A 186,430-nucleotide genomic window follows, 5' to 3' on the forward strand; every position below is an offset into this window, starting at 1 on the left:
GTCCATCTCAAAACTCCCGCAAGGTTATTTATCTGTCGGGAGGGCATAGATCCGGATGGCAAGATTTTATTGTGAGAAGTGCCGGTGGATTTGAATTTATAGATCCAAGTAAAAACGGTCTGTCTGATTCTAAGGCCTATACGAGCTGGGATTTATATTCGATTGATAAATGCGATATTGTTTTCGCCTATTTTGAGTCCACTAACCCTAGTGGTTACGGTCTTGCATTGGAGGTTGGATACGCGGCCGCCAAGGGGAAACACGTTATTTTTGTCGATGAAAAATCGGAAAGTGACCAAAACCTCTCTAAGTATATAAAGATAATCAGAGAGGCTTCAGACGCTGTTTTTGAGTCGATAGATGAAGGTGTCAATTATCTAAAGTCGTTGCCATAGTTATTGAGCACGATTGAGCCAAGCACTTTTGACCAGGGTGGCGAGTTCTTCAATCTCCTCCTCAGAAGCGAACGGAACCTGTGCAAGAATCACATGGCCTTCTCCGGAAAGCTTCGCCGCTAAGTGGCCTCTACCAAGCAGTCTTTCTGCACCGGCTTCGTCGAGAACTAGTATCGAGTTTTTCTTGTCTGCCATTTTCAGCACGAGCCGGTTAGTGAGATTCGCTCTTAACTGCATTGGCAGGGCGTCTTTATCTGGTCGTTGCGTGATAAGCACGAGGTTGATACCAGCTGCTCTAGCTTTTACGCCTAGCCGGCTAGCATTCAGATCAACGGCATCTCTGTATTCATTGATCATCATCCAGTCGGCTAACTCGTCGTGGAACAGCCAAATCCTTGGAAGTTGTTCGGAGGGCGGAACCTTTCGATTGTAATTATCCAGTTTGGTCACACCTGCCTCAGCCAATAGACGGTTTCTGCGTTCCATTTCGGCCACAAGCTCTTCTAGCGCATGGATTGCTTCGTCTTGTTCGGTAATGAGGTCGCCATCAAGGTGCGGCATGTTGCGAAGCCAAGGAAAGTCTATCCCGGCTTTGGGGTCAATCATGCGAATACGGGCCTTGTTGGGGGAGTTGGTTGCACAAATGTCCAATAAAAGTGACTGGACTAGTACACCCTTACCGCTGCCAGTCTCACCCGCGATTAAGGTATGGGGACCGTGCGGCTGGAGTCCTCCGAACTCGTTGCCAACATTTAGGTATAGCAACTCACCATCAGACTCTTTAGCACCGAGAAGCAAGCTGGTATTCGATTCAGGTGCAGTTGGCGGGAGTTCTCTTCTTCGCCAGAGATCCCGCAGCCGCAGTATCGCCCTATGTGGTCGCTTGACCATAATGATGACCTCCATCGGAGCGGCCATCACGTTAATAACATCAACGGCGTGGGAGGTTAGCAATTCTTGGCGTTTTTTCTCGACCTTAGGAATCGTGAGATCGTCGGATCCTCTGAAGCGTATAAGCGCAGCGTTGGGTGTGAGCCTCGCTCCGAGAAGTTCGGCCGTCATGTCGTAACCGCGCAAAGCCCGCTGTAAAGCTTTTACAGTTGTGTCGAGCCAAGCTTTTGTTTCCTCATCTTCGTCCTCTGAAGCGCTGCCACCACTTACCCATTCTGCAAGTTGACGAGAAGGCCACATTTCCAACAATTGGTCAGAGGTATCAGAATTGGCGGCTTCTGGCTCCTGAGCTTGCTGGGGCTGTTCGGGCTCTTCGTATGAATTGGAGCTCGGTGTATCGGGCTCGCCTGACGTTTCCGATTCAAAGTTGCTTTCGGGTTCAGTAGTGCCGTTTTCAGGTTTTGTAGGCTGAGCAGGTGTGTCGGATTCTGAGGTGGTTGGTGCGGTTTCTGTCGATGCCTTTCTGGACATTAAGGCATCATCCCAAGTCTCAGAGTCAGTATCGTCTTTTGTATCAACAGCCTTGTTGGTTTCGGCGAAAGTCCGGAACATTTCCGCAACGCTGGCCTTGTCAAAGACTTGCTGAGAACAGTGCGGCATTCCCTTCAAAGGAGTGGCACCGCCGGCATCAACATATTCGTCATTGTCGTGGACGAAAACATGAGAAAAGCCTGCGAGCTGTATCGGTACTCCGTCAAGCCTCACCTCATCTGACCATCTATGCAGATCCCAACCATTCATAGAAGCAGGGTCAAAGGGGTCCATGCCCTCAATCATGAAATCACCGATGCGATTAAGCCATATGTCGCGATCTATGCGCGTGTGCTTCGGCTCAATGGCTCGTCCCAGGCGCGCGACGGTCTCTTCTAGTTGCTTTGCGGATTTCTTTGCCTGCGCCCGGTAACCGCCGGAGGTAACAAACTTTGCTTCTGATATGGCCACCTTTAGAACCGGCTTGCCATCGATGATGCGCGGTGCGATGGCCATAATATCGGCTATTTGCTCCTCACGCTGGCCAAACCAGGAAGCAAAATCATCCAGAAAATACCAACCTATTGGTTGGTTCCGACCGCCAAGGCTACGCTGAATTTTTTCCATCGATAACACGATGCCAAGCAGTTCATTCGCATAGTGGCCATATCGAGCTGCACGCATTACGACTTGTCCGGACAATGTATTCGCTTGGTCAATCAGCTTATCAATGACTGCCTCATTGCCTTTCGTAATTGATGGATCGATCCTATCTAGCCGCTCTTTGAGAAGCACTCGCAGAAGCTTCGGCTTCGATGTTGTCGATACAACGATGTTCCGATCCATGCGCCGATCTCGTATGTGGCGAATAACCCGAACACCGTTATTGCTGAGTAGGCGCCGATCCACGAGCTCATCGAAGTTCACTACCCATTCACCGATTTTATGGGTTTGAGTGAAGATATTGCCGATATCGCCATCGCGGAAATTTACCTCCCGGGCAGGTATAACATCACCTGGAAGAGCATTATCTCCGTTTAGAAATTCGTTGATGAGGTTAAGGTAATTTTGCCCGGCACGGGGTTGAACCGGGCAGGCCAAATAGACTGAAGTTGATGTATCCGCCAAGTTAATTGGTCGACGTCGCGACCACCTCGCGGGCACATGTGTAGTCATCTCGGGGTTTCTGTCTCCCGGAGCCTTTTTCCAAACCAATTGGGCGTTTCTTGCCACGACATCTTGCAGCGCTACAAGATCTGCGGCTCGATCAGAATCGTCATCCGGAATCTTGGCCGCATCCAAGAATCCAACCCGCAATCGAGACAGAAAGTTCCTCGCCGCCTCGCTGGCCATAACGGAGCCAGATTCTTCGCTTACAGATACATTCTGCTGCTCATATATTCGTCTGATACGTTTAGGTTCTGAGTGGGTAAGCAAAAGATCACATTGGAGCTGATTCTCTTGCTCAACCTTGCTGGAGAGTTCCGAAGCGAGGGCGCTCGGCAAGGCTTTGGATTCAGCGTTGTAAAGAACCACAGAGAAGTTACTGCGTTCGTGAGGCAGCAACTTTAGATATTGTTCTCCGACATCGCTAAAGGCTTTTGCGGCAACACCTGGTTCAATATCAAGTGCATCATCACTGTGTTGAGACTTTCTTAGTGGTGGCTCAGCCAGTGTGTAATCAAACGATGTATCTGCAGCAGAAAGCAGTTGCGTTTGGTCGTGATCAAACCCAATGCAAACTTCTGGATAATAGTTTGTGCGGAGCTCCGTTTGGATTTGAGAGAAGAGGAGATCTGCGCGAAAAATATCATTCTCTTCAGCATCCAAAACATCGTTCACTAGTTTGGCTGCCTGATGTGCCTTTGCGCTAATCTCAGCGAGACGTAATGGATGCCAGGGGGCAATGATCGCAGCGAGGTTGCCTGCGCCTACATTGGCGACGCCCAGCCGCAGAACTTCCTTGCATAACTTTTCGCGGGCAAGATCGTTGTTTGCCCGGTATAGAAGTGAGACAAGCAACTCATTGTAAGCTTCAGCTTGCGTGATAAAGGCTTTTGATCCGATGCCAGCGCCTTCTTGCGTAACCCATGCACGGATTGCTGTCGAATAGGCGGTTAAGAAACTATTGAAACGTGTCCGTATCTCCTCAACACTGACAAGCCCCAATAGGTTCGATAATTCAGTTAGTTGTTCTCGAAAATAGGCACTTCGATCGCCGCCACTACTATTCGGGGCAACAAGCTTCCCCGTGTTTGAGTTTGAGACATCGCGAATTGTGTTGATGTCGTTTAAATCGATCCGCTGTATGCTTCCCTTGGCGCTCACTGATTGCCTGGTGATATCCGCCGTGGGTAACAAAGCATATTGTTCCGTCTCGTTTGCGACGCTCAACAGGTCTTCAGGCAGTGCTGTCGCTATAGCGTCGACCGGCATTTCCCAATGAAACACCAGTTTTGTATTAGCGCCTTCAGGATCAAGAACAACTTCGAATTTAATTGAGCGAGCCTCTTTAGAGCCGGAATTAGATTTGGCGAGATCTGATTCGACGCGTGGAAAGTAGAACTCCTCTAGTTTTCCGAAATCAAACTCAACTTTTTCTCCCAGGATTGCTTCCAGGCCTCGGTATCGGAATGCGAAGTAGCGTGCGACTTTGGGATTTTTAGTACGCCAAAAACTCTTCTCTCTACTGCTAGGAATACGAACGGTTAGTTTCTTCTCTTTCAGTTCCTCGTCATTAACCCGACGACGTAAGCTGTCCAATGTTTCAATTAGTCCCACTAAGAAATCTTGGTAGGTTTGTGGGTTACGATAAATATAGCGCTCCCACTTGCCAGACAGTTTTTTGTCTCTAGCCAGGTGCTCTCGATGCGTCTCGAAAAAGGCCTGCAGGTCTTCTGAGGGATCTTTCGGGAAAGAACTCGCAAGAAGCTCACGCTCCTCCTCTTCAAGCAAGTCATCGAATTCGTCGTCAAAGAATTTAATTGTTTCTTCACCGAGGGGCTGAGAGGAGCTTTTATTGACACCTTCGAAGAGCTCAGAGATCGATCGCCAATCCAAATTGACCAGGCTTTCCTGTGAGGCTGACCAGCTATCAATTCGTAAGTCAGCATCGAGGAATGCTTTAATCACCTCTCGTTCTGATACTTCGAGGCGATCAGAAATTTCTTCAAAATTAGTGCGGAGATGCTCGCGAGGAATTGGCTCGCCTTTTTCCGTTTCTTGTACCAGCAGAGGGCGGACTTTAGTGTGGAGGCCTCTGAATATCTTGCTCCATTCACCAGTGTTGTCTCGCTTTTTCTCCGGGATGCGGTCAAAGTAGCCCGAAAACTTGGGCAGTTTTAGGCTAGGCAGCGCGTTATCAACAGCCTTTTGCAGGGGTAGGCCATCCGCGGTGATTCCGTGAGCAATCGAAAGCACGAAATCTGCAAACGTTTCAATTGTACGAGCAGCATGAGATTGATTCGCTGCCTTAAGGGCGGTAATCAGATGTTCCCGTTTGGTTTCATCCAGATAGGCAGAGGTTAATCCTGCCTGATCGATCCAGGCTGGGTAGCGACTTCGCAGCGTATCAGTCTCGATCTTTGTGACTTTCTCAACACTTTTGTCGTTGCGTTGAAGCTCTTCTTGCGAGGCAGCAAAGAGAACAGCTCGGAATTCATTCGGCAGCCGACAGTGGCGCCAGTGAGTAATGGACTGGTTACTTCTCGCTGAATCGGGAAGGTCGTCGTTTGGGTCGAATAGATTAGCTATCCGGACCAAGACTGTTGATGCGGTGGTGGGCTTGGATAGGACCGACTGTGCGATAGAGCGAATGATTGAAGGTTCCAATCCGAGCATACAAAAACGCATCGAACCATCCGCCTCTTGGTCGAGCTGAGCCCGAATGAAATCTTGAGCGACGGCCGAGATTAGTTCGTTTCGTGTCATTTGTTGCTCCTAAAAGGGTTCTCGACATAGGCGCAATCATCAGAGAGGCGGCGTAGCAACCCCAGAGTCCGTAAGCGTTGTTCCAAGCGTTGGGTATTTTGTAAAAAAGCATTTTGATCGGTAGGCAGTGTTCCGAAAGCTCTTTCTGCCTCATTCGGGCCGATTATTAACCGGAACTTTTCATAGAGTTTGGAAAGAAAGCGGTGATATTCCTCTCGTCCCTCGTCTACAACGCACATGACAAGTGCTTTAAGTAGAGAATCATCGGGTGAGTACCAGGTTCCAGACCCTCTACGCGATACTGCCAACCCAATTTGTTTCGCCCACTCCAGGTGGACCTTTCCAACGTGTTGTTGGTGACGACTTTCTGCGTATTCCCTTAAGGCTTCAAATATAGTTTCTGGGTCACCGGAAGGGATGCCGTCGGCAGGCTGCCAATCGTATCGCTGAGCGAGATATTCCCGCACTGCGTCAGCAGGATCTCTTGCCTGCAAAGCCTCATGCCATCGCTCATCGTTTTTAGCTGCCTCGATATATGCGCGCACAGCCCTTGTGGGTAGCATTCTGTTCGCCCCGAAGTTCTCTTTTGAAAGTTCGAACAGTGTTGTTCTCTTTGGAGAAGCTATCTCCAGAACGAACTTCGGTTCGCTGGAATCTCCAACTTCCTCATTGGCTCTTCTAAGCATGTAAATGAGCATGTGAAGAGATGAGAGGCGCATCAAAGGATCAAGTAGGGCCTCACCTGTGAGATCTAAATTAAGTAACGTCAGCCAAGTCTGAGAAAGATCGCCGTACTCCCTTCGTTTGGCGAAAGGTAGATACCCGATCGTGCTTGATACGGGATTCGAGTCGATTCTGTATCCTTCAGGGGGTAAGGCGCGAACGACACGGTTCCATGTTTCGTCGTGGCGTAGCAGTTTTTGAGAAATTAGATTAGCGAGAAGCTCGCCGTTGCCACTGCGATTGAGCATGAGGTAAAGAAGTTCGCCGCTCCGAGCAAAGAAGCGCCTGTCTGGGCTGTTATTGGCGTTTGCAGGCAAGTCAGCGTAAAGGCAGTTCGGGCCATAAGGAAAAAGAAAGCGTGACGTCCATCTGCGCTTCCGATGTGGCTCGACTGCAGTTGTTTGAAAAAGCTCAACCACTCGGGAGAGACGAGCAAACGAGCCAAAACGATCTTGGAGATACCTGAAGTCGTCGTCAGAAGAAAACGCTTTGAACCATTCCTTCCATCGCTCCGGGTCGGTTTGATAGCTGTCTTCGACAAACCGAAGGTGTGGATTGTTAAAAATTAGCTGCCTGAGAGGAAGGAGTCGTGGAATGTGGTACGTAAAGGCTTCATGAGTATCCTCTCCCCAGTGTTCCTTCAGAGCCTTCGCCTGCTCCTGGCGGGATTGAAATATTGCTAGGAACTCTAAAAATACGAGCCAGGGCGTTTGGTCGTTGTACAGGCGATGGCCCCATATAGCTTCATCAACCCACACATTGACATCTTTTCTGTATTTCGCTGGAGCCTCAAGGCGTGCCTTCATGAGTCTAGCCTTATTCGAATATTTTCGGGGTGCACTCGCCCTTCGTTATCTACAGTAAGAGCCTCTAAGTTTATCTCGTCGCGAGTTGGTTCTTCGCCAATCAACCCGTCTAAGCGAGTTATGAGTCTGAGCTTGAAGTCCAAAAAATCTTCGTTGCATTGCCGAGAAAAGCTGGCGGGCAAGCTCCCACTTGCTACTCTCACCAAGTACTCGAAATGGGTAAGCTGAAGGGTTAGAGTGTCAATAATGCCGTCGCCATCTGCCGCAGGATCAACTATCTGCATGCAAGGCGTTGCGCCGTCTTTATCTAAAACAAAGCTAAGATAGGGATCTCTTCTGTGCCTTGATGTCGGCAAATCGTAGTTTAGAAGGGAAGCAATTCTGCCGCGGCCATCTCCGCCAGAGGAGGCAAGATAGAGCTTGGTCCCTTCATCAATCATCATCCCGCAAAATGTTCTATTGAGTCCGCGGACCAACAGCTCTTCTGTTCGGGACGTGTCGCCATCGTCTTTCAAGCCCTGAACAAACTCTAAAAATTGGCCAGAAGCCTGGTAGACGGTCAAGCGCCAGGGATCTAGGGGGCTGGTGGAGGGAAGTGAGAAAAAAAGTCTTTGTCTTTGCCGTGAAAGCGCCTGCATAAATTCTTCTATATCGTCGCGGGCTCCTTCGAGATAGTCCTGTAAATATCGTTTGTAGGCCGCAGCTCCATAATGGATGTCATTGGATACGAATTGGGTGTACGCCTCTGAGCTACTATATGGTCCATAAATCAATAGGTTATCAAATTTGTTGTCGGTTTCACGCCCAATGCCGAAGGCTTCGAGGATGTTGAAAACTTGGTATTGTTGTCTCTGCCGCTCAGGAAGGTTCATTCCGAAGACGTTGGCATAAGGGTTGGTTAAGCGATAATCTTGTTTTTCTGCGCGATTCTTGGCCGAGCGGCATGTTAGGAGAATGCGGCCACTCTGCCGATCCCCCAGGAGAATATTGACGCTTAGAAGTAGAAGGTCACGGATTGGCACATGCATGCGGTTGGCCCGAGCCAACGTCATCAGTTCTCCAAGCCTTTTACGAAATACCGTCCCGTCACCGCTCTTGCGGAGTCTTTCGCGATTTAGCCGAATTGGGCAAGTTGTCGAACCGTCTTCACCTAACAAGTTACAACCATCGCAGTTTGACCACTGGGGATGCTCAACAATTTGTTCTATTATTTCGTGAAAGTGACTTGAAGCGTCTAGGCGGCTGAGATTAAAAAGGTAGAGGTTCAGTGAATCGTCTTCAATACGCTCTTCGACGAGCATGTCCTCTACGGTCTTGAATACATGATGCTCTTGCTCTCCTTGGCTATCTGACCAATCACGCCAGCTTGCGAGAAGTTGGCCATCGTTTGCAGCTACAAGATATATATTCCCAGCGGATTCGTCCGTTACTGAGCTGGCAAGTCCCTTGAGGACGTTTCTTTTCTCGTCCTCAGTGAGCTCGCTCAAGTCTTTTACGATGATCAGTGTTTTACTGGATACAGGAAGAGTTAATGAAACAACCTTCTTACCTGTATTCCAATGATCAGGATCACCGCCAAAATCTGTCCAAATTTGACGACAATGGAACGTTTTGCCATCGCCTGCTGTTCCCGTGAGAATGACGTTCCGAGGCTTCGACGATTCAAAGTTGTTCTTAACCTCTTCCAATCGCGCTGGACTGATATGAATGACGGGGTTTATCTCATGACGTTCGATTTCCGCCTGGATTAGCTCGTCATACATGTTGTCCCCAGCCGGAATTGGACCGTAATGGCGGAGAAATGAAATCAGGCCATTCGACTGACTCATTTTCTGTAACTCCCTTAGCGGTTTCGATTGTTAGCGCGAGAATTCAGCAATGGCGTGGCAAGCTGAGAAAGGTAGCAGTTGTATTGCAAGCGATCTCTTCCATGATTGATAGATAGCACTTTGTTGTCTCCCTGACTGCCTGCTAGGGCGCAGCGCGCAAATGCAGAAGATTCTTTTCGAGTTCCAAAAAGCCGGTGCCCCGAGATTGTGCAATGGTCACCTCAATTTCAAGACGTTAGTGATGATTGCGGAAAAAGTCCAGAATCTCACGGGGCTGACGGTTTGCTGGAACCAATCCAACTTGCGTATAAGACTTTCGATTGGTACCGGGGCTGGTTGGGAGGAGACCTTTACCTACTAGCGAACATGAAATCGTGAGCTCCGTCGAATGGAAACCTCTTATCGAGAGTTAGAAAGTTGGTGGCAGGTGAGGTGAGGTCGCTCAAAAGTTTGTTGTGTCCGGGACTGAATATAATGTTTTCAGTGCAAGGGTCAGGATTTTTGTACCGGGAGGAATGGCGCGACTTGCGCGGACACAACATGGACACAATTTGGACACAGCCAAACAAAAAAGGCCTGCGTTTTCACGCAAGCCTTTGAAAATAATGGCCCGCCCGATAGGATTCGAACCTATGACCTTTGCCTCCGGAGGGCAACGCTCTATCCAGCTGAGCTACGGGCGGAACGAAAGTCAGCGGTGGTGTGCTGATTTCGAGTGCGCAATCTTACGTGCGACGAAGCCGTCTGTCCAGCCCTCTGGTCCGGAGCCGGCCATGATTTTTTCATTCCCGTCACCGGTGATGCCTTCGAGCAATCAGTAGGGTCAGTGCCAGCGCCAGAGAGGCGACCAAACTGATCAGCACCAGCACGGTAAGCTGCCCGGCGCGCCCCTGGATAAACGAACGCCCTCTCCAGGCGCCTTCATTGATTTCACTGATCAGATACCAGGCAGGCCCCTTGTTGAGGTTGGATGTACCCTCTGGGTCCGGGACTCCGGAAAAGGGTCGGATTTTTCGGAAAACATAGATTTTGTCCGGTTCGGCAAAAATCCCGGATTCCTGGCTCTGGAGGGCGTTCCAGAGCGCCTGGTTGTCGGTCTGCAGTCTGTGTTCGGGATGTCCGAGCTGTTGGCCCCACTCGCGCCGATCTTTCGCATCGATCAGCCAGTAGCCATCCTGGTTCACCAGCATGGCTTTTTCCGCAAACCCTGATTGAAATAAGCGTCGGATCTGATCCAGTAACTGGCTTGCACGGTAGTTGATCATGAAGATGAGACTGTGCCCCCCGCCAGGTTCCAGTGACCTCGTTGCCACGCGAATCACCGGTTTGATGGGTTGTTCGATGATGCCGTTCTCTACATTCAGATCCAGCGGTGAGAAATAGATTCCGCCGGGTCGGGTCTCAAGCACTTTCCGGACATAGTAGCGGCTGGCCTTGCTTTGAAGATCCTGTCTGGGAACAAGTTCGCTACCGTCGGCTGTCCGGTTTACGCGCAGCAGTTCCATGCCATCGGTGCCCAGTATCCTGGCCTGGTCGTAGGTGGGGTTGGCCCGCACCAGTTCCAGGAACACATTTTCGACGAGCCGGGAGTGCTCGGTCGGACCGGCTGTCTCTGAAGCCAGCAGTGGGCTGAGACTGGCCAGGAAGCGGACATCTCTGGCCATTTGCCGCATTCGTTGCTGAATGGTGAGCTCTACAAGTCTGAGTGAGGAATGGTGGCGAGCAATGATTTCGGATTTTATGGATTCTTCGTGGGAAGTCCGGATGGGGGTCATCAGAAGAATCAGTGCCATCAGTCCAATCGAAAACAGGACGAGAAAAAGCAGGAATTTTCTCGCCAGGCGGTAGGGGAGACTGGAATTTCCTGGTGCTGGTACAGACATACGATCCAACCCTGTGTCGCTTGCTGGCTTTAATCACTATAGCCAGCGTTTCGAGCTCTGATGTCCATACACGCAATGCGGCTCCGTAGAGTTTCACCATAACCGAGGGCGCAACCGTTAGCTAGTTAGTTAACCATTGCCGCACATCACAGTTACCCGGGGTTTTGGCGTAATGGCCCCGCATGCGCTGGACAATTTTTGGTCAGCTCGTATTCTTGAAAGGATTACAATAAATTCCGGCCAGGGCTCGTTTGAGTGCCGCCGAGTCGGTAGGGGGCGGAATGAGCGATCTTATTTCCACGATCTCCGGGTGGTTCGACCTGACGTTCATGGGACACGGCCACTGTTATTTATGGCGGTCGGATCTGGTGCTCCTTCACTCCGTCTCCGATTCACTGATTGCGGGCTCTTACTTCACCATTCCCCTCGCGCTCTATGTCCTGATGCAGAAGCGGAAGGATCTCGAATACGAATGGATGTTCGTTCTCTTTGCGCTGTTCATTTTCTCATGCGGCCTGACGCATCTGATGGCGGTCTACAACATCTGGAACGGCGCCTATTACGTGTCGGGCATTCTCAAGGCCCTCACTGCGATCGTGTCGGTGCTGACAGCGGCGCTTATCTGGCCGCTGATTCCGAAAGCACTCGCCTTGCCCCGCCCCATAGAGCTGCAGGCTGCCAACGAGAAACTTCAGGGTGAGATCGAGAGAAGAAGCCTTTCCGAGCAAAGTCTGGAGGCCGCGCGACAGGAACTGGAACACCGTGTCGAGGAACTGACCCGGACCAAGCATCGGCTTGAAAAGGAAATTGAGCGCCGCCGGAAGCTTGAGCTTCGCCAACGGGCCCAGACCGAAGCCCTTCGGCGTTCCAACGAGGATCTGGAGCAGTTTGCGTTTATCGCGTCCCACGATCTGCGGGAACCGCTCCGGAAATTGCTCGCCTTCACGCAGATGCTGATGACCGGGAATTATGGCCAGTTCAATGAGAAGGGCGACCAGTTTGTCCGTTACATCCGGGAAGCGGCCGAGCGCATGGACGCATTGTTGAATAGCCTGCTGAGCTATAGCCGAATCAGTTCCCGGCGGGATGAAGAGGAGGATGTCTGCCTCACGGATGTCATCGACGATGCCTGTCGTGATCTCCAGATGCGTGTTGATGAAACCGGCGCGTCCATCCGGATGAGTGGGCCGCTTTGCCGCGTGCATGGAGACCGGGCCCAGATCCGCCAGCTTATTCAGAATCTGCTCAGCAATTCGCTGAAATACCGATCTCCGGATACGGCGCCGCAGATAGAGATTCGCGCGGAGGCGAAGCCGGATACAGGGCGATGCCAGGTAACCGTAACCGACAATGGCATCGGCTTTGATATGGCCTATCGGGATCAGATTTTTGAAGTCTTCAAGCGTCTCCACGGCCGAGCCGAATACGAAGGTACGGGGATGGGACTGGCGATTTGCCGAAAGATTGTCGAGCGTCACGGAGGAACGCTCTCGGCCGAGGGTGAGGAAGGCAGGGGCGCGAGCTTTTTCTTCGACCTGCCCCTGGCCCGGGAACAGCAGGAGGAGTCATGAAGGTCATCCCGATTCTGATGGTTGATGACGACCCTCTGGATCAGCTTCTCACCAAAGAAGCGTTTGAGGCGGCTAAAGTGCTCAATCCCCTCTACTTCGTGGACAACGGAGTAGAACTGATGCGCTATCTCCGGCGGCAACCTCCCTACGATGACGTTGAGGCCTATCCGTGGCCGGGGTTGATACTGCTCGATCTGAATATGCCGAAAATGGACGGCCGGGAATGCCTGAAGGAGATTCGTGCCGATAGCAGCCTCTGCCATTTGCCGGTCATTGTCATGACCACCTCCAATCGTGAGGAGGAAGTCTTCCGGAGTTACGACATGGGCGCTAACTCCTACATAACCAAGCCTGTGGATTTCGAGCAGTTGGTGGCCCAGGTCCGGGTCTTCAGCAGTTACTGGTGCTCAATCGTGGAGTTGCCTGATGGAGAAACGTGAGGTCATTCGTGTTCACATCGTTGATGACGATCCGGCCGATTTCCTGATCATCGACGAACTCTTGCAGCAGTCAGCCAGGTTCCGCTTTGAAATATCGCACATCAGTTCCTGGGAAGATGCCCGCCAGGAGCTGATTGATCCCCAATGCGATCTTTTGTTGCTGGATTACTTCCTCGGAAAGGGGACTGCCCGGGATTTGCTGATTGAGGCAAGGAAAATTCACTGCTCGGTACCGATTGTGGTGCTGACCGGGGTTGAGTCAGTCACCCTGGACGACGAAGTGATCGAGCTGGGCGCGTCCGATTTTCTTCCGAAAGGTGGCATCAATACGGCGTTGCTGGAACGGACTATCCGACATGCCATCCAGCACAAGCGGGCTGAGCTGGCACTGGAGAGAATGGCGAAGCGCGACCCTTTGACGGGCCTCGGTAACCGTTTGCTTTTCGAGGAAATTCTGGAAAGCTCCCTGGCCCGCTGCAAGCGCTCGGGAACCCGGCTGGCGGTGCTTTTCATGGATCTGGACCGGTTCAAGGAGATCAACGACTCTTTGGGGCACCCCACCGGCGACCTGCTGCTTTTGCTGATTGCCGATCGGCTCCGTTCGGTGATCCGTCAATCGGATTACATTGCCAGGATTGGCGGAGATGAGTTCACCATTCTGATTGATGATTTGCACGATGCCGGCGATGCACTGTCAATTGCTCGAAAAATCGTCCAGGCCATCTCCCTGCCTTCCGCTGTGGGCGGGCATGACCTGAACGTGTCTGCCAGTATTGGCGTTGCCCTGTTCCCTGAAAATGGTGATGCCCCGATCAAGTTGATGCAGAAGTCGGATATAGCGCTGTACGAAGCGAAACGGCTCGGGCTCAACAAGGTTCAGTGTTTTACGTCCAACCTGCAGACGCAACTCGAGAAGCATCTCCACGTCGAGAAGGGATTACGTCGTGCCCTGGAGGCGAGTCAGTTTGAGCTTCTTCTTCAGCCAAAATGGTCACTGGCGGACTGTAAGGTCATCGGATTTGAGGCATTGCTGCGCTGGCGCTCTGAAAACGACGGGCTGATATCACCGCAGGACTTTATCCCGGTTGCTGAAAAAACCGGTTTGATCGTGCCGGTGGGTGAGTGGGTGCTCAGGCAGACCCTGGCCTATCTGGAACGATGGAATGAGCTGGGTCTCTGCCAATATGGCATTGCGGTCAATGTGTCCCCGCTTCAGCTGAAATCCGGTCAGTTCGTCGACATGCTGCAGCATCTGTTACAGGAGATGGGAATTGCGGGTGAAGGACTGGAGGTGGAGATCACCGAAGAGACGCTTCTGGATGGCTATGAAGAAGATCCCAGGGTGCAAAGGGATTTGAGCCGAATTCGGGAGCTGGGCGTAAAAATTGCGATAGACGACTTCGGAACCGGGTATTCCTCACTGAGGTATCTGCGCCAGTTCCCTGCTGATATCGTGAAGATTGACAAAAGTTTTGTCTCGGCCGATCAGGAGGATCTGGTGGAGCCGGAGATCTGCAGGGCGGTGGTTACCATGGCAGAGTCCCTTGGGATGGAGGTGATTGCCGAGGGCATCGAAACCCAGCAACAGAGACAGCAACTGATGGATCTTGGCTGTCGGGTTGGGCAGGGGTATCTGGTGTCGCCCCCCGTCTCGTTTGACGAAGCGACTCGACTGCTCCTTGTGCCGGCCCCGGACAAAACCTGAATGGAGAGATCCGGTACATCGCAGAAGGGAGGTCTGATGCCGTATTCACGTAGACCCATGTTCAACGTCTGGTTGATTGCATCCGGCAAGGAAGGCGCCGATCTTGAGGAGGCCCTGCGAATGAACGCGTTGGGCCATAACCTTACGATGCTCGCTGATGAGCGGGCATTCGAATCTTCTTCAAAGAGTTTCCGGCGTGATTCCGAGCATTTCCCCAATCTGCTGATGTACCTCATAGACCATGACGTGAATGATGGCACCGGGTTTCTCCGGCAAGTAAAGCAATCCCCGGATTATCGGCATGTCCCGGTCATCGTTTTTTATCCGGGAAATGTCAGCCCCAACGTACACAAACTCTATGGGTATGGGGCGGCTTCTGTCATCCGCGTACCGATCAGGTTTTCGGGCCTGGTTGAGGTGATGAGGACGATCGATGCCTATTGGTTCAACGTCGCCTCGCCGCCGCCGGTGGACGGTCCGTTAAGCCATCTTTGGGACGCCATCAAGTAGCGTTCGGAAAGGCTTCGGGTGTCAGCGTGACAAGGCTCGTCTCGTTGCCAACGGCCACCTCGCCATCCTGAATGGTCACCTGCAGGCTCATGGTTCGCTCGGCCAGGGCCGCCAAGGCTTCGGTACCTTCCGAAGGCAGATTCACGAGGGTCAGGTTCCGGTGCCGGGCCAGTTTGTTCTGGTGTTTGTCCCACCAGACGGGGGCAGCACGACCGCCGTAGGTATAAACGATCACCTGCCTGGCGCGATTGCACGCCTTGCGGACCCGATCCTCGTCCGGCAGTCCCAGCTCGATCCAGAGTTCGACGTCACCCGTCAGTGTTTTTTCCCAGAGTTCCGGTTCGTCGTCTGTACTCAGGCCACGGGTGAATTCAAGCGCATCGCTGGCGTTCAGGGCGAAGGCCAGCAGGCGAATCATCATGCGCTCATCGGTTTCGGACGGATGCCGGGCGATGGTGAGTTGGTGGTCGGCGTAATAGTGCCGGTCCATGTCCGCGATTTGAAGCGTCGCTTTGAAAATCGTCGCCTTGAGCGCCATACAGGGTCCCGAGTGCAGTCCGGTTGGTGAAAACAGCGTGGAATGCGCTAGTGTAAAGCAATTCCGATTCGGTGGTGCAGGCGATAGATCGATGTTGCGCGGATTTCTGGTGCTGGTTCTGTTTTTTCTGCTGGGCGAGGCGTTGCAGAAAGTGTTCCTCATCCCGGTGAGCGGTGGCGTGCTGGGCATGATGCTGATGACGCTGACGCTCATGTTCAAAGGCGGAATCAGTGACGATCTTGCGTCGGCGAGTCAGGGGCTGATTTCCGTTCTGGTCCTCCTGATCATGCCGGGCGTGGTGGGGGTGTTCTTTACCGCCGATCAGTTCGCCGGGCAATGGCTGGCAGTGGCCGCGGCGCTGCTCGGTGGCACGTTCCTGAGTGTGCTTTCCACCTTGTGGCTGATGAGTCGGGTGGTCAGGCTTGGAGGTGGCAAGGGTGAATGACTGGTACAGCCGCCTGCTGTCTCTGCCCGAGACGCTGTCTGCCAGCCCGGCACTGGCCATTGGCCTGACCTTCGGGGCATTCTTTGCCGGCAACGCGGTGTTCAGGCGTATCGGCCGCCCCCTGTGGCTGCCGCCGGTGGTGTTGTCCGCGGTGTTGCTTGCGGCGGTCGTTGCCCTGCTGGGCATGGATTACAAAGCCTATCAGCAGGGCGCCCACTGGCTGACGGTGCTCTTGGGGCCGGCCACCGTGGCCCTGGGTATTCCCCTGTACCAGCAGATGCACCACATTCGTGCGCTTTGGCGCCCGATTCTGGTGACGCTCCCGATTGCGGCGACCCTGGCGGCGGTGTACGCCCTGGTCATTGCCTGGAGTCTGGGCGCCACACCGGAAGTGCTGGCGTCCCTGGCGCCGAAGTCGGTCACCGCGCCCATTGCCATCGGGATCACCCAGCAGCTGGGCGGATCGGTGCCGTTGATGATGGGCGGGTTGCTGATAACCGGCGTGGTGGCCACGCTGTTTGTGGACCTGGCCGCGCGCTGGCTGGCGATCTCCGACGATCGCATCCTCGGGTTTGCGCTGGGCCTGAATGGCCATGCGGTTGGCACCGCGCGGGCCTTTGAAATCAGCCCCACGGCAGGGGCGTTTGCCTCGCTGGGAATGGGGCTGACCGGCGTCTTTACCGCCCTGATCCTGCCCCTGGTTTTTCATCTCTGAACGCCGCCCCAAATCAGGTCATTCACCTGGCGAATAACGCCATGTCGCAATTTCGATTGCCGTAAGGGTTTCCCGAGACTAGCTTGTTGTCCAGGCATCCGGCGTGCATCTGCGCCGATGTTGCAATAAAAATTCTGAATCTGCGACGGAAAACGCGATGAAAAAATTACTGACAGCTTTTGTTGGTTCCCTGGCGCTGATCACTGCACCCCTGGCCGTGTCTGCTGAGGCGACCAAGGAACTGAAAATGGCGTACGACGCCGATCCTGTAACCCTTGATATCCATGAGCAGCTGTCCGGCGGCACGCTGCAGCTCTCCCACATGGCCTTTGATCCGCTGCTGCGCTGGACCAAGGATCTCGATTTCGAACCGCGCCTGGCCAAGAGCTGGGAGCGCATCGACGACAACACCATGCGGTTCACGTTGCGCAAGGGCGTGAAATTCCACACCGGCAACGAGCTGACCAGCAAGGACGTGAAGTTTACCTTCGACCGTCTGAAAAAGAGCCAGGACTTCAAGGCGATCTTCAAGCCGATCAGCGATCTCAAGATCATTGATGACTACACCTTCGATCTGGTCACCAGCGAGCCTTACCCGCTGCTGCTGAACACCGCCACCTACATTTTCCCGATGGACAGCAAGTTCTACTCCGGTAAAACCGAGGACGGCAAGGACAAGAGTGCCATCACCAAGCACGGCAACTCCTTCGCCTCCCAGCACCTGTCCGGCACCGGCCCCTATACGGTGGTGGAGCGTCAGCAGGGTGTGCGCATGGTCTTCAAACGCTTCAAGGACTACTGGGACACCAACTCCCCGGGTAACGTCGACAAGATCGTGCTGACCCCGATCAAGGAAAACAACACCCGCGTTTCGGCGCTGCTGTCCGGTGGCGTGGACTTCATTGCGCCGGTGCCGCCGACCGATCTGGACCGCATCAAGCGGGATCCGGACACCAATCTGGTGACCATGAGCGGTACCCGGATCATCCTGCTGACCATGAACGAAGAGCGGGTTGAAGCCTTCAAGAACCCGAAGGTACGCCAGGCGATCGCCTATGCCGTCAACCAGGAAGGCATTGCGGCCAAGATCATGAAAGGCTTTGCCACACCGGCTGCCCAGCTTTCGCCCAAAGGCTACCAGGGCCACAACGATTCCCTGAAACCGCGCTATGACGTGGCCAAGGCCAAGGAGCTGATGAAGGAGGCCGGTTATGAAGACGGCTTCACTATCACGATGATGGCGCCGAACAACCGCTACGTGAATGACGACAAGATCGCCCAGGCGGTGGCTGCCATGCTGGCCCGGATCAACATCAAGGTGGATCTGAAAACCCTGCCCAAGGCCCAGTACTGGCCGGAATACGATGACCGCGCGGCGGACATCATGATGATCGGCTGGCACGCCGATACCGAAGACTCCGCCAATTTCTACGAGTTCCTGACCATGTGTCCGAACAAGGAAACCGGCGCGGGACAGTACAACGCGGGTAACTACTGCAACCCGGAAATCGATGCGATGGTCGAGAAGGCCAACGTCGAGACCGACCTGGACAAGCGCGCTGCGCTGCTGCAGGAAGTCGAGAAGCGCCTGTATGACGACGCTGCCTTCATCCCGCTGCACTGGCAGGATCTGGCCTGGGCCGCGAAGAAGGACGTGCACATTGAGCCGGTGCTCAACGTCATGAACTTCCCGTACCTGGGTGACCTGGTTGTGAAGTAATCGCCTTTGATGGCCGGCCGGCTCGGGAGTGATCCGGAGCCGGCTTTTTGTTTGCAAGCTTTATCCGGACGATTTCCATGTTAGCGTTTTTGGTTCAGCGGATTTCCCAGGCCTTGCTGGTCATGTTCGTGATCAGTGTCATCGCCTTTGCCATTCAGGATGGGCTGGGTGACCCGCTTCAACAGATGGTGGGTATGTCGGTGTCCCAGCAGGAACGGGATGCCATTCGGGAAGAACTCGGGCTCAACGATCCCCTGCCGGTTCAGTATCTCAGGTTTGCCGGCAACGCCATTCAGGGCGATCTGGGGGATTCCTATTTCTACAGTAAACCCACTCTCGATGTGATTCTGGAGCATTTGCCGGCCACCCTGGAACTGGTGATCGGCGCCAGCCTGATCATCATCGTGTTTTCGGTCCCCATCGGGGTCTATTCAGCCATCCGGCCCCAGGCCTGGCTGTCCAAATTCTTCATGGGCGTGAGTACCGTGGGCATTTCCATCCCGGTGTTCCTCACGGCCATTGTCTTGATCCAGCTGTTTTCCATTGGCGTGACGGTGGACTGGTTTCCGTCCGATACCGGGTGGGGGCAGTGGCTCAATGGGGCTCTGTCCACCGACGGGGGGCTGCCGTCCTACGGTCGGGGCGAGGAGCTGACGCACCTGTTCGGAACCTGGTACTCCGGGTTTTTCTCAACGGGTGGGCTGATGCACCTGATTCTGCCGGCGGTATCCCTGGCCTCGATCATGTTGCCCCTGTTCATCCGGCTGATCCGCGCCGAAATGATGGAAGTGCTGCAGAGCGACTACATCCGTTACGCACGGGCCAAGGGCCTTAGTGCGGGGCGCATCAATTTCCTGCACGCCCTGAAGAACACCATGCTGCCGGTGATTACCGTCGGTGGTGTCCAGATCGGCATCATGGTGGCCTACACCATCCTGACGGAGACGGTTTTCCAGTGGCCCGGTGTCGGGCTGATGTTCCTCGAAGCCATCACCCGCAGCGACATCCCGCTGATCGTGGCCTATCTGATGGTGGTGGGGCTGATTTTCGTCATTACCAATACCGTGGTTGACCTGATCTATGGCCTGGTGAACCCCACTGTAAAACTGACAGGTAAAAAAGCATGACAACGGCAACGGTTTCCCGCTGGGACCGCTTCCGCGAGTCCTTCTTCTGGTACAGCTTCAAGCGCGACAAGATCGCGATTCTCAGCACTCTGGTGCTGTTGCTGATGGTGCTGGCAGCGATCTTCGCACCCTGGCTGGCTCCGACCGATCCCTACGATCTGGCCCAGATCAACATCATGAACTCGGAACTGCCGCCGGTGGGCCTGGATGGCGCCGATGCGGCCTTCCCGCTGGGCACTGACGCCCAGGGGCGGGACCTGCTGTCCACCATTCTCTATGGCACCCGGGTGTCGCTGCTGATCGGTTTTGGCGCGGTGCTGTTGCAGGGGGCGCTGGGCATTCTGTTCGGTCTTCTCGCCGGGTACCTGGGTGGCAAGGTGGATGCCGTCCTGATGCGAATCGCTGACGTGCAGCTTTCATTCTCCACCCTGATGGTTGCCATCATCGTGGGTGCGGTGTTCAAGGCCAGCTTCGGCAACCTGATGTTCGGGGAAATTGCCATCTACATGCTGATCTTCATTATCGGTGTCGCCGAGTGGCCCCAGATTGCCCGGACCGTTCGTGCCTCGGTACTGGCGGAGAAAAAGAAGGAATATGTGGACGCGGCAAAGGTGATGGGGTTCGGGACCGGCCGGATCATGTTCCGGCACATCCTGCCCAATACCCTGTCACCGATTTTCGTGATCGCCACGGTCCAGATCGCCAACGCCATCATCTCCGAGGCAGCATTGTCCTTCCTGGGCCTTGGCATGCCGGAAACCCAGCCGTCCCTGGGCTCTCTGATCAAATCCGGTTTTGACTACATCCAGAGCGGCTCCTGGTGGATCACCCTGATCCCGGGCCTGGTGCTGGTGGTGCTCGTGCTGGTCATCAACCTGTTGGGTGACTGGTTGCGGGATGTCATGAACCCACGGCTGTACAAGGGGTAACACCATGGCACTGTTGGAAGTTAACGATCTTGATGTCCGCTTCGCCGTGCGGGGCGGTGATCTGAAGGCCCTGCGTGGCATCAGCTTCAGCCTGGACAAAGGCGAACGGCTGGGTCTGGTGGGTGAATCCGGTGCCGGCAAGTCTGTCGCCGCCTTCTCCATTCTCAACCTGATCGCCAAGCCCGGCTACATTGCCGGCGGGCAGATCCTGTTCGAGGGCAGGGACCTGGCGGCGATGAGCGAACGGGAGCTTCGGGGAATCCGCGGCAACCGCATCGCGATGATCTTTCAGGATCCGATGATGACCCTGAACCCGGTGCTCACGATTGGTACCCAGATGGTTGAAGCCATCCAGGCGCACCGGAAGATCAGCAAGAAAGAGGCGCGAAAAATTGCCCTCGACCGGCTGCAGAAGGTGCAGATTCCGTCTCCGGAAAAACGCCTGGATCAGTACCCTCACGAACTGTCGGGGGGGATGCGCCAGCGCGTCATCATCGCCATCGCCCTGCTGCTGGATCCGGAGATCATCATTGCCGATGAGCCCACCACTGCACTGGATGTCACCATCCAGGCGGAGATCATGGCGTTGCTGCTGGACCTGTGTGAGCAGGAAAACGTCGCCCTGATGCTGATTACTCACGACCTGGGTGTCGTCTCCCAGGTGACCCAGCGGATGCTGGTCATGTACTCCGGTCGCATCATCGAGCAGGGGCCGACGCGGGAAATCATCAATGACGCCCAGCACCCCTACACCCAGGGGTTGATCAACGCCTTGCCCCAGATGGGCGAGCCCGGCGAGCGGCTGTTCCAGATCCCCGGATCCATGCCCTCGCTGAAAAATGTGCCTACGGGCTGCCCGTTCCATCCCCGCTGCCACTTTGCCACCGAGCAATGCAAACAGGCGATGCCGGAATACGTTCGCTCGGGCAACGTGAATGTGGCCTGTTACGAAGTCGCCAATCTGATTGAGCAGGAGAAACGCATGCAGGAGGCCGAATCATGACCTCCCCCCTGGTAAAAATCCGTTCGCTGGAAAAGCGGTTTGATCTTTCCGGCAGCCTGCTGGAACAGCTCCGGTTCGAAAATGGTCGCTTCCGGCGCAAGCAGGAGGCCGTGCACGCGATCAACGGTGTCGATCTGGATGTGCACAAGGGCGAGACCCTGTGCGTGGTGGGCGAGTCTGGCTGTGGTAAATCCACCGTTGCCCGGACGGTGATGGGGCTACTGTCGCCCAGTGCCGGCGAAATCCATTACGACGGCGAGCGAATCGATCATCTCGACGGCAAGGCGGTCCAGCCCTACCGGCGCAAGATGCAGATGATCTTCCAGAATCCCTATGCGTCCCTGAATCCCCGGATGACCATCCAGCAGACGCTGGAGGAGCCGATTCGTTTTCACTACCCGCAGTGGTCGGCAACGGAAGTGCGGGACAAGGTGCACGAAGTCATGCATTCGGTGGGGATTGACCCGGACTGGGGCAGTCGCTTCGGCCATGAGTTTTCCGGTGGTCAGCGCCAGCGTATTGCCATTGCCCGCGCGCTGGCTGTCGATCCGGAGTTCATCGTGGCGGATGAGCCCATCTCCGCCCTGGATGTGTCGATCCAGGCCCAGGTGCTGAACCTGCTGATGGATGCCCAGGAGAGCTGTAGCCTGACTTACCTGTTCATCACCCACGATCTGGCGGTGGTGGAGCATTTCGGGACCCGGGTGGCGGTCATGTACCTGGGCCGGGTGTGCGAGCTTGCGGACACCAAAACCCTGTTCGCCACGCCTCGTCACCCGTATACCCAGGCGCTGCTGTCGGCCATCCCGCGACTGGAGGATGACCGGCCCAATCACATCCGGCTGCAGGGCGAGGTGCCAACTCCGGTGCAACTGCCCTCCGGCTGCGTGTTCCATGGTCGGTGTCCCTACGCCAACGATCGCTGTCGACAGGAAATCCCGCAACTGATCGCCACCGACGGTGGTGGTCAGGTGGCGTGTCACGCTGTGGAGGAAGGGCGGTTGTAACGGATCGGCGCCAATGGGCTATGATGCCTGCAGTCGATCCTGATCACTTGAACCACCCCCAGGGGCACCGATGGAAGTACGCTGGCTTGAAGACTTCATGGCGCTTGCACGCACGCGCCATTTCTCACGTGCTGCCGAGCAGCAGCATGTGAGTCAGCCGACGTTCAGTCGTCGGATCAAGCTGCTTGAAGAGTCCATGGGCACCACGCTGATCAATCGCCAGACCCTGCCGTTATCCCTGACTCCGGCCGGCGAGGTGTTCCTGGAACTCTGTGAGCGGATTACCCGTGACGTTCGCGATACCCGGGAGCGCATCGCCGCACTGGAGGCGGAGGCCTCTGCCCGGATCAGCGTCGGATCTACCCAGGGTCTGTTTTCCCACTTTTATCAGGGCTGGGCTCGCGAGGCCGGTATTGCCGAGCGCCTGCAGCTCAACCTGAAAGCCACCAGTTGGGTGGGGGAGCAGTTTCTCGATGCCCTGGAGAACGGCGAGTGCGATCTCGTGCTGTGTTACTGGCACCCGGATTTGCCGTGGGGGGATCGCCTCAGCCGGGACCGGTTCGACTGGTTGGTGGTCGCACCGGAAGCCCTGGTGCCGGTCAGCGTGGCCGATGAGCGGGGCGAACCGAGGTTTCGGTTGCCCGGCACCGATGAACAGCCGGTACCCCTGATCGCTTATCACAACCGGGGCTTCCTGCAGTCCGCCATCGAGGCGCACATGGCCCGGCAGGCATCGTCGGCCAACCTGTTGCCGCTGAATGAAAATACCCAGTCCGCCAGTATCAAGGCGCTGGTCAAGCAGGGATTCGGGATGGGCTGGTTGCCCCAGCGCATGACCGAGAAAAGTGAACATTTCGGAAGCCTGGTCCGTGCCGGCGACGAACGCTGGGACGTCCCCCTGGAAATACGCCTGATCCGTCTCCGGGATGTCCGATCGGACGATCTTCTGACCCTCTGGAACCAAGTGGAACGCCATCATGCCTGAACCGACTCTCCTGTCGCTGCAGCTCGATCACCTGAACGAACTCCAGAACCGCTATGAGACGGCCCTTGCCGGGCAGGGGTACGATAGCCTGCTGATTGCCTCTGGTGCGGCGCCTTACCGGTATGGCGATGATCAGGCGTGGCATTTCCAGGGTTATGGTCCGTTTCTGCACTGGACCGGCCTGACGGGGCGAGAGCATTCCTGGCTCTGGCTTCGGCCCGGTTGCCGCCCGATACTCTGGCTGTTCGAACCCGTGGACTTCTGGCACGCGAACCCCGCACTGCCCGAGGAACCCTGGCAACAGGCGTTCGACATCCGTTCGCGGGCGGAAGCCGGCGCGCCAACGCTGGAGAATCCCGGTCGACTGGCGGTTATCGGAGATCCCGGAGAGCTTGGTGATATTGCCGGCGATCATAATCCCGCCGGGCTTCTGAGGACGTTGGATGAAACCCGGGTGCACAAGACCGCCTATGAAATCGCCTGCCTGGCCGAAGCCAACGGGCGGGCGCTGGCGGGCCATCGGGCTGCCAGGGACGCATTCGCCGAAGGCGAGAGCGAGTTCGGGATCAGTCTGGCCTATCAGCAGGCCACCCGACAGCGTGAGGCAGACGCGCCCTATCACAGCATCATTGGCCTGAACGAACACGCCGGTACACTGCATTATCAGTACTACGACACCCGGCCAACCGGTCGGCCCCGCAGTCTGCTGATCGATGCCGGTGTCCGCTATCGGGGCTACTGTTCGGACATCACCCGCACCACCGCCGGGCCGGGAGAATCCCGCTTTGCAGCGCTGGTACAGGGCATGGATGTTTTGCAGCAGCGCCTGTGTGGCATGGTGGCCCCCGGCGTGGACTACGTCGACATCCATCGCAAGGCGCATCAGGGCGTGGCGGCCCTGCTGTCCGCCTCAGGCCTGGTCACCGGGCTGGACGATTCGGCCATGGTTGAGCAGGGGATTACCCGGGCCTTCTTCCCCCACGGCATTGGCCATTTCCTGGGCGTTCAGGTTCACGACGTGGCCGGTAAGCCCACGCCACCTCCGGACGACGCCCCCTTCCTGCGTCTGAATCGTCGGTTGGAGTCCGGAATGGTACTTACCATCGAGCCTGGCCTGTACTTCATTCCTTCGCTGCTGGACCCGTTATTGGCAAGCCCTCTCGGCAAGCATCTGGATACCGCACTACTGGCCGAGCTTCGCGGCTGCGGCGGCATCCGGATCGAGGACAATATTGCGGTTACCGAATCCGGCGCGCAGAACCTGACTCGGAACGGGACTGTCTAGGGCCGTTCGCTTAGAACAAAAGTTAACCAGGCGGGGGTTGTAATTCCCGATGTGAATGACAATAATTATCACTAGCTTTCATCAAGTCAGTGAGTGTTGTTCTATGTACGTCTGTTTGTGCCACGGTGTTACCGATCGGACCATCCGCGAAGCCGCGGAAAACGGGGTCAGCTCCATGCGTCAGCTTGGTAAAGAGCTGGGTGTGGGCACGCAGTGTGGTCGGTGTGCCTCCACGGCCCGTCAGATCCTGCGGGAAAGCCAGACTCCGGACTATCTGAAACTCGCTGACATGCTGGCCCAACCGGCCTGACGACGGAAAATGCCTTCGCCGGTTTTTGTCCGGCGCCATAAGGGGCTATCCTAGGAGTCGAACTCATTCAGGACCCGGGAGCCCCCTTATGAAAGGCGACAAGAAAGTCATCCAGCATCTCAATAAAGTCCTCGCCAACGAACTCACCGCAATCAACCAGTATTTCCTTCACTCCCGCATGTACAAGGATTGGGGAATCACCAAGCTGGCGGCCAAGGAATACGAAGAGTCCATCGACGAGATGAAGCATGCGGATCTGCTGATCGAGCGGATCCTGTTTCTCGAAGGGCTGCCCAATCTCCAGGATCTCAACAAACTGCTGATCGGTGAGAACGTCGAGGAAATGATCTCCTGCGACCTCAGACTGGAAGAAACCGCCCACGCCGATCTGAAAGAAGCGATTCTGTATTGCGAAGAAGTCCAGGACTTCACCAGCCGGGAGCTGTTCCGCACCATCCTCGACAGTGAAGAAGAGCACATCGACTGGCTCGAAACGCAGCTGGAAATGATCGCCCAGATGGGCATCCAGAATTACGTTCAGCTTCAGTCCTCTGCTGCGGAGTAAACGACGACAATGGACCTGTCCTGTTTCAAAGCCTATGACCTGCGTGGTCGGGTACCGGATCAACTGAATCCCGCCCTGGCCGAGCGTATCGGCCGTGCCTACGTTGAAGTCACGGGGGCCCGGAAAGTGATCGTTGGCTACGACATCCGCCTTTCCAGCCCCGAGATCGCCGAAGCGCTCAGCTCCGGCCTGATGGCGGCCGGCGCCGACGTCTTCGATATCGGCCTGTGCGGCACCGAGCAGGTGTACTTTGCCACCAGCCACTACAAGATGGATGGCGGCATCATGGTGACCGCGAGCCATAATCCCAAGGACCACAACGGCATGAAGATGGTCGGCCCCGAATCCCGGCCGATCAGCTCCGACAACGGACTGAACGAGATCCGCGACCGGGTCCCCGAACCCTTCGCCGATGCGCCGGAACAGGGCCGCTACGAGCCCCTCGAAGTCATGAGCGCCTATGTGGACCACCTTCTGGGCTACGTTGATGCAGGCGTCCTGACGCCGCTGACCATCGTCTGTAACGCCGGCAATGGTGGCGCCGGACTGGTGATCGACGAGCTGGAACAGCACCTGCCGTTCGATTTCATCAAGATCCACCACCAGCCCGACGGGCATTTCCCCAATGGCGTACCCAACCCCATCCTTCCGGAGAACCGGGCGGTGACCGCCGATGCGGTGATCGAGCAGGGCGCGGCCATGGGCATTGCCTGGGACGGGGATTACGACCGCTGCTTCTTCTTCGACGAGAATGGCCGGTTCATCGAGGGCTACTACATCGTCGGCCTGCTGGCGGACCAGTTCCTGCGCAAGACCGGCGGCGGCAAGGTCATCCACGACCCGCGCCTGACCTGGAACACCCTGGACCTGGTCAAGGCGGCTGGCGGCGAAGCCATCGAAAGCAAAACCGGCCATGCCTTCATCAAACAGCGCATGCGCGATGAAGACGCCGTCTACGGCGGCGAGATGAGCGCCCATCACTACTTCCGTGACTTCGCCTACTGCGACAGCGGCATGATCCCCTGGCTACTGGTCGCCGAGCGCCTCTGCCAGTCCGGCCAGACCCTGTCGTCCCTGATCGACGCCCGAATCGAGGCCTACCCGGCCAGCGGCGAAATCAACCGCACCATCGACGATCCCCCCAAGGTCATCGCGGCCATTGAAGCCAAATACAGTGTGGGCGCCAAAAAGGTCAGTCACGTAGACGGTGTGAGTATCGAATTCGACGACTGGCGGTTTAACCTCCGGATGTCCAATACGGAACCGGTGGTGCGCCTGAACGTCGAGTCGAGAGCAAATATTCCGCTGATGAAAGAGAAAACCGAGGAGTTGCTGGCGGAAATGGACAGGCTGAACCAAGAGGTCTAGCAAGTCTTCAAGGGGCCGATCGGCACGGCTCCCTTCCTGAAACTGTGCGGAGCCATGGATGGCGGAGCCCAAGCGCCACAAGGATGTGCCGCAAGGCGCGTGTTTCAGGAAGGGAGTCGTGGCGAGCGGTCTTGCACCCAGTGGTCAAAGCCAGTCATTCAGCATAATCCCGATCCCAAACCGCTGAATCCGGTGGTTATAGTCGATCAGACTTTCCCCATAGCCGTTGTAGTACTGGAAAAACCCCTTGATCGTATCGCCCATCGGAAAGCTGTAACCAAACTCCACCGACGTCCGGTTGTCCTCTGACCGGAGGTTGTTCATTAGCCGCAGCGAAAACGTCCGATCCTCACTGAGCTTGTACACCGCGTGATAGTTGGCGTACCCGAGGTATTGCTCGATGTCGGCATTGTCGTCGTTACTGCCCTCAGGGATCCGATACCAGGGTTGCACCATGAACAGCCAGCGCCCATAGCTGTAGGCGGCGGTACCCACGATCCGGTTCCAGCTCCGCGAACGCGGCTCTGACTGACCATTGGACTGGTGATTGAACCCGATCGTCACACCGTCGAGCGTGCCCGGACCCACATCCCAGCCCGTCTGATAGCGCAGAAACACTTCCGGCTCATAGTTGGTTTCGCGGAAGGGCGCCGAATCCTGCTGATTGTAGACCTGCCAGTAGGACTGCTGGGTATATCCGAACCAGAGGGTCGTCCGGTCGTTGAGCCAGCCGGTCAGTAGCGGCACCTTGAAGCTGATCTGATACTTGGCCTCATCGTGCTCCAGGGTGTAGTCGTAGCCGGTGGTTCCAAGGCGGGGACTGTATGGTCGAGGGTTCGGGGATTTGACCCAGGTGATGGGCAGGATGTAGGTCGGGCGGTGGGCAACGAAACTGCCGGAAAACGAAAACAGGGCCTTCTCCGCAGCGACGTAACGGTCGAGCAGGTGGTTCATCACGCCGTCATCGCCAGAGCCTGCTGCAGGAGAATCCGCCCCGGGTGTCTGCTCGGATACCGGCAGTGCCTCGCTCAAGGAATCCTGCGCCTTCTCGATCTCTTTGTCCGGGGCGTTCTGGCGCCTGCTTTCTGTCTCGAAAACCTGATCGTAACAGGCCAGCCGCTGGACGCCATTCTTGATCAGGGCGCAGTCATCGGCGGATAGCGAACCGGTTTGTCCGGGTTCTGCGAAGGCCGGCAGACTGAGGATGGCGGATGTGTACAAAAGCAGCAGAGGCATCCTGCCCGATAAATGCTGTGCCATCGCGGATTCCTCAGTGATTGTTCAGGCTGAACCAGGTATTGGCGATCCCGTAGACCCAGACACCCAGGAGGGTCAGCGCCAGGATCGCGAAGATCAGCTTGTGGCGGGACCGGTTCTCTGCACTGGAAGCGGCCACCCAACGCAGGTACATCAGGCCGATAAAACTGCCGAACACGCCCAGGCTGGCAAGCGTGGGTACAAGCAGCCAGCCCGTACTGATGGCGACTCCCTGCTTGGCCTGGTCGGACAGCCAGAGCATGGAGCCCAGAAGGACCGCCAGTGCAGAGAATTCCAGTGTCAGCAGTGGCCGTCGCCACGGATGTGGTTGTTGGTTGTCGGCATTGGACATCAGAGGCATCCTGAACAGCGTTTGAATGGATCGATCGTATGGTACCTGTATTGCGGTCCGGGTACCTCCGGATTTACGAAATCGCAATTAAACTGGTTGAAATCAAATTCTGGCTGGGTGATTTGGTTTTTTTGGCAGGTTGCAGTCGCTATAATGCGGGCACCAACGATTATAACGCTCAAATGCGAGGTGCATTGTGAACATAAAAAGAGTCCTGGCTGTTGTGCTCCTTGGCTTCAGCTTTTTTGCAGGCGCTGCTGTAGCTAGTGTTGAAGACGATATCAAAGCGCGTATCCAGCCGGTCGGCACTGTCTGCCAGCAGGGTGACGAGTGTGGCGCGGCCGCTGCGCCTTCCCAGGCAGCCAATGCCGGTCCCCGTTCCGGTGAAGAGGTGTTCAACGCCGTGTGTACAGCGTGTCACAGCACCGGTGCTGCAGGCGCTCCGAAGGTCGGTGACACGGCTGCGTGGGCACCCCGCATCGACAAGGGCATGGATACTCTGATCAATCACGCCCTGAACGGTTTCAACGCGATGCCGGCCAAAGGCGGTTGCGCTGATTGTCCGGACGAAGAGATCAAGAGTGCCATCGAGTACATGGTTTCCAATAGCCAGTAACCGTTGCGCAAAATAGCCTCACCGGTCCGATGTGGCTGGTGAGGTGTCCCACCTTCCCTTCCGCCTCCCCGATTGACAGTCAGTTATCCAGATCGCCCAGCAGAGCGCTGAGCGTTGCCCTTCCTTTTTGCTGGTTGGCCTGCTGGTCCGTATCGCCAAGCCCATGCCATTTCAGGTCTTCCTCAGGCAACTCGTCCAGGAAGCGGCTGGGAATGGTTTCGATTTTCTCGCCATACTGTTTGCGGGACGCGGCGTAGGTGAGCGTCAGGGTTTCCCTCGCCCGGGTGATGCCGACGTACATCAGGCGCCGTTCCTCTTCGATGTTGCCTTCCTCGATGCTCGAGCGGTGAGGGAGGATTTCTTCCTCAAGGCCCATGATGAACACATGGGGAAACTCCAGACCCTTGGAGGCATGGAGGGTCAGCAGCTGGACCTTGTCGCTGTCGTCCTCTTCTTCCCGCTGTTCCATCATGTCCCGCAGGATCAGACGGCTTATGGCATCTTCGATGCCCAGCTCGTCTGCGGTGCCCTTGCCGTCGTCGAGCATGCGCTGGATCGAATCAACCAGGTACCAGATGTTTTCCATGCGTCGCTGGGCCTGCTTGGGCGTGCCGGAGTGCTGGTGCAGCCACTCTTCGTATTCGATGTCGGTAAACAGTTGCTTGATCACCGGTATCGGGTCTTCGGAGTGGAGTCGCTCGCAGGTCCTGTCCACCCAGTTGGCGAACCGCCTCAGCCGTTCCAGTCCTTTCTCGGTCACGTGGGCTTCGGCACCCATGTCACCGAGCGCCTTGAACAGGCTGACATCGCGGGACCGGGCATAGTGGCTGAGCTGCTCCAGAGTGCGTGGCCCGATTTCGCGGCGCGGTACGTTCACCACACGGAGAAAGGCGGCGTCGTCGTTCGGGTTGACCAGCAGGCGCAGGTACGACATGGCATCCTTGATCTCGTTTTTCGAGAAGAACGACTGGCCACCGGATATACGGTAGGGGATCTGGTAGGCCTGGAGCTTCATCTCCAGTAGCCGGGACTGGTGATTCCCCCGGTAGAGCACGGCGAAATCCCGGAAATCGAGCCCCTGTTTGAGCTTCTGGTCGATGATCTCCGTTGCCACCCGGTCGGCCTCGGCATCCTCGTTCCGGCAACGGATGACGCGAATTTCCTCGCCGATGGTGTGATCACTCCACAGTGCCTTTTCGAACGCATGCGGGTTGTTGGCGATGACGGTATTGGCGCTGCGCAGGATGCGACCGGTGGAGCGGTAGTTCTGCTCCAGCTTGACGATTCTGAGGCTCGGAAAATCTTCTTTCAGCTGGGCGAGGTTCTCGGGACGCGCACCCCGCCAGGCATAGATCGACTGATCGTCGTCACCGACCACCGTAAAGGCGGCACGTTCGGCCACCAGAAGCTTGACCAGTTCGTACTGGCAGACGTTGGTGTCCTGGTACTCGTCCACCAGCATGTAGCGGATCTTCCGGCGCCACTTGGCCAGAATGTCCGGGTGGGTCTGGAACAGCTTTACCGGAAGCAGGATCAGATCGTCGAAATCGACCGCATTGTAGGCTTTCAGGTATTCGTTGTAGTGCTTGTAGATCAACGCGATCCGTTGCTCTCGCTCATCCGCCGCTTTACTGAGCGCCTCTTCCGGGCCACGCATGGCATTTTTCCAGGCGGAGATGGTCATCTGAACCTGGTTGAGTTCGTCACCCGCGTCGGCGCTGGCCTCGCGGAGCATCAGATCCTGCAGCAGGGCCTTGGCGTCCTCGGCGTCGAAGATCGAGAATCCGGGGTGATAGCCCAGATGCGGGTGCTCCTCCCGAATCATGTTCAGGCCAAGGTTGTGGAACGTGGAGACTATCAGCCCCCGGGTTTTGCTCCGGTCGACGATCCTCCCGACCCGCTCCTTCATTTCCCGCGCGGCCTTGTTGGTGAAAGTCACCGCCGCAATATGCCGGCCGGGGATGCCCAGTTCCTCGATCAGGTAGGCGATTTTCCGGGTGATCACACTGGTCTTGCCACTGCCGGCACCGGCGAGAACCAGCAGGGGGCCGTCAGCGTAGCGAACCGCTTCGTGTTGTCGGGGATTGAGTCTGTTCACAGATAGAGGACCGGATTGGAACGGCATGAGCCAGAAATTCGTGTCATCATTCTACACCACGATTCGTTACTGTACCTTGGCGTTCTATGGGCTATCATTCATGGAACGGACGCGGTTGCTGGTACAAAAAGGAATTCTGTTTGATGACATTGCCCCTGGAGACGCAGAGGCCTGATCAATTGCGCGTGTTGGTGCTGTCGCCGCATCATACCGATTTTCTGTGGCTCCGATCACTGCTCGACTCAGATCCCGAAATGGATCCGGACGTTACCTGGTGTCCGGATCTGATCGATTGTGATGACCTGATCCGTAATGCCAGCTTCGATGTCATCGTCTGGGACTGTGCGTTCCACGGTGGTGATGAAGCGTCGTTTCTCCAGTATCTCTCGGTATCCAGTGACGAAAAGCCGGTGTTGGCGCTGAGCGCCGAATCGCCGGGTGAACGGGCCCCGGCTTTGTTGGCCGAGGGTGCCTCGGACTATCTCTCCCGCAGCAGTCTCGATTACTGGGCTTTTGCCCGGGCTGTCCGATGCCTGTGGTATCGCCAGCAGCTCAGTGCGTCAGCCCAGGGGCATCTGGGTCGGGAACTGGCGACCGGGGTGATCAACCGGGATCTGTTCTTCGACCGCCTTCAGCAGGCGCTGCTTCGGGCCGAGCGGGGTGGCCAGCGGCTGGCGCTGCTGCATCTTAACCTCGATGATTTCCGCAGCATCAACGAATCCTTCGGTTACCAGAAAAGCGATCAGATGATCATGAAACTGGCCGAAAGGCTGCGCCGGGCTCTCAGGCGCGTGGACTCGCTGATGCGCATAGGCGGGGACGAGCTGGCCATTATCATCGAAAAGGTCGAGGACTCCCTCGACATTACCCGGATCATTCGCAAGGTGGTGTCTGCCCTGGACGACCCTTTGACGGTGGATGGCCAGACCCTCGTGGTCAGTGCCAGCCTCGGGGTCGCCACCTATCCGGAATCCGGCGACAACGCGGAAAACCTGATGCGACGGGCCAATCGGGCCATGTTCGAGGCGAAGCGCGATCCGGGCACCAGCTACCGTTTCTACGATCGCCAGCTGCACATTACCGCCGGCTATCAGCTTCGTCTGGAAGCGGATCTGCGCAACGCCCTGAGAGGGGGCGAGCTCGAGGTGTATTATCAGCCCCGGGTCGACCTGGCGACAGAAGAGGTGCGGGGCGTGGAATGCCTGTTGCGTTGGAATCATCCCCAGCGCGGGCTGGTGGGGCCGGATGAGTTCATTCCAGTCGCGGAGCGCAGCGGGCTGATCGTGCCGATCGGGTACTGGGTGATCGAGCAGGCCTGCAAGCGGCTGCAGGAGTCGGCCGGGTTGGGGTTTCCGGGCCTCGTGTTTGCCGTCAATCTGTCGTTTCGTCAGTTCCACGACCGGAAAATGACCGAAACCATCTTCCGGATCATCTTCAATGCCAACGTTGATACCAGCCTGCTTGAGCTGGAATTGACGGAGAGTGCCATGATGCACGATCCCGAGTACGCACAGCGCTGTCTCCGTGAGCTCAACCAGCTGGGTATCAGTTTTGCGCTGGACGATTTCGGAACCGGGTTTTCCTCGCTCAGTAATCTCCAGCATCTGCCCATCTCCCTGGTCAAGATCGACAAGTCCTTTGTCCAGGAACTGGGCCATTCGGCAGACGCTGAGCACATCATCCGGGCGATCATCAGCCTCTCCCACAGTCTCCAGATGAGCGTTGTGGCCGAGGGTGTCGAGACCGAGGGTCAGCTGGAGTTCCTGCGCCAGTCGCACTGTGATGAAGTCCAGGGGTATTATTACGCCCGTCCCATGCCCTGGAACGACCTTGTTCAATTCCTGACCAGCCGCGGCCAGTCCGCTTGCTTGCAGAAGTAAGCCGCTGTACCTTTCCCCGTTAATTCGACTCCCATGTTAACGACAGAGGTTGCATGAACAGTATTTCCAGCCGCATCGCCGAAGAGCTCGGCGTCCGCGAACAACAGGTAAATGCCACCATTGCCCTGCTGGACGAGGGCTCGACCGTTCCGTTTATTGCCCGTTACCGTAAAGAGGTGACCGGTTCCCTCGATGACAGCCAGCTCCGTACGCTGGAAGAGCGGCTGCGCTACCTGCGCGAGCTGGAAGATCGCCGGTCCACCATCCTCAACAGCATCGAGGAGCAGGGCAAGCTGACCGATGAGCTTCGTGCTGCGATTGATGCCGCCGATACGAAGAACCGGCTGGAAGACCTGTATCTGCCCTACAAGCCCAAGCGTCGTACCAAGGCCCAGATCGCGCGGGAAGCCGGGCTGGAACCCCTGGCGGATGCCCTGTACGACGATCCGACCCTGAACCCGGAAACCACGGCCGAAGGGTATATCAATGCCGAAGCCGGTGTTGAAGACACCAAGTCCGCACTGGACGGCGCCCGTTACATCCTTATGGAGCGTTTTGCCGAAGATGCCGAACTCCTGGGCGATCTGCGGGATTACATCTGGCGTGAGGGTCAGCTGAAAGTGACCGTCGTGGAAGGCAAGGAGACCGAGGGCGCGAAATTCCGGGATTATTTCGACCACGTGGAACCGCTGCGCAAGGTGCCGTCCCATCGGGCTCTCGCCATTCTGCGTGGCCGGAACGAGGGAATTCTTGGCTATACCATCGTGGTTGGCGACGGCGAAGATGACCGCCGTCAGCCGCATCCGGCCGAACAGCGCATCGCGGCACACTGGGGCATCCGTGACCAGGGGCGTGCCGCCGACCGTTGGCTGTCAGAGGTGGTCCGCTGGACCTGGCGGGTCAAGCTGTCCACCCAGATCGAGACCGATCTGATGGCGCATGTGCGCGAAGGCGCCGAGACCGAAGCGATCAACGTGTTTGCCGCCAATCTCAAGGATCTGCTGCTGTTGGCGCCGGCCGGCCCCCGGCCCACTCTGGGCCTGGATCCGGGCCTGCGTACCGGCGTGAAGGTGGCGGTTATCGACGGAACCGGCCAGGTGGTCGGGCATGGTGCGATTTTTCCCCATGCACCCCAGAAAAAGTGGGATCAATCCATTGAACAGTTGGCCACCTGGTGTCGCCAATACGGCATCGAGCTGGTGGCGATCGGTAACGGGACAGCGTCCCGGGAGACCGAGAAGCTGGTGGGGGATCTTTGTAAACGGTACCCGGAACTCAAGCTGGCCCGGATCGTGGTCAACGAATCGGGGGCGTCGGTGTATTCGGCGTCCGAGTTTGCCTCCCGGGAACTGCCGGATCTGGACGTGACCATCCGCGGGGCCGTCTCGATTGCCCGGCGTCTCCAGGACCCGCTTGCGGAGCTGGTGAAAATCGAACCCAAGTCCATTGGTGTGGGGCAGTATCAGCACGATGTCTCCCAGGTTCAGCTGTCACGCAGCCTGGATGCCGTTGTCGAAGACTGTGTAAACGGCGTTGGCGTGGATCTGAACACCGCGTCTGTGCCCCTGTTGGCCAAGGTGTCCGGCCTGAACCAGAGTATTGCCCAGAACATTGTCGACTTCCGCAACCAGAACGGCATGTTTACCAACCGCAAACAGTTGCTGAAGGTCACCCGTCTGGGCGACCGGACCTTCGAGCAGGCGGCGGGCTTTCTTCGAATCGCCAGTGGGGAGAACCCGCTGGACCGGTCTTCGGTACACCCGGAAGCCTACGGTGTGGTTGAAGCCATCGCGAGCCGGAACAACCGGAAAGTGGACGATATTATCGGAGATTCTGCCTTCCTTCGTGGTCTGAATCCGCAGGATTACGTAACAGAACAATTCGGTCTGCCGACCGTAAAGGATATTATTGCCGAACTCGAGAAACCCGGGCGGGATCCGCGGCCGGAATTCCGCTTTGCGAATTTCGAGGAGGGTGTTGAAACGTTGAATGACCTCAAGCCCGGCATGGTGCTGGAAGGTTCGGTCACCAACGTGACGAATTTCGGTGCCTTTGTGGATATCGGCGTGCACCAGGATGGTCTGGTACACATTTCGGCGCTGTCCCATACCTTCGTCAAGGATCCCCGCGAAGTGGTCAAGGCCGGCGATATTGTCCGGGTCAAGGTGATGGACGTGGATATCCCCCGCAAACGCATCGGTTTGTCCATGCGCATGGACGATGAGCCGGGAGAAAAGAACGATGGCCGGCCGTCCTCGGGTCGTGCGCGACCGGACAACCGTGCCACCTCCCGACACAAGGGCAAGGCTGGCGGCGGTCAGAAGACAGCACAGGGCGCCATGGCGGGTGCACTGGCCCAGGCATTGGCCTCGGCTCGCAAGGATGGGCGTTAACGGCTTACTATCATTGGTTCATCGACTGCCCCGGCCGAGACGGGGCATCGCAGCAGGAGTCCATCATGGCTGAATCCCGCCACGCGCTGTTCCGGCAGTTTTCAAAATCGGACTGGTTCGGTTTCCTGAAAGGGGTGGAAAAGGAAGGCCTGCGGGTCGACCGTAACGGTTTTATTGCCCAGACGCCGCACCCCGAGGCGCTTGGCTCCACGCTGACCCATCCACGGATTACCACGGACTATTCCGAAGCGTTGCTGGAGCTGATCACGCCGGTCTGCGACAGCACAGACAGCCTGCTGGAGTCGCTGAGAGATATTCATCGATTCGTGCAGAAGAACCTGGACGACGAGGTTTTCTGGGCGGCCAGTATGCCCTGCGAACTCGATGGCGATGAGAGCATTCCGATTGCCGAGTACGGAAGCTCCAACATTGGCTATCTGAAACACGTCTACCGGCAGGGACTTGCTGTCCGGTATGGGCGGGTCATGCAGAGCATTGCCGGCGCCCATTACAACCTGTCGTTGCCGGACGCATTCTGGGAGAAGTGGCAGCAGGCACTGGATAACCGACAGTCCCTCAAGGACTTCAAATCGGACCAGTATTTCTGGCTGATCCGGAATTTCCGCCGCCGGAGCTGGCTGTTGATGCTGCTGTTCGGCACCTCGCCGGCCCTGGACGACAGCTTTTTGGCCGGTGTCCAGCACGACCTGAGCCGGTTCGATCCAAGAACCTCCTATGGCCAGAATGCCACCTCGCTGAGAATGGGCGATCTGGGCTATCACAACAATGCCCAGGCGTCGCTCAATATCTGTTTCAACGAATTGTCCACCTATACACAGACGCTGGATCGGGCGATCCATACCACCTGGCCGCCATACGAGGAAATTGGCACGCGGCGGGGTGACCGGTTCATCCAGATCAACACCAGCGTGTTGCAGATCGAGAACGAGTATTACAGTGCCGTTCGTCCGAAACGCACTACGGAGCGTGAGGAAAAGCCCATCCAGGCGCTGGAGGCCAGGGGGGTCGAGTACATCGAGGTGCGGTGCCTGGATCTGGACCCATTCTCACCGGTGGGCGTGAATCGGGAGCAGATCGATTTCCTGGACCTGTTCCTGCTCGATTGTCTGCTCTCCGAATCGCCGCGCATCGGCGACGACGAGTGCGAACGACTGGATGATAACTACAAGGATGTGGTCTCACGGGGCCGGGACGCAGATCTGACCCTGTGTTGCGGTGGAGAGCGCGCCAGCGCCATGACCCTGGCGAGGGAGATTCTGGACCGGTTGGCGCCACTGGCAGAACAACTCGACGGCTGGTGCGGGGACGATCGGTACACTCAGGCGCTTGAGTCCCAGCGCCGCAGCCTGGCCGAGGGCGTGCCCTCCTGGCGAGTGCTGGAGGCCATGCGCAGTTCGGGCCTCGGTCACCGCGACTGGGTAATGGACATCTCCCGTCGGCATCAGCAGATCCTCCGGGAGGAATCGCTGGCACCGGATGTTCTGGCGTCTTTCGAGGAGATGAGCCGGCTATCGCTCTCGGAACAGGCCGATATCGAAGCTGCGGATACCGTCCCGTTCGAACGCTTTCTGGCGCATTACCTGCGCTCCTGATGGTCGGAGGCGCCCTCGGTCACACCCGAAGGTGGACCTGCCGCACAGAACGGAAAGGCCGGTTTGTCACGCTCCCGGTCGGCTGTTAGTTTTTGTAACAGAGAGCTGACTCGGAGCGTGTCATGGCAAGGGATATCAAACTCGGCTGGGATGTGGAATCACTGAACAAGGCGTACCGCCAGGGGTATATGGCGGCCTCCATGGGCATGGAAAAGGCCCGTTGCCCATACCGGGGTGAGGTTGTCATTGCCGCCTGGGAAGCTGGCTGGGAAGATGCCGATGCCACCCGGGAGCAGCCCGGTCAGGCCGACGACCTGTTTTCCCGGATTGCCTGACCCGGCCCTTTCGGTTATTTCTGCACTACGAATTCGGTGAACAGCACTCCATCGATCGAGACACCGGTGTGCTGTTCTTCCAGTATCTTGTTGATCCTCGCTTTCGCCTCTTCCCTCAGCGCTTTCTGGCCATCCATGGTCGTGATGGCGTCGGCATCCGTCTGTTCTCCGAAAAGCATCACCAGCGCGTTCCGCAGGCTGGGCATGTGGGCCTCGACAGCCGGCCGGGTTTGTTCGCTGGATGCCCTCAGTGTTACCGCGGCTTTCAGGTAGGTCACCTTGTTGCCCGGTTTGCCTACGTTGGTGACAAAAGCCGGATCCATGGAAATATAGTCGGTAACGCCGGGTGCTTCTGCTGGCGCTTCCTCAGTGGAGTCCGCTTTCTCTTCTGCCGTGGCCATGGCCGGTATGAGAATGGAAAGCAGGGTGGCCAGAATCAGAAAGCGTTTTGGCAGACGAATCATAAGCTTGAAGTTCACCATGGTTTAGGGTTTAGTGAGCAGTCGTTAGCTACGTCAACGGCTTGTTCCCGAGAATAGCAGGCCTTCGGGCTGGTTTCAGGTTCCATTTTTCCTTCGAGGTGTTGTTTTGGCAAGCAGATGGGTCTTTGGTGTCATTTTTCTCGTTTGCGCGACTCTGCTCGGGGTGGCGTTCTACATGGAATATGTGATGGGGCTGGAACCCTGTCCGCTGTGCTGGCTCCAGCGTTTTGGCTTTATGGGGGCGGCCGTGGTCAGCCTGCTGGCTTTTCTGCATGGGCCTGTGGCCTGGGGTAACCGGGTTTACGGCTTGCTTCTGGCGCTGACAGCGGGCGCTGGCCTTGGTGTGGCGATTCGCCAGCTCTGGTTGCAGAGCCTGCCCGCGGATCAGGTGCCGGCGTGCGGCCCCTCCGTGGACTACATGCTGGAAGTGCTGCCCTGGAAGGAAGTGCTTGCCACGGCAATCCGGGGCACCGGTGACTGTGCGGAAGTGGTATGGCGTTTTCTGGGGCTGAGCATCCCGGGATGGACCGCGATCTGCTTCAGTCTGCTGGTGCTGATCGGCCTGTATTTCCTGTTGAGGCCGGCCCGGTCAGGGGGCTGGATCCGAAGCTGAAACGGTTGCGGCCCACCGTTGCCTTGGGGTACCTTGAGCAACGAACCAAGCGTATTTCCTCCCGGTCCCGATGACCGGAGAAACAAGCGGAGAACAGGCGTCATGTTGGAAAATTGCCGGAATGCCAAGGAGCGGTGGGGTGGTGTAAACAAGCTGATTGATCGCTGGCTTCAGGCACGCCAGGAACTGTTGGTCCGCTATTGTGATTTGACGGGGGAAAAAGACCTCTCAGAGACCGAGGCCCTCAAGAAGAAGTTCGTCGGCCTGTGTGAGGTCCTGGTGGACTACGTGTCAGCGGGCCATTTCGAGGTTTATGAACAGCTGATTCAGGAAGCCCGGGAGTTCAATGACGGCGGCCTGGAACTCGCTGCAAAGCTCTATCCCCGGATTCAGGAAACCACCGAGGTGGCGCTCAGTTTTAACGACCGTCTGGACGGCCGGCACCTGTCCGAGGCGGACATCCGGGGATTGTTTGATGAGCTTTCACAGCTTGGCGAGACGCTCGAAAACCGGTTCGAGATGGAAGATTTTCTCATTGAACACCTGCACCGGGCGCACGAGGGGAAAGTGGCGTCCGCGTGATGAATCCGAACACATAAAAAACCCGGTCGACTGACCGGGTTTTTTTGTGCCTGAAGGCGATTACTCTGACGCGTTGTCTCCGCCGTCGTCGGCGCTGTCATCAGGATTGATGGCCAGCAGTTCCACGTCGAAGACCAGTGTCTCGTTGGGCCCGATGGCGCGGTTTCCGCCCGGACCGTACGCAAGCTCAGACGGGATGTACAGCTTGTAACGAGCCCCTTCGCTCATCAGCTGAAGACCTTCGGTCCAGCCCGGAATGACCTGGTTCAGAGTAAAAGTCACCGGCTCGCCACGTTCGCGGGAACTGTCGAATACCTTTCCGGACAATAGCTCTCCGGTGTAGTGCACCTTGACGGTATCGTCCGCTGCCGGTTTGGCGCCGGTGCCTTCCTTGATCACCTTGTACTGCAGGCCGGATTCGGTCGTTTTGACGCCTTCTTTCTTGGCGTTTTCCGCCAGGAAGGCCTCACCGGCTTCCTTGTTCTTCTGAGCCAGCTCCTCCATCTGCTTCTGCTGCTTTTCCTGCATCTGCTTCTGGTACGTCATAAGGGCTTCTTTGATCTCGTCACGGCTCAGACGCTTGACCTTCTCGTCTCCGGAGTTGCCATGCTGGATGCCCTGGAGGAACTGGTCCATCTGGAGATCGGGCAGGTCATTGCTCATGCGCTCACCAAGCACCAGCCCCATGCCGTAACTGACCTTCTGTTCGACGGAATCGAGTTTGGGTTGATCCGGCGCCTCCGGCGGCGTTGAACATCCGGCGACAACGCCGGCCATGGCCATTGCTAGCAGGGTTTTCTTCATTTCCAGGTCCTTAACGATTGGCGTATTGGCGAGGGAATTGCGCTCCCTCCTTATCTTTGTTGAACCCCAAAAGGTAGCGGTTTCTGGCAGCAGATGCCACTGAACATGTGTTAACGATGCCTACGGTTGGCTTAGCTGCCATTACGACCGGCATTGGGGCCCATTGAGAATGGGGCGCTGTAGGGGGACTGCCAGTCGGTGTCCGGGTCGGAAGGCGGGCTGCCCCCCAGCGATTTTTCCGGGCGTTCGATGGCGAGCGTGTTCCAGGGACCCTGGGATGGCGGCTGGTCGGCGTAATGCCAGTTGCCCTCGGTGTCCTGCCATTTGAAAACGATATCCGGACCATCGGTGGGAACCGGAGATGGGACCAGGCCTTCGAAGGCCGGTATCTCGTCCGTCTGGGGGTCGTCCTGAGTGACCGGTGCGGCCACCTCCTGAGGGTCGTTAATGCCGAAGAAAATCAACAGCAGGAGCAACCCCAGCGCCGGAAATGAAAGCCGTATGAGCCACTTCATGATCATGGCTGGTAATCTCCCTCGGAGAGGTTAGCCAGGGATCGGGCCAGTGCATTCAAGATATCTGAGACCTCATTAGCCTGTTGGGTGCAGGGGGCTGCAGCGACAAGATTGGTTTTGATCAGCGTTTCTCGTCCGTGCATGTCCGCCTCGGTTTGATTTATGTGTGCCTGTGTTCGCCACACCAGTGCCAATTCCAGCTGTTCCGCCTGCAACTCAAGTCCTGCGATACTCTGTCGCAGGCCACCAACGGTCTCCGGCGCTTTTGGAAGACTTCTGCGTACCGCCCTCAGGGGACCGGTTACACGATCGCGCCACTCTGATACCGTAGCGTCCTCCGCTTCTGTGTACCGCCGGTTCTGTTGGGCCAGCCAACCGGCAAGAATCAGGCGGGTGACGCTCCAGCCTTCATCCTGGAGCCCGAGGCAGGTTCGCTGCACGTCAGGATTCTTCCAGACTGCCAGGGCATAACGCCAAAGTGGGTTGTCCGGTTCCAACTCCCTCGGTACGTGCACGCCGAACCTTTCCTGATTGCTTTACGCTGATAGAATGGATTTATGTTAACGATAACCGATCTCAGTTTACAACGGGGCGGCGTCTGGTTGCTAGAAACCGTAACTTTAACGGTCCAACCCGGCCAGCGAGTTGCCATCGTCGGCGCCAATGGTGCCGGGAAATCCAGTCTTTTCCAGCTCTTGTTGGGCCAGCTGGCCCCGGAACAGGGGAGTGTATCCCTTCCGGGTGGATGCCGGATCGCTCACATGGCTCAGGAGGTGGCGGCGTCGGACCGTTCCGCCCGGGATTTCGTGCTTGATGGCGACCCCGAACTGCGCCGCCTCGAAGCGGAGCTGGCCCGTGCCGAAGCCGACGGTGATGACCATGCGATCGCCCGCATCCACGGCGAGCTGGACGTTCATGAAGCCTGGTCAGCTCCGCGCCGGGCGGAGTCGTTGCTGCGTGGGCTGGGCTTCGCTGATGGTGATGCCGACCGGCCAGTGGCGGCATTCTCCGGCGGCTGGCGTATCCGTTTGAACCTTGCGCAGGCCCTGATGCGCCCGTCGGACCTTCTGCTGCTGGATGAGCCGACCAACCACCTGGATCTGGACGCCTGCCTGTGGCTGGAAAACTGGCTTCGCCGGTATCCGGGAACGCTGCTGTTCATCTCCCACGACCGTGACTTCATGGATCGGGTGGCGACGCATGTCGTGCATTTCGACAGACGGAAACTCGACCTCTATACGGGCAACTACTCGGCCTTTGAACGTCAGCGCAGTGAGCGCTTGTCCCAGCAGCAGGCCAACTACGAGCGTCAGCAGGCCCGGATTGCGGAAATCCAGCGCTTCGTCGATCGCTTCAAGGCCAAGGCAACCAAGGCCCGTCAGGCGCAAAGCCGGGTGAAGGCACTGGAACGGATGGAGCGGATTGCGCCGGCCCATGTCGATTCTCCGTTCAGTTTCTCCTTTCCCATGGCGGAGAAGGTCTCCAATCCGCTGCTCTCCATCCGTAACGGTCGTGCCGGCTACGGCGAAACCGTGATTCTGGACAAACTCAACCTGACGCTGTTGCCGGGCAGTCGCATTGGCTTGCTGGGACCCAACGGGGCGGGGAAATCCACGCTGATGGACGCGCTCAGAGGCGAGGGAACCCTGCTGGCCGGGGAGCGGACCTGCGGTGAACACCTGGCCATCGGCTATTTCGCCCAGCACCAGCTTGAATCCCTCGATCTGGATGCCAGTCCGTTTTTGCATCTACAACGGCTGGCCCCGAAAGCGTCCGAGCAGAGCATCCGTAATTTCCTGGGCGGTTTTGATTTCCACGGTGACGAAGCGCTCAGCCCGATCCGCTCGTTCTCGGGTGGCGAAAAGGCCCGGGTTGCTCTCGCGGTCATTGCCTGGCAGCGGCCCAACCTGTTGTTGCTGGACGAGCCCACCAACCATCTGGACCTGGAGATGCGCCAGGCGCTGACCATGGCGCTGCAGAATTTCGAGGGCGCCATCGTGGTGGTGTCTCACGATCGCCATTTGCTGCGCAATACGGTGGATGAGTTCTGGCTGGTGACCGACGGCGGCGTGACGGAGTATGACGGTGACCTGGAGGATTACGAGCGCTGGCTTGCAGACCGCCGTAAAGATCGGGATGACGACGAAGCGCCAAAGCGGGACGCTGGCCAGACCTCACCGGCGGGCGCGTCCGCGAACGTGGGGGAAAGTTCGGAGGATCGCAAGGCGAGGAAGCGCCAGGAAGCCGAAATGCGTCGCAAGTTGAGCCCCTACCGAAAACAGCAGGCGACGCTTGAGCAGGAGATGGATCGGTTACAGCAGGCCCTGAAGGCTCTGGAGTCGGAGTTGGCTGACCCCGCTCTGTATGAGGACGGCGGCCAGTCCCGCCTGACTGAATTGCTCGGCCGTCAGGCCGAAAACAGTCGCAAGCTCGAAGAAGTCGAGGCGCAATGGCTCGAAACGAGCGAGACAGTCGAGGCTTTGGAAATGGAACTGGCGGGCTAATGGCCCGCGATGTTCAGCGTGAAATCCTGCTTGGCCAGGTAGTCTCGCTCGTTCTTGAGGTCCGCAAGCGTCAGTGGTCGGTCATCCAGCCAGCCGTCGGGGAAGCTGACGGTCAGTTTGTTGTCTCCGGGTTCGAGGCGAAACGACGGTGGCGGTTCCATGTTCCGAGGATGCTGCAGCAGCACCGCGAGGCGGACTAGGATACAGAGCCGGCGCAGGCGGACGGCGTCCTCCGGGTCCAGTCCCTCGAAGATCACCGGTGCAAATTTGCGCCGATGCCCCCGAACCAGTGTCGCCAGGTCCCGCTGGAATTGCTGGCTGAAACCCGGGAGGTCGGAGTAACGGAGCAGATAGGCGCCGTGCTTGTGGTACTGGCTGTGAGAGATGGTCAGTCCGATTTCGTGTAACCGGCAGGCCCAGCGCAGGGCTTCTTCGTCGGCTGGGGTCCTCAGCTTCCAGGTATCGGCCACCTGCTCCCAGGCTGCGACGGCGACCGCCTCGACGGCCGCCCCATGCTCCTGATCGACGTGATAGCGCTCCTGTAGTGCGCCGATGGTTCGTTCGCGGACGTCCTCGTGCTGGATCCGGCCGACAATGTCGTACAGCAGCCCTTCCCGGAGCGCACCGTCGGCGAATTCCATGTCTTCGATGCCCAGTGACTGGAAAGCCCCCATCAGGATGGCAAAACCGGCGGGGAAAATGTTCTGCCGATCCGCCCGGACACCGAGCTCGCCCAGTTTTTCCGTTTTGCCCATGTCCACCAGGCGCCGACGCAATTCCTGCATCGCGGGACGGGTGATGGTGCCATCGGTCAGCTTGAGCGAGGCGAGAACGCTGGCAATCGCCTTGATCGTACCCGAGGAACCCACCACGCTCTGCCAGCCGGCGGACCGATAGTGCTGGCGGATGTTCAGCAGCTCCTGTTCTGCATGGGTCACCGCCCTGTCCATCTGTTTGCGCGTAATCCTGCCGTCCGGGAAATACCGGTGTCGGAACGAGACACAGCCCATGTGCAGGCTTTCCAGATGCAGGGGTTCAAACCGCTGGCCGATGATGAATTCGGTGCTGCCACCACCGATATCGATCACCAGGCGTCGACCGATGTCGTCGGAGAGAGTGTGGGAAACCCCCAGATAGATCAGTCGGGCTTCTTCGCGACCAGCGATGATTTCAATGGGATAACCGAGGAGTTCTTCGGCCCGGTTGATGAACTGGTGGGCATTGCGGGCAACGCGTAAGGCGTTGGTGCCGACCACCTGAACGGCATCGGATGGCATGCCTCCCAGGCGCTGGGCAAACCGGCTCAGACAGTCCAGTGCCCGTTGCTGGGCTTCCTCGGTCAGCCGGTTGTACTGGTCCAGTCCGGCACCGAGCTGAACTTTTTCTCCCATCTTTTCCAGCGTGCGGATCTCTCCGTGCACCAGACGGGCCACCACCATGTGAAAGCTGTTGGAGCCCATGTCGATGGCCGCGAGCGTCTGCGGGCCTGCTACCTCGTTTTCGCCATTGGAATCGGCCGTCACGTCAGGGGGAATCCTTGTCAAAGGGAACTTGCCCGGTACTATAAGCCATCTTTCTCGGGGCTGTCAGTACCGAAGAATAGCCAATGCCGGGCTATCTTGACCGGGGTCAGACCGGCTTCTGAAAGTGATCGATAGCATCACTGCGGGTTGTACTGCTTCACATCAGGATGATCATTCGCGTAAAGTATGCCGTAACAAAAACGAGGGTGAACGGTTGTCTGTCCGACAGCCTTCAGCATCAGTCAACAGCATCCCGGAGACGATTGAATCGCGCAATGGCGCACTCTCTGTCGTAGGGTTGCCTGAATCAGGAAAAGGTAATGAGCGGAAATATCGTAAACGTCACCGACGCTTCTTTTGAGCAGGATGTACTGAAATCCGACGTTCCCGTACTGGTGGACTACTGGGCCGAGTGGTGTGGTCCCTGCAAGATGATTGCGCCGGTTCTCGAAGAAGTGGCCGAAGAGTACGAAGGCAAGCTGAAAGTCTGCAAGCTGAACATCGACGAGAATGAGCAGACTCCGCCCAAGTTCAACATCCGTGGTATCCCGACCCTGATGCTGTTCAAGAACGGCAACGTGGATGCGACCAAGGTAGGCGCGCTGTCCAAGTCCCAGCTGGCTGCCTTCCTCGACAGCAACCTCTGATCGGGTTGCTGACGGAAACCGCCCCTGAAGCTGCTTCACGGGCGGTTTTTTGTTGCCATGAATAACGCTGGAGATCCCCGCATCACAGGGCTTCTGCTCGCCGGTGGCCAGGGAACCCGCATGGGCGGCCTTGACAAGGGTTGGGTCGAATACCGCGGCCGGCCAATGGCGCGATGGGTGTTCGAGACACTTTCCCGTGCCTGTTCTCCGGTGCTTATCAGTGCCAATCGTTCTCTGGATCGTTATGAGGCCCTGGCGCCTGGCCTGGTCTTTGATGATTTTCCTGAAAACCAGGGGCAGGGCCCTCTGGCGGGCCTGCTTCGTGGTCTTGTCGAGGCCGAAACGCTGGGTGCAACGGCGGTTCTGGTCAGCCCCTGCGATACGCCGGACATCACGCCGGCGCTGTGCCGTGCCCTGATCGAAGCCTGGCAATCGCGGCCCGACCGGCCGATCGTGGCAGAGAGCGAGGGACGGATCCATCCGCTGCATGGTGTTTACCCGGTTGCGCTTGCCGATACGCTGGCGGAGACCCTGCGGGACGGGGAGCGGCGGGTCATGGGATTCGCCCGCGCTGTTGGCGCGGAAGGCCTGTCCTTACCCGGCTCGGACGCGCTCTTCCTTAACCGGAATCGGCTGGAAGATCTGCCCTGAACTTTCCCGGATTGGCCCATCAGGACAGGCTGCTCTTTGAAATTGCCTGGCACCATCCTTATCCTCGGTCGGGCAAAGGATGGAACCTGAACACACTCAACAGTTCGAACGCGAACAGGAGAGAGTCTATGTCATTGAAAGACGAGTTGGTTCGGAAAGTCGAGGCTCAGCTTGAAGCCTGGGAAAAAGAGGCCGATTCGCTGAAAGCCCAGGCCGAGGCAAAGGAGGCCGACGCGGAAAGCGAAAAGGCGAGTGCAGAGCTCCGGCAAAGTGCGTCGGACGCACTCAATTCAATCGATGAGAAAATTTCGCAGGGACGGGAAAAGCTGGAACAGCTGAAGCAGAGTAGCGAAGACAGTGTTGAGTCATTTCGATCCCAGGTCTCGGACCTGATTGATCCAGATCGCAAAAGCTGATTTCCGGTAGCAGGTGCCGGCGGCTCGTCCCGGGACTCGCGGGGGCGAGCCTGCTGTTATTTCGTCCCCGCTATTCCCACCTTGATGATCGCGCACGATCTCCAGACTTCTGCTCCACCCAATGCTCGCCTTCTGCCGTGATTTCCTTTTTCCAGAAGGGGGCCGAGGTCTTCAGGGCATCCATGATGAATTCGCAGGCCTTGAACGCGTCGCCACGATGGGCGCTGCAAACGCCGACAAAAACGATCTGGTCGCGCAATGCGAGCGGTCCGACCCGGTGAATAACCCGGGCCCTGCGGACATCCCAGCGCTGTGAGGCCTCATCGATCAAACCCTGGATTACCTGCTCGGTCATGCCCGGATAATGCTCCAGATAGAGACCCTGCACGTCCTTCAGGTCGCCGCTGTCCCGCACCAGCCCGGTAAACGTAACAATAGCCCCCGTTCCGGAGCCGCTGTCGCGCAGCGACTGGTATTCGGCGGACGGATCAAAATCGTCGGTCTGGACCGAAATCATCTCAACCTCCCGTCACCGGCGGGAAAAACGCTACTTCGTCGCCGGCATGGATTCGGGTTGATGGTTTGGCCATGGTCTGGTTCACGGCAATCATGACGGGCTGCCCTCCCTGAAGTTGTGACCAGGCGCCGCCCCGGGCCGCGAGTTGTGTGAGCAGATCCTCGGCCGTCAGGCCCGGTTCCGCCGGCAACTCAAGTGCCTCGGTGTCCAGCTCTTCCCGAAGTCTTGCAAAGAAACGCACGGTTAAGGTTTCGCTACTCATGATCAACCCAACAATTCGTTGAATGAATAATACGTTAGCAGATCGCCCGGTTTGACCGTTGTGTTTTCCTGAACCACTGCCAGCCCGTCTGCCCAGCAGGCGGAACTGAGTACGCCGGAGCTCTGGTTCGGAAACGCCTCAATGGTCGGTTCACCGTTGAGCAGGGCCTTTCTGGCGCGGATAAACTCACGGCGTACGGAGGCAGACGCCACCTCGAAGCCGGCCGGGATTCTTTCCCCCGTTGGGGGCGTCGTCGCCCGCCCCTGACGCCGGCGGATATAGGGCATCCCCACTATGAGGAACGTCACCAGAACAGCGGCGGGATTGCCCGGTAGCCCGAGAACCGGCGTATCGTTGATCGAGCCGAAAGCCAGCGGCTTGCCCGGTTTGATCGCGAGCCGCCACAGTGAAAGCTCGCCCCGGGTTTCAAGTACGGCACGCACATGGTCTTCCTCGCCCACCGACACGCCGCCGCTGGTGATGATCAGATCCGCCGATGCCGCCGCCCGTGCAAGGGTTTCGACGGTGGCTTCGCGGGTGTCTTCCAGTGTCTCGCAGAGCACCACCTCACATCCGGCTTCTGCGAGAAGGCCCAGCAGGGTGAAGCGGTTGGTGTTGTAGATCTGCCCCGGTTTTAGCGGTTCGCCCGGCTCGACGAGTTCGTCCCCGGTGGTCAGTATCGCCACCCGCAGTGGTGCGGTTACGGTGACCCAGGCCATGCCCATCGATGCCAACAGTCCCATCTCCTGCGGGCGGATACGGGTGCCTTTGGCCAGGGCCTGGTCCCCCTGTCGGAGATCCTGGCCGCGCTTGCGAATATTCTGGCCCGGTTCGACGGCCGCCTGTACCCGAATGCCGGCGTCAGTGACATCGACACGCTCCTGCATCACCACCGAGTCGGCACCCTCGGGAATTTCGGAGCCGGTAAATATTCGCGCGGCGCTTCCGGGTGCCAGGGGCAAGGGAGCTGTGCCCGCCGGGATGCGGTCGGACACCGGAATCGGTTGCTCCCCGGCCAGATCTGCATGACGGATCGCGTAGCCGTCCACCGCACTGTTGTCGGCCGGAGGAACGTCAGCCGGGACAAGGCAGGGCTCCGCGAGTATTCGGCCCAGAGCGTCGGTCAGTGGCACGGTCTCAGTCCGGTCAATGACCGATGCCTGGTCCAGTATGTGTTCAAGCGCTGTTTCGACGGGCGTCAGCTGTGTGCCGGCCATGCATCCCTCCTGTTATTTGATCGCTCGGTTGCCGATGACGTCCTGCAGGCGGGAGAAGGCTTCATTCTGCGGCTTGCGAAGCACGAGGGCCGTAAAATTGCAGGGCTTGTGCCGGCTGTCGAGCTGGGACTTCAGGATGCCATTCCAGCCGGTGCGGCAGGCACCGGTCGATCCGGGAAGGCAGAAGATGACCGTGTGGTTGGCCAGGCCGCCGAACGCCCGGGACTGAATGGTCGATGATCCGATTTCTTCCTCGGACAGGCGGCGGAATTCCTCCCCGAACCCGTCTATGGTCTTGTCCAGCAGTGGGCCTACCGCTTCCGGGGTACTGTCCCGTTCGTGGAAACCGGTGCCTCCGGTGATAATCACCGCGTGGATGGTGGGATCGGCAATCCAGCCCGACATCAGGGCGCGCACCAGGTAAACGTCGTCGGGCAGAATACGGCGCGCGACCAGTTGGTGTCCCGCTTCGACCACGCTGTCCTCCAGAAACTGGCCGGAGGTGTCCTGCTCTGGTCCACGGGTGTCCGAAACGGTCAGGATCGCGATATTCAGCGATTTGAGTTCAGTCGTGGGTTCACTGCTCATGGTTCGGCTCCGAAAGCTGAAAAAAACAAATGATAATAGGTGCAGTATCCGCACTGGGGCCCCTTTAGGGAAGGGAGTAACCCATGAGAGGGAGGGCGGATATCCTGTTTATGGCAGGAATTTGGCGTATTTTGGGGCACTGCACTTGACATTCGCTGTCAAGGTGGTCGATGATCCGTGTTGCCCGGAGAACGGATGTTCCCACTCTACTGGCTTCAGCAAATTATTCCGGATTTCATCTTCCCCGGGTTGCTCCATCTGGCCAGCACCTGTATCAGCACTTATTTGTTCAATTCGTTCAGGGGCACCCCTGTCATTCCAACAGTCGTTTATTTCCATTCCTGAAAATCCAACAAACTATGAATCTTACTGAACTCAAGCAGAAATCCGTGCCCGAATTGCTCGAAATTGCGCAAGAGATGGGCCTCGATAACCTGGCTCGTTCGCGCAAGCAGGATGTGATTTTCACCATCCTCAAAAAGCATGCGAAAAGCGGTGAAGACATCTATGGCGACGGTGTACTGGAAATTCTGCAGGACGGATTTGGCTTCCTCCGTTCCGCGGACGCCTCCTACCTTGCCGGCCCGGACGATATCTACGTCTCGCCCAGCCAGATTCGCCGATTCAACCTGCGTACCGGTGACACCATCGCCGGAAAGATCCGGCCACCGAAAGACGGGGAGCGTTATTTTGCCCTGTTGAAGGTCAACGAAATCAATTTCGACAAGCCGGATAACGCCCGCAACAAGATTCTGTTCGAGAACCTGACTCCGCTGTTTCCGCAAGAACGGCTCATGCTGGAAGCCGGGAATGGCAGTACCGAGGATCTTTCCTCGCGGGTGCTGGATCTGGTGGCCCCCATCGGCAAGGGCCAGCGTGGCCTGATCGTCTCGCCGCCCAAGGCCGGTAAAACCCTGCTGATGCAGGGGATTGCGCAATCGATCACCCGGAACAATCCGGAATGTCACCTGATGGTGTTGCTCATCGACGAGCGTCCGGAGGAAGTGACCGAAATGCAGCGTACCGTTCGTGGCGAAGTGGTCGCGTCCACATTCGACGAACCGCCGGCGCGCCATGTCCAGGTAGCTGAAATGGTGATCGAAAAGGCCAAGCGCCTGGTCGAGCACAAGAAAGACGTGATCATTCTTCTGGATTCCATCACCCGTCTGGCTCGCGCCTACAACACGGTGATTCCGTCTTCCGGCAAGGTGCTGACCGGTGGTGTGGACGCACACGCCCTGGAGAAGCCGAAGCGGTTCTTTGGTGCGGCACGTAACGTCGAGGAAGGTGGCAGTCTGACCATCCTGGCAACTGCGCTCGTTAACACCGGTTCCAAGATGGACGAGGTGATCTACGAGGAGTTCAAGGGCACCGGTAATATGGAAGTGCACCTGGACCGCCGGATTGCCGAGAAGCGTGTTTACCCGGCGATCAACATCCGCAGTTCCGGTACCCGCCGTGAAGACCTGCTGATGTCGGAAGCCGATATCCAGCGCGTGTGGATTCTGCGCAAGCTTCTGCACTCCATGGATGACGACACCGCAGCCATCGAGTTCCTGCTGGACAAGCTCAAGGACACGAAGACCAACGACGAGTTCTTCCAGTCCATGAAGCGTCGGTGATCGCCGGTCTCAAGCGCTTCTGATGTCGGGGGCGGGTGTCGCCGGGGGCTTCCTCCGGAGGCACGCCGTGAACCCATCCCTGGGGGCTTGGTCTTGCCATCCCTGGCAAGACACAGTCTCCGGAGGAAGCCCCCGACGACACCGTTCTGATTTCCTGCGCGCGCCTTTTTCCGGACTTTCGCGAAGAGGTCCGAAGGGCGGCACACTCCGTACCAAAAGGCCAACCTAGAACGGAGCACACGATGAAATACAACGACCTGCGTGACTTCATCAACCAGCTGGAGAAGCTGGGTGAGCTCAAGCGCATCAGCGTGGAAGTCGATCCCCACCTGGAAATGACCGAGATCTGCGACCGTACCCTGCGGGCAGGTGGTCCGGCGTTGTTGTTCGAGAATCCCAAGGGCTATGACATGCCGGTTCTGGCGAACCTGTTTGGCACGCCCAAGCGGGTGGCGCTGGGGATGGGGCAGGAGAATGTGACCGCGCTGCGTGAGGTTGGCAAGCTGCTGGCGTTCCTGAAGGAGCCGGATCCACCCAAGGGGTTCAAGGACGCCATCGAGAAGCTGCCGATCTTCAAGCAGGTCATGCGTATGAGCCCGAAGGTGCTTCGCTCGGCGCCCTGTCAGGAAGTGGTCATCGAGAAGGATCGGGTGGATCTGTACCAGATTCCGGTTCAGCATTGCTGGCCCGGGGATGCCGGACCGCTGGTGACCTGGCCGCTGGTGATTACCCGCGGCCCGCACAAGGAGCGGCAGAATCTGGGCATCTATCGTCAGCAGGTGATTGGACGTAATCGTCTGATCATGCGCTGGCTGAGCCACCGTGGTGGCGCGCTCGATTTTCGTGAGTTCCAGAAAGCCAATCCAGGAAAACCTTACCCGGTCGCAGTTGCGCTCGGGGCAGATCCGGCCACCATTTTGGGCGCGGTAACGCCGGTGCCGGATTCCCTTTCGGAGTACGCGTTTGCCGGGTTGCTTCGGGGCAGTCGGACCGAATTGGTCAAGGCGGGCCTCAGTGATCTGCAGGTTCCGGCCAGTGCCGAGATCGTGCTGGAAGGTTTTATCTATCCGGACGATACGGCGCCGGAAGGGCCGTTCGGGGACCATACCGGCTATTACAACGAGGTGGACGAGTTCCCGGTGTTTACCGTGGAGCGGATCACCCATCGCCGGGAGCCGATCTACCACAGCACCTATACCGGTCGTCCGCCCGATGAACCCGCGATCCTCGGCGTGGCGCTGAACGAAGTGTTCATTCCCATCCTGCAGAAGCAGTTTCCGGAGATTGTCGATTTCTATCTGCCGCCGGAGGGCTGTTCCTACCGGCTTGCCGTAGTAACGATGAAGAAGCAGTATCCCGGCCATGCCAAGCGAGTGATGATGGGCGTATGGTCATTTCTCAGGCAGTTCATGTACACCAAGTTCGTTATTGTGACCGATGACGACGTGAATGCCCGTAACTGGGAAGACGTGATCTGGGCGATCACCACCCGGATGGATCCGGTCCGGGACACCACGATGGTGGAAAATACGCCGATCGATTACCTGGACTTTGCCTCTCCGGTGTCCGGCCTTGGCTCGAAGATGGGGATGGATGCCACCAATAAATGGCCCGGGGAAACCGACCGGGAATGGGGCGAGCCCATTGCCATGACCGATGACGTCAAGCAGAGGGTGGATGACATCTGGGACAGTCTGGGCATTGAAATTCCGGGTCAGCGCCCCGATTGAGAAGGAGAGTCATTTGTATCGAGTGACGCTTCATCCGTCGGGTCTCGGATTTTCGTCAGAAGCAGACGTTGATCTTCTGAGTGCGGCGGTTCGGTCCGGTATTGCCGTTCCGGCAGCCTGTCGCAACGGGGTCTGTGAGCTCTGCGAAGCGTATCTGTTATCCGGACGGGCCCTGAATACCCGAAAAAATCATGAACTATCGGTTGGCGAGCGCCTGATGATGTGCCGGACCCGGGCGCTGGCTGACCTTGAACTGGAGATAGCCGCTGTTATGGCAGCAGGAAACAATCAGCCTCGTAAGGTGCAGGCGAAGGTGGTGAGCGTTCGGTCCATCAGCCATGATGTGTACCGCGTCGAACTGGACATTCCCCGGCGCCATGACCTGTCGTTCCATGCAGGTCAGTATCTGTCCGTGAATCTGCCGGGCGAGGATCCCTGCTATTTTTCCATTGCCTCCAGCCCTTCTGCGCACTCGATTGAGCTGCATATCCAGGCATCGCCGGACTGGGGATCGGCCCAGAAAGTGGTGGATGCCCTCACGTCCGGTCGGGATGTGACGGTGGAGCTGCCTCATGGCAAGGCGTGCCTCGCGACGGCTCCCGAAAAACCGGTACTGCTGGTGGCGGCAGGTACGGGATTCGCTCAGATGAAGAGCCTGGTGGATTACCTGCGGGAAACCGGTTTTTCTCACCCGATCAAGCTGTATTGGGGCGTACGCAAGCACGAAGACATGTATCTCCGATCCCTGGCCCAGCAGTGGGAGCAGGACTGGCCGCCGTTCACCTTCCTGCCTGTGGTGGGGGATGACGAGGACAATGACTGGAGCGGCCACCACGACCAGCTGGTCCGTGCGGTCCTGGCGTCGGGAATGGACTGGCAACATGTGGAAGTCCATGCCAGTGGCTCACCCACGATGGTATACACGCTCATGGATGCGCTCGTGGATGCCGGATTGCCGCCGGGGGCTTTCTTCTCGGATGTGCTGGAATACGCCCCCAGAGCGTGAGAGCGTGAACATGGGGTCAGATGAAATTTCATCTGACCCCGTTTTCGTTGGGGCTTCGCTCACGCCCGTGGCATTGGCAGTTCGGGCAGGCCGTTGTCCTGTTCCAGTCCCTGCATCAACAACTTGATACTGGCTTCTTCGTCACCCATGTGGGCGTTCAGGCGGCTCAGTTCTGCCAGGGTTTCCCGGCTCCTTCTCAGCCGAAGACTGGTTTCAAAATACTCCCGGGCTTTTCCCCACAACTCGTTTCTCAGGCTGAGCCGTCCCAGGGCCAGCAGCAGTTCGGCGTTGTTGGGGCGATCCTTGAGCCACTGTTCGGCAAGCAGCAGTTGCTCGTCGGGCTTGTGACCTTCAATGCGACCATACAGGTTGATCAGTTCGTCGCTCCAGTGATTCCGAAGCACCTTGCGCAACAGGGTTTCCGCCTGGCCTTCGTCACCCAGCCCGGCCAGGAGTCGGGCGTAGTCCCGGATAGTATGCTCATCCCGGCGAAGGAATCCCGGTAACTCGTCCCAAAGCCGGGTGAGCGGTTCGAGGGAGGCGTCGGGATTGTCCTTGCGTTGCCGCCTGCATTCCTCGGCCGCCTGCTCGAGCAGGTTGTGCCAGGCTTCCCGTTCCAGTTCGTGGAGTTCGTCCTCGGGAATCACATTCCGCTTTTTCAGTTCCGGGAGCAGTTTTGCCAGTTCCCGCCAGTCTTCCAGCCGGAAGTAGGTGTTCTTCAACAGCTTCAGGACGAACGGATGATTCGGGGATTGTTTGCGTAACCGGATCAGCGTTGCCAGTGCCTGCTCAAGCCGGTTTCCGGCCAGCTGCAGCTGGGCCTGGGTAATGCCTACGGCCAGATCCGATCCTGGCGTACTTTCGAAGGCTTTGCGCAGCAGATCATCCACGGCCTCGTGATCCCCGGATTCGAACGAGGCCTGGGCGGCGGCAAGGTAATTGATCAGCGGCGTATCGGCTCGATCCGCGGCGGAAGTCAGTAATTTTCGAGCCCTGGGCCAGTTGCCCTCGGCCAGTGCCAGCAAGCCCTGGGTGGTGCGTCGCCGGGCCCGCCGCTCGTTACTCCGCGCAAGCCAGGTGGCCACCAGACCGGTGCCCCGGCGGAACCGCCGGAGCAGGTTGATGCCGACGACGGCGAGCACGACCAGAGCGACGAACAGGCCAAGCCCCACCCAGAAGTTGGTTTCCACCAGGTAATGCCCCAGGCTGATCCGGATGTAGCCGAGGTCATACTGCAGCCCGAGGGCCAGCCCGGTACCCATCAGCAGGGCGATCAGGATGATCAGCAGGAGGCGAATCATGACGGGTTGCCTCCGGTATCAGCGGCTTTCTCCTGCTGTTGGCTTCCGTTGTCAGCGGGGTCAGCGCCCCGGCCAGCCAACCGGCGCTTGAGCAGCTGCAACGAATGGCTGATGTCGGGTAGCTCCGGGTCAATGTTCCGGTCGGAGAGTTCCGACAGGGTGTTGTCGAGCGCCTTGACCTTCGGATTCTCCGGGTTGTACCAGTCGGCCACCGCCGATGAGGCTTTTGCCAGAGCCCGCTCGTAAAGCGCCTGGTTGCCGCGGAGGACCGCCATTTCGGCCTCTTCGAGCATCAACTGGAGGTTCAGACGTGCATAGGCACTCTGATCCGGAGACAGCAGGGGCTTGACCGTCTCGTCCAGGCGGCGGACCACCACGACGCGGGACAGGGTATCGGTGAACTGGTTCCAGGCACGGGTCAGCATACCGGGACCGCCCTCGGCCGGAGCGGTATTGCTCTCGGTCCTGGAGGGCACGAAGCCGGGGGCGGATTCGTGGATCAGTGCCTGGTCGGTCAGTTGGTGGACGCTGTCGATAGCGGCCTCAAGAGTCAGGTAAAGCCCGGTCCGGTCGATATTCTCGATGCCCTTCAGAGCCATCAGCTCTTTTGCCAGTTGCTGGCGCACCGGATAGACCCCGACGTCGTCGGACTCTGCCAGTACCTGGTCCGCCGACTTCAGCGCCGACATCGCACCCCGGATGTCTTTCTCGATCTGCAGTCGCTGATTGCCGATCCGCAGGAGGTATTCGGCCTCTGCCAACAGCCAGTCGGTGCGGGTCCGGTTACCGGCCTCCAGCAGGGTCTGGGCATTGTGATCGATCTGGCGTCGCTGGGTCGCGATCAGCTCCCGCTGTGCCGCAAGCTTGTCTTCAAGGGACTGGAGCCGCTGGCTTTGCTGGTTCCCCCGGTCTCCGTAGAGGTTTTCCAGCTGGCGGGTGTCCTGTTGCAGCGACTTCAGGCTCTGGACGGTCGCCTGATGGCGTTGCCATTGCTGCCAGTTCCAGAGCGCCAGGGCGATTGCGATGACAAGGGCCAGCACGGTCACCAGCCAGAGTGGCCAGAGCTTTCTCGGCTTTGACGGTGTCTGTTGTATGGGGGCGGGGAGTTGATCGGTTGATTCTGTCACGGGCGTCCTTACTTGTTATTTCCGGCACCACCGTTTCTGCCGTCCAGCGTTGCTGCAACAGTGGCCACGATATCGGCATCGGCAAGACTGACTGGTACACACCATCGGGTAAATCCCGCACCCCGGGCACGCTGTGCGACACGGTCGGCGGGAACGATCAATAACCTATCGTATAGATTATGGCCGCTCTTCGCACATAGTGCGATGAGATTATCCAGGGTTTCGCCGGACAGGGCCACGATGGCTTCTGGTGAGAAGTCGTCCAGGACCTGCCGGATCTCTTCCTCAGAGTAGTCAGGGCAATAGCGGCGGTAGAGGGGGAGAGCCGTGACGTTTGCGCCGCGGGACTCCAGGGTTTCACGGATCAGTTCACGACCATTGTCGCCTCGCGCCAGGAGGACTTTCTCGCCACGAACCTGACGCAGCGAGGGCAGCGCCAGCAGGGCTTCGCTGGTCCAGCCTTCCGCCGGTTGCCGCACGGACAGGCCGTGGCCCGCCAACACCCTGGCTGTGCCCGCCCCCACCGCGTACCAGCGAATGCCCATGGGAAGCTGGGGCCACCAGGTATCGATTTCCTCCAGCAGTCGCCGGGCGGCGAAGGGGCTGACGGCAATGATGTGAGAGTATCGGTCCAGGTCCAGAAGAATGCTGCGGCTCTCGGGGGTCTCGGGCAGAGCCTCTCTTGCCATGAGCGGCAGCACACGGGTTTTCGCACCAGCGGCCCGGAACGCGTCTGCCAGTCTTGACGCTTCCGGCTCCGGCCGACAGATCAGGATCCGGCGGCCGGTGAGGTCTGAGCTTTCAGCGAGGGGTGTGGCCATAGATATCAGCCAGTACCTTGTCGGCGCCCAGGGCCAGGAGGTCTTCGGCCAGTTCACGGCCGAGCCGCTCGCCTTCGTTTCGCGGTGCACGCCCCTCGACACGGAAGATCTGCTGGCCGTCAACCGAGCCCACGAGTCCCCGAAGCCAGAGAGTGTCCTTGTCCTCCAGCAGGGCGTACGCGGCAATCGGTACCTGGCATCCACCTTCAAGACGACGGTTCAGCGCCCGTTCCGCTTTCACGCGGTCGGCGGTGTCTGCATGATTCAGGGGAGCAATCAGTTCCAGCAACTCGGTGTCGTCGACCCGACACTCGATACCCAGTGCCCCCTGTCCCACGGCAGGCAGTGAAATCACGTCCGGCAGACAGTAGCGGATGCGGTTGTGGAATCCGAGGCGTTTCAGGCCGGAGCTGGCCAGTACGATGGCGTCGTAGTCGTGCGCGTCCAGTTTGGCCAGGCGGGTGTTCACGTTGCCCCGGAGTACCTTGATCTGCAGGTCTGGTCGATAGGCCCTCAATTGCGATTCCCGGCGAAGGCTGGCGGTCCCGACAACGGCGCCCTCCGGCAGCGCATCGACGGTTTCGTAGTGGTTACTGACAAAGGCGTCGGTGGGATCTTCCCGCTCACAGATGGCGACCAGCCCGAGGCCTTCCGGAAATTCCATGGGCACGTCCTTCATGGAATGCACCGCCAGATCCGCCCGGCCGTCCAGCATGGCTTCTTCCAGCTCCTTCACGAACAGGCCCTTGCCGCCGATCTTGGCCAGCGGAACATCGAGGATCTTGTCGCCCTGGGTCTTGATCTTGACCAGTTCCACGGTGACGCTGTCGTGCAGCTGTTCCAGTTCGGATTTGATGTGTTCGGCCTGCCACAGCGCGAGGGCGCTGCTGCGGGTTGCGATGCGAAGGGTACGTTTGGACATGGCACTCACTGTCGGTTGGAAAAATGTTCGCCAAGGTTAACGTGTGACGGCATAAATGTCCCGTAGGGATGGCCGCAGTCAGCCCGGCTGGTGGTCCTGCAGCCACTGTCGAACGTCGGCGGCATGGCGGCGGCTGGCGGCCAGTCGTTGGGGATGGTCGCGCAGAACCACGACATTCTGGCCTTCCGGTGTGCGCTCCAGTGCCCTGATGAAGCGAACACCGACCAGGGTATTGCGGTGGATGCGCAGGAGTTGCTCCGGGTAGCTGGCTTCCAGTTCCTTGAGGGTGTAATCCGACACGGTTTCGCCGCCGGTGTGATGAATGGTGACGTATTTCTGGTCGGCCTCGCAGAACCGGATGTCGTTCAGTTCGATCAATTCGGTTCCGCGATGGGTGCGAACGGCGAGTTGCTCGCCCTGTGACGGCAAGGTGCGGGTCAGCTTCTGGCGCTGGACCCGGTTGACGCGTCCGGCCTTGGCCAGGGCCTCCGCCAAGGCTTCCTTGCGCACCGGTTTCAGCAGGTACGCTGTGGCCTGTACATCGAACGCCTGAATCGCATAGTGATCGTAAGCGGTACAGAAGATAATCGCCGGCGGGTGCTCCAGGTGCTGCAGCCGTGTCGCCGCTTCCATGCCATCGAGTCCCGGCATCCGGATGTCCAGCAGCAGGATGTCGGGCTCCAGTTCGGCCACCTGTTTCAGGGTGCTGTCGCCATCGGCGGCCTCGCCGCTGACGCGATAGCCGGGAAGGTCCTCCAGCAGGCGCCGGATGCGCTCCCGGGCGAGCGGTTCATCGTCTGCGATCAGGATGCTCAGCGTCGGGGTTGCTGTACCCGTCATGGCGTTTGTTCACCTCCCTTGTCGCCGATAGCGGATTGCTGGCTCACCGTCCTGCGAGGCAGCCGCAGCGTCACAGTATAGATCGACTCGTGCTGACTGTGTTTGAGTACGGCCGGTTCGCCGAACAGTGCCTGCAGTCTGGACTGTATGTTGGCCAGTGCCACGCGGTTGCCGCGATGACGGCGCTGGTCGTGCTCCGGCGCCGGATTCTGAACAATCAGGTACACAAACTCCTGTCTTCGGGAGATTTCGATCCGCACCGTGCCCCCTTCAGGCCGGGGCTGAATGCCGTGATAGATGGCGTTTTCGATCAGGGGCTGAAGGGTCAGCGGTGGAATGGCCTGGTGCTCGAGTCCGGGTGTGATCGCCCAGTCCACTTTCAGTCGATCGCCCAGGCGCAAAGCCTCGATGGCGAGATAGCGATGGCACAGGGCCAGTTCACGGGCCAGGGGAATAAGCTGGTCGGAGGTGCGCAGGCTGGCCCGGAACAGTTCCGACAGGTCGAGTACCGCTTCTTCCGCCTGCTCCGGGCGGGTTGCGATCAGGCTGGCAATGGTGTTCATGCTGTTGAACAGGAAATGAGGCTGGATGCGGGCCTGGAGCGCCGCGAGCCGGGCGCCCATTTCCGCTTCCCGTTGCTGCTGCCACTGGTGCTGAAGGTAAAAATACCGCAATACCATCAATACGATCAGAAGGGCGAGTAGCAGCTTCTTGGCGATGGTTTGCCAGGCAATAGCATCGGGTATCGGATTGAGTACGCTGTTGGCAAACAGGCTGAAGGCGAATACGTCGGCAAGTACGATGGCCACAATCAGCATCGTCGCGCGGGGCGTGCCCATTCGGGCCAGTCTCGGTCGCAACAGGCAGATCAGGGCCGCGCTGGTCAGGGTGGTCCACTGGACAAACAGCGACAGCAAGCCGAAATAGTTCCAGTCGATCCAGGCGGTTTCCGCCTGCACGATGGCCATGACCAGGACCAGCAGTTCGCTGGTCAGCAGCAGCAGGAAAACCGCCCGCACCCGACAAAGGTCCGGAACGTAGAAGTCGTGGGTGGTCCCACTTTTGTCCCCGTTCAGGGGTGTCTCCTTTGCGACGGTCAGAATGGTATACTCCCGCGACATCAAATGTACCCGTTGCCCGAGATGATGCCGGGCTGTGAGCAGGAAAGATAGACCATGACGGATCAGAAAAAGTCTGACCAGACCACATCCTCCGAAAAACCCTGGGGCGGGCGCTTCAGCGAGCCCACCGATGCCTTCGTCGAGCGGTTTACCGCTTCCGTCGGGTTTGACCAGCGGCTGTATCACCATGACATCACCGGCTCCATCGCCCATGCCACCATGCTCGCGGAAGTCGGTGTGCTGACCACCGACGAGCGAGACCAGATCATCGAGGGTCTGAAGGCGGTCAAGGCCGATATCGAAGCCGGCACGTTCCAGTGGTCTGTCAGCCTCGAGGATGTTCACATGAACATCGAGGCCCGCCTGACCGACCGGATTGGTATTACCGGCAAGAAGCTGCACACCGGGCGCAGCCGTAACGACCAGGTCGCCACGGACATCCGACTGTATCTGCGGGACGAAATCGACGTCATTGCCGAGGAGTTGCGGCGCCTGCAGACGGGGCTGCTGGATCTGGCCGAGCGGGAAGCCGATACCATCATGCCCGGTTTTACCCATTTGCAGACGGCCCAGCCGGTGACCTTCGGCCATCATCTGCTGGCGTGGTACGAGATGCTGGTCCGCGACGGTGAACGGCTTCAGGATTGTCGCAAGCGGGTCAACGTGATGCCCCTGGGCGCAGCGGCCCTCGCGGGAACCACCTACCCGATCGATCGTGCCATGACGGCCCGCCTGCTGGGCTTTGACCGGCCGACCGAGAACAGCCTGGATTCGGTCAGCGACCGGGATTTTGCCATCGAGTTCTGCAGCTTTGCGGCCCTGCTGATGACCCACCTGTCCCGATTCAGCGAGGAACTGGTTCTCTGGACCTCCGCCCAGTTCGACTTCATTGATCTGCCGGACCGGTTCTGTACCGGGTCTTCCATCATGCCGCAGAAGAAAAACCCCGATGTACCGGAGCTGGTGCGCGGCAAGACCGGCCGGGTGAACGGCCACCTGATCAGTCTGCTGACCCTGATGAAAAGCCAGCCGCTGGCGTACAACAAGGACAACCAGGAGGACAAGGAGCCGCTGTTCGATACGGTGGATACCATCAAGGGTTGTCTCAAGGCCTACGCCGACATGATCCCGGCGATTCGCGCCAAGGCGGATAACATGCGGGTGGCGGCCAAGCGCGGCTTCTCGACCGCCACCGATCTGGCCGACTATCTGGTCAAGAAGGGTGTGCCTTTCCGGGATGCCCACGAGATCGTCGGCAAATCCGTGGCCTTCGGGGTTGCTGAAGGCCGGGATCTGTCCGACATGACGCTGGAGGAACTCCGTCAGTTCTCCGACGTGATCGGTGAGGATGTCTTCGATGTCCTGACGCTCGAGGGATCCGTGCAGGCTCGCGATCACCTCGGCGGTACCGCTCCCGATCAGGTCCGGGCAGCGGTTGCCCGGGCCCGCGCCCAGCTCGGCTGATCGGTGAACGCCGGGCGTCTCGGCTAGCCGCCGATGCGCCCGGTGGTGAGGTCAACGGCGGCGGGGGTGAGGGCGTCCAGCGGTTGAGGTCGGGACAGCCGGAATCCCTGGCCGAAATGAATGCCGAGTGTTCTTGCCTTACGTAACGCGTCGTCGTTTTCAATGAAGGTGGCAACGGTGTCCTTGCCCGCCGCTTCGGCAATCCGGTGCAAGGCTTCTACCATGACCTGCTGGACCGGGTCGTCCTCCAGGTGGTCCATCATCTGACGGTCCAGCTTGATGATGTCCACCGGCAATCGGGCGGCAAGCCGGTAACTTTCCACCGACGCCCCGGCGCCATCCAGCGCAACCCGGCAACCAACCCGGTGCAGGGCATCGCACAGCACGGAAACGTCATCCGGGTACTGGGTGGCATGGGCCTCCCGGATCTCCACACAGAAGCATTCCGGTGCAAACGGAGATCGGGCCAGTTCCGCTTCCATGAAATCCGCGAACGAGTCGTCGAGTACACTCGCCAGTGACAGGTTGAACCCGCAGTATTTCAGTCGTGGTTCCAGCAAGCGGTGTCCGTTCAGCCAGTGAAGTGTCTGCCGGATCACCTGTCGATCCAGTTTCTTGGCAAGGTCGAAACGCTCCGCCACTGGCAGGAACTCATCGGGGTGCAGGACGGGTGCATTGTCATCGCCGCCGGGAATCCGGCAGAGGATCTCAATGTGGTCACCCCAGGTAGCGCTGGCGACCGGCTTGAGTGTCTGGTATTCGAGCACCAACTCACCCTGGGCAAGGGCCTGGCGAATCTGTTCCAGGCGCTGGGCCGTCACGGTGTCGTCCATGGCTTCGGTCAGGGCGTTCGCTGCATGGATCCGGTTGCGACCGGAAGTTTTCGCCGTGTGGCAGAGGTCCGCCGCCTGGCTGAGCAGTTCCTCCGGATCACGGGGCTTGTCGCCCTCCATGATCAGCAGTCCGCCACTGGCGGTGGTGCTGAGTTTCTGTCCCTGCCAGTCGAAGACAAAGTTCCGGATCAGTTCAAGGATGCTCTGGGCAATGTCCCGGGCTTTGGCCTCGGGGCAGTTTTCGATCAGTAGTGCGAAAGTGTCCCCCGATAGCCGGGCCAGCGCGTCACGCTGGCGCACCCGGACGCCGAGGTTGCCTGCCAGCTCACGCAGATAGCGGTCACAGGTACCGCTGCCGGCAATGTCGTTGAAGCGCTCGAAGTCGTCGAGGTCCAGATAGAGCAGGCTGTCACAGGATTCACGGTGAGTCTTCTGTTCCAGGGTCCTCAGCAGCCGGGCGATAAATTCCCGGCGATTCATCAGGCCAGTAACCGGATCATGCCGGGTGTGGTACTCGCTGCTACCGGCGTGTTGAATCTGGTTGTCGATGTTCCGCCCGACCTGGACCGCCCCAAGCGTTTCCCCGTGGCTGTTGGTAATCCGCTGGTAGTGGAATTCATGGACAGGTAAATCCCGGTTCTGCTGCGCAAGGGGCATTTCCACCACAAAACCGCCGCGTTCGAAAGCGCGCTGCCACAGACGCTCGATCAGCCGGCGTTCATTGGGGAAGTCCCCCAGGAGCTCCAGGAGGTTGTCGCCGGGGGTCGGGGTCCGCCCGAACACGCTGGCAAATTGGCTGGCGTAGGGATAATTGCAATGCAGCAGGGTCAACCGTGTGTCCACCGCAGCCACCAGATCGGGTGTGGCCTCGCCGGTAGCTGCCAGCACTTGCGTTGCACGTTCCAGCGCCTGCTCCTGCTCCATGGTGGCAGTCTGGTTGATCAGTGTGCCCGCCAGCCGCTGGATACGGCCGCCCTGTTTGATCGGACGGCCAGTCAGCGTCATGCGTTTGAGGGTCTGGCGCGAGGTCAGGACGTTCAGGTCAAGATGGAATGGGTGTCCGGTCCTTACGCATCGCCGGAACAGTGCCCGCACCCGGGCCTGCCCCGTCTGGCAGTAGAACAGAGCCTGCTCCGGGGTAATCCGCGTGCTGGTGCGCAGCGCCAGCTGCTGGTACATGCCGTCGGACCAGAACATCTCGTTGCTGGCGATGTCGAGTTCCCAGAGACCAAACTCGGCTAGGCCCTCGGCGGATTTGATCAGGCCCGGGTCCATGCCTGAAATGTCACGAGGCGTTATCGTGGCGGTGGCGGCCTGGTCAGAATCCCGGCTCGCCTGCCTGAGGCTGAGTTCGGCGGTGAAAAAGAATCCTTCCTTGTGCCGGAACGTCAGCAGCACGCGCTGACCGTCTTCGATCAGGTGTCGATTGGCCGTTGCGAAAGGATCATCCTGTCGCGAAGCCAGAATCCGCTGGACCGGCTGCCCTTCGAGTTCGCCGGACTCGTAGCCGAGCACCGCCTCGCAGCTCGCCGCGGCCTGCATGACGGTGCCTTCGTCGTCAATACGCAGCAGGACGCTCCGTTCATCCTGGTGCTGCTGGTCTGACCGGTAACGTCGAATCAGGAACTCTCTCACGTCGGGTATGCCTCGAATTGCCAGCGGTGCACGGTTTGGACCGATGCCGCTTTTATTTTTTTGTCGGTTTTGCCACGATTCAATCATCATACTGATACTGTCGCGGAAAAGAACCATTGTGCCGGAGTCGCCTTGAATCGCCTCACCCCCGCTATTGCCCTGGATTTCGAAGAGGGCATTGATCGCAAGACCCTGCGTCGACTCCGCGACCGGTTTCTGCACGTAAACCAGCAGCGCTGGGAGCGCGCCCGTTCAGCATTGACCTATCGTCAGCAAAGTGTGCTCGAGATCCTGCCGCTGGCCTTCCATCTGAACCATCCGGCGCTGCCCGGCTACCAGGATGGCGATTGCCCCTTCGGTCTGAGCCACTACCAGCCGACCCCGGAAACCCTGAATGCTGCCCGGCGTCTGGCCCGAACATTTACCCTGCGGGACCAGGGCAAGCGACAGCCCGATCTGCAGGCCATGTTCCTGATGGGCAGTCCCGGTACGCTGGGCCATTCCGTGGCGAGCGATCTGGACGTCTGGCTCTGCCACCGGCCCGATCTCCCGGAGCGGGGCATTCGCTGCCTGGAGCGAAAGGCGGAGCGCCTGTCTTCCTGGGCTGGCGAGTTGGGTGTTGAGCTGCACGTGTTTGTCTTCAGCGCCGAAGACTGGCGCTCCGGGCGACAAAGGGTGGAAGTGACCGGAGAGAACTGTGGCAGTGCCCAGCACTATCTGCTGCTCGACGAGTTCTATCGCACCAGTATCCATCTTGGCGGTTGTTACCCGATGTGGTGGCTGGTTCCGGCGAAAGAGGAAGCACGTTACGACGAGTGCATGCGCTACCTGGTGGACTGTCGCTTCGTCAAAGGGAGTGAGTACATTGATTTCGGACCGGTACCCTCGATTCCCGAGGAAGAGTTCCTCGGGGCCGGTGTCTGGCAGCTGTACAAAGGTATCGATGCGCCCTGGAAGGCAATACTGAAGCTACTCCTGATTGAGTGTTATGCCCAGACCCCCCAGTGGCCTCTGCTGTCGCTGGAGCTGAAGCAGGCGATTTTCGACGGCCGGGTGGATGCCGACGAACTGGATCCCTATGTCATGCTATACCGTCGGTTATCGAGTTGGCTGAATGAGGTCGGGGCAGACAGCCGTCTGGACCTGGTTCGCCGCAGTCTTTATCTCAAGGCGGGCCTGCCACTGAGTCGCGCCGCCCAGGACGGAGATCGCTGGCGAGTCCGTTTGCTGTCGGGACTGGTGGAACAGTGGGGGTGGACCGAGTCCGAGTTGAAGCAGCTGGATGACCGTCAGCGCTGGCATGCTGAAGAGGTTGCCATCCTGCGCCGTACGGTGGTCTCCGAGCTGACGCACAGTTACCGCCTGTTGTCCCGGATGGCCCGGGAGCATGGATCCAGTGCGGCCATCAGTGAAAGTGATCTGAATCTTCTGGGACGCAAGCTTTACGCGGCCTTCCAGCGAAAAGCCGGCAAGGTCGAACTGATCAACCCGGGGCTGGCGCCATCGCTGGCGGAAGAAAATCTGTCGTTTCACCATCAGTCCGAGCAAGGTTCTGCAGGTAACGGCTGGCTCCTTTTCCGCGATCTGGAAGACCCGGCGGATGCCTTCTGGAAGCCGGTTATTCGCCGTTCGGGCAACCTCAGCGAACTGATGGTGTGGTGTTATTGCAACGGTCTCCTGACCCGATCGACCCGGCTCAACGTGAGGGCGGGCCCGGGCATAGCATCGGTTCATGAGTTGCGGGAGATACTGGACGCGCTGACGGCCTTTTTGCCACTTCCGATTGAACCGGCTGATCGTTCCGCGCTGTCCCGGGGCGTCTGTCCCCTGCGCCACCTGTTGGTTGTTAATGTGGGCGTGGATCCCCAGGCTCACCTGACCGAAAAGGGACTTCACAAACTCAGCGCCCGGCATGATTCGCTGGGGTTCAGTGGCGGACGGGAGAATCTGGTCATTACCATCGATCAGGTGTCGTTCAACAGCTGGCACGAGGTCAGTCTCCAGCATTACGCCGCCGGTGATACCCTGATCCAGTGCCTCAAGAATGTGCTTGCGGCAAGTGCCCTGAACCCTGCGGCCCTCCCCGAGATACAGGTGCACAGCCACAGCCGGGGCCACGGTACCGCCATCGCCCGTCGGGTGCGAGAGCTCTTTGACGATGTGCTGGGGCGTTTCTTTGCCGGCGGTGCCGGGCCGCATCCCCTGCGATACGTCATCGAAATGGATCGCCGTTATTTTCTGCTTCAGTTCAGCGGCAAGGAACCGGGATTCCAGGCTTTCGACAACAAGTCGGACCTTTTGGATGCCCTGGCGGCGCCGCAGGACAGCTATCTGCCGATTGTGTTCGACAGACACGCCCTGGTCGAGGAACCGCTGCTGCGCGCGGCCTGTGAGGCCAGCGAGCCGGACACCATTCAGGTTTTCTACCGGTTGTCGGGTACCCGGGCTGATTTGTGGGTCGTGGATGAGCGGGGGTCACTGACCCTGACGGCACAGCCGGTCCAGAGTCGGCGCTATCTTTTGCTGCCGATGATGCGCTTTCTCGATAACCTGGTGGAGCGGCGCATGTTGCGCCATCCTGACGCGCCCGTGGCGATGGCCTCGGTTCGGGCCTACGAGCTGGTCAACCGCGACAGTCGTTGGCTTGCCGAGCCCCGGCCCCATCGGGACGCGGGGCTGCCCCTGCCGGGGTTCGAAGTGCAGGCCGTTGGCGTGCTTGAAGGTGACGAGCGCCTGAACTTCGACATTTTCTGTGGCGATCAGGAATTCACCGTTGAGGAATACGGCGATCGGCTGGTTCCGGCGGTGGCGCACTACATCCGGTCCCAGCGGAAAAGCGACGAGCCTTATCCGATCTACCTCACCGACCTCCATCTGCCCCATGACCTGGATCCCCAGATTTACCAGCAGGATATCCAGACCAGTCAGTACCTTGCCTATCGAAGAAGCCTCGAAGAGGCACTGAATCGCCATCTGTCGACCTGACGGGCTCATCTCGCCCGTGAGCACCGGTCTCAGGTATACTGCCGCCAAAGACACTTGCGAGGGGCACTCATGCGTGTTCGGGGAATTGCGATCTTTGCTCTGCTGTTGCCGTTGCTGATCTCAGGTTGTGGCCAGAAAGGTCCGCTCTACCGGGAGCAGGGCCTGTCGAAAGACGCCCTGCAGGCGGTCGGCGCCGACCAGTCGAAGGCCGATCAGAAGCAGGACACGGAATAGCCCGCACCTTCGCCAACGAATCAGGAAATCCATGGATCATTTCAATTACCGAAACGGTGAGCTCTACGCCGAAGAGGTCCCGGTCAGTCGCATTGCCGAGCAGTTTGGTACGCCGGCGTACGTCTATTCCCGCGCCACGCTTGAGCGCCATTACCGTGCGTATGATGAGGCGCTCAGCGGGCGCCCCCATCTGGTCTGTTATGCGGTCAAGGCCAACAGTAATCTGGCGGTCCTGAACGTGCTGGCCCGTTTGGGTGCGGGGTTCGACATCGTATCCGCTGGTGAACTGGAGCGGGTTCTCCGGGCCGGCGGCGATCCCGGCAAGGTGGTGTTTTCCGGCGTTGGTAAACAGGAATGGGAGATGCGGCGCGCCCTCGAAGTCGGCGTGCGATGTTTTAACGTGGAGTCCGACACCGAGCTGGACCGCCTGAACCGGGTGGCCGGCGACCTGAGGGTCAAGGCGCCGATTTCCCTGAGGGTCAATCCGGATGTGGACGCCGGCACGCACCCCTACATATCCACCGGCCTGAAAGAAAACAAATTCGGGATCGACATTGCTGAGGCGCCTGCGGTTTACGCCCGGGCCGCAGGCATGGCCAACCTGGAAATCCATGGTGTCGATTGCCACATCGGTTCGCAACTGACCTCGGTATCGCCCTTCCTGGATGCCCTGGATCGGGTCCTGGTCCTGATTGACAGCCTGGCTGAACAGGGCATCAAGATCCGGCATCTGGATATGGGCGGCGGACTGGGCGTCACCTATGACCAGGAACAGCCGCCCCAGCCTGCAGAGTATGTGAAAGCCCTGGCCGAGAGGTTGGGCGATCGGTCGCTCGAGCTGGTTCTCGAGCCGGGGCGGTCTATTGCCGCCAATGCCGGTATCCTGGTGACCCGGGTGGAGTTCCTGAAATGCACGGAACATCACAATTTCGCCATCATTGATGCCGCCATGAATGATCTGATCCGGCCGGCGTTATACAGTGCCTGGCAGTCGATCATCCCGGTGCAGCCGAGGCAGGATGTCGAAGAAAAGCGCTGGGATCTGGTAGGGCCGGTCTGCGAGACCGGTGATTTTCTGGGCAAGAACCGCGAGCTCCGGCTTCAGGCGGGCGACCTGCTGGCAGTGAGGTCCGCCGGCGCCTATGGTTTTGTCATGAGTTCCAATTACAACACCCGGAACCGCCCGCCCGAACTGATGGTGGACGGCGATCAGGTGCACGTGGTCCGGCGCCGCGAGACGCTGGAGGACCAGTTGGCACCCGAATGTTCGCTGCCGGAATGACGGAGGATCGGGAGATGAGCCAGCAGCGACGGGGACAGGGGCCTACCTTGCGATTTACCAAGATGCACGGTCTGGGTAACGACTTCGTGGTGGTTGATGCCATCAGTCAGCCGTTCCGGTTGCGTCCGGAGATGATCCGGGACCTGGCGGATCGTAATTTTGGCATTGGATTCGACCAGTTGCTGGTGGTGGAGCCTCCCGGATTGCCGGACGTTGATTTCCGCTACCGGATATTCAATGCCGATGGTTCCGAGGTCGAGCAGTGTGGCAATGGCGCCCGCTGTTTCGCCCGTTTCGTGCGGGATCAGCGGCTGACCAACAAGAAGATCCTCCGGGTACAGACCGCCAAGGGGGTGATTGAGCTACGGGTGGGCAAGGATGGCTCTGTCCGGGTGAATATGGGGGTGCCGGAACTCAATCCTCCGGCCATCCCATTTGCAGCAGATCGCCGCAAAGACGTGTACACGGTGGATGTGGCCGGTGAAACGGTCGAGATGAGTGCCGTCTCCATGGGCAATCCCCACGGCGTTCTCGTTGTCGACGACGTAGACCAGGCGCCGGTGGAATCCCTGGGGCCGCAGCTGGAGCGTCATCCCAGGTTCCCGGCCCGCGCCAACATCGGATTCCTCCAGATCATCGATCCGACCCACGCCCGTCTGCGCGTATTTGAAAGAGGCTCCGGAGAAACCCTCGCCTGTGGCAGTGGCGCCTGCGCCGCCGTGGTGGCGGGGAGGCTGAGGGGGTTACTGGACAGTCGCGTGGAAGTGGAATTGCGTGGCGGGAAACTGGTGATCGAATGGCAGGGCGAAGGGACCCCTGTTATGATGGAAGGCCCTGCCACGACGGTATTTGAAGGGCAGTTGCGACTTCCCGGTGATCATAATGTCCGGCGCCGTAAAGGTGGACGGGCCCATAAGCAACGGTCCTGACAGTTCGGGAGAACACGATGACAGACCAGACGGTCCGCAAGAAGGCCGAGGAACTCACGCCGGAACAGGTTGCCGATTATCTCCGGGCCAACCCCGATTTTTTCGTTGGTCAGGATGAACTGCTCCGCAGTCTCACCCTGCCTCATGACAGTGGCCGCGCCATTTCGCTGGTCGAACGCCAGGTCCACCTCTTCCGGGAACAGCGCGACACGCTGCGCCGGGAGCTGGTAGAGCTGGTATCCATCGCCCGCCACAACGATCGTCTGTTCGAGAAGAGCAAGCGGTTGCTGATGCAGGTGATTGAAGCGCGCACCCTCAATGATATGGCTTCAGCGATCGACGACAGTATCCGTGGCGATTTTGGCCTGGATGCGGCCTCGGTCCTGTTGTTCACGGATCAGGCATTGCCCGAAGCCTCGCAGGGGGCGTTGCATGTGGTTGCGCCCGACCTTGCCCGGGAGCGGCTGGGGGCGTTGCTGGACGGCGAACGCGCCGTCTGCGGCCAGTTCCGCGAGAGTGAACGCGCATTTCTGTTCCCGGACCGGGAGGAGCCGATCGCCTCCGTTGCCCTGGTGCCCCTGCGGAACGAACACCTCGTTGGTGTGTTCGCGGTCGGTAGCTGTGAGCCGGGTTACTTTGATCAAAGCATGGGATCGCTGTTCCTGAGTTACATCAGCGATACCCTGAGCCGCCTGCTGCCTCCGATGGTTCAGCGCCATGTTTCCGCGGCACCCGTGACCGATATGTCCCTGGAGTCCCGATAGCGTGTCCGCCCAGCGGGACCCTTCTGCGCGACCGGACACGCTGGTGCGGCCGGTGGAGGCGTTTGTTGAACACCTGTCTTCAGAGACCCGCCATTCACCCCGCACCTGTGACAATTATCGCCGCGACCTGATCCGCCTGACCGACTGGTTGTCGGCATCGGGCGTGCAGGAATGGCAGCAACTGCTGAGCCATGACGTCAGGCGTTACGTGGCTGAGCTGAGCCGGCAAGGCCTGAACGGTCGCAGTATTGCCCGCCATCTTTCCGCCACGCGCCGGTTTTTTGATTTTCTCCTTCGGGAGCGGTTGGTGACCGACAATCCCGCACTCGATATCCGGGCGCCCAAAAGTGGGCGGCGCTTACCCCGGGTCGCGGACGTCGACCAGTTGAGTCAGTTGCTGGACGCCTCGCCGGAGGATCCGCTGGAAGTCCGGGACGTCTGTATGTTCGAGCTGATGTATTCTTCCGGACTGCGGCTGGCCGAGCTGGCGGGTCTGGATCTGGCCGCCGTGGACATGCGTGGCGCGGAGGTCCGGGTTCTGGGTAAAGGCAACAAGGAACGAATTCTGCCGATCGGCACCAAAGCGCTGGAAGCTCTGGAACGTTGGCTGGGCGTGCGTTCGTCGCTGGCCGGAGAGGGGCAGCCGGCGATGTTCGTCAGTCGCCGGGGCGACCGTCTCAGTCGCCGGAGTATCCAGGCCCGGTTGGCCCGCTGGGGTCTGGTGAAGGGCGCCGACCAGAAACTGCATCCACACCTGCTTCGTCATTCGTTCGCCAGCCATGTACTCGAGTCCAGCGGCGATCTCCGGGCGGTTCAGGAGTTGCTGGGCCATGCGGACATCGCCACAACCCAGGTTTACACGCACCTCGATTTCCAGCATCTGGCGCGTGTGTATGACCAGAGTCATCCCCGGGCCCGGCGGAATCGGTATGATGAGCCTGACCAATCCTGACTGAATGGACACAAAGGGAGCATTCAATGGCATCGGACCAGTCCTGGAAGGAAAAATACCTTCGGGAACTCGATAAAGCAGACGCCAGAGAGAAGCAGTGGCAGGCTGAGCGAAATACTCTCGAGAGAATGCTGGTCCGGACCAGTCTCGCCTCGGAAGGCCAGACTCCAGAGCTGGATCGTCTGCTGGCCCGTATTCGAAAGGATCTTCGAAAGAATAAGGTCAATGTCGAGACCTGGCGGGAACTTCAGGAACAGATTGATCGAGAGATTACCCTGCTGGATGAGCGGTCGGGTAACCCGGCGTCCCCGGTTCCACCGGCCATTTCCCCGTCAAGTACCACCGCTCCGGGAGATCCCACCGACCTCCAGGACCGTACCAACCGGCTCAGGATCGCCCGGCGTGTGGGGCAGTTGCTCGGCCAGATGCTGACCCAGGTTTCTCTCGATCCGGCAGCCGAGGCCCAGGCACGCCTGCTCCAGAAGTCGCTGCTGTCCAGCGATAACTGGGATGAATTGCGGGAGGGGCTGAATCAGGTCGCCGAACTGGTTATCGAGGCCGTTACCCGTAGCAAGCGGGAATTTGAAACCTTCCTGAAGAGGCTGGACGAGCGTCTGGAGCTCCTTCGCCAGCACTTTGCCGTGCAAACCGAAGCCCAGCATGGTCGGCAGGACGCCACCGATTGCCTGGATCGGGAAATCCGGGCCGAACTGGACAAGGTGAGTGACCGGCTGCGCAGCAGCGACGATCTGCAGGACCTTAAAGCGTCCGTCAGTGATCATCTTGAATCGGTCCTCGGGGTGTTGGACCGGTTCCGGAGCCAGGAATCGGAACGAGAAAAGGTGCTGGCCGAACAGCTGGGAGCGATGCAGGAAAAAGTGGCTGCGATGGAAGCCCATTCCGAGCAGATGCAGGAACAGGTCCGCAAGGAGCGCCTGCGGGCTATGACGGACCTGTTGACCCAGCTGCCTAACCGGGAAGCCTGGCAGGAGCGTCTCTCCTTTGAATTCAATCGATGGCAACGTTATCAGCACCCGCTGACCATCGCCGTTCTCGATATCGACCATTTCAAGCGGGTCAACGATTCCTACGGTCACAAGGCGGGGGATCGGGTTCTGCAGCTTGTCGCCAGGGAGCTTCAGCAGCGACTCCGCAATACGGATTTTATTGCCCGCTACGGCGGCGAGGAATTCGTCGCCCTGTTTCCGGAGACGACTGCCGGGGAGGCCCGCCAGGTTCTGGATTCATTACGGGAGTACGTTGGCAAGTTGCCCTTTCATTTTAGTGGTGAGCCGGTTCGTATCACCGTCTCGGTAGGGGTGTCGTCCTTTGGCGCTGGTGATTCCGCAGATCAGGTGTTCGATCGTGCGGACCGGGCACTCTACCAGGCCAAGGACGCGGGTCGGGATCAGATCAAAGTGGATGAACCAGCCGTTCAGTGACGCATCATGGCGTCGAGTTCATCAATGATTTCCGCCCAGTCGCTGTCCTCTTCGAGGCCTTCCTCCAGAAAGTGGGACTGACTTTCCGACCAGAACGGGGCATCCTGTATCGCTATCTCCCGGGGCAGCGGTGAATGCCGAGCCACGAAGGTTTCTATGCTGTCCGAGTCCGAGGGCATGCCGAGTTGCTCGAAGAGTGTGCTGAGCGAGTGTTTGCTGGTATCCATGGAGTATCTCCCTGTAACCTTTGCCTAACAGAAATGGTATGTGATTGCGGGTATTGTTCCCTGAAATTTAGCGGATCCCCGGAGGATATCCAGTGAGGGCTTTCCTTTACGGCCTGATCACCTGTTACCTGCTTGCGCTGGTCCCGAGTCCCGTACTTGCGGACCCGCCGCAGCCTTCTCCCGCACCGGTTCTCGGTGAGGCCGACCTGCAATGGTTGCAGCAGCAGGAACGGTTTGTAGTCGGCGTGCGCAGCGGTCAGGTTCCTCTGGTTTTCGACACCGGGAATGGCGTTCTCGCCGGCACCTACATCGACTACCTGGCTCGGTTATCGGACAAACTGGGTGTGCCGGTGGATCCCGTGATTCTCGACGACCAGACCGGTGAGCCGGTTGAAGCTGGCAGCCCCCGCCCGGATGCCATCCTGACCACCTATGCGCCGGGAACCCGCGTTCCGGACGGCCAACGTTTTACCAAGCCGCTGATGAGCCTGACCTACGGCCTGTTTGTAAACGCCGGGGATGCCGGTATCCAGTCCCTGTCGGACCTGGAAGGTGGCCAGATCGCGATCCTTGCCAACGATCCCAACCAGTACACCATGCTGGATCCGGTGGATGAATTCCACCCGGTACCGGTCACCGGCGTTGGCGAAGCGGTCAGCAGTGTCCTTTCCGGTCGGGCCCAGGCCTTTGTGGGACCGGTGCCGGTGGTGTCCGATTACCTGCAGTCGGCGATGATCAACGGCATCGGACTTGCCCGTTTACTGGACGACAAACCGGTCGACGTGGTGCTCCAGGTGCCTGGCAAGAAACGCCAGTTGCTCCGGGTGCTCGACAGTGCCGTGGCGGCGATCAGTCATACGGAACACCGCGTGATTCGTCAGTCCTGGCTGCAAACCGATGTCCGGTCTCTGGAAACCAACGGTGTGGAGTTGTCTGCGTCGGATATCGATTGGCTGAAGCGACATTCGAATCTCCGGGTGGCTTTCCGCTCCGACTGGCCACCTTTCGAATTCGATCAGGACAGCCGACCCACAGGTCTTGTGCCGGATCTGATCAGCCACCTCGAAACCCAGCTCAATGTCCGGTTCAACCGGGCTACCATTGATAGTCGTGCCGAAGCCGAACACCAACTTGAGGATGGCGAACTGGATATCCTGCCGGGGTTGTCCAAGACCCCGCGAACCGAAAGCCGGTTCCTGTTTACCCGCCCGTATCTGAGTGTCCCGATTGTCCTGGCCATCCGGGACGACGGCCGGTTTATCGGTGACCTGCGTGAATTGCGGGATGAAAAGGTCGGGGTGGTGAATGGCCATGCGGCCCACGATTACCTGCTCATCAATCACCCCAACCTCAATCTGTATCCGGTGGATAACGTGGAGGACGGCCTGTTGGCGCTGTCCAATGGTGATCTGGATGTGATGGTCACCCACATTCCGGCGGTCAGCTACACGGTAGCCCGCCTGGGGCTCTCCAACCTGAGGATTACCAGCATCACGCCCTACCAGTACGACCTGCGACTGGCGGTGCGCAAAAGCAATCCTGAGCTGCTGCGAATCCTAAACAAGGCCCTGGCCAGTCTGGACAGCGCAGAAACCGAAGCCATCTACAATCGCTGGATTCACCTCGACATTGAACAGGAGACCGATTACACCGTGGTCCGGCGGGTGGTACTGATCGCGATCGTTGTGGTGCTGATTTTCCTGTACTGGAACCGGAAGTTGTCCCGGGAGGTGGATGAACGGATCCGTTCCGAGAATGCCCTGCGCCGGAGTGAGGACGAATTACGGGCGGCCAAGCTGGAGGCGGAACGCCTGGCCCGAGAGGCCGAGGCCGCCAGCCGTTCAAAAAGTGAGTTCCTGGCCAACATGTCGCACGAAATCCGGACCCCCATGAACGCGGTGATTGGTTACAGTGATCTGCTGAGCAACTCGGTTACGGACCCGCAGCAGCGCAATTATCTGGATGCGATCCGCGCCGGTAGTCGTAGCCTGCTGATGCTGATCAACGACATCCTGGATCTGTCCCGGATTGAAGCCGGGAAGATGCGACTGGACTATTCGGCGGTCTCGGTCCGGCGGCTGCTCGGGGATGTCCGCCATATCTTTGACCTGCGCGCCAGAGAGCAGGGGATTACCCTGGAAGTCAGTGTCGATTCCGGGATGCCAGCCGCGATGATGCTGGATGAAACCCGCTTGCGTCAGGTGCTGTTCAATCTGGTTGGCAATGCCATCAAGTTCACCCATGACGGTGGTGTTACCGTACGTGCCACCGCAACGCCGCTGAATCCGGAGGAGACCTCCGCCGAGCGCCAGTATTGCCGACTGACCGTCACGGTTCAGGACTCCGGGATCGGCATTGCCCCCGACCAGCAGGACCGGATCTTCGATGCGTTCGAACAGCAGGAAGGGCAGAATACCCGTCGTTATGGCGGAACGGGCCTGGGGCTGGCGATCAGTCGCAAACTCGCCCGAATGATGGGGGGAGAGCTGTCCGTTGAGAGTGAGGAAGGTGTCGGTTCGGTGTTTACGGTGATTCTGCCCGAGGTGGAAGTCGCGGTGGAGCTGGCCGGTGACGAGGATGGCGAGCCCAAGGAAGAGGAGCGGCTACTGGCCCAGACTCTGAGCATGCAGGAACGGGGCTGGTTGAGGGAGCAGCTGGCCCGGGACTTCGGCGATGAGTGGCAGACGGTGCGGGAGAGCGGTGATCCGGAGCAGATGAAGGATTTTGCCCGTCGGCTGATTGCCTGGGGGCAGAGGCATCGTTCGCCCTCGGTCACGCGCTATGCGGAGAAGCTGCTGGCGGATGTGGACGCGTTCAATCTTGATGCCGTGAACGCCGCCCTGGAATCGTTTCCGAAATTGCTGGGCCGCAAAACCTGATTGGGGATCTAGAGACAGTCGAACTGGGACCGACGGTCAAAGGCGATGGAGACCATGTCGTAGCCGGATTCGGACAGGTGGCGGATAAGCTCACGGTCCTTGAGCAGCGTCATACAGGCCTTGTGGACGTTGGCCTGCAACTGCTCGGTCGGAGGTTCGCCGGCGGCGAAGCGGAAGTCGACGATCAGATATTTCCGATCAATGGACGCAGAGACGGGGATGTCCTGGCGTTCGACGCTTTCGTAGCCAATGTAGGTGATCTTGTTTTGAGGAAATACCTGGCTCATCAGGACATCGATGTTCTCCGCATGACTGGCGGAGGCCCAGAGCAACAGCGTGGCCGCGACGGTACGAGTAACGTGTTGGAGGGTCATATACCGGCTCCCTGGCAGGTTTCCAAATCTATGTAACAGAGTGTAACGCTACGTTACTGGAGATTATCGCAGAGAGTGTCGCATTTTGCGCGACGTGTTGCAGGAATTTTTCAATTGTTTGCACTCCGGATACAGTTCCGGGCAACGCCGGCGGGCGAGCGATCAACTATTATTATCAGACAGGAAGGGATGGGGAGAGAGTCATGTTCCAGCTGGTTTTCAAAGGTGAATGTGTCCCGGGGACCGACGAACAGACGGCCCGCAATAACGCCCGGGCACTGTTCAAGGCGACGGTTGACCAGGTTGAGCGTATGTTCAGCGGCAGCCCGGTGGTCATCCGGAACAAACTCGAGGAGGCCCAGGCGGAAAAATACCAGGCGGTTCTGAAAAAGCACGGCATGGTGGCCTATGTCCAGCCAATGGCGGGCAGCCAGGCGTCGCAGAAATCGGCCGCGGGTCCCGCGCAACCGGCATCGCCCCCTTCAGAGCCGGCCTCTGCTGCACCAGCGCCCGAGCGTCCGGCTGCTCAGCCTGCCAGCGCGTCCGGCCAGGCGGTTGAGGTGGAGCCCGGGGACCGGCTTCCGGTGGCCGGTGAGAAAGTCGACGATATCCTGTCGCAGTCCGGTCTGAAACTGGATCCGGCGGGCGTTACCCTGGTGGAGCACGAAGAGGTCGAGCCGCCGATGTTTGACCACATCGATGACTGGAGCCTTGCGCCGGCTGGTTCGGACCTGGGGGTTGACCGGGACCTGCCGCCGCCGATGGTTCCGGATGTATCGCATCTGTCCCTGGTGGATGACGACGATCAGGACAAGCGCTAAGCGAAAGGTCAACGTCATGCGGGCACTGTCAGTGCTGATCCTCGTGGTCCTTTGTGGGGCCTATCCTGCTTGTCTGCTGGCGGCGGAACACGAGCGGCCCCGGGTTGGACTGGTCCTTAGCGGCGGTGGTGCCAAGGGGATGGCTCACGTGGGCGTCCTCCGGGTGCTGGAAGAGATGCACATTCCTGTCGACGTGGTGGTTGGAACCAGTGCGGGTTCAGCGGTTGGGGCCCTTTACGCATCGGGCATGTCGGTAGCCGAGATCGAACAGCGCTTCATCGATATGGATTGGCTGTCCAGTTTTCGGGACGATCCGGGCCGTCTATACAAACCCATTCGTCGCAAGGAGGATGAGTGGCGCTTTCCGGTCACGCCGGGCCTGGGTCTGCGTCTGGATGGCTTTCATGTGGGAGGCGGGATTGTTGCCGGGCAGAACCTGGGCTTCATTCTCAACGAACTGACCCGAAGCGCCTCACTGGTCGAGGATTTTGATCAACTGCCCATTCCCTTCCGGGCCGTAGCAACAGACCTGGCGACAGGTAATCAGGTAGTGCTTGGCAGCGGCGATCTCGCGGAAGCCATTCGTGCGAGCATGAGTATCCCGGGCGTCTACAGTCCGGTAGAGCGCGACGGCCGGCTGTTGGTGGACGGGGGCGTGGCCAATAACCTGCCCATCAGCGTGGCCCGTCAGATGGGCGCGGATGTGATCATTGCGGTCGATATCACCGATCCGCTCAAAGACACCGACGAGCTCAGGGAAGCCTTTTCGGTGGTCGGGCAACTGACCACATTGCTGACCCGGCGCAACACTGACCAACAGCTGAATCTTCTGAATGACAACGACGTCCACATCCAGCCCGACCTGAAGGGTCACACGTCGGCGGATTTCTATCAGGCCCCGGTGCTTTTCGAGCTGGGCGCGTCAGCGACCCGGGAGCATGCCGTTGAGCTTGAGCCACTGTCTGTTTCAGCCACTGACTGGACCGCCTACAAGGCCCGCCTGGCTTCGCGGAATTTTGGCGCCTCCGGTCCGATTGACCGAATCGATGTCGAGAGTTCCAGGACCCTGGCGCGGGATTTTATCCGCGAACGTATCCGTCAGGAAACGGGCGAGCCGCTGGACATTCCCCGGCTGGAAGAGGATCTCAAGCGCATCTATGGGCTGGGGTACTACGAGACGGTGTCCTATTCCCTGTCTCCGTCTTCCTCCGGCACCGTCCTGAAAGTGCAGCCCAAGGAAAAATCCTGGGGGCCGAACTACCTCTCTTTCGGGCTGAACTACGAGGATAATTTTGACGGAGAAACCCATTTCAATCTGGCCACCTCATTACGAGCGACCGAGCTCAACCGGCTCGGTGGCGAGTGGCAGACCGGCATTCAGCTGGGCACCGAGCCGTGGGTGCGCAGCCAGTGGTACCAGCCGCTGGAATTCGGCTATGACCGCTTTGTGATACTGGGCGGCCAATACTCCCGGAACAGCTATGCCATCTACGGGGATGGTGGCGAACAGGTGGCGGAAGTGGATGTCAGTGCCCGAAGCGCCGACCTGTCGCTGGGCATGGAGCTGGGTGGCGACGCGGAAGTCCGGCTGATCTATAGCCGGGGTTACGCGACGGTGAATCAGCAGATCGGGGCGTCGGTTGCTCCGGACGATGCCATCCACCAGGGCAATGTCCAGCTGAGGTTCGTTCACGATTCCCTGAATGACAGCTCCTACCCCACGGATGGCCGCTTTGCCGGTCTCCGGGCCCGATTTGAGCGAGAGGATTTCGGATCGGACCGGCATTTTGATTCGGCAACTGCGATGCTGCTGGGGGCGGGCGACTGGAAAGGCTTTACAGTGACCGGACTGGTCTTCGCCGAAGACGTGTTTCGTGGCGAGTCGGGTATCGAAAACCAGGTTCGCCTGGGCGGGTTCCGGCGCCTTTCGGCCTATGCTCCGGGCGAAATTACCGGCGCGAGCGCCGCCATGGGCGCGGTCTATGCGAGCCAGCGGTTTGGTGGCCCGATCATGCCCTGGTTTGCCGGTGCCGGCTTTGAGGCCGGTAACGCCTGGTCGTCCCTGAGCGACGCCAGCTGGGCCGGGTCGGTCAAATCCTGGAGTCTGTTTGCCGGCATTGACACCTTTGTCGGTCCGGTCCAGCTGGCCGGCGCCTACAATACCGAAGATAACTGGACGGCCTACCTCAATATCGGGTTTTCCTTCACCCAGCTGTTCTACTGAGCGGGTGCCATTACGCGGGTTTCTGTTCCCGCGTGATGGCCTCAAGAACCTGCTGGCACTGCTGGAGTGCGTAGCGGTGCAGGATGGTCGCGAGATGCTCTTCGTCGCGGTCCCGGATGGCATCAATCGATTCGCGCATGTGAGCCAGATTGTCCTCAAGGACCCGGTTGCCGCCATTCTGGAAGGCGACAAACGCACAGCGGCGGGCAGACGGCCACAGATCCTCGATCGCGGTGACAATGAAATAGTTGTCGGCGTAGGCCAGTGAGGCCTGGGTATACTCGATGCCCAGCTCAAGAAAGGTCATCAGGTCGTTTTTCTCAAAGCACTGCTTCATGCGCTGGTACAGGGATTCGAGGCGATCCATGTCGTCCTGCTGCCAGTTTCGAACCAGCTTCCGGCCCGTATGGGTGAGGTACAGCTCCAGGGTTTCGTAGAGACTGCGGACGAAGAAGTCATCCAGTGGGGTGACGAACGCGCCCTTGCGCGGAATGCTCCGGACAAGGTGTCGTTTTTCCAGCAGCAGGAGTGCTTCGCGGATCGAGCCATGGCTGACATCCATTTCTTGCGCCATTGCCCCCTCGTAGATACGTTCGCCGGACCGGAGTTGTCCGAAAGCAATCCGGTTCTCGAGGTGGCGGGCGACCTGTTCGGTCAGGGTTTCTCGTGGCTTGAAAGCATTCATGATGATATCTACTGCGTGGTTATGATTCTTGAGGGCATATTCGCACAGAGCGGAGTGGCGGGGCCAGTCCGTCGCGCCTCACAGGAGCGGGGCACTGAGCCGAATGGCCCGGCAGGCCAGCCGGAACAGGATCGACCGGTCCCGGTAGTCACTCTCGGTCATGAGCCGGCAGTTCCGCAGGTCGTCCTTGAGCATCTCCTCCACCTCGCCGACAAACCGGCTGTCGGTCATGATGGCCGAAATCTCGAAGTTGAGTCGCATCGAACGGTTGTCCAGGTTCGCGGTTCCGATAGCTGCGTAGCGATCGTCAACGAGAATGACCTTCTGGTGCAGGAAACCGGGCTGGTAGCGGTAGATGCCGATCCCGGCCTGGCAGGCCTGAACGAGGTAGGAGTATGCCGCCAGCTTGACCAGGTGGCTGTCAGGGGTTTCGGGGATCAGGATACGGACGTCGATGCCGCGTAAAGCCGCGAGCTGCAGCGCGTTCATGATCTGGAAATCCGGCACGAAATACGGGGACGCAATCCAGATGCGCGAGCGCGCATTGTTAATGCAGTTCAGGAAAAACAGGGTGCAGGTTTCCCAGGCATCCGCAGGCCCGGTGGGCAGGATCAGGACATCTTCCTCGCCCGCCGACCGTTCTCCGGTACTCCAGTCCAGGGCTGGAAGCTCATCGCTGGCCCAGTTCCAGTCCTCCAGCCAGGCCAGTTGAAGGCCGGCCACGGCGGGGCCCTCAATCCGGCAGTGGGTGTCCCGGAGTGGGGCCTGCTGCAGGGCAGTGCCCAGATACTCATCGCCCAGGTTAATACCACCAACGAAGCCAACGCGGCCGTCGCAGACCAGCAGTTTTCGATGATTCCGGAAGTTGATCTGGAAACGGCGCCGCCGGATATTGCCATCACCGAAGGACGCGACCCGGGCGCCGGCATCGGACAGTTCCCGAAGGTACTTGCGCGGCAGCCACACGCTGCCAATATCGTCGTACAGGAACCACACTTCGACGCCCTGCGCCAGTTTGCGTTCCAGGATGGATTTGATGCGCTGTCCGACCCGGTCGGACCGGACGATATAGAATTCCAGGAGGATGTAGCGGGTGGCGTCTTCCATGGCCTCGAAAAGCGCCTCGAAGGTGGCCTCTCCGTCTCGCAACAGCGTGCACCTGTTGCCGCTGGTAAACGGTTGCCGGCCCAGCTTGCACAGGACCTGCAGTTCGTCGTGAAAGCGCTGGTCGCCGGGCGCCGGAATCGACGTGGTTTGTTGCTCGAAGCGGCTCAGCAGGCCAGTCAGCGACTGATCGCCCATGCGCCGGGCCTTGATGTAGCCGCCGAACCGGTAGCGACCAATGAGGAGAAAGAGGGGCACCGTGAGATAGGGCAGTGCCAGCAGGCCAACAATCCAGGCGATTGCCCCCTGGGATGTGCGGTAGGTCAGCAGTATCCGGTAAATACAGGCCAGGGCTCCGAGATAGAGCAGAGCAACGGCGACGGCCACCAGGGAGACATGTTCCATCAGCGTTGTGTCTCTCCATTCATGGGCGATGAGTCGGTGTTCTGATGTTCGGCCCGATACTGCGCAGGCCCGATGCCGGTCCAGCGCTTGAAAGCCCGGCTGAACGCAGAGAGCTCGGAAAAGCCCAGCAGGAAGGCGATTTCACCAAGGGCGTACTGGTCTGCCGCGACATACCGAAGCGCCTTGTCCTTGCGGACATCCTCCACCAGGTCGTGAAAGCTCAGCCCCTCCTTCTTGAGCTTCCGGTACAGGGTCTGGCGACTCATGTGGCACTGACGGGCCAGGGTATCCGCGTCGATCCGGTCGGTCGCCATCTGCTTTGAGATAAGTCGTCGGATCCGTCGACCGAACGAACGGCGGGTCTGCAATTTTGCCAGTAACACGTTCACCTGTCTCAGTACCGCGGAATAGACGTAGGGGTTGCGATGCGGGATGGGGTGGGCCAGGTGTCTACTATGAAAGGCCAGGCGGGTTGCTTCGTGGTTGAATGACACCGGGCCGCCCAGCAGCTTCTCGTACTCGTCCGCGTAACTGGGCTGACTGTGTGCGATTTCCGCCCATTCCGCCCGGATGCTCCGGTGAATGAAGTGTCGGGTGCGGCACAGGGCTGCCGCCAGGGTCCGATCCATGTCCTGACGGCAGTAATGAGCTGGTGAGTCCGGTTGCCAGGTCAGAATCGCCAGCCCGTCCCGCTGTTCAAGGGTGAGAAACACGGACTCATTCACCAGCCGATGCAGTCGAACATACTGGGTGACGGCCTCGCCGAGGGTGTCGCAGTTGAAGAAGACGTGGCCCACGAGTCCCATCCTTTCCGGGTCTACCACCTGCCCTGCGTGAAGGCCGACCGCAGGATCCCCGGTAAGCTGCTCGGCGTATTCCCAAAGCCGATAATGGGCATCCGCAGGTACCCGCCGGTCCGGGTCCTCCAGTTCCGACAGTGTCAGGCCGGTCAGGTCGGATACCTGCTTCTCCACCAATAGCCCCTGCTGATCCAGGTAGTGGACCAGCGCCAGCGTGCTGGAAGCGGCAACCCCGGGGACGCCGGTTGTGGAGATGGAATCAGCCTGCGCGGAATTCACGTCCTTCCTTCGGAAAATTAACAGCTTGTCATGGTTGCTGATACAAAATGTCAAGTGTATGGGACAGCTTGTCAACGTTCAGCGTCAGATACAACGATAGCATCTGTGGTCAACATTGGAGCAATGAGTGTGACTCTGGAGGTGTTGTATGGAAGCGCAGATTTTTGTGCCGCATGATCGGCAGGAACGTGAAAACGTGATTGCTCTTGCAGAATACCTGAACAGCATTTTCTATTGCTGATCGGGAAGGCGTAACGCCTATGACCCTGAGCCGGGAATTTTCCCGGCTTTGTTGTGCCCGCCAGACGCCGCCCCCTTGCTCGACAGACTGGCGGTGTTAATGTATCGGCTCTGATTTCGACCGTTCAATCCGGAGACCGATTGTCCATGACTGTTGAGCTGAATTATCGAATTAGCGGCGAAGGCGCCCCCCTCATTCTGTTGCACGGGCTGTTTGGCTCGCTGGAAAACCTGGGTGGCATTACCCGCCGCCTGCAGGATGGCTGGCAGATCCATGCACTTGATCAGCGAAACCATGGCAGTTCTCCTCACAGCGACACCATGGACTACCCGTCCATGGCGCAGGATGTTATCGCCTATATGGACGCCAGAGGCCTTGAAAAGGCCAGTCTCCTCGGGCATTCCATGGGTGGCAAGGTGGCGATGCAGGTGGCCCTGACAGCGCCGGAACGGGTGGACCGGTTGATTGTTGCCGACATTGCCCCGGTCTCTTACAAGCCTCGTCACGATGCCATTCTCGAAGGTCTGTCTAAGATGGATCTCAGCGCCGTAAAGTCGCGCCAGGACGCCGATCAGCAGCTGTCGGAATTTGTCGAGATGCCGGCCACCCGACAGTTTCTGCTGAAGAACCTGGAGCGGATACCACAGGACGAACAGGAACCTGGCGGGCCGATGTTCCGGTGGCGGCTGAATCTGCCGGTGATTGACGCCTGTTACGACAATCTGGCCAGGGCGCCTGAGGGAGATGGACCATTCAATGGTCCTGTGTTGTTTCTCAAGGGTGCCGAATCCGCCTACATTCAGGAGAAACACCGGGACACCATCATGCGCCTGTTTCCGGCCGCAGAGCTTCGAATCATTCAGGACACCGGCCACTGGCTGCACGCGGAAAAAGCCGATACCTTCGCGGCATTGTGTCGTCGCTTCCTGGAGAGCGGTGAGGCCTGATCGACCGGCCAGTCCGGGCCGTTTCCATGTAGGCGCTGGCCTCTGGTAAGGTTATGCCAATGTCAGCGAGAGGGTGTTGAGCGGATGACGACAGGCGAGCGCGTGCGATGAAGTGGTTGCTGATCGGGTTGTTGGCAGCATTTCTGCTGCTCGGCAGCTTTTTGCTGACACCGTCGCCCATCGACAGCAAAGCCTGGGAACCCCCGTCTGCGCCACCGATGACCGGTGTGCTTGCGCCGAATGAACGCCTCAGGCTGGCGGATCTGCTGGCCCGCGGGAGGGTCTACGGTCCCGAGGACACGACGGTGGTGCCGGGTGGCCTGCTGTACACCGGCACCCAGGATGGCTTCGTGGTTCGGGTCTTTCCGGACGGACGGGTTGAAAAGTGGGTCGATACCGGTGGTCGCCCCCTCGGCATGGTATTCGATGACCAGGGCAATCTGATCGTCGCCGACGCCTGGAAGGGGCTGCTGTCGATCGCACCAGACAAGACCATCACCGTTTTGGCCACGGAGGAAGGTGGAACGCCATTCCGGTTCACCGATGACGTGGATATCGGGCCGGACGGTACCATTTATTTCACGGACGCCAGTTCAAAGTTCCATCAGCCGGATTATCGCCTGGATCTTCTGGAAATGCGTCCGCACGGACGTTTTCTGCGCTATTCACCCCGCACCGGCAAGGCCGAGCTTTTGCTGGGCAACCTGCATTTTCCCAATGGTGTGGCGGTCTCTCCGGACGGCGATTTCGTGCTGATCAACGAAACCTGGAAATACCGTATTCTCCGTTACTGGCTCCGGGGGCCCCGTGCCGGTCGGGCGGAAGTGTTCGCCGATAACCTGCCCGGTTTTCCCGATAACCTGGCGGTGGATCGGGATGGGCGATTCTGGGTTGCCTTCCCGACCCTGCGCAATGCCCAGGTGGATGCGCTGCACCCGAACCCCTGGCTGAAGGATCTGGTGGCCAAGTTGCCGGACAGCCTGAAGCCCAAGCCTCGGGACTATGGCCTGGTGGTTGCCTTTGACCGCAATGGAAAGATGCTGACCAGTCTGCAGGACACCCGGGGCACTCACCTGAAGGAAATTACCTCGGTCAATCCCCACGACGGGGTTCTATACTTTGGTTCACTTCACAACGACCGTATCGGGCGGCTACCTTTGAAGGCCATTCCCGGCCTCGGAGACCAGCACGAATGAACGTCGATCATGACATACAGTGGGACCTCCCCGATCCTTTCACGCTCGAGATCGTCGTGCGTGAGGAGGATACGGACCGGCTCGGGCATGCCAATAACGTGGTTTACGTCCGGTGGCTCGAGGACATCAGCTGGGCTCACATCGAAAGCCTGGGGATGAGCTGGTCCCTGCATGAGGCCACGGGCAAGGCCATGGCCATCACCCGAACAGAAATCGACTATCTTGCCTCGGCCAACGCCGGTGACCACCTGGTTCTCGGCACCTGGCTGACCGGCTTTGACGGGCGGTTCCGGTCTTCCCGTCAGTTCCAGTTGGTACGTCCATCCGACGGCAAGACCCTGGTGCGGGCGGTCTCTACCCACGCCTGCGTCGACATGAAAAGCCAGCGCCCGGCCCGGGCCCCGCGTGAATTTGCCGAGATACTGTCGTCGGCATCGGTCCGCGGCGGCAAGGGGCTGACGAGAGACTGACCGACAGCTCGCGGGTATTTCTGCTAGTCTGAAAACGTTTGTGTCTTTGCCCTTCTGCTTCAGCACAATTGGAGAATTCAATGGAAAACACCAGTGACAATGCGACTGCCGCTTCCATGCGTCATGTGGTCTATGAGCAGTTCGGTGAGCCGGATGTGCTGCAGGTGGTGAGCAGTCCGGTTCCGAAGCCGGGCGACGGGCAGGTGCTGATTCGCGTGCACGGCGCCGGTCTGAATCCGATCGACTGGAAAACCCGCAAGGGGTTGGGCTTTGCGGCGCGGCAGATCGAAGGGTCGCTGCCCTGGACGCCCGGTTACGATGTGGCGGGTGAAGTCGTCGAGGTCGGATCCGGAGTGACGACGTTTGTTCCCGGGGACCGTGTCATGGGAATGGTGGGTTTTCCCGTAGACGGTGGTGGTTACTCGGAATTCGCCCTGGCGTCTGCGGACGAGTTGGCGATCGTGCCGGAAGAGCTGGACCTGGTGCGGGCTGGCGGCGTGCCTCTGGCAGCATTGACGGCCTGGCAGGGTCTGTTCGAGATGGGTGACCTGGAATCTGGGCAGAAAATCCTTATTCACGCCGGTGCCGGAGGCGTGGGGCATTTTGCGGTGCAGTTCGCCCTGGAACGAGGTGCCCACGTGATTGCGACCGCCTCCGCCCGCAACCGGGATTTCCTGGCGGAGCTGGGCGTTCATGAGGTGATCGACTACCACGAGACGGATTTTGTCGACGAGTGTTATGGGCTCGACATGGTTCTGGATCTGATGGGCGGCGAGATTGGCAAGCGATCCCTGCACACCCTCGGAGAGCAGGGTGTGCTGGTGACCATCCCCACCGTCACCGCCGACGACATCATCAGCGAAGCGGAGCGGATGGGGCTCCGGGCCCACGGGATGACGGTGCGACCGGACGTCTTCCACCTCGAGGAAATCGCCGAACTGATCGAGGATGGGGACGTTCGTGTTCACGTCGATCAGCAATTCGCCCTGGACGATGTCCGGTCCGCGCACGAGACACTCGAGGGTGGACACGTGCGGGGCAAGCTGGTGCTGGACTGCCGCTGAGGGCCTTGGCTCTCAGCGCTTGCCGGCCTTCGGCTCCCCGCCGGTTTCCCCGTCTGCGCCGGTTCGTTCACCCGGGTCCTTTTCCTTTCGTTCTTTCGGTGCCTGGGGCGGTACCAGGCTGATCAGCAGCCAGTCGTCGTCCGGTTTCAGTTCATCCATCCGCTTGACGGGGAAAATCCGTTCCTTGCTGTCGAACACGAAAAGGACCAGGGCCTGGCGCTGGTATTTCTCCAGAAAGTTCTCGTACCGGAAGGTTTCGCTCAGTTGGGTGGTCTTTACCGAATAGCCCTGGCTCACCAGGCTGGCGAGTTTGGCGTAGCTGACCCCATCAAACAGGCCGCGGGTGAGCTGGATCTTCTCGGCGGTCTGGTGACGCGCCTTCTGGTCCTGGTCGCCCTCCGCCAGACTGAACACGCATTTGGTTCCGAACCAGTCCAGGAAGTGGTAGGTCGCCAGAGAGTTCATGTGTTTGTAGGGCGAGACCACCAGCAGGTTGCCAATGCCTGTCAGATCAAGGTGTGTAGCCGCATGCTCGGATACCGGATTGCCGAAGTAGACCTGCAGGTTTTCCATCCGGGCCTGGCGCACGTTCTCCCAGTTGGTATCGGCGAGCACAACCGGAACTTCGTGTTTCTTCAGGGCAGCCGCGATCATGCGGGCCACCTGGTTGGCGCCCAGGATCAGGAAACCATAGTCGGCGGGTTCCGCCACCTTGAGCAGCTGGGCGACCGGGCGGGCCGTGAGGCTTTGCAGCGTGACGGTGGCTATGATCAGTATGAAAACCAGTGGCACGAGTGCCCCGGCGCTCTCATAGCCGAGCTTTTGCAACTGGAAAGAGAACAGTGCCGACACCGCCGCCGCCACGATACCACGGGGGGCAATCCAGCTCAGGAACAGCTTTTCCCTGAGATTCAGCCCGGTTCCGATGGCGGACAGGAAGATGCTCAGCGGACGCGCCACCAGCAGCAGGGCTCCGATCACGATCACCAGGCCCCAGCCCAGATCCGCAATGGCAGAGAACTCCACCCGGGCGGCCAGGATGATGAACAGCGCCGAGATCAGAAGGACGCTGAGCGATTCCTTGAACTCCAGGATGCTCTCGATGGGCACCTGTTTCATGTTGGCCATCCACAGGCCCATGATGGTGACTGTAAGCAGGCCCGATTCATGGGCAATCTCATTGGACAGGGCATAGACGCCGAGCATGAAGGTAAGCGTGCCGGCATTGTGGAGATACTGGGGGATCCAGTGTTTGCGAAGCACCAGGCCATTCAGGTAACCGGCAATCGCACCGATCAGAAAGCCCACCACCAGTGTTTTTCCGAAAATGTACAGGGAATGGCCGAACACGTTGCCCTGTCCCCACGAAACAATCCCTTCAAACACCAGAACGGCGAGCAGCGCGCCCACCGGATCAATGATGATGCCTTCCCAACGCAGAATGTTGGCCAGTTTCGAGGTGGGGCGAACGGACCGGAGCAGTGGCGCCACAACCGTTGGCCCGGTGACAATCGAGATGGCCCCGAACAGCAGGGCCACGGGCCATGACACCGTCAGGATCCATTTGGCGGCGATGGTGCCGATGGCGCAAGTGACCAAAGAGCCCACGGGGACGAGGTTCCGGACCATTTTGCCGTGGCCCCGGATTTCCTCATAGCGGAGCGTCAGGCTCCCCTCGAACAGGATGATGGCAACGGCCAGGGAGATGACCGGGAACAGGAGGTCGCCGAAAACCGCCTCCGGCACCAGGAACCCGAACATGGGGCCAGCGGCAATGCCCCCGGCCAGCAGGAACAGAATGGCGGGCATGCGAACGCGCCAGGCAAGCCACTGACAGAAGAGTGAGAGAACCCCGATGGTGGCGAGGAGCATGACGGTGCTGATGGGCATAGGCATTCAGATCCCTTGAATCATGAAGTGGCACGCCTGGCGATGCGGCTGAGCAGCCGGGAGGCTGCAACGAAGCCGAAACTGGCGGTGACAGGGCTGGCGGCTCCAAAGCCGGATGCGCAATCCAGGCGCACAGGGCCATCACTGGACGGTTTCTGGAGACAGACTTCGCCGTCACCGGCCGGATACGTCAGTTGCTCCAGTGAGTATACGGCTTCAACGCCGAATCGCCGTTTGGGATTGCGCGAGAATCCGTATTCACGACGCAGAAGATTGCGAATCTTCGCCAGTAGTGGATCCTGAGTGGTCTTGCTGAGATCGGCTACCCGGATCTGGGTCGGGTCCATCTGCCCGCCGGCGCCCCCGGCACAGACCACGGGCAGTTTCCGGCGCTGGCAATGAGCGATCAATGCCGCTTTGGCCTTGACGCTGTCGATGGCATCCACCACGCCGGTCATGTCCTCTGTCAGCAGATCTGTGACGTTTTTGGTCGTCAGGAAGCCGAAGTGTGCCCGGATGTCCGCGTGAGGGTTGATCGCTTTCAGTCGTTCGGCCATGGCGTCGGTTTTGGTCCGGCCATACTGGCCTTCAAGGGCATGGAGCTGGCGATTGGTGTTGGATACACAGATATCGTCCATATCGATCAGGGTCAGCGTCCCGATACCGCTGCGAGCCAGCGCTTCGGCCGCCCATGATCCGACGCCTCCAAGGCCGACGATGGCAATGTGGGACTGCCGGAAAGCCTCCAGGGCCCGCCGGCCATACAGGCGTTCTATTCCTCCGAAACGAAAACTGTAATCGTCGGCGTTCATTCGGCCTCCGTTGAAATCCGGCGCATGCCGGAGCGAATCAAGGGGTGCATTGTAACTCAGGCGCCGGGGGGAGATGAAAAGCAGGCCCATAAAAAAAGCCACGCAAATGCGTGGCTTCAAAGAAAGGCCCGGATCGACGGGGAACCGGGCTGGACTAGTTCAGAGACACTAATCAACGTAATCATTATCGTGTCTCGGTCCGGATTCCAGAAGGTCACAAGTTGCCAACTGTCGGTCATTTCCGGCCATGGCCGTCTGAGGTCCTGCCCGAGACGTTTACGCCGCCCAATGATCGTCCGAGAAGGCCATCATGCTGCTCTTTCCGCTCTGGATATCGGTGAGCAGCCACTGGATCTCCGGCAGCAGCTTTTCAAAGTAGAACTGTGCAGACACCTGCTTTGCCTCAAGCAGGGGCGCGTTCTCCTCGCTGTTTTCCAGCTTCTTTCTGGCGACGCCTGCCATCCGGGACCAGAGGTACCCGATGACGGTCAACGCCATCAGCCGCAGGTACGGAGTGGCGGCTGCGCCGGCCTGCTCCGGATCCTTGGGGGCATTGGTTGCCAGCCAGGCGGTCGCCTGCTCCAGACTCTTGATGGCAGACTTGAGCTCCTCGCGGAACGGCGCCTCCGGCTGATCTTTCAGGTAGCCGGTGAGAACTCCGAACAGCGTACGCACCAGTTGTCCGCCTTTGAGGGCGAGTTTACGGCCCACCAGATCCATTGCCTGGATCCCGTTGGTACCCTCGTAGATCCGGGCGATTCGACCATCCCGTACCAGTTGCTCGAGAGGCCAGTCCTGAGTGAAACCGGATCCCCCCAGTACTTGCAGGCCCCAGTTGGCATTGTTGTAGCCTTCGTCTGTCAGGAAAGCCTTGACCACCGGTGTCAGCAGCTGGACCAGGTTGTCGGCCGATTCCCGGATTTCCTCGTCCGGATGGGCAACCGACAGATCAAGCTGATGGCCGGTGAACAGGGCCAGTGCCCGCATGCCTTCGTTCATGACCTTCTGCCGCATCAGCATCCGGCGAACATCCGGGTGAACCAGGATCGGATCGGCCGGACCCTGCGGATTTTTCGGTCCGCTCAGGGAGCGGCTCTGCAGACGTTCACGGGCAAAGCCCAGGCTTTCCTGGTAGGCCATTTCTGCCAGTCCCAGGCCTTGCATACCGACCATGAGACGCGCTTCGTTCATCATCGTGAACATGGCCCGCATCCCGTCGTTGGCTTCGCCGACCAGCCAGCCCCTGGCACCTTCGAAGTTCATGACGCAGGTGGCGGAGCCCTTGATGCCCATCTTGTGTTCGAGACCCCCACAGAAGGCGGCGTTCCGCTCACCGGAATCCGGCAGGAATTTCGGGACCACGAACAGGGAGATGCCCTTGGTGGTGTCGGGTGCCCCGGGCAATTTGGCCAGCACCAGATGCACGATGTTGTCGACCAGGTCGTGTTCGCCCCCGGTAATCCAGATCTTGGTGCCCTCGATGTTGTAGCTGCCATCATCGTTGGGTGTTGCCCGGGTGCGGATCATGCCGAGGTCGGTACCACACTGGGGTTCGGTCAGGCACATGGTGCCGGTCCACTCACCGGAAATCAGTTTTTCGAGGTAGGTCTGTTTCAGCGTCTCGGAACCATGGGCGTGCAGGGCGCTGATCGCGCCATGGGTGAGGCCCGGGTACATGCCCAGTGACAGGTTGGTGGAGCACACCATTTCGTCCACCACGAATTTCAAGGTGTGAGGCAGACCCTGTCCACCGAACTCCAGGGGCGCATCCAGTGCTGTCCAGCCGCCTTCGACGAAAGTGCGATAGGCCTCCTTGAAGGCTTCCGGAGTAGTGACACTCCGTGTTTCCGGGTCGTACTGGCAACCTTCGCGGTCGCCGACCTGGTTGGTTGGCTGGATCACATCCGCAGCGAGTTTCCCGGCCTCATCAATCACAGCACTGATCAAATCGGGTGTGGCATCGGCGTACTTTTCAAGGTGGTGCAGTTTATCCGCGCCCAGTACATCAAACAGTAGAAAACGAAGGTCATTCGCAGGTGCCTGGTAACGCATGAATACTCTCCTCTCGTTATCAACAGTGAGTCCGGTGTTTCCATCGGAGCCAGGACCGCTCCGGGTCGAACCGTTGATTCATACGCGTGTTTGAATTGTTTGGCTCTCCTGAAAACCGGATAAATTGATAGAAAATCCGGATCGCCGCGTAAATCCTGGTCAATGGACCCCGAAGCCGGGGGGAACAGGGTTTGATGCCGGGAGGGATTGATGAAACAGGTGTTGATAGCAGGCGCGAGCGGAGCGATCGGATCAGCGCTGGCGAGCCGGGTTCTGGAACATCATCCGGAGGCACATGTCATCGGCCTGTGCCGGACACCGAAGGCGTTCGAGTCCGGCGATCGCTGCAAATCGCTCTACTGGGATGCCGAGACCGACTCTCATGCCGACATCGCCGAAAAGATGGCCGACGTGGTTGGTGATTCGGGGCTGGATACGGTCATTTATGCCGCGGGTCTTCTGCACGACCATTCGCTGTTTCCGGAAAAACGGCTGGAGGACCTGAACGCTGAGGCAATGGCCCGGGCATTCATGGTCAACTGTATCGGTTTCGGCACCCTGATGAAGGGCCTCATGCCGCATCTCCGGCACAGGCGTTTCAAGCGGATTATTGCCCTGTCAGCGAAGGTCGGGTCAATTGAGGACAATGGGTTTGGCGGTTGGTACGCGTACAGATGCTCAAAGGCTGCTCTCAATATGCTGGTGCGGAACCTGTCGGTGGAGCTCCCGCGACGGTGCAAGCCGGTGAGCTGTATCGCCCTGCATCCGGGCACCACATTGTCACCGCTGAGTGAGCCCTTCCAGCAGACCCTGTCCCGGCTCCGTGTGCACTCGCCGGACGACACCGCAGACAACCTGTGGCGGGTTATCGATGCTTTGACGGAAGAAGATAATGGGTATTTCTACAGTTGGGATGGAAGCCGTTTGCCCTGGTAGAGCGGGTCCGGCCCGCTCCCCGTTGACGGGGCGCCGGGCCGGACCTGGGTTTTGCCAAATTATCGGAGGAACGGGTTCAGGAACCGTGTGAAGGTTCCGGTCAGTTTGACCGGCGCACTGAGTACCGACAGGGTGATGCAGTCCTCACACCCTACCGCAACCGGCTTGTGTTCATCCTGATCGGTCAGGACCACGAAGTCCCACTGGTTGAACACGCCCTTCTGATCGGCAAAGGCGCCCTGCAGTACGATGGTGGTCTCTTCACCCCGATGGGTGTGCGCGGGGGCTTTTCCGCCTGCCGCCAGTTTCTGCAGAACGACCTGTTCCTTCTGGTCCGGAAACTTTTCGGAAATGTCCAGCACGCTGACATCGCCAAGCTGCCGTTTCCAGGGCAGGCTGTTGAGGTCTTCGCCCAGGAGCTTCTGGAGAACGCCTACCTTTGGCAAGGACGGTGTGACAGGTTCGGACGCCGGCTCGGTGCTGATGCGCGCCAGGATGTCGTCAAACATGCTCTCCGATACGCTCACCTTGGGCTGCTCTTCCATCATGACAGCCCCGAGGCTGTCCAGTGTGTCAACACGACTCCGGCAATGCGGACACTTGTCCAGATGGAGCCGGATGCACAGGGCATGTGGCTCGCTCAGGTTGCCTGCGCTGTATTCCATCAGGCTCAGGCTGTCGGGATGGTGCCGTGTCATACGTTCTGGTCCTGCAAAATCACTTTCAGTTTGTTCAAGGCCAGGCGAACCCGGCTCTTCACCGTGCCAAGCGGAATGTCGAGTTCGTCGGCGACCATCTGGTGCGACTTGTTCTCCATATAGACCTTGGCAATCACGGTGATCTGTTCTTCCGGCAGGTGCTTCAGGGAGTCCCGGATCCGGCGCTCTGACATCAGACGGTGCAGAGAGGTTACCGGTTCATTCTCATTCTCGCCTGGTATCTGCCAGAGGTCTTCGGTTTCTACCTGCATCTCTGCACTGGTCCGCTGCATTTTACGGAGCATGTCGATCCGCTGGTTCCGGGCAATCGTGAAAATCCAGGTCGAGGCAGCCGCCTTCCGCCAATCGTAGAGGCAGGAGCGCCGCCAGATTGACACGAATACTTCCTGGACCAGCTCTTCCGCATGGCTGGCGAGCCCGTTGGCCATCGCGTAGTACTTGATCTGTGGGCCAAAGTGCTCGAAGAGCGCGTGGTAAGCCTCGCGATCCTGATGTTTGCCCACTTTGTCCAGCAGCTGGCTCCACGGGTCCTTGCGACCCTCCGCCTTTGCTGGCTTCTGTTCCAGTGTGGTCACTGGACGCTCCTTGACAGTCGCATGAGTTGAGCTGGTTCTGATCATCATTCTATGCACTCGCCACCGGTTTGTCAGTCTATTGATCTACGGGGGCGGAGGATGGCTGGATCATCGACACTGAAAATTTTCCACCGGATCGGGGCTTGGCAAGAGCGTCGGTGATGGCGCGTCGGGTGGGTGATTGTGTGGTGCGGCGGCCCGGGATAATCTTGAAGGCTGAAAGAGTCCCTTTGTTCCGAGCGTCCCCTATGAACGCACCTGGCATCACCGGAAACCTGCCCATTATCCGTGCCCACTACGCGGATATCCTGTGCCAGCTGGCTGAGGAGCTGGGAGTGGATCGTCGGCGATTGCTGGCGGAGTCCGGTATCCGTCCGGCGCTGTTGGGACATCCGGACAACTTCATTACGCTGGACCAGTTCACGAACCTCTGCCGGGCAGCGCTGTCCCGAACCGGCGATGCCGCACTGGGACTGGCATTTGGCCTGCGCCTGAAGTTCACCACCCATGGTTCCCTGGCGCAGGCCGCGATCAGCTGCGATACCCTGGCCGAGGCGCTTCAGGTACTGATCAAGTATTTCCGCACCCGCTTTGTGTATATGGAACTGACCTTCATTGAAGAGGGTAACGAGGCGGTCCTGCAGCTGGATCCGGGGCACGACGTCGAGGACCTTTACCGATTCAACGTCGACGTGGTGATGGCCTCGCTTATGGATGTCAATCAACTGCTGTTCGGCAACAGGTTGATCTCGACCGGCTGGTGCAAGGTGAATTACCCTCCGCCGTCAGATCTGGAGCCGTATCGCCGTCTGTTCGGTGACCAGATCGAATTCTCCGCGGGCGCCAACCAGTTGCGCTTCGACCGACGGCTGCTGTCGCTGCCCATGTCGCTCTCTAATCCGGTCACCCGTCGTGTTGCCGAGGCCCAGTGCGAAGAGGAGATGCGTTCCATAGAGGCTGCAACCACCATTGCGGCGCGGGTTACCCGTATCCTTGAGTCGGTTCGGGATGGCCGCTTGCCCGGGCTCGAGGCGGTGGCCGAACAACTGTCGCTGTCGACGAGGACACTTCGTCGTCAGCTTGCGTCAGAGGGTGTCCGTTTTCAGGATCTGCAGGACGATCTCAGGCACCGTCGTGCCCTGGAATTGCTTCGTCGTCGGGAACTGACGATTGATGAGGTCGCCGAAGCTGTTGGCTACAGCGACCCCTCGAATTTCGGGCGGGCCTTCCGGAAATGGGAAGGGGTGTCGCCCAGCACCTGGCGAAACCGGCGGCCTGATGAGGAGCGTCACTCCTCCAGGTAGGTATACCCCTCCAGGCCTGCTGCAAGTTCTTCCAGCAGTCTGTTCTGCTCGGTCTTATCCAGCGCGCTGGATGAGAATTTGCGGCGATAGGCCGCAAGCAGTTGTTCCGGCTCGAAGTTCACATAGCGCAGTACCTTGGCGACGGTATCTCCGGTAATGGGGGCGCCGATGTGGTAGCCGCCTTTTCCGTCCAGACGTACATCCACCGAATGCGTGTCCCCGAACAGGTTGTGCATGTCGCCAAGGATCTCCTGGTAGGCGCCGGTCATGAAAAAGCCCATGACCAGCGGGCCATCGGCCGTTTCCTCGGGGAGCGGCAGGGTCGTCTCGATGCCCTGTCCATCCACGTACTGGTCGATACGGCCGTCGGAGTCGCAGGTGATGTCCTGGATCACGGCCCGCCGGTTCAGCGGGCGGGCCAGACCGCTGATCGGCATCACCGGAAAGATCTGGTCAATGCCCCAGACATCGGGCAATGACTGGAACAGCGAAAAGTTCACGAACAGTTTGTCCGCGAGTTTTTCGTTGAGCTCGTCAATGATTTCCCGGTGCGCCCGATTGGCGCTGTCTAGCCGGCCTCTCAGCAGGCGGCAACAGCGCGCATAGAGCGTTTCCGCCTGGGCCCGCTCCGGCAGTGACAGCACGCCGTGGGCAAACTGACCGTGTACATCCGCCATGGCGTGCAGGACATCGTGATAGATTTCCGCCAGCGACCGTGGTGAATCCTCGTCTTCGAGGCTCTCCAGATCCCGCCAGAGGTCGTGTAAAGGTGCCGCATCGTTCTCTGATGGTTTGACCGGATCCCGGTTTTCCGGTCGTTCCCGGTCAATCACATCGGTGACCAGGACGGAGTGGTGGGCAGTCAGTGCCCGACCGGATTCGCTGATGAGATCGGGGTGGGGGATGCCCAGCCGATCGCACTCGGCTTGCAGGACGTGTACCACGTTATACGCGTACTCGGAGACGCTGTAGTTCATTGAACAACTGCTCCGTGAACGGGTTCCTTCGTAATCCACCCCCAGACCGCCACCGATATCGACGGTGCCGACCGGGGCGCCGAGGCGATGCAGTTCCGCGTAGAAGCGTGCGCACTCCTTGAGCCCGGTCTGGATGTCACGGATATTGGCAATCTGCGAACCCAGGTGAAAATGCAGCAGTTGCAGGGCATCCAGTGCGTTCGCCGCCCGGAGGGTTTCCACCACGTCCAGCACCTGGCTCGCGGACAGACCGAACTTCGATTTCTCGCCGCCGGTGTTCTGCCAGTTGCCTTTGCCGATGGTGGCCAGCCTCGCCCGGACACCGATCAGGGGGGCAACTCCGAGTTCCCGGGCCTGATCCAGAATGAGCGGCAACTCCGACTGCTTCTCCACCACAATGTAGACGTGGTGCCCCAGCTTCTGGCCGATCAGCGCCAGCCGGATATATTCCCGATCCTTGTAACCGTTGCAGACGATAACGGACCCGCTCTGGCGGGCCATGGCCAGTACCGCCATGAGCTCCGGCTTGCTGCCGGCTTCGAGACCTACCTGGCCCGCAGAGCCCGCCGGTTCCGTAGCCAGGAGTTCTTCGACCACCCGGCGTTGCTGGTTCACCTTGATGGGATAGACCGCGGTGTATCGGCCGCGGTAGCCCTGCTCATCCGCCACCCGGTTAAAGGCATTGCACAACCGGTTGACGCGATCGTGGAGGATGTCGGTGAACCGGATCAGGACCGGGAGCTGGACGCCGGAGGCGACCAGCGTGCGGGTGAGTTCCGGCAGGTTGATGGTGGAGTCCGAGTGGCCGCGATCCGGTCGGATCAGGACGTCGCCCTGTCCATCGACATCAATGTAGCCATCGCTCCAGTGAGCAATGTTGTAAACCTTGTGGGCGGGGGTGCCGCTGGCTTTGCTCATACTTGCTATCCTGTCAGGGAACCGGGTCGGCGCGGGTGCCGGAATCTGGGCGTCATTGTAGGAGGAACCTCGATGCTCTGAAAGCCGGGGATGTGGAAAATACGTGCGCATGCGCCGGCATAAATGCTTGGGTTGTCGGAAAGTCTGACTCTACAATACGCCGCTTTGACGCGGTCCACGATGCACAACGGGAGACATTAGATGACAGCACTGAACGAAGGGTGGTTTACCGAGGTATTCCAGGACCAGGGCACGGCGTTTTCGCTGCAGGTCAAAAAGAAGCTGCACGAGGAACAGACAGCGTTCCAGAAGCTGGAAATCTACGAAACGGAAACGTTCGGCAATCTGATGGTTCTCGACGGCTGCGTCATGCTCACCACCAGGGACAACTTTCTCTACCACGAGATGATGACCCATCCGGCGCTGTTTACCCACCGGGATCCGAAGAAGGTGGTGATCATCGGTGGCGGTGATTGCGGCACCCTCAAGGAAGTCCTCAAACATCCGGGAGTGGAGGAAGCCTGGCAGGTCGAAATCGATGAGCGGGTCACCCGCATGTCGGAGAAATACTTTCCAGAGCTGTGCGAAGCCAATGACGATCCCCGGGCCAATTTCTTTTTTGGCGATGGTATCCAGTGGATGCGGGATATCGAACCCGGCAGTGTCGATCTGATCATTATTGACAGTACCGATCCGGTCGGGCCGGCCGAGGGCCTGTTTGCCCTGGATTTCTATCGTGATGCCATGCTGGCGTTGCGGGAAGGGGGCATCATTGTGCAACAAAGTGAGTCTCCGCTGCTGCATACGGGGACCATCATCAAATCCATCCATGAAGATATGCGCAAGGCGGGCTTTGGTCACGTCCAGACGTTGCCGTTTCCTCAGCCTGTGTATCCGACGGGCTGGTGGAGTTGCACGATGGCCAGCAAAGACAATCCGCTGCGTTACTTCCGCGAAGAGGATGCCACCAACCGTCCTTTCGTCACCCGCTACTACAACCCCGGCGTGCATCAGGGGGCGCTGGCGATGCCCCAGTTCATGGTGGACGAACTTGAGGATTACGTGGTCCCCGGCGAGGGCTGACGACAAACCGAAATAAAAGAGGGGTGCCCGCAGGCACCCCTCTTTGGTTTCTACCGTGTGGTCAACGACTACGGCTTGCCGCTGACAAACTCCGGATAGGCTTCCATACCACACTCGGACAGATCCACACCTTCGTACTCTTCCTCTTCGGTCACCCGCAGACCCATGACCGCCTTCAGGATACCCCAGACGATCAGGCTTGCTACGAAGACCCAGACGAAGATGGTGATGGCGCCGATGATCTGGCCGGAGAAGCTGACATCGCCGTTGGTGACCGGCACCAGCAGCAGACCCAGCAGGCCGCAAACACCGTGCACGGAGATCGCACCGACCGGATCGTCGATCCGCATCTTGTCCATGGCCACGATGCTCAGGACAACCAGCACGCCGCCCAGGGCACCAAAGATGGTGGCCGTCAGCGCGCTCGGTGTGGACGGTTCAGCAGTGATCACCACCAGGCCGGCCAGGGCGCCGTTCAGGAGCATGGTCAGGTCGGCCTTGCCGAACATCAGGCGAGCCGTGATCAGGGCAGCAACCGCACCACCGGCAGCGGCGGTGTTGGTGTTCAGGAAGACCATGGCAACCGAGTTGGCGCTGGCGATATCACCCAGCTTCAGGACGGAACCGCCGTTGAAGCCGAACCAGCCCATCCACAGGATGAAGGTACCCAGAGTCGCGAGCGGCAGGTTGGCACCCGGGAAGGCGCGAATCTCGCCGTTCGGGCCATACTTGCCTTTACGGGCACCCAGCAGGAGGACACCGGCAAGCGCTGCCGCTGCACCGGCCATGTGAACGATACCGGAACCGGCAAAGTCACTGAAGCCGAGGTCGCCGAGGGTGTACATGCCGAATACGGACGCACCGCCCCAGGTCCAGGCACCTTCCATCGGATAGATGAAGCCGGTCATTGCGACTGCGAAGATCAGGAACGCCCAGAGCTTCATACGCTCGGCGACGGCACCGGAGACGATCGACATGGCGGTCGCCACAAACACGACCTGGAAGAAGAAGTCGGACGCACCGGAGTAGATGGAGCCGCCTTCGAAGCCACCGTCACGGCCGGCAAAATCGCCGAGGACACTGGCAACATCAACGTCGGCAATGCCCGCGAGGAACACGTTGCCGCCGTACATGATGGCGTAACCGCACACCAGGTACATGATGCAGGAAATCGCGAAAAGCGCGACGTTCTTGGTCAGGATCTCAGTGGTGTTCTTGGCACGCACCAGGCCGGATTCCAGCATGGCAAAGCCAGCGGCCATCCACATGACTAATGCACCGCACACCAGGAAATAGAAGGTGTCTATAGCATACTGCAGTTGAAATACGTTGCTTTCCATTTGAAGCCCTCCGCACGAGGCTTTTCAGGTTATAAGTTTTGCGTTGGCTGATTCGAAGGTCAGGCCTGAATCAGACCGCTTCCTCACCGGTTTCGCCAGTCCGGATCCGGATGGCCTGTTCCAGTTCGGTCACGAAAATCTTGCCGTCACCGATCTTGCCGGTGTTGGCCGCTTTGGTTATGGACTCGATGACCTGGTCGAGCAGGTTATCGCCGATGGCGATTTCCACTTTGACCTTCGGCAGGAAGTCCACGACGTATTCCGCGCCACGATAAAGTTCGGTATGTCCTTTTTGCCGACCGAAGCCTTTGACTTCAGTGACGGTAACGCCTTGCACGCCAATCTCGGATAGTGCCTCACGGACATCATCCAATTTGAAAGGCTTGATGATCGCTGTCACAAGTTTCATTGCTTTCTCCTTGGTAAAGCCGTCCCAACAGTGAGGGCCCGTCGGCCGATTGTTGAGTTCGGGATGCTGCCACCTCGCACACCAATTGTGCGGATTGCGTACGTAGGCTTTAGCATCGGTTATGCCAACGCAAAAAAAATAATATAAAACAGTATGTTATATTTTGGTCTCCCCAGTTTGGCGCAGAATGCCGCACCAAAACAGGGCGAGTCGCCGGGCCGTGGCTCATAATGGAGCGATCCGGTTTTCCGGCTGGGACTATTATATAGCCGACCGGCCACAGTATGGCAGGCTCTCTGCTGTGATACACTCCCCGGAGTCCGATTCGGCGGCTATAAGCCCCGGAATCCACAGGCTTTGAAACCAGTGAGGTAAAACGTGAAAGGTCCTCAGGATATCCTTGCCCAGTTGCAGGGCCAGTTTGGCCAGTTTGTCCCCGACATGGCCCGTGCCGCCCGTGAAGACATCGAAACCCAGGCCCGTGCAACCGTCATGGCGGTGCTGTCCCGCCTCGAGCTGGTGACCCGGGAGGAATTCGAGACCCAGCAGGCGGTGCTGCTCAAGACCCGTGAGAAAGTGGACGCGCTGGAGAAACGCGTTGCCGAGCTGGAACAGAAGCTCGAGTCCCGCTGATTGACCAAACGGCAGACAGGATGTCTGCCCGACTGACCCATGGAAGGAAAACATGCTCGCTGTTGTTCACTCCCGCGCCAGTATTGGCGTGTCCGCGCCCGCCGTTACGGTGGAGGTGCATCTCTCCGGCGGCCTGCCCGCCCTGTCGATTGTCGGTCTTCCGGAAACCGGTGTCCGTGAAAGCAAGGAGCGCGTGCGCAGTGCACTGCTCAACGCCGGTTTCGAGTTCCCCGCCCGTCGAATAACGATCAATCTGGGGCCGGCGGATCTGCCCAAAGAAGGCGGCCGCTTCGATCTGCCCATTGCCCTGGGCATCCTTGCCGCGTCCGGGCAGGTTCCGCCCGAGAGCCTTGCCGATCTCGAATTTGTTGGTGAGCTGGCCCTGGATGGGGCTCTGCGACCGCTCAAGGGTATCCTGCCCGCCGTTCTGGCCGCCCGCAGTGAGGGGCGGGGCCTTCTCATCCCGCAGGCCAACTCGGGAGAGGCGGCTCTGGCCAGTCGCGGAGACGTCCTTGCGGCCAGTCACATTCTTGCGGTTGTTGAGCACCTGTCGGGTCGTGCGCGGCTGGTGCCGGTGCCGCGGGCCGACATGGATCGGCCGGAATCCTCCTCTGGGAGTGCTCCGGATCTCAGCGATGTCCGGGGCCAGCAGGTGCCCCGGAGGGCGCTGGAAGTGGCAGCGGCCGGTGGGCACAACCTTTTGCTGTTCGGCCCGCCGGGCACCGGCAAAAGCATGTTGGCAAGCCGGCTGCCGGGTATCCTGCCGCCATTGGCCGATGATGCTGCCATGGAAGTCGCCAGTGTGCACTCCGTGGCCGGGGTTCCTGTTCGTGAGGGCGGCTGGCGGGAGCCGCCGTTCAGGGCGCCCCATCATACGGCGTCCTCCGTGGCGCTGGTTGGGGGTGGTAGCAGTCCCCGACCCGGGGAAATCTCGCTGGCCCATCGGGGCGTATTGTTCCTCGATGAGTTGCCGGAGTTTGAGCGTCGCGTCCTGGAGGTTTTGCGAGAGCCGATGGAGACCGGCGAAATCGCGATCAGTCGGGCCGCCCGGCAGGTGCGTTTCCCGGCCCGCTTTCAGGTGATTGCTGCGATGAACCCGTGCCCCTGCGGCTACAGTGGCCATCCTTCCGTCGAATGCCAGTGTTCGCCGGCCCAGGTCCTGCGCTACCGCTCTAAAATATCGGGCCCGCTTCTGGATCGGTTCGATCTCCATGTGGAGGTTCCGGTGCAGGAAGGCTCAATGCTGATGCAATCCGCCGAAGACGGCGAAAGCAGTGCCTCGGTTCGTGATCGGGTGATCGCGGCCCGGGGCCGACAGGCAAAACGTGGAGTGGTCAATGCCGAGCTGTCCGGTCGGGCCCTGCAAAACGCGTGTCGCCTGGATGACAGCAGCGAACAACTTCTGACCTCCGCGATGGAGCGGCTGGGATTGTCGGCTCGCGCACTGCACCGGATTCTCAGGCTGGCCCGCACACTGGCGGATCTCGCCGGAGCGGACCAGGTGGCTCAGTCGCACCTGGTCGAAGCATTGGGGTATCGGCAGCTTGATCGTCAGCGGGGGGCGTCTTCGGCGGTTTCCTCCTGACCGGGCACACTCTGGTAAACTGGTGTCATCGTAAGAATCGCAACCCGCGTAAGGACCTGAAATGACTGACAAGAACGAACCGCAGGAAAAGACCGAGGTCGCGGATTCGCCCGTTACCACGCGTCGGGGTGTACGCAGTTTTGTGCTTCGGCAGGGGCGAATGACCGAGGGGCAGAAAAAGGCGTTTGATCGGGGCTGGGCGAAATACGGCCTTAGCCGGGAAGACGGCATGATCGATCCGAGGGAAGTGTTCGGCCGGGATGCGATGCTCAATCTCGAGATCGGGTTCGGGATGGGCAAATCCCTGGCAGACATGGCGGAAGCGGCGCCTGAGCAGGACTTCATCGGCGTCGAGGTGCATCTGCCGGGCGTCGGCGCCCTGCTCAAGGAAATCGAAGAACGCGGCCTCGAAAATGTGCGGATCTACAATATTGATGCGAACGACGTGATCGATCTGTGCCTGCCCGATGCCTGTCTGGATCGCGTGATGGTCTTTTTTCCCGATCCCTGGCCGAAGAAGAAACACCACAAACGCCGTCTGGTGCAGTCCGAATTTGTCCAGCGAATCCGGCACAAGTTGCGGGTGGGTGGCATTTTGCATCTGGCCACAGACTGGGAGAACTACGCTGAGCACATGATGGAAGTCATGGGTGAGGCGGAAGGTTTTGCCAACTCACAGGGCGTGGGAGAGTATTCCCCGCGTCCCGATGACCGGCCCATCACCAAGTTCGAGAAACGGGGTGAGCGTCTGGGGCACGGCGTCTGGGACCTCGTGTTTCACCGCACCAACTGAACAGTAGGGGTCAGCCTGGCGCGATCGGATGGCGCCGGGCGGCTCGTATGATGACCAGGCCGGCGATGCCGAGAGTCAGGCCGGTGAACTTGATCAGGGCGCAGAAGGTGGCGGACAGGCTGACCACATCCGTGGGTGGGTTGAAGTTGTTCAGCAAAAGGACATTTTCCAGAAGATCCCCGATGCCTGCCGCGACGAACAGGGCCCGGACCCACCGGGCCACCATGCGCTCCCGGACGCCGGGGCGGTCACGCATGAAGTGCCGGGTCAGGCTCAGGAACGCCATGACGTAGACACCGATAAAAACAAAATCCAGCCAGAGTGATACCTGGGCCCAGGCCTGGCCGTCAGAGCGCCAGCTGCGCAGAATGGCATGGGCCTGATCGGCGGTGGCGGCCAGCTGAAAGCTGACAATACCCTGTGGCGCCGACGCGGTCTGCAGCGGCTGATTGATGACCAACAGGGCGGCCAGAAGTATGACGGCCGAAAACAGGTTGGTCTTGAGGGCCTTGGACATGGTGCCCCACCCGGTCGGCAGATCCATTACAAAAATCGCTCCAGCAGGCTGTTCAGATAGCGCTGGCCCAACTCTGTGGCCTGAAGGCGCCCCCGTTCCAGCAGGTTTTCTCGTCTCAGTTCTTCAAGTTTTACTCCAACTGACCTCAGCGGTAAACCCGTACGTTCGACGAACAGTGATTCCTCGACGCCGTGTTTTAGGCGAAGTGTGTTCATCAGGAATTCCAGGGCCCGTTCGTCCGGGGCAATAGCCTCCGAGCCGGCGGTGCGGCTTCCGATGCGTCCCAGGTAGGCGTCAGGCTGCCGGGTTTTCCAGTAACGGCGGATGCTGCCGTCGGGCAGGCTGATTTTTCCGTGTGCCCCTGCGCCGAGGGCCAGGTAATCGCCGAACGTCCAGTAATTGAGATTGTGCCGGGAGGCGCGCTCTGGCCGGCTCCAGGCAGAGACTTCGTAATCGTCAAATCCGTGTTCGCGAAGCAGCGCAGATCCCGCCTGGTAGATGTCCCAGAGCCGATCGTCGTCGGGGAGATCGGGCGGTCGGCTGAAAAACTCCGTATTCGGTTCGAGGGTGAGCTGGTACCAGGAAATGTGCGGTGGCTGATGGTCCAGCGCAGCCTTGAGATCCGCAAGGGCCTGCTCCGGAGTCTGATCCGGCAGGCCGTGCATGAGATCCAGATTGAAGTTGTCGAAGCCTGCGGCGCGCGCGGTATCTGCGGCGCGATGGGCAGCTTCCGGATCGTGGATGCGCCCCAGTGTGCGCAACTGTCCTGGATCGAAACTCTGGACGCCGATCGACAGGCGGTTGATGCCTGCTTCGCGAAACGCATTGAATCGGGCCTGTTCGACCGTCCCGGGATTCGCCTCGAGCGTGATTTCTGCGTCCGGGGCAATGGTGAGCCGCTTCCGGAGTGCTTCGAACAGACGAAAATAAAAGTCCCCGCTCATCAGTGATGGGGTCCCGCCGCCAATGAAGATGGTTTCGATGGGCCGGTCACCGGCGAAGGAAAGATCCTGTTCCAGGTCTTCGATCAGGGCCTGCAGGTAAGCCTGCTCGGGAATGTCGCCCTTCTGAGCGTGGGAATTGAAGTCGCAGTAGGGGCATTTGCGCACGCACCAGGGCACATGTACGTAAAGGCTCAGGGGCGGGGCAACCGCCACGGCGGAGGTGGCGGTCATGCCGTCAACGCTCCTCCGTCAGGTGTTCGATCAGTTGGGCGAGGGCGCGTCCCCGGTGACCAATGCGGCCCTTTTCTTCCCGCGAGAGCTCGGCGGCGCTGCAGCCGTGCTCTGGGACGAGGAAAACCGGATCGTAGCCGAATCCGCCCGTACCCTGTCGCGCCCTGAGAATGCTGCCGGGCCAACGCCCATGGCAGATGATGGGGGTGGGATCGTCCGCGTGCCTGAGAAAAACCAGAACACAGTGGAACTGGGCGCCGCGTTGATCGTCCGGCACGTTCTCGAGCGCCTCCAGCAGGGCATCGATGTTCTCATCATCGGTCGCGCTGTCGCCGGCAAAGCGGGCGGATCGGACTCCTGGCAATCCGCCAAGCGCGTCCACGGCGATACCACTGTCGTCGGCCAGCGCAGGAAGCCCGGTTTCCCGGGCGGCGTGGCGCGCCTTGAGTATGGCGTTCTCGACAAACGTGACGGCGGGTTCCTCGGCTTCCCCAACGCCCAGTTCTCCCTGAGCCACAGGTTGCAGCCCAAGAGGCGCAAGCAGTTCCGTCAATTCGGCAATTTTGCCCCGGTTATTACTGGCGATGACGAGTCTGTCGGTCATGGGCTCAGTCGCTGAACAGAGTGTGGGCAAAACGCACGGTCAGATCCTGCTGTAACCCGGCGGGACGGGCCGTGATGTTGAATGTCATCAGCTCGCCGGAGTTGTATTGGTACTGGGCCAGGAAGTAGACGGCGTCGCCTTCCTCGATGCGCCGGAATGCCAGGAAATTGACCTGTTGGATGTCATTGCTGACCTTGCCTTCCACCTGGCCGGTAACCGGCTTGAGGGAGCCATTGTCCTGTTCCTTCATGATGGCAATGTTGATCAGGCCGATGCCCTTGCTGCGCTGAAGATCGTTGGCCTGCGCCACCTCAGGCGACAGGAAGGTGCTGGGCAGAACACTCCAGTGCACCTGGTAGTCGCCGAAATCCTTGGAGCCGGCGGCCTGGGACGGCAGGGCGATCGCGAACAGCATGAGTGCGATCAGTGTTCTGGCAAAGGCTTGGATGGTGTTCATCAGGATCACTCCTCTTCCCGGGAAATACGGTAAATGGCGATCTCGCCAAGCAGGTTGGGCCACAGTCGGGCGAGCCAGCTGTTCTGGTGCTGGCCGTCGACCACCCGCCGGCTTCGGATGCGAATGCCTTTCTGGCGACACAGGGCCTCGAAATCCTTGAAGGTACAGAGCCGGATATTCGGCGTGTTGTACCACTTGTACGGCAGCGCCTCTGACTCGGGCATCCGGCCGCTGAGTGCCAGCCCCCAGCGCAGGCGCCAGTGGGCAAAGTTGGGAAACGTGACGATGCCTTCGCTGCCCACCCTGAGCATCTCATCCAGCACTTTGTCCGGTCTCCGGACGGCCTGCAGGGCCTGGGTCATCAATACGATATCGAACATGGCGTCGTCAAAGTTCTCCAGCCCCTGAGTGTCCAGGTTCTGCTCAATGACGGAAACGCCACGGCCCATACACGTCGTGATGTGATCCGGATTGATCTCAAGACCAAATCCCGTGGCCTGGCGCTCGCGCTGCAGGTAATCGAGCAGGGTGCCATCACCACAACCAAGATCGAGAACGTGGTCTCCCGGTTTGATCCACTGCTGGATGATTTCCAGGTCCGGTCTCATGCGCCCACCTCCCGTGCCACTCGATCCATATACGCGGTAAACACGTCGGTGTATCTCGGTGTGGGGATCAGGAAGGCGTCGTGGCCCCAGGGCGCGTCGATCTCTGCATAACTGACTTTCTTCCTCGCGGAGATCATGGCGTTGACCAGCTCTTCGGAGCGTTCCGGTGCGAAACGCCAGTCCGTGCTGAAGGACAGTACCAGAAATTCACAGCTGGCCCGGGCGATCGCGCGGGACAGGTCGCCACCGTGATCGTAGGCGGGATCGAAGTAATCCAGGGCGCGGGTCATCAGCAGGTAGGTATTGGCATCGAAGGACTCGGAAAACCGCTCGCCCTGGTAGCGCAGATAGCTCTCCACCTGGAACTCGGCATCGTAACCGAACTTGTAGGCCTCTTCGCGAAGCTCCCGTCCGAACTTTTCCCCCATGGAGGCGTCCGAAAGGTAGGTAATATGACCCACCATGCGGGCAAGCATCAGCCCCCTGCGGGGTACGATGTTGAAATCGTAGTAACGCCCGTCGTGGAATTCCCGGTCTGACGTGATCGCCTGGCGGGCGACCTCGTTGAACGCAATGTTCTGGGCCGTCAGGCGTGGGGTGGACGCGATGACCACGGAGTGTCGCAGTCGGTCCGGATAATCCAGGCTCCACTGTAGGGCCTGCATCCCGCCCAAGGAACCACCCACAACCGCAGCCCAGCACTGGATCCCCAGGCGGTCCGCCAGCAGCGACTGGCTCTTTACCCAGTCGCCGACGGTAATGACGGGAAAATCCGGACCATAGGGCTTGTTGGTAGCCGGGTTGAGGCTGTTCGGCCCGGTACTGCCGTGACACCCCCCGAGGTTATTCAGGGACACCACAAAAAAACGGTCGGTGTCGATCGGTTTGCCCGGCCCGATGCAGCTGTCCCACCAGCCCGGCTTACGGTCTTCCATGCTGTGATAGCCCGCGGCATGGTGGTGTCCACTCAGGGCATGACAGATCAATACCGCATTGCTGGCGTCGTCGTTCAGTTCCCCGTAGGTTTCCACGACCAGGTCGTAGCTCTCCAGGGTCTGACCGCAGGCCAGTTCAATGGGCGTGTCAAAATGATAAGACTGCGGGGTGACTATCCCGACAGAATCCGCGGGGAGGGAATCGGGCATCGGCGCGACAGGTTCCTGGTTCGATCCATAATATCTGGGCCGACGATCGCAAAAAGCCATCGCCAGCCCAGCAGTTTATAGTCGGGTGGGGATGGCTGCAACCGATGCCCCGGGGCCGATCAAACGGCGCCCGAGATGTTGACGACTTTCTGCTGGATCAATGTCGGCGCGGGCTTGCGAATCTGTCTCTGCATGGCGTCCGCAAGCTCCAGTTGCCGCCGGAGGTCGGCGATGGTGTTCTGCAGTCGCTCACGCTCGGCACGGCTGTCCCGATCGCTGCGCACCATGTCGCGCAGGCGCCGGATCTGGTGTTCCAGCAACTGCTTCTGTTCCATCGAGTACTGCATGATTGGCAGCAGGGCTTCGTGGGGCCAGCGCTCGACATCCTTGCGGACGCGGCTATAGAGCGTCCGCGCCTCACTGACCATGACGTTGAAGAACCGCCGGACCAGCAGGGACTGTTCGGTCAGGAGGTTCTTCGGACTGATGCGGAACCGTTTGGCTTTCTTGCGCAACTCCCGGATGGCAATGACATGGCGTCCGGCCCTCAGTGGGATCGGTTCCAGATGCCGTGCCCGGGTATCCTCGTTGTAACGGCGGTAGATCGCACCGACCATTTTTTCCGCGAGCCGGCCTTCGCTCATCAGATTGGTAAGGTCGCTCTCCAGCAGTTCGAAGAAATGATCCATGGCCCGGTTCATGCCGGCTGTGGTCCAGCTCTTTGACATCGACTCGCGGATCTTGGCGGCGTGATCCTCGAAACGTTGCTGGCTCACCATGTCACTGAGCGTAGCGCCCTGGGAATCCATCAATCGGCGGCTCGATCGCAGGGTGATCAGCTTCTTGTAATAGAAGTCGTAGTCCTGCTGCGCCCGGTCGGCAAGACGTCCCAGGGCGGGTTTGTCCAGGCTCGGGCCGGCACAGGCGATAAGCTCTTCTTCCAGCGACGCCAGGCGTGTCTGCATGGCCGCCTGGCTGTTTTGCAGCATGCCGAGCAGATCGTTGATCAGGCTCTGGGTGATCAGCTGCTCCTTGTGCATGAGGATGCGCTGGATAATCAGCTGTTCCAGCTTGCCGATGTTCGACCGCTCGAACAGATCGTTGTCCTGTCGCACCCGGGACAGCAGTCCCTGTTTGGCGGAGAGGGGGATGACATCGTGCTGCCGGATGCCAAGGTGATCGGCGGTATAGCTGCGGACCCGTTCGATGGCTTCCTGCGTGTGCTTTTCGCCCTGGAGGTCGTCCCAGAGCACGTCAATCTTGTTGAGCACCGCAAAGCGCCCTGCACGATGATCGGCGTGCTCGGTGTCGATGTGCTCTTTCCAGATGGTCATGTCGCTGGCGGTCACGCCGGCATCGGCGCTGAGCACGAAGATGATCGCGTGGGCGCGGGGCAACATGCTGATGGTCAGTTCGGGCTCGGACCCCAGGGCATTCAGCCCCGGTGTATCGAGAATCCGCAGGCCACGCTCGAACAGGGGATGGCGAATGCTGATCTGGGCATTACGCCACGCAGGCACCAGGACATTGCCCGGGTTGTTCCGGTCGTGTTCCAGCATGGATTCGTCGAACCCTAGGCTGCGGGCTTCTTCCGGAGGAACGCTCTTGACCCGTGCGACTTCGGCGAGCACTTCGCGCATGACCTCGGGATCGCGTTCATCGAGTTCGTGCTTCACCCACCGTTCCGGCTGATTCCGGAGTTGCTGCAGCGACAGCTCACCGGTCCGGGTCTCGATAGGCAGCAGTAGCAGGTAGTTCTGGTTTGCCGTGCGGTCGAAAAAGAGTTCCGTCGGGCACATGGTGGTACGGCCGGCCTGGGACGGCAGCATGCGTTGCCCGTAATTGGAGAAGAACAGGGAATTGATCAGCTCAGTCTTGCCCCGGGAATACTCGCCCACGAACGCGATCGTCAGTTCGTCCTCAATGAGCAGTTCCAGGCCATGACGGATGCGGGTGCTGATGTCGTCCGAGAACAGGTCGTTGTCCTGCAGCCACAATCGATATCGGCCAATCTGGCGGATCAGCTCCTTTTTCCAGTTGTGGTAGGCCTCGACCTGCTGCGACAGAGTTCCCTGTGGGTTCATTGGAGTTTCCTTCTGCGCGACTTCCCGGTTTGGCGGCATTCGGGCTTTGGATGCCCGAATAGACCCGGTTGTTAGTGGTTATCGTTAATGATATCCGCTCTTTCCGCGTCGTGTACTCGGATGGGTCACACTCTGTCTCTTTGTTATTCTGGATTGGCAAAAAAATACCGCAAAATCAGTGGCTTGATTCTGCGGTATGGAATGATTGTTTTCGTCGCCAAGTGTAACGAAATGTAGTTTGGAGGCTTGGTCTACATTCCGAGGCCGATGGAACCCAGTCCTGCGGCCAGTTTCATGTGATCGATGACGACGGAAATCACATTGAGAATCAGGAAAACGATGATCGGGGAGAGGTCGAGGCCCCCCATGGCCGGCATGATGTTCCGGACCGGGCGCATCACCGGTTCGGTGATCTGAGCCACCAGCTGAATGGCGGGATGCCCGCTGTGAGGCGCAATCCAGCTGACCACAACCACAGCAATGACTGACCAGAAATAGATTTTGACAATCAGGTCCAGCACGTTGAGAACGGCCCACACCAGCAGCGTCACCGGATTGAAGCCCGGAATGCCGCCGTTGAGCAGCACCAGAATGAAAAAGAAGGTGATCGCCTGGATGAGCACCGCCAGTATGAGAGAGGCGCCGTCAATGCCGCCCCATCCGGGGATGACTTTCCTCAGTGGCCGGAGGGGAGGGTTGGTGGCCTTGACCACGAACTGGGATATCGGATTGTAGAAATCGGCACGTGCGAGCTGCAGGAGAAAGCGCAGCAGCACGATGGTCATGTAAAAAGTCGACGCAATCAGCAGTATCGTGATCAGAATGTCTGCCAGCATGAAGCTGTCTCTCCGTTATCGGTTACTGTTTGCCGGCCAGCTCGCTGGCCATCTCTTCCGAGCGTTTGAAGGCAGCCTGGTAAGCCTTTTTCACCAGATCCCGAAGTCCGCCTTCCTCGAAGGTGTTCACCGCCTGCTCGGTGGTGCCGCCGGGCGACATCACGTTGCGCTTGAGCTGGGCCGGGTCGTGTTCGCTGCGGGCTGCCATCTCCGCGGCGCCGGCCATGGTCTGGATGGCCAGCTCCCGGGCAGTGGCCGGTTCGATGCCGGCGTCTGTGGCGGCGGCCTCCAATGCCTCCAGCATCAGGAAGAAGTAGGCGGGACCGCTTCCCGAAAGCGCTGTGACGCCGTGAAGCAGGTTCTCGTCGTCAACCCACAGAGCGGAGCCAATGCTCTCGAACACCGACTGGACCATGGTCTTCTGGTCGTCCTTCACATGCTTGTTCGCGAACAGTCCCGCTGCGCCTTTGCCAACCAGAGAGGGCGTATTGGGCATGACCCGAACGAGTGGCAGGCCGCCGCCGAGCCATTCATCCAGCGTGTCGGCTGTCAGACCGGCGGCGATGGAGACCATCAGCGGTCGGGTGTTCTGGACCACCGGGGCGATGTCCCGACAGACATCCGCCATCACCTGCGGTTTCACCGCAAGGACAACCATGTTCGCCTGCTGTGCACAGTAACGGTTGTCCGTGGTCACACTGACGCCAAAACGCTTGCGGATGGCTTGCAGGTGGCCGTCGTCCGGGGCACTGACCCAGATATCACCGGCCTTGTAGCCGTTGTCCAGCATGCCGCCAATGATGGCGCTGGCCATATTGCCGGCTCCAATAAATGAGATGGTGGGTGATGTGCTCAAGGTTCACTCCAACGGTTGATCGATTAGCAGAATGTCCGCGATGATAGCAGGAACTTGCCCGTTCAGCTCTGATCCCCTTTCGGTGGTCGCGGACCAAACAATGCGGTTCCCACTCGCACCCAGGTGGCTCCTTCGGCGATCGCCAGCTCCAGATCGCCAGACATGCCCATGGACAACGTGTCCAGTGGGCCGGCCGCAGGGAAATCCTGTTTCAGGCTTTTCAGGGCATTCGCCATTGACCGGAAACGGGCCCGGAGTGTCGACTCCGGCTGGTCCGGCGCCGGGATCGCCATCAGGCCCCGAAGCGACAGGCGCGGCAGCTCACTGATCGCTTCCACCAGTCCGGGAAGTGACTCGAGGGTGCACCCCGATTTGGTGTCCTCGCCGTCGATATTCACCTGCAGGCAGATATTCAGCGGAGGAAGGTTTTCCGGTCGGTGCTCGCTGAGCCGGCGGGCAATTTTCAGGCGGTCCACGCTGTGTACCCAGGAGAAGGAAGCGGCGATCTGGCGGGTCTTGTTGGACTGGATGGGACCGATGAAGTGCCACTCAAGGTCGGCAATATCCGCCAGGGCCTCCATTTTTTCCAGCGCTTCCTGCAGGTAGTTCTCGCCAAAGGCGGTCTGGCCCGACTGATGGGCTTCCCGCAGTTCATCCGGGGAGCGGGTCTTGCTGACAGCGAGCAACCGCACGCTCTCGGGCGCTCGCCCGGCCTGCAATGTTGCTTTTTGTATGCGTCGGGTTACGCTCCCGATGTTGTCTGCTATGCTGCTCATAGTGTGAGTTTGCCGCTTCTGGAATAAAAGAAAAAGCCCTCCGAGGAACCTATGGATATTACTGAACTGCTTGCCTTTTCGGCCAAACAGGGTGCGTCCGATTTGCACCTTTCCGCCGGTTTACCCCCCATGATTCGTGTCGATGGCGATGTGCGCCGGATCAACCTGCCGCCGATGGAGCACAAAGAAGTGCACGGCTTGATCTACGACATCATGAACGACAAGCAGCGCAAGGATTACGAGGAATTCCTCGAAACCGACTTCTCCTTCGAAGTCCCTGGCGTGGCCCGCTTCCGTGTCAACGCGTTCAACCAGAATCGCGGGGCCGGTGCGGTATTCCGGACCATCCCTTCGAAGGTCCTTACCATGGAAGATCTGGGCATGGGCCAGGTTTTCAAGGACATTTCATCGGTTCCCCGTGGTCTGGTGCTGGTAACGGGGCCGACCGGCTCCGGTAAGTCCACCACCCTGGCGGCGATGATGGACTACATCAACGACACTCGCTACGAGCACATCCTGACCATCGAAGACCCCATCGAATTCGTTCACGACTCCAAGAAGTGCCTGGTGAACCAGCGGGAAGTGCATCGCGATACGCTCGGCTTCAACGAAGCGCTGCGTTCTGCCCTGCGGGAAGACCCGGACATCATTCTGGTGGGCGAGCTTCGGGACCTGGAGACCATCCGTCTGGCGCTGACAGCGGCCGAAACCGGCCACCTGGTGTTTGGCACCCTGCACACCACCTCGGCGGCCAAAACCATTGACCGGGTGGTTGACGTGTTCCCGGCGGAAGAGAAGTCGATGGTCCGCTCCATGTTGTCGGAATCGCTGCAGGCGGTTATCTCGCAGACTCTGATGAAGAAAATGGGCGGTGGCCGGATTGCGGCCCACGAAATCATGATCGGCACGCCGGCGATCCGGAACCTGATCCGGGAAGACAAGATCGCCCAGATGTATTCGGCGATCCAGACCGGTGGCTCCATTGGCATGCAGACGCTGGATCAGTGTCTGGAGCGGCTGTTGCAGAAGGGATTGGTGTCCCGTGATGCGGCACGGGCGAAGGCCAAGATGCCGGATAATTTTTAAGCAGGCACCTTGGTTGGCGTCTGCCAGGGTGCAGGGATCGGGGTGTTCCGCCTTTCCGGGACACGCTGTAAATACATCCCTGTACGCTTGACTGCAGCATCCATGCTGCAGACAGTCCCGGAAAGGCGGAATACCCCGATCCTTCAGGCAGCGACGGGGAGTCCGCATTAGCAAGAAGCAAAGCAGGTAACAAAAAATGGAATTCGAAAAACTGTTGCGGTTAATGGTGGAGAAGGGCGGTTCGGACCTGTTTATTACGGCTGGTGTGCCGCCGAGCATGAAGGTGAACGGGAAAGTGCTGCCGGTCACCAAGAATGCACTGACGCCGGAGCAGACCCGTGAGTTCGTCTACGGAGCGATGAACGACAAGCAGCGCGCCGAGTTCGAAGAAACCCACGAGTGTAACTTCGCCATCAGCGCACGTGGTATCGGCCGCTTCCGGGTGAGTGCTTTCTTCCAGCGCAACCTGTGCGGCATGGTTCTGCGTCGGATCGAAGTGAAGATTCCCCAGATTGATGATCTGGCACTGCCGGGTATCGTCAAAGATCTGGCCATGACAAAACGGGGCCTGATCATCTTCGTCGGTGCCACCGGTACCGGTAAGTCCACCTCGCTGGCCGCCATGCTCGGCCACCGGAACCGGAACAGCCGGGGTCATATCATTTCCATCGAGGATCCGATCGAATTCGTCCACCAGCACCAGGGATGCATCGTGACCCAGCGCGAGGTTGGGATCGACACGGAGAGTTTCGAAGTGGCCCTGAAGAATACCCTGCGTCAGGCGCCGGATGTGATCCTGATCGGTGAGGTGCGGACTCGCCAGACCATGGAGTATTCCGTGCAGTTTGCCGAGACCGGGCACCTCTGTCTGGCGACGCTGCACGCCAACAACGCCAACCAGGCGCTGGACCGGATCATCCAGTTCTTCCCGCCGGAGCAACACAATCAGATCTGGATGGATCTCTCCCTGAACCTCAAGGCCATCGTGGCCCAACAGCTGGTGCCGACTCCGGATGGCAAGGGACGGAAGGCGGTTATTGAAGTGCTCATCAACTCACCTCTGGCAGCGGACATTATCCGGAAAGGGGAAGTTCATAAACTGAAGGAATTGATGGCCAAATCCACCGAATCCGGCATGCAGACGTTCGACCAGGCGTTGTACCGGTTGTATTCGGAGGGTTCCATTACCTACGAGGACGCACTTGCGCACGCGGACTCCGCGAACGACCTGCGTCTTATGATCAAGCTGGGTGCGGATGCGCACGGCGCCGATAAACTGTCATCGTCAGTGGACAAGCTGTCGATCCAGGATGACTGAGTTTTTCGGGGCGTTCGACGAAAGTTGTAGATAGTTGTCGCCCCGAATCAATAGGCTTTGCATTTGAGGCCATTGGCCCGTGCTGCGTATACTCCGCGCCGGATTCAATAAGGAGTGACCATGCACAAGAACACCAATGCTCTCGTAAAGGCGATTCGCCTGGCGACTCTCGCCGCCGTGGCGGCTCCGGTTACCGCATTCGCCGGCGGTTTTTCCCTCAACGAACAGAGCGCCAGCGCCATGGGCGTGGCCAACGCCGGTGTGGCTGCCAACCCGGAAAATGCCACGACCGTTCTGTTCAACCCGGCCGGCATGAGCCAGTTGTCCGGCACCAATATTTCCTTCGGTGCGGCGGTGCTGGATATTGATGCCGAGGCGAAAGACGGTGCTATCGGAATCAATCAGGTGGATAAGGAGGTTACCGGATCTACCGGGGGTGATATTGCCGACCCTGCTGTTCTGCCGAATTTCTACCTCTCTCATGAAATCAACGATTCGATCGATGTTGGTTTCGGTATCCATGCGCCTTATGGTCTTGCGGCAAACTATAAAGATGATTTTGTCGGGCGTTTTTTCGCGGACAAAACTGAGTTAACGGCCATTTCATTTACTCCGTCAATTTCTGTAAGCAATGGACAGGGGCTCTCGATGGGGGCCGGCATCAATATTATTTATGCAAAGGGCACATTGACGAAGTTTCAGGATAACTCTGGCACGAATGCCCAAGCTACCGGACCGGTTCTTGCACCCGAACAAGGTTACGCGGACATTCAAGGGGATGATATCGGCGCTACTTTCCGCGTCGGGTTTTTGTATGAGTTCAATGATCGAACCCAGGTCGGTCTGACTGCGCAAACAGGAACTACTCTAAACCTTACTGGCGATGCGGAGTTCACCGATATTGCCACCATTACTCCTCCCCAAACTCCCCAAGTTGGCGGAGGAGCTTCTGTTCCCTTTGACTCCACTGAACCGGTTAAGGTGCCTCTGGCCATTCCCGAGAGTGTTACCGTCGGTCTGAAGCACAAGCTATCAGATACCGTAACTCTGCTGGCTGGCGCTACATACGCAAAATGGAGTCGTTTTGAATCTCTCGATGTGTATGGGACCGATTCCAGCAAGCCCTTGACAGGCAAAAGTCCTGGCGGATCGCCCGGGCTCCTTACTCATATCCCGGAGGAGTGGAAAGATACCTGGCAGTTGAATGTCGGTGGCGTTTGGCAGGTATCCCGCCAGTGGGCTCTTAAGGCAGGTTACGCTTGGGACGAGTCGCCTGTAGATAAGTACGTGACCGCTCGAATTCCTTCGTCGGATCGCCATTGGTTGTCACTGGGCGCGCAATGGGCGGACGAGCATTCAGGTTGGACTGTTGATGCTGCCGTTGGAACACTTCTGTTCACAGAGGATCCGAAAGTCTCTGACCAGTCTTACGTGCTGACCAGCGCTGGTACCCAGCCTAACCCTGTAGATCCGAATTCTGCCTATTCCGGAGAATACGACCTGAGCGCCTGGAGTGCCGGTATCCAGGTCAGCAAGGCCTTCTGATCTCTCACTCGATGACCTGACCGCGGTAAATCACTTTGGTTTTTCGCGGCAGGGGCGGGGAATCCGGTTCGGCATTGCCGGTCGGGTTCCCCGGTTCCTCTTCAATCACCTGCCCACGATACAGTCGTTTCGGTTGGGCCTCTCCCGATTCGGCCGACACCGACAGCTGCGGAACCTGTGCCTTCAGTGCCTCCCAGGTTCTGATCAAGTGGGGCGAACGGGTCTTTCCCGCATAATCCGCCAGTCTCTCTTCCAGATGTTGTTCGGTCAGGTGCAGTTTTACGCCGAATTCGGACTGAATCAGTCGGCGGCACTGGTGCACCAGTTTCAGAAGATTCGGATCCAATAGCCAGCTTCGTTCCGATGCCAGGGTAGTCATGATGACGGCCTCGATAGGGTGTGTCACAACATGGCGCCATCCGTGGAATCGATGGTGGGATGGCGACCGACGTGAAAGATTAAGCGAATTTCATGCCGTGTCCGGGGGAACGCAGGATCGCGCTCTGATGGAGAGGTGTGTCACCAGGGGTGTGAAAGATTGCCGGCTTTTGGTGCGCGGAGCGGGATGCGTGCACCGTTTTGAGATGTGCGCGGGCCCGGTCAGACCATTCAGGCAACCGGGCCGGCGCTTGGATCAGTCAATGGGCCTCGTCCCAGTTATCGCCGACGCCAGCGTCCACGACCAGGGGAATATCGAGTCTCGTGGTTTCCGACATTCGCTTCACCAGCCCGTCGCGCACCTCCTCGAGGGCTGACTCCCTGACTTCGACAATGAGTTCGTCGTGTACCTGCATGGTCATGCGGGCGTCGTCTGGATGTGCCTCGCGCAGCCAGGTGTCAACCTCGATCATGGCCCGTTTGATGATGTCGGCCGCCGTCCCCTGCATGGGCGCGTTGATGGCCGTGCGCTCGGCGGCCTGTTGCATCTGTTTGTTGCGGGCGTTGATCTCGGGCAGGTACAGGCGCCGACCGAACAGCGTTTCAACGAATCCGTCCTCGTGGGCCTGCTTGCGGATGTTGTCCATGTACTTGAGAACACCCGGATACCGTTCGAAGTAGCGATCGATGTATTCCTGGGCCAGTTTGCGTTCGACGCCCAGTTGGCGGGACAGTCCGAACGCGGACATGCCATAGATCAGACCGAAGTTGATGGCTTTTGCGCTTCTGCGCTGGTCTGTGCTGACGTTGGACAGGGAAACGCCGAACACCTCGGCCGCCGTCGCCTTGTGAATATCCTCACCGTGTTCGAAGGCAGTGATCAGGCCCTTATCTCCGGACAGGTGAGCCATGATCCGGAGCTCGATCTGGGAATAGTCGGCCGCCACCAGTTTGTAGCCTTCCGGTGCGATGAAGGCCTGCCGGATGCGGCGGCCTTCTTCTGTCCGTATCGGAATGTTCTGCAGGTTCGGTTCCGACGACGACAGCCGTCCGGTGGCGGTCACGGCCTGGTGATAAGAGGTGTGAACCCGTCCGGTCCGGTGATGAATCAATTCCGGCAAGGTATCGGTATAGGTGGATTTCAGCTTGCTCAGGCTGCGGTGTTCGACGATCAATCGGGGCAGTTCGTGCTCGTGTGCCAATTCCTGCAGAACCGGCTCCGCTGTCGACGGGGCGCCTTTCGGGGTCTTCTTGATCACCTTCAGTCCGATTTTGTCGTAGAGGATGGCCTGAAGCTGTTTGGTGGATCCGAGGTTGAAGCTTTCTCCGGCTACCTCGTGAGCTGCCTTTTCCAACTCGGCCATGCGCTCGGCCAGCTCCTGGCTCTGTTTTCTGAGCACGCTGGCGCTGATCAGCGTACCCCGCTGTTCCATACGCGAGAGCACCGGTACCAGTGGGAGATCGATCTCCCGGTAGACTGCGTCGAGTCGTCCGGTGTTACGGAGTTTCGGGCTGAGCGTCTGGTGCAGGCGCAGGGTGATGTCTGCATCTTCCGCCGCGTAGGGACCGGCCTTGTCCAGGTCAATCTGGTTGAAGGTGAGCTGCTTGGCACCCTTGCCGGCAATGGATTCGAAAGTGATCGTCTGTTCGTCGAGGTATTCCCGGGCCAGGCTGTCCATGTCGTGGCGGGTGGCGACCGAATTGTACACGTAGGACTCCAGCATGGTGTCCTCGGCAATGCCCTCCAGGTTGATGCCGTGGTTGGCCAGCACGTTCTTGTCGTACTTGAGGTTCTGGCCCACCTTTTTCTGATCGGGATCTTCCAGCAGCGGCTTGAGCTGGGAGAGTACCTGTTCCCGGTCCAGTTGATCCGGCGCGCCCATGTAGTCGTGAGCCAGGGGGACGTAGGCGGCCTCGCCCGCCTCGACAGCAAAGGACACCCCGACAATCTCGGCATCGATGTAACGGAGGCTGGTGGTCTCTGTGTCGAAGGCGAACAGATCGGATGCCTTCAATCGCTTCAGCCAGTCGTCCAGTTCTTCCTGCCCGGTGATCACGCTGTAGCGTTTTTCGGTCGGCGCCTGCGCAGCACTGCTGTCTTTCGTATTCGTTTCGGCGCCGGCGGTCTCCAGCTCGGAGATCCAGTTGCGGAATTCGTATTCCTGGAACAGCGTCAGTAACTGCTCGTCGTCCTGTTGCCGGAGCTGAAGATCTTCCAGGCCAAATTCCAGCTCGACATCGGTCTTGATGGTCGCCAGGTCTCGGCTCAGGGGCAGGGTTTCCAGTGCGTCGCGCAGGTTCTCGCCAATCTTGCCCTTGATGTCCTCGGCGTGGGCCATGAGGTTGTCCAGATCGCCGTAGGATTCCAGCCATTTGACCGCGGTTTTGGGGCCGCACTTGTTGACGCCGGGGATGTTGTCCACCTTGTCGCCTACAAGGGCCAGGTAGTCGATGATCTGTTCCGGCGTAACACCGAATTTCTCGACCACTCCCTCGCGGTCCATCCGGGTCTCGGTCATGGTATTGATCAGCGTGACATGATCACTGACCAGTTGCGCCATATCCTTGTCTCCCGTGGAGACGACGACATCGATGCCCTTGCTGGTGGCCTCATTGGCCAGGGTGCCGATCACGTCGTCCGCCTCGACCTCCGGTACGATCAGTAGTGGCAGCCCCATGGCCTTCACGATGTCATGGATGGGCTCGATCTGGATGGCCAGATCCTCTGGCATGGGGGGGCGGTTCGCTTTGTAGTCTTCGTACATCTGGTGGCGAAAGGTTTTGCCCTTGGCATCGAACACCACCACCATTTTTGACCCGGGAAAATCCTGCTCCAGGCGACGGATCATGCTGATCACACCCTTGATGGCCCCGGTTGGATGGTCCTTGCTGTTGGTGAGGGGCGGTAGCGCGTGATAGGCACGAAACAGATAGGATGAACCGTCTACCAGTACCACCGGTGGGGTCTTTTGATCATTCATACAAATACGGATCCGGATTCTGATTGAAGCGTGGGTTGGCTTGTGCAACTCTGTAACGAATTCAGTGGACAAAAGGGTAGCACGAAAATGAAACGTATCGCCTGTCCGGCCCTGCTGCTGGCCTGCATGCCGTTGGCGGCCCTGGCCCAGGATAAAGGTGCCCTGGACCAGACGCCGGTGGAAACGCCAAAAGAGCCGGTGGTCGTCTCCGACTATCAGCCCGCAGATGGCGGGCCGGAGATTGTCATCCGTCCGGGTGACAAGAAAGTCTTCTACGAGTATCGGGTAAACGGTCAGCTGATGGAGATCAAGGTGATTCCGGATGTTGGCAAGGAATATTACCTGGTGCCGGCGGATGGCGGAGGCTGGATCCGGGAAACCAAGTCCGACCTGCTGGTGCCCAGCTGGGTGCTTTTCCGCTGGTAGTTTTATCTCTCCGTCCGGGTCAGATCAGGTCAACGGATACTGGCTCGGAACGCCTGCTTTCCAAACCCTCCGTATCCACCGTGCTGATGGCAAACTCGTACGCTCCAGGCGGCAGGGATGGCAGCCGGTAACGGGTGACGGTCGAGTCCTGTCGCCCCAGCAGCCGGAAGGTCTGCTCGTGCCGTAACCGGTAATAGATTTTGAATGATTCGATCTGGCCGACCCGCAATGCGCTGCCATCGGCGCGGGTCATTGGCGCACTCCAGGACAGTGTTGGCTGGTCGCTGGCAGAGCCTCCGTTACAGCCCGCAAGCATCAGGGCCAGAATACAGAGTGCGGGCATAATACCTCGACTGAACGGGTGCCCTGCCCGCCAGAACGTTCGGGATTGCTGCTTCATAGTGCTCGATAATGCTCGCATGCAGGCCCTTACAGGGCCACAACTGTTTTCGTTATGGGTGGAGCCGGAATAATGCGGGTAGACGAGCTTCCGAAATCGTTTGCATTATGCCCGACTTCCTCTCTGGATCAAGTGACCAATGGGTCATGTCCCGGGTGCACTGGATTTCTGTTTTAGTATGAACATTCTAATTTTTACCCGTAGTTTGGAGGCTGAAAGCTTAAAGAGGCCCGTAAAGGCAACTGCCTCAGGGCTGTTGAATGTTCGACAAAGCAGGGAGAATTATCATGGGTAAACTGAAATCCTATCAGGAACAACTTCAGGACATCGTTGAGAAGGGCATCAACGCAGCCGAAGAACAGCAGAAGAAACTGGCTTCCAAGCCGTTCGAGTACGCCGAGAAGCTGGAGTCTGAGGCGCGCGAGTACAGCGTCAAGACCCTGCGCAAGCGTTACGATGGCTACAGCGAGAGCCTCTTCGAGCAGCTTCGCAGCCTGAACAGCCGCTTCGGCAGCTTCGCAGCCGATCTGGTTGCCAAGCTCGAGAAGGAAGCCGCGGAAGGCGCCGATGCCGTTTCCGACACGGCGGAAGAAGTGGCTCAGTCCGCTCAGGAAGCCAAGAAAACCGTTGCCAAGAAGCCGGCAGCCCGCAAAACCACCGCTCGTAAGAGCACCGGTTCTGCAAGCAAGAGCACTGCTTCTGCGTGATGGCGTTGACGGACCGGCTCAGGCAGGTCCGTAATGAAAAAGGGGCGTTGCCGATCGGCAACGCCCCTTTTTTGTGCGCTTCGGTCAGTGACGTCCGGTCAGTTTTCCTTGGGAGGATCCAGTGGCAGGGTGCGCTTCTCGTCGGTGATCTCTTCCAGGCGCTTGATATCCTTGAGGTACGATTCTTTGAGTTCGAGGATATCCTTCTGCTGGCTGGCGATTTCTCGCTCCATATCCTGAATCTGCGACTCGAGCCGCTCGATTTTCTGCAGCGTAGCCTCTGGAATGTCCCGGCCGCTTCGCTCCATGTCGGCAGCCCGGCTCTGTTCATTATCGAGTTGGGAGGAGACCACTGCGATGTTACCGCGCTTGAGCTGAATCAGGCCCTGCATTTCCCGTACCTTGCGGTACATGGCATTGACCGCCTGGTCGGGATGGCTGTAGCGCTTGAGAAGCTGCTCATCCTCCTTGCGCTGCTCTTCGCGTTGTTGCTCGCGCTGCTTTTCGGCTTCACGTGCGGCAATTTCTTCCTTGGTCGGGGCCGGAGGTACGGTTTCGACCACGCGACCATTGCTGCCGAGGATGTCGTAGCCCCGCTTTGTTGCTTCCTGGGGGATCGTGTTGCCGATCACCACCTGTCCATTGTCGTCGGTATAGCGATACATCTGCGCATGGGCAGTTAGTGTCGTGCCCAGGCAGACAGCCAGCAGGGCAGCCGAGGAATAAACAGACAGACGATGGCTCATCGGTCAGACTCCGTAACGGTCTCTGTATTGGGCTACCTGCTCGGCATGCCCGGCGAACTCGGGGTTTGCCTTGAGGTAGTCGAGAATTTGTTCCAGGCGAATGATACTGACCACCGGAATGCTGAATTCCTTTTCGACCTCCTGGATGGCCGACAGTTCGCCATTGCCTTTTTCCTGGCGATCCAGGGCGATCAGAACGCCCGCCGGCTCTGCTCCGGACGACCGGATGATCTCAATGGATTCCCGGATGGCCGTGCCCGCCGTGATAACGTCGTCCACGATCAGAACACGACCTTCCAGGGGCGCGCCGACAATGTTTCCGCCTTCACCATGATCTTTCTTCTCTTTGCGGTTAAACGCAAAGGGTTTGCTGTTACCTTCTGTAGCAAGCGCCATGGCGGTCACGGTGGCCAAGGGAATGCCCTTATAGGCAGGGCCGAAAATGATGTCATAATCCAGCCGGCTGCGGCCGATAGCAGCGGCATAGGCTTTGCTTAGTTCCAGCAGGTCTTCGCCGGTGTTGAACAGGCCTGCGTTGAAAAAGTACGGGCTGGTACGGCCGGATTTGAGTGTGAATTCGCCAAAACGTAATACATTCCGGCGGATGGCAAATTCGATGAAATCTCGCTGATAGTCGTGCATGACAAGGCTTCTGGCGGGTCCGGATCTTTTATTAACACGTAAAACCGGTATCATACACACAAACCGAATCAGGGAACACGTATGCGGGTAGTATCAATCAGCGTCAATGGTCTGGCCCAGGCTGTTGATCAGGGCTTTTTTGACTGGCTGGCGAATCAGGATGCTGACGTGGTGTGCGTTCAGGATCACCGCATGCGTGCCTATGAGATCGAGGATTACAATCTCATTCCCGAGGGCTACGAAGCCTACTTCATTGATGGCGAGAAAAACGAGCATGGTGGCGTTGGCATCTACACCCGCCATTTTCCCAAGGCCATCATGTACGGTTTCGCCAATGAGCAGGCCGACCGGGAAGGTCGGTTCATTCAGGCCGATTTTGACAAGGTCTCGGTAGCCTGTGTTCTGGCTCCCTGCGCCCTTGGACGTGAAGAAGAGCTGATTGGTGAGGACGATCTGACGGTTCTTGATCACAAGGATGAGTTCATGGACGCGTTTGGTCTGCACATGCAGAAGACCCTGCGCAAGCGCCGTCAGTTCATCTTCTGTGCCAACCTGCAGACGGCTCACCATGTGACGGACGCGAGTCCGCTTTACCACAAGTTCGATTTTTCAGGCTTCCTGCCTCATGAACGGGCGTGGCTTGACCGTCTGTTCGACGAGATGGGCTGTGTCGATGCGTTCCGTGAGGTCAACAAGCAGAGCAATCAGTTTACCTGGTGGCCGGAGCAGGCCGAGGGTGCCCGGCGCAATGCCGGTATCCGGGTGGATTATCAGTTGCTGACGCCGGGCATTCGCAAGACCATCGAGGATGGCTGGATCGATACGTCGACCCGGTTTTCCGATCATGCGCCGGTGATTATGGATTACGACATCGAGATCGGCTTTTAAGTTTGGGGTAAGCGCCTGTGTAGCGGCTTTTCCCCAGACACGCTGCAAGTACATCCATGTACGCTTGTTTCAGGCCATCCCTGGCCTTCAACAGTCTGGGGAAAAGCCGCCACACAGGCGCCCCAGACTTTTCGGTTAGCCTTCCAGTGCAGCTTTCTGAATCTCAAATAGCTGCTCAATTCCCTGCTTTGCCAGTGTCAGCATGCTGTCCAGTTCTGCCTGGTCGAACGGCGCGCCTTCTGCGGTTCCCTGGATTTCAATGAAGCCACCCTGGTCGGTCATGATGACGTTCATGTCGGTTTCGGCTTCGGAGTCTTCCGGGTAGTCGAGATCCACCACCGGGGTTCCTTTGTAAACACCGACTGACAGCGCGGCAACCATCTGCTTCAGCGGGGATTTCTTGAGGCGTTTCTCGGACACCAGGTGGTTCAGTGCGTCGACCAGTGCAACGCAGCCGCCGGTGATGGCGGCGGTGCGGGTGCCGCCGTCGGCCTGGATGACGTCGCAGTCAATGGTGATGGTGTGCTCGCCGAGTGCTTCGAGGTCCACCGCCGCGCGGAGGGAGCGGCCGATGAGGCGCTGGATTTCGACGGTGCGTCCGCCCTGTTTGCCGCGGGCGGCTTCACGGCCCATGCGGCTGCCGGTGGAGCGGGGCAGCATGCCGTATTCCGCGGTGATCCAGCCTTTGCCCTCGCCCCGAAGGAACGGCGGAACCTTGTTTTCGACGGAGGCGGTGCAGATCACTTTGGTGTCCCCGAATTCCACCAGTACCGAGCCTTCGGCGTGGCGGGTGTAGTGTCGGGTCAGTCGAACGTCTCTGGGTTGTTCGGGCGTTCTGCCGCTTGGTCGCATAGTGAGTCCTGTTTCTGAAAGGAAATGTCCGGAGAATTCCGGTCGGATTCGGTAAAGGCGCATGAGTATAACACGCCGGTTGGCAATGGCAGGTCACGTGGCTGTGCACCTTTGGTCGGGTTCGCCGCGAACGATCAGACCCTGTTAAACTCGCTGGATCTGCCAACAGGATGGGAGTCGATATGATCCGGAGTATGACGTCGTTTGCCCGGAAAGAGGTTCGTGGGGACTGGGGTACACTGACCTGCGAGATTCGTACAGTAAACCACCGGTATCTGGAGCCGTCGTTTCGGTTGCCGGAAGCCTTCCGGGAGCTGGAGAACCGGTTCCGGGAGGCGCTTCGCAAGGGAGTGAAGCGGGGCAAGGTCGACATCTCCATGCGTTTGCAGGCCGCGGAAGATACCACGCAGAGCTTCGAGATCAGCGATGAAATGGCCAGAGCGGTCAACGAGGCGGCGAACCATATCAACCGGATGCTCGATAACCCGGCCCACATCAGTGCGCTCGACATTCTGCGGTGGCCCGGCGTGTTGTCGGTGCCTGAGCAGGACTATGGTGCGGCACGCTCAGAGGCCGTGGATCTCTTTGCCGAGACGGTAAAGGAACTGGTGGAGGTTCGTCAGCGGGAAGGCGAGCGACTGCGTCCCCTTTTCGACGACCGGCTGGACACCATGGCCAGCCTGGTTGGTGAGGTGAGGCAGAAAATGCCTCAGCTGATCGAAGCGCAGGAAAAACAGCTCCGGGAGCGTTTCGAGAAGGCCCGGGTTGAGCTGGACCCGGATCGGATAGCCCAGGAAATGGTGATGTTGGCGCAGAAAAGCGATGTGGCCGAAGAGCTCGATCGTCTCGATGCCCACATCGGCGAAGTCCGGGATACCCTGCAGACCGAAGAGCCGATTGGGCGTCGGCTCGACTTTCTGATGCAGGAACTCAATCGTGAGGCGAATACCCTGAGCAGCAAGAGTATTGATGCCGGTGTCACCCGGGCGGCCGTGGATCTCAAGGTGTTGATTGAGCAGATGCGGGAGCAGGTCCAGAACATCGAGTAACCAGAATCCCCAGGGAGGGATGCCCAGACCGATGGACGATTATCAGTGGCATGCGCGCCCGCTTGCGGACGTCCTTGATCGCCTGGACGCCTCGCCACAGGGTCTCACGTCGGAAGAAGCGAAACGGCGGCTGCGGGAGAGCGGGCCCAACCGCATTGAGCGCAATCGCCGTCGGTCCTGGTACAGGATTCTCCTGCATCAACTTGCTGACCCCATTGTTTATGTGCTGCTGGCCGCAGCGTTGCTTGCCATCCTGATTGGCAAGATGGCGGACAGTTCCGTGGTGCTCGCCGTTGTCGTTCTCAACACGACCATCGGATTTGTGCAGGAGATGCGCGCCACCCGGGCGATTCAGGCGCTGAGCCGGATGGTTCCGCGAAATGCCACGGTGCTGCGGGGCGGCGAACCGAGGTCGGTGCCTGCCCATACGGTTGTGCCGGGTGATGTACTCATGTTGCAGGCGGGGGACCAGGTGGCTGCTGACCTCCGGCTGTTCGAAGTCAACGGCCTGCAGGTTGATGAGGCGGCGCTGACCGGCGAGTCGCTGCCAGCGAGCAAGCAGGAAACGCCAGTGGCGGAAGATGCCGTCGTTGGTGATCGTCGTTCGATGGCTTTCGGCGGCACGCTGGTCACTGCTGGCACGGCGGATGGCGTGGTCGTGGCTACGGGCACGAGCAGTGAGCTTGGCCGTATCTCCCGGCTACTGAGTGAAACCTCCGAGCTGCAGACGCCACTGACACGCCGGCTTGCCAGCCTGGTCAAGGTCATTTCCCTCGCGGTTCTCGCCATCGCGGTGCTGATTTTCATCGTCGGTATGTGGCGGGAGAATTCGCTGCTGGACAGTGCCCTGGCAGCCATCACGCTGGCGGTTGCGTCCATCCCCGAAGGCCTGCCGGCGGTGATCACCATCGCCTCTGCCATTGGTGCGCAGCGAATGGCTCATCGCCGCGCGATTGTGCGGCACCTTCCTGCCGTCGAGACGCTCGGTAGCACCACCGTTATCTGTACCGACAAGACCGGAACCCTGACCCGCAATGAGATGACGGTTGAGGCGTTGTGGACCCCGGAAGGCAACGTCGAGGTCACCGGAGTTGGTTACGTGCCCGAGGGCGAGTTGCGCGTGGATGGCCAGTCAGTGTCGCCAGTGGCGGAGAACCTTCATGAGTTGCTGCTTGCCGGTTTGCTGTGCAATGACTCGGAACTGGAGTGCAGGGGAGGACGTTGGCGTATTGTGGGGGACCCCACCGAGGGTGCTCTGGTCGTCGCTGCGCGTAAAGCCTCGATGGATGAAGACGCCCTGCGGGCGCAGTTCCCGCGCACCGACGAGATCCCGTTCGATTCGGAGGCCCAGTTCATGGCAACACTGCATGACGTCTCCGATAGCAGTGCCATGATCTGTGTGAAGGGGGCACCGGAGGTCGTTGCCCGGATGTGCCCGGTCTTCAGCGGAGGCCAACCCATGAATGTGGAACGGGTGCACGAGGCCGTCGAGGCATTGGCGGCACGAGGGATGCGGGTTCTCGCCGTTGCCGCAGCGAAGCCTGCTCCGGGGATGGCCGATCTGGATGCGTCTGGTTGGCAGGAGGGGCTCTGTTTTCTGGGTTTGGTGGGAATGTCGGATCCGCCGCGGGATGAAGCCATTCATGCCGTCAGGATCTGCCAGCAGGCCGGGGTCATCGTCAAGATGGTTACCGGCGATCACGCAGAGACTGCCCGTGCCATCGGTCAGAGCATTGGTTTGCTGGAGGCCGGCGGTGGAGCCTCAGAGGTGGTGACCGGATCGCAGATCGAGGCGGCGACCGATGCTGAGCTGCTGGAACTGGCCCGCTCGACCAATGTGTTTGCCCGTGTGGCCCCGGAGCACAAGCTCAGATTGGTCAAGGCGCTTCAGGCCGATGGCCAGGTGGTTGCCATGACCGGCGACGGTGTGAATGATGCGCCGGCGCTCAAGCGGGCAGAAATCGGGGTCGCCATGGGTATCAACGGCACGGCGGTTGCCAGGGAAGCCAGTGATATCGTTCTCGCCGACGATAATTTTGCCTCTATCAGCGCCGCTGTGGAGGAAGGGCGGAGAGTCTACGATAACCTTTCCAAATCCCTGGCTTTCGTGCTGCCAACCAGTCTCGGTCAGGCGATGGTCATCCTGGTTGCCGTCCTGTTCTTTCCGGTCACCGATGGTCATCTTCTGATGCCGATCGAGCCGGTACAGATTCTGTGGGTGAATCTGGTCGTTGCCATCGCGCTGGCATTGCCCCTGGCCCTGGAGGCCCGGGAACCGGGATTGATGAAGCGAGCGCCGCGGCCGCCGAAAGAGCCATTGCTGAGCCCGTTTCTGGTGTTTCGCACGTTTCTGGTGGCGGCCCTGATGACCGGAGGGGCGGCAGGCCTGTTTCTGCTCGAATACGCATCTGACCTGTCGGAAGGTGTCGCAGCTGAACTCGCCCGGGGCAGGGCGCAAAGCGTGGCCGTCACTACAATAATCCTGTTCCAGATGTTGTATCTGCTCAACTGCCGTTCGCTTACCCAGACGTTCTGGCGGATCGGGCTGACCACCAATCTGTGGGTGTATCTCGGTATGGCCGCGACTCTGGTGCTGCAACTGGCGTTTGTCTACCTGGAGCCCCTGAACCAACTGTTCCATACGCAACCGTTGGATCTTGCTGGATGGCTGATGTCGGCGGGCGCGGCGTTTGCGGGATTTCTCGTTATCCTGGTAGAAAAATGGCTTTGGCGGCAAAGTGACGGTGGGGAGCCGGTTGAGAACGGGGTCAGATGAACATTTTCATCTGACCCCGGATTCACGTTTCCGGGTTCGCGACTCTGCGGGTTTCACGTATAATCACCGGCCTTTCCAGCCCCAGGTGGGCGAGCCACACATCGACGTTCGGGAGTTTTCAATCATGACACAGGCCGGTGAACAGGGAACCCTGTTTGTCATTTCCGCCCCGTCGGGTGCGGGCAAGACCAGCCTTGTGGCGGAGATGCTGAAGCAGGACGCCAGGCTCGGCGTGTCGATTTCACACACAACCCGACCCATTCGGGAAGGCGAGCAGGATGGGGTGAACTACCATTTTGTCAGCCGTGACGACTTCGAGAGCATGATCGCCCGAGGGGATTTTCTGGAGCATGCCGATGTCTTCGGCAACTACTACGGAACCTCTCAGATCTGGGTCCGGGAGACGCTCTCCAAGGGTCGCGATGTCATCCTCGAAATTGACTGGCAGGGGGCCGAGCAGGTCCGCCGCCTGATTCCGGAATGTGTGAGCATCTTTATTGTTCCGCCTTCCGCAGAGATTCTCAGGGAGCGCCTGACTGGTCGCGGAACGGACGCCCCCGAAGTGGTGGAACGCCGACTTGCCGAGGCGTCGGAAGAATGCTCCCACGCCCTTGAGTTCGATTACCTGGTGGTCAATGACGACTTTGCGGTTGCGCTGGCGGACCTCCTGGCCATCGTCCGTTGTCACCGGTTGCGGATGCCGGTTCAGCAGGCTCGTCACGAAGGCTTGCTGGCGCGACTGTCCGGAGCGCTCTGATAAGGGCTTTTGCTGTATACAAATTGAGCCGGCCGCAGTACACTACGCGGTCTTCTGAATCAGTTATTTTTTGTCGGGGAAGTTATGGCACGAGTTACCGTTGAAGATTGTCTGGAAAACGTTGATAACCGCTTCCAGCTGGTGATGCTGGCTACCAAGCGTGCCCGCCAGATTGCGACCAAGGGCTTTGAGCCGATGGTCGCGGAAGAGAATGATAAGCCGACGGTCATCGCACTGCGTGAAATTGCCGAAGGCAAGGTAACCCGGGATCTCCTCAAGGAAGAAGACGAGGATTGACCCTGCGGCGGGATATCTACGTACCCGCAGGCGAGAGTCATTGAAATCTGTCCCCGCAGTTTTATAGTGTAGCTATAGAACGTTGCTGGAAGGATCAGGAAGGACCCGAATGCATGCATTCGGGTTTTTTTGTCCCTGTCATTTGAAGAATGTGGAGGCGCGGTGTCGGCAGAGCCTACGGTTGAAGGTCTGGCGGAAGAGCTCAGTACCTATCTGGATACCACTCGCATCAACCAGGTGCGACGGGCCTACTATTACGCCGAACAGGCCCACGAAGGGCAAATGCGCAAAAGCGGCGATCGCTACATTACCCACCCACTGGCCGTTGCCAGAATCCTCGCGGACCTGAGGTTGGACCATCAGAGCCTGATGGCGGCCATGCTCCACGATGTCATCGAAGATACCGGAATCCCGAAAGATGCACTGACGGAACAGTTTGGCGAGGATGTCGCCGAGCTCGTCGATGGCGTCAGCAAACTGACCCAGATTGAATTCCGCTCCCGGGCCGAGGCCCAGGCGGAAAATTTCCAGAAGATGACGCTGGCCATGGCCCGGGATATCCGGGTCATCCTGGTAAAGCTTGCCGACCGGTTGCACAACATGCGGACGCTTGGCCCGATGCCTTATGAGAAGCGTCAGCGAATCGCAACCGAGACCCTCGATATCTATGCCCCGATTGCCAACCGTCTGGGCATGCACTCCATCTGCACGGAGCTCGAGGATCTGGGATTTTCGTCCCTGTATCCCATGCGGGCCAAATACATATCCAAGGCCGTCAATAAACTCCGTGGCAGCCACCGCGAGATCATCGAGGAAATACGGGGCAAGCTGCAGGAAAAGCTGGAAGAACGGGGCTTGCCCGGCCGTATCCTTGGTCGCGAGAAGCATCTGAACAGCATCTACAACAAGATGAAGTTCAAGCACAAATCCTTCCATGAAATCATGGATGTGTACGCCTTCCGGATCATCACCGACACCGAGGACGACTGTTACCGCATCCTCGGCGCCGTGCACAGCCTGTACAAGCCACTGCCGGGCCGGTTCAAGGACTATATAGCCATGCCCAAGGCCAATGGTTACCAGTCGCTGCACACCACCCTGTTCGGCATGCATGTGAACATCGAGATCCAGATCCGTACCGAGGAGATGGAGCACATTGCCAACAACGGTATTGCGGCCCACTGGATGTACAAGAACGAGCCATCGAACGTCACCAGCGTCAATCAGGCCCGGGTTGACCGCTGGGTGAAGGGGCTGATGGAAATGCGTGAGCGTGCCGATGACTCGCTGGAGTTCATCGAGCACGTGAAGGTGGACCTGTTCCCGGACGAAATCTACGTGTTCACGCCGAAAGGCCGGATCATGGAACTTCCCAGCGGTGCGACGCCGGTGGATTTTGCCTATGCCATTCATACGGATATCGGTAATGCGGCGGTGGCCTGCCGGATCAATCGCAATCTGGCGTCCCTGAGCCAGCCCCTGCAGAGCGGGCAGACGGTGGAAATCATCACCGCGCCCGGCGCACGCCCCAATCCCGCCTGGCTCAGTTTTGTCATTACGGGCAAGGCGCGCAGCAGCATCCGTCACGTCCTGAAGACACAGAAACGGGCGGAGTCGCTGGAGCTTGGGCGAACGTTGCTCAAGCGGTCCCTCAAAGGTTTTGGGGCCAAGCTGGCGGACATCAGTGACGCCCAGAAGCAGGCCGTGGTCAACCATAACCAGGTCAACAGCTTCGACGATCTGATCAGCGACATCGGACTCGGGAACCGCATGGCCTATCTGGTGGCACGCCAGCTGGTTGCCGATGCGGACGGCGACGCTCTTGAAGCGTCCGGCGATGAACGTAACCTGGACCGCGCGCCTGTCACGATCAGCGGCACCGAAGGGCTGCTCGTGAAATTCGCCAGCTGCTGTAAGCCCATTCCGGGTGATCCGGTGGTGGGGGTGATGGACTCAGGTAATGGCATGGTCATTCACTCCGATACCTGTTCACGTCTGCCGGACAGCGACGAGGGCAGGGCTCGCCTGACCCACCTCAAGTGGGCCAAGGACATCACCGACGAGTTTTCCGTGGAGTTGCGGGTGGAGCTGGAGCGCCAGCGTGGTGTGATCGCCGAGGTCGCCAATGCCGTGGCCATGGCCGATGGCAACATCGAGCGGATCAATGTCGAGGATCAGAACGCCAAGTTCGGTATCGTCAGTCTGGTGGTCCATGTGAACGGACGTAAACACCTTGCCCGGGTCATGCGGCGGATACGGAATATCCGGGCGGTGACGCACATAAACCGGGTGCGGTATTAGAAACCTCCCGCCCCTTGCCGGATCGCGACCAAAGACCGGTTGACAGTCGCTGTGTGCAGGAGCGAGCATTGGCGTTTTGAAAGAGAGGAACTCTGAAATCATGACCAATAAGTCCGTTATCCAGACCGAGAACGCTCCTCAGGCAATCGGGACCTACTCGCAGGCCGTCAAGGCCGGGGACACGGTTTACCTTTCCGGTCAGATTCCCCTCGTACCGGAAACCATGGAAGTGGTTGCGGGCGATTTTGCTGCCAAGACCCGTCAGGTGTTCGAAAACCTCAAGGCGGTTTGCGAAGCGGCCGGCGGCGAGCTCAAGGACATCGTCAAACTGAATATCTACATGACCGATCTGGCGAACTTTGCCACCGTCAACGAAATCATGGCGACGTATTTCCAGGAGCCCTATCCGGCCCGGGCCGCCGTTGGCGTTGCCGCGCTGCCCAAAGGCGTGCCCGTCGAGATGGAAGCGGTTATGGTGCTCAGTTAAGCATCTCGATCATTTCCCGGTACCCCGCCCGGAAGTCGGGGTACCGGAATTCAAACCCCGTCTGCAACAAACCTCTGTTTGAACATCGCTTGCTGCCCGCGCGTCCTCCGGTCCGGGCGTCCGGTTTCGGATTCTGGCAAGGCACCTGTTCCCGTATCCAGTTCACTACCGTATCCAGTCGGGCCGGCTCGCTGTCACTGGCGACATAGAGCGGGGCCAAAGGTTCGTCGCTCAACGTCCGTTCAACGAGATGCTCAACCACCCGGGCTGCGTCGGTTTCATGGATACGGTTTGTGAAGGGGGCCGGGCTCTCTGGATTGATGCCGCCTTTCAGAACCTCATCGAGAAAGCGTCTCCGGGACGGACCATAGATACCGCTGAAACGAACGATGGTCGCGGGGTGGCCGCTGTTGAGAGCGGTTTCCTCACCTTCGCGAATGCATTGGCCGCTGCGTCGACCAGGCTCTGCGGGGCTGTCTTCGTCCACCCAGCTGTCGTCGTCCTGGCCGTAGACGCTGGTGCTGCTGATGAAAAACAGGCGTTTGAGCCGAGCGTCGCCGAGAGCCGTCAGAAGATTGGACAACCCCGTCACATAGGCGGCCCGGTAGCCGGTTTCGTCGTAGCTGGATGGCGTCAGGCAATAGATCACGATGTCCGGCTCCGGTGGCAGCACGCCCCGCAAGGTAGCCAAGTCTGTCAGGTCTGCGCTTACGCCGGTGACGCCCTCGGGCACCTGACTGCCGTGGCGGCGCAGGCCAAACACGTCGGCTCGCCCTGCCAGTCGCCGGGCAATCTCGCCGCCGAGCTTGCCGCAGCCTGCCAGCAGCACCCGTGGCCGTTGATTGCTTTCAGTGATTGCCATAGACAATTTCAATCCTTATGCTTTGGTTCATAAATAACTGAAACTTCGACCCGTGGATCAGACCGGAGCTCGCCATGACTCTTACCGAGTTACGATACGTCGTTACCCTTGCTCGCGAAAGGCATTTTGGTCGCGCTGCCGAGCGTTGCCATGTCAGTCAGCCGACGCTCAGTGTGGCGGTGAAGAAGCTCGAGGATGAGCTGGGTATCCCGTTGTTTGAACGCAGTAAAAGCAGTATTCGGGTCACGGAGAGCGGCCAGCGTATCATTGAGCAGGCCCAGCGGGTTCTGGACCAGGTGAATGTCATCAAGGATATGGCACTGGATGGCAAGAACCAGCTCAATTCTCCCCTGAAGGTCGGCGCGATTTACACCATCGGACCCTACCTGTTCCCGCACCTCCTGCCGGAGCTCCGGCGTGCGGCGCCGGATATGCCGCTCTACATCGAAGAAAACTACACAGCGAGCCTGCGTCAGAAGCTCCGTCATTCCGAGCTGGACGCCATCATCATCGCGCTTCCTTTTGAAGAACCGGAAGTGCTTACCTTGCCGCTCTATGACGAGCCATTTGTGGTTCTGTTGCCTGCAGCGCACCCACTTGCGAAAAAGGAGCAACTGACCGCCGATGAGCTGGCGAAGGAGCAGTTGCTGCTCCTGGGGCCAGGCCACTGTTTCCGGGACCAGGTCCTGGAGTCCTGTCCGCCGCTGGTGGAAACCGTGACCAAGCGGGTCGATCAGGGTTCGCCGGCGCTGGTGACGGAAGGCAGTTCGCTTGAGACCATCCGGCACATGGTGGCCTCTGGCCTGGGAATTACCGTGTTGCCGCTGTCAGCCGCGACGGGAATGCAGTACCAGGAGGATATCCTGGCCGTTCGGCCGTTTGCCCCGCCGGTGCCGTTCCGGACGGTGGCGCTTGCCTGGCGTGTGACCTTTCCCAGACCCAAGGCGATTGACGTCCTCTCGCTGGCGGCCAGCCAGTGCCGGGTGATTGAAAAAGCCAAATCGGACACCCCGAACGTCGCAGAAAGTGCCTGAGTAACGTCATGACGTCACTGGATGACATCCCGGTCACCCAGCTCAAGGGAGTCGGAAATGCCCTGGCGGGTACGCTCGCCAGACTGGGTATTCACTCCCTCCAGGATCTGCTGTTCCATCTTCCTCACCGCTATGAGGATCGAACCCGCGTTATCCCCATGGGCAGCCTCCGAATCGGCGACGTCGCCGTTGTCGAGGGGGAGGTGGTCAAGGCCGACCTGGTAATGGGACGCCGGCGAAGTCTCCAGGTCACGCTGCGAGACCACAGCGGGTTTCTGGTCATGCGCTTTTTCCATTTCAACGCTGCCCAGAAAAATCAGCTATCCGAGGGGGCGACCGTCCGATGTTTTGGCGAAGTGCGTCCGGGCCGGGCCGGCTATGAGTTCTATCATCCCGAGTATCAGGTCAATCCGCCTCCCATGCCCCCCGAGGGAGCCGCGACCCTGACGCCAGTCTATCCGTTGACCGAGGGTATCCAGCAGCCAAGGGTCAGAAGCCTGTGTCAGCAGGCACTGACTTACCTGGATCGTTTTCCCATTCGGGACTGGTTGCCGACGGAGTTGCTGTCGGACTATCAGCTGCCGGGGATCACCGAGGCGGTAAGGCTGGTCCATGCGCCCCCGGCAGATGCGCCCGTGAACCTGCTGATGGAGGGGCGTCATCCGGCTCAACAACGGCTGGTGATGGAGGAGTTGCTGGCCCATCAGTTGAGCCTGCTGCAGGTTCGGGAACAGATCCAGGCCCGGTCGGCTTTGCCTCTGTTACCCACAGGTGATCTCTCCGAGCGCTTCCTGGAGGATTTGCCGTTTTCCCTCACGGGGGCTCAGCGGCATGTTCTGGCCGATATCCGACAGGATCTCTCCCAGCCTGTGCCGATGCTTCGCCTGGTGCAGGGCGACGTCGGGTCGGGCAAGACGGTGGTCGCCGCCCTTGCGGCGCTTCAGGCCATCGGCTCGGGCGCGCAGGTTGCCCTGATGGCACCGACGGAGATCCTGGCGGAGCAGCATTTCCAGAATTTCCGGAGCTGGCTGGAACCTCTGGGTGTCGAGCTGGCCTGGTTGTCCGGAAAGGTTAAAGGCAAAGCCCGTCAGGAAGCTCTGGAACGCGTTCACTCCGGAAAGGCTGCCGTGGTTATTGGCACCCATGCGCTGTTCCAGGAAGACGTTCTGTTTGATCGGCTGGCCCTGGTGATCGTCGATGAGCAGCATCGGTTTGGTGTGCATCAGCGTCTGGCATTGCGAGAAAAAGGTGTGGGAGGTTCCCTCGCGCCCCACCAGCTGATCATGACAGCAACGCCTATTCCGAGGACCCTCGCCATGAGTGCCTATGCCGACCTGGACACGTCCGTGATCGATGAACTGCCCCCCGGTCGAAAACCCATTGAGACAATCGTGATTCCTGACAGTCGCCGGGACGATGTCGTCGAGCGGGTTCGCAAGGCCTGCCAGGATGGTCGGCAGGCCTACTGGGTCTGTACTCTTATCGAGGAATCCGAGGCCCTGCAATGCCAGGCGGCGGAGGTGACGGCGGCGGAATTGGCGGACCGCTTGCCCGAGTTGAAGGTGGGGCTGGTGCATGGTCGGTTGAAGGCCCAGGAAAAGGCCGCCATTATGGAGCGGTTCAAGACGGGCGAGCTGGATTTACTGGTGGCCACCACCGTGATCGAGGTGGGGGTGGATGTTCCCAATGCGTCCTTGATCATCATCGAAAACCCGGAGCGTCTGGGGCTCGCCCAGCTGCACCAGTTACGAGGGCGCGTGGGTCGTGGTGAACAGGCCAGCTTCTGTGTGTTGATGTACCATCCTCCCCTGTCCGCGAACGGCAAGGCCAGGCTCCAGGCCCTGCGAGACAGCCAGGACGGATTTTTTATTGCAGAGAAGGATCTTGAAATTCGCGGTCCGGGCGAAGTGTTGGGTACCCGGCAGACCGGTATGATGCAGTTCCGGTTAGCCGATTTCGAGCGGGACAAAGGCTGGATCGAGCCGGTTCGGGCAATGGCGCCGTCATTGATGGGCGATTCCCGGTGCGTCACGGCGCTGATTGAGCGGTGGTTGGGAGAAAAGATTCGTTACGGTGATGTCTGATCGTCGTCTGTTGCGTAGAGATCTACGTATGCAATCGGGCAGGCCAGGTTTTATGTCAAAAAATGGCCCGTGTCTTTGTTCTATACTGGAGCTGCCAGACCTGCAGTTCGAGTGGGGAACAGGCCGATAGCAACATTTGGAGAACTTTATGGAACTACCTGTCGCGGTACAGCAGGCCCTTGGGGAATCGGCTGCTGGTGTATCTCTGAGGCAGAGCGGGCAGGCAAACACAGAAGAACTGCTCAGGATGATTCTGCTCAGTGATGAGCAGGGACACCTGCAGGCAATCTGCCGTAAAAACGATCTGATTGATCTCGAACAGCTGAACAAACGTCTGGGGCGTGATCTGAAGCTGATGAAGCGTCGTGAACAGCTCAGGATCCGCGAGCGTGCCGGGCTCAAGGAAATGCCTGCCCTGCCTTCGCTGACCGGTTGGCCGACCGTGGTGGATGAGGCGGTGTATGATTTGCCTGCGGTCGCACTGGAATTGAGTGAACAGGGCATCGCCATGGTGATGCCCGCAGAAGACTTCCGGGCCCTGGCAGAAAAGGCTGACCGTTTTTCATTTGCGGTCTCGAGCAACGCGGTCCCGGTCAATCTGGACAAGCCCGGCATGGATCGGGACCAGCTCCATTCGGCCATCAAAAAGTTTACCGGCCTGAGAATCCAGCAGCGTCTCGAAGACACACTGGAGTTGCCGCCGTTGCCGGAAACAGCCCAGCGGATCATACATCTGCGGGTTAATCCCAATGCCGTCATGGGCGATCTCGTCGACATCGTCGAAAGCGATCCGAGCCTGGCCGCCCAGGTGGTCAGTTGGGCGTCCTCCTCGTTCTATGCTGCAGCCGGGCAGGTTCGTTCAGTGCACGATGCGGTTTCGCGCGTGCTTGGCTTTGATCTGGTGATGAACCTGGCCATGGGGCTGTCACTGGGGCGCGCTCTGAAGCAACCGCAGGATCATCCGGACGGCTACGTGGACTACTGGCAGCAGGCCATCTGGCAGGCCCAGTCTTCGGGCATTCTCGCCAGTATGATGCCGCGGGGTCAGCGGCCGATGTTCGGCCTGGCCTACCTTGCGGGACTCCTGCACAACTTCGGATACCTGGTTCTGGCCCAGGTGTTTCCGCCGCACTTCAAGCTGGTGTGTCGTTCCCTGGAGGTGAATCCACACATTGATTCATCGGTGACGGAACATCACCTGCTGGGCGTGACCCGGGAGCAGATTGCCGCCCAGCTCATGGAAAACTGGGGTATGCCGGACGAGGTGACCACCGCCATCCGATACCAGAAGAACCCCCATTACAAGGGGCCCTGTGATGTCTATGCGCGCCTGATCTGGCTTGGTCGCCAACTGCTTACCGCCCGGGGGATTGCCCTGGGTGCAGGTGAACCGGTGAGCGATTCGATCTATGACGAGCTTGGCCTCGACCGGGAGCGTGTGGAAGAACAGTTCGACGAACTGGTTCATAACAAAGACAGCATCATGGCCATGGCCGGGATGATGAGCCAGTAACAGCGCGTCCACAAAAAAGCCGGCCCCTTCAGGGCCGGCAAGCTCACCCGCTTATTGCAGAGTCGTCCAGACTTATCAGGAGAAAACAACGCAGGGGGCGCCTCGCAGAATTAGGCGTCCTCTCATTCTTAATTTAGACAACCCGCCGAAAAATAAAAGTCAATGCTCTTGGCAGAAAAGAAATGAGCCTTCAGTCAGTTTTTTTGGAAAACTGAACTGCCTGATTTTTCATGCAAAATATGGAGTTTTCCGAGCGCCCTGTTTACAAACTGTTACAAAAGACCGGTCTGACCAGTTAGTCGGTTCCTTCAAAGCGATGGTGCCGGATGGCGGTTGCGGCCCGACGTATCTCGTCGGTATGCGCACGTTCCACGTCGAATCGCTCTTTGTCCAGTTTCTCGATGAAACGGCTGTCCGTTGCCTGTCGGGCCCGGTGGGTCGGCATGTGTTGGAGTTTTTCGTGGACGGTCTGGAAGACGCGGAAGGGCGACTGGTCCAGCAGATCGGGCGCAACGTGATCCAGCAATCCCTTTAACCGAAGACACGCTTCGGAATACTCGATCTGATCCTCTTCGACGGCGAGCGCGATCACCCGAATGCTGTCGATCATGTCCTGGCGCCGCTTCAGGCGGAATTCCGACGCTTTTTCTTCCCTTCGTCGGTGCAGATTGATCGTGTTCAGTTGTTTCCGGATGAACAGAACCAGGCACCCGATGGTCGCCAGACCCGCGATAATCAGTGTCCATTGCAACCATGGTGGCATCGGGTACTCTCCTCGTTTGTTCAGGCGGATTGCCGGGATGTCTTGGCCTGCCAGGCTTTGATACTCACCGACTGTCCGTTCAGCACCGAGGTTCCGGACAGATGATCGATCTGATCGTCAGCGAGCACGTCATTGATGGATGTGCCGGCATGGGATTGCGCGACGGATTGGCGGATGCCCTCCCTGTCGTGGCCCCAGCCATGGGGAATCGACACCACGCCCGGCATAATGTCCTCATTGATCTCGACAGGTAGCACGATCTGTTGTCCGCCGCCCTGTACCTCGGCCATGTCGCCCGCTTTCAGACCTATACGATCAGCATCCTGCTGGTGGATGATCAGTGTACACCGCTCCTTTCCTTTGACCAGCCTTCGGCTGTTATGCATCCAGTAATTGTTGCTACGCACATGGCGTCGGCCAATCAGCCGAAAATCGCCATCGGGGTCGGTCGATAGTGCCTCGTGCAGGCGTCCAAGATCCTGCAGGAACCGTCTCGGCGCCATCTGGATGAGGCCGTCGCGGGTAAAGAGACGGTTTGGTAGTGACGGTTGCAAAGCACCCAGATCCACGCCGTGGGGATTGTCCCGAAGCGCCGCCAGCGACAGGCCTTTGGCAAGGCCGTTCCACTCACGATTGACCGGGCTGAGACGAACGAGGGAACGAAGTGGGTGTCGCTCCGGTAAAATGTCCATGACCAGATCCACGGCGGGCTGCAGGAATTTGCGGGCCGGACCGGTATTGGCTCCATAGGGGCCGGTGCGCAGGAGCATGTCCAGGATCGGATCCGGACCAAGCTGCTTGAACGTTCGCCAACCGAGTTCGCTTCGCAAAGGCAGGCGGCCTCCCTTGCGGAGCCTCTCCAGGCGATGAGTCAGTTCGATAAGAATCTGCCAGTCGTGTCGGGTATCGTCGGCGGGTTTGAACAGGGCGTCGCTGAATTTGGCGACGTTGCGCACCGCGAACATATTGAAGATCAGATCGTAGTGGCTGCGCTCCAGCGCCGCGGTTGGCGGCAGGATGACATCGGCATGTCGCGTGGTCTCATTCAGGTAGTAGTCCACCGAAACCATGAAATCGAGGCCTTCCAGAGCCTTGTCCAGGCGCCGCCCGTTCGGATTGGACAGTACCGGATTGCCGGCCACGGTGACGAATGCGCGAATCTGGCCTTCTCCTGGCGTGAGCATTTCGTCTGCCATGGTGCTGGCGGGATACTCACCGGCAAACTCCGGCAAATCCCGGACGCGGCTGCGGCGCTTGTCGAAATGGCCCTTCTGTCCACTCATGGCACCCAGAGTGACCAGATCGATAGCGGGCTGGGTAAACAGCATCCCGCCAACCGTATCGAGTTTGCCGGTAAGAATGTTCAGGCAATAGGACAGCCAGGTGGCAAGGCCACCAAAAGCCTGGGTGCTGGTTCCCATCCGGGAATAGAGGGCCGCCTTGCGGGTTTGTGCCAGCTGACGTGCCAGTTCCCGGATGGTTTCCGGCTCTATGCCCGTGCGGTGGCTAACGGCGTCGGGCGTGTAGGGCACCGACGCGAGCCGGAGCAGATCGATGTCTTTGACCAGCCGTTCGGCAGGGCCCGGGTCGACCAGGTCCTCATCAAACAACGTGTGTACCATCGCCATCAGCAGCAGGGCGTCGGAACCCGGGCGGATAAAATGAAACTCGTCGGCCACTTTCGCGGTTTCGGTCCGGCGAGGATCGATCACGATGAGTTTGCCGCCCCGCTGCTTCAGGGCCTTCAGCCGGCCCCGGATATCCGGCACGCTCATCAGGCTGCCATTGGAGGCCATGGGATTGGCGCCGATGCACATAAACAGATCGGTGTGGTCGATATCCGGAATCGGAAACAGGATCTGGTGCCCGAACATCTCCAGGCTCGTCAGCATATGGGGAAGCTGGTCGTTGGATGTCGCGGAGAACCGGTTCTGACTCCCTATCGCCCGCAGGAAGGGCATGGTGGCCACCAGGGACCCGTGGTTGTGGACATTGGGATTGCCAAGATAGACACCAATACTGTTTCGCCCGTGCTGGCTCCGTACCTGGTGCAGCCGATTGGCAACCAGATCAAAGGCCTCGTCCCACGAAATCTCCTGCCAGCCGTCGCCGGTCTTCCGGATCGGCCGCCGCAGCCGGTCCGGATCCTCGTGAAGATCCTGCAAGGCCGTCGCCTTGGGGCAGATGTGCCCCTGGCTCAGAGGATCGTTTTCGTCCCCTTTGATCGAGTCGATGCGTCCGTCCTTGACGGTAATCGCTACGCCGCACAGGGCTTCGCAAAGGTGACAGGTCCGAAAGTGGGTGCCGTTTTCCATGGGGTCTCCCAGGCTGTTGTTCTCGGGTATCGGGTTGCGGTGTGCCATCAGATTATCAGATGTCGCAAATGAGGGGAGATACTGACGCACAGAAAAAAGGCCAGCCCGGAGGCTGGCCTTGAGCAGTGCCCCTCAGGGCTGTGTGGGGAGTTCCTTTATGGGGTTGGAGATGAAGTTGAGGTAGACGCCCTGTGCAGGTATCTGTAGTGGAATTTGGATGTCTCCACGGTCGACACCACTTGTCGAGTCTGTAAGACAGCTCAGGATTCCACTCGCGCCTCTGGCATCTACACAAGCTGCATAGCTCAGGAATCCGCCGACGATTGGAATGGTGACATTGACCTTAACGTCAATTGGCGGCGCATTATCGTTGCGTTGTTCAATTTGCATCCGGCCATCATCAAAAAACACGATAGGTCCTTGCAAATTCAATGAAAACGGCTTGCTGTAAAGGTCGTGAGACAATGCAGAAGCCAGAGGCAAAGAGAGATTTGGGGCATCGAGTGTCAGGTCTGCCACCGTCTTAAAGATCGGCTTCCCATCATCGCCCTCGATGATGATGCCTTCGACCAGTCCAAGAGGGTTGTCCTCTGAGGGCGTGCCGTAGGTCATCCGGAGAATCTGCGGCCCGGTTGCCTGTTCTCCAAAACCATCAAGGAACACACTGGCTGATGTGGTTGCTAACATTGTTGGGTAAAGCAAGACTCGGACCCCCGTCTTACCCGTATCATCGTCAACCGCTGGCCCAATGACTTCAGTGTTCAAGGCATAGGTCTGGTAAATGAACTTCTTCTTGGGGCAGCTCTCGGAAGTCGAGCAACCAACCTGAGCGCCGACGGGTACGCCCAAAGCCGTAGCACTCCCGTTCACCCCCAGCTTCGCGGAGTTCGCAGAGGGGAGGTAACCGTCAGTGTCGTTTCCTTCGTGTTGGAATGGCTCAAGACAGTTCTGGTTGTCAGGGTCATCACAATCGACAACGAAGTTTGCGTTGACATCTCTTATCGGAAGATTGCGTAGCGGTGTGAAGACCGAATTGGTTTCTGGTGCTCCCCGGAAATAGATGGTCATATCGGGTCCACCAATATCCTCTGGATCGACCAAAAGGTCTGTTTGCAGAGGGTAGCCCCGCGAAGAGCAAATAATGTTCGCGCAGTCGACGTCACCAATAGTGGCAAAGTTACTGGATGACATCGTGTAACGGTAGTAACTATCGGTCGACCAAGGCGTATCTGGATAGAATCGAATTCTCTGATTGTTCTTCTCCAGGCGCCCTTTTACCGGGGAGTACGAACCATCAGAATTTCTTTTCTCGACCGTAAACGTCTGACTGGGTCGTATCGTACTCAGGTCCATGGATTGAGAGAAAACGACCACAATTGGCCGATTTGAAGGCAAGGTCGTGATGGGTAGCACTTGGCCCTTCGGCCCATTTGGCGCCGCATCTATACACTGTCCGTGAGTGCCAGCATCCAGATCAACACCGGTCGTGACACAGGGGTAGCCAGGGTAAGTTGTAAGGGCAAGAGGAGAATTGAATGTAACTGAACCGTCGTCCACTGCCGGCAGGCCAAATGGCAATTCTTGGCTCATAACGGGATTTCCCGCTGGGTCAGTCAACTGATTGGTTATCTCAACCTTGTAATTAACGCCATGTTTGAGGCCGCCAACCGGGTTCACAACCACTGCGGTACCGTCTACATAAGCTTTAAGGTTACCGTCGCCAATAGTAAGCAACTTATTACCCTGATAAAGCTGAATGCCATCCGAAAGGCTCTCAGAATCAATCGGCTCATCAAAGTTCAGGATGATCGGATCGCCCGGGCGCTGCATCTGATCGCGATCTCCCGGAATGGCAGTGTCCGGTCCCGGCATCCAGCTCACCAGAGTTGGGCTGGTGGTATCCGGCTGCCAGAGATCGGCGGCATCCAGGACGGAGTTGGCGTCAGTCTTGGCTTCCAGGTGGAAGGCGATGGTGGAATCGGTGTATTCCTGGCCCAGAAGACTGGGTTCGACCACGCCGATGGCGTCAATGTTGAGTACGCCGTCCTTCACCATCGCGATACCGTCCAGTTCAACCCCAAGCAGGTTCTGTGACAGTGACGCGTTCGGTTGCGCCTCGGCGGTGTTCATTGCTACGTCCATGAACAGCCGGACGTGTCGGGGAGCGTTCAGGTCATCGGTGTACGCATTGGGCAGCAGGTAACCGCTGGCGTCCGAAAGCATGGTGACCTTGATGTTGCCGGTCTGCTGGATCTGGTTGGTCTCGGGATTGATCACCGGCACGGTACCGTTGATTCGGACATCCAGACTGGTGCTGTTCAGGACGCTGTTCTTCGGTACCCGAAGTGGCAGTGCTTCATCGGCACCAAAGGAGGGGGCATAGGCCAATTCGGCGTAGAGCCCGCCGGTTTGCTGGGAAGGACCTGCCGTTCCCTGCAGTACCGAGTTGAGCGTTACCCCGTTGATAGGCTGGCCGTTCAGAATGGATTTGGTAGCTTGCTCCTCGGAGGCGCCACTACCCAGTCCGGAATCGACCGCTTCCTGGTAAACCACCACCGTTGGGCCAGCTTCCCGGATCTTGAAGGCCTGGCTGAAATTCAGGGTGGTACCCGGGCTGGTCTGGCTGGGCAGATCCTGAATCTTGAGGGTGTAGGTGGCTCCCGCTTTCAGCTGATCGTCCTTGGTGCCGCACAGGGATGGATCGTCGGTGAGGCAGGGGTCAACGGTGATACGGCGTTCGTCCACCAGAACGGTGGCCGGAACCGGATTGCCCTGATCGTCTTCAAGGACAATCTTTCCACCCATATCCTTCCATCGCGGGTCCACGGGCTGGGTCAGCAGCAGGCGGAAGGTCGAGAAGTCGACCGCCTCAAGCAGGCCATTGGGGGATGGAACCATGGTGGCGACCGAGAAATCGGCGGCGGTGTCATCCAGGGACTGGATGCCCGTATAGCCACCCCGGGTCTGGAACTGAATGCCTTCCGGACCAGTGGCATTCGGCGTGTTGATACTGGTTGCGCCATTCGCCTTCAAGGCATTGGCGAAAGAGACCGAATATTCGGTACCGAGAGCGAGCGGCGAATCCGGTGAGAGCTTGAGGCTCCGGCCACCGTCCACTTTGGTCACGGTGAACCCGATATTGGTCGTGCCGTCGTTCACCAGAATCTCGCTCTGCAAGTCGGCTTCCGCGTCGGTTACCGGATTGGAGAAACGGATGACAATATCGGATTTCGGGCTCACACCCGTTTGCCCATCGGTCGGGTAGGAATAGACCACCGAGCCAGTCGGCAGATCGCCTTGCATGGCCTGCTCCTTGCCGCCACATGCGGCAAGAAGGATGGCCGGCGCCAACGCCAGAATCTTGTAATGCTTCATGACAGAACCTCCACTCAGAACTTCAGAGTGATCGAGCCGCTGAATACCTGGACTTCGCCGTCAGCCGTGACCGGAGTCTCGTTGCCGTCGTAGTCCACCAGGGTGAAGTCACGCTTCTGCAACTGCTGGTACTGGTAGCCAAAATCGAAGCGAATCGGGTAGGCGAGCAACCGCGTGCGGTTGTAAGTCGCGCTGACGCCAAGGCCGACAACGATCTTGTCCGTGTCCAGATAGTTGATTTCCGGGTTACGGGTGGATTTCAGAGGCGACTGCTCGTAGGCGACGCCGCCGCGGATAGCAAAGCTGTCATTGAACTGGTACTCGGCACCGAGCCGGGGAATGAGAATGTCGTCGAACTTGATCCGGTCAGCCGAAGAGACCGAGCCTTGATCCTTGATGGTGTCGCCGGCGAACTTGTCTTCCAGCGCCGACCAGTTCTGTTGCTCGACACTACCACCCACACGCCAGGAATCGCCCTGATACTGCGCGCCGACGCCGTAGGTTTCCGGCTGGAAGGAATCGATGGTGGTGACCGCGAGAGCAAGGCCGGGTTCCGGGATGGTCTGGGTCACGACGATGTTGGAGTCGACGCTGGTCGACGCCTCGGATTTGGTGCGATAGATCAACGCCGCTTCCCAGCCGTCCAGAAAACAGCTGTCATCGGGACAGAAAGTGCTGCCCAGGTCGATGTTGGTTCCCAGAATGCTCTTGAAGGAGGGTTGGGCATTGACGGACAGACGCTCCCGGCTGGTTTCGCCTCCGAGGGTTGAAACGGCGTCGAGTTTGGCGGCAGCTTCCAGAGTAATTCGGAACGAGGCACCGACTGAAATCCCTCGCCAGATCGGGGTAGCGCCTCCCAGATTCAGGAACAGCGGCTCGCGGCCATATTCGAGGAACTGACCGGTGTCGGTAGTTCGGGAATCAAACGCGAGCATCTCCTTGCCATATTTCTCGACGCCAGCAATGAAACCGAGGTAGAGCGGATGCTTGAAACGGGTGATCGAGCCTAGATTGGTTTTCATGCCAAGCAACACGTGCTGGCTTGGAGAGTTGGATAGAATGTCCCCGTCAGCGTTCGGGTTCTTGGACCGGAGCTCCTGCTCGGCATGCAGAATGCCCGTAGTCAGTTCACCCCGGGTGTCCTTGGTCAAGGCTGCCGGGTTGTAGTAGGTGGCGGACACCTGATCATTGAACATGGACAGGGACTGTGCGGTGGCCACATCAACCGGCATTACCCCGTAAGTTGTGCCGATATTGCCCATGCTGGCCTGAGTAGAAAGAGAAAATCCCGCGGAAAGTGTTGCGACTGCAAGGGACATCGCCCGTACTGAAAACCGGGAGGTGGTAACCATTGATACACTCCGTTATCTCATTGTTGTTGTGCTTGTGCGCCGCCAAAATGTGAACTGGTGCACGATTGATCAGGGTCCAGTGTATGCGGCTTGTCTTTTCGGGACTTTGGCTTTTTTGACACAGATCAATGTCTGTAGAACCACATATAGCGCAATCGCAGGTAAAAGTAATTGGAATACATGGGCATAAAAGGCCACAGTTTGTGACTATTTGTAGCAGGAAGGGCGTGATTTCGGGTAAAAAATGGGATTGTTGAACAGGGAAGGGCGCTGACGCTGGCCCAGAAACAGATATGGCCCCAGTCGGGGCCATATGAAACTTTAATGAATCAGTCTGTAAAACTTTTTGACACTATGCCCGGCGCAGTCGGCGACGGATGGCGACCAGGCTCATCAGGCCGACACCGAAAAGTGCCAGGGTCGAAGGCTCTGAAACCTTAACGGGGTTGCAGTCCCGGTTGTTGCAGTAGGCAGCGTCGTGGGAGAAAGGCGTCTTGTTGCTGCCATTATCGCTATAGGTGTAGAGGTCGAAGTGTAGGCCGTAACCACTTGCCAGCGCAGAGGCATCGATCTGGAACACGTGCTTGAACAGTTCATCCTTCTTCGGCCCGGCGTCGCCATCCTGAACATTGTATGAAGGAATGGTTGGGTCCCCAGCGAAACGGAAGGCGAGTTCATAGAAATAGGTGTCAAAAATGCCGTGGCTTTGTTTGAGCGCTCCGGGTTTTCCATATTCGGGGCTGCCAGGGAGCGTTGAAAGAGCCGTACCATTCACGGTCACGCCACCGAAGTTCGCGATGTCCCCGGGGTTCTGAGTCTGCGGGAGCAGGGCAATCGACAAATAGTAATCCACTGCGGTGTTTACACCAGAGGTTTTGCCCAAGGCCCAGAGATCAAAAGTTGGGTCGTTTGTAATCGTGCTTTCTTCGGACCCACCTACATAGGTTCCGCCATCGATATCAAGCTGCAGCGTCGGTATTGCCAGCGCGGTGTTCGCTCCCAGAATTCCTACAGCCAAAGCCGCCAACGTTCTCAGTTTCATAGCGACAGTCCTCATTTTCCACTTTCTCATGTAAATCCTGCGGCGAAACTGCCGGACACTCAGTCAAGTTTTTTGCAAAAGGGTTGCCAGATTCTGGAAGGGAAGCAAATTCATAAGGTTGGATAAGGATCAGTCGCGAAAAGAAACAGTATCTGTAAAAGATATCGACAGAGAGTGATTCTCTGATGGTTGTCGGTGACGCGAGTGTAGTGGTGGGCCCAGCAGGACTCGAACCTGCGACCAAGGGATTATGAGTCCCCTGCTCTAACCAACTGAGCTATAGGCCCGTTCAGCGAACGCTGTTGTGAGAGGTGTTTCCGGAGGGAGGAAACAAAGCGGGCGCCATTATACCGGTGAGGTTGGGCGCCCGCTACTGTTGTGGTGCTTAACCGTTGCCCTGATCGTCAATAAAGCCGCGCAGGTGGTCTGAGCGGGAAGGGTGGCGCAGTTTGCGCAGCGCCTTGGCCTCGATCTGACGAATCCGCTCACGGGTTACATCGAACTGTTTGCCGACTTCTTCGAGCGTGTGGTCGGTGTTCATTTCGATGCCGAACCGCATGCGAAGGACCTTGGACTCCCGGGCGGTCAGGCCAGCCAGAACCGAGCGGGTTGCTTCGCGCAGACCCTCGGCGGTGGCGGAATCCACAGGCGACAGGGCCTGGATGTCCTCAATGAAGTCGCCCAGATGGCTGTCTTCGTCGTCACCGATCGGGGTTTCCATTGAGATCGGTTCTTTGGCGATCTTCAATACCTTGCGGATCTTGTCTTCCGGCATCTCCATGCGTTCGCCCAGCTCTTCCGGCGTGGGCTCGCGGCCCATCTCCTGCAGCATCTGACGGGAGATCCGGTTGAGTTTGTTAATGGTCTCGATCATGTGCACCGGAATACGGATGGTCCGGGCCTGGTCCGCGATGGAACGGGTGATGGCCTGACGAATCCACCAGGTGGCATAGGTGGAGAACTTGTAGCCACGGCGGTACTCGAACTTGTCCACGGCCTTCATCAGGCCGATGTTGCCTTCCTGAATCAGGTCCAGGAACTGAAGGCCGCGGTTGGTGTACTTCTTGGCGATGGAAATAACCAGACGCAGGTTGGCCTCAACCATCTCTTTCTTGGCGCGCCGTGCCTTCGCTTCTCCAATGGAAACGCGGCGGTTGATTTCCTTGATATCCGCCACGTCCAGGTCGACTTCTGCCTGCACGTTGTGGATACGCTTCTGGAGCCGCACGATTTCGTCGAGCCGCTCGCCAATGGGCGCTGCATAGGACTTTTTGCTCTTGGCGATCTTGTCGGCCCACTCAAGATTGACTTCGTTGCCCGGGAACGACTTGATGAAATCCTTCCGCGGCATTTTGCAGTCGCGCACGCAGATCTGCATGATCGCCCGCTCGTTCTCACGAACCAGATCGTTGGTGGAGCGAACGACGTTGACCAGTTCTTCAAAGGCCTTGTTGGCCAGTTTGAAGGGGGCAAAAACCTGTCCGAGTTCGTTCAGGGCAGCCTGGGTTTTCTTGTCGCCGCGACCGTGTTTTTCCAGCGCCTTGTTGGCGGCGTCCAGCTTTTCCCTGAGCAGCTCGAATCTCAGGCGGGTTTCTTCCGGATCCGGGCCATTATCGTTGTCGTCATCGCTGGAATCGTCGTCGTCATCGTCCGACGAATCCGAGTCGGCGTCGTCGGAGGAGCTGTCCTCCTGACTGCTCGTATCTTCGCCCATGAAGGGCTCGGCATCGTCCGGATCCAGGAAGCCGGTGACGATGTCGCTGATCCGGCCTTCGTTCTCGATGATCCGGTCATAGGCCTGAATCACGGTTCCGGCGGTACCCGGGAAGTGGGCAACCGCAGCCATGACATCGCGGATGCCTTCTTCGATTCGCTTGGCGATGACGATCTCGCCTTCACGGGTCAGCAGTTCGACAGTACCCATTTCCCGCATGTACATGCGAACGGGGTCTGTGGTCCGGCCGGCGTCGGTCTCGACGGCAGCCAGTGCAGCGGCGGCTTCGGCGGCAGCGGCTTCGTCAGCGGTGGAGTCGCCCTCGGTCATCAACAGGGTATCGGCATCGGGTGTCTCTTCGCACACCTGGATACCCATGTCATTGATCATGCGAATGATGTCTTCGACCTGATCCGGGTCGGCGATGTCTTCCGGGAGGTGGTCGTTCACCTCCGCGTAAGTCAGGTAACCTTGTTCCTTGCCTCGCGCAATGAGGTCTTTCAAACGTGATTTTTGCGAATTGCCTGACATAGACACCCTGTGAACTCGCTTTTAAAAGGAAAAAAGTTAAACAGCCATTATAGCTGTCGCTTGTTTGCTGTGCCACCGACTGATTAGATTGTGGCCAATCGGTTAAGTTTCAAGTGCGATCACCCCTGTGCGCCACCGCTCAGTTCCCGGAGCTCATTCCGCTCCTCCGGCGACAGATTCGCGAAATTACGAAGCAGGGCGGCCAGTCTCTGCTGCCGGGATGCTTCCTCGCTCGGGCTGATCAGTTCCCGGGCAAGCGCCAGCGTGCTTTCCCGGGAAGGAATATGTTCAATGCCGTCGAACAGGTGGTAAAACCGGTTTCGGGCCTGCTGATCCAGTGCCAGCGCGCTGATCAGCTTGCGTCGGTCCCCCACGTTACTGGCCAGTATCCACTGGGCCAGGTCCCGTGCCTGGGGAAGCTGTCTTGATTGTCGAGCCAGTTCGACGACCTCGGCCGCCAGCTCCGGCGCTTCCACGAGAGCGAGGCACAGCGTGCTGTCCTTGCTCAATCGGACGTCCACCCGCTCTTCGGTAACCCGATCCCGGCGTTCACCGCCTCGCCATTGCGGGCGTTGCCCGGAATCCCGGTTCTGCCACTGATTGCGGTTACCGCACAGTCGCAGCATTTCGTGCCACATTGCGTCCCGGAGCGTACTGCGTGGCATTCTGTTCAGCAGCGGCTCTACCCGGGAGCGGAGCTCCCCCCGGTGTTCAGGAAGCTGCAGATCCAGGCCTTCACTCTGCCGGTCGAACAGGAAGCGGGACAGCGGCGTGGCGCTCTCGATTCGCTTCCGGAAGGCTTCCGCGCCTTCCTTTCGGACCAGCGTGTCCGGGTCTTCGCCTTCAGGCAGCATCAGGAACTGCAGATGCAGTCCATCCGCCATCAGTTCCAGAGCGTTCTCCATGGCCCGATCCGCTGCCCGGAAGCCGGCGGTATCACCATCGAAACAGAACACCACATGCCTGACCTGCCGGAGCAGAGCCTGCAGACTGTCCTGGTTGGTGGCCGTTCCCAGTGTCGCCACCGCGTAATCGATGCCATTCTGGGCAAGGGCGATCACATCCATGTAGCCTTCCACCACCAGCAGCCGGTCCAGCTGCCGGATGGCCTGGCGTGCCTCAAAAAGCCCGTAGATCTCGCGGCTTTTATGGAACACGTCCGATTCCGGCGAGTTTATGTACTTGGCCTTGTCGTCCCCGAGCGTCCGACCCCCGAAGGCGACGGTTCGGCCGCGGGTGTTGCGAATCGGGAACATGACCCGATTGCGAAACAGATCCCTGGGCCGGCCGTACCGGTCAGACACGGTGCCGGTCTCGATCAGGGGCGCCCGGAGGTCTGCAGTTGCCGCATCGAACAGGGCGGTTCCGGTGCCAGGCGCATAACCCAGCTGGTAGCGTTCGATGATGTCGTCGTTCAGGCCCCGCTGCTTCAGGTAGTCCAGGGCGTAATTGCCGGCCTGGCTACGCAGCGATGTCCGATAGAAGCGACTGGCGAAATCCAGTGCGTCGGTCAGCGTCCGGGCTTGCTGCATTTCCTGCTTGGCGGCGCGGTCGTAAGGCACTTCCAGCCCGGCGCGTTTGGCCAGTTCCTCGACGGCATCGGTGAAGCCCAGCCCATCGAATTCCCGAACGAAACTGATGGCATCGCCGTGCGCGCCGCATCCGAAACAATGGTAAAAGCCCTTGTCCGGACGAACGTTGAAGGATGGCGTTTTCTCATCGTGGAAAGGGCAGCAGGCCTTGTAGTTGGCGCCTGCCTTTTTCAGAGTGATGCGGGATCCAATCAGTTCTGCCAGATCGATACGATCGAGCAGATCTTCAACGAAGCGTTGAGGGATCAGTCCACTCATGAAAACTCCAGATCAGCCGGTCAACCCGTTTCGGTCGGGTCACGAGCCAAAGCCAAAAATGCCGCCGAAGCCAGGCCTCGGCGGCATTTGGTATCGCTCTGTGCAGCCTGTTTGCTGAACAGGCAATCAGTGCTTTGCAGTCAAGCGGCGCCAGTTCTGACTTAGTACAGGCGCTCGAACTTGCGCTGTTCCCGCTGAAGCTTCTTGAGATGACGCTTAACGGCAGCGGCTGCTTTGCGCTTGCGAACAGCGGTCGGCTTCTCATAGTGCTCACGACGACGCACTTCAGACAATACACCGGCCTTTTCGCAGGAGCGCTTGAAGCGACGCAGTGCTACGTCAAACGGTTCATTCTCTTTCACTTTAACAGCTGGCATTCGAAAATCACCTACCTGATAGATTCGGTTTCATTTTGCTCCGCCGGGCTTGGCCCGTGCGGCTCGATCCCTGGTCAGATTGGCTAAAACTCGACCAGTGCATAATTTAGGGCGGCAATAATAGCGCCCCGGTAGTGTGAAGGTCAATGTTTGTTCGGTGAATCTGCTTCGCGTTTCGGGTTTCTGCTAAAATGCCGCCTGTTTTCATTTATGGCAATCCAGCGTGGCTCCACTTTATGCTCATCCTTGGTATTGAAACCTCCTGTGACGAAACCGGCGTTGCCCTGTTCGACACCGAAGAAGGACTCCTCGCCCACGGGCTTTTCAGTCAGATCGACATGCATGCCGATTACGGTGGCGTAGTGCCCGAGCTGGCCTCCCGGGATCATGTGCGCAAGTTGCTGCCGCTGTGCGATCAGGTGCTGGTGGACGCCGGTCGGGTGCGCAGTGACATTGAGGGTATTGCCTATACCGCCGGGCCTGGTCTGATTGGCGCCCTGATGGTGGGCGGTTCGGTCGCCCACGCGCTGGGGTTTGCCCTTGACGTGCCGGTACTCGGGGTTCATCACATGGAAGGGCATCTGCTGGCCCCCATGCTGGAAGAGAATCCGCCGGCGTTTCCTTTCGTGGCACTCCTGGTGTCCGGAGGCCATACCCAGCTGGTTCGAGTGGACGGTATTGGCGAGTACGAATTGCTGGGCGAGTCCGTCGACGATGCGGCCGGGGAGGCGTTCGATAAAACGGCCAAAATGCTGGGGCTCGATTACCCGGGCGGCCCCCGGGTGGCAGCGCTGGCCGAGAAAGGGACGCCTGGTCGTTACCGGTTTCCCCGGCCAATGACCGATCGTCCCGGGCTGGATTTCAGCTTCAGTGGTCTGAAGACCTACACCCTGAACACCGTGAATGCGGCAAAAGACGCCGGTGGTCTCGATGAACAGGTCAGGGCCGACATCGCCCTGGCGTTTGAATCAGCGGTGGTTGATACCCTGACCATCAAATGTCGCCGCGCCCTTGAGGTCACAGGCTGCAAGCGCCTGGTTATTGCGGGAGGCGTCAGTGCCAACCGGCGCCTCCGGGCCGGCCTTGAAGGCATGGCCTCGAAACTCTCCGCCGCGGTCTTCTATGCCCGCCCCGAATTCTGCACCGACAACGGAGCGATGATTGCCTACGCCGGGGCCCAGCGGCTGCTCGCGGGGCAGCAAGATGGAGAGCGTATTATCGCTGTGCCGCGCTGGCCGATGAACACACTGCCGTCGCTGCGTGAACCCAGAATGAATGGGCTGGTGGACTGACGCGGGTTTACAGGCCGGCCTCCCGCCCCTGTGCCAGGCGAATCAGGTTGGACCGGTGGCGGACGACGATGAGAATGGCCAGCAGACCGAAGAGCGGCAGTGTCCGGGGCTCCAGTACGGCGCTCACCAGTGGGCCGGATACGATGGCGACGAGCGACGCCAGTGCCGAAATACGCCAGCGCCACATCACCAATAGCCACAGAGCCGCCATGATCAGTGTTGTGGCGGGAGCCAGCGCCAGGCCGGTTCCGAGGGCCGTGGCAACGCCTTTCCCGCCCCGGAATCGATAGAAAACCGGGATCATGTGGCCGGTGACGGCGCACAGCGCCACCATGGCCTGGGCCAGCAGTGACAGGTCGGCCATTCCGGCCAGCCAGACCGGGAGCCAGCCCTTGAAGGCATCAAGCCCGAGTGTCACGGCAGCGGGTGCCCATCCGCCGGTGCGATAGACGTTGGTGGCGCCGGGATTGCCGGACCCCAGCGCTCGGGGGTCCGGCAATCGCCACCAGCGGCAGACAGGCAGGGCGAACAGGACCGACCCGAACAGATAGGCGGTAAAGCAGAGTGTGACAGTAATGACCGGTGTGCTGGTCAGATCCATGGGTTCAGTCCGGGCGGAGACGAATCAGTGCAATGTGTGCGAAAATGCCGGCCCGATTCGCGCCGGCCGGATAATTCACACTATCCGCAGGTTGTGCATATTTCAATCAGCCATCAGTGGAAGATTCCGGGAGAAACCATTGGCAGACTGTGTCCTGATCGAAGGCCTGGCGGTAGAAACCGTTATTGGTGTCTATGCGTGGGAGCGAGAAGTCACCCAGCGTGTGCTGATTGACCTTGAGCTGGGCTGGGATAATCGCAAACCCGGCCTCAGTGATCGGGTCGAGGATGCGTTGGATTACGCGACCGTGAGCGAGCGGGTTACCGAATGCCTGCAGTCTATGCAGCCACAGCTTCTGGAGCGCGCCGCCGAGGGGGTGGCGGAGCTTCTCATGAGCGAGTTCGGCGTTACACGCCTGATACTGACGTTGCGTAAACCGGGGGCGGTTCCGGCAGCCCGGTCCGTCGGAATCCGAATTGAGCGGGGGAATGCCTGATGCCAGATACGGTGCGCGTGTACATCAGCGTAGGTACCAACATCGACCGGGAACACCATGTCTCGGCGGCCCTGGATGCACTGGCGGACTGGTTCGGTGAGCTTGTCATTTCTCCGGTCTATGAGAGCGAGGCGGTCGGATTTGACGGCTCGGCCTTTTTCAATCTGGTCGTCGGGGTCGACACCGATCTGTCAGTTGGTGAACTGTCCCGGCGCTTCAAGCAACTGGAGGCGGACAACGGTCGCCGACGGAACGTACCCAGGTTCAGCGCCCGGACTCTGGATCTGGATATCCTGACCTACGGCACACGAACCGGGGTTGTTGACGGGGTGGAACTGCCCCGTGGAGAGATCCTGAAAAACGCCTTCGTATTGCGTCCGCTGGCGGACATAGCGCCGGACGAGCGGCATCCGGTGTGCGGTGAGCGTTACCAGGACCTCTGGCAGGCATACCGTTCCGGCCAGAAACTCTGGCCGGTGGATTTCCAGTGGCGGGGACGTCAGATCTCACACGCCGTTGGCTGAACGGAATTTCCGGATGAGATGGTCGGTTGAGCTGTCACCCGCGGTGCGGATGGCCTCCCGGCTGAGCAATTTTGGCAGGATACCCTTGCCCAGTTGCTTGCCCAGTTCCACACCCCACTGATCAAACGAGTCCACATTCCAGATCACACCCTGGACGAAGGTCCGGTGCTCATACAACGCGATCAGGGCGCCCACGGTCCGGGGTGAGACCGTCTCCATGATCAGTGTGTTGCTGGGCTTGTTGCCCGGTATCGCCTTATGCGGTGCAAGTTGTCGCGCCGTTTCTTCCGTGGCGCCTTCCTGTAGCAGTTCCTGCCTGGCTTCCTCCAGCGTCTTGCCCGCCATCATGGCCCGGGACTGGCTGAGACAATTGGCAAACAGCTCGGCATGATGAGTCGCGACCGGATTGTGGGTGGTCAGGGGGATGATGAAATCGGCCGGTATCAGCCGCGTGCCCTGATGGATCAACTGATGGTAGGCGTGTTGGCCATTGGAGCCGACGCCGCCCCAGATCACCGGCCCGGTCTGGTAATCCAGGGAGGCCCCGGACTCGCTCACACGTTTGCCATTGCTTTCCATGTCCAGTTGCTGGAGATGATCCGGCAGGCTTCGGAGATAGTGATCGTAGGGCAGGATGGCGTGGGATTCGGCCTGCCAGAAGTTGTTGTACCAGATGCTTAACAGGCCCATGACGACCGGCAGATTGCGTTCGAGCGGCGCATCCCGGAAATGCAGGTCCATGGCGTGGGCGCCGGTGAGCAGATCCCGGAAATGGTCCATGCCGATGGTCAGGGCAATAGGAAGGCCGATGGCCGACCACAGGGAGTAACGTCCGCCAACCCAGTCCCACATGGGAAAAACGTTTTCGGCACTGATGCCAAAGCTTTCCGCCGCCGGCACGTTGGCGGTCACCGCCACGAAATGCCTGGCGATGCTGGATTCATCGCCACCGCTGTCCAGGAACCACTGGCGGGCCACCTGGCTGTTTTCGAGCGTTTCCTGGGTCCGGAACGATTTGGACTGGATCAGAAAGAGAGTGGTTTCGGGGTTCAGGCACTTCAGGGTTTCGCAAACATCGGTGCCGTCGATATTGGCCACGTAGTGACAGCTGATGGCGCCGTGCCAATAGGGCTGGAGCGCTTCGACCACCAGTTTTGGGCCCAGGTAGGAGCCGCCGATGCCAATGCTGACGACGTCGGTAAAGGTCTTGCCGGTGAAGCCGGTCCGGCTTTGGTCCAGAACGCTGTTGACGAAGACCTCCATGCGGTCCAGCGTTTTTTGCACTTCCTGCACCACATCCACACCGTCAACCAGGATCTCTTCACCGCCTGGCTGTCGCAGAGCGGTGTGGAGTGCCGGTCTGTCTTCTGTGATGTTGACTTTGCTGCCTTCCAGCAGGGCCGCCCGTCGTTCCTCGAGCCGGCATCGACGGGCCAGCGATACCAGGGCCGCCAGCGTGTCATCGGTTATCCGGTTTTTGGAAAAATCGAGGGCCAGTTCCGCGCCCTCGATATAGTAACGGCTGCTGCGATCCGGATCGTTGGCGAACAGCGAGCGCATGGAGATTTTTTGTAGCGCGTCCTTCTGTTCGCTCAATGCCCGCCATTCGGGCATTGAGGTCAGTCCTGGGGGCTGGTCGGGCATCGCAGAGTCCTTTTCTGTCGGTGGTTTTCTTAACGGGATACGGACAGATTGTCGATCAGGCGAGTCGTGCCAAGGAAGGCCGCAACGAGCAGGGTCAGGTCGCGGTCGCTCTCGGTCGCCGGTTTAAGGGTGAGGCTGTTTACGATATTGAAGTAATCCGGCCGCAACCCCGCTTCACTCAACGCTTTCTCGGCCTCTGTTTCCAGAGTGCGGAAATCCGTCCGCCCATTGGTCAGCTTTTCCGCGGTGGTCTTGAGTGTCCGGTATACCGCGGGTGCAATGGCACGCTCCTGTTCATTGAGATAGCCGTTGCGGGAGCTTTTCGCAAGCCCGTCCTCTTCCCGCACCGTCGGGCCGCCCAGGATTTCAACCGGGACCATCAAATCACGGACCATTTTCCGGATCACGGCCAGTTGCTGGTAATCCTTCTCGCCAAAGACTGCGAGGTCAGGCTGGACCATGTTGAACAGCATCGTGACCACCGTGGCGACCCCTTCGAAATGGCCCGGCCGGCTGGCGCCACAATGGCCGTCGCTGACTTCGGGCACGACCACCCGTGTCTGCTGGGCCAGGCCTTCCGGATAGATTTCGTCGGCCGATGGCGCGAAAACCAGTGTATTGCCTGCGGCCTCAAGTTGTTCCTGGTCCTCTGCCAGGGTTCGCGGATAGGTGGCGAGGTCCTCGCTGGCACCAAACTGCATGGGATTGACGAAAATGCTGGTGACAACAATATCCGCGGATTCGACCGCTTTACGCACCAGGGATATGTGGCCCTCGTGCAGATTGCCCATGGTCGGGACCAGGCCGATGGTCTTGCCCTGCCGACGATAGCCGCGGAGGATGGTCCGGAGTTCCTTGAGGGAATGTATGGTTCTCATGCCTTGAACGTATGCTCCTCGGCCGGGAATGTGCGGTTACGTACCTGTTCTACGTAGGCCTTGATGGCGTTCTGGACGGAATCGGTCTCCGCCAGGAAGTTTTTGACAAAACGCGGTTTGCGGCCCGTGGTCAGCCCCAGCATATCGTGAACAACGAGGACCTGGCCGTCTGTGTCGGCACCGGCGCCGATGCCAATGACCGGCGCACGGACGGCCTGGGTAATGCGGGCGGCCAGGGGCGCTGGCACACACTCAAGGAGAATGACGTCCGCGCCGGCCTCGACGAGTTCACAGGCGTGTTCGATCATCAGTTCAGCCGCTTTTTCGTCCCGTCCCTGCACCTTGTACCCGCCGAACTTGTTGACGAACTGCGGTGTCAGCCCCAGATGTGCGCACACTGGAACCCCTCGCTCGCTCAGGGCCTCGATGGTGTCCTTCATCCAGTCGGTGCCTTCCAGCTTCACCATATGCGCGCCGGCCCTCATGAGCTCGGCTGCATTCTCCAGGGCGGCTTCAACCGTGCCGTAGGACATGAAGGGCATGTCCGCCATGATGAGCGCGCCGCGGTTGCCCTTGGCCACGCAGCTGGTGTGATACACGATCTCATCCATGGTGACGGGCAGGGTGCTGTCATTGCCCTGAAGTACCATGCCAAGCGAGTCGCCGATCAGGATGACATCGACACCCGCTTCGCTGACGATCTGGGCGAAGGTTGCGTCATAGGAGGTCAGAGCCGAGAAGGCTTCGCCTTTCTGCTTGTATTCCCGCAGGGTATTGATAGTAACAGCCATAGGATCCTTGCCTTTTGGGTGGATGAGCGTGGACTGTGCCGGGGTTCGGCTTCAGGTGTTAAGGGTAATCCGGGGGTATGTTAGAGGCAATAGTACCACGCTGTGGCCAGAGGCGGTTGGCCCGGGCGTTCAGTCAATCGGTCGGGGATGCCGGGGCCTTGGCGGCAGCTTGCGGAGATTGTTGTCCGGGCAGTGGCGGCGCAGACTGGCAATCGATTCCCCGCCCGGCAGGATCAGGTCCGGCTTCAGATCCAGGAGCGGCTGGAGCGCAAAGTCCCGGTTCGGGAGTTCCCGGTGGGGCACGGTCAGGCGGTCATCATCAAGGATCTGTTCTCCAAACACGAGAATATCCAGATCCAGGGTTCTCGGCCCCCAGTGTCTGAGGCGTTCTCGGCCGTGGGCCTGTTCGATTGCCTGCAGGTGGTCGAGCAATGCATGGGGGGTGAGGTTGGTACTGAGCCAGACTGCGCCATTGACGAAGTCCGGCTGGTCCTGGGGACCAACCGGACGACTGGCATAAAAGGCGGACTGGGCAACCAGCGTTGTCTCGGGGAGCTGGGCCAGTTCTGAGACAGCAAGCGCCAGCTGGGCTGTTGGATCTTCCAGGTTGCTGCCAAGGCCAATGAAGGCATCCGTGTTCATTGGGGCGTCTGACGCTTGACCGGTTTCCGGCGACGCCGCCGCTTCTTGGGGGCGTCTGTGCTCAGTTGGGAAAGCATTCGTTCCTGGCCCCGTTCATCGGCCTGCTGGAACTCGGTCCACCACTGACCCAATCCCGGTTCCAGTTCGCCCGCCGCTTCGCGCACCAGCAGGAAATCGTAGGCGGCCCGAAAGCGAGGATGCGTCATAGTGGCAAACGCCCGCTTTCCCTGTCGGCGGGGCAGGCGCATCTGGAGTTCCCAGATTTCCTTCATGGGCCCGGAAAAACGCTTGGGAATGGACGTTGCCTGGACCTGCCGGCCGATGACCTTGCCGATGGCTCCATGCAGCGCAGGCTGCACCGGGTCGCCGTTATCCTGTCGACGTTGCCATTCGGCTTGCAGCGCTGGCCAGAGCATGGCGGCGAACAGGAAGTAGGGGGTTACCGATTTCCCCTGGGCGATTCGGGCATCGGTATTGCGCAGTGCCTGCCGGATCAGTTCATCCGAAGCACCGGCATCCAGCGCCCTGACGGTTTCCGGGAACAGAGGCGCCAAAAGGCCATAGTCTTTGAGCAAGTCGTAGGTTTTTTCCCCTTGGCCGGCGGAGAACAGTTTCAGTACTTCATCGAACAGCCGGGCGGCCGGTATATGCGTCAGCAGTGGCGCAAGCTCGCGAATGGGCGCTTCGGTGTCGGGTTCGATGTTGAAATCCAGTTTGGCCGCAAAGCGGATCGCCCGGAGCATCCGGACCGGATCCTCACGATACCGGGTCTCCGGATCGCCAATCAGCCGGATTTGACGGTTGCGCAGGTCCTCGATGCCATTGGCAAAATCGATAACCGTAAAGTCCCGGATACAGTAGTAGAGCGCGTTGACCGTGAAATCCCGGCGCAGCGCATCTTCTTCCTGGGAGCCGTACACATTGTCCCGCAGCAGGAGACCATGTTCGCTGGTCTTGCGATCGTCATCGGCGGCGTCGTTGTCGGCATCGTTGGCGTTGCCGCGGAACGTGGTCACCTCGATGACTTCCCGCCCGAAGACAACATGAACGATTCGGAAACGGCGCCCGATCAGGCGTGAGTTCCGGAACAGGTCGTGTACTTCTTCGGGGGTGGCATTGGTGGCGATGTCAAAGTCTTTGGGCTTGCCGCCGAGGAGAATGTCCCGGACGCCGCCGCCGACCAGATAGGCTTCGAAGCCGGATTTATTGAGACGGTGCAGGACTTTCTTTGCGGGTTCGCTGATCACCGAACGCGACACGGTGTGCTGGTCGCGCGGGATTTCCCGTCGCTGATAGGTGCGGCTTTTTTTCCGCCCGCCGGGCATGAATGATTTTATTCTGTCGACAAGTCGTTTAGGCATTGAAATCCGTATTTGCGGTGAGCAAAAACCGAGAGTTTAACGGTTTGGGCAGGATTTGCACACGCCAGATAATCAAAAGGCGGATCCGTTTTCACGAATCCGCCCTGAAAGCGTTGACGATCTGCATTGTTTTTATTGTTGCCGGGATTTTTCTTCGTTTTTGTACCCCACTGTCAGTCTCCAAGCTCGGAGACGATCAGGAGTGCAAACGGAAAGCTTTGAATACACAGAGCGGTCAGGAGCAACGAGGGAGTCGGGGGCAGATGCAGCGTCGGCTTTCAGCGATTCTTCTCTACATCTACAACTCACACGTGCCAAGGGACCACTAAAAAGCAAAGTACCCAAAACACTCAGTTCGCTTACGTTCTATTTTTGTTTTTGTTGCTGAACGTTTTCCTGCAGCTTTTTGTTCTTGTTTTGACGCTGCGTGTGCCACTGTTGTTTTTGTTGTTGTGCGCCCTATAGAGTGCAGAGCCCGTGCCAGTTTTTGAAAATTGTTAATTAACAGTGCCTTACGTTTTCGTAGGAAATAAGTGTTACCCCGTACACGCTGAAACTGTTACCCAGATCACGTTGGCGTTTGATTGAGTGTTACCGACAGGAACACGGGGTAACAACGGAAACCTAGTTCACAGTTTGAGAGACCGGCAATAAAAAAGGCCCCCGAGGGGCCTTTGATTAACTTCCGGATTTTTTGCGCGGTATGCCCAGCCTTTGTCGCCGTTCCCACAGGGACTTTCGGCTGATGCCAAGCTTTTGGGCCAGCTCGGTTTCGCTCATGCGATCCTGATTTTCGAGCACGAAATGCTGGAAGTAGTCTTCCAGGGAGAGATCGCTGGCGGAGTCGGCATCCCGGGTTGTCTGTTCGTTATTCCCTTCCACCAGGGTTTCCGGAATGTGTTCGTCGCCGCCGTCGCTGTCCAGGTCAAGCAGCGAGGGCGAGATGACGTCACCGTCACACAGTATTGTCGCTCGCTCGATGGCATTCTCCAGTTCGCGGACGTTACCGGGCCACCGGTGACGTTCCAGGGCACGCATGGCTTCGGGGCTGAACTGGAGATTTGGCTTGTTCATCCGCTCGCCCTGCCGTTTCAGGAAACGCCGTGCGAGGCCGAGGATATCACTCTGCCGTTCGCGGAGCGGCGGGATCCGGATCTGCATCACGTTGAGCCGGTAGTAGAGATCTTCCCGGAATTCTCCGGTTCGGGTCATGGCCTTGAGATTACGATGCGTGGCCGCAATCATGCGCACATTAACCTTTCGGCTCTGGGTCGAACCCACTTTCCGGATTTCACTTTCCTGCAGCACTCTTAAAAGTCTTGCCTGCGCCTCCGCTGGCAGTTCCCCGATTTCGTCAAGAAACAGGCTGCCGCCGTCGGCGGCTTCAATGAGGCCGGTGCGCGCTGACACCGCTCCGGTGAACGCTCCTTTTTCATGGCCGAACAATTCCGATTCGATCAGGCTTTCGGGAATGGCCGCGCAGTTTACCGAGATCAGGGGTTTTGAGGCCCGTGGACTCAGGAGATGCAGCGCCCGCGCTGCCAGCTCCTTCCCCGTGCCGGATTCTCCCTGGATGAGGACGGTTGTCTCGGTCGGTGCCACCTTGCGGATCAGCGTGAAAACCTTCTGCATGGCGTCGCAGTGGCCGAACATGATCTGGCCAGGGTCGGATTCCTCGGGACCACTGCCGGACGCATCGGCGGCTTCCTGTGCCTGATCGCCGCTGCCCTTCCTTGCCAGGATGCTTTCCACGGCGGCAAGCATCTCGTCGTGGTCAAATGGCTTGGCGATGTATTCCACGGCGCCCATCTTCATGGAGTCCACCGCGGAACGAAGACTGGCATAACTGGTCATGATCAGCACCGGCGTATTGGGAGCCCGGTTGATCAGCTCCGTGCCGGCAGCGCCGGGAAGCCGGAGATCTGAGATGATCAGGTCGAACTGGTCCGGGTCGTGGCTGTCGGCATCCTCCACCGAGCGCGCATCGGCCACCTCGTAGCCGGCGTGCTGAAGCAGTTTGCGCACGGCGGAGCGAATGATGTCTTCATCTTCTACGATCAGAATGCGGGGCATAACTCTTTCACGACCTTTCGTGCTGGCTGGCGGTGGTTTCGCCGGATTCAGGCTGGTAAGCCGGAAGTCTCAATCTTACCAGTGTACCGGACCCGGTGTCGGGATCCGCCGGGCTCTCTACCTGGATATTGCCGTAGTGTTCCTCAATGATGCTGTAGACCAGTGACAGGCCCAGGCCGGTGCCCTTGTTGGGCGCCTTGGTGGTGTAGAAAGGCTCGAAAACATGGTCGAGCTGATCTGCGGGAATGCCTGAGCCCTGGTCGACGACCTCGATGATAGCGGAGTAGCCGTCGCCGTTTCCACTGACCGTGATCGCGCCGCCCTCCGGCGAGGCATCTCTGGCATTGGCCAGGAGGTTCACGAAAACCTGCACGAGCCGCTGTTCGTCGCCGAGTACCTGAAGGTCTTCCGGAATCTCGTTCCGGTACCGGATGCCCATCCCCTTATCGCTCAGGGACAGCAGGTTGATCGATTCCTCCACGCAGCGGTGGAGCGACACCGGTTCATACCGGTTGGCCTGGGCGTGGTTGCCGGTGCGGGCAAAATTCATCAGGGACTGGAGGATCGTGGAGATCCGGCGCGTCTGTTGCTGGATCTGATCGGCGGTGTCGAGAATATCCGGATTGTCCGTTTCGAGTTTGAGGTTCTGGGCCAGCGAGGAAATGCCGGTGACCGGGTTGCCGATTTCATGGGCGACACCCGCCGCGAGTCGACCGACCGATGCCAGCCGTTCACTGTGCATCAGTTCATCTTCCAGCAATCGGGTTTCGGTCTGGTCTTCCACCAGAATGATGCTGCCGCCCTCGGGATGGTCTGGGCCGCTGAGGGCTGCCTTGTGGAGATTCAGCCAGTGGGGTTTGCCTTTCAGGTCCAGTCGGTGCTTGTAACGATGCAGTTCTTCGCCACTGTTGAAATCTTCCAGCAGATGATGCCAATGCTCCGGCAGGGCCATGAGGCGGGCCCCGACAACGTCATCGGCGGTGATGCCGGTCAGCGCCTCCATGGCATGGTTCCACATGAGAATTTCGCCATCCTCGCCGACGGAGCAGGCCGGGATCGGCAGGTTCTGGAGGGTTTGGCGGTAGTGGCGTCGCAGGTTGTCCAACTCTCCGGCCAGGCCGGTCAGTCGGTTCTGATATTCACCCAGTGCCCGCTCGACATAGCGGATGTCCTGCCCGGTGTTGCCCCGCGCCAGGGGTTTGAAACCAAGGTGGCGCTGGACCATGTCGCGGGCAACGGAGGGGCCTAGCAGTCCCGACAGGTTGATTTCCACCTGGTCGCGCAGCCGCCTCAGCTGGTAGGGCCGATATTCGATTGCCGGCAATTTGAGCTTGGCCAGCGCCCGCTCGACTTCACGTCTGGCAACCTCTTCCCCCAATGGATCGGACAGTTGCCGGATGAAGTCCGTTGATGAGGTCGCAACCAGTTCTCGCCTCTGTGGGCGTGACAGGGCGCCCAGTGAGCAGGCCTGGGCTGCGCTGGTTTCCTCGGCGGAACTTGCACTGAGAATCGAGAACAGACCGAATACGGTAATGTTCGCAGTAATACTGGCAAAGGTGAAAATGTGCCAGTTGCCGTAATCAGGCACCAGCGGTATGCCCAGCCAGGCCAGGGGATTGATGGTATGGCTGAAGGGCAGTACCAGGGTAATGAGCCAGATAGCCAGGCCGGTGATCAGGCCGGCGATCAGGCCGCGCCGGTTACCCTCGGGCCAGTAGATGACGCCGAGCGCACCCGGCAGCAACTGCAGCATGCCGGACAGGGAAATGGCGCCGAGGATGGCAAGATCCAGATGCTGGCCGACGGTTTCGTGGAAGAGCAGCGCGAAAAAAATGATGACCGCGATCAACAGACGTTTGACCCACTGCAGCCAGCGGTAGATGTCGGCCTGGTCTCGAGGGGTTTTCAGTGGGAGGACAACATGGTTGAGCACCATGCCGGCCAGCGAGAGAGTGCTGACGATCATCAGCCCGCTGGCGGCGGACAGGCCGGCAATGTACATCAGAAGCGTCAGAAACGGGCTTTCGAGCGACTGCGCGATACCCAGTACGTAAAAGTTGGGCGACGTGGTTACTCCCAGTGCCTGGCCACCCCACAGGATGATCGGCACCGGCAGGGCGAGCAGGAGCAGATACAGCGGCAGCCCCCAGCTCGCCTTGGCCAGAGCCTTGGGAGAAGGGTTTTCGCTGAAGGTCATGTGGTACATATGCGGCAGGACGACGGCACCGGCAAACGACATCAGCATCAAGGCCCGCCAGCTGCCATCTTCGATGGCGAGCGTCATGGTGCTCGTGGTCGCCTTGTTGACCGCCAGCCATTCGTCGAGGCCGTTCATGCCGCCAAACACATTGAACAGCACGATGGCACCGATGGCCAGAAGGGCGCCGAGCTTGACCAGCGAATCGAAGGCGACGGCCAGGACCAGCCCCTGGTGATTCTCGGAGTTCTGGTCCCTGCGGGCGCCAAACAGAATCGCAAACAGCAGCACGATCAGGCAGAACAGCAGGCTCATGGCCTTCGGTGAGGTGTCAGGGGCCAGGATGCTGGCGGATTTCGCCACCGCCTGGATCTGCATGCTGAGTAACGCCAGAATGGCGAGTCCTGAACAGAGTGTGGCCAGGGTGCCAGCCCACTGGCTGCGATAGCGATAGGCGAACAGGTCGGCCAGGGAGGTCAACTGGTAGGCCCGGCCAATCCGCATGATCGGGTTTAGCAAAACCGGCGCCAGCAAGAAAGCGCCGCTGATGCCGAGATAGTAGGCAAGGAAACCGTAGCCTGAATCCGCGGCCATCCCGATCGCGGCGTAAACCGCCCAGATGCCGGCGTATACGCCGAGACTGAGGGTGTAAACCAGTGGATGCCTCACCCACTGCCGGGGAAGCAGACCCTGTTCGGTGACCCAGGCGATACCGAACAACAGAAGCAGGTAGGCCAGGCTTGCCATCACCAGGCCGGTGGCACTAAAACTCATTGGGATCGCGCCGCCATTCCAGCCAGAAACCGATGGCGATCAGCCCGGCCCAGATCACGTAAGGGCTGTACCAGACGTTCCCGGGAGCCGTCCACCAGTCCAGGATGTTCGGCGAGAAAATGTAGATGGCCAGAACCAGAAGAAAGACCAGACGGTAGATATACATCAGGCTTACAGTCCGCACTGAAGTGTGAGACAGGCTTTATACCATGCCTGTCACTGGGCTGTCAGGTGAATGGCCTGGTAGTTCCAGTGTTTACAGGCCCATTGCAGAATCTGGTTCACGGAGTCGCTGCGTAGCGAGGCCGGAGGCTGCTGACCGAGGGCCGTCAGGGCATCCACCAGGTTGTCCGCTGCCCGGCTGTCATCGAGGGCTGGCGCGTGGGTCTGCTTGCTCAGTTTCTGGCCCTGTTCGTTCAGTATGACCGGAATGTGCAGCCAGGTGGGTGGGCGTTCGCCCAATGCCCGGTAGATCTGGAGTTGCTGGGCCGTCATGTCCAGCAGGTCCGAGCCCCGGACGACATCCGTGATGCCCTGGTCAATGTCGTCGACGACCACGGCGAGCTGATAGGCATAGAACCCTTCTTTCCGGAGTAGTACCGGATCATCGATTTCCGCCCGCACGATCTGGGTCTGGGGGCCGAGCAGCCGATCCGTCCAGTGACAATGTTCGTCGTGAAGTCTGAATCGAATGGCGCAGGGACGATCCGCCAGGGCGGCTGGGGCATCGCGGCAATTCCGGGGATGACGACCGTTATGCTCTGACAGTTCTTTGCGCGAGCAGGGGCATCGATAGGCATGGCCGTTCGCCAGTAACTGCTCGATGGCGCTCTGATAAGCGTCGTGGCGCCGGGACTGGAAACGTACGGTTTCATCCGGGAAAAGGCCATGGGCCTCCAGGCTCTGGAGGATCTGGCCGGTGGCTTCCGGGGGCTCCCGGAGCGGATCGAGGTCTTCAACGCGAATCAGCCATTCACCCCGCCTTGTTCTGGCTTCAAGATAGCTGGCAACGGCGGTGACAAGAGAGCCGAAATGAAGCGGGCCGGTGGGAGAGGGCGCAAAACGGCCACGATATCGCGGTTCGGACATGGTCAGTCAGTGCGATGGCAGCCCGAAGACTGCCACCGGATCTGGGGCGACGGATTCAGATGCCGGTCTGGCGCTCACGAATCTCGGCGAGTGTTTTGCAGTCGATGCAGAGCGTCGCGGTTGGCCGGGCTTCGAGACGGCGAATGCCGATTTCGACACCGCACTGGTCGCAGAAGCCATAGTCGTCCTTGTCGATCCGATCAATGGTCTGATCGATCTTCTTGATCAGCTTGCGCTCGCGATCCCGGGTGCGCAGTTCCAGGCTGAACTCTTCTTCCTGGGTTGCGCGATCACTGGGATCGGCGTAATTTGCTGCGTCTTCCTGCATGTGGTGCATGGTGCGGTCCACTTCTTCCATCAGCTCCTGTTTCCACTGCAGGAGCAGATCCTTGAAGTGCTGCAACATCTCTGCACTCATGTATTCTTCACCCTTCTTCATTTCGTAGGGGGTGAAGTTGGTAAAACGTTCGCGTGGTTGTTCTGCGGTATTTGCCATTGAACCCGGCCTCTTGTTTGTACTTCACAAGAACGCTTTGCTTCCCGACGTGCCAGCCTGCATGACTGCGCGCTTGTACCCTGGATGAAGCATTCGTCCTGAAACGGGAATTTGCGGAAAATAGCAGATAAGTTCCGGGGGTGCCAGCCTTGTGACACTGACTTTGTACGGAGAGCCCATGAAGTTTTCAGAACCTTTGCTGGAAGGGCAGCTGATTCGCCGCTACAAGCGGTTTCTGGCGGATGTGCGCCTGTCCGACGACACAGAAGTGACGGCCCATTGTCCGAATACCGGTTCCATGCGCGGTTGCCAACCCGATAATGCCCGGGTGTGGTTGAGTGAAAGCAACAATCCCAAGCGCAAGTTGAAGTACACCTGGGAGCTGGTGGAGACGGGGTCGGGACAATTGGCCTGCGTGAATACGGCTCGTCCCAATGCCCAGGCCCGTCATGCCGTGGAGGCCGGGCTGGTGCCGGAACTGGACGGCTACAGCGAGTGTCGTTCGGAGGTGAAGTACGGAGCGGAGAACAGCCGGATCGATCTGTTTCTGGGCGGGCACAGGAACGCTCCGGATGCCTGGGTCGAAGTGAAGAACGTGACGCTGGCGGAAGAGGGTGAGGGTTTCTTTCCGGATGCCGTGACCACCCGCGGCCAGAAACACCTTCGCGAACTGATGGCCCAGGTGGCGGCCGGCGATCGGGCTGTCCTGTTTTTTGTGGTGAACCACACCGGTATTGGCCAGGTGCGGCCCGCCGACCACATCGATCCGGTATACGGTCGCCTGTTGCGGGAAGCCGCCGCGGCGGGCGTGGAAATTATTGCCTATCGCGCTGCCCTGGCAGACGTTGATGGCAATCCTTCAGGAAACCTGACACTGACCGAACCGGTTCCGGTCAGTCTGGAAGCCTGATCTGCCACTGCCCATCCTGCTCGCGGATATCCAGCGCCGTCAGGGCATCTCCCTGGCAGGGCCCGGCGATGCATTCGCCGGAATCCGGTTTGAACAGGGCCCCGTGGGTGGAGCACTGGATGAAAAGACCATCGCTGTCACGGAATCGTCCGGGCATCCAGTTCAGCTCGATGCCAAGGTGTGGGCACTGGTTCAGGTAGGCCTTTGCATGGCCCTGTTCCAGGAACAGAAAGCCCGTCAGGGGCATCCCCTCGGGTTCCCGCGCCTTGACGGATAGCCGGAATTCGACGAACTTGCCGGGTTCCAGCTCATCAAGGGCGCACACGGTCTGCCACGGGTTTGGCTGTTCTGGCATCAGTGACTCCGCCGATCATCCCGGGACGTTGGGCGAGAAATGCTGACGGATCCGGTCGGCGACCGCCTCGGCAACGTGTTCCTCGTCTGTGCGAAGATGAATCGTGTGTGCCTTCTCCTCGGCCAGGAGTGGCTCGAACCAGCTTTGCTGGGCATCCAGCAGGGCCTCTGTCGCCTCCGAAGCGTCGCCCCTCCGGTCCCGGATCCACTGCCGCCTCAGTGCTTCGGGGGCCTCGCAATGAATCAGGATGAACGGCACGCCCTGCGCTTCCGCCACCTGTGCGAAAAGATCCCGCTCTTCGTGTTTGAGACAGGCAGCGTCCACGATGACAGAAATGCCGGCGCCCAGGAGTTCGCCAGCCAGGTCGGCAAGGTGCTGGTAGGTCTTGGTGGACGCTTCCGGTGTGTAAAGCCCTTCACCGGTACCGGATTTGCTGTCGTCCAGCGGCGAGAGCCCATGCAGGCGCTTGCGCTCGACGTCCGAGCGCAGCCGGATCAGCCCCAGCTCCGCCGCCATGGCGGCACTGACGCAGCTTTTCCCGCTGGCGGAGAGTCCGGTAGTGGCCAGAAGGTAGTGGTTGGGAATGTCGCTGTAATCCTCCGCCAGCTGTGCATAGGCCCGGTAGCGGTCGAGGAGGTCCGCTTTTTCGCTCTCGGACAGGTCGGGATTGCCCATGGTAAACAGGGCAATCTTGGCCCGCACCATTGCCCGATAGGCCTTGTACAAAGGCAGCAGAGGCAGGGCCTCGAAGTCACCGCGATACTCCAGATAGCTGTTCAGGACGTGGTTGGCCAGCCCGTATTCGCCCCGGGACTCCAGGTCCATCAGCAGGAAGGCGAGATCGTTGATAACGTCGATCCAGCGGAAGGGTTCATTGAATTCGATGCAGTCGAAAACGGTAACCTCGCCCTCGAACACGGTAATGTTCGCGAGGTGCAGATCGCCGTGGCATTCACGAACGAAGCCATTGGCGCGACGCTCCGCGATCAGGTTACGGTGTCGCTCAAAGGTCGATTGGGTCCAGGCTTCCAGGTTGTCCAGTTGGGCCTGTAGGGTCTTGTCGTCAATCAGTGGGCGGATCTGGTCAAAGTTTTCCTGCATCGCAGCGTAGACCGCTTCCGGCGTTCCCAGAGGCTTGTCGTCGGGAATGGCAGGCAACTGCTCATGGAACTCGGCGGTCTGCCTTGCCACGCTGGCCAGCAGTTCCGGTGTCAGTTCTCCACGCTCCTGCAGTCGGTCGAACAGTTGGCTCTGATCGAACTGGCGCATCCGGATGGCGTATTCAAAGGGTTCGCCGCTGCCGCCGATTTCCGGTTGCTCCGGGGAGCCGGTAATGGGCAGGACCTCCAGGTAGAGCTTGCTGGCCAGCCGGCGGTTCAGGCGGACTTCTTCCTCGCAGAAATGTTTCCGGCGCTCGAGCGTGGAAAAATCGAGGAAGCCGAAATCCATCGGCTTCTTGATCTTGTAGGCGTAGTCGCCAGTGAGGATCACCTGGGAAATGTGGGTTTCAATCAGCTGGAATGACCGGACCGGGTGGTCATAGAGCGCCGGATTCTGAAGCGCCTGGATCAGCGTATTACCCGAAGTTGCTCCCACACTATTCTCCTCGATTTCCCTGAAGCTGTTGATTTTTGTTGGCCTATCATAACGGGCAGATTACAGAAATAACACACGGCAGGTCTGCCTACCGGGCAAGTGGGTTCGTTATAATCCAGCCATGCCAAAATCAAAGACTTCCCGAAAATCTCCCCGTAAGCCGACAAACACTAACCGGACATCCGGCTTCTGGCGTCTGTTCCTGCGTCTCTCGCTCATTGGCCTTGCGCTTTTGATCGGGTGGATGGTGTATCTGGATGCGGTTGTCACCTCGCGTTTCGAAGGACGTCGTTTCGAGGTGCCTTCCCGGGTCTATGCCCGTCCGCTGGAGTTGTACGAGGGCGCCAGTGTGGGCGCCGGGGCGCTTCAGCAGGAACTGTCACTCTCCGGGTTCCGCAAGGGCGATGGTGTCGCGCCTGGCAGTTACCGTCGCAGCGGATCCCGGTTTGTGATCAGCACCCGGGGGTTCCGCTTCCCGGACGGTGAAGAGCCGAGGCGCCGTGTGGCACTGACAATCCGTGATGATCAGGTGGACGATTTCCGCATTGTCAGCGGCGAATCGTCGCCCATTATCCGTCTCGAGCCGGCGCAGATTGGCGGCATCTATCCCACCCACAGGGAAGATCGAATCCTTGTCCAGCTCCAGAATGTTCCCAAGCTGCTGCCGGCGACCCTGATGGCAGTTGAGGACCGGAATTTCTACCATCATTTCGGCATCGCCCCGCTGTCGATTGCCCGGGCCATGCTGGCGAACCTTCGGGCGGGCGAGATTGTCCAGGGAGGCAGTACCCTGACCCAGCAACTGGTGAAAAACCTGTTTCTCACCCGTGATCAGACGCTGCTGCGCAAGGCGAACGAAGCGCTGATGTCGATTTTGCTGGAATGGCATTACGACAAGGACGACATCCTTGAAACCTACCTCAATGAGGTTTATCTCGGTCAGGCCGGAACCCGAAGCATCAATGGCTTCGGACTGGCCAGCCAGTTTTATTTTGGTGAGTCGCTCAAAAACCTGAAGCCCCATCAGATTGCCTTGCTGGTCGGTATGGTGAAAGGGCCGAGTTATTACAACCCCAGGCGCAATCCGGACCGGGCGCTCAAGCGCCGCAACCTGGTGCTTTCGGAGATGGAAAAGACGGGCCTGCTGAGCGCATCGGAGGCAGCACATGCCCGCGGCCTCCCATTGGGAGTCAGCGAGAAACCGTCCTACTCGGAAAATCGCTACCCCGCCTATATCGATCTGGTGCGACGCCATCTGGCCCGGGACTATCGGGAAGAGGACCTGAGCTCGGCCGGCTTGCGGATTTTCACCACACTCAACCCCGCTATCCAGGCTGCGGCCGAGCACTCGGTCCGGGAAACATTGCCCCGCCTCGGGCATGGTGATGTGCGTGGCAAGCTTGAGTCGGCGCTGGTAGTGACAGCCAAGGATACCGGTGAAGTACTGGCCCTGGTGGGCGGCAAGAAACCCGAATTCGCCGGTTTCAACCGGGCCCTGGACGCCCGTCGGCCAATCGGCTCGCTGATCAAGCCGTTTATCTATTTGTCGGCATTGTCGCAGCCCGATCGCTATACCCTGATCTCTCCGGTCAAGGACCAGTCGTTTGTCCTCGAGTTCGACGACGGTCGCCGGTGGGAGCCGAAAGACTACGACCGCAAGGAGCGGGGGGAGGTTCCCCTGCACCAGGCGCTGGCCCATTCCTACAATTTACCGGCGGTTCGGGTTGGGCTCGATGTAGGTGTGGATGTCGTGGCTCAGACGCTTCAGGATTTCGGGGTGACATCGTCCATATCCCGGTATCCCGCGATGTTGCTGGGCTCGGTGTCCATGACACCGGTGACGGTTGCCCAGATGTACCAGGGGCTGGCGACATCCGGTTTCAATACGCCGTTACGCACGATTCGGGAAGTAACGGATGCGCATGGCAAAGCGCTGTCCCGCTATCCACTGGAGGTGGACCAGGTGGCGGACCCGTCGGCGGTGCATCTGGTCCAGTACGCCATGCAGGAGGTCATGCAGGAGGGCACCGGCCAATCCGCGTATTACACCGTCCCGAAATCCCTGTCCCTGGCCGGAAAGACGGGTACCACAGACGATGGCCGGGATTCCTGGTTTGCCGGGTTCAGCGGTGATTATCTCGCGGTGGCGTGGGTTGGCCGGGATGATAACGGTCCGACCTCGCTGACCGGTGCCAGCGGTGCCTTGCCGGTGTGGTCGCGTTTTATGGCAAAGGTACCTCAGCATGGTTTTGCGCCGGTTGTTCCGGACGGAGTGGGGTATCATTGGGTGAACGATCAGCGACAGGCGCTGACCGATGAGTATTGTGAAAATGCACGCTACGTTCCGTTTATAACCGGCAGCGAACCGGACCGTGAGGTATCCTGTTCGGGGGCGCTGCAAAAGCGGATACAGGGCTGGTTTAAAGGATTGTTCGAATGAGGTTTTCTGTTTTGGGCCGCACCAGTGTTCTGAGTGCGGTCCTGGTATTTGCCGGCTGCGCCAGCGGTCCGGGTTCAATATACGTTCCCGTCGGGGGGCAACCGACTCAGGCGCCGGAGCCGCCAAAGGCAAGCACGGATGACGCTCCGGAATCGCGGGTCTGGCGCAAGAGTGAGCAGCCGGCCGAGCCGGCTCAGCCCGAGACGGGGCGCGACTCCTCGGCGCCGAGTTACAGTGCCTCCGGGGATACCCTTTCTCCCGCCGCGCTGAGTCTCGTCCGCGAGGCTGACAATCTGCTGGCCTCCGGCGACACCCGGGGAGCCATTGCCCGTCTCGAAAGGGCACAGAGGATTGCGCCCCGTTCGGCCGAAGTGTATTTCAAGCTGTCGGAAGCCTACGTCGCTGCAGATCAGTTGGGAAGCGCAGAACAGTTTACCCTCAAGGGATTGTCGCTGGCGGGGGATAACGCGAGATTACAGAGAGCCGGCTGGTTGCTGCTGGCGGATATCCGGCGTGCCCGCGGAAATGTCGCCGGCGCGGATCAGGCGGAAGCTCGAGCCTCAGCATTGTAATCGGGAAAGAAAAAGCCCCTGCGCAAGGGCAGGGGCAATCAGGGGGTCTTCACTTTTTTATCAGGGGGTCAGTGGAATGCTGTCCGCCTGCGTTTCCTCACCGGCCACCACGGACACAGTCTGGGTGCCCTCGAACTCTACGGTGTCATCGGTGGTTTCGTTGTCGTCCAGCTGACAGGTGTAGCTCAGGGTATAGTCACCCTCGGTCAGGTAGGCGGCGGTGTAGCTATACATACCGTCGTTGTTATCGTCCTTGACAGGAATCGTCATCAGGGGGCCGTCTTCTGTGTTGACGTTCACATCGGTCGGAGTGACGCCCGCACCCTGATAGACGTAAATCGAGCCGTAATAGCCGTCTGAGCAGTTGGCAAGATCCGCATCTGCCGAGCGGGTGGAGTTTATCGTCGGGTAATCCACTTCACCGGTAATCGATCCGGTCTCCAGCGTATTTGTCAGCCGGAGCGACGGCTTCAACAGGTAATCCGCCAGGGATTTGCCTTGGGGATTCACGATGGACTTCGCCACGTTGAAGTCGATGGTGAAATCCGTGGACGTATCGGCCGCGACCACGAAATTACCCTTGAGCTTTAGGCCGCTCTGCTCGCCTGAGGGAACCGCAAGGGTTTTCTCCACATCCGGCTGTGAACTCTCGATTACGTAGGAGTCGGCGGTATCCACCATCAGGCGGAGTTCGGTGTAATCACCGGCCGGTACTTCCTCATCCGTAATGAGCGGTTCGTGCATGCCGCCCTGAAGGTCCAGAAGGTTCCAGGTTTTGGGTTGGTCAAAGGTGAACTCGATCCAGTCTCCGTCCTCATGCTTCAGGCGAATCCCGGTGAAGGCGACCGTAACATCGGTAAACTCCATGGCCGGTGCATCGGTCATGTTGAACGAGACGGTGCCGGTGGAACCTGTGGCACTGCCGTCACCTCCGCCGCCACACGCGGCTACACCTGCGGCCAGCGCTGACACTGCAAACATTTGCATGGAACGCTTCATACAACCTCCGTGATGTTTTGGTGGGTATGTCACTCACTTCACGATGCAGGCGTACGCAGAGTTCCTTCTGTCTTGATTAACCTTTTCTCATGAAAACGATGGGGTCACGCTGAGGATGGTCGTCAGAGGCGATGCAACTTGATGCGCTACTGGTATAGACTTGCCGGTCAACCAGCGAACCATGCGAGTAGTGACGAGTTTGTCGATTCTTCCCTTTAAAACCAGCAAAAAGCGACGATTTGAAGCGCTTATCCAGCCGCATCTGAATGGTCTGTATCGATTCGCCTACCGTCTGTCCGGCCAGCAGCAGGATGCAGAAGATCTCGTTCAGGATGTGGTCTGTAAACTCTATCCGAAACTTGAGGAGTTGGAGTCGGTCGAGCAACTCAGGCCGTGGTTGAACCGGGTGCTCTATCGCCATTTTATCGATCAGGTACGCCGGAAAGGCCGTCAGGGCGATCGGCCTCTGAGCGAATTGGTCGAATCTGACAGCCAGGCGGACTGGCTCGACAGTCTGGAAGCGGAGGAGGCCGGTCCCTCCCTGTTACTGGAGCAGTCTCGCCTGGGACCGTTGCTCGACGCAGCAATGGCGAGCCTCGATCCGGATCAGAGAACGTTGATTCTCCTCCACGATGTGGACGGTTGGCGACAGGAGGACATTGCGGAAATCCTGGATATACCGCTGGGGACGGTAAAATCCCGGCTGCACCGGATCCGGGCGTCGTTGAGGAAAAAACTTCAGCGCCAGCTGGAACCGGAATCCGCCCCGCGTCGTGTGGAGGAGTGAGGTGATGAATATGTCCTGTCGGGAAACACGCGAAAGCCTTGCGGCTTATCTGGATAACGAACTGTCCGATCATTTGGCCAGGCGGGTGTCCGAGCACCTGAGTGGTTGCTCTGCGTGCAGTAATGCACTTGAGGAGGAACGCTGCCTGCGTGCCGGGCTGGTGGAAGGGTATTCCGTGCCTGCTCCATCTGCCGATTTTGAATCCCGTGTGTTACGTGCCGCGACCCGGGGGGCACCGGATCAGGGGCGCTGGAGTCACCGTGTGCTCGGCGGCGCCGTTGCCGCTGCGCTTGCGCTCGGCGTTTCTATGGGTGTGTTTTTGAACGGGGATCGCCAGGCAGGCTCCGACACCTCACCGGTCCTGGCCGACGCATCCCCGGAGCCGGCCGCGTTCCAACCGGTTGAGAAGACCGTTCGGCTTGCGTTCAGTTCGGGACAGGCACTGGATGATGTGACCCTGACTCTGGAATTGCCTCCGAACGTGGAGATTGCATCCTGGCCCGGGCGCCATGAACTGAGCTGGAAGGTCAGTCTTGATGCTGGCGAGAATGTGTTGGCACTGCCTCTCAAGGTGCTGTTTCCGGGAGCAGGTCAGCTGGTGGCGCATTTGAATACGGGCAAGCAGCAGAAGAGTTTCAAGGTCGATATTCCGACGGTAGAGAAAGGTAACGAGGTTCCTGCATCATGAAATGGTATCTGACGGCTGCAATGATGGGCCTGTTGGTAACGGGCCAGGCCTACGCGGGCGACGATCTGGACGTCACCATGCGCATGGTTCTCGACGACCAGGACCTGACGAAGTCGGTGGTGCGTGAGATTCAGCTCCCGGAGCCGCCGGCCGCTGAGCGCGCGGCACCGGAAGCGAGGGATAAAGCCGGGGCGGGGCTGGAATCGGCCGAGGACGCCAGGGAACAGGGACGGGCGTTTGGTCAGGAGATGGCGGACCAGGCCCGTGAGTCTGCAAATGTAAACAGGGACGTACCGGACAAGCCTGACGTGCCGGCAGCGAAGCCCGAGCGGCCGGAACGTCCCGAGCTGCCCGCAGCTGTGGATGAGATTCGCGACAAGCTGCCGGAGGTTGCCAAGCCGGGCAACTGATCGGGCGTAATGTAAACGGTCGGGCGTTTATTCCTCCCGTCTGCTGTTATACTCTGCTTCATCGTCAAGGGTAGGTGCCGGTCTGGCGATCGGTACTGCCACTTCCCGTCCCGGATGATGAACGGAGCATCCTTTTGTCGGCCGTCCGCCTGTTCCAGTCGCTGTTCTTTGGTTGCCTGATGTTAGCTCTTTCCACCGCGCTCCATGCCCAAATGGTGGCATCGGAGGATTCAGCGACCGATCTGCTTCGTCAGGGCGTTCTGCTTTTCAATCAGGGCCGGCTTGCCGAAGCACGGGATGTCCTTGAGCAGGCCCGGGCGGCGGGTCTGGATTCGAACACGCTTCACTATAACCTCGGTGTACTCTATTACCGGCTTTCCGATTACGAGGCCGCCGAGCGCTCCTTCAAAAAGCTGTTGTCTTCCCACGACAGTGCCCTGGCACGTTATAACCTCGGTCTTGTGGCTCTGGCTCGTGATCAAAGATCCCTGGCCCGGTCCTATTTCCAGGCGGTAGCGCGCGAATCGGACTCCGACAAACTCAGGCGCATGGCGCGGATCAAGCTTTCGGAGCTGGGCGGACTGACTTCGGAGGATGCCGGTTCCCCGTATCAGTCTTACCTGTCGGTATCAGGTGGGTATGACAGCAACATCGCTGGATTGCCGGAGGCGGCACTGTCCCGGGATGGCGGGGCGTTTCTGGAAGCGGTAGCTGCCTCGGGTGCCCGACTGGCCGAAGGTCCGTCCGGAGTCTGGAACCTGCAGGGCGTTTATCTGGGCCGGCAATTTCCCTCTCACTCCGAATACGATACCGATTTCCTGCAGGGCCGGCTCTCCTGGTCCGCCCCCTGGGCGGAGCGGACGCTGCATGGCAGCCTCCTGGTCAGCCAGTCCTGGTTCGGGCAGGATCCCTTTGAAACCCGATATGGTGTGGAGGGAAGTCTGGTCGATCAGGGATGTTTCGGTGGTGTGATCGATGACTGCGAGGCCGGAGTTGCGGTAGCGAGAGTCCTGGCGGGTGATCAGTTCGAGGCCTACGATGGCCATTGGTACCGGTTGCGCGTTGAGGCTGAAAGGCGCATTGAGAACTGGACGCTGGAAGGCAAGTATCAGTGGGAAGTGAATGACCGGAACGACCTGACGGTCGGTTCCCAGTTCGTGAGCGTGTCTCCGCGCCACCACTCCCTTGATGCGGTGTTGAAGTATCGGGTTCGGAGTGATCTTTCCCTGGGCGCGCAGAGTGGTTTCCGGTTCAGTCGTTACGAAGATCCCCACCGGTTGCTGCAAGACGGCGTCCTCGTGGAAGACCGTCGTATAGACCGGAGATGGGATATGGGTGGTTTTGTTGAAAAAGCACTGGACCGCCGGTGGCGCGTCCGGGGCGAGTGGCAATATCGCGATACGGCCAGCAGTATCGAGCGTTACACCTACCAGCGCCACACGGTGATGGTGACGCTGGAAGGGAGCTTCTGACCGCTGTGATGGTTAGAGCGTTGCCATTACTTTGCGGGCCGCGGCAATCGTGTGTTCGATGTCATCGTCCGAGAGGGCTGCGCTGGTAAATCCCGCCTCAAACGCAGAGGGCGCCAGATACACCCCTTCCTGCAACATGCCCTGGAAGAATTTCTTGAACCGTTCGACATCGCAGCCCATCACCTGATCAAAGCGGGTGACAGAGGCTTCTTCGGTGAAGAAGAAGCCGAACATGGCACCGGCACTCTGGACGGTCAGCGGGATGCCAGCCTCATCGGCTGCCGACTTGAGACCGTCTCTGACAGCATTGGTCTTTTCCGTCAGTCGGTCATGGAAACCCGGTTCTGAGATGGCGTTCAGGGTGGTCAGGCCGGCAGTCATCGCCAGCGGGTTGCCGCTCAGTGTGCCGGCCTGATAGACCGGACCCAGGGGCGAGATGTGTTCCATGATTTCCCGCTTGCCCCCGAACGCGCCTACCGGCAGTCCGCCGCCAATGACCTTGCCGAGTGCCGTCAGGTCCGGCGTCACATTGAACAGCCCCTGCGCCCCGCCGAGAGAAACCCGGAATCCGGTCATCACTTCGTCAAAGATCAGTACCGTGCCGTGCTCATCGCAGACCTCCCTCAGGGCCTCGAGAAAACCGGGCACGGGTGGAATGCAGTTCATGTTGCCGGCAACCGGTTCGACAATGATCGCGGCGATGTCGTCGCCCATTTTCCGGAAGGTTTCCCGGACGCCATCAATGTCGTTATAGGTAAGCGTCAGTGTGTGTTCCGCGAGACTGGCCGGGATGCCCGGGGAATTGGGCACGCCCAGGGTAAGGGCGCCGGAGCCGGCCTTCACCAGAAGTGAGTCGACATGGCCGTGGTAGCAGCCTTCGAATTTGACGATCTTGTCCCGTCCGGTATAGCCCCGGGCAAGGCGGATGGTACTCATGGTGGCCTCGGTGCCGGAGTTGACCATCCGGACGAGATCAATGGACGGCACCAGTTCGCACACCTTTTTTGCCATTTCGGTTTCGATGGCCGTGGGCGCACCATAGCCGACGCCGAGATCGACCTGGCGGTGGAGCGCTTCTTTGATGCGGGGATCGGAGTGTCCGAGGATCATCGGTCCCCAGGATCCGATGTAATCGATGTAGCGGCGGTCGTCCTCGTCAAACAGGTAGGCGCCTTCGGCGTGCTTGAAGAAGATCGGTGTTCCACCCACGCCCCGAAAGGCCCGAACCGGTGAATTAACGCCACCGGGGATGTATTTCTGTGCCTGTTCGAACAGGGTTTCGGAGTGCGTCATGGTTGGGCTCCTGGTTTGCTGGAAATTGGGTAAAGTGGATGATGGGTCGCAAACAGCTGAGTGAATGTCCGCGCCCGTTGCTCGATCTGGTCTGGTGTGCCTGAAAACAGCCCGCCGACCACGGCGAGCATGTCCGCACCTGCACGGATCAGTTCTGCGCCGTTGTCCGTCGTCACGCCTCCAATAGCGGTCAGGGGGCGCCCCAGAGAACGGGCGCGGGTCAGAACCTCCGGTGCCGCCTTGGGCGCGTCGGGCTTGGTGCCCGACGTATAGAATCGCCCAAAGGCCAGGTAATCGGCACCGTTGGACCTGGCTGTTCTGGCCAGGTCCAGGCTGGCGTGACAGGTCACGCCGACAATGGCCTGCTCGCCGAGTAGCGCGCGCGCCTCAGTGACAGCACCGTCTTCCTGGCCCAGGTGAACGCCGTCTGCGCCCACCCTCCTGGCCAGTTCGTAATCGTCATTGATGATCAGGGGCACGCCGGCATTGTGGCACGCTGACACCAGCGCACTCGCCTGCCGGAGTCGGTCCGTGTGGGGCGAGGTCTTGTCCCGGTATTGTACCAGGACCGCACCACCGCGAAGGGCCGCCTCGACAGCGGGCACCAACCGGTCCGCCGGCATCAGAATGGTGTCGGTAATGGCATACAGACCCGGTCTGGATATCGGTTTCAGCGTTCCCACTGAATACCCCTGTCCGGAACAGGCTGGCCCTTCCCGACGGCAAGCGCGTGCAGTATCGCCCGGTGCACGTAGTTCTGGGCCTGGGCGATTGCGGCCCGGGCTGACAGCCCCGTGGCTCGGCCGGCAGCGATCGCCGCCGCCAGAGTGCAGCCGGTGCCGTGGTATTCGCCCCCGATCCGTTCGATTTCCCACTGCATCGGGTCGGGAGCGTGATTGTACAGCCGGTTAACGATATGGACGCCGGTACCATGGCCGCCCGTGGCCAGCACGGATCCGCAGCCGCGGTCCATGAGGTTTTGCGCGGCCCGGTCGGCATCGGCATCCCCGCCGAGAATGACAAGCTCCTCCCCATTTGGCGTGATCATCTCCGCCAGGGGGAACAGCCGCTCTTTCATGGCTGTGATCAGCGCATCATCTGCCAGGTCGCCGCCGCCGGCGGCCTTTATCACCGGATCGGTGATCACCGGCACGTCCGGGCGTTTCCTGATGAACTCGACCACGACATCAACGATCCCGGCGTTCCCCAGGGCCCCGGTCTTGATGGCGTGAATGGTCGAATCGTCTGCCACGCACTCGAGTTGTTGCCGGATCAGCTCCGCGTCCACCGGGCTGGCGCCATACACATTGCGGGTGTCCTGTACCGTCAGGCAGGTCAGCACCGGAAGCGGGTGACACCCGAGGGAGGTAATCGCCTGGATGTCTGCCTGGATGCCGGCTCCGCCAGAGGGATCCAGACCGGAAAGCACGAGAACCTGAGGGCGGGTATATCCTTCGATGACGGCACTCCTTAAAACGGTTTGACCACGGCCAGAATGACCACGGCCAGAAGAATGAAAACGGGCAACTCATTAAACCAGCGGTAGAAGACATGGCTCCGGGTGTTGCGATCATCCCGGAAAACCTTCACCAGGTGGCCGCAGTAAAAGTGGTAGACAATCAGCAGCGCCACCAACGCGAGTTTTGCGTGAAGCCACCCCTGGCTGAGATAGCCGGATACATTGTAACTGATCAACCAGATCCCGAGCGCCACGGTCGCGACCATGGAGGGTGTTGTAATGCCGCGATAGAGCTTGCGCTCCATGACCTTGAATCGCTCCCGGCCGGCTTCATCCTCGCAGGCCGCGTGATACACGAATAGCCGGGGCAGGTAGAAAATGCCGGCGAACCAGCAAACCATGGCAATAATGTGGAAGGCTTTAACCCACAGCATTCGTTAGCTCCGTCGATATTGGTAATAGCTTTCGATGTCCGATTTCAGGACCACCCCGTAGATCCGCTGGATCATCGGTGCCACGTGACGTTGTACGTAGAGCGCCTCGGCGTTGGTCAGTTCAAACTGATTCAGCGCCTCTTCCAGCGTGGCCTGGTACTGAACCGGAGCAATGTCCCGGCGATTGGCGGGAATGTTGATCAGGTCGATGCTCTCCGGGTTGTCACCACTTTCAACCTTGTCGGCTTCGAGTTCCTCGGTGTCCTCCAGGTAGCGGGCGAGATCCACCGCAGGCATGAGTGCTGTCGGGCCGCTACTCCCCTCCACGATCAGCCATTTCGGCTCGGATTTTAACAGCTTTCGGGCCTCGGCAACGGAGAGGTGGCGGGCTGAACGCATGATATTTTTTTCCATGATGGCGCCCACCGAAACCCGCCGGAGTGCCTGTATCACCGGGGAACTCTGATAGCTGAGGCCCTGGCTCTTCAGCATGGTGAGGAACAACGAACGTTTTCCGAAGACTTCGCTGGTGACCAGGCTGGCGGTGGTAATGATGAGCATGGCCGGAAGGATGATGTTCGGATTTCGGGTCAGCTCAAGCACAGCCATCAAGGCCGCGAGGGGAGCCTGGAGTACGGCTCCCATCATGGCCCCCATGCCAAGCATGGCGTATAGCCCGATGGACGAGGAAATGTCCGGTGCCAGCTCGGCGCCGACCAGCCCCATGGCACCGCCAAGCGTAGCGCCCATGAACAGGGTTGGGCCGATCACACCGCTGGGCATGCCCAACCCGATGGACAGTGAGGTGATAATCAGCTTTGCAAGCCCGACGGCGAGCAAAAGCCAGAAGCCCAGCTCGCCGTCGATGGTGGCGTTGACCGTATCGTAGCCGATGCCCATGGTTTCGGGAATGAAAATGGCAAAGGGCACCATGAGTGCGCCAGCGAGACTGATCCGGAGGAAAATAGGGCGTTGGTGAAAGCGGCCCATGATGTCGACCAGTTGAATGAAGAGCGCGGCAGCAATGCCTATGATGACGGCGATCACCAGGATCCAGGGGATTTCCACCAGTGAGTTGAGTGTCAGTCCGGGCACTGTAAAGGCAGGTTCAGGCCCGTAAACGGCCTGGGTTACGATGGCTGCGCTGACGGCCGCCAGTATGATCGGTGTGAACCCCGCGATGGTGTACTCCATCATGACCACTTCCATGGCAAAGACGACGCCGGAGATGGGCGTGTTGAACGACGCCGAAATGGCGGCGGCACAGCCGCACGCCACCAGTGTGCGAATGCTGTTGTTGGGCAGGCGCATCCACTGGCCCATCAGGCTCGAGAAGGTCGCGCCAAGGTGAACGGCAGGACCTTCCCGCCCGGAGGATTGCCCGGTCACGACGGTCGCAACCCCGGAGACGAACTGCACAATCGCACTCTTCAGCGAAATATAGCCCTGGTGGTAGTTCAGTCGCTCCATGACATGAACCACGCCCACCTTGCGGTCGTTTATGGCCAGTTGATGGGTGATAAGACCGAGGGTGACGGCTCCGGCCAGAGGGAGTATCCCCCGGGTCAGGAGATCGAGTTCCTCGAATGACTCGGAGCTGCCATCCGGGAGGAAATATTCCAGGGGCCACTCGATGGCCAGGCGAAAGAGCAGTATCACTGCGCCGGTAACAAGCCCTGACAGCAGCCCCAGAACCGCCAGTCGGGGCAAGGCATCCGCCCCGGTCATGCGGCGCCGGAGCGCGGGCATGACGTTCCCGGTGATCTGTTGCCAGAGTTTTTGCATGAATTCGGAGTTTCCCGTCAGGATGGGGAGTGCGTCGTGAATTTTTCACAACATTGTAATGCGGAGCCGCCGTGCTGCAATAAGTCCTTGGTTTATCATGGTAGACTAAAGGGCTGAACCTCCCAATTCTGATAAAGCCTCGCTGGAGAGAATGGTGATTAAAGTCGGTATCGTTGGTGGCACCGGGTACACGGGTGTCGAATTGCTGAGAATTCTTGCGGTTCATCCGGAAGTGAGTGTCCAGTGCATCACGTCCCGTTCGGAAGCAGGCATGCCTGTTGCCGATATGTACCCCAATTTGCGAGGACACTTCGACCTGGCATTCTCGGAGCCCGACGTCGCCGTGCTGAAAGCCTGCGATCTCGTGTTTTTCGCAACACCTCATGGTGTGGCGATGCGGATGGTGCCAGAGCTTATGGCAGGCGGAGTGCGGGTTGTGGACCTGTCCGCCGACTTCCGGATCAAGGATCTGGACGTCTGGGCGAACTGGTACGGCATGGCCCACGAGAGCCCCGACTGGGCAGAACGCGCTGTCTACGGTTTGCCGGAAGTGGTTCGGGACGAGATCCGTCAGGCGCAGCTGGTCGCCAACCCGGGTTGTTACCCGACAGCGGTCCAGCTTGGTTTCCTGCCCTTGCTCGAGGAGGGGCTGGTCGACGCGTCCCGACTGATCGCCGATGCCAAATCGGGAGCCAGTGGCGCTGGCCGTCAGGGCAAGATTGGCATGTTGCATGGCGAGATTGGCGAGAGCTTCAAGGCCTATGGCGCCTCTGGTCATCGACACTTGCCAGAGATTCGTCAGGGGCTGAGCGCTGCCGCCGGTAGTTCAGTTGGGGTGACGTTTGTGCCGCACCTGATTCCCATGATTCGTGGGATCGAAGCGACTCTGTACGCGGAGCTTCACGATCCGGGTGCCTTTGATCGTTTGCAGTCCCTGTATGAAGCCCGTTTCCAGGATGAACCATTCGTAGATGTCATGCCCTTCGGGAGTCACCCCGAGACACGGAGTGTTCGCGGTGCCAATCAGTGCCGGATGGCGCTACATCGCCAGGAGAACAGCAATATTGTCATTGTGTCTTCGGTGATTGATAACCTGGTCAAGGGGGCTGCGGGACAGGCCGTCCAGAACATGAACATCATGTTCGGCTTCCGTGAAACAATGGGGCTTGAAGCACCTGCTTTGTTGCCCTAAGGAGCCGTTGTGAGCGACTCGCGAAAGCCCGCAGAAGAGTATGTGGTGGTTCGTCACCGTCCGGGTCACCGCATCCGGCGGACCGCGATCCTGCTGATCTTTACCCTGGTTGCGGCCATTGCAGGGTACGCCGGCGGCCTGGCCCAGAGTGGTTTCCGGTTGTCGAATGTTGCTGCGTCCAACGACACATTGCAGGAAGAGCTGGATACGCTGCGAAGCGATTTCCGGGAAACCCGGCAGAAGTTGGTGAACCTCGAGAGAGGCAAGGTGATTGACCAGCAGGCGCTGGGCAGCGCCCGCAAGACGATCGCCGAGCTGGAAAACCGGATTGCATCACTGAAGTCCGACCTGACTTTCTATAAAAATATTATGGCACCCTCCGAGACCAGCAAAGGGCTTCAGGTCGACAGTCTGGCGCTGGCTCGGGACTACGAGCCAGGTAGCTGGGATTTCAAGCTTGTACTGACCCAGGTGGGCAATAATAAAAGCTATATTTCCGGGGTGGTGGCGGTAAACGTCATCGGCCTGCGCGACGAACAGAAAGAAGTCATCGCCTTGCGGGATCTGTCGAAGGATATTGAAGACCTTGGTGTGAAATTTCGCTTCCGGTTTTTCCAGAATGTGGAAGGCACCCTGGTTCTTCCCGACAACTTCCAGCCACTGGAAGTCCAGGTGGTCGCCCAGGCCGATGGTCGGAAATCCTCGCAGGCAGAGAGAACCTTTGACTGGGATGATCTAACGGAGAAATAACATGCTCGGTAAGAAGAAGCAGAAGCCTCGTCGCCCGGTGGGCCATTTTGACACTCTGATCTCGGCGAAAACGTCGGTTCAGGGTGATATCACCTTTTCCGGTGGACTGCACGTGGATGGTCGGGTCCATGGCAAGGTGGTTGCGGAAGAGGGAAGCGATGCCGTACTCCGGGTTTCGGAAGTGGGTGAAGTTACCGGTGACATTATCGCCCCGCACGTGATTATCAACGGTACGGTGAATGGCGATGTGTATGCCTCTGCCCATCTGGAACTGGCCGAAAAGGCGTCCATCAATGGCAGCGTGTATTACAACCTGATTCAGATGGCCATGGGGGCGACGGTGAATGGCAATCTCGTTCATCAGAAGGAACCCGTGGGCCTGCTGACCAATGGTGAAAAATCCGGGAAGCCTTCATCGGCGTCAGTCGAACTCGGCAGGACCGAACCGGAAACGGTCGATGGTGGAAAGTCCGAATAGTTGATTGTTTTAGTCAGGAATACCATAATCGGGCTCTTGCAATTGATGATCCCCGGAGGCGAACTTGAGTGTCGTTCAGCAACAAATGGCCATCCCGCTGTTCTTCAGTGATAGCGCTGTTGCCAAAGTACGCGAACTGATTGAGGAAGAGGGTAACCCCGATCTCAAGCTGCGCGTCTTTGTGACGGGTGGAGGCTGCTCCGGGTTTCAGTATGGCTTTTCATTTGATGAGGCTCAGGAAGAGGATGACACGGCCATTGAGCGTGATGGTGTGACCCTTCTCGTGGATTCCATGAGTTATCAGTATCTGGTGGGAGCTACGATCGATTACCAGGAAGGGCTGCAGGGTTCGCAGTTCGTCGTGCAGAACCCCAATGCCACCTCGACTTGTGGTTGCGGGAGTTCATTCTCTATCTGATGAGTCTTCAGGCCGGGTAGATGGCACCGAGGATTCTCTGACCGCTTGCGCCGGTCACCTCGGGGAGGTTGCCCGGTTTTCCTTCCAGTGTTTGCCGTGCGAGCCAGGCAAATGCCGTCGGCTCGACCCATTGTGGGTCCAGTCCAAGTTCCGATGTGATCTTCAGGTCCCGGGGTGCAACCGCTTCAGCCAGTGCTTTCATCAGTTCCGGGTTGCGTGCGCCACCGCCACAGACATAAATCGTTTTCAATCCGTAATCCGGTAACTGTTGGCTGATGGACAGCGCGGTCAGTTCCAGTAACGTTCTCTGCACGTCCGCATTACGCATGTCTGGATGTCTTGCGAGGTGTGTCCGGACCCAGTCCAGATTAAACTTTTCCTTCCCGGTGCTTTTGGGCCCCTTTTTCCGGAAATAGGCGTCGGAAAGCATGTCGGATAGCAGTGCTTCGTCGACGTTTCCCTCTTTTGCCCAGTGTCCATCGGTGTCGTATGGCCGCCCGGTCTGGTCCAGGCACCAGGCATCCATCAGCGCATTCGCCGGGCCCGTATCGAATCCGGTGACGTCTCCTTCGCCGATGGCCGGGAGCCAGGTTATGTTGGCGATGCCGCCAAGATTCAGAATGCAGCGACTTTCCGATGTAGATCCGAAAAACTCTTTATGAAAGGCGGGTACAAGCGGTGCCCCCTGGCCGCCCGCGGCCATATCGCGGCGCCGGAAATCGGCGACGGTGGTCAGGCCGGTTAACTCGGCAATCACCGCAGGGTTTCCGATCTGGAGTGAAAACGGCGCTTTGCCGGAGGGTTGATGGCGGATGGTTTGCCCGTGGCTGCCAATGGCGCGAATGGAGTGAATGTCGGCGCCGGTGTCGGCGATGACCCGATTGGCAGCCTGGGCAAACAGATGCCCGGTAAGCGTATCCAGTTCGCCGATCTCATCGGGGCTTGCATGATTCTGGCTGGCGGAGAGCAGTCGGTGACGGAGGTCGTCCGGATAGCTCAGAGAATGTGTCCCGACCAGTGTCATGGATCGGTCCTGAAAAGAGACCAGCACAGCGTCAATGCCATCCATGCTGGTCCCTGACATTAACCCCAGCCAGGTTTCCATCGGGTTTATTCTTCCTCGGCCATCGCCAGTTGTTGTTCTCTTCCCTCGAATACGTTGAACTGCGCGAGGCGCTGGTCGGCGACCTTCCTGAACTGCGCCATCTCCGAGGAGGGAACCGGTTTCGCGTCCGGAAGTTTCACTGTTCTTGAATTGACCGGGCGGCCATTGACCCGATATTCGTAGTGAAGGTGCGGGCCGGTGGCAAGGCCGGATGATCCGACGTAGCCAATGGTCTGGCCCTGCTTGACGCGGGAGCCGGCTTTCATGCCGCGGGCAATGCGGCTCATGTGCGCGTACAGCGTCGTGATTCCATCACCGTGTTGCAGTACCACGGCCCGGCCGTAACCGCCTTTCCGTCCCGCAGAAATGACCCTGCCTGAACCCGCGGCCTTGATTGGCGTTCCGGGTGCCGCGGCGTAATCGGTGCCTTCGTGCGGACGAACGACGCCAAGAACCGGATGGCGGCGCTGCAGATTGAACGGGGACGAAACCCGGGCATCAATCGGGGTGCGCAGGATCGCCTTGCGCATACTTTTTCCGTCCGGCGTAAAGTAGTCGCTGTTGCCGGCATCATCGGTATACAGCAGCGCGAGTCGTTCGTCGCCCCGGTTGATAAAGCGGGCAGAGAGGATTTTTCCAGTACCCAGCTTTTTCCCGTCCAGGTAAAGGTCCTGGTAGACCACCTCGAAACGGTCGCCTTTTCTCACGTCATAAACAAAGTCGACGTCCCAGCCGAAGATGTCTGTCAATTCCATGGTCAGCTTGTCGTTCAGGCCGGCAGCCCTGGCTGAGGCATAGAGCGAATCGTCAATCACCCCGGAGGCAAACATCGGCCTGGCTTCGGGTTCCCGGGTGAGGATCTGGCCCTTGAACCCGTCGTCGGTCCGCGAGACCTTGAGGCTCTTAAGCCGGTTCCTCTGCAGTTCAACGGCGGCGAGCTTGCCCTGATCGTCTGACGCGAATCGAATCGTCTCGCCAGCATAAAGACGCTGGAGCTTGTCGGCGTCGCCTTCACCATGGATTACGGAGAGCATAATCCCGTCATTGAATCCGGCGGCCTTGAAAAGAGACGACAGTGTATCGCCGGACTTGATCTCAAAGGCCTGCCAGTCCAGTGCGGGCTCGGACGGGGCTGCCGCGACAGTGGCTTCAGTCTGGCCTTTTTCGCCGGACGTCGGTGCGCTGCTGCTGGCGGTGTCTGTCTTCACTTCCCCGGAGTTTTGTTCGTCCGCAGACGCCGGGCCCTTGGCTGGCGCCGAAACCGAACCCTGCTCGAGGTCCAGGGCATAGGACATCCGCTTGGCCTCGACGTTACTGCTCGGGCTCATCAGGACGGTCGCAGCAACCAGGACGGTTGCCCCGGCGGCGATGGTTAGGTGGGTCTTCGGAAACATTTTAAACACGTGCGCACCCGATTTGGTCGGTATTCCAGTAGCTTGAACTACCTAATTAAAGCTTTCGATCAAGTATAGACCATCAGATTACCGGATAAAGTAAGCGCAGGACAGCGGGGAACATTACGATTCCTGTCTCCGGGCCCGGATTTCTGGCAATGTCGCTGCTATAATACGCCGCCCTCTGTGGTCTGGGCTGTCTGAAAAATGATCAGGACTACTCTAGCAGGGGAGCGGGTAACTCACAGAGTTCTTTTGTAGAGCTCTGTAACCGGTACATTCTTTGATTCATAAACGGGGATGCGTGGTTCATGGTATCGATCGATGAAGCGTTGGCCGTCATCAAGCGCGGCGTAGACGAACTGATTCCGGAAGACGAGCTTGTAGAAAAGCTGAAACAGGGCCGGCCTCTTCGGATCAAGGCGGGATTCGATCCCACTGCACCGGACCTTCATCTTGGTCATACCGTCCTGATCAACAAGCTTCGTCAATTCCAGGACCTGGGCCACGAAGTGATTTTCCTGATCGGTGATTTCACCGGCATGATTGGTGACCCGACGGGCAAGAGCGCAACCCGTCCGCCTTTGACCGAAGAGCAGGTTCGGGAGAATGCGGTCTCCTATAAAGAGCAGGTGTTCAAGATTCTTGATCCGGAAAAGACGCAGGTGGTGTTCAATTCGGACTGGATGAGCAAGATGACCGCCGCGGACATGATCAAGTTGGCGGGACAGTACACCGTGGCCCGGATGCTTGAGCGCGATGATTTTACCAAGCGATATCGGGCTGAGCAGGCAATTGCCATCCACGAGTTCCTGTATCCCCTGGTTCAGGGCTATGACTCGGTCGCCCTTGAAGCCGATGTGGAACTGGGGGGGACCGATCAGAAGTTCAATCTGCTGATGGGGCGCATTCTTCAGAAGCACTATGGTCAGGAGCCGCAGGTCATTCTGACCATGCCCATTCTGGAAGGCCTGGATGGCGTTCAGAAGATGTCCAAGTCCCTCGGTAATTATGTGGGTGTCAATGATGCGCCCGGCGAGATGTATACCAAGCTGTTGTCCATGCCGGATGAACTGCTGTGGCGTTATTTCGAGTTGCTGAGTTTCCGTCCGTTGGCGGAAGTTGAAGAATTTCGTAAGGCAGTTGATGCCGGCGCGAACCCCCAGGACTATAAGAAGCTGTTGGCGGAAGAGATTATCACCCGCTTCCACGACGAAGAGGCCGCACGTTCCGCTCACAAGTCCGCGGGTAACCGGGTGGCTCTCGGTGAGATTCCGGAAAACGTTCCGGAAGTGGAGGTGTCCCTTGATGGCCAGCATGAAATCCCGATGGCCGCGGTATTGCGCCTGGCGGGTCTGGTCAAAAATGGAGCGGCAGCGCGCGATGTTCTCGGGCGCGGCGCGGTCTATGTCGATGGGCAGCCATTCGAAGGGAATCGTACGTTTGTGAAGGGAGATACGTGCGTTATCCAGGCGGGGAAAAAGAAAATCGCCCGGGTGTTGATCACGGAGTGAGCGGGTTGGGTGTTTGTTGTACGGAGTGGTGTTAATTTCGGGCTTTTTTAAGATTCGTCGTTGACACTTCTCCGGAGGCCTGTAGAATGCGCACCACTTCTGAGGGACAAGCCGCTGAGATGGCGGGTTTCGAGGGAGTTAACTGCTTGAAAGCTTTGAAGAAAAAAGAGTTTGAGATTTCTTCAAA

General features: G+C 59.0%; 165 protein-coding genes and 2 tRNA genes. 82 read left to right on the forward strand and 85 right to left on the reverse strand.

All coding sequences use genetic code 11. From position 1 onward, the window contains the following. Window positions 1–395: nucleoside 2-deoxyribosyltransferase domain-containing protein (locus tag MSNKSG1_RS16740; RefSeq protein ID WP_008940486.1), on the forward strand; the 395-nt coding region annotated here is incomplete at its 5' end. Here MSNKSG1_RS16740 and MSNKSG1_RS16745 read toward each other — a convergent pair. The 5 genes from MSNKSG1_RS16745 to MSNKSG1_RS16770 all read right to left on the reverse strand — a co-directional run bounded on the left by MSNKSG1_RS16745 (window position 396) and on the right by MSNKSG1_RS16770 (window position 10,988). Further along, on the reverse strand, window positions 396–5,747 hold the full coding sequence (locus MSNKSG1_RS16745; protein ID WP_008940487.1) for an FtsK/SpoIIIE domain-containing protein: 5,352 nt from the start codon (window positions 5,745–5,747) through the stop codon (window positions 396–398). After that, a complete protein-coding gene (locus MSNKSG1_RS16750; protein ID WP_008940488.1) occupies window positions 5,744–7,276 on the reverse strand; it encodes a hypothetical protein in 1,533 nt (510 codons plus the stop codon). Before MSNKSG1_RS16750 ends, MSNKSG1_RS16745 begins: the two co-directional genes overlap by 4 nt. After that, window positions 7,273–9,105, reverse strand: coding sequence for a hypothetical protein (locus tag MSNKSG1_RS16755; RefSeq protein ID WP_008940489.1), 1,833 nt, complete (start codon window positions 9,103–9,105; stop codon window positions 7,273–7,275). The genes MSNKSG1_RS16750 and MSNKSG1_RS16755 overlap by 4 nt, the downstream gene beginning before the upstream one ends. Window positions 9,106–9,711: 606 nt before the next feature. Next, window positions 9,712–9,788: transfer RNA gene (locus MSNKSG1_RS16765), tRNA-Arg, on the reverse strand. Between the two features lie 108 nt (window positions 9,789–9,896). Next, window positions 9,897–10,988, reverse strand: a complete 1,092-nt coding sequence (locus MSNKSG1_RS16770) for a hypothetical protein (RefSeq protein WP_008940491.1) — start codon at window positions 10,986–10,988, stop codon at window positions 9,897–9,899. Window positions 10,989–11,269: 281 nt separating this feature from the next. Here MSNKSG1_RS16770 and MSNKSG1_RS18770 point away from each other — a divergent pair, with 281 nt between their 5' ends. The 4 genes from MSNKSG1_RS18770 to MSNKSG1_RS16795 are packed head-to-tail and all read left to right on the forward strand — an operon-like array spanning window position 11,270 to window position 15,214. Next, entirely contained in the window at window positions 11,270–12,559 is a 1,290-nt protein-coding gene (locus tag MSNKSG1_RS18770; RefSeq protein ID WP_008940492.1) for a sensor histidine kinase, read from the forward strand. Beyond that, window positions 12,556–12,999, forward strand: a complete 444-nt coding sequence (locus MSNKSG1_RS16785) for a response regulator (RefSeq protein ID WP_008940493.1) — start codon at window positions 12,556–12,558, stop codon at window positions 12,997–12,999. Before MSNKSG1_RS18770 ends, MSNKSG1_RS16785 begins: the two co-directional genes overlap by 4 nt. After that, on the forward strand, window positions 12,986–14,704 hold the full coding sequence (locus MSNKSG1_RS16790; protein WP_008940494.1) for a putative bifunctional diguanylate cyclase/phosphodiesterase: 1,719 nt from the start codon (window positions 12,986–12,988) through the stop codon (window positions 14,702–14,704). The genes MSNKSG1_RS16785 and MSNKSG1_RS16790 overlap by 14 nt, the downstream gene beginning before the upstream one ends. A gap of 57 nt (window positions 14,705–14,761) precedes the next feature. Beyond that, a complete protein-coding gene (locus MSNKSG1_RS16795) occupies window positions 14,762–15,214 on the forward strand; it encodes a response regulator (RefSeq protein ID WP_040887041.1) in 453 nt (150 codons plus the stop codon). Here the strand turns inward: MSNKSG1_RS16795 and MSNKSG1_RS16800 are convergent. Beyond that, window positions 15,207–15,752: a YaeQ family protein gene (locus tag MSNKSG1_RS16800; RefSeq protein ID WP_008940496.1), complete on the reverse strand. Its 546-nt coding sequence runs from the start codon at window positions 15,750–15,752 to the stop codon at window positions 15,207–15,209. The genes MSNKSG1_RS16795 and MSNKSG1_RS16800 overlap by 8 nt on opposite strands. A 91-nt stretch (window positions 15,753–15,843) precedes the next feature. On the opposite strand from MSNKSG1_RS16800, the gene MSNKSG1_RS16805 reads away from it, so the two are divergent. From MSNKSG1_RS16805 to MSNKSG1_RS16860, 12 genes are all read left to right on the forward strand, one after another. Next, a complete protein-coding gene (locus tag MSNKSG1_RS16805) occupies window positions 15,844–16,197 on the forward strand; it encodes a CidA/LrgA family protein (RefSeq protein WP_008940497.1) in 354 nt (117 codons plus the stop codon). After that, window positions 16,190–16,912 (forward strand): LrgB family protein, encoded by a 723-nt coding sequence (locus tag MSNKSG1_RS16810; protein WP_008940498.1) that lies wholly within the window; start codon window positions 16,190–16,192, stop codon window positions 16,910–16,912. The genes MSNKSG1_RS16805 and MSNKSG1_RS16810 overlap by 8 nt, the downstream gene beginning before the upstream one ends. A 157-nt stretch (window positions 16,913–17,069) precedes the next feature. Continuing rightward, complete coding sequence (locus MSNKSG1_RS16815) at window positions 17,070–18,632, forward strand: ABC transporter substrate-binding protein (protein ID WP_008940499.1); 1,563 nt, start codon at window positions 17,070–17,072, stop codon at window positions 18,630–18,632. A 77-nt stretch (window positions 18,633–18,709) separates the two neighbouring features. After that, a complete protein-coding gene (locus MSNKSG1_RS16820) occupies window positions 18,710–19,759 on the forward strand; it encodes an ABC transporter permease (protein WP_008940500.1) in 1,050 nt (349 codons plus the stop codon). Then, on the forward strand, window positions 19,756–20,688 hold the full coding sequence (locus MSNKSG1_RS16825; protein ID WP_008940501.1) for an ABC transporter permease: 933 nt from the start codon (window positions 19,756–19,758) through the stop codon (window positions 20,686–20,688). Before MSNKSG1_RS16820 ends, MSNKSG1_RS16825 begins: the two co-directional genes overlap by 4 nt. 4 nt (window positions 20,689–20,692) lie before the next feature. Next, a complete protein-coding gene (locus MSNKSG1_RS16830; RefSeq protein WP_008940502.1) occupies window positions 20,693–21,691 on the forward strand; it encodes an ABC transporter ATP-binding protein in 999 nt (332 codons plus the stop codon). Then, entirely contained in the window at window positions 21,688–22,698 is a 1,011-nt protein-coding gene (locus MSNKSG1_RS16835) for an ABC transporter ATP-binding protein (RefSeq protein WP_008940503.1), read from the forward strand. Before MSNKSG1_RS16830 ends, MSNKSG1_RS16835 begins: the two co-directional genes overlap by 4 nt. A 70-nt stretch (window positions 22,699–22,768) precedes the next feature. Further along, window positions 22,769–23,683, forward strand: a complete 915-nt coding sequence (locus MSNKSG1_RS16840; RefSeq protein ID WP_008940504.1) for a LysR family transcriptional regulator — start codon at window positions 22,769–22,771, stop codon at window positions 23,681–23,683. Further along, complete coding sequence (gene pepQ, locus MSNKSG1_RS16845) at window positions 23,676–24,968, forward strand: Xaa-Pro dipeptidase (protein ID WP_008940505.1); 1,293 nt, start codon at window positions 23,676–23,678, stop codon at window positions 24,966–24,968. The genes MSNKSG1_RS16840 and pepQ overlap by 8 nt, the downstream gene beginning before the upstream one ends. A 103-nt stretch (window positions 24,969–25,071) precedes the next feature. Further along, window positions 25,072–25,278: a bacterioferritin-associated ferredoxin gene (locus MSNKSG1_RS16850; protein WP_008940506.1), complete on the forward strand. Its 207-nt coding sequence runs from the start codon at window positions 25,072–25,074 to the stop codon at window positions 25,276–25,278. An 88-nt stretch (window positions 25,279–25,366) separates the two neighbouring features. Then, the gene (gene bfr / locus MSNKSG1_RS16855) at window positions 25,367–25,843 is read left to right on the forward strand and encodes a bacterioferritin (RefSeq protein ID WP_008940507.1); all 477 of its coding nucleotides are present in this window, start codon (window positions 25,367–25,369) and stop codon (window positions 25,841–25,843) included. 9 nt (window positions 25,844–25,852) lie between these two features. Next, window positions 25,853–27,211 carry a phosphohexomutase domain-containing protein gene (locus MSNKSG1_RS16860; RefSeq protein ID WP_008940508.1) on the forward strand — a complete coding sequence of 453 codons (1,359 nt, stop codon included), beginning with the start codon at window positions 25,853–25,855 and terminating at the stop codon, window positions 27,209–27,211. Window positions 27,212–27,355: 144 nt separating this feature from the next. Here MSNKSG1_RS16860 and MSNKSG1_RS16865 read toward each other — a convergent pair whose 3' ends face one another. After that, window positions 27,356–28,471: a phospholipase A gene (locus MSNKSG1_RS16865; protein WP_008940509.1), complete on the reverse strand. Its 1,116-nt coding sequence runs from the start codon at window positions 28,469–28,471 to the stop codon at window positions 27,356–27,358. A 10-nt stretch (window positions 28,472–28,481) separates the two neighbouring features. Further along, window positions 28,482–28,820 carry a hypothetical protein gene (locus MSNKSG1_RS16870; RefSeq protein WP_008940510.1) on the reverse strand — a complete coding sequence of 113 codons (339 nt, stop codon included), beginning with the start codon at window positions 28,818–28,820 and terminating at the stop codon, window positions 28,482–28,484. Between the two features lie 202 nt (window positions 28,821–29,022). On the opposite strand from MSNKSG1_RS16870, the gene MSNKSG1_RS16875 reads away from it, so the two are divergent. Beyond that, complete coding sequence (locus MSNKSG1_RS16875; RefSeq protein WP_040887062.1) at window positions 29,023–29,436, forward strand: c-type cytochrome; 414 nt, start codon at window positions 29,023–29,025, stop codon at window positions 29,434–29,436. Window positions 29,437–29,515: 79 nt separating this feature from the next. Here the strand turns inward: MSNKSG1_RS16875 and rep are convergent, their stop codons facing one another. Further along, entirely contained in the window at window positions 29,516–31,534 is a 2,019-nt protein-coding gene (rep, locus tag MSNKSG1_RS16880; RefSeq protein ID WP_040887042.1) for a DNA helicase Rep, read from the reverse strand. Window positions 31,535–31,677: 143 nt separating this feature from the next. On the opposite strand from rep, the gene MSNKSG1_RS16885 reads away from it, so the two are divergent. The 4 genes from MSNKSG1_RS16885 (at window position 31,678) to rmf (ending at window position 37,755) form a co-directional block, all read left to right on the forward strand. Next, entirely contained in the window at window positions 31,678–33,414 is a 1,737-nt protein-coding gene (locus MSNKSG1_RS16885) for an EAL domain-containing response regulator (RefSeq protein ID WP_040887043.1), read from the forward strand. Between the two features lie 53 nt (window positions 33,415–33,467). After that, a complete protein-coding gene (locus MSNKSG1_RS16890; protein ID WP_008940514.1) occupies window positions 33,468–35,807 on the forward strand; it encodes a Tex family protein in 2,340 nt (779 codons plus the stop codon). Window positions 35,808–35,872: 65 nt separating this feature from the next. After that, window positions 35,873–37,420, forward strand: a complete 1,548-nt coding sequence (gene gshA / locus MSNKSG1_RS16895) for a glutamate--cysteine ligase (protein WP_008940515.1) — start codon at window positions 35,873–35,875, stop codon at window positions 37,418–37,420. Between the two features lie 122 nt (window positions 37,421–37,542). Beyond that, the gene (rmf, locus tag MSNKSG1_RS16900) at window positions 37,543–37,755 is read left to right on the forward strand and encodes a ribosome modulation factor (protein ID WP_008940516.1); all 213 of its coding nucleotides are present in this window, start codon (window positions 37,543–37,545) and stop codon (window positions 37,753–37,755) included. A 14-nt stretch (window positions 37,756–37,769) separates the two neighbouring features. Here the strand turns inward: rmf and MSNKSG1_RS16905 are convergent, their stop codons facing one another. After that, window positions 37,770–38,219: a flagellar basal body-associated FliL family protein gene (locus tag MSNKSG1_RS16905; protein ID WP_040887044.1), complete on the reverse strand. Its 450-nt coding sequence runs from the start codon at window positions 38,217–38,219 to the stop codon at window positions 37,770–37,772. Window positions 38,220–38,343: 124 nt separating this feature from the next. Here MSNKSG1_RS16905 and MSNKSG1_RS16910 point away from each other — a divergent pair, with 124 nt between their 5' ends. Further along, complete coding sequence (locus tag MSNKSG1_RS16910) at window positions 38,344–38,850, forward strand: disulfide bond formation protein B (RefSeq protein ID WP_040887045.1); 507 nt, start codon at window positions 38,344–38,346, stop codon at window positions 38,848–38,850. A gap of 102 nt (window positions 38,851–38,952) precedes the next feature. Then, window positions 38,953–39,432, forward strand: coding sequence for an Rsd/AlgQ family anti-sigma factor (locus MSNKSG1_RS16915; RefSeq protein WP_008940519.1), 480 nt, complete (start codon window positions 38,953–38,955; stop codon window positions 39,430–39,432). Window positions 39,433–39,492: 60 nt separating this feature from the next. On the opposite strand, the gene MSNKSG1_RS16920 is transcribed toward MSNKSG1_RS16915, so the two are convergent. The 3 genes from MSNKSG1_RS16920 to MSNKSG1_RS16930 all read right to left on the reverse strand — a co-directional run bounded on the left by MSNKSG1_RS16920 (window position 39,493) and on the right by MSNKSG1_RS16930 (window position 41,266). Continuing rightward, on the reverse strand, window positions 39,493–40,236 hold the full coding sequence (locus tag MSNKSG1_RS16920) for an FKBP-type peptidyl-prolyl cis-trans isomerase (RefSeq protein WP_008940520.1): 744 nt from the start codon (window positions 40,234–40,236) through the stop codon (window positions 39,493–39,495). Window positions 40,237–40,367: 131 nt separating this feature from the next. Then, window positions 40,368–40,757, reverse strand: coding sequence for a hypothetical protein (locus MSNKSG1_RS16925; protein ID WP_008940521.1), 390 nt, complete (start codon window positions 40,755–40,757; stop codon window positions 40,368–40,370). After that, on the reverse strand, window positions 40,754–41,266 hold the full coding sequence (locus tag MSNKSG1_RS16930) for a TIGR02444 family protein (protein WP_008940522.1): 513 nt from the start codon (window positions 41,264–41,266) through the stop codon (window positions 40,754–40,756). The genes MSNKSG1_RS16925 and MSNKSG1_RS16930 overlap by 4 nt, the downstream gene beginning before the upstream one ends. 42 nt (window positions 41,267–41,308) lie before the next feature. On the opposite strand from MSNKSG1_RS16930, the gene MSNKSG1_RS16935 reads away from it, so the two are divergent. Further along, window positions 41,309–43,255, forward strand: a complete 1,947-nt coding sequence (locus MSNKSG1_RS16935; RefSeq protein WP_051067808.1) for an ATP-binding cassette domain-containing protein — start codon at window positions 41,309–41,311, stop codon at window positions 43,253–43,255. Here MSNKSG1_RS16935 and ppx read toward each other — a convergent pair. After that, entirely contained in the window at window positions 43,252–44,778 is a 1,527-nt protein-coding gene (gene ppx, locus MSNKSG1_RS16940) for an exopolyphosphatase (protein ID WP_008940524.1), read from the reverse strand. The two genes, MSNKSG1_RS16935 and ppx, sit on opposite strands and share 4 nt — an antisense overlap. Window positions 44,779–45,098: 320 nt before the next feature. Between ppx and trxA the strand changes: the two genes are divergently transcribed. From trxA to MSNKSG1_RS16955, 3 genes are all read left to right on the forward strand, one after another. Next, a complete protein-coding gene (gene trxA, locus MSNKSG1_RS16945; RefSeq protein ID WP_008940525.1) occupies window positions 45,099–45,425 on the forward strand; it encodes a thioredoxin TrxA in 327 nt (108 codons plus the stop codon). A 57-nt stretch (window positions 45,426–45,482) separates the two neighbouring features. Next, window positions 45,483–46,076 carry a molybdenum cofactor guanylyltransferase MobA gene (gene mobA / locus MSNKSG1_RS16950; protein WP_008940526.1) on the forward strand — a complete coding sequence of 198 codons (594 nt, stop codon included), beginning with the start codon at window positions 45,483–45,485 and terminating at the stop codon, window positions 46,074–46,076. Window positions 46,077–46,204: 128 nt separating this feature from the next. Then, the gene (locus MSNKSG1_RS16955) at window positions 46,205–46,492 is read left to right on the forward strand and encodes a hypothetical protein (RefSeq protein WP_008940527.1); all 288 of its coding nucleotides are present in this window, start codon (window positions 46,205–46,207) and stop codon (window positions 46,490–46,492) included. A 70-nt stretch (window positions 46,493–46,562) separates the two neighbouring features. On the opposite strand, the gene MSNKSG1_RS16960 is transcribed toward MSNKSG1_RS16955, so the two are convergent. From MSNKSG1_RS16960 to moaB, 4 genes are read right to left on the reverse strand one after another with little or no spacing between them, the layout of a single operon-like run. Then, window positions 46,563–47,009 carry a molybdenum cofactor biosynthesis protein MoaE gene (locus MSNKSG1_RS16960; RefSeq protein ID WP_008940528.1) on the reverse strand — a complete coding sequence of 149 codons (447 nt, stop codon included), beginning with the start codon at window positions 47,007–47,009 and terminating at the stop codon, window positions 46,563–46,565. A 1-nt stretch (window position 47,010) separates the two neighbouring features. Then, entirely contained in the window at window positions 47,011–47,271 is a 261-nt protein-coding gene (gene moaD / locus MSNKSG1_RS16965; RefSeq protein ID WP_040887047.1) for a molybdopterin converting factor subunit 1, read from the reverse strand. Window positions 47,272–47,273: 2 nt separating this feature from the next. Further along, the gene (locus MSNKSG1_RS16970) at window positions 47,274–48,488 is read right to left on the reverse strand and encodes a molybdopterin molybdotransferase MoeA (protein WP_008940530.1); all 1,215 of its coding nucleotides are present in this window, start codon (window positions 48,486–48,488) and stop codon (window positions 47,274–47,276) included. Window positions 48,489–48,500: 12 nt separating this feature from the next. Then, a complete protein-coding gene (gene moaB / locus MSNKSG1_RS16975) occupies window positions 48,501–49,076 on the reverse strand; it encodes a molybdenum cofactor biosynthesis protein B (protein ID WP_008940531.1) in 576 nt (191 codons plus the stop codon). A 359-nt stretch (window positions 49,077–49,435) separates the two neighbouring features. On the opposite strand from moaB, the gene rho reads away from it, so the two are divergent. The 3 genes from rho (at window position 49,436) to MSNKSG1_RS16990 (ending at window position 53,434) form a co-directional block, all read left to right on the forward strand. Beyond that, window positions 49,436–50,698 carry a transcription termination factor Rho gene (rho, locus tag MSNKSG1_RS16980; RefSeq protein WP_008940532.1) on the forward strand — a complete coding sequence of 421 codons (1,263 nt, stop codon included), beginning with the start codon at window positions 49,436–49,438 and terminating at the stop codon, window positions 50,696–50,698. A 242-nt stretch (window positions 50,699–50,940) separates the two neighbouring features. Then, window positions 50,941–52,428: a 4-hydroxy-3-polyprenylbenzoate decarboxylase gene (gene ubiD, locus MSNKSG1_RS16985; RefSeq protein ID WP_008940533.1), complete on the forward strand. Its 1,488-nt coding sequence runs from the start codon at window positions 50,941–50,943 to the stop codon at window positions 52,426–52,428. Beyond that, on the forward strand, window positions 52,376–53,434 hold the full coding sequence (locus tag MSNKSG1_RS16990; RefSeq protein WP_201764970.1) for a 2Fe-2S iron-sulfur cluster-binding protein: 1,059 nt from the start codon (window positions 52,376–52,378) through the stop codon (window positions 53,432–53,434). Before ubiD ends, MSNKSG1_RS16990 begins: the two co-directional genes overlap by 53 nt. Window positions 53,435–53,493: 59 nt before the next feature. On the opposite strand, the gene MSNKSG1_RS16995 is transcribed toward MSNKSG1_RS16990, so the two are convergent. From MSNKSG1_RS16995 to MSNKSG1_RS17020, 6 genes are all read right to left on the reverse strand, one after another. After that, window positions 53,494–54,735 (reverse strand): heme biosynthesis HemY N-terminal domain-containing protein, encoded by a 1,242-nt coding sequence (locus MSNKSG1_RS16995; protein WP_008940535.1) that lies wholly within the window; start codon window positions 54,733–54,735, stop codon window positions 53,494–53,496. Further along, a complete protein-coding gene (locus MSNKSG1_RS17000; protein WP_040887049.1) occupies window positions 54,732–55,862 on the reverse strand; it encodes a uroporphyrinogen-III C-methyltransferase in 1,131 nt (376 codons plus the stop codon). Before MSNKSG1_RS17000 ends, MSNKSG1_RS16995 begins: the two co-directional genes overlap by 4 nt. Window positions 55,863–55,870: 8 nt before the next feature. Further along, window positions 55,871–56,683 (reverse strand): uroporphyrinogen-III synthase, encoded by an 813-nt coding sequence (locus MSNKSG1_RS17005; RefSeq protein ID WP_008940537.1) that lies wholly within the window; start codon window positions 56,681–56,683, stop codon window positions 55,871–55,873. After that, window positions 56,664–57,605, reverse strand: coding sequence for a hydroxymethylbilane synthase (hemC, locus tag MSNKSG1_RS17010; protein ID WP_008940538.1), 942 nt, complete (start codon window positions 57,603–57,605; stop codon window positions 56,664–56,666). Before hemC ends, MSNKSG1_RS17005 begins: the two co-directional genes overlap by 20 nt. Window positions 57,606–57,683: 78 nt before the next feature. Further along, entirely contained in the window at window positions 57,684–58,445 is a 762-nt protein-coding gene (locus MSNKSG1_RS17015) for a LytR/AlgR family response regulator transcription factor (RefSeq protein WP_008940539.1), read from the reverse strand. After that, window positions 58,442–59,566 carry a sensor histidine kinase gene (locus tag MSNKSG1_RS17020; RefSeq protein ID WP_008940540.1) on the reverse strand — a complete coding sequence of 375 codons (1,125 nt, stop codon included), beginning with the start codon at window positions 59,564–59,566 and terminating at the stop codon, window positions 58,442–58,444. The genes MSNKSG1_RS17015 and MSNKSG1_RS17020 overlap by 4 nt, the downstream gene beginning before the upstream one ends. Before the next feature lie 54 nt (window positions 59,567–59,620). Between MSNKSG1_RS17020 and argH the strand changes: the two genes are divergently transcribed. After that, window positions 59,621–61,030: an argininosuccinate lyase gene (argH, locus tag MSNKSG1_RS17025; RefSeq protein WP_008940541.1), complete on the forward strand. Its 1,410-nt coding sequence runs from the start codon at window positions 59,621–59,623 to the stop codon at window positions 61,028–61,030. A 23-nt stretch (window positions 61,031–61,053) separates the two neighbouring features. Here the strand turns inward: argH and MSNKSG1_RS17030 are convergent, their stop codons facing one another. Beyond that, on the reverse strand, window positions 61,054–63,498 hold the full coding sequence (locus tag MSNKSG1_RS17030) for an EAL domain-containing protein (RefSeq protein ID WP_040887064.1): 2,445 nt from the start codon (window positions 63,496–63,498) through the stop codon (window positions 61,054–61,056). Window positions 63,499–63,630: 132 nt separating this feature from the next. On the opposite strand from MSNKSG1_RS17030, the gene MSNKSG1_RS17035 reads away from it, so the two are divergent. The 7 genes from MSNKSG1_RS17035 to MSNKSG1_RS17060 all read left to right on the forward strand — a co-directional run bounded on the left by MSNKSG1_RS17035 (window position 63,631) and on the right by MSNKSG1_RS17060 (window position 72,086). Then, window positions 63,631–66,483 (forward strand): class I adenylate cyclase, encoded by a 2,853-nt coding sequence (locus MSNKSG1_RS17035; protein ID WP_008940543.1) that lies wholly within the window; start codon window positions 63,631–63,633, stop codon window positions 66,481–66,483. 69 nt (window positions 66,484–66,552) lie between these two features. Then, entirely contained in the window at window positions 66,553–66,717 is a 165-nt protein-coding gene (lptM, locus tag MSNKSG1_RS19165; RefSeq protein WP_008940544.1) for an LPS translocon maturation chaperone LptM, read from the forward strand. A 31-nt stretch (window positions 66,718–66,748) separates the two neighbouring features. Continuing rightward, a complete protein-coding gene (lysA, locus tag MSNKSG1_RS17040) occupies window positions 66,749–67,999 on the forward strand; it encodes a diaminopimelate decarboxylase (RefSeq protein ID WP_008940545.1) in 1,251 nt (416 codons plus the stop codon). A 14-nt stretch (window positions 68,000–68,013) separates the two neighbouring features. Next, window positions 68,014–68,928 (forward strand): diaminopimelate epimerase, encoded by a 915-nt coding sequence (gene dapF, locus MSNKSG1_RS17045; protein ID WP_040887065.1) that lies wholly within the window; start codon window positions 68,014–68,016, stop codon window positions 68,926–68,928. A gap of 17 nt (window positions 68,929–68,945) precedes the next feature. After that, window positions 68,946–69,692: a DUF484 family protein gene (locus tag MSNKSG1_RS17050; RefSeq protein WP_008940547.1), complete on the forward strand. Its 747-nt coding sequence runs from the start codon at window positions 68,946–68,948 to the stop codon at window positions 69,690–69,692. Window position 69,693: 1 nt separating this feature from the next. Beyond that, window positions 69,694–70,644 carry a tyrosine recombinase XerC gene (gene xerC / locus MSNKSG1_RS17055; RefSeq protein WP_008940548.1) on the forward strand — a complete coding sequence of 317 codons (951 nt, stop codon included), beginning with the start codon at window positions 69,694–69,696 and terminating at the stop codon, window positions 70,642–70,644. Between the two features lie 26 nt (window positions 70,645–70,670). Further along, window positions 70,671–72,086 (forward strand): GGDEF domain-containing protein, encoded by a 1,416-nt coding sequence (locus tag MSNKSG1_RS17060; protein ID WP_008940549.1) that lies wholly within the window; start codon window positions 70,671–70,673, stop codon window positions 72,084–72,086. Here MSNKSG1_RS17060 and MSNKSG1_RS17065 read toward each other — a convergent pair. Beyond that, on the reverse strand, window positions 72,080–72,313 hold the full coding sequence (locus MSNKSG1_RS17065; protein WP_008940550.1) for a DUF2789 domain-containing protein: 234 nt from the start codon (window positions 72,311–72,313) through the stop codon (window positions 72,080–72,082). The two genes, MSNKSG1_RS17060 and MSNKSG1_RS17065, sit on opposite strands and share 7 nt — an antisense overlap. Before the next feature lie 92 nt (window positions 72,314–72,405). Here MSNKSG1_RS17065 and MSNKSG1_RS17070 point away from each other — a divergent pair, with 92 nt between their 5' ends. Continuing rightward, window positions 72,406–75,192 (forward strand): ATP-binding protein, encoded by a 2,787-nt coding sequence (locus MSNKSG1_RS17070; protein ID WP_008940551.1) that lies wholly within the window; start codon window positions 72,406–72,408, stop codon window positions 75,190–75,192. An 8-nt stretch (window positions 75,193–75,200) separates the two neighbouring features. Here MSNKSG1_RS17070 and MSNKSG1_RS17075 read toward each other — a convergent pair whose 3' ends face one another. Next, window positions 75,201–75,566: a hypothetical protein gene (locus MSNKSG1_RS17075; protein WP_008940552.1), complete on the reverse strand. Its 366-nt coding sequence runs from the start codon at window positions 75,564–75,566 to the stop codon at window positions 75,201–75,203. 203 nt (window positions 75,567–75,769) lie between these two features. On the opposite strand from MSNKSG1_RS17075, the gene MSNKSG1_RS17080 reads away from it, so the two are divergent. Both MSNKSG1_RS17080 and MSNKSG1_RS17085 read left to right on the forward strand, forming a co-directional pair. Then, complete coding sequence (locus tag MSNKSG1_RS17080; RefSeq protein WP_008940553.1) at window positions 75,770–76,387, forward strand: hypothetical protein; 618 nt, start codon at window positions 75,770–75,772, stop codon at window positions 76,385–76,387. Between the two features lie 16 nt (window positions 76,388–76,403). After that, entirely contained in the window at window positions 76,404–78,611 is a 2,208-nt protein-coding gene (locus MSNKSG1_RS17085; protein WP_008940554.1) for a patatin-like phospholipase family protein, read from the forward strand. A 10-nt stretch (window positions 78,612–78,621) separates the two neighbouring features. Here the strand turns inward: MSNKSG1_RS17085 and MSNKSG1_RS17090 are convergent, their stop codons facing one another. The 3 genes from MSNKSG1_RS17090 to MSNKSG1_RS17100 form a co-directional block, all read right to left on the reverse strand. After that, on the reverse strand, window positions 78,622–79,296 hold the full coding sequence (locus tag MSNKSG1_RS17090) for a GntR family transcriptional regulator (RefSeq protein ID WP_008940555.1): 675 nt from the start codon (window positions 79,294–79,296) through the stop codon (window positions 78,622–78,624). Between the two features lie 78 nt (window positions 79,297–79,374). Then, on the reverse strand, window positions 79,375–80,805 hold the full coding sequence (gene cls / locus MSNKSG1_RS17095) for a cardiolipin synthase (protein WP_008940556.1): 1,431 nt from the start codon (window positions 80,803–80,805) through the stop codon (window positions 79,375–79,377). Continuing rightward, window positions 80,805–81,884 carry an AraC family transcriptional regulator gene (locus tag MSNKSG1_RS17100; RefSeq protein WP_008940557.1) on the reverse strand — a complete coding sequence of 360 codons (1,080 nt, stop codon included), beginning with the start codon at window positions 81,882–81,884 and terminating at the stop codon, window positions 80,805–80,807. The genes cls and MSNKSG1_RS17100 overlap by 1 nt, the downstream gene beginning before the upstream one ends. A gap of 387 nt (window positions 81,885–82,271) precedes the next feature. Here MSNKSG1_RS17100 and MSNKSG1_RS17105 point away from each other — a divergent pair, with 387 nt between their 5' ends. The 4 genes from MSNKSG1_RS17105 to MSNKSG1_RS17120 all read left to right on the forward strand — a co-directional run bounded on the left by MSNKSG1_RS17105 (window position 82,272) and on the right by MSNKSG1_RS17120 (window position 85,802). Then, complete coding sequence (locus MSNKSG1_RS17105; RefSeq protein ID WP_008940559.1) at window positions 82,272–83,072, forward strand: alpha/beta fold hydrolase; 801 nt, start codon at window positions 82,272–82,274, stop codon at window positions 83,070–83,072. A 107-nt stretch (window positions 83,073–83,179) separates the two neighbouring features. Further along, window positions 83,180–84,268, forward strand: a complete 1,089-nt coding sequence (locus tag MSNKSG1_RS17110) for an SMP-30/gluconolactonase/LRE family protein (RefSeq protein WP_008940560.1) — start codon at window positions 83,180–83,182, stop codon at window positions 84,266–84,268. Continuing rightward, entirely contained in the window at window positions 84,265–84,738 is a 474-nt protein-coding gene (locus tag MSNKSG1_RS17115) for an acyl-CoA thioesterase (protein ID WP_008940561.1), read from the forward strand. Before MSNKSG1_RS17110 ends, MSNKSG1_RS17115 begins: the two co-directional genes overlap by 4 nt. Before the next feature lie 80 nt (window positions 84,739–84,818). Beyond that, complete coding sequence (locus tag MSNKSG1_RS17120; RefSeq protein ID WP_008940562.1) at window positions 84,819–85,802, forward strand: NADP-dependent oxidoreductase; 984 nt, start codon at window positions 84,819–84,821, stop codon at window positions 85,800–85,802. A 12-nt stretch (window positions 85,803–85,814) separates the two neighbouring features. Here MSNKSG1_RS17120 and MSNKSG1_RS17125 read toward each other — a convergent pair whose 3' ends face one another. The 3 genes from MSNKSG1_RS17125 to MSNKSG1_RS17135 all read right to left on the reverse strand — a co-directional run bounded on the left by MSNKSG1_RS17125 (window position 85,815) and on the right by MSNKSG1_RS17135 (window position 90,556). Beyond that, window positions 85,815–87,692, reverse strand: a complete 1,878-nt coding sequence (locus MSNKSG1_RS17125) for a cation:proton antiporter (RefSeq protein WP_008940563.1) — start codon at window positions 87,690–87,692, stop codon at window positions 85,815–85,817. Between the two features lie 20 nt (window positions 87,693–87,712). Further along, window positions 87,713–88,504, reverse strand: a complete 792-nt coding sequence (gene tcdA, locus MSNKSG1_RS17130) for a tRNA cyclic N6-threonylcarbamoyladenosine(37) synthase TcdA (RefSeq protein WP_201764971.1) — start codon at window positions 88,502–88,504, stop codon at window positions 87,713–87,715. Between the two features lie 276 nt (window positions 88,505–88,780). Continuing rightward, on the reverse strand, window positions 88,781–90,556 hold the full coding sequence (locus MSNKSG1_RS17135) for an acyl-CoA dehydrogenase C-terminal domain-containing protein (RefSeq protein WP_008940565.1): 1,776 nt from the start codon (window positions 90,554–90,556) through the stop codon (window positions 88,781–88,783). Window positions 90,557–90,766: 210 nt separating this feature from the next. Here MSNKSG1_RS17135 and MSNKSG1_RS17140 point away from each other — a divergent pair, with 210 nt between their 5' ends. Continuing rightward, entirely contained in the window at window positions 90,767–91,492 is a 726-nt protein-coding gene (locus MSNKSG1_RS17140) for an SDR family oxidoreductase (RefSeq protein WP_008940566.1), read from the forward strand. A 59-nt stretch (window positions 91,493–91,551) separates the two neighbouring features. Here the strand turns inward: MSNKSG1_RS17140 and MSNKSG1_RS17145 are convergent, their stop codons facing one another. Both MSNKSG1_RS17145 and MSNKSG1_RS17150 read right to left on the reverse strand, forming a co-directional pair. Next, window positions 91,552–92,190 carry a ChrR family anti-sigma-E factor gene (locus MSNKSG1_RS17145; protein WP_008940567.1) on the reverse strand — a complete coding sequence of 213 codons (639 nt, stop codon included), beginning with the start codon at window positions 92,188–92,190 and terminating at the stop codon, window positions 91,552–91,554. Further along, window positions 92,187–92,786, reverse strand: a complete 600-nt coding sequence (locus MSNKSG1_RS17150; RefSeq protein ID WP_008940568.1) for a sigma-70 family RNA polymerase sigma factor — start codon at window positions 92,784–92,786, stop codon at window positions 92,187–92,189. Before MSNKSG1_RS17150 ends, MSNKSG1_RS17145 begins: the two co-directional genes overlap by 4 nt. A gap of 248 nt (window positions 92,787–93,034) precedes the next feature. Here MSNKSG1_RS17150 and MSNKSG1_RS17155 point away from each other — a divergent pair, with 248 nt between their 5' ends. Continuing rightward, window positions 93,035–94,090 carry an AraC family transcriptional regulator gene (locus tag MSNKSG1_RS17155; protein ID WP_008940569.1) on the forward strand — a complete coding sequence of 352 codons (1,056 nt, stop codon included), beginning with the start codon at window positions 93,035–93,037 and terminating at the stop codon, window positions 94,088–94,090. Here MSNKSG1_RS17155 and speA read toward each other — a convergent pair. After that, entirely contained in the window at window positions 94,075–95,985 is a 1,911-nt protein-coding gene (gene speA, locus MSNKSG1_RS17160; protein ID WP_008940570.1) for a biosynthetic arginine decarboxylase, read from the reverse strand. The genes MSNKSG1_RS17155 and speA overlap by 16 nt on opposite strands. Before the next feature lie 201 nt (window positions 95,986–96,186). Between speA and speE the strand changes: the two genes are divergently transcribed. After that, window positions 96,187–97,068 (forward strand): polyamine aminopropyltransferase, encoded by an 882-nt coding sequence (gene speE / locus MSNKSG1_RS17165; RefSeq protein WP_008940571.1) that lies wholly within the window; start codon window positions 96,187–96,189, stop codon window positions 97,066–97,068. Window positions 97,069–97,136: 68 nt separating this feature from the next. On the opposite strand, the gene MSNKSG1_RS17170 is transcribed toward speE, so the two are convergent. Next, window positions 97,137–98,408, reverse strand: a complete 1,272-nt coding sequence (locus tag MSNKSG1_RS17170; RefSeq protein WP_008940572.1) for an ammonium transporter — start codon at window positions 98,406–98,408, stop codon at window positions 97,137–97,139. Window positions 98,409–98,478: 70 nt separating this feature from the next. Next, on the reverse strand, window positions 98,479–98,817 hold the full coding sequence (gene glnK / locus MSNKSG1_RS17175; RefSeq protein ID WP_008940573.1) for a P-II family nitrogen regulator: 339 nt from the start codon (window positions 98,815–98,817) through the stop codon (window positions 98,479–98,481). 378 nt (window positions 98,818–99,195) lie between these two features. Between glnK and MSNKSG1_RS17180 the strand changes: the two genes are divergently transcribed. The 3 genes from MSNKSG1_RS17180 to trmB all read left to right on the forward strand — a co-directional run bounded on the left by MSNKSG1_RS17180 (window position 99,196) and on the right by trmB (window position 101,828). Beyond that, complete coding sequence (locus tag MSNKSG1_RS17180) at window positions 99,196–99,450, forward strand: accessory factor UbiK family protein (RefSeq protein WP_008940574.1); 255 nt, start codon at window positions 99,196–99,198, stop codon at window positions 99,448–99,450. A 52-nt stretch (window positions 99,451–99,502) separates the two neighbouring features. After that, entirely contained in the window at window positions 99,503–101,035 is a 1,533-nt protein-coding gene (locus MSNKSG1_RS17185; protein WP_008940575.1) for a YifB family Mg chelatase-like AAA ATPase, read from the forward strand. A 61-nt stretch (window positions 101,036–101,096) separates the two neighbouring features. Beyond that, entirely contained in the window at window positions 101,097–101,828 is a 732-nt protein-coding gene (trmB, locus tag MSNKSG1_RS17190; RefSeq protein WP_008940576.1) for a tRNA (guanosine(46)-N7)-methyltransferase TrmB, read from the forward strand. A gap of 10 nt (window positions 101,829–101,838) precedes the next feature. Here the strand turns inward: trmB and MSNKSG1_RS17195 are convergent, their stop codons facing one another. The 10 genes from MSNKSG1_RS17195 to MSNKSG1_RS17240 all read right to left on the reverse strand — a co-directional run bounded on the left by MSNKSG1_RS17195 (window position 101,839) and on the right by MSNKSG1_RS17240 (window position 110,886). Then, complete coding sequence (locus tag MSNKSG1_RS17195; protein WP_008940577.1) at window positions 101,839–102,372, reverse strand: hypothetical protein; 534 nt, start codon at window positions 102,370–102,372, stop codon at window positions 101,839–101,841. Continuing rightward, entirely contained in the window at window positions 102,372–103,520 is a 1,149-nt protein-coding gene (gene hemW, locus MSNKSG1_RS17200) for a radical SAM family heme chaperone HemW (protein ID WP_008940578.1), read from the reverse strand. Before hemW ends, MSNKSG1_RS17195 begins: the two co-directional genes overlap by 1 nt. Before the next feature lie 4 nt (window positions 103,521–103,524). Beyond that, complete coding sequence (rdgB, locus tag MSNKSG1_RS17205; protein ID WP_008940579.1) at window positions 103,525–104,124, reverse strand: RdgB/HAM1 family non-canonical purine NTP pyrophosphatase; 600 nt, start codon at window positions 104,122–104,124, stop codon at window positions 103,525–103,527. Between the two features lie 4 nt (window positions 104,125–104,128). Continuing rightward, a complete protein-coding gene (locus MSNKSG1_RS17210; RefSeq protein WP_008940580.1) occupies window positions 104,129–104,581 on the reverse strand; it encodes a DUF4426 domain-containing protein in 453 nt (150 codons plus the stop codon). Window positions 104,582–104,586: 5 nt separating this feature from the next. Continuing rightward, window positions 104,587–105,189: a methionine biosynthesis protein MetW gene (gene metW / locus MSNKSG1_RS17215; RefSeq protein ID WP_008940581.1), complete on the reverse strand. Its 603-nt coding sequence runs from the start codon at window positions 105,187–105,189 to the stop codon at window positions 104,587–104,589. Continuing rightward, the gene (gene metX / locus MSNKSG1_RS17220) at window positions 105,186–106,334 is read right to left on the reverse strand and encodes a homoserine O-succinyltransferase MetX (RefSeq protein ID WP_008940582.1); all 1,149 of its coding nucleotides are present in this window, start codon (window positions 106,332–106,334) and stop codon (window positions 105,186–105,188) included. Before metX ends, metW begins: the two co-directional genes overlap by 4 nt. A gap of 119 nt (window positions 106,335–106,453) precedes the next feature. Continuing rightward, window positions 106,454–108,418: a dynamin family protein gene (locus tag MSNKSG1_RS17225; RefSeq protein ID WP_008940583.1), complete on the reverse strand. Its 1,965-nt coding sequence runs from the start codon at window positions 108,416–108,418 to the stop codon at window positions 106,454–106,456. A 251-nt stretch (window positions 108,419–108,669) separates the two neighbouring features. Next, on the reverse strand, window positions 108,670–109,254 hold the full coding sequence (locus MSNKSG1_RS17230; protein ID WP_008940584.1) for a YggT family protein: 585 nt from the start codon (window positions 109,252–109,254) through the stop codon (window positions 108,670–108,672). Between the two features lie 22 nt (window positions 109,255–109,276). After that, window positions 109,277–110,110, reverse strand: a complete 834-nt coding sequence (gene proC, locus MSNKSG1_RS17235) for a pyrroline-5-carboxylate reductase (RefSeq protein WP_040887050.1) — start codon at window positions 110,108–110,110, stop codon at window positions 109,277–109,279. A 62-nt stretch (window positions 110,111–110,172) separates the two neighbouring features. Continuing rightward, a complete protein-coding gene (locus tag MSNKSG1_RS17240) occupies window positions 110,173–110,886 on the reverse strand; it encodes a YggS family pyridoxal phosphate-dependent enzyme (protein ID WP_040887051.1) in 714 nt (237 codons plus the stop codon). 51 nt (window positions 110,887–110,937) lie between these two features. Between MSNKSG1_RS17240 and MSNKSG1_RS17245 the strand changes: the two genes are divergently transcribed. The 3 genes from MSNKSG1_RS17245 to MSNKSG1_RS17255 all read left to right on the forward strand — a co-directional run bounded on the left by MSNKSG1_RS17245 (window position 110,938) and on the right by MSNKSG1_RS17255 (window position 114,835). Then, window positions 110,938–111,972 (forward strand): type IV pilus twitching motility protein PilT, encoded by a 1,035-nt coding sequence (locus MSNKSG1_RS17245; protein WP_008940587.1) that lies wholly within the window; start codon window positions 110,938–110,940, stop codon window positions 111,970–111,972. Window positions 111,973–112,168: 196 nt separating this feature from the next. After that, window positions 112,169–113,290: a PilT/PilU family type 4a pilus ATPase gene (locus MSNKSG1_RS17250; protein WP_008940588.1), complete on the forward strand. Its 1,122-nt coding sequence runs from the start codon at window positions 112,169–112,171 to the stop codon at window positions 113,288–113,290. Between the two features lie 120 nt (window positions 113,291–113,410). Further along, window positions 113,411–114,835 (forward strand): OmpP1/FadL family transporter, encoded by a 1,425-nt coding sequence (locus MSNKSG1_RS17255; RefSeq protein WP_008940589.1) that lies wholly within the window; start codon window positions 113,411–113,413, stop codon window positions 114,833–114,835. A gap of 4 nt (window positions 114,836–114,839) precedes the next feature. On the opposite strand, the gene MSNKSG1_RS17260 is transcribed toward MSNKSG1_RS17255, so the two are convergent. After that, window positions 114,840–115,214: a hypothetical protein gene (locus MSNKSG1_RS17260; RefSeq protein WP_040887069.1), complete on the reverse strand. Its 375-nt coding sequence runs from the start codon at window positions 115,212–115,214 to the stop codon at window positions 114,840–114,842. 259 nt (window positions 115,215–115,473) lie between these two features. Beyond that, window positions 115,474–118,194, reverse strand: a complete 2,721-nt coding sequence (polA, locus tag MSNKSG1_RS17265; RefSeq protein ID WP_008940591.1) for a DNA polymerase I — start codon at window positions 118,192–118,194, stop codon at window positions 115,474–115,476. Window positions 118,195–118,281: 87 nt separating this feature from the next. On the opposite strand from polA, the gene MSNKSG1_RS17270 reads away from it, so the two are divergent. Further along, window positions 118,282–118,620, forward strand: coding sequence for a DUF2782 domain-containing protein (locus MSNKSG1_RS17270; protein WP_008940592.1), 339 nt, complete (start codon window positions 118,282–118,284; stop codon window positions 118,618–118,620). A gap of 19 nt (window positions 118,621–118,639) precedes the next feature. Here the strand turns inward: MSNKSG1_RS17270 and MSNKSG1_RS17275 are convergent, their stop codons facing one another. Continuing rightward, window positions 118,640–118,963, reverse strand: a complete 324-nt coding sequence (locus MSNKSG1_RS17275; protein WP_152638812.1) for a fibronectin type III domain-containing protein — start codon at window positions 118,961–118,963, stop codon at window positions 118,640–118,642. Window positions 118,964–119,307: 344 nt separating this feature from the next. Between MSNKSG1_RS17275 and MSNKSG1_RS17280 the strand changes: the two genes are divergently transcribed. Beyond that, complete coding sequence (locus tag MSNKSG1_RS17280; protein ID WP_008940594.1) at window positions 119,308–119,727, forward strand: hypothetical protein; 420 nt, start codon at window positions 119,308–119,310, stop codon at window positions 119,725–119,727. A gap of 98 nt (window positions 119,728–119,825) precedes the next feature. On the opposite strand, the gene MSNKSG1_RS17285 is transcribed toward MSNKSG1_RS17280, so the two are convergent. Both MSNKSG1_RS17285 and pyrE read right to left on the reverse strand, forming a co-directional pair. Further along, window positions 119,826–120,473, reverse strand: coding sequence for a DUF4124 domain-containing protein (locus MSNKSG1_RS17285; protein WP_008940595.1), 648 nt, complete (start codon window positions 120,471–120,473; stop codon window positions 119,826–119,828). 3 nt (window positions 120,474–120,476) lie between these two features. Beyond that, window positions 120,477–121,115: an orotate phosphoribosyltransferase gene (gene pyrE / locus MSNKSG1_RS17290; protein WP_008940596.1), complete on the reverse strand. Its 639-nt coding sequence runs from the start codon at window positions 121,113–121,115 to the stop codon at window positions 120,477–120,479. An 81-nt stretch (window positions 121,116–121,196) separates the two neighbouring features. Here pyrE and MSNKSG1_RS17295 point away from each other — a divergent pair, with 81 nt between their 5' ends. After that, window positions 121,197–122,003: an exodeoxyribonuclease III gene (locus tag MSNKSG1_RS17295; protein ID WP_008940597.1), complete on the forward strand. Its 807-nt coding sequence runs from the start codon at window positions 121,197–121,199 to the stop codon at window positions 122,001–122,003. A 135-nt stretch (window positions 122,004–122,138) separates the two neighbouring features. On the opposite strand, the gene rph is transcribed toward MSNKSG1_RS17295, so the two are convergent. Next, a complete protein-coding gene (gene rph, locus MSNKSG1_RS17300; RefSeq protein ID WP_008940598.1) occupies window positions 122,139–122,855 on the reverse strand; it encodes a ribonuclease PH in 717 nt (238 codons plus the stop codon). Window positions 122,856–123,037: 182 nt separating this feature from the next. Here rph and MSNKSG1_RS17305 point away from each other — a divergent pair, with 182 nt between their 5' ends. From MSNKSG1_RS17305 to MSNKSG1_RS17330, 6 genes are all read left to right on the forward strand, one after another. After that, entirely contained in the window at window positions 123,038–123,904 is an 867-nt protein-coding gene (locus MSNKSG1_RS17305) for a YicC/YloC family endoribonuclease (RefSeq protein WP_008940599.1), read from the forward strand. Between the two features lie 31 nt (window positions 123,905–123,935). Further along, entirely contained in the window at window positions 123,936–126,680 is a 2,745-nt protein-coding gene (locus MSNKSG1_RS17310; protein ID WP_008940600.1) for a cation-translocating P-type ATPase, read from the forward strand. Window positions 126,681–126,804: 124 nt separating this feature from the next. Continuing rightward, window positions 126,805–127,437 carry a guanylate kinase gene (gmk, locus tag MSNKSG1_RS17315; protein WP_008940601.1) on the forward strand — a complete coding sequence of 211 codons (633 nt, stop codon included), beginning with the start codon at window positions 126,805–126,807 and terminating at the stop codon, window positions 127,435–127,437. 84 nt (window positions 127,438–127,521) lie between these two features. Further along, window positions 127,522–127,734 (forward strand): DNA-directed RNA polymerase subunit omega, encoded by a 213-nt coding sequence (gene rpoZ / locus MSNKSG1_RS17320; RefSeq protein WP_008940602.1) that lies wholly within the window; start codon window positions 127,522–127,524, stop codon window positions 127,732–127,734. A 162-nt stretch (window positions 127,735–127,896) separates the two neighbouring features. Continuing rightward, window positions 127,897–130,035 carry a RelA/SpoT family protein gene (locus tag MSNKSG1_RS17325; protein WP_008940603.1) on the forward strand — a complete coding sequence of 713 codons (2,139 nt, stop codon included), beginning with the start codon at window positions 127,897–127,899 and terminating at the stop codon, window positions 130,033–130,035. 100 nt (window positions 130,036–130,135) lie between these two features. Further along, on the forward strand, window positions 130,136–130,522 hold the full coding sequence (locus tag MSNKSG1_RS17330) for a RidA family protein (RefSeq protein ID WP_008940604.1): 387 nt from the start codon (window positions 130,136–130,138) through the stop codon (window positions 130,520–130,522). Here MSNKSG1_RS17330 and MSNKSG1_RS17335 read toward each other — a convergent pair. Then, window positions 130,515–131,384 carry an NAD-dependent epimerase/dehydratase family protein gene (locus MSNKSG1_RS17335; RefSeq protein ID WP_008940605.1) on the reverse strand — a complete coding sequence of 290 codons (870 nt, stop codon included), beginning with the start codon at window positions 131,382–131,384 and terminating at the stop codon, window positions 130,515–130,517. The genes MSNKSG1_RS17330 and MSNKSG1_RS17335 overlap by 8 nt on opposite strands. 74 nt (window positions 131,385–131,458) lie before the next feature. Between MSNKSG1_RS17335 and MSNKSG1_RS17340 the strand changes: the two genes are divergently transcribed. The 3 genes from MSNKSG1_RS17340 to MSNKSG1_RS17350 all read left to right on the forward strand — a co-directional run bounded on the left by MSNKSG1_RS17340 (window position 131,459) and on the right by MSNKSG1_RS17350 (window position 136,015). Further along, window positions 131,459–132,418, forward strand: a complete 960-nt coding sequence (locus MSNKSG1_RS17340; protein WP_008940606.1) for a hydrogen peroxide-inducible genes activator — start codon at window positions 131,459–131,461, stop codon at window positions 132,416–132,418. An 8-nt stretch (window positions 132,419–132,426) separates the two neighbouring features. Beyond that, window positions 132,427–134,502 carry an ATP-dependent DNA helicase RecG gene (recG, locus tag MSNKSG1_RS17345; RefSeq protein ID WP_008940607.1) on the forward strand — a complete coding sequence of 692 codons (2,076 nt, stop codon included), beginning with the start codon at window positions 132,427–132,429 and terminating at the stop codon, window positions 134,500–134,502. Window positions 134,503–134,650: 148 nt separating this feature from the next. After that, on the forward strand, window positions 134,651–136,015 hold the full coding sequence (locus tag MSNKSG1_RS17350; protein ID WP_040887052.1) for an aminoacyl-tRNA deacylase and HDOD domain-containing protein: 1,365 nt from the start codon (window positions 134,651–134,653) through the stop codon (window positions 136,013–136,015). 295 nt (window positions 136,016–136,310) lie between these two features. Here the strand turns inward: MSNKSG1_RS17350 and MSNKSG1_RS17355 are convergent, their stop codons facing one another. From MSNKSG1_RS17355 to rpsU, 9 genes are all read right to left on the reverse strand, one after another. Next, on the reverse strand, window positions 136,311–136,778 hold the full coding sequence (locus tag MSNKSG1_RS17355) for a DUF2489 domain-containing protein (RefSeq protein WP_008940609.1): 468 nt from the start codon (window positions 136,776–136,778) through the stop codon (window positions 136,311–136,313). 20 nt (window positions 136,779–136,798) lie between these two features. Further along, on the reverse strand, window positions 136,799–139,093 hold the full coding sequence (locus MSNKSG1_RS17360; RefSeq protein WP_008940610.1) for a molybdopterin-dependent oxidoreductase: 2,295 nt from the start codon (window positions 139,091–139,093) through the stop codon (window positions 136,799–136,801). A 132-nt stretch (window positions 139,094–139,225) separates the two neighbouring features. Further along, a complete protein-coding gene (locus tag MSNKSG1_RS17365) occupies window positions 139,226–142,396 on the reverse strand; it encodes an Ig-like domain-containing protein (RefSeq protein ID WP_227498056.1) in 3,171 nt (1,056 codons plus the stop codon). An 86-nt stretch (window positions 142,397–142,482) separates the two neighbouring features. After that, a complete protein-coding gene (gene aupA / locus MSNKSG1_RS17370; RefSeq protein WP_008940612.1) occupies window positions 142,483–143,820 on the reverse strand; it encodes an alkane uptake protein AupA in 1,338 nt (445 codons plus the stop codon). 352 nt (window positions 143,821–144,172) lie between these two features. Continuing rightward, window positions 144,173–144,862: a choice-of-anchor N protein gene (locus MSNKSG1_RS17375; protein ID WP_008940613.1), complete on the reverse strand. Its 690-nt coding sequence runs from the start codon at window positions 144,860–144,862 to the stop codon at window positions 144,173–144,175. A gap of 210 nt (window positions 144,863–145,072) precedes the next feature. Beyond that, window positions 145,073–145,149: transfer RNA gene (locus MSNKSG1_RS17380), tRNA-Ile, on the reverse strand. Window positions 145,150–145,247: 98 nt separating this feature from the next. Further along, window positions 145,248–147,107 (reverse strand): RNA polymerase sigma factor RpoD, encoded by a 1,860-nt coding sequence (gene rpoD, locus MSNKSG1_RS17385; protein WP_008940614.1) that lies wholly within the window; start codon window positions 147,105–147,107, stop codon window positions 145,248–145,250. A gap of 119 nt (window positions 147,108–147,226) precedes the next feature. Next, window positions 147,227–148,957, reverse strand: coding sequence for a DNA primase (gene dnaG, locus MSNKSG1_RS17390; RefSeq protein ID WP_008940615.1), 1,731 nt, complete (start codon window positions 148,955–148,957; stop codon window positions 147,227–147,229). Between the two features lie 161 nt (window positions 148,958–149,118). Further along, a complete protein-coding gene (gene rpsU, locus MSNKSG1_RS19000; protein ID WP_007153483.1) occupies window positions 149,119–149,334 on the reverse strand; it encodes a 30S ribosomal protein S21 in 216 nt (71 codons plus the stop codon). A gap of 236 nt (window positions 149,335–149,570) precedes the next feature. Here rpsU and tsaD point away from each other — a divergent pair, with 236 nt between their 5' ends. Then, window positions 149,571–150,626, forward strand: a complete 1,056-nt coding sequence (tsaD, locus tag MSNKSG1_RS17400) for a tRNA (adenosine(37)-N6)-threonylcarbamoyltransferase complex transferase subunit TsaD (protein ID WP_040887053.1) — start codon at window positions 149,571–149,573, stop codon at window positions 150,624–150,626. A gap of 7 nt (window positions 150,627–150,633) precedes the next feature. On the opposite strand, the gene plsY is transcribed toward tsaD, so the two are convergent. Continuing rightward, complete coding sequence (gene plsY / locus MSNKSG1_RS17405) at window positions 150,634–151,227, reverse strand: glycerol-3-phosphate 1-O-acyltransferase PlsY (RefSeq protein ID WP_008940617.1); 594 nt, start codon at window positions 151,225–151,227, stop codon at window positions 150,634–150,636. Between the two features lie 139 nt (window positions 151,228–151,366). On the opposite strand from plsY, the gene folB reads away from it, so the two are divergent. After that, window positions 151,367–151,723: a dihydroneopterin aldolase gene (gene folB, locus MSNKSG1_RS17410; RefSeq protein ID WP_008940618.1), complete on the forward strand. Its 357-nt coding sequence runs from the start codon at window positions 151,367–151,369 to the stop codon at window positions 151,721–151,723. Next, the gene (gene folK / locus MSNKSG1_RS17415) at window positions 151,723–152,247 is read left to right on the forward strand and encodes a 2-amino-4-hydroxy-6-hydroxymethyldihydropteridine diphosphokinase (RefSeq protein ID WP_008940619.1); all 525 of its coding nucleotides are present in this window, start codon (window positions 151,723–151,725) and stop codon (window positions 152,245–152,247) included. Before folB ends, folK (MSNKSG1_RS17415) begins: the two co-directional genes overlap by 1 nt. Here the strand turns inward: folK (MSNKSG1_RS17415) and pgi are convergent. From pgi to dksA, 10 genes are all read right to left on the reverse strand, one after another. Continuing rightward, window positions 152,230–153,891 (reverse strand): glucose-6-phosphate isomerase, encoded by a 1,662-nt coding sequence (gene pgi, locus MSNKSG1_RS17420; RefSeq protein WP_040887054.1) that lies wholly within the window; start codon window positions 153,889–153,891, stop codon window positions 152,230–152,232. The genes folK (MSNKSG1_RS17415) and pgi overlap by 18 nt on opposite strands. Before the next feature lie 29 nt (window positions 153,892–153,920). After that, window positions 153,921–154,769, reverse strand: coding sequence for a pantoate--beta-alanine ligase (gene panC, locus MSNKSG1_RS17425; RefSeq protein ID WP_008940621.1), 849 nt, complete (start codon window positions 154,767–154,769; stop codon window positions 153,921–153,923). Next, the gene (panB, locus tag MSNKSG1_RS17430) at window positions 154,766–155,560 is read right to left on the reverse strand and encodes a 3-methyl-2-oxobutanoate hydroxymethyltransferase (RefSeq protein ID WP_008940622.1); all 795 of its coding nucleotides are present in this window, start codon (window positions 155,558–155,560) and stop codon (window positions 154,766–154,768) included. Before panB ends, panC begins: the two co-directional genes overlap by 4 nt. Before the next feature lie 129 nt (window positions 155,561–155,689). After that, entirely contained in the window at window positions 155,690–156,202 is a 513-nt protein-coding gene (gene folK / locus MSNKSG1_RS17435; protein WP_008940623.1) for a 2-amino-4-hydroxy-6-hydroxymethyldihydropteridine diphosphokinase, read from the reverse strand. After that, entirely contained in the window at window positions 156,199–157,563 is a 1,365-nt protein-coding gene (pcnB, locus tag MSNKSG1_RS17440; RefSeq protein ID WP_040887055.1) for a polynucleotide adenylyltransferase PcnB, read from the reverse strand. Before pcnB ends, folK (MSNKSG1_RS17435) begins: the two co-directional genes overlap by 4 nt. Before the next feature lie 678 nt (window positions 157,564–158,241). After that, window positions 158,242–159,636 (reverse strand): sigma-54-dependent transcriptional regulator, encoded by a 1,395-nt coding sequence (locus MSNKSG1_RS17445; RefSeq protein ID WP_008940625.1) that lies wholly within the window; start codon window positions 159,634–159,636, stop codon window positions 158,242–158,244. A 7-nt stretch (window positions 159,637–159,643) separates the two neighbouring features. Further along, complete coding sequence (locus tag MSNKSG1_RS17450) at window positions 159,644–162,607, reverse strand: ATP-binding protein (RefSeq protein ID WP_008940626.1); 2,964 nt, start codon at window positions 162,605–162,607, stop codon at window positions 159,644–159,646. Further along, entirely contained in the window at window positions 162,597–162,773 is a 177-nt protein-coding gene (locus MSNKSG1_RS19295) for a hypothetical protein (RefSeq protein ID WP_008940627.1), read from the reverse strand. Before MSNKSG1_RS19295 ends, MSNKSG1_RS17450 begins: the two co-directional genes overlap by 11 nt. 50 nt (window positions 162,774–162,823) lie before the next feature. Next, window positions 162,824–163,696 (reverse strand): tRNA glutamyl-Q(34) synthetase GluQRS, encoded by an 873-nt coding sequence (gluQRS, locus tag MSNKSG1_RS17460; protein ID WP_008940628.1) that lies wholly within the window; start codon window positions 163,694–163,696, stop codon window positions 162,824–162,826. A gap of 55 nt (window positions 163,697–163,751) precedes the next feature. After that, entirely contained in the window at window positions 163,752–164,192 is a 441-nt protein-coding gene (gene dksA / locus MSNKSG1_RS17465; RefSeq protein WP_008940629.1) for an RNA polymerase-binding protein DksA, read from the reverse strand. A gap of 178 nt (window positions 164,193–164,370) precedes the next feature. On the opposite strand from dksA, the gene sfsA reads away from it, so the two are divergent. Then, window positions 164,371–165,102: a DNA/RNA nuclease SfsA gene (gene sfsA, locus MSNKSG1_RS17470; RefSeq protein WP_008940630.1), complete on the forward strand. Its 732-nt coding sequence runs from the start codon at window positions 164,371–164,373 to the stop codon at window positions 165,100–165,102. On the opposite strand, the gene MSNKSG1_RS17475 is transcribed toward sfsA, so the two are convergent. Both MSNKSG1_RS17475 and MSNKSG1_RS17480 read right to left on the reverse strand, forming a co-directional pair. Further along, complete coding sequence (locus tag MSNKSG1_RS17475; RefSeq protein ID WP_008940631.1) at window positions 165,086–165,457, reverse strand: Rieske (2Fe-2S) protein; 372 nt, start codon at window positions 165,455–165,457, stop codon at window positions 165,086–165,088. The genes sfsA and MSNKSG1_RS17475 overlap by 17 nt on opposite strands. Before the next feature lie 15 nt (window positions 165,458–165,472). Beyond that, on the reverse strand, window positions 165,473–167,053 hold the full coding sequence (locus tag MSNKSG1_RS17480; RefSeq protein WP_008940632.1) for a bifunctional aminoglycoside phosphotransferase/ATP-binding protein: 1,581 nt from the start codon (window positions 167,051–167,053) through the stop codon (window positions 165,473–165,475). A 121-nt stretch (window positions 167,054–167,174) separates the two neighbouring features. Here MSNKSG1_RS17480 and mrcB point away from each other — a divergent pair, with 121 nt between their 5' ends. Together mrcB and MSNKSG1_RS17490 are read left to right on the forward strand one after the other, a co-directional pair. Further along, a complete protein-coding gene (gene mrcB / locus MSNKSG1_RS17485) occupies window positions 167,175–169,493 on the forward strand; it encodes a penicillin-binding protein 1B (RefSeq protein ID WP_040887056.1) in 2,319 nt (772 codons plus the stop codon). Next, on the forward strand, window positions 169,490–170,065 hold the full coding sequence (locus MSNKSG1_RS17490) for a tetratricopeptide repeat protein (protein WP_008940634.1): 576 nt from the start codon (window positions 169,490–169,492) through the stop codon (window positions 170,063–170,065). The genes mrcB and MSNKSG1_RS17490 overlap by 4 nt, the downstream gene beginning before the upstream one ends. Window positions 170,066–170,125: 60 nt before the next feature. Here MSNKSG1_RS17490 and MSNKSG1_RS17495 read toward each other — a convergent pair whose 3' ends face one another. After that, a complete protein-coding gene (locus MSNKSG1_RS17495) occupies window positions 170,126–171,064 on the reverse strand; it encodes a DUF4382 domain-containing protein (RefSeq protein WP_008940635.1) in 939 nt (312 codons plus the stop codon). A 181-nt stretch (window positions 171,065–171,245) separates the two neighbouring features. Here MSNKSG1_RS17495 and MSNKSG1_RS17500 point away from each other — a divergent pair, with 181 nt between their 5' ends. The 4 genes from MSNKSG1_RS17500 to MSNKSG1_RS17515 all read left to right on the forward strand — a co-directional run bounded on the left by MSNKSG1_RS17500 (window position 171,246) and on the right by MSNKSG1_RS17515 (window position 174,421). Next, entirely contained in the window at window positions 171,246–171,851 is a 606-nt protein-coding gene (locus MSNKSG1_RS17500; RefSeq protein ID WP_083871152.1) for an RNA polymerase sigma factor, read from the forward strand. Between the two features lie 4 nt (window positions 171,852–171,855). Then, on the forward strand, window positions 171,856–172,539 hold the full coding sequence (locus MSNKSG1_RS17505; protein ID WP_008940637.1) for an anti-sigma factor family protein: 684 nt from the start codon (window positions 171,856–171,858) through the stop codon (window positions 172,537–172,539). Then, entirely contained in the window at window positions 172,536–172,949 is a 414-nt protein-coding gene (locus MSNKSG1_RS17510; RefSeq protein WP_008940638.1) for a hypothetical protein, read from the forward strand. The genes MSNKSG1_RS17505 and MSNKSG1_RS17510 overlap by 4 nt, the downstream gene beginning before the upstream one ends. Window positions 172,950–173,083: 134 nt before the next feature. Beyond that, the gene (locus tag MSNKSG1_RS17515) at window positions 173,084–174,421 is read left to right on the forward strand and encodes a tetratricopeptide repeat protein (RefSeq protein ID WP_008940639.1); all 1,338 of its coding nucleotides are present in this window, start codon (window positions 173,084–173,086) and stop codon (window positions 174,419–174,421) included. A gap of 12 nt (window positions 174,422–174,433) precedes the next feature. On the opposite strand, the gene hemL is transcribed toward MSNKSG1_RS17515, so the two are convergent. The 5 genes from hemL to MSNKSG1_RS17540 are packed head-to-tail and all read right to left on the reverse strand — an operon-like array spanning window position 174,434 to window position 179,392. Then, window positions 174,434–175,714, reverse strand: coding sequence for a glutamate-1-semialdehyde 2,1-aminomutase (gene hemL / locus MSNKSG1_RS17520; RefSeq protein WP_008940640.1), 1,281 nt, complete (start codon window positions 175,712–175,714; stop codon window positions 174,434–174,436). Continuing rightward, window positions 175,711–176,397, reverse strand: coding sequence for a thiamine phosphate synthase (thiE, locus tag MSNKSG1_RS17525; RefSeq protein ID WP_008940641.1), 687 nt, complete (start codon window positions 176,395–176,397; stop codon window positions 175,711–175,713). Before thiE ends, hemL begins: the two co-directional genes overlap by 4 nt. Beyond that, on the reverse strand, window positions 176,385–177,143 hold the full coding sequence (gene thiD / locus MSNKSG1_RS17530; RefSeq protein WP_008940642.1) for a bifunctional hydroxymethylpyrimidine kinase/phosphomethylpyrimidine kinase: 759 nt from the start codon (window positions 177,141–177,143) through the stop codon (window positions 176,385–176,387). The genes thiE and thiD overlap by 13 nt, the downstream gene beginning before the upstream one ends. A gap of 41 nt (window positions 177,144–177,184) precedes the next feature. Then, complete coding sequence (hemJ, locus tag MSNKSG1_RS17535; protein WP_008940643.1) at window positions 177,185–177,607, reverse strand: protoporphyrinogen oxidase HemJ; 423 nt, start codon at window positions 177,605–177,607, stop codon at window positions 177,185–177,187. A 3-nt stretch (window positions 177,608–177,610) separates the two neighbouring features. Further along, window positions 177,611–179,392 (reverse strand): chloride channel protein, encoded by a 1,782-nt coding sequence (locus tag MSNKSG1_RS17540; RefSeq protein WP_008940644.1) that lies wholly within the window; start codon window positions 179,390–179,392, stop codon window positions 177,611–177,613. Between the two features lie 154 nt (window positions 179,393–179,546). On the opposite strand from MSNKSG1_RS17540, the gene argC reads away from it, so the two are divergent. The 4 genes from argC to erpA all read left to right on the forward strand — a co-directional run bounded on the left by argC (window position 179,547) and on the right by erpA (window position 182,230). Further along, window positions 179,547–180,584 (forward strand): N-acetyl-gamma-glutamyl-phosphate reductase, encoded by a 1,038-nt coding sequence (argC, locus tag MSNKSG1_RS17545; RefSeq protein ID WP_008940645.1) that lies wholly within the window; start codon window positions 179,547–179,549, stop codon window positions 180,582–180,584. A 9-nt stretch (window positions 180,585–180,593) separates the two neighbouring features. Further along, window positions 180,594–181,334, forward strand: a complete 741-nt coding sequence (locus MSNKSG1_RS17550) for a DUF6776 family protein (RefSeq protein WP_008940646.1) — start codon at window positions 180,594–180,596, stop codon at window positions 181,332–181,334. 1 nt (window position 181,335) lies between these two features. Continuing rightward, a complete protein-coding gene (locus MSNKSG1_RS17555) occupies window positions 181,336–181,812 on the forward strand; it encodes a bactofilin family protein (protein ID WP_008940647.1) in 477 nt (158 codons plus the stop codon). Window positions 181,813–181,897: 85 nt separating this feature from the next. After that, window positions 181,898–182,230 carry an iron-sulfur cluster insertion protein ErpA gene (erpA, locus tag MSNKSG1_RS17560; protein WP_008940648.1) on the forward strand — a complete coding sequence of 111 codons (333 nt, stop codon included), beginning with the start codon at window positions 181,898–181,900 and terminating at the stop codon, window positions 182,228–182,230. Window positions 182,231–182,237: 7 nt separating this feature from the next. Here the strand turns inward: erpA and MSNKSG1_RS17565 are convergent, their stop codons facing one another. Together MSNKSG1_RS17565 and MSNKSG1_RS17570 are read right to left on the reverse strand one after the other, a co-directional pair. Next, window positions 182,238–183,335 carry an anhydro-N-acetylmuramic acid kinase gene (locus MSNKSG1_RS17565; protein ID WP_008940649.1) on the reverse strand — a complete coding sequence of 366 codons (1,098 nt, stop codon included), beginning with the start codon at window positions 183,333–183,335 and terminating at the stop codon, window positions 182,238–182,240. A gap of 5 nt (window positions 183,336–183,340) precedes the next feature. Beyond that, on the reverse strand, window positions 183,341–184,738 hold the full coding sequence (locus MSNKSG1_RS17570; protein ID WP_040887058.1) for an OapA family protein: 1,398 nt from the start codon (window positions 184,736–184,738) through the stop codon (window positions 183,341–183,343). 302 nt (window positions 184,739–185,040) lie between these two features. On the opposite strand from MSNKSG1_RS17570, the gene tyrS reads away from it, so the two are divergent. Then, window positions 185,041–186,243 (forward strand): tyrosine--tRNA ligase, encoded by a 1,203-nt coding sequence (gene tyrS, locus MSNKSG1_RS17575; RefSeq protein WP_008940651.1) that lies wholly within the window; start codon window positions 185,041–185,043, stop codon window positions 186,241–186,243. Window positions 186,244–186,430 lie beyond the last annotated feature (187 nt).

The sequence above is a fragment of the Marinobacter santoriniensis NKSG1 genome, assembly GCF_000347775.1.
Lineage (GTDB): Bacteria > Pseudomonadota > Gammaproteobacteria > Pseudomonadales > Oleiphilaceae > Marinobacter > Marinobacter santoriniensis.

Coding starts and splice junctions, on each gene's coding strand:
- MSNKSG1_RS16745 (WP_008940487.1), bottom strand. CDS start 5,747: ATGACACGAAACGAACTAATCTCGGCCGTCGCTCAAGATTTCATTCGG.
- MSNKSG1_RS16750 (WP_008940488.1), bottom strand. CDS start 7,276: ATGAAGGCACGCCTTGAGGCTCCAGCGAAATACAGAAAAGATGTCAAT.
- MSNKSG1_RS16755 (WP_008940489.1), bottom strand. CDS start 9,105: ATGAGTCAGTCGAATGGCCTGATTTCATTTCTCCGCCATTACGGTCCA.
- MSNKSG1_RS16770 (WP_008940491.1), bottom strand. CDS start 10,988: ATGTCTGTACCAGCACCAGGAAATTCCAGTCTCCCCTACCGCCTGGCG.
- MSNKSG1_RS18770 (WP_008940492.1), top strand. CDS start 11,270: ATGAGCGATCTTATTTCCACGATCTCCGGGTGGTTCGACCTGACGTTC.
- MSNKSG1_RS16785 (WP_008940493.1), top strand. CDS start 12,556: ATGAAGGTCATCCCGATTCTGATGGTTGATGACGACCCTCTGGATCAG.
- MSNKSG1_RS16790 (WP_008940494.1), top strand. CDS start 12,986: ATGGAGAAACGTGAGGTCATTCGTGTTCACATCGTTGATGACGATCCG.
- MSNKSG1_RS16795 (WP_040887041.1), top strand. CDS start 14,762: ATGTTCAACGTCTGGTTGATTGCATCCGGCAAGGAAGGCGCCGATCTT.
- MSNKSG1_RS16800 (WP_008940496.1), bottom strand. CDS start 15,752: ATGGCGCTCAAGGCGACGATTTTCAAAGCGACGCTTCAAATCGCGGAC.
- MSNKSG1_RS16805 (WP_008940497.1), top strand. CDS start 15,844: ATGTTGCGCGGATTTCTGGTGCTGGTTCTGTTTTTTCTGCTGGGCGAG.
- MSNKSG1_RS16815 (WP_008940499.1), top strand. CDS start 17,070: ATGAAAAAATTACTGACAGCTTTTGTTGGTTCCCTGGCGCTGATCACT.
- MSNKSG1_RS16820 (WP_008940500.1), top strand. CDS start 18,710: ATGTTAGCGTTTTTGGTTCAGCGGATTTCCCAGGCCTTGCTGGTCATG.
- MSNKSG1_RS16825 (WP_008940501.1), top strand. CDS start 19,756: ATGACAACGGCAACGGTTTCCCGCTGGGACCGCTTCCGCGAGTCCTTC.
- MSNKSG1_RS16830 (WP_008940502.1), top strand. CDS start 20,693: ATGGCACTGTTGGAAGTTAACGATCTTGATGTCCGCTTCGCCGTGCGG.
- MSNKSG1_RS16835 (WP_008940503.1), top strand. CDS start 21,688: ATGACCTCCCCCCTGGTAAAAATCCGTTCGCTGGAAAAGCGGTTTGAT.
- MSNKSG1_RS16840 (WP_008940504.1), top strand. CDS start 22,769: ATGGAAGTACGCTGGCTTGAAGACTTCATGGCGCTTGCACGCACGCGC.
- pepQ (WP_008940505.1), top strand. CDS start 23,676: ATGCCTGAACCGACTCTCCTGTCGCTGCAGCTCGATCACCTGAACGAA.
- MSNKSG1_RS16850 (WP_008940506.1), top strand. CDS start 25,072: ATGTACGTCTGTTTGTGCCACGGTGTTACCGATCGGACCATCCGCGAA.
- bfr (WP_008940507.1), top strand. CDS start 25,367: ATGAAAGGCGACAAGAAAGTCATCCAGCATCTCAATAAAGTCCTCGCC.
- MSNKSG1_RS16860 (WP_008940508.1), top strand. CDS start 25,853: ATGGACCTGTCCTGTTTCAAAGCCTATGACCTGCGTGGTCGGGTACCG.
- MSNKSG1_RS16865 (WP_008940509.1), bottom strand. CDS start 28,471: ATGGCACAGCATTTATCGGGCAGGATGCCTCTGCTGCTTTTGTACACA.
- MSNKSG1_RS16870 (WP_008940510.1), bottom strand. CDS start 28,820: ATGTCCAATGCCGACAACCAACAACCACATCCGTGGCGACGGCCACTG.
- MSNKSG1_RS16885 (WP_040887043.1), top strand. CDS start 31,678: ATGACATTGCCCCTGGAGACGCAGAGGCCTGATCAATTGCGCGTGTTG.
- MSNKSG1_RS16890 (WP_008940514.1), top strand. CDS start 33,468: ATGAACAGTATTTCCAGCCGCATCGCCGAAGAGCTCGGCGTCCGCGAA.
- gshA (WP_008940515.1), top strand. CDS start 35,873: ATGGCTGAATCCCGCCACGCGCTGTTCCGGCAGTTTTCAAAATCGGAC.
- rmf (WP_008940516.1), top strand. CDS start 37,543: ATGGCAAGGGATATCAAACTCGGCTGGGATGTGGAATCACTGAACAAG.
- MSNKSG1_RS16905 (WP_040887044.1), bottom strand. CDS start 38,219: ATGATTCGTCTGCCAAAACGCTTTCTGATTCTGGCCACCCTGCTTTCC.
- MSNKSG1_RS16915 (WP_008940519.1), top strand. CDS start 38,953: ATGTTGGAAAATTGCCGGAATGCCAAGGAGCGGTGGGGTGGTGTAAAC.
- MSNKSG1_RS16920 (WP_008940520.1), bottom strand. CDS start 40,236: ATGAAGAAAACCCTGCTAGCAATGGCCATGGCCGGCGTTGTCGCCGGA.
- MSNKSG1_RS16925 (WP_008940521.1), bottom strand. CDS start 40,757: ATGATCATGAAGTGGCTCATACGGCTTTCATTTCCGGCGCTGGGGTTG.
- MSNKSG1_RS16935 (WP_051067808.1), top strand. CDS start 41,309: ATGTTAACGATAACCGATCTCAGTTTACAACGGGGCGGCGTCTGGTTG.
- trxA (WP_008940525.1), top strand. CDS start 45,099: ATGAGCGGAAATATCGTAAACGTCACCGACGCTTCTTTTGAGCAGGAT.
- mobA (WP_008940526.1), top strand. CDS start 45,483: ATGAATAACGCTGGAGATCCCCGCATCACAGGGCTTCTGCTCGCCGGT.
- MSNKSG1_RS16955 (WP_008940527.1), top strand. CDS start 46,205: ATGTCATTGAAAGACGAGTTGGTTCGGAAAGTCGAGGCTCAGCTTGAA.
- MSNKSG1_RS16960 (WP_008940528.1), bottom strand. CDS start 47,009: ATGATTTCGGTCCAGACCGACGATTTTGATCCGTCCGCCGAATACCAG.
- moaD (WP_040887047.1), bottom strand. CDS start 47,271: ATGAGTAGCGAAACCTTAACCGTGCGTTTCTTTGCAAGACTTCGGGAA.
- MSNKSG1_RS16970 (WP_008940530.1), bottom strand. CDS start 48,488: ATGGCCGGCACACAGCTGACGCCCGTCGAAACAGCGCTTGAACACATA.
- moaB (WP_008940531.1), bottom strand. CDS start 49,076: ATGAGCAGTGAACCCACGACTGAACTCAAATCGCTGAATATCGCGATC.
- rho (WP_008940532.1), top strand. CDS start 49,436: ATGAATCTTACTGAACTCAAGCAGAAATCCGTGCCCGAATTGCTCGAA.
- ubiD (WP_008940533.1), top strand. CDS start 50,941: ATGAAATACAACGACCTGCGTGACTTCATCAACCAGCTGGAGAAGCTG.
- MSNKSG1_RS16990 (WP_201764970.1), top strand. CDS start 52,376: ATGACATCTGGGACAGTCTGGGCATTGAAATTCCGGGTCAGCGCCCCG.
- MSNKSG1_RS16995 (WP_008940535.1), bottom strand. CDS start 54,735: ATGATTCGCCTCCTGCTGATCATCCTGATCGCCCTGCTGATGGGTACC.
- MSNKSG1_RS17005 (WP_008940537.1), bottom strand. CDS start 56,683: ATGGCCACACCCCTCGCTGAAAGCTCAGACCTCACCGGCCGCCGGATC.
- hemC (WP_008940538.1), bottom strand. CDS start 57,605: ATGTCCAAACGTACCCTTCGCATCGCAACCCGCAGCAGCGCCCTCGCG.
- MSNKSG1_RS17015 (WP_008940539.1), bottom strand. CDS start 58,445: ATGACGGGTACAGCAACCCCGACGCTGAGCATCCTGATCGCAGACGAT.
- MSNKSG1_RS17020 (WP_008940540.1), bottom strand. CDS start 59,566: ATGTCGCGGGAGTATACCATTCTGACCGTCGCAAAGGAGACACCCCTG.
- argH (WP_008940541.1), top strand. CDS start 59,621: ATGACGGATCAGAAAAAGTCTGACCAGACCACATCCTCCGAAAAACCC.
- lptM (WP_008940544.1), top strand. CDS start 66,553: ATGCGTGTTCGGGGAATTGCGATCTTTGCTCTGCTGTTGCCGTTGCTG.
- lysA (WP_008940545.1), top strand. CDS start 66,749: ATGGATCATTTCAATTACCGAAACGGTGAGCTCTACGCCGAAGAGGTC.
- dapF (WP_040887065.1), top strand. CDS start 68,014: ATGAGCCAGCAGCGACGGGGACAGGGGCCTACCTTGCGATTTACCAAG.
- MSNKSG1_RS17050 (WP_008940547.1), top strand. CDS start 68,946: ATGACAGACCAGACGGTCCGCAAGAAGGCCGAGGAACTCACGCCGGAA.
- MSNKSG1_RS17060 (WP_008940549.1), top strand. CDS start 70,671: ATGGCATCGGACCAGTCCTGGAAGGAAAAATACCTTCGGGAACTCGAT.
- MSNKSG1_RS17065 (WP_008940550.1), bottom strand. CDS start 72,313: ATGGATACCAGCAAACACTCGCTCAGCACACTCTTCGAGCAACTCGGC.
- MSNKSG1_RS17075 (WP_008940552.1), bottom strand. CDS start 75,566: ATGACCCTCCAACACGTTACTCGTACCGTCGCGGCCACGCTGTTGCTC.
- MSNKSG1_RS17080 (WP_008940553.1), top strand. CDS start 75,770: ATGTTCCAGCTGGTTTTCAAAGGTGAATGTGTCCCGGGGACCGACGAA.
- MSNKSG1_RS17085 (WP_008940554.1), top strand. CDS start 76,404: ATGCGGGCACTGTCAGTGCTGATCCTCGTGGTCCTTTGTGGGGCCTAT.
- MSNKSG1_RS17090 (WP_008940555.1), bottom strand. CDS start 79,296: ATGAATGCTTTCAAGCCACGAGAAACCCTGACCGAACAGGTCGCCCGC.
- cls (WP_008940556.1), bottom strand. CDS start 80,805: ATGGAACATGTCTCCCTGGTGGCCGTCGCCGTTGCTCTGCTCTATCTC.
- MSNKSG1_RS17105 (WP_008940559.1), top strand. CDS start 82,272: ATGACTGTTGAGCTGAATTATCGAATTAGCGGCGAAGGCGCCCCCCTC.
- MSNKSG1_RS17110 (WP_008940560.1), top strand. CDS start 83,180: ATGAAGTGGTTGCTGATCGGGTTGTTGGCAGCATTTCTGCTGCTCGGC.
- MSNKSG1_RS17115 (WP_008940561.1), top strand. CDS start 84,265: ATGAACGTCGATCATGACATACAGTGGGACCTCCCCGATCCTTTCACG.
- MSNKSG1_RS17120 (WP_008940562.1), top strand. CDS start 84,819: ATGGAAAACACCAGTGACAATGCGACTGCCGCTTCCATGCGTCATGTG.
- MSNKSG1_RS17125 (WP_008940563.1), bottom strand. CDS start 87,692: ATGCCCATCAGCACCGTCATGCTCCTCGCCACCATCGGGGTTCTCTCA.
- tcdA (WP_201764971.1), bottom strand. CDS start 88,504: ATGAACGCCGACGATTACAGTTTTCGTTTCGGAGGAATAGAACGCCTG.
- MSNKSG1_RS17135 (WP_008940565.1), bottom strand. CDS start 90,556: ATGCGTTACCAGGCACCTGCGAATGACCTTCGTTTTCTACTGTTTGAT.
- MSNKSG1_RS17140 (WP_008940566.1), top strand. CDS start 90,767: ATGAAACAGGTGTTGATAGCAGGCGCGAGCGGAGCGATCGGATCAGCG.
- MSNKSG1_RS17145 (WP_008940567.1), bottom strand. CDS start 92,190: ATGACACGGCACCATCCCGACAGCCTGAGCCTGATGGAATACAGCGCA.
- MSNKSG1_RS17155 (WP_008940569.1), top strand. CDS start 93,035: ATGAACGCACCTGGCATCACCGGAAACCTGCCCATTATCCGTGCCCAC.
- speA (WP_008940570.1), bottom strand. CDS start 95,985: ATGAGCAAAGCCAGCGGCACCCCCGCCCACAAGGTTTACAACATTGCT.
- speE (WP_008940571.1), top strand. CDS start 96,187: ATGACAGCACTGAACGAAGGGTGGTTTACCGAGGTATTCCAGGACCAG.
- MSNKSG1_RS17170 (WP_008940572.1), bottom strand. CDS start 98,408: ATGGAAAGCAACGTATTTCAACTGCAGTATGCTATAGACACCTTCTAT.
- glnK (WP_008940573.1), bottom strand. CDS start 98,817: ATGAAACTTGTGACAGCGATCATCAAGCCTTTCAAATTGGATGATGTC.
- MSNKSG1_RS17185 (WP_008940575.1), top strand. CDS start 99,503: ATGCTCGCTGTTGTTCACTCCCGCGCCAGTATTGGCGTGTCCGCGCCC.
- trmB (WP_008940576.1), top strand. CDS start 101,097: ATGACTGACAAGAACGAACCGCAGGAAAAGACCGAGGTCGCGGATTCG.
- MSNKSG1_RS17195 (WP_008940577.1), bottom strand. CDS start 102,372: ATGGATCTGCCGACCGGGTGGGGCACCATGTCCAAGGCCCTCAAGACC.
- hemW (WP_008940578.1), bottom strand. CDS start 103,520: ATGACCGCCACCTCCGCCGTGGCGGTTGCCCCGCCCCTGAGCCTTTAC.
- rdgB (WP_008940579.1), bottom strand. CDS start 104,124: ATGACCGACAGACTCGTCATCGCCAGTAATAACCGGGGCAAAATTGCC.
- MSNKSG1_RS17210 (WP_008940580.1), bottom strand. CDS start 104,581: ATGAACACCATCCAAGCCTTTGCCAGAACACTGATCGCACTCATGCTG.
- metW (WP_008940581.1), bottom strand. CDS start 105,189: ATGAGACCGGACCTGGAAATCATCCAGCAGTGGATCAAACCGGGAGAC.
- metX (WP_008940582.1), bottom strand. CDS start 106,334: ATGCCCGATTCCCTCCCCGCGGATTCTGTCGGGATAGTCACCCCGCAG.
- MSNKSG1_RS17225 (WP_008940583.1), bottom strand. CDS start 108,418: ATGAACCCACAGGGAACTCTGTCGCAGCAGGTCGAGGCCTACCACAAC.
- MSNKSG1_RS17230 (WP_008940584.1), bottom strand. CDS start 109,254: ATGCTGGCAGACATTCTGATCACGATACTGCTGATTGCGTCGACTTTT.
- MSNKSG1_RS17240 (WP_040887051.1), bottom strand. CDS start 110,886: ATGAGCAGCATAGCAGACAACATCGGGAGCGTAACCCGACGCATACAA.
- MSNKSG1_RS17245 (WP_008940587.1), top strand. CDS start 110,938: ATGGATATTACTGAACTGCTTGCCTTTTCGGCCAAACAGGGTGCGTCC.
- MSNKSG1_RS17250 (WP_008940588.1), top strand. CDS start 112,169: ATGGAATTCGAAAAACTGTTGCGGTTAATGGTGGAGAAGGGCGGTTCG.
- MSNKSG1_RS17255 (WP_008940589.1), top strand. CDS start 113,411: ATGCACAAGAACACCAATGCTCTCGTAAAGGCGATTCGCCTGGCGACT.
- MSNKSG1_RS17260 (WP_040887069.1), bottom strand. CDS start 115,214: ATGACTACCCTGGCATCGGAACGAAGCTGGCTATTGGATCCGAATCTT.
- polA (WP_008940591.1), bottom strand. CDS start 118,194: ATGAATGATCAAAAGACCCCACCGGTGGTACTGGTAGACGGTTCATCC.
- MSNKSG1_RS17270 (WP_008940592.1), top strand. CDS start 118,282: ATGAAACGTATCGCCTGTCCGGCCCTGCTGCTGGCCTGCATGCCGTTG.
- MSNKSG1_RS17275 (WP_152638812.1), bottom strand. CDS start 118,963: ATGCCCGCACTCTGTATTCTGGCCCTGATGCTTGCGGGCTGTAACGGA.
- MSNKSG1_RS17280 (WP_008940594.1), top strand. CDS start 119,308: ATGGGTAAACTGAAATCCTATCAGGAACAACTTCAGGACATCGTTGAG.
- MSNKSG1_RS17285 (WP_008940595.1), bottom strand. CDS start 120,473: ATGAGCCATCGTCTGTCTGTTTATTCCTCGGCTGCCCTGCTGGCTGTC.
- pyrE (WP_008940596.1), bottom strand. CDS start 121,115: ATGCACGACTATCAGCGAGATTTCATCGAATTTGCCATCCGCCGGAAT.
- MSNKSG1_RS17295 (WP_008940597.1), top strand. CDS start 121,197: ATGCGGGTAGTATCAATCAGCGTCAATGGTCTGGCCCAGGCTGTTGAT.
- rph (WP_008940598.1), bottom strand. CDS start 122,855: ATGCGACCAAGCGGCAGAACGCCCGAACAACCCAGAGACGTTCGACTG.
- MSNKSG1_RS17305 (WP_008940599.1), top strand. CDS start 123,038: ATGATCCGGAGTATGACGTCGTTTGCCCGGAAAGAGGTTCGTGGGGAC.
- MSNKSG1_RS17310 (WP_008940600.1), top strand. CDS start 123,936: ATGGACGATTATCAGTGGCATGCGCGCCCGCTTGCGGACGTCCTTGAT.
- gmk (WP_008940601.1), top strand. CDS start 126,805: ATGACACAGGCCGGTGAACAGGGAACCCTGTTTGTCATTTCCGCCCCG.
- rpoZ (WP_008940602.1), top strand. CDS start 127,522: ATGGCACGAGTTACCGTTGAAGATTGTCTGGAAAACGTTGATAACCGC.
- MSNKSG1_RS17330 (WP_008940604.1), top strand. CDS start 130,136: ATGACCAATAAGTCCGTTATCCAGACCGAGAACGCTCCTCAGGCAATC.
- MSNKSG1_RS17335 (WP_008940605.1), bottom strand. CDS start 131,384: ATGGCAATCACTGAAAGCAATCAACGGCCACGGGTGCTGCTGGCAGGC.
- MSNKSG1_RS17340 (WP_008940606.1), top strand. CDS start 131,459: ATGACTCTTACCGAGTTACGATACGTCGTTACCCTTGCTCGCGAAAGG.
- recG (WP_008940607.1), top strand. CDS start 132,427: ATGACGTCACTGGATGACATCCCGGTCACCCAGCTCAAGGGAGTCGGA.
- MSNKSG1_RS17350 (WP_040887052.1), top strand. CDS start 134,651: ATGGAACTACCTGTCGCGGTACAGCAGGCCCTTGGGGAATCGGCTGCT.
- MSNKSG1_RS17355 (WP_008940609.1), bottom strand. CDS start 136,778: ATGCCACCATGGTTGCAATGGACACTGATTATCGCGGGTCTGGCGACC.
- MSNKSG1_RS17360 (WP_008940610.1), bottom strand. CDS start 139,093: ATGGAAAACGGCACCCACTTTCGGACCTGTCACCTTTGCGAAGCCCTG.
- MSNKSG1_RS17365 (WP_227498056.1), bottom strand. CDS start 142,396: ATGCAAGGCGATCTGCCGACTGGCTCGGTGGTCTATTCCTACCCGACC.
- aupA (WP_008940612.1), bottom strand. CDS start 143,820: ATGGTTACCACCTCCCGGTTTTCAGTACGGGCGATGTCCCTTGCAGTC.
- MSNKSG1_RS17375 (WP_008940613.1), bottom strand. CDS start 144,862: ATGAAACTGAGAACGTTGGCGGCTTTGGCTGTAGGAATTCTGGGAGCG.
- rpoD (WP_008940614.1), bottom strand. CDS start 147,107: ATGTCAGGCAATTCGCAAAAATCACGTTTGAAAGACCTCATTGCGCGA.
- dnaG (WP_008940615.1), bottom strand. CDS start 148,957: ATGAGTGGACTGATCCCTCAACGCTTCGTTGAAGATCTGCTCGATCGT.
- rpsU (WP_007153483.1), bottom strand. CDS start 149,334: ATGCCAGCTGTTAAAGTGAAAGAGAATGAACCGTTTGACGTAGCACTG.
- tsaD (WP_040887053.1), top strand. CDS start 149,571: ATGCTCATCCTTGGTATTGAAACCTCCTGTGACGAAACCGGCGTTGCC.
- plsY (WP_008940617.1), bottom strand. CDS start 151,227: ATGGATCTGACCAGCACACCGGTCATTACTGTCACACTCTGCTTTACC.
- folK (WP_008940619.1), top strand. CDS start 151,723: ATGCCAGATACGGTGCGCGTGTACATCAGCGTAGGTACCAACATCGAC.
- pgi (WP_040887054.1), bottom strand. CDS start 153,891: ATGCCCGACCAGCCCCCAGGACTGACCTCAATGCCCGAATGGCGGGCA.
- panC (WP_008940621.1), bottom strand. CDS start 154,769: ATGAGAACCATACATTCCCTCAAGGAACTCCGGACCATCCTCCGCGGC.
- panB (WP_008940622.1), bottom strand. CDS start 155,560: ATGGCTGTTACTATCAATACCCTGCGGGAATACAAGCAGAAAGGCGAA.
- folK (WP_008940623.1), bottom strand. CDS start 156,202: ATGAACACGGATGCCTTCATTGGCCTTGGCAGCAACCTGGAAGATCCA.
- pcnB (WP_040887055.1), bottom strand. CDS start 157,563: ATGCCTAAACGACTTGTCGACAGAATAAAATCATTCATGCCCGGCGGG.
- MSNKSG1_RS17445 (WP_008940625.1), bottom strand. CDS start 159,636: ATGCCCCGCATTCTGATCGTAGAAGATGAAGACATCATTCGCTCCGCC.
- MSNKSG1_RS17450 (WP_008940626.1), bottom strand. CDS start 162,607: ATGAGTTTTAGTGCCACCGGCCTGGTGATGGCAAGCCTGGCCTACCTG.
- MSNKSG1_RS19295 (WP_008940627.1), bottom strand. CDS start 162,773: ATGTATATCTACCGTCTGGTCTTTCTTCTGGTTCTGGCCATCTACATT.
- gluQRS (WP_008940628.1), bottom strand. CDS start 163,696: ATGTCCGAACCGCGATATCGTGGCCGTTTTGCGCCCTCTCCCACCGGC.
- dksA (WP_008940629.1), bottom strand. CDS start 164,192: ATGGCAAATACCGCAGAACAACCACGCGAACGTTTTACCAACTTCACC.
- sfsA (WP_008940630.1), top strand. CDS start 164,371: ATGAAGTTTTCAGAACCTTTGCTGGAAGGGCAGCTGATTCGCCGCTAC.
- MSNKSG1_RS17475 (WP_008940631.1), bottom strand. CDS start 165,457: ATGCCAGAACAGCCAAACCCGTGGCAGACCGTGTGCGCCCTTGATGAG.
- mrcB (WP_040887056.1), top strand. CDS start 167,175: ATGCCAAAATCAAAGACTTCCCGAAAATCTCCCCGTAAGCCGACAAAC.
- MSNKSG1_RS17490 (WP_008940634.1), top strand. CDS start 169,490: ATGAGGTTTTCTGTTTTGGGCCGCACCAGTGTTCTGAGTGCGGTCCTG.
- MSNKSG1_RS17495 (WP_008940635.1), bottom strand. CDS start 171,064: ATGAAGCGTTCCATGCAAATGTTTGCAGTGTCAGCGCTGGCCGCAGGT.
- MSNKSG1_RS17500 (WP_083871152.1), top strand. CDS start 171,246: ATGCGAGTAGTGACGAGTTTGTCGATTCTTCCCTTTAAAACCAGCAAA.
- MSNKSG1_RS17505 (WP_008940637.1), top strand. CDS start 171,856: ATGAATATGTCCTGTCGGGAAACACGCGAAAGCCTTGCGGCTTATCTG.
- MSNKSG1_RS17510 (WP_008940638.1), top strand. CDS start 172,536: ATGAAATGGTATCTGACGGCTGCAATGATGGGCCTGTTGGTAACGGGC.
- hemL (WP_008940640.1), bottom strand. CDS start 175,714: ATGACGCACTCCGAAACCCTGTTCGAACAGGCACAGAAATACATCCCC.
- hemJ (WP_008940643.1), bottom strand. CDS start 177,607: ATGCTGTGGGTTAAAGCCTTCCACATTATTGCCATGGTTTGCTGGTTC.
- MSNKSG1_RS17540 (WP_008940644.1), bottom strand. CDS start 179,392: ATGCAAAAACTCTGGCAACAGATCACCGGGAACGTCATGCCCGCGCTC.
- MSNKSG1_RS17555 (WP_008940647.1), top strand. CDS start 181,336: ATGCTCGGTAAGAAGAAGCAGAAGCCTCGTCGCCCGGTGGGCCATTTT.
- erpA (WP_008940648.1), top strand. CDS start 181,898: ATGGCCATCCCGCTGTTCTTCAGTGATAGCGCTGTTGCCAAAGTACGC.
- MSNKSG1_RS17565 (WP_008940649.1), bottom strand. CDS start 183,335: ATGGAAACCTGGCTGGGGTTAATGTCAGGGACCAGCATGGATGGCATT.
- tyrS (WP_008940651.1), top strand. CDS start 185,041: ATGGTATCGATCGATGAAGCGTTGGCCGTCATCAAGCGCGGCGTAGAC.